Origin of the sequence: Streptomyces sp. NPDC090119 (assembly GCF_044747085.1) — a bacterium.
In the GTDB taxonomy this organism is placed as follows: domain Bacteria; phylum Actinomycetota; class Actinomycetes; order Streptomycetales; family Streptomycetaceae; genus Streptomyces.
In genome coordinates this window covers 1-227930 of sequence record NZ_JBIVDK010000001.1, presented here as the reverse complement: position 1 = coordinate 227930, position 227930 = coordinate 1, and the positions used below count along the sequence as shown (strand labels likewise).

The window sequence follows — 227930 nt, the reverse complement described above, 5'->3', positions numbered from 1 at the left end:
CGCCATCAGCAAGCAGCACCGCGAACTCGTGAACAGCTACGTCTATCCGGAGTTCGACCAGAACTGGAAGCTGTTCGCCCCCAACCCGCTCCAGGGCAACATCTACGTCGACGCCCGCGCCGAAGTACGGCTGCCCGAAGGCTCCCTGCGCACCTCGGCCTGGGTGCCGCTCACCGAGCAGGACATCGAGCACATCCGGGACAACCCCGCCCCCAGCCACGCCGACCAGAACCTGCTGCGCCAGGCGTGGGACTTCTACACCCGGACCCATGACGCCAAGGGCCTGCCCATCGGGCTGCAGGGGCAGCTCGCCGAGGTGTACGTCCGCCGGATCGCGGCGAGCCGCCTCGGCCCGGCTCTGCTGGGCGGCCAGGTGGTCAAGGTCCAGTTGCGTTCCACGTACCGCCCGATCGCCCCGCCGAAGTGGAGCGGGGAGAACGACGACGAGCCGGTCACCTACCAGACGCTGACCTGGTGGCCGGTGTCGAAGGAGGACTTCCGGTGACCGCCGACACGGACAGCGCCCCGGCGCCCTCCCCCTTCAAGGGCATGAGCGGGCGGATCGACGCCAGGATCATCAGGTGCCTGAACGACATCACGGGCCGGGCGCTCTTCCCGTACCAGGCGGCGATCGTCCGGATCGGCTTCTCGCTGACGTTCCTGCTCTATCTGCTCCGCGAGTTCCCGAACCGGCAGGAGCTGTACGGGTCCGCCAGTCCGTGGACGTTCGACCTCGCGCAGCGGCTGATCGCGTCGAACGGGGCGTTCTCCGTCCTGATGTGGTCGGACAGCGGCTGGTGGTTCGAGGTGGTCTACCTCGTGGCGATCGCCGCGAGCCTGGGGCTGCTGCTGGGGTGGCACACCCGCACGATGTCGCTGCTGTTCATGGTGGGCGTGCTGGCGCTGCTGAACCGCAACGTCCTCCTGGGCGACGGCGGCGACACCCTCATCCATCTCGTCGCGAGCTATCTGGTGCTCACCCGCTGCGGCCAGGTCTGGTCCCTGGACGCCGCACGGCGACGGCGGGCGGCGAAGGACGGTTCTCGCGGGGACGCGGGTGTGCCGACCCGCATCGCGCTCTGGGCGGGCCTCGGCCTGTTCCTCGCGCTCGCCCAGCTCACCGGATTCGCGGAACTCTCCTGGGGCTGGGCCCTGTTCCTGTGGGGGATGTGGCTCATCCAGGCGCTGTGGTTCCGGGTGGAGCGCGGTGGACACACCGAGTTGCGGTCCGTCCTGGACGCCACGGCCAACGTCGTGCACAACGCGGCGCTGCTGGTGATCGCCGCCCAGGTCTGCATCCTGTACGCGACGGCCGGGCTGTACAAGATCCAGGGGCCGCGCTGGCAGGACGGCACGGCGGTCCACTACCCCCTGCATCTGGCCTACTTCAGCCCCTGGGGCCCGCTGTCCCGGACCGTCGACGGCAGTGCCGTACTGATCACCGCCCTCACCTACGGAACCGTGATCCTCCAGGTGGCGTTCCCCTTCACCCTGCTCAACCGCCGGGTGAAGAACGTGCTGCTCCCGATCCTGATGGCCGAGCACGCCTCCATCGCGGTGCTCTGCGGGCTGCCGTTCTTCTCGATGGCGATGGTGTTCGCCGACGCGGTGTTCCTGCCGACGAGCTTCCTGCGCTGGCTCGGCTCCTGGGTATCGGGCACGGCGCACCGCCTGCTGGAGCGGGTGCGCGGCAGACGGACCGCCGAGGCGTGAGGGTTCACCGGCGCAGCGCCGCGTCGCCTTCCCCGGCCCAGCGCACCCGGGCCACCAGTTGGTGCAGCCGTTGGGTGGGGCACAGGCCCAGCTCCTCGCGCAGCCGCCGTACGTACCGTTCGAAGTGGTGTACGGCCTCCGACGGGTTGCCCTCGGCCAAGTAGGCCCGGATCAGGGAGGCTTGGCTGCTCTCGCGGAGCGGGTCGGCCTGAACGGCCGCCTGGGCGGCGACCACCGCGCCCGCGTACTCGGTGGCGTCGATGAAGGTCTCGGTGAGGGACTCCAGCGCGTGGAGCCGCAACTGCCGCCAGTGATCGGCCTCCAGGAGGGCCCACTCGTCGTACCAGCCGGGCAGCAGGTCGGCGGAGAGCTGGTCGACGGTCGCCGTGCTGAGGTGGAGGGCGACGGGCGGCACACAGGGGTCGAGGAGGTGCTGGGCCAGCCCTCGGGCGTCGCGGAGGTCCACCGTGACATCGGGAGCGAGGCGCACGTCCGTCGGGGAGATGTCGAGCGCGTTGACGCCGAGCCCGCGCAGTCGGCACAACGCCGCCCGGAGGTTCGTGTACGCACAGTGGTCGGCGACCTTGGGCCAGAGGCTGCCCGCGATCAGGGCGCGGGGTACGGGGGTGCGGTAGTTGAGGGCCACGTACGCCAGGAGTCGTCGGGAACCCACCGGGGCTGTCACCGGTTCGCCGTCGACGACGAGATCGAAGCCGCCTAGGAGAGAGATGCGCACGGAGGGCTTGATCTGCGTGACTCTGGACGAGATGGCTTGATCACCTGCGGTCATAACTCGCCTCAGCGCGTAGAGGGATCAGCCGCGACACGCGTGCCCCGGCCGTGCGGTCGCTGCTCAGAGGGGCTTACGACCCGCAAAACTCGCTGTGGCTCCAGCTTGCTGTGACCACTTGGGTTTGTCCAATTGCGGGCTTTCGCCCCTTTGTGTCACGCGTCCGGGCACCGTTTTCCGCCCTGCGGAGGGGGGACTCGGCGGCCATGGTGCGAATCGGATACACGATGATGACCGAGCAGGCCGGGCCGCGTGAGCTGGTCGAGCATGTCGTCCGCGCGGAGGAGGCGGGGTTCGACTTCTCCGTCACCTCGGACCACTTCTTCCCGTGGCTGCGTTCGCAGGGCCACGCCCCGTACGCGTGGAGTGTCCTCGGCGCGGCCGCGCAGGCCACGTCCCGGATACCGCTGATGACGTACGTGACCTGCCCGACGTTCCGCTATCACCCGGTGGTGGTGGCGCAGAAGGCGGCGACCCTGCAACTGCTGTCCGAGGACCGCTTCCGGCTGGGGCTGGGCTCCGGGGAGAACCTCAACGAGCATGTGGTGGGGCAGGGCTGGCCCGCGGTGGACGTGCGGCACGAGATGCTGGAGGAGGCGGTGGAGATCATCCACGCGCTGTTCGAGGGCGGGCAGGTCACCTACCACGGCAAGCACTACGACGTGGAGTCGGCGAAGCTGTGGGACCTGCCCGAGCGGCGGCCGCCCCTGGGCATCGCCGTCTCGGGCGAGCAGTCCTGCGCGCTGGCCGGGCATCTCGCCGACCTGGTCATCGCCACCGAGCCGAAGAAGGAGCTGCTGGAGGCGTTCGACCGGCACGGCGGCACCGGCAGGCCCAGCGTGGGCCAGCTCCCGGTCTGCTTCGACCCCGACCGGGACGCCGCGATCCGGCGCGCGCACGACCAGTTCCGCTGGTTCGGCCTGGGCTGGAAGGTCAACGCCGAGCTGCCGGGCCCGGATTCCTTCGACCAGGCGACGCAGTTCGTCACCGAGGACGACGTGGCCTCCGCCGTCCCGTGCGGCGACGACCCGGAAACCTTCGTGGCGGCCGTACGGCCGTACGTGGACGCCGGGTTCACCGAGGTGGCCCTGGTGCAGATCGGCGGCCCGACCCAGCCGGCCTTCATCGACTGGTCGGAGAAGACCCTGCTGCCCGCGCTGCGCGACGCCTTCGACTGAGCGGCGGCTCGATCCGTACGGCGCCAACCCCCTGTCACGATGGGGCAGTTTGCCGTCATCGTCCGTTGAGCAGTAACAGACAGCGGGCGGTGACGGCAGCCTTTGGGGGGCGCATGGCGTACGTGATCGTGGTGCTGTTCGCGGTGGCGCTGGCCGGGTGGGCGGTGCGGGGCCGGGCGCGGAAGTTTCCGGGCAGCCTCGCCCTGGCGGTCCTGCCGAGGCACGCCGAGGACCGGCGGCCGCTGGCCCAGGCGCGGGCGAACGTGCGGACGCTGGAGCAGATCGCCCGCTCGGAGGAGTCCGGCGCGCGGGCCGAGGTGACACGGCAGGAGCAGAAGCGCGAGGAGGACCTGCGGGACGCCGCCCGACGGCTGGCCTCGCTGGAGAAGCCAGGCCGGGGCAGGCGACTCGACGCGTTGGGCGAACTCACCCTCTACGAGCATGTGTTGGTCAAGCGCACCACCAACGGCGCTTCCCGCACCCTGCACTTGGCCGACCGCCGCGTCAGGATCGACTCCGGCGACAGCGCCTACTACCTCTACGTCCTGGAGGCCGACGGCACCCCCGAGCGGACCAACTACCCACGTCGTACCGGCGAGGGCGAGAAGGCGAAGGGGTTCACCGAGGACCGGGTGCGGGACTTCGCCGACGCCGTGCAGCGGGCCGTGGCCAAGGAGAACGCCTTCCGCGCCACCCTGCCGGAGCAGTTGAAGCAGGCCCAGCACGACCGCGAGCTGCTGGAGCAGGACACCGAGGCCGTGGACCGGGCACGGCAGCGGCACGCCGACGTCCAGGCCCGCAACAAGAGCAACCCCCGCCTGGCCGAGGCCCGCGACGAGCTGGAGGCGGCCAGGGCGGAGTGGCGGCGGCACACCGGGCGGATGCCTCCGCCCTGACCGCCGCCGGACGAAGGTCAGCTCCGGACCAGGGTGATGTCCCGGTCCCGGGTGGCGTGGAAGACCGGCAGCGGGACGAGTCCGCTGGGCCGCAGCTCCAGCACGTTGGCCTGCACGTGCGCGGTGCCCGCCCGGAGCTTCTCCGAGGACACCTTCCCGGAGTTGGCCCAGCGGTGCTCGGCGCCGTCGCAGCGGGCGGCGCTCCCGCCGATGCCGTGCCGGACGCGCGGGTCGGCCTGGCTGATCGAGGAGCTGACGAAGACGGGTCCGGTGCCGGGCAGACAGCGGTAGGTGCCGGACAGGGTGACGGTGCCGTCGGCCGCGAGGCGGGCGGTGGAGTCCACGGTGACGCTCTCGCCGGGGGCGGCGGCGGCCGGGGCGGCGAGGGCGCACAGCAGGGCGGCGCCGCCGAGCGTGGTGGCGAGGACGGGACGTACGGGCATCGGATGCCTCCCGGAGTGGGGTGTGGGGGCTCCTACAGGTACCGGCGGGGCAGCGCGCCGGACGCGACCGTCACCCCATCGGTGGCGCGTCAATGGGCCGGGCGCAGTCTCCCCCGCGTTCCCGGGCCCGAGGCCCCGCGCACCGATGGTGACCAGCAGGTATGCCGAAGACCTAAAATGATCAACGTGTCCGAGCAGCACGCCCCCAGGTCCCTCATCGTCACGCTCTACGGGGCGTACGGCCGTTCCGTACCGGGCCCGGTGCCCGTCGCCGAGCTGATCCGGCTGCTGGCCGCGGTCGGGGTGGACGCGCCCTCGGTGCGCTCCTCGGTGTCGCGGCTGAAGCGCCGCGGTCTGCTGCTGCCCGCCCGTACCGCCGGGGGCGCGGCGGGGTACGAGCTGTCGGCGGAGGCGCACCGGTCGCTGAACGCGGACGACCGCCGTATCCACGCGACGGGACCGGCCGAGGAGGCGGGCTGGGTGCTCGCGGTGTTCTCGGTGCCGGAGTCGGAGCGGCAGAAGCGGCATCTGCTGCGCTCGCGGCTGGCCGCGCTGGGCTTCGGCGCGGCGGCCCCCGGGGTGTGGATAGCCCCGGCCCGGCTGCACGAGGAGGCCCGGCACGCGCTGGAACTGCTGGGGCTGGACGGCTACGTGGATCTCTTCCGGGGCGATCATCTGGGGTTCGCCCCCACGGCCGAGGCGGTCGGCCGCTGGTGGGACCTCCCGGCCATCGCCGGGGAGCACGAGCGGTTCCTCGCGGCGCACGCGCCGGTGCTGCGCGCCTGGGAGGGGCGGGCGGACACCCCGGCCGAGGACGCCTACCGGGACTATCTGCTGGCCCTGGACTCCTGGCGCAAGCTGCCCGGCGCCGACCCCGGCCTGCCCGCCCGGCTGCTGCCCGCCGACTGGCCCGGCGCGCGTTCGGCGCGGGTGTTCCGGGCGCTGCACGAGCGGCTGCGGGACGCGGGCGCGGCGTTCGTCGGGGTGTGAGCGCGGCGCCCGGTGACCGGGCGCTCGCTCGCCGGAATCGCGGGGACGGAACGGGCCACCGCCGTCCTGTGACTGTGGTCACTCGATGGGGGTGGCCGCCCCTCACGTGCGACCGTCCCGTCATCGGTGTCACCGGTGATCGACAGGGACGTAACAGCAGCTACGGGAGGGGGTGGTGGGGCGTTCGACGGGGAGTGCGGACGGGTATCGGGACCCATGGCCGGGGCGGGTGGCCGCCGACGGTTTCGATGGCCGGACCCGTACCATTTCCTACAGTCGAAGGCAGGACAGCCTGCTCCATGAACGGACTCGCCGTGCACGAACGCCCCACCGAATCGGCCTCCTGGCGCATCGCGCTGCCGCACACCGCCGCGGCGGTGCCGGTCGCGCGCGCCCTGGTGCGTTCGGCTCTCGCCGAGGTGGGGCACATCGCCGACTGCGACACGGCGGAGCTGCTGACCGCCGAGCTGGTGGCGAACGCGGTGGAGCACACCGCGGGCAGCGGTCCGATCGAGCTGGTGGTGGAGCTGCGGCCGACCGGCTGCCAGGTCGAGGTGCATGACCCGGACCCGGCGCCGCCCGGCCATCTGACGCGTCCGGTGATCGAGGAGCCCGACCCCTGGCAGGAGGGAGGGCGCGGCCTGTTGCTGATCCGCGCCCTCAGTTCGTCCTGTGGTCACCGCCCCACCTCGTCGGGCAAGGCGGTGTGGTTCAGACTGCCTGTCGTTCCCGCTCAGCGTTCGGCGTGACCCCGGCCGCCTGGCTGCGGCCGAGCGTGGAGTGCCTGCGCCCGTAGGCGTAGTAGACACCGAGGCCCACCGCGAGGAACACCGCGAACTGGACCCAGGTCCGCCAGCCCGTCTCGTACATCAGGTAGAGGCAGAAGGCGACGCCGAGCAGCGGGGCGACGGGGTACAGCGGCACCCGGAAGCCGCGCTGGAGGCCGGGCTCGCGGCGGCGCAGGGCGATCACCACGATGTTGACGACGGCCATGATGGCGAGCGTGCCGATGGTGCACAGGTTGACCACGGCGTCGAGCGAGGCGAAGGCCGCCGGGACCGCGAAGACGGCCGCGACGATGAAGGTGCCCGCCACCGGGGTGGAGGTCTTCGGGGACACCTTCTCGAAGACGCGCGGGATCAGTCCGTCGCGGGACATCGACAGCAGGATGCGGGTCTGGCCGTACATCACCGCGAGGACGACCGAGGCGATGGCGACGACCGCGCCGAAGGCGATGACGCCGCCGCCGATGCTGGAGCCGGTGACCATGTTGACCACGTACGACAGCGCGGCGGGCCGTCCGCCGACCTGGTCGGCGCCGATGGCACCGATCGCGGCGACCGCGACGGCGCAGTACAGCAGGGTGACCAGGCCCATGCAGACGAGGATCGCGACCGGGATGTCCCGGCGCGGGTTCTTCGCCTCCTCACCGGCCGTGGTGATCGCGTCGAAGCCGATGTACGAGAAGAAGGCCGCGGTGGTGCCCGCGCCGATGCCGCCCAGGCCCGCCGGGGAGAACGGGGTGAGGTTGCCGTCCTTGAACGCGCTGTAGCCGACGGCGCAGAACGCGAGCAGGATGACGAGCTTCACGGCGGCCATGGCGGCGGTGGCCCGCGCGCTCTCGCGCACACCGCGCATCAGCAGTACGGCGGCCATGGCGATGACGATCACGGCGGGCAGGTTGACCACACCGCCGTCGCCGGGTCCGGCGGACAGCGCGTCGGGGAGCTGCCAGCCGGTGAGGCTGTGCAGGAGTTCGTTGACGTACTGGCTCCAGCCGACCGCGACGGCCGAGATGGAGATGCCGTACTCCAGCAGCAGGCACCAGCCGACCAGGAAGGCGGTGGACTCGCCGAGACCGGCGTAGGCGAAGGAGTACGAGGAGCCGGAGACCGGTATCGCGCCGCCCAGCTCCGCGAAGGAGAGGGCGGTGAAGACGCAGGTGATCGCGGCGAGGACGAAGGAGACGACCACGGCGGGTCCGGCCTGCGCGACGGAGCCGGAGAGACCGACGAAGATTCCGGTACCGACGATGGCGCCGACACCGAAGCAGATGAGCTGGAAGAGGCCCATGGTGCGCTTCAGACCATGGCCCTCGCGGTCGGCGCCGGATTCGGCGACGAGCAGTTGCGGGGACTTGATGCGGGGAGCGGGCATGCGGGTGGTGCTCGTTTCTGGTGGTGCGGACGGCCCTGGGTACGGCCGCTGCGTCGGCGCGGCACGGAGTGGGGGCCAGGCCGTCGGTCAGGATAAGGCCAGGTGAGGTGGGTCACGCAAGGGTTTGTGACGTATCCCCGAGGGTGGCGACGAGCACGGCCTTGATCGTGTGCATGCGGTTCTCCGCCTCGTCGAAGACCACCGAGTGCTCGGACTCGAAGACCTCGTCGCTGACCTCCAGCTCGGTCAGTCCGTACCGTTCGTGGATCTCGCGGCCGACGGCGGTGCCGAGGTCGTGGAAGGCGGGCAGGCAGTGCAGGAAGCGCACATCGGGGTTGCCGGTGGCGCGCAGCACGTCCATGGTGACGGCGTAGGGGCCGAGCAGGGCGATGCGCTCGTCCCAGACCTGCTTGGGCTCCCCCATCGACACCCAGACGTCGGTGGCGACGAAGTCGGCGCCGCGGACCCCGTCCTTCACGTCCTCAGTGAGGGTGACGCGGGCGCCGGAGACGGTGGCGAGACGGCGGGCCAGCGCGACGATGGTCTCGTCGGGCCAGAGCAGCCGGGGCGCGACGATGCGCACGTCCATGCCGAGCAGGGCGCCGGTGACCAGGTAGGAGTTGCCCATGTTGTACCGGGCGTCACCCAGGTAGGCGAAGGCGATGTGCTCCAGCGGCTTGGCGCTGTGCTCGGTCATGGTGAGCAGGTCGGCGAGCATCTGGGTGGGGTGCCACTCGTCGGTGAGCCCGTTGTAGACGGGGACGCCCGCGTGTGCGGCCAGCTCCTCGACGACGCCCTGGCCGTGCCCCCGGTACTCGATGGCGTCGTACATCCGGCCCAGCACGCGGGCGGTGTCCTTGACGGACTCCTTGTGCCCGATCTGGGAGCCGGCCGGGTCGAGGTAGGTGGTGCGGGCGCCCTGGTCGGCGGCGGCGACCTCGAAGGCGCAGCGGGTGCGCGTGGAGGTCTTCTCGAAGATCAGGGCGATGTTGCGGCCGGTCAGGTGCCGCGTCTCGGCTCCGGCCCGCTTGGCCGCCTTCAGCTCGGCGGCCAGCGCGAGCAGCCCGCGGAACTCCTCGGCCGTGAAGTCCAGCTCCTTGAGGAAGTGGCGGCCGTTGAGGGCGGTCGGGACTGTCGCCATGGGGGCGCTCCAGGGGTACGCGGTGCACTGACTCCGGTAATTCTATACGAGCCTCGGCATTTCTATTCAGTATCCGGCATGATTATGCGCAGGCTCACACGGCCTAGGAACGCGACGCCTTCCGGCACCCGTCTGCGGCGGGCTCACCCCGGTCGACCGGCGTGCTGCGGTCGTACGGGTCGACCTCCGGGCCGTCGTCGTCCGCCCGCTGGTCCGTGCCGAAGGGCGGGACCAGGTAGCCCGTCCGGGCGTCGCAGCCGCCGTTGGTCCTGAAGTACGCGTACGAGACGATCGAGAACGTGCCCGGCTCGGTGATCACCTTGTCGGGGTCGTCCCAGTTCAGGACCAGCTCGCGCCGGACGATCGTGCGAACGATCTCGTCGTCGCCGGGCGCGTCCGCGCGGGCGACCGGGTAGACGAAGGTGACGTCGGCGGTCACCTGGAGCGCGCCGCGCTCGCCCTCCCGGTAGCTGAGCCTGCCCCGCGTCTTCACGACGTCGCCGACCAGACGGGTGCGGGAGGGCTGGAAGCGGCTGAAGAGGCGGAGGGGGTCCTGCTTCTCGCTCGGCGTCCGGAAGGCGGTCCTCAGCAGGTCCTGGACGTCCTTCTGGTGCGGGTTGATCAGCGCGATCGCCTTCTCGGGGCGCTCGCCCCGCAGCACCCCGCGGTCCAGGCCGGACATGACGAGGAAGTCCCGGCTGCGGCCGAGGGCCCGCTCGACCTCGGCCGCGCTCATCCAGCCGACCGCGCGGGCCCGGGGCACGGTGATCCCCGCCGCTCCGCTCGCCCAGTGCGCCGCCGGTGAGCCGCGGAACGGCTCCGCCGCGGTGGGGCGCTGGGCCGCCTCCGTCGGCGGGGCCTCGGTCGGGCGGGCGGTCTCGGCCGCCGACGGCCGGGCGTCGCCGCCGGTGAGCAGGTCCAGCGTCCGCTCCGGCGCGAGTCCCACCGCCGCCAGCACCAGCGCGGCCGCGAGCCCGGCCGCGTACCAGCCCGTACGGCGCCTGGGCCGCGCGGGAGAGTGGTTGCGCCAGCCCTCCTGGCCGCGGCCGGGCTCCGCGCGCAGCCGCGCGGTCACCTCGCGGGCCCGCGCCGACGGCTCCTTGGGCGCGTCGGCGGCACCCGCCGCCGACTCGCGCAGAAACCGCTCCCACTCCTCGTCGGACCTGGACGACCCGTCCGGCTCCGTACCCGCACCCATTCCAACCCCCTGGCGATCAGCGGACCGCGACCCACTCCCCCGGGACGCGTCCGCATAATTGCACAGGGCACTGACAGCGAGGCCGACCGGGCGGACCGGGGCTCGCTCCCCTCGGTCACACCGCGTCGCGCTCGACCGGGCAGCTCATGCAGCGCGGCCCGCCCCTGCCCCGGCCCAGCTCGCTGCCCGGGATCTCGATCACCTCGATGCCCTGCTTGCGCAGATGCGTGTTGGTGGTGGCGTTGCGCTCGTAGGCGACGACGACGCCGGGCTCGACGGCGAGGACGTTGCAGCCGTCGTCCCACTGTTCGCGCTCGGCGGCGTGCACGTCCTGGGTGGCGGTGAGCACCCGGATCTCGCCGAGGCCGAGGGCGGCGGCGATGGCCCGGTGCATGTGCTCCGGCGGATGGTCGGTGACCTTCAGCTCGCGCTCGCCGACGCCGGGCTCGATGGTGTACGAGCGCAGCATGCCGAGCCCGGCGTACTGGGTGAAGGTGTCGCCGTCGACCATGGTCATCACGGTGTCGAGGTGCATGAAGGCACGCCGTTTGGGCATGTCCAGCGCCACGATGGTCTGCGCGGAGCCCGCCGCGAACAGCTTGTGCGCGAGCATCTCCACGGCCTGCGGGGTGGTCCGCTCGCTCATCCCGATCAGCACGGCGCCGTTGCCGATCACCAGCACGTCACCGCCCTCGATGGTGGAGGGGTAGTCGGCCTGGCCGCGCGACCAGATGTCGAAGCCCTCCTTCTCGAAGAGCGGGTGGTGCCGGTAGATCGCCTCGAAGTGCACGGTCTCGCGCTGCCGGGCGGGCCAGCGCATGGCGTTGATGGAGACACCGTCGTAGATCCACGCCGAGGTGTCGCGGGTGAAGAGGTGGTTGGGCAGCGGGCCGAGCAGGAAGTCGTCCAGCTCCATGACGTGGAAGCGGACCGACGCGGGCTCGGGGTGGCCGGTCAGGAACTCCCGCTTGGTCATGCCGCCGACCAGCGCCTCGGCCAGCTCGCCGGGGGCCATCGCGTCGAAGGCGGTGCGCAGATGGTCGGTGGCGAGCGGGCCGTACTCCTTCTCGTCGAAGACGCGGTCCAGGACCAGACTCCGGGCCGCCGGGACGGCGAGGGTCTCGGTGAGCAGGTCGCCGAAGAGGTGCACCTCGACCCCCCGGTCGCGCAGGACGTCGGCGAACCCGTCGTGCTCGGCGCGTGCCCGGCGCACCCACAGCACGTCGTCGAAGAGGAGGGCGTCCTTGTTGCTGGGGGTGAGGCGCTTGAGTTCGAGGTCCGGTCTGTGCAGGATCACCCGGCGCAGCCGCCCGGCCTCGGAGTCGACGTGGAATGCCATGCCTTCATCCTGGCCGTCCGCGACCGTGTTCACGCGCCTTCCGACCGTTTCCGCGCCCCCGGTTTTCGTCGTGGCGACGAGAAGCGGGGCGGTCTCGCGTGGCCCGTGCTCGGGGAGTGACCGGTGGCGCACGCGTGGTTCCCGTGACCGGCGCCGGGTGGTACACACGGCGGACGCACATGTCCTGTCCGCCAGCAGGAAGGTCGCTCCCCCATGTCCGCTTCACGACGTCAGGTCCTTGCCTCCGCGAGCGCGGTGGGGGCGGGAATCGCCTTCACCGGCGCGTTGTCCGAGCTGTTCGCGGGCACCGCCGCCGCGCAGCCGCTGGGCCGCACCGGGTACGGCCCGCTCGTCCCCGACCCGGACGGCCTGCTCGATCTGCCCAAGGGGTTCCGCTACCGGGTGCTCTCCCGCGAGGGCGACCCGCTGCGCTCCGGTGAGGGCCCGGTGCCGTCCAACCACGACGGCATGGCCGCCTTCGCGGGCCGCGACGGCCGTACCCACCTCGTCCGCAACCACGAGAACCGCCCCACCGCCAAGATCCGCGTCCCGGCCGTGGCGGGCCTGACCTACGACCCGGAGGGGCACGGCGGCTGTACGGCGCTGACGCTGGACTCGCACAACCGGGTACTGTCCGAGCGGGTCGCCATCGCCGGTACCGCCGTCAACTGCGCGGGCGGCCGGACCCCTTGGGGTACCTGGCTGACCTGCGAGGAGACCGAGGACCGGGCGGGCGACAACGGCCACACCAAGGACCACGGCTTCATCTTCGAGGTGCACCCCACCGACCCGCACCGCACCGGCGCCGTCCCGCTGACCGCGATGGGGCGCTTCCAGCACGAGGCCATCGCCATCGACCCCCGGCGCGGTGTGGTCTACGAGACCGAGGACGCCTTCCTCAAGCCGTTCGGCCTCTTCTACCGGTTCCTGCCCGAGAAGCCGCTCGGCGGTGTCGGTTCGCTCCGCGCGGGCGGCCGTCTCCAGGCGATGCGGGTGCCGGGGGTGCCGGACCTGTCCACGGTCCTGGAGACGGGGGCGTCCTTCGACGGCATCGAGTGGGTGGACGTCCCCGACCCGCTGGCCGCGACCACCCCGACCCGCCTCCAGGACTACGGCCCGCGCGGCATCACCCACGCCCAGAAGCTGGAGGGCTGCTACTGGGGCGGGTCCTGCGTGTACTTCGTGTCGTCCTTCGCCCACAGTGCGGAGGGCTCGGCCGCCGACCACTTCGGCCAGATCTGGCGGTACGACCCCGAGCGCCGCCGTCTCACCCTGGTGATCGTGTTCGGCCCGGACACCGACGTCCAGCTGCCCGGCGAGTCCCCGGACAACATCTGCCTCGCCCCCAGCGGCGGCCTGATGGTGTGCGAGGACGGCAACGGCGCCCAGCACGTCTTCGGCGTCACCCGCGGCGGCGAGGTCTACGCGATGGCACGCGGCCGCCAGAACCTCGGCACCCCCGAGGAGCCGGAGTGGGGCGAGTTCGCGGGCGTCACCTTCTCGCCGGACGGCGACACGATGTACGTCAACTGCTACACCCCGGGCACCACGTTCGCGGTGACCGGGCCCTGGCGGAGGTAGGTCCCCGCCAGGGCGGCCGGTGGGCTACAGGCGCGGGTCCACCGGCTCCGACTCCAGCGCGAGTACGCCGAACACCGCCTCGTGCACCCGCCACAGCGGCTCCCCGTCGGCGAGCCGGTCCAGGGCCTCCAGGCCGAGGGCGTACTCGCGCAGCGCCAGCGACCGCTTGTGGTTCAGGAACCGGCGGCGCAGCTTGGCCAGGTTGTCGGGGCGCGTGTACTCGGGTCCGTAGATGATCCGCAGGTACTCGCGGCCCCGGCACTTGACGCCCGGCTGCACCGGCCGCCCCTGTCCGTCGCGGACGAGCGCGCCGAGCGGTTTGACGACCATGCCCTCGCCGCCCCGGCCGGTCATCTCCAGCCACCAGTCGATCCCTGCCCGCACCGACTCCGGGTCACCGGTGTCGACGTAGAGGCGCCGGGTGGTCTGCAGCAGGCCGGAGCTGTCGTGCTCCACCAGGCGGTCCAGCAGGGCGAGTTGCTCGTCGTGCGGGAGTCCGGCGAGGTTCCGGCCGCGTACCGCGAGCAGCTGGAAGGGGGCGAGGCGGACGCCGTCCAGGCCGTCGGTGGTCCAGCAGTAGCGGCGGTAGGCGTCGGTGAACGCGGCCGCGTCGGCGGCGCGTTCACGCTGCCGGGCCAGGAGCGCGGACACGTCGGCGCCCCGGACCCCGGCCGCCTCCAGCGCGGCGAGCGCGGGCGGGAAGACGGCACCGGAGGCCGCGCCCACGGCGGCGTACTGGCGGCGCAGCAGTCCCTGCGACTTCAGCGACCACGGCATCAACTCGGCGTCCAGCAGCAGCCAGTCGGTGTCGAGCCGCTCCCACAGGTCCGCCTCGGTGACCGCCGCGCGGAGCCGCCCGAGGATCTCCTCGGTCACCGCGCCGTCGTCGAAGAACGGCCGCCCGGTACGGGTGTAGAGCGCGCCCGTGGGCCCCTCGCCCACGCCGAACCGCTTGGCGGCGGTCTCCGCGTCCCGGCAGACCAGGGCCACGGCCCGCGAACCCATGTGCTTCTCCTCGCACACGACTCGCTCGACGCCGTCCCGCGCGTACTGCGCGAACGCCTCGGCCGGGTGCTCCAGGTAGCCGTCCTCCTGGGAGGTGGGTGTCGGCGCCATGGTCGGCGGCAGGTACGGCAGCAGGCACGGGTCGACCGCGAAGCGGCTCATCACCTCCAGCGCGGCGGCCGCGTTCTCCTCGCGCACCGCGACCCGGCCCAGGTACCGCGTCTCGACACCGCCGCGCCCGGTGACGTCGGCCAGGTCCAGCGGCCGTCCGTCCTGGCCACCGGGCGCGTCGACGCGCAGCGGCCGGACCGGCTCGTACCAGGTCCGCTCGGCGGGCACGTCCACGATCTCGCGCTCCGGCCAGCGCAGCGCGGTCAGCTTGCCACCGAAGACGGCGCCGGTGTCGAGGCAGATGGTGTTATTGAGCCACGTGGCTTCCGGGACCGGAGTGTGGCCGTACGCCACAGCCGCGCGGCCCCGGTAGTCCTCGGCCCACGGGTAGCGCACGGGCAGCCCGAACTCGTCGGTCTCGCCGGTGGTCTCGCCGTACAGGGCGTGCGAGCGGACCCGGCCGGAGGTGCGGCCGTGGTACTTCTCCGGCAGCCCGGCGTGGCAGACCACGAGACGGCCGCCGTCCAGGACGTAGTGGCTGACCAGCCCGTCCAGGAACCGGCGTACCTCGTCCTTGAACTCCTCGCTCTCGCCGTCCATCTGGGCGATGGTCTCGGCGAGGCCGTGGGTGTGCTGGACGGTGCGGCCCTTGAGGTAGCGGCCGAACTTGTTCTCGTGGTTGCCCGGCACGCACAGCGCGTTCCCGGCCGTGACCATGCCCATCACGCGCCGCAGCACGGCGGGGCTGTCCGGCCCCCGGTCGACCAGGTCGCCGACGAACACGGCGGTACGGCCCTCGGGGTGGACGCCGTCGGTGTAGCCCAACTTGGCCAGCAGCGCTTCCAGTTCGGCGGAGCAGCCGTGGATGTCGCCGATGATGTCGAAGGGACCGGTGAGGTGGGTGAGGTCGTTGTACCGCTTCTCGGTGACGATCGTGGCGCCCTCGACCTCGGCGACCCCGCGCAGCACATGCACCTTGCGGAAGCCCTCGCGCTCCAAGCCCCTGAGGGACCGGCGCAGTTCGCGGGTGTGCCGCTGGATCACCCGGCGGGGCATGCCCGCGCGGTCGGACCGGGCCGCGTTGCGCTCGGCGCACACCTCCTCGGGCACGTCCAGCACGATGGCGATGGGCAGCACGTCGTACTTCCTGGCCAGCTCGATCAGCTGCTTCCGGGCGTCCGGCTGGACGCTGGTGGCGTCGACGACGGTACGGCGCCCCGCGGCGAGCCGCTTGCCCGCGATGTAGTGCAGGACGTCGAAGGCGTCCTTGGTCGCGCTCTGGTCGTTCTCGTCGTCGGCGACCAGACCCCGGCAGAAGTCGGAGGAGATCACCTCGGTGGGCGCGAAGTGCTTACGGGCGAAGGTCGACTTGCCGGACCCGGTGGCGCCGACGAGGACGACGAGGGAGAGGTCGGTGACGGGCAGCGCCCGCCCTGTGCTGGTCCCGGTCATGCGGCCTTCGCCTCCTTCTTGTCCTGCTCGGTGGTGTCACGGTGGAAGACGGCCAGCTGGGTGGGCGGTCCCACCTCGGGGTCGTCGGGTCCGAGGGGGCGGAAGTCGACGGTGTAGCCGTAGCGTTCGGCGACTGCGGCGGCCCAGGTGCCGAACTCCGCGCGGGTCCACTCGAAGCGGTGGTCGCCGTGCCGTACGTGTCCGGCGGGCAGGGTCTCCCAGCGGACGTTGTACTCGACGTTCGGCGTGGTCACCAGCACGGTCCGCGGGCGGGCCGCGCCGAACACGGCGTACTCCAGCGCGGGCAGCCGGGGCAGGTCGAGGTGCTCGATGACCTCGCTGAGCACAGCCGCGTCGTAGCCGGTGAGCCGCTTGTCGGTGTAGGTGAGCGAGCCCTGGAGCAGCTGGACGCGGGACGCCTGCCGCTCGCCCATCCGGTCCAGCTTGAGACGGCGGGCGGCGATGGCGAGGGCGCGTGCCGACACGTCAACGCCGGTGATCTCGGTGAACCGCACGTCCCGCAGCAGCTCCCGCACGAGGTGGCCCTCGCCGCAGCCGAGGTCGAGCACGCGGGCGGCGCCCGCCTCGCGCAGTCCGGCGAGGATGGCCTCCCGGCGCTGGACGGCGAGCGGGGTGGGCCGGGGTTCGGCCTCGGCCTCCGCCTCGACGGCGTTGTCGATGTCCTCGACCTCGCTGTCGTCGGTCTCGGCGAGGCGCAGCAGCTCCAGCCGCTCCATCGCCTGCCGGGTCAGCGACCAGCGGCGGGAGAGGTAGCGGTTGGTGATCAGCCGCTGCTCGGGGTGGTCGGGCAGCCAGCCCTCACCGGCGCGCAGCAGCTTGTCGACCTCGTCGGGCGAGACCCAGTAGTGCTTGGCGTCGTCCAGCACCGGCAGCAGGACGTAGAGGTGGCGCAGCGCCTCGGCGAGGGTGAGCCGCTCCGACTCCAGCACCAGACGGACGTAGCGGGAGTCGCCCCAGTCGGGGAACTCGGTGTCCAGGGCGACCGGTTCGGCGGTGACGTCCCAGCCGAGCGGCGCGAACAGGGCGCGCACCAGGTCCGGGCCGCCCTTCGCGGCGACGGCGGGCACCTCGATACGCAGCGGCAGCGGGGCGGCGGCGCGCTCCGGGCGGGCCTTGCACACCCCGCGCAGGGCGGTGGAGAAGACGGAGCTGAGCGCGACGGCGAGGAGCGAGGAGGCCGCGTAGGGGCGGTCGTTGACGTACTGGCCGAGGGCGGCGTCGGGGGCGCCGCCGCGGCCCTTGCCCTTGCCGCGCCGGATCAGCGCGATGGGATCGACCTCCAGCAGCAGCGCGGCCGTGCAACGCTCCACCTCCGCCTCGGGGTAGAAGACGTGCGCGGTCCCGTGGGACGTGCTGAACGTCTGCGCGTTGCCGGGGTTCTTGTGCAGCAGGAACCCGAGGTCGGTGGCGGGGGTGGCGGCCGTGCCGCGTGTGGAGATCGTCAGGAACACATGTCCGAGTCTCGTGGTCGCGGGGGTGCTTTGACCACCGTTTTTCGCGAGTCGGGGCCCGCCTTCGGCTGGACGGCGGGCCCCGGCGGCGAGCGTCAGGAGAGCTGGGGCATGACCTCGGCGGAGATCAGCTCCAGCTGGTCCAGGTCGTCGAGGTCGAGCATCTGGAGGTAGATCCGCTCGGAGCCGACCTCCTGGAAGCGGCCGATCTTCTCGACCACCTCGGCCGGGGTGCCGGCCAGGCCGTTGGCCTTCAGCTCGTCGACCTCGCGGCCGATGACGGCGGCGCGGCGGGCCACCTCGGCGTCGTCCCGGCCGACGCAGGCGACCAGGGCGTTGGAGTAGACGAGGGAGTCGGGGGCGCGCCCGGCCTCCTCGGCGGCGGCGCGGACCCGGCCGAACTGGCGCTCGGTGTCTTCCAGGGACGCGAAGGGGATGTTGAACTCGTCGGCGTAGCGGGCCGCGAGGCGCGGGGTGCGCTTGGCTCCGTGGCCGCCGATGAGCACCGGGATCTTGTCCTGGGCGGGCTTGGGCAGCGCGGGGGACTCGGTGAGGTCGTAGTAGGTGCCGTGGAAGTCGTAGGTCTTGTCGGCCTCGGTGGCCCACAGGCCGGTGACGACCTCCAGCTGCTCCTCCAGGCGGGCGAACTTCTCCTTCGGGAAGGGGATGCCGTACGCCTTGTGCTCCTCCTCGAACCAGCCCGCGCCGAGGCCGAGTTCGACCCGGCCGCCGGACATCTGGTCGACCTGCGCGACCTGGATGGCGAGCACGCCGGGCAGCCGGAACGTACCGGCGGTCATGAGGGTGCCGAGCCGGATGCGGCTGGTCTCGCGGGCGAGTCCGGCCAGCGTGATCCAGGCGTCGGTGGGTCCGGGCAGACCGCTCCCGCCGCCCATGCGCAGATAGTGGTCGGAGCGGAAGAAGGCGTCGAAGCCGAGATCCTCGGTGGCCTTCGCCACGGTGAGCAAGGTGTCGTAGGTGGCCCCCTGCTGGGGCTCGGTGAAGATACGAAGGTCCATGGCCTCCATCCTGCCCGCCCTCGGCCCGGCGAGCCGCATCGGCACCACGGCGGCCCTGGTCCGGACCCCCTCAGGCGCCGCTCAGCCCCGCTCCCGCTCCGGCAGCAGCTCCTCCCTGGCCGCCAGTTTGCGCAGCATCTCCAGGACGCGGTCGCGGGACTCGTCCGCCGCGTCGATGGCCTCCATGCACTGCCAGTACACCGCCTCGTCGGAAGCGGCGCTGGCTATGCCGACCAGGGCCATGCCCACCTCGCCGAGCAGCCCGCACAGGGCCAGCAGGGTCCGGCGGGGGTCGGCCAGCTCGGTGAGCCGGGCGGCGAGCAGGTCCCCGGTGTCCAGCTCGGGCCGGTCCAGCACGCCGCAGCCCCGGCCCGCCAGCTCCATCAGCCCCAGCGCCTCCCCGCGCAGCTCGGGCGGCCCGGACACCGCCAGCCTGCTGCCGATCGCCTGCGACAGGGCCTGCGCCTGCCACACCTCCCTGAGAGTCCCCGGCGCGTCGGCACCCGCCACCAACGCCTCTCCGCCGATCTCAATGAGCCGTAACGCGTCCATCCGCCGCCCCGTCCCCGTCCGTCCGTTCGCCGCACACACGTCTTCACTACCCAGAGTGATGGCAGTTGGGGCGAAAAGCCAGAGGAAGACCGAAATCTGTGGACAACAATTCGGAATCGGCAGGGAAATTGACTCCATAGAGTGATAGCGGAGTCCGTGGGTCCACCCGTCGGATCAGGGCGCCCCGTCGCGTCAGGGCGTGTCGCCCGCCCCCGGTACCGGGAACCGCCCCTCGTTCCGCTCGATCTTCGCCGCGAGCGCGGCCAACGGGTCGACGCCCAGCACCTCGCACAGCTGGAGGAGGTAGGCGAGGACGTCGGCCACCTCGTCGGTGACGCGGTGCGCGGTGCCGGGGTCGTCCATCACGCGGGCCGACTGCTCGGGGGTCAACCACTGGAAGATCTCGACCAGTTCGGCGGCCTCCACGCTCAGCGCCGAGACGAGGTTCTTCGGGGTGTGGTACTGCTGCCAGTCGCGGGCGGCGGCGAACTCGGCCAGCCTGCGCTGGAGTCCGGCCAGATCGGGATGTTCGGTCACGGCTCCAGGTGTACCACCGCGACGCCCGGCGTCCCGACGGCCCAGGCCGCGTCGCTGACCGCCCCCACGCAGCGGACATGGCCGCGCTCCCCCATCCGGGCCGCCACATCGAGGAGTTGGGTCCGCTGGCCGGGGTCGAGGCAGCGGTCGAATCCGTCGGCGAGCACGGTGAGGGTGCGCAGCGCGTCCGGCACCTCCCCCGGCGCGTCCACGTCCAGCACCCCCGGCCCGGTCAGCAGGACCAGGGCCAGCGCGACGTAGCGCAGCTCGCCGTCGCCCAGCCGGGCCAGCTCGGTGCGGTGGCCGTCGCCCCGGTCGAGCAGCGCCCGTACCGTGCCGTCCCGCAGCCGTTCGGCGGCCAGGTCGGCCACCGGGCCCGCGCATCCGGCGCGCACCACCTCGACCAGCTGGGCGTGCCGACGCCCGCACTCGGCCCGCGTACGGCTGAGGACGTCGGCGAGGTTGTCGCAGCCGGGCAGCAGCCGCCCGGAGCCGGTGGGCACCGGGACCCGCATCCGGGCGGGCGCGGGGTCGCAGGGGAAGACGGAGCGCAGCGCGACGACCATCTGCTCGGCGGCGGCCAGTACCCGGCGCTGGCCGTCCGTCTTCCCGGCCACCCGCAGCGGCAGCAGGGTGGTGCCCAGTACGTCGTCGGGGAGCGGGGCGCGGGTCACCGGGGCGGCGCCCGCGGTGTGCCAGGCGGCCTGCACGGTCCGGCGTCCCGGGTCGCGCAGGGCGGTCTCCAGCAGGACGACCCCGCCCGCGCTGAGCCGTTCGCCCACGACGCGCAGCCGGGGTTCGGCCTGCACGGCCACGTCGAGCTGGACCGGGCCCTCGACGCCGTCCGCGGTGCAGCCGATCCGGAAGCCGCGCCGCCCCTCGGCGTCCGGCCGGGCCCGGTCGGGCACCCAGGCCGTCGGGTCCGGGAACACCTCGTCGAGCGCGGCCCCGCCGCCGAGCCGGGCGAGGGCCTCGTAGGCGGCGAGCGCGGTCGACTTGCCGGAGCCGCTCGGCCCGGCGAACAGGGTGACGGCGCCCAGCGGGAACGAGGCCCGGCGGTGTCCGGCGAACGCGGACAGCCGCAGCTCGGTGATCCGGGCGCGCACGTCGTACCCGTCGGGGAACGGGGCCGGAGGGGCGGTGGGGAGGGAGGTGACCGACATGAGCGGACCGTAGGACCGCCCGCGCGGGGCGAACCGTTTTCTCCCCGGACCTTCCTACGATCGGGCGACCGACCCGGCCCCCGGCGCGCCACCCGCTCGGCCGAACCGTCTGAAGAACCTACGAGCGCCGGGAGATCCAGGCGGCGCCTCTCAGCCGGACGCCTCCACGCCCATCAGCCGGACGCCTCCATGCCCATCAGCCCGCTGACCTCGGTCCCGGGCGGCGTGAGCAGGAAGACGTTGCGGTCCACCCGGTGCATCCCGCTGCCCAGTCCGAACACCACACCGGTGCTGAAGTCCAGGACGCGCTTGGCGACATCGCCCTCCGCGCTGGACAGGTCCAGCAGTACCGGCACCCCCGACATGAGGGTCTCGGCGACGTCGCGCGCGTCCGCGAAGATGTTGACCCGCAGGACAACGAACCGGCGGCGCGCCTCGGTGTCCGCTTCCGGGAGCGCCCGGTGGCCGACCGCGGACGGCCACGCGTCCCGGCCTCGCAGCGGCACGACCTGGGCGAGCCCTTCCCACTGTTCATCGGTGACGTCGTAACGGCTCACCGGCTCCCCCTGACCTGACTCGCTTTCGATGCCTGCACCAGCCAATTCTTACGCCAAGTCACCCGTTCAGCCCAACAACGACACACTGTGCGACACAGCCCTGATCCGGCGTCCGGGCCATCTGCCGTGCCCAGGGCGCCGGGCGGGCCCCCGGGAGGCCCGGATCACCATCGCAACGAGGGGAACGTCACAGGCCATCGTTCTGCTGTCACCTGAGCACCCTGTCCTAACATCCGAGCATGACGGTCCTGCCTGACGACGGGCTCCCACTGGCCGCCGAGTTCCCTGACGCGACGCACGAGCAGTGGCAACGCCTGGTCGAGGGTGTACTGCGCAAGTCCGGCAAGGAAGTCTCGGGCGAGGCAGCTGAGGACGCCCTGTCCACGACGCTCGAGGACGGGCTGCGCACCCGGCCGCTGTACACCGCGCGCGACGCCGCGCCCGACCCCGGCCTGCCCGGCTTCGCGCCGTTCACCCGCGGTGGCCGCCCGGTGGGCAACACCCCCGGCGGCTGGGACGTGCGGCAGCGGCACGCGGCGCTCACCGACGGTTCGGTGCTGGCCGACCTGGAGAACGGCGTCACCTCGCTCTGGCTGGTGCTCGGCGCGGACGGCATCCCGGTCGCGGACCTCGGCCGCGCGCTCGACGGCGTCTACCTGGACCTCGCCCCCGTGGTCCTGGACGCGGGCGCCGACACCGAGGCCGCCGCCGACGCGCTGCTGAAGCTGCACGAGGAGCGGGGCACCGCCCCCGAGGACGTACGCGGCAGCCTGGGCGCCGACCCGCTGGGGCACGAGGCCCGCACCGGCACCCCGCTGGACTTCGCCCCCGTGGCCGCGCTGGCCGCTCGCGCCGCCGCGTATCCGGGGCTGCGCACGCTGACCGTGGACGCGCTGCCGTACCACGAGGCGGGCGGCTCGGCCGCGCAGGAGCTGGGCGCCTCCCTGGCCACCGCCGTGGCGTATCTGCGGGAGCTGACCGAGGCCGGGCTGAGCGCCGAACAGGCCGCCGTCCAGCTGGAGTTCCGGTACGCGGCGACCGCCGACCAGTTCCTCACCATCGCCAAGCTCCGCGCGGCGCGCCGCCTGTGGGCGCGGGTCGCCGAGGTGTGCGGGGCGCCGGGCGCGGGCGCGCAGGTGCAGCACGCGGTGACGTCGCCGGTGATGATGTCCCGGCGCGATCCGTGGGTGAACATGCTGCGCACGACGGTCGCCACGCTGGCGGCCGGGGTGGGCGGCGCGGACTCCGTGACGGTGCTGCCGTTCGACCACGCGCTGGGCCTCCCGGACGCGTTCGCCCGCCGTATCGCGCGCAACACCTCCACGATCCTGGTCGAGGAGTCGCACCTCGCGCGGGTCGTCGACCCGGCGGGCGGCTCCTGGTACGTGGAGAAGCTGACCGACGAACTGGCGCACGCCGCCTGGGAGTTCTTCCGGTCGATCGAGCAGGAGGGCGGCCAGGCGGCCGTGTTGCGCTCCGGCTGGCTCCGCGACGACCTCGCGCGCACCTGGGCGGAGCGGTCCGCGAAGCTCGCCAAGCGCCGCGAACCCATCACCGGGGTCAGCGAGTTCCCCTTCCTGGACGAGAAGCCGGTGCACCGCGAGCCCGCGCCCGAGCCCCCGTCCGGCGGCCTGCCGCGCGTACGCCGGGACGAGGCGTACGAGGCGCTGCGGGCCCGCTCCGACGCCCACCTGGCCGCGACCGGCGCCCGCCCCCGGATCTTCCTCGCCACGCTCGGCCCGGCCGCCGAGCACACCGCCCGCGCCTCCTTCGCCGCCAACCTCTTCCAGGCGGGCGGCATCGAACCCGTCACCACCGGGAACTTCGAGGAGAGCGGCGCCACCGAGGCCGTGCTCTGCTCCAGCGACGCCCGCTACGCCGAGGAGGCCGAGCAGGCCGCCGAAGCGCTCCGCGCGGCGGGCGCCCGGCAGGTGCACCTGGCGGGCCGCCCCGCCGAGTACGCGGGTGTCGACCGTTACGTCTTCGCGGGCTGCGACGCCGTCGCCGTACTGTCCGCGACCTTGGACCGAATCGGAGTGTCCTGATGGGAATCCCCGACTTCTCCGGCATCGAGCTGGGCACCCCGGCCGTCGACGGTGGCGCCGAGGAGTGGCGCGCCGCCGTCAAGCGGGACACCGGGGGCGCCGAGCCGCTGTGGGAGACCCCCGAGGGCATCGAGGTCAAGGCGCTGTACACCGGCCGTGACCTGGAGGGCCTGGACTTCCTGGACACATACCCCGGCATGGCGCCGTACCTGCGCGGCCCCTACCCGACGATGTACGTCAACCAGCCCTGGACGATCCGGCAGTACGCGGGATTCTCCACGGCGGCGGAGTCCAACGCGTTCTACCGGCGCAACCTCGCGGCCGGTCAGAAGGGCCTGTCGGTCGCCTTCGACCTGCCCACGCACCGGGGTTACGACAGCGACCACCCGCGCGTGACGGGCGACGTCGGCATGGCGGGCGTCGCCATCGACTCGATCCTCGACATGCGGCAGCTCTTCGACGGCATCCCGCTGGACAAGATGACCGTGTCGATGACGATGAACGGTGCCGTGCTGCCGGTGCTGGCGCTGTACATCGTGGCGGCGGAGGAGCAGGGCGTACCGCCGGAGAAGCTGGCCGGGACCATTCAGAACGACGTCCTCAAGGAGTTCATGGTCCGCAACACGTACATCTATCCGCCGAAGCCGTCGATGCGGATCATCTCCGACATCTTCGCGTACACCTCGCAGCGGATGCCGCGTTACAACTCCATCTCCATCTCCGGCTACCACATCCAAGAGGCGGGCGCGACGGCCGACTTGGAGCTGGCGTACACCCTCGCGGACGGCGTGGAGTACATCCGGGCGGGCCGGGAGGCGGGGCTGGACGTGGACGCGTTCGCGCCCCGGCTGTCGTTCTTCTGGGCGATCGGCATGAACTTCTTCATGGAGGTCGCCAAGCTGCGCGCGGCCCGGCTGCTGTGGGCCAAGCTGGTGAAGCAGTTCGACCCGCAGAACGCCAAGTCCCTGTCTCTGCGCACCCATTCGCAGACCTCGGGCTGGTCGCTCACCGCGCAGGACGTGTTCAACAACGTCACGCGTACGTGTGTGGAGGCGATGGCGGCGACCCAGGGCCACACCCAGTCGCTGCACACCAACGCCCTTGACGAAGCGCTGGCGTTGCCCACCGACTTCTCCGCGCGCATCGCCCGCAACACCCAGCTGCTGATCCAGCAGGAGTCGGGCACCACGCGGGTCATCGACCCGTGGGGCGGCAGCGCCTATGTGGAGCGACTGACGTACGACCTCGCGCGCAAGGCGTGGCAGCACATCCAGGAGGTCGAGGCGGCGGGCGGCATGGCGCAGGCCATCGACGCGGGCATCCCGAAGCTCCGGGTGGAGGAGGCGGCGGCGCGCACCCAGGCGCGGATCGACTCCGGGCGCCAGCCGGTGATCGGCGTCAACAAGTACCGCGTGGACAGCGACGAGCAGATCGACGTGCTGAAGGTCGACAACTCCTCGGTGCGCACCCAGCAGATCGAGAAGCTGCGGCGGCTGCGCGCGGAGCGGGACGACACCGCCTGCCGGGACGCGCTGGACGCGCTGACCCGTGCGGCGGACGGCGAGGGCAACCTGCTGGAGCTGGCGGTGAACGCGGCCCGCGCCATGGCGACGGTCGGCGAGATCTCGGACGCGCTGGAGAAGGTGTACGGCCGCCACGCGAGCCAGATCCGTACCATCTCCGGGGTGTACCGCAACGAAGCAGGCGAGTCCCCGTCGGTGGACCGCACCCGTGCCCTGGTGGACGCGTTCGAGGAGGCCGAGGGGCGCAGGCCGCGCATCCTGGTCGCCAAGATGGGCCAGGACGGGCACGACCGGGGCCAGAAGGTGATCGCCACCGCCTTCGCCGACCTCGGCTTCGACGTCGACGTCGGCCCGCTGTTCCAGACGCCGGACGAGGTCGCCCGGCAGGCGGTCGAGGCGGACGTGCACGTGGTCGGGGTGTCCTCGCTGGCCGCCGGTCACCTCACGCTGGTCCCGGCGCTGCGCGAGAAGCTGGCCGAGGAGGGGCGCGAGGACATCATGGTCGTCGTGGGCGGGGTGATCCCGCCGCAGGACGTGCCGACGCTGCTGGAGATGGGCGCGACGGCGGTGTTCCCGCCCGGCACGGTCATCCCGGACGCGGCGCACGACCTGGTGAAGCGGCTCGCGGCCGACCTCGGCCACGACCTCTGAGCCCGGCGATGGCCGCGATCGATCTCGACACCTATGTGAAGGGCGTGCTCGACGGGAAGCGCGCCCTGGTGGCCCGCGCCATCACCCTGGTCGAGTCCACCCGCCCGCAACATCGCGCGCTCGCGCAGGAGTTGCTGACCGAGCTGCTGCCGCACAGCGGGCGGGCGCGGCGGATCGGGGTGAGCGGGGTGCCGGGCGTGGGCAAGTCCACGTTCATCGACGCGTTCGGCACCATGCTGACCTCACAAGGGCACCGGGTGGCGGTGCTCGCGGTGGACCCGTCCTCCACGCGGACCGGCGGCTCGATCCTGGGCGACAAGACCCGGATGGAGCGCCTCGCGGTGGACCCGCACGCGTTCGTCCGCCCCTCTCCCAGCGCGGGCACGCTGGGCGGGGTGGCGAAGGCGACCCGCGAGTCCATGGTGGTCATGGAGGCGGCCGGGTACGACGTGGTCCTGGTGGAGACGGTCGGCGTCGGCCAGTCGGAGACCGCGGTCGCCGACATGGTGGACTCCTTCCTGCTGCTCACCCTGGCCCGCACGGGCGACCAGCTCCAGGGCATCAAGAAGGGCGTGCTGGAGCTGGCCGACGTGATCGCCGTCAACAAGGCGGACGGCCCGCACGAGAAGGATGCGCGGGCCGCGGCCCGTGAACTCGCGGGCGCGCTACGGCTGATGCACGGCAAGGACGCCTTCTGGACTCCGCCCGTGCTGCACTGCAGCGCCCGCGAGACGAGCGGCCTGGACACGGTGTGGGAACGCCTGGAGCAGCACCGCACCCTGCTGGACTCCACGGGTCGCCTCAGCGCCAAGCGGCGGGAGCAGCAGGTGGGTTGGACGTGGGCGATGGTGCGCGACGAGCTGTTGGGCCGACTGCACGCGGACCCGGAGGTCAGGCGACTGGCGCCGGGTCTCGAACAGGAGGTCAGGGAAGGCTCGTTGACGGCGACGCTGGCGGCGGAGCGGATTCTGCGGGCGTTCGAGGAGCGGGGCGGGGCGTCGTGACGGTCTGGTGGTGCAGGGCGTCGTAACGGCTGTGCGCGGCGGGGGCGTTGTGACAGCCCTGTGACCGGAGGAGTGGCTTCCGCCACAGCCGGTGGGGGCCGCTCCTGATCAACTCGCCGGATGCGCAGATCATTCGCAGGTGTGGGTGTGCTCCTGGCTCTCGCAGGGTGTGGCACCGTCGAGCCCGGGGCCGGTGGGGGCGGGGTGCGCGCGGAGGCGCTGTGCCCCTCGAAGGCCGCGCCCTACGGCGAGGTCCCGCTCGCCCGCTCCACGGCCACCGCCGACGCCCCGCGCCCGCCGGGCACGCCCAGCCCGGTGCCGTCCAGCACCGGGACCGTCCAGGACGGGGTACGGATCACCCGCCTGTACGCCGGTGCGATCGACGAGGACGGTGCCTGCCGGTCGAGTTCCCTGACGGTGGAGTTCGAGGTGACCAACCCGGCCGCGCACGACATGACGTACACGGTCGTCTTCGACGCCAGGGGGTACACCGGGGGGAGCCGGGTCATGGGCCCGGTCGGGCCGGGCAGGACCGTGCGCGGGAGGGTGGCGATGAGCCGGGACCACGGCGACCTCGCGGGCGGCACCAGCGTGTCGATCATGTCCGTACGCAGCATCCCCAGCGCCGAGGCCCCGGCCCCCGGCGGCCCCTGCCCCGCCTCCGGGGTGCGGGTGTACGCCGACCAGGGTGACGCGGCGTTGGGGCTGCGCATGGTGGGCCTGCACCTGGAGAACTGCGGTACGGAGCCGTACACGGTGAACGGGCGCCCGGAACTGGAGATCATCGACGCCGGTCACGAGCGCGTAGAGGGGGTACGGATCGTGCCCTCCGCCCAGGTCGCCCAGCTCGGCGGTCCGGCGGACGTGGTCGGGCCCGTCACCCTGCGCCCCGGCGAGCGCGCCCTGTCCGGCATCGTCTGGCGCAACACGGTGCAGGCCTTCGGCGGCGCCGTGAACGCCCCCTACCTCCGCGTCCGCGCCAGGGCGGGCGCCGCGCCGGTGATGCTGACCCCGGAACTGGACCTCGGCACGACGGGCAGACTGGGGGTCGACGCATGGCGGAAGGAGGAGTGAGACGCCTTCCCGCCCGATCGGAGGGAGAAGTGGTGGAGGACGTGACGGAGGACCTGGTGGAGGGCATCGGCTACGCCGACAAGGGTCGGCCCTCGCCGCACGCGCTCACCGGTGCCGGGGTCGCCGTGACCGACGCGGCGGGCCGGGTGCTACTGGGCTGGTCGAAGAAGCGCGAGGTGTGGGAGCTGCCGGGCGGCAAGAACGACGCCGGGGAGGGCTTCGCGGAGGCGGCCGTGCGGGAGTTGGCCGAGGAGACGGGCCTACGGGCCGAGGCGGAGGACGCGCGGCTGCTGGCGCTGCTGATGGACTCCGTGCACGGCATCCCACGGGTCACGGCGGCGGTGCGGGTGACCGCGTACAAGGGTGAACCGAGCGTGCGCGAGCCGGAGTTGATCGACCGCTGGGAGTGGCACGACCCGGCGACGCTGCCCCGGCCGCTGTTCACGCCGAGCGCGCATGTCATCGACACGGTGTGGCCGGGTCTGCTGACGGGGCTGCCGGTGGTGCACCGGTATCCGCTGGCAGGCGCCTAGGCCGCCGATCGGGTACGGAAGGCGCGTACGGCCATCCCCAGCAGCCCGGCGTTGACCAGCGCGCACAACGCGACCCAGGCGGAGAAGAGCAGCGGGCTGAGCCAGTCCACGGCGGGGTCCAGTTCGGGCGAGGGCGCGAGGAAGGCGACGGCGCTGAGCGGCAGGGTGACGGCGAAGGGCCAGATCGCGGCGAAGCCGGGGTCGGGCGAGAGGTAGACGGCGTACAGGAAGAACCCGAGCGCGGACCCGGCCACCACGAGGTAGCCGCGCGAGAGCCAGTTGTCGGTGGCGAGGGTCAGCCAGGCCCGAAGTCGGCGTGGGCGGGGGCGTGTTGTGGAGGCCATGGTGCTTCCCTTCCGTTCGGCGGGATGCGGTCACGGGTACCCGGAAGGACTCAGACGGCCACCTCCTGGGTCCCCAACACCATGAGCAGGGCGAGGCGTTCGGCGTCCTCGGTGCCGGGTTCGGCGGTGTAGACCATGACCCGCAGATCGCTGCCGGCGACCGACAGGATGTCGCAGTCGAGGGTCAGCGGGCCGACCACCGGGTGGTCGATGGTCTTGCGCGCCGCGTCGTGGACGCCGACCGTGCCGCCGTCCCACAGCTCCGCGAACCGGGCGCTGTGGGCGCGCAGTTCGGAGATCAGCGCGGCCAGGTCCCGGTCGTCGGGGTAGCGTCCGGCGGCCGCGCGCAGGTCGGCGACGAGGGCGGACTCGAAGGCGGCCAGTGACTCGGGGGTGTGCCGTACTCCGGAGCCGGAACCGGCGAAGTGCCGCCAGACACCGTTGAGTTGGCGCCCTCTCCACCGACTGGAATCCCCCATGAGAGCCGCGTAGGGCGGGTTGGCGGTGAGCAGGGTCCAGGTGGCGTCGTAGACGGCGACCGGGGTGCGGCCGAGCCGGTACAGCAGGCGGTGCACGCTGGGCGGGATGAAGGTGGGCACGGCCGTCGGGGCGGGCGGGGCGAGCCCGGCGAGCCGGTACAGATGGTCGCGCTCGGCCGCCGACAGCCGCAGCGCCCGGGTGAGCGCCTCCACGACCTGGGAGGACGGGTTGGTGGCCCGGCCCTGCTCCAGCCGGGTCACGTAGTCGACGGAGATCCCGGCGAGCTGGGCCAGCTCCTCCCGCCGCAGCCCCGCGGCCCGTCTGCGTCCGCCCGGGGGCAGCCCCGCCTCGCCGGGCGGGAGCCGGTCCCGCCAGCGGTGGATCGCCGTCCCGAGTTCCGTGCTCGCCATACGGTCCAGTGTGCCGCGCGGGGCGTGCGGCCGCCTGGTACCGCCAGTCCCAGGAAAACCGGTCCTCTGGCTGCCGCCGCGCGCCCGGCGGAGGCTGGAACCATGACGAACACACTGATCACCGGAGCGAACAAGGGCCTCGGCTTCGAGACCGCCCGCCGCCTGCTCGCCGAGGGCCACACCGTCTGGGTCGGCGCCCGCGACGAGGAACGGGGCAGGCGGGCGGCCGAGGAGCTGGGCGCGACGTTCGTCCAGCTCGACGTGACCGACGACGCCTCCGTACTGGCGGCGGTCCGCACGCTGGAGGCGGCGGGCGGCCTGGACGTCCTGGTCAACAACGCGGGCATCGAGCCGCGCCGCCCGGACGGCGGCTTCGTCGACCCGGCGGCCGTCACGGCGGACGACGTACGGGCCGTCTTCGAGACGAACGTCTTCGGCCCGGTACGCGTCCTCCAAGCCTTCCTCCCCCTCCTCCTCCGCTCCCCCGCCCCCGTCGTCGTGAACGTCAGCAGCGGCCTGGCCCTCACCCGCGCCCTCGCCGACCCCGCCGCACCGGAGCACTTCTACCCCGACCTCTCCTACCCCGCCTCCAAAGCCGCCCTGAACATGCTCACCGTCCAGTACGCCAAGGCATTCCCCAACCTACGCATCAACGCGGCGGACCCCGGCTTCACGGCGACCGACCTCAACCACAACACCGGCATGCAGAGCGTGGCGGAGGGTGCGGAGGTGATCGTCCGGCTGGCGTGCGAGGGGGAGGCGACCGGGACGTTCCAGGAGGGGGCGGGGGTGCGGGGGTGGTGAGGCGGGCTGGTCGGGTGGGGGTGCCACTCCGAGGTGGCGCCGACGTGGCTGCTGGCGCTGTGGGGGGCGGTGGCCAAGATGTTCCCGGCGTAGGGCGGTGATCACCACGGGATCATGCGCCGCACGGCCGCCTCGGCATTCAGCGGCCGCCGGATCGCGGCGCTCACGCGCTGACCCACGAGGAGCTGCGCGACACCCTCCCCCTGGTGATCAGCGCGGGCTACGAGACGACGGTGAACATCATCGACCAGGCGATCACCGCCCTCCTCGCGGGCCCGGCCCAGCTCGCCCACGCCCGCGCGGGCCGCGCGAGCTGGGCCGAAGTGGTCGAGGAGACCCTCCGCCACGAGCCCGCGGTCAAACACCTCCCCCCCTCCGCTACGCGCTCCGCGACATCCCCCTCCCGTACGGCCGCCGCCCCCTTGGCGAGCCGATCCTCGCCTCCTACGCGGCCGCCAACCCCCACCCGTCCCAGCACATCCCCTCCGCCGACACCCACCCAGCGAAGGACCACCTCGCCCTCGGCCGTGGCATCCACTTGTGCCTGGCTGCTCCGCTGGCCCGGCTGGAGGTGAGCACGGTGCTGCGGAGATTGTTCGAACGGTTCCCGGGGCTGGAACTCACCCTGTCCGCCGAGGGGTTGTGACCGGTGCCGGCGCGGCGGGGACGGGGCAGGGGGTGAACTGCCGTGCGTGCACCTTGTCCCTACGTCGCTCTGCAATGCGTAGGCTGACTGCAAGCACCGAGGAGGCGCTGCTGTGACCACTCAAATGCAACCAAACGAAAAAGCCCTCACCGCCGCTTAACACCCCAGGTTAACAAGTGCCGTCCACGCGCCTGCGGGGGTGTTCCCAGCCATGGCTACGTGGCCGCGTCCGCTAAGCCGTCGTCCCCGCGCCTGCGGGGGTGTTCCCGAAGTGCAGGACCGCGCTCAGGATGAGTGCGAGTCGTCCCCGCGCCTGCGGGGGTGTTCCCGTGTACGGCTACGGCTACCCCAAGTACTGCTCGCCGTCCCCGCGCCTGCGGGGGTGTTCCGCCGGAGGCGTTCACCAGCGAGTCGCTCGCTGAGTCGTCCCCGCGCCTGCGGGGGTGTTCCCGGCACCGCCGACGGATGTTTCGTTGTCCTGCCGTCGTCCCCGCGAGCGCGGGGGTGTTCCCGCAGGCGTCGGCCACACCGCAGGCACCATCTCGTCGGCCCCGCGAGTGCGGGAAGAGGGCGGCGGTGTTCTCGAGACGGCATCGAGGGGTCAGGGGTGTTTGCCCGCCTGGTCTTCACCTCGCCTGTCGGCCCCGGATGGAGTGGTGGAACTTGGGCTTCCCCCCGGAGTTCCGCCCCCTCATGACCAGCGAAGCACGTCCGGGTCGGCCATCAGGCCATAGGTATGAGCTGCCCCTCTCCAAGGGCACCCACCCGGTACACACGACCTCGTGTCAGCTTTCCGTTTCGCCAACCGCCGCCAACAGCGAACCCGCCAGGCTAGGTCCGCCTTCGCCACGCCCACACCGAGGCCGTACCCACGGCGAAAGCCGTGATGGTGACGAGCCACGCGACCGTATCCGGGGCGGACCAGCCCCACAGCGGGACGGACGCGCTGTCCACCCCCGCGATGAGCACCACCGCGCCAGTCGTGAGTGCCACGCTCCGGCCGACGTCCCACCCGCACGCGCGCAGCGCCCAGCCGAGCCCGTAGGCCGTCGCCAGCGCGAGCACGGCGGAGACGACGCGGGCGATCCACCCCTCCCCGGACGCGACCGACTCGACCAGGAAGCCCGACAGAGCAGCGGCGCCAGCCACCAGTACCGGAACGAGCAACGACCGGACGGTACGCGGTAGGTCCTCGTGGGCCACGCCCGCCACGAGTGCGACCCCCGCCACTATCAGCACCGCGCCGCTCAGCCAACTCGTCGGCCAGAGACCGGCGAAGCCGTCCGGGTCGGGCTCGTGTGCGAGGAAGGACGCCAGTAGCAGCACGGCCGGCACCCCGCCCACCGCCGCCACGGCTGCCCCGGTCCGGCCCCACCGCCCAACCGTCCAGGCCAACGCGGCCAGCACGACGGCGAACAGGGCGGTGCCCCACCAGGTGTAGCCGGTGGTGAGGGTGTCCGAGCCGGGGCTCACCGGCACGTTGCTGCGGGGGTCCCATGGCAGGAGCAGCAACTGAGTGGCGGCCGCCAGAACTGCCGCGCCCGGCGCCAGGACCGTCAGAGCCGGGCGGGATGGGGCGGCGGCGTCATCCGTGTGGTTCTCCATCCGAGAAGAATGGCGAATCGAACTGGCTCCGACCAGGGGCTACGACGGGAAGAAGGCCCTGTCGCCCGCTTTCAGTTCCGCCCGGCCCCGCCCCACAGCCCAGAAGCCATCGGCAGGAGTCCTCCCCAAGGCCAGCGAAGGAGGCGTCTAAGGACTCTGGCTGACCGATCGACTACGGGACTCAACTTTCATGTGGCCTCTCGCAGTTGGTCCAGTTCCCGACCAATCGCGTCCCGCAGCTCGTCGTGCCGCGGACCGAGCCGGAAGCGTTCGTCGCTCCACCGGTCAGGCGGATAAAGCCACACCGGCTTGCCCACCAGTTCGGCCGACTCCCACTCGAAGCGCGGCCAGACATGCGCGTGCAGGAACGGGTCCGTGTTTCCCAGAATCTCCAGGTTGACTCGACGGAAAGCCGGGTCCAGCCGCCGACAAGCACGCTCGACCGCTTCACCGAGCTGTTCCATGTCCGACAGGAACGACAGCCGCTTCGCCCTCGGCAGATCCGACAGCCGCTGTACGTCCGGCGCGTCAACGAGCAGAACCGAGTAGCCAGGCAGGAACTGCACGTCCCCGATCACCGCGAACCCCGCCGTCAACCGTCGCAGCACGGTCGGGTTCTCGCCCCTCAGCGCAGCCCCGATCCGGTCCATCCGCCAGTCACCAGTCATGGCCAGAAGCTACATTCACTTGGCTCCCCGGTATCGATCAGTCGGGAATCGAGCGGTCTGCCATTCGCCCGCAGTCGACGTCCCCCACAGCACCCCCACCGCCCTCGTACCCGACCCGCCATCCACCATCCCGGCCCGCCCCCATGCATGCCGCTCCTACGATGAGACAGAGCGCAGGGGGGATCACAATTCGACTCCGATCAACCGGCGTTGAACAGCCGGACGGACGGGAGGACCGTCGATGCAACTGAACGAAAACAGGGCTCTTCCCTCACAAAAACCCAGCTCAACAAGTGTCGTCCCCGCGAGCGCGGGGGTGTTCCGTGCTGCGGGTGCAGCTTCACATCGCCCGGCACGTCGTCCCCGCGAGCGCGGGGGTGTTCCGGAGTCGATGAACACGTCCGTCGTCATGGAGCCGTCGTCCCCGCGAGCGCGGGGGTGTTCCGTACCGGCGCATCAAGGAATGGCCGCCACCGCCGTCGTCCCCGCGAGCGCGGGGGTGCTCCCCGATGGAACGTCGTCCAAGGCTTGCGGGCGGGGGCGTTCCTATGGGCTCGAAGGTGCTTGCAAGCTGCGCGCGGCCACGGCTTGCAGTTGTGGTGTGACCCTGGTGGCAGAGCAGCGCGCGGCTTCCGAGGGTCGATGCACGGTGGCAAGATCGGATCGTGGGTTTGAACATAGCTGTCGGTGTGCTCGTCGATGCCGAGGACGACGACTACACCGAGATGGTCCGCGCTGACTTCGTCGCGGTCGGCGAGCTACTGGTACGTGTGGGAGCTCGACCGTGGACTGAGCCCGACCTGGACGACGGTGAGGCCGCGGAGTTCGAGGCATGGGGCTACTCGGGCTTGCACACCGTTCGCCGTCTCGCCGTTCACCTCGCAGCAGCGGGCCGACTGCCCGAGCCATTGGGTACGAGTCGGCGGGCGGCCGACGACCCGCTCCTGAACCAGGTGTACGAGGCTCTCCCCAGTGATCCTCCTGGACCGTTCGACCATCTGGTCCACCATTCCGACTGCGAGGGCTACTACGTCCCCATCGAGTTCGACCACGTCATCGTCGACAAAGCGGTCCCGGGCGGCTACCTGGGCTCCTCGGTGCGGCTGCTGGCGGAAACGCGTCGACTTGCTGAAGCCCTCGGCCTTCCGGAAGACCTCGATCCGGACTCAGAAGAGGTCTTCGACGCCGCCGACGCCGAGGAGCCGGCCGCGGAGGGGTGGCAGCGCTACGGCGTCGAGTCCTACGTATGCCTGCAACTGCTCCGCGCTGCGCGGCTCTCGGTCTCGACTGGAGCAGCCATCGCCTTCACCTGAGGGGGGACGTCCCGCGATCGTCCGACGACACGTAGGGGAACGTCCTCAGTACGGCATGGCCCCCAGGTGGGTGCCCCGATCCGCCGGAAGGTCTTGACCGATAGCGCGTTGCCCAAGCGCCTCGCCCAGAGTTCCGCGAACTCCTCCCCCGGCGAAACCGTCTACATCTCCGAGAGGGTCAGGCCACCTCGCTGCCCGCCACACCACGTCAGGCCACGGACTTGCCCTTGACGTGGTACTCGTCGGAGGGAAGCGAGTCCCACTCTGTATTCGCACCGTCGCGTATCACCATGAACAACGGACGCGAGCGGAGGACCTGCCCAACCAGTTGTGCGCGCACGATGATCCCGGGGTCGTCCGGGGCTGCGTAGCCCTCTGGCGTGTAGCGAAAGTGCACATCCATCGCCTCGGCATACGCGATCACCTCGCATTCCAGCTCCGACAGGTCTCTCCCGACCAGCGGGATTCCGTCGAAGGCGACTTGGGGACCTTGGACGGCGTCGGCGGCGATACAGAACAGCCCCACGGCTCGGCTCGCGTAGGCCGTCACAGCGGGCGGAAGGGAAGCCGACCCGTGGCGGTGCACTTCGATCTTCCAAGTCGGCGAGAAGATCGGGTAGTCCTGAGCACAATCGCCGACTTTCGTACGGCCAAGTGTCCCAGCGACCTTGACCACTTCGTCGACGGTCATACCGAACCGGAGGGGGCCGACGCCGACCGCCTGCGAGTAGGACCACTGACCGCGGTCGGTGACTCCGAAATCGACTTCGGCCTCGGACTCCACGATCACTCCTCCAGAAACACCTGAAAACTTGCCGCCGCCCATCATGCCGACCGCCAACCAGCGTTCCGCAGGGGGCTGCTGAGCTGGCGCAGATCACTCAGGGCAAGCTGCGTGCGGGCTCGGCCACGAATGGCCCCTGAACATGCGCGCTCACCTGTTCCGAGACTGATATCGAACGGGTTGAACTGAGCAGCCCGCCCGACGCCCGCTCAGCCGACTTCCCCTACAACACACTCGCCCCGAACCGACATCCGCCATCCCGGCCCACCCCCCTCTCTGCCACTCTTACGATGAGACCGAGCACGCAGAGGGGAGAACTGACACAACGGCTCTGGAAAAGCGGCGTTGGACAGGCAGACGGATGGGAGGGCGGCCAATGCAACTGAATGAAAACAGGGCCTCCCCCGAACAAAGCCCCAGCTCAGCAAGTGTCGTCCCTGCGAGCGCGGGGGTGTTCCCAGCGCGGCGGCCATCGCCGTGGCGATCGGAACGTCGTCCCTGCGAGCGCGGGGGTGTTCCGTGCAGGCTCTCGGCTACAAGGTCAAGAACCTCGTCGTCCCTGCGAGCGCGGGGGTGTTCCGGCTGTCGCCGCCCGAGTCGTCGCGCTCGGACAGTCGTCCCTGCGAGCGCGGGGGTGTTCCCGACAAGCCCGCCAAGCTGTACTCGGTGATGACGTCGTCCCCGCGAGCGCGGGGGTGTTCCCACCCACCGCTGGTGGGGCAAGTGCCGGGCCGCGTCGTCCCCGCGAGCGCGGGGGTGTTCCCGAGGCGTGGCGGCTGATGCGGCACGTCGGCCTGTCGTCCCCGCAAGCGCGGGGTGCACCCTTCCGGGCCCGCAAGTACCCCATCGTGGGCGACGTCGTCCCGCCGCGCGTCCGCCCGCCCACGGCCGACACGTGATCAGCTGCGCGCCCGGTGCCGTGACCCCGCCGACGCATGGGCTGATCGAGCGCAGGGAGGAGGCCGCTTGGGGCGGCGTACCGCCACCGCCCCGTAGGCGCCGACTGGCAGACGGAGTGGTAGGCGTCCTGCCGTAGCCACTCGGTTGTGCTGCAGAACGGGCCGGAAGTAGTCGGTGGTGGCGGGCCGCAGGTGGGATTGCTCGGCGTCGCCGTACGGCGGCGGGGACAGCGGCCGGAATTTGGTGGTTTCCGTCTGCCTCTGGGACGTACCGCTGCGATGATTGCCGCCATGGACATGGAGATCGAACCGGCAGGGGTGGCCGACTTCCATCAGGTCCTGACGGATCACCCCCGTTATTGGGGCGAACGGGATCTCAGGTCGCTGCATCTCCGGGCGCTGGTGCAGGAGTTCGGGTCCACCTGTCTGGTTGCCCGCGCCGAGGACGGTATCCGTGGGTACGTCTTCGGGTTCGTCACCCCGGACGGCACCGGGTACGTGCATCTGATCGCCACGCGGCAGGACTCCCGTGGCATCGGTCTCGGGCGTCGTCTGTACACGGCGTTCGCCGAAGCCGCGGCACGTCATGGTGCGCAGCGGTTGAAGGCGATCACCTCAGTCGGGAACTCCGGCTCGATCGCCTTCCATCGCAGCCTCGGCTTCGAGGCGAAGATCGTCGACGACTACGACGGCCCCGGCGTGGCCATGGCCGTCTTCCACCGAGAGTTGCCGTTCGCCGTCACGGGGCTCTGACCACGCTTTTGTCCAGCAGCCAGGGAAGTTCGCTCCGAGGACCACGACCTCGTTGCCATACGTCAACGCATGCCTGTGGCGTACCTGTCCGACGGCAGCTCGAACACCCGTACCGGCCGATCGCAGGTGGGGCTGATGGTCTCGCGGAACGGGCGCATGCCCAGTTTGGCCATGACGCGTTCGGAGGCGTCGGTGCCCACTTGAGCGATGCCGACGATCCGTTCCAGCGCACGCTCTTCGAGTCCGAACCGTAGAGCGGCCGCGGCGGCCTCGGTGGCCAAGCCCTGCCCTCAGTGGGAACGTCCGAGCCGCCAGCCGATTTCGACCGCAGGCAGGACCTCCGGCGAGAGGTCAGGCACGGAAAGCGCGGTGAATCCGGCCAGTTCGCCGTTGGACCGGATCTCTACGGCGAACAAGCCGAAGCCCTACGACTCCCACTCGTTCTCCCACGCCTGGATGTTGCGGCGAGTCTGCTCTTCGTCACGGACGCTGCCGTCACGAATCCACCGCATGACCTCGGGGTGGCATTGACGGCAGCCATCGGTGCCACGTCTTCCTCGCGCCAGCGACGCAGGATCAGACGGGGGGTCTCCAGCGTGACCATGCGGCCAGTCTGGGGGACGCGTAGGTTCTACGTCATCCTCGTCAGAAACTTCGCCCCCGGCGCCGGGGTCCTCCGCACCGTGAAAGGGCGGGTGGCGAACGTCAACTCCGGTGCGGTCGTGTGCCTTCGGCGCGGCGAGGACGACGTATCCGTACCGGACCAGGAGGTCGGACGCAGCGAAGTGGGTTGGCGTTCGGCAGTAGTTGGGCGTCGCCACCTTGCCACCGCGTGGGGAACGTCGGGCCGGTGACAGCTCGTTCGGCACCCGATAGGGGGCGCGTCCAGTTCGGCGGTCCGCATCTGCGGACCGGTGGGCGTTTTCGGCGTGGCCATTGATCGGGTGCCGCCGGTGAGGTTGATGTGACGGCCGGAACGCACATCGTCCCCGTGCCGTGGAGGAAGACGTTCGAGTCTCAACCCGACTTCCGTCATCCCGGTCCACCGCCTGCATGCCGCTCCTACGATGAAACAGAGCGTGGAGGGGGTACTGATAATCCGGCGCCGACAAACTGGCGTGGGGCAGACAGCCGAACGGGAGGGCCGCCGATTCAACTGAACGAAAACAGGCCCCTCCCCGGATAGAGACCCAGCTCAGCAAGTGTCGTCCCCGCGAGCGCGGGGGTGTTCCGCGGAGCCGGTCCGAGGGGATGGCCTCCAGCGCGTCGTCCCCGCGAGCGCGGGGGTGTTCCGTTCGTCGCGGGCACCAACAGCTACGGCTCCAGGTCGTCCCCGCGAGCGCGGAGGTGTTCCGATCCGGGCGGCAGCGGCCTTGCTGATGTGCATGTCGTCCCCGCGAGCGCGGGGGTGTTCCCAGCTCGACACCGCGTGAGGTCGCTACAGCTCTGTCGTCCCCGCGAGCGCGGGGGTGTTCCGGGCCCGTCGGGGGCGCGGAGATGCGCCATTGTGTCGTCCCCGCAAGCGCGGGGGTGTTCCGCGCAGGAGTTCTACGGTCTGGTCCTGGAGCTGGTCGTCCCCGCGAGCGGCGAGGGTGTTCCGGCGTACTTGTCGGCCTATCAGGTGGCGGAGCTGTCGTCCCCGCGAGCGCGGGGGTGTTCCCGTGACGAGGCGATCCAGGAGGGGCGCCGCTGGGTCGTCCCCGCGAGCGCGGGGGTGTTCCGCGGTCGCGCACGGGGCCCTCGGGCGCGTAGTCGTCGTCCCCGCGAGCGCGGGGGTGTTCCTGAGCGCGCCGCGGGGCGGGTGCGGCTGGAGCCGTCGTCCCCGCGAGCGCGGGGGTGTTCCCATCCCCACGGGCACGCCAGCAGCGGGGAAGGGGGCGTCCCCGTGAGCGCGGGGGTGTTCCCAACGACACTCAGCAGGAGTACTGGAACGGACGGTCGTCCCCGCGAATGCGGGGGTGTTCCCTCCGGAGTGGCGGACGGGTGCTGTGTTATGAGGTCGTCCCCGCGAGCGCGGGGGTGTTTCGTCCTTGGGCCACGTGAAGACTACGAACCAACCGTCCTCCACTGTCGGCGCCCGGGGGAGGTGCTGCCCGGCTCGGCTCACCGGAACCCGGCACCGCCTCGTCCTCGCCGACGCGTGGGCCTCCTCGATCACGCGGCCGCCACCGGCATCCACGAAGCTGCCCCCCTACTGACCCCCCTCACCCCCCACCCCGCACTCCGCCCAAACCACCTTCCCCGGCCCCTCCCCCCGCGCATGCCAGTCCCAGGCCGCCGCCAGGCGGGATACCAGCAGCAGCCCCCTCCCTCCGTCCCCCACCCCAGGCTCCCCCAACTCCCCCGGCCGGGGCGGCACACGCTCCCCCCTCGTGTCCGTCACCTCGATCCGCGCCGTACGCCCCACCAGCGACACCCGGACGTGGAAGTCGCGCCCCGCCACATGCCCGTGCCGTACCGCGTTCGCGGCCAACTCCGCTGTGATCAGGATGATGTTGTCGTGGGCGTCGGTGCCGTACGGGATGCCCCATTCCTGGAGGCGCACCCCGACCAGGCGTCGGGCGAGGCGGGCGCCGCGCGGGGTGGACGTGAAGCGCATGGCGAAGTCGGTCGCCAAGTGATCCGTGGGACTGCCGAGGTTGCTCATCATGGACACCACGGTCCTCCCGGTGGCGTAGCGTGACCAGCGGTGACGCACTGACGCGACCCCGTTGTACGCGCGGTGCCGACGCCGGTACGAGCAGCACGGCGTGACGGCGCCCCCGCTAAGGGCGTTGATCCGGGGAGGCGGTGGTGTGATGAGCGAGAACGAGACCAACCCCAAGTACGGCGACGGCGCCGACGGCAGTGGGCCACGTACGGCTGACAAGTCCGCGCAAGGCGTGGTCGTGGCATTCGGGCAGACCATGAAGACCCTGCGACTACGGGCCGGGATGGACCGCGAGGAGCTGGGCAAGCGACTCGGCTACTCGGCCGCCACCATCGCCTCTTTCGAGCAGGGCCGTCGCATTCCTCCGCCGCGCGCGATCGACAAGGCTGATGAAGCACTGGATGCGGGCGGCCTGCTGACACTCTGGAAGGAGGAGGTGGAGCGGGCGCAGTACCCGCCGTTCTTCCAGGGCATGGCCCAGTTGGAAAAGCAGGCCATGGAGCTACTCGCCTACGACACCCTCGTCGTCAAGGGACTGCTCCAAACCGAGGAGTACATGCGGGGGCTGCTCGCCATGTGGCGTCCGCCCCTCGACGACGAGACGATCGAGCAGCGCGTGACCGCCAGGCTTGCCCGGCAGGACATCTTCGACCGGCGCCCGGCACCACTGCTCAGCTTCGTGATGGACGAGTCGGTTCTGCGGCACCAGTACGGCGGCAAACGCGTGCTACAAGGCCAGTTGGAGCACTTGCTCCTGATGGGCCAGCGGCGCAACGTAGAGATCCAGGTAATGCCGACCGACTGTGAGGACAACGCCGGAGTGGACGGCGCCTTCACCGTCGTCACCCGCAAGGACAACAAGCGGTTCCTCTACGTGGAGGCGCAGGTGACCAGCGCGCTGGAGACCGACCCTGAGCAGGTGGGGCTCGCCGGCGCGCGCTATGGGATCATCCGTTCGCAGGCTCTCACCCCGCGAGAGTCAATGAAACTCATCGAGAGGTTGCTGGGAGAGCTATGAACAACGCTGAGCCCTTCGCCTGGTTCAAGAGCAGCTACAGCGGCACCCAGGGCGGCGATTGTGTGGAGGTCGCCGTCAGCCCCGACACGGTTCACGTCCGCGACTCCAAGGCGACAACCGGCCCCACCCTCCACCTCTCCCCCACCGCCTGGACCAACTTCCTCACCGCCGAGCGGTACATCTGACTTCTGTACGCGCGCAGCGAAGAGCCCTGCCCCTCCCCCAACACGGAGCGGCAGGGCTTACGCACAACCCCCTCAGGACCCGACCGTCAACACCAACTTCCCGGTCACCCGCCCCGTCTCCCCCACCTCATGCGCCTTCGCCGCCTCCGCCAGCGGATACACCCCCTCCACATGCGCCCGCAACGCCCCCGAAGCCGCCAGCTCGGCAACCGCCCGCATCCCCGCCTGGTCCGCCTCCACGAGCAGCGTCTCCACCCGCACCCCCCGAGCCTCCGCCTTAGCGGACTCCTCCGGATCGGTACCGGGCAGCAGCGACACCAGCACGCCGCCAGGCCGGAGCACCTCCAGCGAACGCACCCGCGTATCACCGGAGATGGTGTCCAGCACCACGTCCACGCCGTCACCCACGGCATCCCTGAAGTCGACGGACCGGTAGTCGATCACCTCGTCCGCGCCGAGTGACCGCAGGAACTCGTGCTTGGGCTCGCTCGCCGTCCCGATGACGTACGCGCCGAGGGACTTGGCGATCTGGACAGCGAGGTGACCGACGCCTCCAGCCGCCGCGTGCACCAACACCCGCTGTCCGGGGCGGACTTGGGCGGTGTCCACCAGCGCCTGGTACGCCGTGAGCGCGGCCAGCGGCAGCGCGCCCGCCTGGACGTGGTCGATGGCGGACGGCTTGTGGGTGAAGGCGCGGGCGGGACCGGTCACGTACTCCGCGTGGGCGCCTACGCCGTACGGGTAGGGCAGCATGCCGAAGACCTCGTCGCCGGGCTTGAAGAGGGTGACGCCGTAGCCGACCGCCTCCACGACACCGGAGACGTCCCAGCCGAGGACGAGGGGGAGGCGGTCTAGGAAGAGGCCCCCGGTGCGGTGCTTCCAGTCGGTGGGGTTGAGGCCCGCGGCGCGGACCGCGACCAGGATCTCGCTGGGGCCCGGCTCGGGGCGGGGCAGCTCGGTCTCCTTCAGGACTTCCGGGGTGCCGTACTCGTCCTGGCTGATGGCGCGCATGGTGGCGTGGTTCGTCATACGTCCAGGTTCGCCCGAGCGAGGCCGACGTACCATGGCATGAATGCCATCTTTCAACGGGATCGTGCCATGACCGCCAAACACCGTGTCGTCGTCCTCGCCCTGGACGGGGTCTACCCCTTCGAGCTGGGCATCCCGAACCGGGTCTTCGGCACGGCCTGGGGTCGCTACGAGGTGCTGACCTGCTCGGTCGACGGCGGGCCCGTGGCCACCAACTCCGACTTCTCGGTGGCCGTGGAGCACGGGCCGGAGGTGCTGGCGACGGCGGACACCGTCGTGCTCCCGCCGTTCGACATCACCCTGGTCCAGCGCGGCCTGCCCCCGAAGCTGGCGGCGGCGCTCGCGGCCGTGCCGCCCGGCACCCGGATCGTCTCCATCTGCACCGGCGCCTTCGTGCTGGCCGCCGCCGGGCGGCTCGACGGCCGCCGCGCCACCACCCACTGGTCCCTCGCGGACACCTTCCGGGCCTGGTTCCCGGCCGTGGACCTCGATCCGGACGTGCTGTTCGTGGACGACGGCGACCTGCTCACCTCGGCGGGCGCGGCCTCCGGGGTCGACGTGTGCCTGCACGTCGTACGCCAGGACCATGGCGCGGCCGTCGCCAACGACGTGGCCCGCGCGTGTGTCGTACCGCCGTGGCGGGACGGCGGGCAGGCGCAGTACATCCAGCACCCGGTGCCCGAGGAGCAGGCCAGCGGTACGTCGGCCACCCGCCAGTGGGCGCTGGAGCGGCTGCACGAGCCGCTGTCGCTGGCCGAGCTGGCCGGGCACGCCCGGATGAGCCTGCGCACCTTCGCTCGGCGGTTCAACGAGGAGGTCGGTACGAGTCCGGGGCGCTGGCTGATCCAGCAGCGGATCGCCCGCGCGCGGCACCTGCTGGAGACCACCGACCTCGCCGTGGACGACCTCGCCGCCGAGGTCGGCTTCGCCACCGGCACCTCGCTGCGCGAGCACCTGCACGCGGCGATCGGGGTGACCCCGCTGGCGTACCGGCGTACGTTCCGCGGCGCCGGGGTGGAGTAGGCGTCGTAGCAGGTCAGAGGCGTGGCGGATATTCCCGTACAACCCATCGGCCTGCCGATACCGGACATCGGCGGCTTCATTGGTGCGGCTCCGGGCACCGGTCTACGGTCAAGTGGGGAGCCGGTGCTCCCCGGACCTCAGACTGCTTGGAGAGACCTCATGTCGAAGATCCTTTTCGTGGTGACCGGCGCCGACCACTGGACGCTGGCCGACGGCACCCAGCACCCGACCGGTTTCTGGGCGGAGGAGGCCGTGGCGCCGTACGAGGCGTTCAAGAAGGCCGGTGACGAGGTCGTCGTGGCCACGCCGGGCGGGGTCGTCCCGACGGTCGACAAGGGCAGCCTCGCGCCGGAGGTCAACGGCGGCCAGGAGGGCGCCGACCGGATCGCCGCCGCGCTGGAGGCCGCACCCGAGTTCAAGCACCCGGTCCGGCTGGAGGACGTGGACCTCGACGGCTACGACGCCGTCTTCTACCCCGGCGGCCACGGCCCCATGGAGGACCTCGCCGTGGACGCCACCTCCGGCAGGCTGCTGGTCGACGCCCTCGACTCCGGCAAGCCGCTCGCGGTCGTCTGCCACGCCCCGGCCGCGCTGCTCGCGGCGACCCGGCCGGACGGCAGCAACGCCTTCGCGGGCTACCAGGTCACCGGGTTCTCCAACGCCGAGGAGGCGCAGGCCGGTTTCGCCGACAAGGCCAAGTGGCTGCTGGAGACGCGGCTCGGCGAGGCGGGCGTGGACGTCCAGGTGGGCGAGCCGTGGGCGCCGAAGGTCGTGGTCGACCGGAACCTGATCACGGGGCAGAACCCGGCGTCCTCCGCCCCGCTGGCGGAGGAGGTCCTGAAGCGCCTGGGCTGAGGAAGGACCCCGCTCAGGCGCCCGCCGCCTCACGGCTGATGCGCTCGAACTGCGCGCCCATCGCCTCGGACAGCGCCTGAGCCGCCGAGAGGGGGCGGACCATGACGGTGAAGTCGTCGATCCGCCCCTCCTCGTCGAAGTGCAGGAAGTCGCAGCCCTGGATCTCCCGGCCGTCGACGGTCGCCGTGAAGACGAAGGCGTGGTCGCGACCGTCCGGGTCGGCGATCTCCTTCACGTACCGGAAGTCCTCGAACACCCGCAGCACGCCGCGCAGGATCGCGGCGGTGATCGGCTTGCCCGCGTACGGCTTGAAGGCGACGGGGCTGGTGAAGACGACGTCCTCCGCGAGGAGGGCCTCGATGGCGGCGGCGTCGCGGTTCTCCACGGCGGCACGGAAGGGATGCACAGGGTGCTCCTTACTCAACAAGTTGAATAGGTGTGTTGGAGAGTAGAGTGAGGAGGTGACCCTGCGCAACGCTGTGATGGCCACCCTCCTGGAGGGCGAGGCGTCCGGCTACGACCTGGCCAAGGGCTTCAACGCCTCGGTGGCCAACTTCTGGACGGCCACACCCCAGCAGCTCTACCGCGAGCTGGACCGGATGGAGCGCGAGGGCCTCGTCACCGCGCGCGTGATCCGGCAGGAGCGCCGCCCCGACAAACGCCTCTTCTCCCTCACCGACGCGGGCCACGACGCCCTGCGCGCCTACCTCGCCGATCCCCTGGGTCGCCCCACCGCCATCCGCGACGGCCTCCTGGTCAAGGTCCAGTGCGCCGACATCGGCGAACTCACCGCCGTACGCGCCGACATCGCCACCCGCGTGGAGTGGGCCCGCACCAAGCTCACCGGCTACGAGCGCCTGCGCGAACGGCTGTTGGACGGGCGCGACGAGGATCAGTACCTGGCCGAGGCGGAGCGGGTGGGCCCGTACCTCACCCTGCTGCGGGGCATCTCCTTCGAGCAGGAGAACCTGCGCTGGGGGGAGTTGGCGCTGCGCGTCCTGAAGGCGCGCTCCTCGTGAGCTCCCCCGACCTGAACCTGCTGCGGACGTTCCTCGCGGTGTACCGCGCCGGGTCGTTCACGGCCGCGGCGGGGTTGCTGGGGCTCTCCCAGTCCACGGTGACGACACAGATCCGCGCGCTGGAAAGGGAGTTGGCGCGCACCCTCTTCGAGCGTCTGCCGCGCGGGGTCGCACCGACGCCGGTGGCCCACGACCTGGCGTCCCGCGTCGCGGCCCCGCTGGACGCGCTCGCGACGGCGACGGGTGCGGAGCCCGCCGACCGACCGGCCCCCGTCCACCTGGCGGGCCCGGCCGAACTCCTCTCGGCGCGGGTCCTGCCCGCCCTGGCTCCGCTGCTGGCGGCGGGGGTACGCCTGCGCGTCACACCGGGCCTGACGGACCCCCTGCTGGACGAACTCCGCTCCGGCCGCCATGACTTGGTGATCGCCACGTACCGCCCACGCGGACGGACGCTCACGGCGGTGCCGCTGATGGACGAGGAGTTCGTCCTGGTGACGTCCCCGGTGTGGGCGGAGGGGCTCACCGAACGCCTGGCGGCGGAAGGCCCGTCGGCCCTCCACCCCGTCCCCCTGATCACCTACGCCGAAGACCTCCCCATCGCCCGCCGCTACTGGCGCCACGTCTTCCACACCCGCCTCAACTGCCCGGCGGCGGTCACGGTCCCGGACCTGCGGGCGGTGAAGTCGGCGGTGGTCTCCGGGGCGGGCTTCTCGGTCCTGCCCCGCTACCTGTGCGAACCGGAACTGACGTCCGGCGCCCTGGTCCCGCTGCACACCCCGGACGACCCGCCGCTGAACACCGGCTACCTGGTCCAACGGCCGGGCCACCCGGCCAACTTGGATGTGACCAGGGTGCGGGAGGTGTTGCTGGAGGCGGGGCGTGGGTGGTGAGGGCGCCCCCACGCTCCCGCTCCAGGAGGCAGTCAGGAGGTGCCGGAACGGCTCTCCTCCGCCAGCTCCCGCAGCTCCGCCATGTCCTCCTCGTCCAGGTCCAGTTCGGCCGCCGCGGCGAGAAGCGCGCCGATCTCGTCACCCCGGTCCTGGTCCGCGAGGAACTGGGCGTAGTAGACGTAGGCGGTCTCGTCCTGGTGGGCGAGGGCTTCGCGGTAGTGGCGGTCCGCCTGGGTCCACTGCTCCAACTCCTCGTGGAGCAGGGCGAGGTTGAGGTAGGCGTTGATCTCGCCGTCCTCCTTGGCGGCGGCCTCGTAGTGGCGTACGGCCTCCTCGGGGGAACCGGTCTCGGCCAGGTGGAGGGCGTAGGCGAAGTGGGCGCCGGTGATCTCCTCGGCGAGGGCCTCGCGGAGGTGGACGCGGGCCGACTCCAGGTCACCGAGGACGTGTTCGGTCTCACCGAGCACGGCCAGCACGGAGCGGTGCCCGGCGTCCAGCGCCCGCCTCAGCCAGGGCAGCGCCTCCTCGTACCGCTCCTCGTCGGCGAGCAGCCGGCCGAGGTTCCCGGCCGCCATGTCGTCGCCCCGCTCGATCGCCCGGGTCAGCAACTCGACCGCCTCGTCCAGCCGTTCGTCGTCCTCGCTGAGGAAGGCGCCGTAGTCGTTGAGCGCGCGGGGGTGGTCGTCGACGAGCGCCTGCCGGTAGTACTCCTCGGCCTGCTCCCGGTCGCCGAGTTCGTCGGCCAGGATCGAGGCGATCATCAGGGTGACGTCCCGCCCGCCGTCGGCCGCCGCCCGGAGCGCCGCCAGCGCCTCCTTGGGTCGCTCGAGTTCGACGAGCAGTTCGGCCAGGGCCTCGTAGGCGGCGGTGTTGCCCGTCCGGGCGGCGGTCTCGATGGTGTCGAGGGCGGCGCCGATGTCCGCCCAGTCCGAGATGAGGTCGAAGACCCGCTCCGCCACCTCGTCGTCCGGGCGGTTCCAGGCCCGCAGATAGAGGGTGAGGGCGGCGGCGTGGTCACCGGCCGCGAGGCGCTGTTCGGCTTCGACGGCCAGGTTGCTGTCTGTCATGGGGACATCTTCTCGAACTGACGAACGGACGTTCACCGGCAGCCCCGCGATGTCGGTTCCGGTGGCATCCGAGGAGGACGCGGGACTGCCGGTCGGGGTGTCGTTCAGGCCCGCGTGTAGCCGCCGTCGGCGAAGAGTTCGGCGCCCGTGACGAACGACGAGGCGTCCGAGGCCAGGAAGAGCGCGGCCTCGGCGATCTCGTCGACCTCGGCCAGCCGCCCCAGCGGCACGAAGTCCTCGGCGAACTGCTCGGCGTTCCCTCCGGTGGCACGCACCAGGGCCGCCGTGCGCGTGGGGCCGGGACTGAGCACGTTGACCCGGAACCGGAGCTCCCGCGACCGCCGGGCCCAGTTGTGCACGAGATTGGTCAGCGCCGCCTTCGACGCGCTGTAGATCTCGAGGTCCGCGTTGGGACGCACGCTGTTGCTCGAACCGATGACCAGGACCGACGCACCCTCGGCCAGCAGGGGCAGCGCCTTCTGGACGGTGAACAGCGTGCCCTTGATGTTGACGGCGAGCGTCAGGTCGACGTTCTCCTCGGTGTGGGCGCCGAGCGACGCGTCCGCGGCGATTCCCGCGTTGGCCACCAGCACGTCGATGCGCCCGGCTTCCTCACGGACCCGCGCGTAGAGGGCGTCGAGATCGGCGAGGACCGAGACGTCGGCCGGTACGCCGGTCGCCGCCGGGCCCAGTTCCTTCACGGCCTCCTCGAGACGGTGGGCGTCGCGGCCGGTCACGAAGACCCGTGCGCCCTCCCGGACGAAGCGGTGGGCGATGGCCAGCCCGATCCCGCTGGTGCCCCCGGTGATCACGGCAACCTTCTCCTGCAGCACGCCTGGCATGGCGGACTCCCTCAGTTCTGGAATGGATCGTCCACAACGACGTAACCAGTAATGGACGATCCAGTCAAGAATCAGTACGCTGAGGCACCATGCCGAGACCACGCGCATTCGATGAACGCCACGTCCTGGAGCGTGCGCGGGAGCAGTTCTGGACCACCGGCTACGCGGGCACGCGGATGGACGACATCGCCCGGGCGACCGGCCTGGGCAAGGGCAGCCTGTACGGCGCGTTCGGCGACAAGAGCGGCCTCTTCCACCTCGTGTTCGGCGACTGGTGCGCCGCGGTCGTCAGGGTGGCCGACGAACAGCTGTCGGGCGACTCGGACGAAGAGGCTTTCGGTCGGCTGTCGGCGTATGTGCACCTGATGGCGGACAACACCGCCGCGGACGTCGAGCACCGCGGGTGCCTGCTGGCGAAGGGCGTGGCGGAGCTGGCCCAGCACGACCCGGCCGTGGCCGGACGGTCGGCCGAGACCATGACGGCGCTCCTGGCCCTGCTGCGGAGGGAGATCGCCGCCGCCCAGCGCCACGGCGACATCGACGGCGCCGCGGACCCGGAACACCTGGCGGCCATGCTGCTGGCGGTGGTCCGGGGCATCGAGGCGGTGGGCAAGGCCGGTCTGGCCCCGGAGGTCCTGCGCGGCATCGCGGACACCGCGCTGGCCGGGCTGCCCAGGCCCGGCCACTGACGGACCAGATCCCGACTCAGGCGAGCGCGGCGGCCAGCAGGGCGAAGGCGGCGACGATGACGGCGACGCGGAGGTAGTGGAGGCCGTCCCAACGACCCAGCTGCTCCTTCCAGTCCGCGGGCAGGTTCTCGCTGGTCCACGCCTTGGCCCGGTTGTTGATCGGGACGAGCAGCACCACCGACATGACCACGCTCACGATCAGCAGCGCGGCACCGATGACGACGAGGACGGCGCCCTGGTGGTGCCATCCGGCGACGGCCCAGACCGCGCTCAGGATGAGCGAGCCGATGTACCAGAACGGCATCACGGCGCCGAGCATCCGGGCCCCGTGGACGCGGCCGCGCAGGCCGTTGTCGCCGGGGAGGCCGGTGAGGATCGGGTTGAGGACGAAGGCGACGGCGAACTCCACCCCCACCATCAGACCGACGACCACGGTGGTGAAGACCTCGAGTGCGTTGAGCATGATGACCCTCCTGGGATCTAGCACTGCTAGATAGTGATTCAACGCTAGCTCTGCCGATGCTCGATTGTCTAGCAGTGCTAGCATCGGCGTATGTCGGTACAGGAACGCAAGGAGCGCGAGCGGGCGGCCCGTGAGCGTCTGATCGTGGCGACGGCCCGTGAACTCGCCGAGCAGCAGGGCTGGGACGCGGTCACCACGCGCCGCCTCGCCGAGCGCATCGAGTACAGCCAGCCCGTGCTCTACAGCCACTTCCGCGGCAAGCGCGAGATCATCGGCGCCGTCGCCCTGGAGGGGGCCGCCGAGATGGCGGTGACGCTGCGGGCCGCGACCTCCGCCGCGGACGGCCCGCGCGCCCGGGTCACCGCCCTCGCCCACGCCTACCTCGACTTCGCCGAGCGCAACCCGGCGGTCTACGACGCGATGTTCCAGCTCGACGGTGGCCTGGCGTTCGCGCGGGAGGACACCCCGGAGCCACTGAAGGACGCCTTCGCCGCGCTGCTGGACTGCCTCGGCGAGGTCGCCGGGGAGGGTGTCCACCCGGCCCTGTTCACCGAGGTGTTCTGGGCGGCCCTGCACGGCCTGGCCACCCTGACCCGCGCGGGCAGGCTGCCCTCGGGGGACGCCGAGCGGCGGGTCGAGCTGCTGGTGGACCGGCTGGCAGTGCTCTGACGCGCCGACCCGCAACTCACCACGCTCTGCTGGCAGGATGCCCGCATGGAACATGTACTGGGAATCGGCGGCTACTTCATGCGCGCCACCGACCCGGCGGCCCTGACCGCCTGGTACCGCGACTGCCTGGGCCTGGACACCGACGAGCACGGCCTGTGGCGTCAGGAGACCGGGCCGACGGTGTTCGCGGCGTTCGAGTCCGGCACCGACTACTTCGGCTCCCCCGCCCAGCGGACCATGCTCAACTTCCGGGTCCGCGACCTGGACGCGATGCTCGCGCAGCTGCGTGCCAAGGGCGCGGACGTGTCCGACGACGTCCAGAGCATGGACGGCGTCGGCCGCTTCGGCTGGGTCACCGACCCGGAGGGCAACCGGGTCGAACTCTGGCAGCCCGCCTGACCGTGCGGCCGGGCGGGCCTCGGCGTCAGGTCCGGTCGCGTGCCGGTGGACCCGTCAGCAGCTGGTGTTCGACGGATTCGTAGCGGCCGCGTTCCCGGTCGGCGGCCTTCCTCCCGGAGAGCAGGGTGACGAGCCAGCCCGCGAGGAAGCCCGCGGGGATGGAGGCCAGGGCGGGTGTGTTGTACGGGAACCAGTCGAAGTCGGCCTCGGGGAAGGCGGACAGCGGGCTTCCGGAGACGAGGGTGGTGCCCGGGGTCAGGGCCAGGACGGTGAGGGAGCCGACGATGAGCGTGGCGAGCAGCCCCGCTCGGGAGTAGCGGCGCCAGAAGAGGGTGAAGAGCAGCGCGGGCGCGATCGCCGAGGCGCCGAGCGTGAAGGAGAGCGTCGCCAGGGGCTGCAGGCTGCGGTGCTGGGCCAGGGCAGCCACCAGGATGACGGGGATGCCGACCAGCAGGGCGCACGCGCGGGCGAGGGTGAGTTCGCGCGCCGGTGCCAGAGGGGTGCGGCGGGAGGCCGTCAGGTCGTGGGCGAGGGCATTGGCGCAGGCCAGCGTCATGCTCGCCACGGAGGCGAGCAGCGTGAGGAAGACGGCCGTGGTGACGGTGGCGAAGAGCAGGCTCTCCGAGCGGGAGAGATCGGTGCCGAACGCGGCGCGGGCGCCCAGCAGGTAGGCGGTGGTGCCGTGCGGGTCGGCCCCGGCGATGCGCACCCGGCCCAGCAGGGCGGTCGCCCCCGTACAGATCACCACCAGCATCACGATGAACAGGGTGACCGAGGAGACCGCCCAGGACATGGCCCGGCGGACCTGGCGCGGGGTTCCGGCGGTGTACATGCGCATGGTGACGTGCGGCAGGCAGGCGGCGCCCAGCACGATGGCGCACTGGGTGCTCGCCAGGTCGAGCGCGGGGTGCGGGCTGCTGGAGTACTGCAGTCCCCAGCGCAGGTAGGCCGGACCGGCGCCGCTCTCCCGTGCCGCGGTGCGGAACAGCGCCCCGGTGCTCCAGCCGAAGGTGTGCAGGATCAGTCCGCTGACGACGAGACCGGAGGCGAGGAGCATCACCGTCTTGAAGATCTGGACGAGCGCGGTACCGCGCATCCCGCCGAGAGCGGCGTAGCTGATCATGAGGATTCCGGCGCCGACCACGCAGCCGTTCTTCATGGCGGGTTCGGTGAACCCCAGTACGTAGGCGAGGAGTTCGCCCACTCCGGCGAGCTGGACGACCATCATCGGGACGAGCGCGACGAGCGTGACGGCGCAGGCCGTGACGCGGACGCTCCGGGCGGGATGGCGGTGGCCGAGGACGTCGCCCATGGTGTAGCGGCCGGTGTTGTGGAGCGGCTCGGCGAGCAGGAACATCAGCAGGAGCAGGGACAGTACGGCGCTGAGGGCGAGGACCACCCCGTCGTAGCCGCACAGCGCGATGATGCCGCCGATGGTGAGCACGGTGGCGGCGGAGATGTAGTCCCCGGCGATGGCGAGTCCGTTGCGCAGGGGCGAGAGGGAGCGGTAGCCGGTGTAGAACTCGGCCAGGTCGTCCGCGTCCGGGCCGGTGAGCACGCAGAGCAGCAGGGTCAGTGCGACGACGGAGCAGAAGGCGGCCAGGGACCAGGACTGCGCGGGACCGCTGAACTCCGTCACCGGCCTCCTTCCCGGTGCGCGGGCGCCGGGTACGACTGGCGGGCGCGGCGGGCCAGCGGGTCGACGAGCCGGTGGGCGGTCACCTCGTAGAGCAGGACGGCCAGCCAGGTGACGGGGATCTGGGCGAGGGCCAGCAGGAGGCCGGTGGGCAGGCCGCCGGGTCCGGGCCGGGTCATGAGCCAGGGGGCCTTGACGGTCAGGGTGAGGAAGACGGCGAAGTAACCGAGCGCGGCGAGGGAGGCCACGCGCCGCTGCCAGCGGTAGGCGCGGCGCAGCATGCGCAGGGTGCGGTGCGGTCCGGAGCGCCGGGGCTCGGGTGATCCGTCGCCCGTGGACCAGCTGGGTTCGCGACGGCCGGTGGGTAACTCGGAGCTGTCGTAGGACATGTGGATCTCCTGGCGGGGACCGGGCCCGGAAAGAGACGGACCGCGTGCGCGGGTCGAGTTACTGACGGGTGTGCATATGTCGGCCGACAAGGACACCTACCCCTGCCGCTATGTCGACATGTTTCCCATGGGGGCCGTTTCTCGATCAGAGGTTCCCCGCGCGCGGGCTCCGCACGGCCCGCTTTGACGAGCGCGAACCTGGATACGTATGGTCCAGGTATGCGGTTGAGCCGAGGAGTCGAGTGGGCCGTGCACACGCTGCTGAACCTGGCGTGGGCGGGCGGCGACGAGCCGGTGGCGGTGGCCACCCTCGCCGCGGGCCACGACCTGCCCCGCGCCTACCTCAACAAGCAGCTCCAGTCGCTGGTCAAGGCCGGTCTGCTGGAGTCGGTGCCGGGCGCCCGCGGAGGCTTCCGGCTCGCCCGGGACCTCGGTTCGATCACGCTTCTCGATGTGGTCGACGCCATCGAGGGCCGCGAGCCGGTCTTCCGGTGCGGCGAGATCCGGCGGTGCGGAACCGTCGGGGAGTGCACGGTGAGCGATTTCAGCACGGCGTGCGCGGTCAAGGCGTCGATGGACCGGGCGGAGCACGCCTGGCGCGAGGCGCTGGCCGCGCAGACGCTGGCGGACGTACGCCTCCGGGCGGACGCGCACGCCCCCGCCATGGACACGGCGGTGCGCCGGGCGTTCCGGCTGGACTGAACAGGATTCGATCAGGGCGAGGCTCCTGCCGCGCCCATTTTTTGGAAGGTGAATCTGGATGAAAAATATCCTGGTTATCGGTGGCGGCTTCGCGGGCGTGTGGAGCGCCCTCGGCGCGGTCCGCACGGCGCGGGAGAACGGCACCGACCCCGCCGACATTCAGGTGACCCTGGTGAGCAACGGCGACGACCTGGTGATCCGCCCCCGGCTGTACGAGGCCGACCCCGAGAGCATGCGGGTGTCGCTGGACCGGGTCCTCGGCCCGGTGGGCGTCCGGCGCGTGGCCGCCACGGTCACCGCCATCGACACCGAGCGGCGCAGCGTGGTCGCCCTCGGGCGGGACACACGCGAGATCGTCCTGCCGTACGACCGTCTGGTGCTCGCCGCGGGCAGCCAGGTCGTACGCCCCGAACTGCCCGGTTCCGAGCACCTGTTGGACGTCGACACCATGGGCGCCGCCGCCCGCCTCGACCACCACCTGAAGCGCGCCGCCGAACAGGCCGCTTTCGCGGGGCAGTTCACCGTGGTGGTGGTCGGAGCCGGTTTCACCGGCCTGGAGATCGCCACCGAACTGACCGAGCGACTGCGCGAACTGGCGCCCGTGGAACGGCAGGACGAGGTGCGCGTCGTCCTCGTGGAGCGCGCGGACGTCGTGGGCCCGGAGCTGGGTGCGGGGCCCCGGCCGCACATCGCCGCCGTCCTGGCCGAACTCGGCGTGGAACCGCGCCTCGGCGTGACCCTCGACGAGGTCCGGGAACGGTCGGTCACCCTGTCCGACGGAGAGGTCGTCCCCACCGCCGCCACGATCTGGACGGCCGGTATGCGGGCCAGCGACCTCACCGCCCTGGTGCCCGGCGAGCGGGACCGCCTCGGCCGACTGCTGGTCGACGACCACCTGCGCGTCCAGGGCGTCCCCGGTGTCTACGCGGCGGGCGACACCGCCGCCGCCCGCGCCGAGGGCGACCACATGGTGACGCAGAGCTGCCAGCACGCCGTACCGCTGGGCAAGTTCGCCGGGCGCAACGTGGCCGCCGACCTGCTCGGCCTCGACCTCGTCCCGTTCGCCCCCGACCCGTACGTCACCTGCCTCGACCTCGGCCCCGCCGGCGCGGTGCTGACCTCGGGCTGGGACCGCACGGTGCAGCTCACCGGGCAGGAGGCCAAGGAGCTGAAGCAGCGGATCAACAGCGAGTGGATCTACCCGCCGGTGGACGACGCCGAGAAGATCATCCGGGCCGCCGACCACCGCACCACCTGGCCCACGGAGGAGGCCACGGCCTGACACCCACGGGCCGCGAGGCCACCGCCCGGTCCACCCCGGACCGGGCGGTGGCCTCGCGGGTGCGGGCCTGAGTACGTCGGCCGGGCCGAATGAGTACGCGGGCCGGTGCGCGGGACGCCGCCCCCTCCGTTCACTGGACGCATGACGACACAGCACCTCACAGCGGGCCCGGCGTACGCGGACACGAGGGACCCCCGAGCCGCGGTGATCGCGACCATGACCACCGCCCTGCTGGTCATCCTCGGCCCGGTCGCCGTCATGTTCGGCGGCCTGTCCGCCATGGCCACGGACAGCTGTGGCCCGGACAACTGCTCGGCCGCCCTCGACACCTCACTGGCCTGGGTCTACGGCCTCCTCACCTACGGCAGTGCCCTCTCCTTCGGGTCGCTGCTGACCACCTGGCTGCTGCCCTGGAAGCGCCGCTGGTCGGCTGCCCGCGTCTCGGCGGCCGTCCTCACCCTGCTGCCGCCCGTGGGTGTCGTGATGCTGGTCTGCACGCTGCCCGCCTAGTTGTCGCTGGCCATGACGTTTGCGCGGAGGCGTGAGGCCGGAGGACGGTTCCCGGCGATGGTGTGAGGTCGGTGGTGGTTGCAGTGGATGTTCCGGACCGCTACTGCTCGGGTTCGCTCTGCTTCGGAGGTCCAGGGACGGCGGTGGTTGATGCCCAGCGGGCCAGCCGACGGCCCACGGCGCGTTCGCTGATCCGCGCTTCCACTGGGACAGGCAGGGGGCGTTCGCATGGGTCACTGGAGCACCTCGGCGCTTCGGCCGGCCACGACGCTGGTGCGGAGTGGGAAGGCGATGAGTAGCGCGACACCGACCAGGAGTCCGCTCGCCCACAGCGGTCCGAGGGCCCCGGCCTCCGTACTGAGGGTGGTCGCGGCGACAAGGGGGCCGACGACGGCGCCGATGTTGAGTGCCGCGGTCGCATACGAGCCGGCCATCGTGCGGGCTGGTGCTGCCTCGTAGAGGACCCGGGTGATCAGCGTGCTGCCCAGGGCGAACGACAGCGCGCCCTGTCCGAACACGAGGGTGCACAAGGCGACCGGCCTGTCGGCCAGTACCGCCAGGACCAGCCAGCCAACTAGCAGCAGCGGACCACCGACCGCGATGACCAGACCGGGACGCTGGTCGGACAGCCGGCCGGCGACGGTGACGCCGACGAAGGAACCGGCACCGAAGAGCACCAGAACGACAGAGATCCACAGCTCACTCAGCCCGGCGGTGTCGGTCACGACGGGAGCGAGGAAGGTGAAGCTTCCGAATGTCGCCCCGTTCACCAGCGCGCCGAGCAGCATCACCAGGATCAACCGCGGCCTGGTGAGCAGGGCGAGCTCCGCCCGCAAGACCGGCCCGCCCGTCGCCTCTGCCCTCAACTGTCCCCCTGGGATGCCCTTCAGGACGCCGAGAGCCGCGGGCAGGCAGAGAGCGGCGACTGCCCAGAACGTAGCCCGCCAGCCGAGCACCGTCCCGAGTACCGATCCTCCGGGGACACCGGCGATCGTGGCCACCGTTGTGCCCGACAGCAACACGGCCAGCGCACGGCCCTTCTTGTCGAGCGGGACCAGCGTGGCGGCAGCCGTCAGAGCGACGGCCAGGAACCCCGCGTTCGCGAGCGCGGCGGCGACCCGGGTAGCGAACAGGACCGGGAAGCTGGTGGTGACGGCCCCCGCGGCGTGAGCCGCCGCGAAAGTGAGGATGAACGCGAGAAGGCTGGATCGCCTGGGCCAGTTGCGGGCGAGCGCGGCCACAAGAGGGGCCCCGATGACCATGCCGATCGCGAAAGCCGAGGTGAGCACACCTGCGGCCCCGACGGTGACGTCGAAATCCGAGGCGATGTCCGGCAACAGGCCGGCGAGCATGAACTCCGAGGTGCCCATGGCGAAAACCGCCATGGCAAGCAAGTACAGCGGAAGAGGCATCGAGTGGCTCCGACGTGAGGAGAAGCACGAGAAGGTCATCTCGTCACCGCGGCCAACCCCGAGGGCACACTCGCCCGGCCGCGGAATGCGGCGGGACGACAGGGCTGAGAGCTCAGTGCTTCAGGGGGCTGACGGCGTGACCGAAAGCCCCCACCTTGTCCGACTCAGGACTCGACATGGCCCGCACGGTACCCGACCGAGGCTCTTCGAAGCATCTTGCTTTCACTGAGATCGGCCTGTGTCACCAACGTCATGTCCCGCAACAGCCAGTCCTCTGCTCGACCGCAGACGTCTGCGAGCCCCCGGAGCGCCGGATGAGCGGCGTCCCGGCCGGTTCGGTTTTCCGAACCCCGGACTCGGGGGCTGGCACGATCGATCGCCGTGCCGGGTCCGCCGAGGATGACGACATGGCTGAGACGACGACAGAGACCGGCACCGGAACCGCCGCCCGCGCGGAGGACCTGCACCGCGAGTACGGGCGCGGCACCGCGGCCGTACATGCGCTGCGCGGGGTGTCGGTGACCCTCGCGGCCGGGACGTTCACCGCGGTGATGGGGCCCTCGGGCTCCGGCAAGACGACGCTGCTGCACTGCCTCGCGGGGATGGACCGGCCCACCCGAGGCACCGTCTGGTGGGGCGGCACCGAGGTCTCCCGGCTGCCCGAGCGGCGGCTGGCGGAGCTGCGGCGCGACCAAGTCGGGTTCGTCTTCCAGGCGTTCAACCTGATGCCCGCGATGACGGTCGCGCAGAACGTCGAACTGCCCGGCCGACTGGCCGGGAAGCGGCCCGACCGGGACCGGGTGAGGGACGCGCTGGACCGGGTCGGGCTGACCGGGCGTGCGCGACACCGACCCGGTCAGCTCTCCGGCGGCCAGCAGCAACGGGTGGCGATCGCGCGGGCGTTGGTCTCCCGCCCTCAGGTGCTCTTCGCCGACGAGCCGACCGGCGCGCTCGACCGGACCACCGGCCACGAGATCCTCGCCCTGCTGCGCGCCGGGGTGGACCGGGACGGCCGGACCTGCGTGATGGTGACCCACGATCCGGTCGCCGCCGGATACGCGGACCGGGTGCTCCTGCTCGCCGACGGCCTGGTGGTGGACGAGCTCGTACGACCGTCCGCCACCCAGGTCGGCGAGCGCCTGAGCCGACTGGGCGGGTGACCACGATGCTCCTGATCGCCCTCGGACAGCTGCGCCGCCGTCCGGCCGCCTTCGCCGGCCTGGCCGTCGCGCTCTTCCTCGCCGTCGCCACCCTGACACTGTTCGGCTCCCTGCTCGCCGCCGACGTCACCACACCCGCCTCCGTCCGGAGGGCGAGCGCGGGACCCGGGCTGGTGGTGATCGCCGGTGCCTTCGGCGAGATCGCCGTCCTGGTGACGTTCTTCGTCGTGGTCAACGCGCTGGGCTTCGCGCTCCGTCAGCAGCTCCGTGAACTGGCCCTGCTGCGCACCATCGCGGCGACGCCCCGGCAGACCCGACGGCTGGCCCGTGCCCAGGTCGTCACGGTCACCCTGCTCACGGCCGTGCCGGGCTGGGTCGCCGGGGTGGTCGCGGCACGGCGCTTCCTCGCCGGGCTCCAGCGACTCGGGGCGGCCGCGCCGGAGGTCCGGGTGCCGATGAACCCGCTGCCGATGCTGGTCGCCCTGACCGCCGTACTCGCCGTCGGCCTGGGGGCCTCGGCCGTGGCGGCCCGGAAGATCTCCCGTATCGCGCCCGCGGCGGCTCTCACCGCCAGCTCCACCGAGCACGGGCGGACCGGCGCGCCCCGCCTCCTCGCCGGAATCGGCGTCCTGGCCGGCGGAGCCCTGCTGCTGCGGCTGGCCGCGACACGGCCGCCGGAACAGGTGGACAAGGCCGGACAGGCGGCGTTGCTCGGTTCGCTGGTGCTGCTGATCGGCGTCGCCCTGACGGGCCCGTTCGCGATCCGTGTCCTCACCGCCGCGCTGGGGGCGCCGGTGCGGGCGCTGGCACCCGGTGCGGGATGGCTGGCCGACGCCAATCTGCGCGGGTACGCGCGGCGACTGTCGTCCGCCGTGGTGCCGGTGGCCCTGCTCGTGGGGCTGACCGGCACCATGCTGCTCATGACAAGCACCGCCGGGCACGCCGCGCACGCGACGGCGACGAGCGTCACCTCCGCGACGGACATCTGGCTACGACAGGCCGAGTTGACGTTGCTGGCCTGCTTCGCCGCCGTCTCCACCCTCAACACCCTGGTCGCCGCGACCGCTGAACGGCTCCGCGAGTTCGCGCTGTTGCGACTGGTCGGCGCCACCCGGCCACAGCTGCTGCGCATGCTGACCGTGGAGGCGGTGCTGACCACGGTGGTGGGCGTCCTGCTCGGCGCGACGGTCGCGGGCGCCGCGTCAGCCGCGTTCAGCGTGGCGGTGACCGGCTCGCCGATGCCGTCCGTCCCGGCGATCGCCTGCTGGTACGTCGTCGCGGGTGCCGCACTGCTGACGGTCCCGGCCATCCTGGCCACGGGCCTGCGCGCGGTCCACGGCCCGGCGGCGGAGCTGGTGGGCGGTGGGCGTGACTGAGCGCAGCGGTGGGACTGTTGCCGGAGACGCGGCCGAGCGGGGCCGGTACCTGTCCGTCCAGGGCGGCGAATGGACCTTCGCCGTGATCGGGCTCCCCCTCGCCCTGCTGGGCGGCGCCTACGCACTCGCCGTCTTGTACGCGGGGGCGCTGCTCTCGCTGACCGTGCTCGGTCTGCCGTTCGTGGTCGCCGCGCTGCTGGGCGCGCGTGGCTGGGGCGCGGTGCACCGGAGGCTGGTCGGCCGGTTGCTGGGCGAGCGGGTCGAGGCACCGGCGAGGCTGCCCCGCTCGACGGGCGTGCTGGCTTGGGGCCGTACCGTGCTGACCGATCCGGTCGCCTGGCGGACGCTGCTCTATCTGGTGCTGCGGCTGCCTCTCGGGGTGCTCGGTTTCGTCACCGCCGTGGCGCTCCCGCTCGGCTGCGTATGGCTGCTCGGCTTCCCCCTCTGGAGCCGTCTGCTGCAGCCGGACGAGCAGCCGACCGGCTGGCTGAACGCCGCCTCCATGGCGCTGGGCCTGCTTCTCCTCTCCGCGGTGCCCGGCGCGATCCGGTCACTGAGCGCGGCGAACAGACGACTCGCGCGGCTGCTCCTCGGCCCGGCCCGCGCCCAGCAGCGCGTCCGGGAGCTGGAGACCGCCCGCGCCACCCTGCTGTCGGACAACACCGACCAGCTCCGCCGCCTGGAGCGCGACCTGCACGACGGCACTCAGGCCCGACTCGTCGCCCTGGCCATCACTCTCTCACTGGCCGACGACGCGCTCTCCGCCCCCGCCGGTCCCGATCCAGGGCGGCTGCGGACCCTGGTGGACCGCGCCCGCACCCAGACCGACGACACCGTCACCGAACTGCGGCGGCTCACCCGGGGCATCCACCCGGTGGCGCTGGACGGCGGCCTCGGTGAGGCGCTGCCGACCCTCACCGCCACCTCGCCGGTACCGGTCACCGTCCACCTGGACCTACGGGAACGCCCGCACCCGGCGGTCGCACGCGCCCTCTACTTCTGCGCCGCCGAACTCCTCACCAACATCGCCCGGCACAGCGGCGCCCGGTCGGCCGACCTCACGGCAAGCTCCGGGGACGGCCGTATCCGCCTGATCGCGCGCGACGACGGCCGCGGCGACGCGACGCTCGGCACCGGCACCGGTCTGACCGGGCTGGCCGAGCGGCTCGCGGCGGTGGACGGCGTCCTGCGCGTGGACAGCCCGCCCGGCGGCCCCACCGTGGTGACCGCCGAACTGCCGACGCGACTGTGCTGATTCAGCCGCCGCTCAGCCGCCGCTCTCCGCCAGGTAGGCCAAGACGGCCTTCACCCGCCTGTTGTCGGTGTGGGTCGCCCGCAGCTCGAACTTGCCGAAGACAGCGGCGACATGCTTCTCCACCGCCCGCTCCGACACCGCCAGCAGCGCGGCGATGGAACGGTTGGAATGCCCCTGCGCCATCAACTCCAGCACCTCCCGCTCACGCGCCGTCAGAGTGTCCACCCTGCTCCGCCGCCCACCCCGCATCATGAGGCTGACCACCTCGGGATCGAGCGCCACACCCCCTTCGGCGACCCGGTGCAGCGCCTCCACGAACTCCGAGGTCCGGGCGACACGTTCCTTCAACAGGTACCCGATCCCCGTCGCACCGTCGGCCAAGAGCCGTTCGGCCCACACCGTCTCGACATGCTGCGAGAAAACCAGAATGCCCACCTCGGGCGTCCTCGCGCGAATCTCTACGGCCGCGCGAATACCGTCGTCCGTGTACGTCGGCGGCATCCGAATGTCCACCACGGCCACGTCGGGCCGATGCTCATGCACCCCGGCAAGCAACTCCCCCGCCGTCCCGGCGGTGGCCACGACCTCGCACCCCCGGCCATTGAGCAGCTCGACCATCCCGTCCCGCAACACGACGGAATCCTCAGCCAACACCACCCGCAACCGCTCCACCGGCTACGCGGGGTCCAACACGGGCTTCACGGGCAACCCGCCGTTCTTCTCGCAGCGCAGTTCCTTGGCCATGGCCAAGGAGAAGGAGTGGGCCACGGTCGCGTAGGCGTCCTTCAACCCCTTCACGTTGTCCTGCGGGTCCCTCGGCATACCGCCGCGCTCCACGCCGATCACCATGTGCGCCTCCCCTCCTGAGCCGACCAACTTGGCACTGCGGCAAGCGAAGAAAACGTACGCCTTGTCCGCCGCTGCCAGGGTTTTCTCCCCCATCTTCAGCACGGTGAACTTGGGGGACGGGGTACCCGTCGGGGCGTCGTCGGCCAACTCCCAGGTGATGTCGAACTCGAAATGCGGCGTGCCGATAGGAGTGAAGACACGGCAGGCGTTTTCTCTGCCGACGGTCACGCCAGGCATCGCCGAGGCAAGGTCCGACGCGGCGTTCGCGACGGTGTACTCCTTCGACGACGCCTCGAACCGCGACGCCCCCGCGATCACCTTCAGCGCCTCGGCAGCATCGACGGAAATGGCATCCCCACCGCAGAGTTGAGTCCCCGCGACGACCTTATAGTCCTCCGGAAGACCGTCCTTGTCCCCGTCACCCCCACAACCCGCAGCCCCAAGAGCCAACAACCCGACCACGGCCACGGAACCCAGTCGCTCACGTACCGACCTATGACTGCCCATGGCTACGCGGGGTCCAGCACGGGCTTCACGGGCAGCCCGCCGTTCTTCTCGCAGCGCAACTCCTTGGCCATGGCCAGCGAGAAGGAGTGAGCCACAGTCGCGTAGGCGTTTTTCAACGCCTTGATGTTGCCCTCCGGCTCCCTCGGCATGGCCCAGTGCTCCGCGCCGATCACAATGTGGGCCCCTTCCGGCGAACTGGCCAGTTTGTCGCTCCGGCACGTGAAATAGACGTACGCCATGTCGGCCGCCGCCAAGGCCTCATCCCCCATCTTCAGCACGGTGAACTTAGGAGCCGCCGGGTCGTCCGTCGGGGCGTCGTCGGCCAGCCGCCAAGTGACTCTGAGCTGGAAATCCGGCGTACCGATGGGCGTGAAGACGCGGCAGACATCCTTGGTCACGGTGGCGGTCGGGGACGACTCGATCAGGTCCGCCGCAGCCTGCGCGGTGGTCGATTTCCCTTCCGATGCCTCGAAGCGCGAGGACCCCGTGATCACCTTCAGCGCCTTGGACGCGTCTGCGGACACAGCGTCGCCGCCGCAGAGTTGGGTCCCCGCAACGACCTTGTAGTCCTTCGGAAGGCCGTCATTGTCCCCATCCCCTCCACACCCCGCGACCCCGAAAAACAACGTGCCGACCACGGCCGCGGAAACCAGCCCCTCACCTACCGACCTGCGACTACTCATGGCTACGCGGGCTCCAGCACAGGCTTCGCGGGCAGCCCGCCGTTCTTCTCACAGCGCAGCTCCTTGGCCATGGCCAGCGAGAAGGAATGGGCCACGGTGGCGTAGGCGTCCTTCAACACCTTCACGTTGTCCTGGGGGTCCCTCGGCATACCGCCGCGCTCGACGCCGATCACGATGTGCGCCTCCCCTCCCGAGCCGACCAACTTGGCACTCCGGCACGCGAAAAAGACGTACGCCTTCTCCGTCCCTGCCAGGGTCTCCTCTCCCATCTTCAGCACGGAGAATTTCGGGGACGGGGGACCCTTGGGGGCGTCTTCGGCCACGCTCCAGGTGACTCTGAGATTGAAATGCGCTGTGCTGCCGATGGGAGTGAAGACGCGGCAGATGTCACCCGAATCCGAGGCGAGAGTCGGCGTTGCCAGGGCAAGATTCGCCGCAGCCTCCGCGACGGTGGAATCCTTCGAGGATGCCTCGAAGCGAGACGAACCTGTGATTACCTTCAGCGACTTGGCGGCGTCGGCCGAAATGGCATTGCCGCCGCAGAGCTGTGTCCCCGCAACCACCTTGTAGTTCTTCGGAAGGCCGTCCTTATCCCCGTCGCCTCCACATCCCGTGGCACCGAGAAACAACGAGCCGGCCACGGCCACGGAAAGCAGTCCCTCGCGTACCGTCCTACGTCTGCTCATGGCTAAGCCGGGTCCAGCACGGGCTTCGCGGGGAGCCCGCCGTTCTTCTCGCAGCGCAGCTCCTTGGCCATGGCCAGGGAGAAGGAGTGAGCGACGGTGGCGTAGGCGTCTTTCAGTGCCTTCACGTTGTCCTCGGGGTAATCCGCGACAGCCCAATGCTCCACGCCGATCACGATGTGAGCCTCTCCTCCCGAGCCGACCAACTTGTCACTCCGGCAGGTAAAATAGATGTAGGCCATGTCCGCCGCTGCCACGGTTTCGTCCCCCATCTTCAGCACGGTGAACTTCGGAGCCACAGGGCCGTCCGTGGGGGCATCGTCGGCCAACTTCCACGTGATTCTGAGCTGGAATTGCCGCATGCCGGTGGGTTTGAACACACGGCACACGTTCTCTCTGCCGGCGGTCAAGCCAGGCGTCGCGAAGGCAAGATCCGACGCGGCCTTCGCGACGGTGTACTCCTTCGACGAAGCCTCGAAGCGTGACACCCCCATGATCACCTTCAGTGCCTTGGACGCGTCGGCAGAAATGGCATTGCCACCGCAGAGTTGTGTGCCCGAAACGGCTTTGTAGTCCTTCGGTAGACCGTCCTTGTCCCCGTCACCCCAACAACCCGTGGCCCCGAGGAAAACCGAGCCGGCCACGGCCGCGGAAAGCAGTCCCCTTCGTACCGACCTATGACTGATCACTGTCCGCATCCTCACGTGTCCTCGGCCGTGCATCGGCCTTAGCCGGTCTCCGGGTCGTTGCCCTGCTGCTTCGCCCGGGCGTTGCCGACCTGGTAGCCGAGCAGCATCGATTCGCGCAGGTCCTGCGCGAATAGGTTCTTGTCGGGATCCACAACGTGGCGCTCCAGAAACTCCAGCATCGGGGCCTCGGACATGCCCTCACCGGCGGAGTAGATCTTGTTCTTCTCCTCGTCGGTGAGGTCCTCCAGCTTCTCCTTGTGCTTGTCCACCGAGCCGTCGGCGACATCACCGACCACCTGGCCGATGAACTGTTCCGCAGCCCCGCTCGCCGTATCCGTAGCCAGCGGAATCAGCACCGCCGCCGCTCCCACCGCCGCGGTCGCGGGGAGGAAGGCGACGCCCGCTGCGAGGCCCGCCGTGGCGCCGAACTCGACCCAGCCCGACCGCTTGGCGACCGCCTTCTCGTAGTCCTCATGGGTCTTGAGGTTGGTCGCCTCCACCTGGTCGGCCCGCGACTGGTCGAGCATGCCCTGCACCTCGGCGCCCGTACGTACGGTCGCCCTGGCCTGGGCGGCGACCTCGTCGGTGATCTTCCCGTCCGGGCCCACCGTCCCCTCCAGCGCGCTGCGGGTGTACACCTGCTCCGCCGCCGAGACCGTCGCGTAGGCGTCCGGATGCTGACCCAGGGTGCTGAGGAAGCCGCGGACGACGCTCCGCCCGTTGCCGTCGACCGTGTCCGCGAAGTCGACGTGCGCGTCCGGATTCCTGCCCGGCGCGAACACGCTGTTCGGATCGTTCTTGTCCAACGCCCAGTTGATGTCGTCGATGTAGCCCGCGCCCATCACGCCCAGGCTGTCGGCCATCGCCTCGTGGTGCTCCTTGAGCAGACCGGGGTCCGAGGCGTACTTCTCCATGACCTTCTGCATGATCGCGGCGTTGTCCGCGTCCCGCACCACGTGGGAGTCCGGGTGCCCGGCGGGGTAGCCGAGTGTCGCCGCCTCCAGGGCGTGGCCGAGGGCGTCGGGCATGTGGTCGAGCGCGGCCTTGCAATCCTTCGGATCGGTCGAGTTGGCGTCGGGGAAGGACTCCCACTTCTCGTTGGTGAAGAAGTCGAGGTAGTTGTCGATCTTCCCGCCGTCCTTGTCCTTCCCGAGGTCGGCCGTGGCGCCATGGTTGACCGTGCCGTCCTCGTTGTACGCGGTCGGGGCGTCGGTGAAGAACTTCTTCGCCGCCTCCGGGCTGTTGCCGAGCGCCTGGAGCATGGCGGTGGCCGGGTCATAGCCGGCCCCGTCCACGCCGGAGGGGTTGTACGGGTTCTTCAGCCAGCCGTTCACCACCTTGTTGTCGGCGAACATGTCCGGGTCCTTGGCATGCAGCTGCGCCACGTGTTCGGCGATGGGGTTGAGGAACTTGGCGTCGTAGTTCCCGTACCGCATGATCCCGCCGAGGAGCTGGTAACCGAACGGCCCGGTGTAGTCGTGCTTGGTCAGCGGAATGCGGTCCGTGCCCAGCTTGCGGAGTTCCGGACCCCACTTGTCGGTGAAGTCCTTGTCGTGGGAAGCGGTTGCCAGGTTGAGGCCGAGGTTCCTCTGAAGCTCCTGGACGTCCTTGAGGCGCTCCTTGTCGACGTCTCTGTAGTCGTACGTATCCGTGGCGAGCTGACCGAAGAACGCCAGCGACTTCTCGGGACCGAGTTTCCCGTAGAAGTCCTTGGCGAACTCCTTCGACGAACTGTTGTCCTTCAGCAACTCGTTGAGCTGCTGAAGTTCGGCGTGGGTGAGGTCACGGCCCTTGGCCGCGAGTGCGGCGGCGCGGGCGGCCTCCTCCTGGTCCAGCTTCGTGTACGTCGGAGTGCTGAAGTCCTTGCGGTCGGTGACGTTGGCCTCGAGGGCGTTCTTGAGGGCGAGATCGGTGTCGTTGCAGTTGTCGACGATGAGGTCGATCTTCTGCTGCCACGACTCGATGCTCTTCCTCTCCTGCGCGATGAGGTCGATGTAGTCGGGGTCGTGGCGCGCCATGTGCTGTTCGGACAATGGCTTCCGCGCCGTGACCTTGCCCTGGCCGTCCACACGGATGCCGGCCGCGGGTCCCTCGTGGTCCCGGATGTCGATCAGGTCGTCCCTGGCCCTCTTGATGGCCGCGTAACCGTCTTCGAGAACCAGCCTCACACCCCTGGCCTCGGCCGCGGCGTCCGTGAACTCCTTGACGGTCTTGCCGATGAACGCCTTGGTGACCCCGGCGTTGACGCCTTCCCAGTCGGCCTTGTCCGCCTTCGCCTTCATTCCGTGGGCGGCGTCGGCGGCGAGCTCGTCCAGCTTGCCCGCCATCTCCGCCCAGTCGTCGGCGGCGGCTTTCAGCTGCTTCACCGGGGCGTGGATGATGTCCTCGTACTTCAGCATGTGGCGCGCTCCCCCGAGCCCTACTTCAAGTAATCCGTGAGTGCGGAAATCTGCGTCAACTGCCCCTCGATCTTCACCTCGTCCTGGGCATGCCGGGCCTTGCTGTAATCGAGGTGATTCGAAATCTGCGCGCAGGCGTCCAGCAGCGTCTTCATATGTGTCTGCCAGAAGTCGTGCACCTTCAACACGGCTGAACCGCTCACGAAGTTCCCGTTGGTCAGCGCCGTCGCCGCGTCGAACGTGGCGGAACGGGCGATGTCGCCCTTCGTCGTCAGCTGACCCAGCAGGTCATACGCGTCATTTCCGATCGCGCCGAGGTCGTCCCGATTGACCACAAGGTCGTACCCGCCGCCACCGCCTCCGCCCCCGTCGGCCGGAACGCTGTTGATCTGCATGGCGGACCGCTTGGCCGCCACCGCCCGCGATTCAGCCCACTCCCGCTCGAACGTCACGAATTCCCCCAGGTCCATCCGGCAAGGCCGCCCCACCATATCGACGCGGCCCCCACCCCGATCAACCTTCTTGCATGATCACCCGCTCGAGTGGGAGGGATTTTCAGACGGCAGCCCCGTAGGACGCCATGTGCACGATGGAACCGTCGAAAACGACCGTCCACCCCTGGTACTTGGCCGCGAAGTCCACGTTCGGTGCGTCACCTGGGTCTGCTTCAACAACGCCGCGAACTCTCGGTTGTTCCGCGCCGTGATCACCTCAGCGGCAGTCGGCTCGCCCGCGGGCGGCGTAGCGGAAGGCTTCTCGCCGCCGGCCGTCGAACTGGCCGACGCCCCCTTCTCCTCGCCTCCGTCGCCGAGCGCGACACCAGTGCCGATGACGGCGGCCAGAACCACGAGGACGACAGCCCCCGCCCCGATCAGTCGCCACGGTACCGGCGGCTTCGGCCGACGAAGGTTGAGAGACCGACACCGGAGGCCGCCACCGCCCCGCTCCCCCGCTCGGGGCCGGAATCAGGCGCCGCTGTCGGCCAATCGCACAGTCGGCTGAGTGACGTCAGCGATACACGTCGCGGCGATGTAGCCGCAGAAGATCACGCCGACGATGCCTATCACCGAGTCCGGTCCCCAGGATTCTCCGGTCAGCGCCACCGCCCACCAGAGCGCGAGCACCGCCTCACCGAGTCCCAGCACGGCCAACCAGACCACGCGCAAGGACCGCGGCGCCCGTGCGCGGGCTTTGTCCAGTCCCAAGAGCAGGGCTCCGCCCACCGCGCCGACAAGGCCCGCGATCTCGATCGCGTCTGCGAGAACGCGATCGGAGACAGACACCGCATTGTGGTCGATCTCCGCCTCGAGGTTCGAGTACGCGAACGTGAAAAAGACGAGAAAGAGTAGCTGATAGGCGAACTGCAGGAGCAGCAGCACCGCAGCGCCCCGACGGTTCAGTAGACGGTTCACTGGGTGCCTCTCACGCATTGCTCTTCACGAGCCTGCCGCTCTTGATCTTCCACGGGCTGCCTTTCTTCACGTAATTCACGCGCTTGTCGCATGCGCAAGGAATCAGAGCCTGCGGATGTGCCGGTCCAGCACGGCCTGGACAGCGTCCATACCCCCCGCCCCCCGCACGCCCCGCTTCGGCAGCACGGTCAGGCACGAGACGTTCTTGTCCCCGCTGAGCAGGACGAAGGTGTCGGCGGTCTCGGCGTAACGCGGGACGGCGGTCCAGTTCAGCTGGCTGGAGCCGCCCTGGTTGCTGACGATGACGCCGGAGTCGTCGACCCGGGTGCGGCAGGCCCCGTTCCGGGACGCGATCTTGTGGAACTGCCGGGCCAGGAGCCAGGGTTGCAGCACGAACAGCAACACGACGAGCAGGCCGGCGATCACCAGCGATTGCGTGTCGGGAGCCTCACCGTTCGCCAGCGGCACCGCCGACGCCCCGACGAGCGCGGCCCCGCCGACCAGAGCGAACCCGCGCATCCGCCGGGCGCGACTCGACGCCTTGTCCCGCGCCTTGAGCGCCTGTCCGATGTCATCGCGTGTCAGCTGGTACTCCAGCTCGACGTGCTCCTCCACCGCGATTTCCGCTCGGTCCTCCATGAGCCCTCCCCCTTGGACCTTGTCATGATCGAACCACGGGAGAATAGCCTGCGTACAGGCCCGTGACGCGCGGGTTTTCCCTGTCCCGGCACGTCACTCCTGAGCGGCTCCGACAGCTCTGACGGCTCTGACACCGGCATCGCCGCCAAGGACCAGACCGGCTGTTCGCCGCCCGGATACTGCTACCTGGGACCAGGCTCACGCGGATGGCCTGAACCAGCACCACGCCGAAGTTCACCGTCCGACCGACGGCCCCGAGCAGACCAAGTGGAAACCCGGTGTATGGAGGGCGCCTTGGGGTGATACTTGGTGAAACATGGTGGACGGGGGGCCAGATGGGTTGTGACGAACCGATCGGTGCACTGGTGGTCAATGCCTTGCTGAATAGGCGGTATCAGGACTGGCTCGGCGTCCGGATGACTGCCGAGGGCGATTCCGCGGCCAAGCCCGCAGCAACTGCGCCGCCGACTCGGAAACGTGGGCCGGCCGGCAAGGCGGCCAGGAAGCCGAAGACCAGCAGACGATCCCCGAAGGACCTGGCCGCTGCGAAGAAGGGACCATCCTCCCGGCGCGCCGCGATCAACGATGCGGCGGTCCAGGCGGTGGACCAGCGACTACGGAACTGGCTGGCGACAAACCAACACGAGCAAGCGGGCAATCTGGGCGAGCAGGTCGCACTGCGGGTGCTGCAAAGCCAGCGATACGAGGTGCTGGCGACCCAAGCCCTCATGAAGGGCGGTATCGAAAACATCGTCGGCGAGCCGACCAGGATGAACGCCGAAGACTTCGTAGTCGTCACTCCCGATGGGAGGTTGGCGACCGTCAACAGCAAGGCCGTCTACTCCGAGCGATCCAGCAAAGTGCTCGCCGACGGCAACCTCCGCTCACCGAGCATCGGCCGAGCGCAGCGCGCGATGACCTACGCAAGGAAGCGAGCGGACCTGCTCAGCCCCATCGAGGGCAACCCGTTCTCCATGGTCATCGAGGTGGACTTGGTCGCCAAGCTGGCCCAGTTCTTCGAGATCGCGGATGACCTGACGATGGTGCGGGTCGGTGAACCCATCTCCGTGTTGGACGACATCATCACCGTCTGCGCCCGCCACCGTGACGACATGCCGGCACCGTTCGCGGGCGAAGGCGCTTCCCTCGACGACGAGCAGCCGTGACCGCCGGCCGCCCGCCGCGGTCCAGGCCCGCCAACCCCTGGGAATGGCTGACCCGCGACCCGCTGATCAGCACGGAACGCGACGTGGCGACTGCCGACGACGTTGCCGTCGTCCAGGAGTTCTTCGCCGACAGGCTGCCCGCTTCCTGGACCGCCTGGGTCACCGAGTGCGGCGCCCCGAGCGGGTACGGTCGCTCGCTGCTGGGGCTCGGGCGGCGGACCACCGACGTGCCGGCCGACGCACCCGAGGACGTGCTGGACGTTCTGATGCTGCTGCGGCTGACCGAACCCGGTTTCGGCATCGATCTACTACCCCTCGAAGTGCTGCCCGACCGGCAGCTGCACTGTCTCAGCGTCGGCCCGGCGGGTCGCGGCACGGTCGTACTGGTGGACCTCGACCGCCCGGAACTACGGGTCCGGGCGGCGTCGAACCTACGCAATTTCCTGTCGCAGTGGCAGCAGGACCTGCGTGCCATCGCGATGGCCGTCACCGAGTACCACGGCCATCCGGACAACACGGAGGCCGATACTCTGCTGCGGCCCGACGAGTGGTCGACACGCCGCCTGTGCTCCCAGGACGTGGTGGTCGCGTTACTGCAGACCCGGCACAATCGGGACACCAACGAGCACGATGTCGCGGTGTGCGCCACCGCCACCCTGTCCTCTTTCGCCGAGGGCGCCCCGGCACGCTGGGCGATGACCACCATCCTGGTCGAGTCCTACCAGGCCGGCGGGAGCCTCGCGGTCAACTTCGTGCGACGAACGCGGATCGCCGGGGAGAGCGGCTACCACCCGTTCCGTATCGAGTCCCGGCGTCAGTCTGTGCCGCTGGCGTTGGCTGAGTGGGCGCGGTCCCGCGGTATCGCGCTGGCCGAACGCTCCGGCCGCTGGGACCACGAGACCGGCGAGCGCCTGCTGGTCGCGGCCACCCGGCTCCCCGATTCGCTGCGTGCCCTGCTGCCGTCTTCAGGGGTGGCGCCGGCTGCGGTGTGCGCGGCGGTGGCCACTCAGACGTGGCCCGCGTTGGACGCCGAGGTGGTGCTACGCCGGGCCTGCGCTCCGGCCGCCGTGCTGACCGGCGCGATCCCGGTCACCGACCGCCTGCGCTACCTCGCCGACCAGCAGGTGGTGCGCGGCGCGATGATGCTGTCCACATTGCACCGGCATCTGCAACGAGGCGATCAGCCGTCGGCGTCCGATGACGACGACACGGTCCGTTCGATCGAGGTGGACTTCGGTGTCGCGCGGAATCTCCCGGGCCGTGACGCGACCGCTGCCCCGGTAGCCTTCAGCGCCGTCGACGGTGGCCCGGTGGCGGCCGACTGGCCTGTGCTGGCCGGTCCCGCGCCGTCGGCTCACAGGCGGCTTGTCGTGCGCACCCTGGCCGTGGACGCGGACTTGTTGGCCGTGGTCGGCCCGGCCGCGCTGCGCGAATGCCATCTCGGTGAGGTACTGCTCGTGCCTGCGGACGCCTCGGCCCGTCATGGTGACCTCACCGATTTCCTCGCGGCCGCGGACCGTGCCGGGATCTGCGTGTTGGCGGCGCCGGATTTCACGACCACCATGGACGTCGCCATCGCCAGGCGACTGGACCGGGCGAGGATGACGCGTCAGTGATAGCGACCATGTGGGCCGTCGAGAGCGGCCTTTGGCCCGGCTGCCCAGGGCCCGATCCGCACGGGTTCCGGTCCTCCGCCGAGATCGCGGCCGTGATGCGGCGGCGGATCGCGACGGGCGAGGCGGGCGCCGACGACCGCACGCGTTACCGCATCGCCTGCGCCACCGTGGAGCGTGCCGCACGCGTACAGGGCGAACCCATCGCACACGTGGACGCCGACGACCTGCTGGCCTGGCTGGAGGGCATCGAGTCGGCCACGGTGGTGCCGCCGGACGGGATCGCTGACTTCGCGGCTGCTGTCAGGCCGGCCCTGGCCGGGTCCGGGCTGCTGGCCGAGGCGGTGGACGCCGCGCTGCGACGGCTGGCCGGCGCGGGGGCGGGCCTGGTGATCACGCTCGCGCCGATCGCCCCGGACGGCGTCACGGTGACCCGGGCTGCGGGCCGCCCAGACCGGCCCGCGACCGTCCGCGACCTGGTCGCAGACCCCGAGCTGGCCACCACAGTAAGGAGCCTGCCGCGGACGGCCGACGAAGTGTTCGCCGCCGATCCGGCGCGGCTGCGGGCTGCCGCCACGCTGCGCCGACAGCTTGGCCAGGCACTGCGCACCGGGCAGCCGCTGCCGATCGGTGCCCAGGCCAAGCATGAGGTGCTCACCGAAGTGCTGCGTGAACTCCACCATCCGGCTGCGCCGAGCGGTCGGCTGCGACTGCTGTTCGCCACCGAGTCCGCCGAGACGCGGCCGTTCGCGTTCGGCCCCCTGCCCGTCCGGCCGCCGGGCCGGGGCCGGGCTCTCACCCTCGGGTTGATGAGCATGCGGCATACCGGGCTCGATACCGAGGTCGCGGGCTACTGGTTCCGCAACCGCCTGGTGTCGGTACCGGGACGGTCCTTCGCGGACGTGGCGGCGTACTGCCACCGCGACTCCGTACCCAGGCTGCACCGGCTCGCCGCATCCGGCGTGAGCGATCTGCTGATGCACCACACCGGTTTCGAACCCGCCGTGATCGGCTTCTACCGGGCAGTCGCCGAAGTCACCGCGACCACGGGCCTGCGGGTCCACCCGTTCTACTTGACCAGCCGCCGCACTCTCTCGGGCACGCCCTGGCCCGCAATGCCCACCGAGACAAGGAGCCGCTGATGCCACGCGACTGGCAGGTGCTCTGCAAGGAATGCGGAGGCGAGCTGCTCTACTCCGACCGCTCGCGGCACGAAGCCTTCGTCCGCGGCCAGTCACCGCCCGAGCGCTGCCTGGCATGTCGCGGCCGGCACAGCCGGGCCATCTCCCGGCTGGCGGTGAAGTACCTCGACCTCGATCCGGGGCTGCCGGTCCCGCCGGGCGGCCTCAAGGCCGGCCGGCTCGGGCGGCTCGACCGGCCGCCACGACCTCACCGGGAACGCGCCACTGACGGCTTCGCCCCGGCGCCGCCGGACACCTTCGGCATCCGCGACGAGGACATCGCCGACCTGCTCACCGAACTGGGCAGTCGTCAGGTCGCGGTCGTGGTGGCCGGTACCGGCTCCGGCAAGTCCACCTTCCTGCCCTGGCGGCTGCTGGTCCCGCCGCACCCCTTCGCGGCCGACCATCTGACCCGCCACGGAAAAATCGTCGTCACCCAGCCGAGGATCGAGGCGTCCAGCGGCATCCCGGAGTACGTGGCCGTCACCCTGCACGGATCGGTGGCCGGCCCTGGCACCGACATCGGCTACGTCAACTCGCGGCACAAGGACAAGTCCGACCCGCGCAACAAGCTCGTCTACGTGACCGACGGCACCCTGGTGAACATGATCAGGCGCGGGGAGCTGCACGACGTCTCCGTGGTCGTGATCGACGAGGCTCACGAACGCTCCCTCAACATCGATCTCATCCTCGCGCTGCTGCGCCGCGAACTGCCCGGACTGCCGCACCTGAAGGTGCTGATCGTCTCGGCCACCATCGAGACCAGCACCTTCACCGAGTTCTTCGAGCCGGAATTCCCCGTCCTGGTGTCCCGGATGCGCAGCAAGGTCATTCACGAGGTGTATGAACGCTGGTGGGCCGGTCCGGAGCTGCCCGTCGCCTCCTGGCCCGCCCAGATGCCGGCCCGCGCCGCGTCCACCGTGGTGGAGCTGCTGCGCTGGATGGCGACCGGCGACCGGCCCGCCGACATACCGGCCGACGTCGAGTGCCATCAGGGAGACATCCTGGTCTTCCTCACCGGACGCGGCGGTATCACGACCGCCATCAAGGAGACCAGCCAACTCCTTGGAGCCGACCCACAAATGGGCCAGGTCGCCGACGCGATCGAGCTGTTGCCGCTGTACGGCGAGCTGCCCGCCGCGCAGCGGAGCCGCGCCCTGCGGCCGGAGAGCCGCCGTCGCGGCACCCGCTATCGGGTGGTCTTCGCCACCAACCTGGCGGAGACCTCGCTGACCATCGACGGCATCCGGCACGTCGTGGACACCGGTCTGATCAACCGCTCCTTCTGGGACCCGACAACCGCCATCGAGTCGACCGAACCGGTACCGCACTCTCGGCACGGACTGCGGCAGCGGCGCGGCCGGGCCGGCAGGACCGCCCCGGGGATCTGGCACTGCCTTTACACCGAACGGCAGTTCACCGAGCTGGAGACCGAGACTCCGCCGGAGATCGTCCGGGCACCGCTGCCCGCCGTGTTGTTGGCCGCCGCCGTCGCCGGTGTGTCCGACCCCACTTCGCTACGCTGGCCGCGCCCCGGCCCGCCGACCGGTGAGGTGGACCGGGCGAGGGCGGCGCTGCGTGCGGTCGGCGCCCTCGACCAACACGGCGACCCGACCCCCGTCGGCCGTGAACTCGCGACCACACCAACGGACTTCGACGACGCGGCGATCCTCGTCACCGCCGACCAGGCGGGCTGCGCGATCGAGGCGGCGACGGTACTCGCGGCCAAGTCCGACAGCGTCTGGAAGCATCTGCTGCTGTGGTCGCGCCAATGGCCGGCTGCAGCCAAGATGCACGTGGACGATGTCCACAGGGCCTTCCTCGACGGCGCCACCGACGACCTCGACGTGGTGTGCCGGGTGTGGGCAGGCTGGGAGCGGCAGCCCGACCCGGCAGCCCGGACAGCGTGGGCCATGAGGCACTACGCCAACCCGGCCGCACTCGAGGAACTGGGCCGACTGCGGCAGGAGTTGCTGCGTCCGCTCCAGGCCAAGACCCGCACCTCCGCTGTACGCCCTCTCGACCAGCGGCTGCTGCCCCGAGTGCGGGCCGCGATCGCCTGGGTCCACCCGAACGCGGTCTACGCGGCTGAACCTGTCGACCGCTCCGACGAACGCGCCTCGACGGTCCGGGACTTGCGGCCGGTGACCGTGCCCCGGTCCGACCCGGAGGTGGTACAAGCCATGCACGCAGCAGCCCGCCCCGTGCTGGACAACGCGTCCTGGGTCAGCCGACGGACACCAGCCGCCCAGGACTTGCTGATCCCACTCGACCGGCGGGTCCGGCGACTCTACGTCACCCCGCTGGCGCCGCCGGAGCGGGTTCTGCACGCGACCTTCTGCGTGGTCGTACCGCCCTCCCTGGTGCTTGACGGCGACGACTGGCTCGCGGCGGTGGCGGACCTGCCCCTCGGTGCGACGCCCCCGGCGGTGCCCATACTGCCCGGCGACCGCTTCGTGGCCGAGGCGGCCGGCAGCCCGAACCAATCCGTCTGGTTGCGGCTGCTGTGGGCGCTGCCACCGATGCCGGATCCCACGGTGGAGATCGACAGCGACGAAGAACCGCAGGACGGCTCCGGTGATCTGGCCGAGGAACTGGGGGACGACGTCAGCGGCGACGTGGGGGGCCGGGAATCGGCCGCCGATGACAATGCTGAGGACTTGGAGGGTCCGCGGGACCCGGAGGAAGGTGACGACGCCAGGGGCACGACGGACGCCGCACTCCTCGTAGCCCCGGCGCCGCACGACATCGAGGCGGTGCTGCGGGTCCGGCCCGACGACGTTCTGCCCGCCGGCCCGTTCGAGGTGGTCGTCGTCGCGGTGGCGGCCGGCCGGGTGGAGTGCGTGCCCGATGTCCGCCGGGCCGAGTTCATCGCGTTCACCGACGCCCATCTCGGCCGTGACGTGGAACTCGCGCTGGACCATGTACGCGTCTTTCCGCGCGACCTCCAGCCAGTGCTGGTGGCCAAGCACATCCCCACCGGGTTCGTCGCCCCGATCGACCCGCAGCGGATCGGCACCGGTCTTCGCTACCCGCAGCTTCTCCAGCTGAACCCGGGCGCCGCCTGGACGTTCCGCATAGCGGGCGCCGACACCGAACGTCTGCTGCTGGACCCCTCACAGGCCGAGCAGACGCTGACCGCACTGACCCGGCTCGCCGCTGACCGGTCCCCCTGTCAGACGACCGGCCGAGTGGTGGACGTCACGCTGGACACTCTGTACATCCAACTGACACCAGATGGGCAGCGATTGCGTGAGGACGACCCACCCGTGGTGGTCCGTGTCTTCGCCCGGGAGCTTCCGCAGGCTCCGGAGCGCATCCGGCTCGGGGCCGCCGTGTCGGTGGTGCTGACCTGGAGTACGCGCCGCAACGGGATGCCGCTGGAAGACCTGGACGAGCACCTTGCCGACCTTCGGCTGCCGGACGGACCGTGGGAGCGTCAAGGCGACCGGCTGGTGGTGACCGGGCCGTTGGCAGTGGCGGACTGGCGGCGGCTGGCCGGGCTCGCCGACCGGATCACCGACCCGGTCGCCGCCGCCCGGCACCGCGCCCATTCAGCCCGGCTGGCGCTGGCGAGCCGGCGCCCGCACCGGGTCCGGGTGGTCGACCACCAGTTGCTGAGCGCCTCGCTGGCCAGGGGCCGCGACATCGCCACGGTCAGCAGTGCGCCCCCGGGAGCGGGGGCAGTTCTGGCGACTCCCCTCGGCGAGCAGTTCGTACCGGCCCGGCAGGCCGCCCTCTATCGGGCGTTGGGCAATCGCCTCGACGCCGGCGATCAGCTCACGGTGTACTACGGCGACGGTCGGGACGGGCCCGGCACAGTCAGCGTCCACCTCTTCAACCCGGCGGCGCGCGACGCACTGACCGCCGGCGACGTCGTGCACTGCCGGTTGGGCACAGTGACCGTCCGCGGTGCCGAACGGCACGTGTGCACCACGACCGGTGTCGAGGGTCTGGCCCTGGTGCAGAGTCTGCGCGCCAACCACCGTGAGGGCGACCTGACCGATCTGCGCGTCGTCGCGGTTCCCGCCAGCGGCCCGATACGGATGTCCGCGCGATTCGAACGGCAGCGCTTCACCCTGACGCCGGAAGGGTCCGCACTGTTCCCGGCGAACTCGCCGGGGCGCCGTGACCGGTGGGACCTGCGGGCGCTCGACCCGCTCACCAATGGCTCGGCCGACATCGAGATCCAGGGCGACGACCGCCCGGTGCTGCTGGTCGTGCACACCGACACCAGCCTGGAGGGCCAGGATGCCGCCATCCGGCTGCACGAGGCGCTGACCGGCTGCCTGGCCATCCAGCAACTACCGGACCACCGGCCGTTGCACGAGGACCGGCGCGCGCTGATGACCGACGTCGCCGACCGCTTCGGCTGCCTGTTGGCGACCGGACGGCTGACCGCGGCCAATGGCTATCCCCAGAGGGTCGTGTGGATCGCGGCTCCCGACGCCGGTACGGTCCGAGCGGCCTCGGCACGGATCGGGCAGGCGTATCCGCCGGTGTGGATCAGCGACCCGTTCCGACGCATGCACGAGCAGTGGGAAGCGGTCAAGGCGGAGGTGTCCGCGTACGGTGGCCGGGCCCGGCAGTTGACATCGCTGGACTCCGCGGGTCGCAAGCAGTGGCAAGCGGTGATGGTCGTGCCGCCCGATCTACTGTCAACGGTTCTGCAGGCAGCCCGCCGGCACTGCCCCGGTATCCCGGACGGCGACTGGCGGCCTGACCCTGACGTCCTCGCACCACAACACCTCGCCGTGCCCGCCGCACATCACGCTTACTGAGTTCGTCGTCGTGGAGAACCAGCTGCGTGACGGAGCCCTTCCCGGCCGGTTCAAGGATCGCCGCGCACTCCACATGATGCGTCATCGGAAACACCTGTTGAGGCAGGCGTCGAGGTGGTGGGCTCCGAGGGCCAGTCGAGCACGGTCAGCTCGGGCCACTGCTGTCGCCAGCGAGCCGTCTTTGTCTCGTACACCTCGCGCGGAGCAAGCACCGGATTGGGTCGCACGACGAGATTGAACACGTCGGCGAGCCCGTGCGGTGCATAGACGCGCCACCGCCCATCCCGCTCCAGGCGAACGCCCAAGCAGCAGGTAGTAGCAGCGAAGCTGTCGATGGCGGCCTCGGTGGAGGCGTAGGGAGCGGACGCTGCACCGAACTTCTGCTCGTACCAGAGGTGGACGCGGGCCTCGTTACGGACCTCGACCTCTGCCGGCAGTCCGGCGAAGGCATCGTCGGCGGCCTTGATCACAGCGTCCTCAGCCGCCCAGGACAGGTCGCGAGCGTCGAAGTAAAAGACGTCGTAGTCCTTGATCCCGCTGGTGGGGTGCCTGTCCGTGGCCACGTTCCAGACGGTCTGGAACAGGCAGCCTGCCGTCAGGTACCAGTCTGGCAGCCCCAATCGCGCCGTTCGGTTCAACACCTCCAACAGCACCTCGTTGCGGGACAGCACAGACTTCAGGGCATCGAGCTGCTCGTCGAGTGGGAGGCGACTGATCACCGCTCATGCCTACCACGCGGCAGGCCAACAGCGCCTACGTACTGCCTTCGATGCCCGCTGGACGTACGACGAGCGCGACATCCGCGCCACCGGCCGCGCGTTCGCCGAGTTCCTAGGCGACGTGGTGAACAGGGCGAATGTCGCCTGACGTGGCAGAGGCTGAATCCCGACGGAACAACGCGGCCCACAGGAACGTCACACCGAAGAGCGCTGACTCGGGCGGCTCCTCCCGCATGCGGCGCAGTTCGACTTCCACCAGGTCAGAGAAGATCCAGCGCAGCGATTCGGGCGTGTAAGCGAGGCCGCCCCGCAACTCGCGCTCACGGTAGAGGTCCGCGTCGGCGAGTTCCGAACCCATTCCTCCCCCGCCGGCAGCGAAGCTGGTGAGGGCGAGATGGCCGCCGGGGGGGCAGGACGCGGTCGAGGAGACTTAGAGCGTCAAACGAGCGTCACAGCCGGGGATTGAACTGGCCTCCGCTCAACGCCAGCCAGCGGTACACGCTCGCGCCGCCCCGCCGACGTTCGCAGCCCTGACCGACTGACCTCCAGCGGCGGTCAGACCGTCCTCAGCCTCGATGTCCGCCCGGCCCGCCGTCGGCACTTCTCCGCGAGAAGGCCAGGCACGAATCGGTCTCAGTTGTCCGGCAAGATTTCCAGTGCTTCGCGCAGCTCATCGGTTGAGTAGCCAGTGCGAAGGGACATCTCTCGCGGACTGTGAGCATGGAGGATCCAGCGCACCGCAGGGGCCCACCACCGCGCGACGCTCGCGGGAACGGTGACGGTCATGTGGGCGGGCGCCGCACAAGGGTCGGTGTCTCCGTCGGTGGCAAGAGCTGGTGCGGCGTCCGATTCAGGGAGCGCCGTCGAGAAGACAAGTGTCAAACGATTGGCTTCCCCATACTCTTTGGACTTCCGACGAGCGCTCCTGAGCCGCGACAACAGATCATCCAGTTCTTCGGCATCGCATCCGAAACCCTGCAGTCTCTCGGCGGGGAACTCATTGAGTTCGCGCGTCAGGAAGTAAAGCCTCGTGAGCTCCGAGTAAGAGAGACTGACGCTGCGGCGATTCTGCTCGGACATACCGCTCCTCTTATTCCACGTCTTTCTTCTCCCACTCCGCTCGGCCGCGATCCCAGATCACCACTGCCCCGCGATCTCCAGCATCCGACGGCGCGCGCCCTTCACTACCTCGCCGCCGGCGTTCGCCAACCAGCTGCCCTTAAGGGCTTCCACTTGAACTCTTCACTGTCGGGCATGCCGATCTCGGTCCGGAGCTGGTCGATCGCGCGGCTGTACACCGCCGCCTGATCCTCCGGGAACATGACGGCACCTACCGAGACGAGCTCGCCGAGGTGCTCCCGGCGAGAACGCTGCTGTCCGCTGTCGTCAATGAAGATCAGTTGCACTTGTTCCCCCCTGTCTCGGCCCGCCCGACCACAGCGGCCTGCGTCGCCTCCTCGGCGCACACTTCCACTCGGGAGCGCACGACGGCTCTGTCAGAAGATAGTCGCGGGTCTCTCGCCGCCCTCAGCCGCTCGGTAACGGCGAGCTCGTGGATCCGACAGGTCGGCGGCTTGGGCCGGGGCGGACACGAGCCCGGCCGACCTGACTTCACGGAAGTTGAGCCTGGCCGCCCGCGCGAACAAAGCCACATCGCTGGAGTGACCGTGTACCCCGGCAGCCAACGAAGTCATCCGAAACAGCGCGAGCAACATGGGAAGGACTGCTCGGAGACGCGAAATACCGAACTGCCTTGCCGCACCGGCTGAGTCAACCGAGCATCTGAGGAGCCTCACACCCACCTGATGCCCCATCAGTACGAGCGTCAAATGAGCGTCAAGACAGCTCTGAGAGCGTTATTTCAGCGTCAGGATATCGCCCGTAACGCACATGGCGCACATCACGCACACTCGATAAAACCGCAGGTCAGCGGCCCTTTTCGGCAGGCTCGAGGATCGCCACGCACTCCACATGATGCGTCATGGGAAACAGATCGAACGCCCGCAGCGTCCGCACCCGGTACCCGCCCTCCCGGAAGTACCCGAGATCCCGGGCCAGCGCGGCGGGGTCGCAGGCCACGTAGGCGATGCGACGGGCGCCCAGCGAAGCCAAGTGCTCGACGGTCTTCTTGCCCGCTCCCGCCCGCGGCGGGTCGAGGACGATGAGGTCGACCTCGGTGATGCCGGTGCGGGGCAGGACGGACTCGACCTTGCCCTGCTCGATCCGCACCCGGGGGAAGTTCGCGAGGTTGTGCCGCGCGTCCTCCACGGCTCGCTTGCCGGACTCGATGCCGAGGACCGCGCCCTGCTCGCCGAGGCGGTCGGCGAGGGCGCCGGCGAAGAGGCCGACGCCGCAGTAGAGGTCGAGGGCCATCTCGCCCTTGCGCGGGAGGAGGCCCTGCATGACCGCCTTGACCAGCGTGTCGGCCGCCTTCGGGTGGACCTGCCAGAAGCCGCCGCTGCCCACGCGGTAGGTGTGGTCGTCGGCCCGCTCGCGCACGAACGCGCGGCCGTGGACGCGGTGGACGCCGCCGTCCTTCTCGTCCACGCGCATGACCGAGGCGGGCTTGTCCAGCTCGACGAGCGGCAGACGGGCGCCGGGGCGGGGCTCCAGGATGACCATGCGGTCCTGCGAGCCCGTCGCGGCGATCGCGTCGACCGAGGCCATGCCCGACCAGTCCCGGTCCTCGATGCCGAGTTCGCTGACACCGGGCGCCGCGATCATGCAGTGGTCGATCGGCTCGACCTCGTGCGAGCGGTGGCGGCGCAGACCGGCGTTACCGTCCGCGTCGACCGCGTACTGCACGCGGGTGCGCCACTGCGGGACCTGGCCCGCGGGCAGCTTGTCGCCCTCGGCCGGCACGACGGTGCCGTCCCAGCCCGCCTCCTCCGGGGTGAGGCCCGCGAGCCGCTGCAGCTGCTCCGCGATGACCTCGCCCTTCAGGCGGCGCTGCGCGCCCGGCTTCGCGTGCTGCCAGTCGCAGCCGCCGCACTTGCCGGGGCCCGCGAAGGGGCACGGCGCCGGGACGCGGTCCTTGGACGCGTCCAGGATCTCCACCGCGTCGGCCCGCAGGAAGCGCGCGCCCTCCTCGCCCTCGGTCACCCGGGCCACGACCCGCTCCCCCGGCAGCGTGTGCCGGACGAAGAGCACCTGGCCCTCGGCGGTACGGGCGATGCAGTGGCCGCCGTGGGCGACGGGGCCGATCTCGACCTCGTACTCCTCGCCCACCAGAGACTTCTTCTGTTCTGCCTGCATGGTGGGGTGACTCCAAGATCGGGGAGGGAGGGGCGGCCCCTCCGAGAGAGGCCCGCGCGGACAACAGCCGACCAGTCTACGGGGTCCCGCGCGCCCCCTCCGTCACTCCTCGGCGCCCGCCCCGTCCTTCCGTCACTCCTTCGCGCCCGCCCCGTCCTTCGGCCGCTCGGCCGGTCCGCGTCGTACCGCGCCCGGCGCGCTCCAGTTCTGGCGCCTGCGGGCCCGGTCGCGGGCCACCTGGGAGGACTCCAGCTGGTACGGCACCGAGGTGACCATCACACCGGGCGTGAACAGCAGTCGGCCCTTGAGCCGCAGGGCGCTCTGGTTGTGCAGCAGATGCTCGTACCAGTGACCCACCACGTACTCCGGGATGATCACCGACACCGCGTCGCGCGGGGACTCCTTGCGGAGGTTCTTGACGTACTCGATGATCGGCCGCGTGATCTCGCGGTACGGCGAGTCCAGCACCTTCAGCGGTACGTCGATCCCACGCCGCTCCCACTCCCCGCGCAGCGCCTTCGTCTCCGCCGGGTCGACGTTGACGGTGAGCGCCTCCAGGGTGTCGGAGCGCATCAGCTTGGCGTACGCCAGGGCGCGCAGGGTCGGGCGGTGGATCTTGGAGACCAGGACCAGGGAGTGCACGCGGGAGGGGCGCACGCTGTCGTCGGTGGGGCCGTCGATGGCGGAGATCTCGTCGGCGACCCGGTCGTAGTGCTTACGGATCGCGGTCATCGTCGCGTAGAAGATGCACATGCCCAGCAGGGCGACCCAGGCGCCGTGGGTGAACTTGGTGACCAGCACGACGACCAGCACCAGGCCGGTGAAGAAGGCGCCGAAGGTGTTGATCGCGCGGGCCCGCTTCATCCGGCTGCGCTCGGCCGGGTTCTTCTCGGCGGCGAGGTGCCGGTTCCAGTGCCGCACCATGCCGGTCTGGCTGAGGGTGAAGGACACGAACACGCCGACGATGTACAGCTGGATCAGCCGCGTGGAGTCGGCCCCGTAGATGACCACCAGCAGCGTGGCCGTGCCGGCGAGCAGCACGATGCCGTTGGAGAACGCCAGGCGGTCGCCGCGGGTGTGCAGCTGGCGGGGCAGATAGCGGTCCTGCGCCAGGATCGAGCCGAGCAGCGGGAAGCCGTTGTACGCGGTGTTCGCCGCGAGGAAGAGGACCAGGGCCGTCGCCGCCGCGAGGACGATGAACAGGAAGCTGCCCTTGCCGAACACCGCCTCGGCGACCTGGGAGATCACCGGGTTCTGGACGTAGCCGGAGCCGATGGGCACGCCGTCGCGCAGCAGGTCGGTCGCCGGGAACTCGGCCATGCGGACCTTGGTGGTCATGGCGAGGGCGATGATGCCGCAGAACATGGTGACGGCCAGCAGGCCCATCATGGAGAGCGTGGTCGCCGCGTTCTTCGACTTGGGCTTGCGGAAGGCGGGGACGCCGTTGGAGATGGCCTCCACGCCGGTGAGCGCGGCACAGCCGGAGGAGAACGCCCGCAGCAGCAGGAAGACCAGCGCGAAGCCCGCGAGGCCCTGGTGCTCGGCCCTGATGTGGAAGTCGGCCGTCGGGGCGCGCATGGTGTCGCCGAGGACCAGCCCACGGAAGGCACCCCACGCGATCATGATGAAGACGCCGCCGACGAACACGTAGGTCGGGATGGCGAAGAGTTTGCCGGACTCCTTCATGCCGCGCAGGTTCATCAGCGTCAGCAGGACGATCACGGCCGACGCGCACAGCACCTTGTGCTCGACCACGAACGGGACCGCGGAGCCCAGGTTCTCGATGCCCGAGGTGATGGACACGGCGACGGTCAGCACGTAGTCGACCAGCAGGGCGCTGGCGACGGTGAGCCCGGCCCGGGGGCCGAGGTTGGTGTTCGCCACCTCGTAGTCGCCGCCGCCGCTGGGGTAGGCGTGCACGTTCTGCCGGTAGGAGGCGACCACCGTGAACATCAGCACGACGACCGCGACCGCGATCCAGGGGCTGAAGTGGTAGGCCGACACACCCGCGATGGACAGGACCAGCAGAACCTCCCCCGGCGCGTAGGCGACGGAGGACAGCGGGTCGGAGGCGAAGACGGGGAGGGCGATGCGCTTCGGAAGGAGCGTCTCGCCCAGCCGATCGCTGCGCAGTGCGCGCCCGATCAGGATCCGTTTGGGCACGTCGGTCAGTTTGGACACGAGAGAGGATCGTAAGGGTTCGAACAGGCACCCGCCCACCCGGTGGCCGCGTTCTGCCTCACGAGTGAAATCGGGGGCGTGCGGAAGTGGGGTGTGCCGGGTGTGCGCGCCCCCGTGCCTAGATGTCAGCCCCGGCCCGTCATCGCACTTCGGAGGTCCCATGCCCGCCGCCGCTGAGCTGCTCGGGGCCGTGCTCGCCCTGGCCGGCCTCGCCGTCCTCACCTGCTACAGCGTGCGCAGCATCACTCGGCGCCGGGCTCCGGGGGTGACCACCGTCACGGAACAGCGCAGATGAACGCCGTCACGGTGGGTTGACACCGGGTACCGCGCACGCGCGTGTGCAGCTTTGGGCCCAGGTCTGAGACCCTGATGCCGAGCAGCAACTTTTGGACACCGGAAGGACGGTCGTGCACATCGTCATCATGGGCTGCGGCAGAGTGGGTTCCGCTCTCGCCCAGACCCTGGAGCAACAGGGCCACACGGTCGCGGTGATCGACCGGGACCCCACCGCCTTCCGCAGGCTGGGGCCGGGGTTCGGCGGCCGCCGGGTCACCGGTGTCGGCTTCGACCAGGACACCCTGCGCGAGGCGGGCATCGAGGAGGCGGGCGCCTTCGCCGCGGTCTCCAGCGGTGACAACTCCAACATCATCTCCGCCCGGGTGGCCCGCGAGATGTTCGGCGTGGAGAACGTGGCCGCCCGGATCTACGACCCCCGCCGTGCCGAGGTGTACCAGCGCCTGGGCATCCCGACCGTCGCCACCGTCCGCTGGACCGCCGACCAGATGCTGCGCAGGCTGCTGCCCTCGGGCGCGGAGCCGCTGTGGCGCGATCCCACCGGTGGGGTGCAGCTCGCCGAGGTGCACGCCTCCGCGAAGTGGGTCGGCCACAAGATCAGCAAGCTCCAGGAGGAGACGGGCGTCCGCGTGGCGTTCCTGACCCGGCTGGGTGAGGCCGTGCTGCCCACGTCGCAGACGGTCCTCCAGGAAGGCGACCTGGTGCACGTGATGATGCGGACGGACGAGGTCGAGAAGGTCGAGGCGGCGTTCGCCGAGGGCCCCGAAGAGGAGGGCGGTCACTGATGAGGGTCGCCATTGCCGGAGCCGGGGCGGTCGGCCGCTCGATCGCGGCGGAACTGCTGGAGAACGGCCACGAGGTCCTGCTGATCGACAAGGCGCCGACCGCCATCTCGGTGGAGCGGGTGCCGCAGGCGGAGTGGCTGCTGGCCGACGCCTGTGAGATCACGGCCCTGGACGAGGCCGCGCTGCAGCGCTGCAACGTCGTGATCGCCGCGACCGGCGACGACAAGGTCAACCTGGTCGTCTCGCTGCTCGCCAAGACGGAGTACGGCGTCCCGCGCGTCGTCGCCCGGGTGAACAACCCCAAGAACGAGTGGCTCTTCAACGAGTCCTGGGGCGTGGACGTGGCCGTCTCCACGCCGCGTCTGATGTCCGCCCTGGTCGAGGAGGCGGTGAGCGTCGGCGACCTGGTCCGGCTGCTGCGCTTCAGCCACGGCGACGCCAACCTGGTGGAGCTGACCCTGCCCGAGGAGTCGGCGCTGGCCGGCACCCAGGTCGGGGACGTGGAGTGGCCCGAGGACACCAGCCTGGTCACCATCATCCGCGGCACCCGCGTGCTGACGCCGTCCAAGGAGGACTCCCTGGAGGCGGGCGACGAACTCCTCTTCGTGGCCGCGCAGGCCCGCGAGGAGCAGCTGGAGGACCTGCTGTCGGTCCGCCGCGACACCGCCTGAGGCCACATATGAAGAACCCCCACCTGCGGATGTCCGGAGGTGGGGGTTCTTCATATGTGGAGCGGCTACGCGTCCCTGCGGTGCCGTCCCGCCGTGGACTCGCCGTTCTCCGCGGCCCGCTCGGCCTTCGCGGCCTTCTCGGCCTCCTCCGCCTTCTCGGCGGCCTCCATCTCGGCGAACACGTCGATCGGCGGCGGCGCCTTGGCGAGGAAGACCCAGGTGAGCCAGACCGCCAGCAGGAAGGGCGGGATCTTCAGGATGACCAGGATCCAGCCGAGCTGGGTGGTGTCGGCCCACCAGTAGAGCGGGAAGAGGATCGCGCACTTGGCGAGCAGGATCAGGCCCCAGGCCCAACTGGCCTTGGTGTACGCCTTCTTGCGGCCGGGGTTGCGGGTGCGCCAGGAGAGGTTCTCCTTGAACACCGGGCCCAGCATCAGGCCGATCAGCGGCACCCCGGCGAGGGTCGTGATGATGTACGCGAGCGCCAGGCCCAGGGTGTAGAGCATGCCGGGCAGGTAGAAGTCCTTGGCGTTGCCCGTGAACATGGCGAACACGACACCGAAGGCCACCCCGAAGACACCGCTGAAGGCGTGCTTGACGGTGTCCTTGCGCACCAGCCGGACCACGAGCATGACCACCGCGACGCCGAGCGCGGCGATCGCGGAGAGGTGCAGGTCCTTGTTGATCGTGTAGATCGTGACGAAGAGCAGGCCGGGCAGCACGGTCTCGACCATGCCGCGGACGCCGCCGAACGCCTCGAACAGCGCGGCCTCGGTGACCGCCCGGGAATCGTGGGCCTCCGCCGCCTCGCGGGCGCCGTCCGGCGGGCTCTGTCCGGCGTCTTGGGTCGGCTTGTCGAGGGACGTCACCGGCTACTCCCGTCCGAGGGGTCGCAGTTCGTATTTCGGGTTGAACAGCACGCGGCGGCCCCGGCTCATCGAGATCCGGCCCGACGCGATCAGCTTGCGTCCCGGTTCTATGCCCGTGATGGAGCGCCTGCCCAGCCACACCACGTCCAGCGCGGCGGTGCCGTCGAACAGCTCCGCCTCCAGCGCCGGTACACCGGCCCTCGGCCGCAGGGTGACCGTGCGCAAGGTACCAGTCACGGTGACGATCTGCCGGTCGTGGCAGTCGCCGATCCGGGTGCAGCCCGCGGTCTCGGTGTCCTCCCGCAGCTCCTCCGACTCCAGGTCCTCCTGCGAGGTGGAGAGCCGGTCCAGCATGCGGCGGAACCGGCCTGCCGGCTTTTCGGAACGAGGAACGCCACTCATATCTGAAGCCTACCGGGGTGTGCCCGTGAGGCCGTACTCCAGCGGGGCTTGATCGAACACCGGTTCACTTCTCGAAGCGGTAGCCCATGCCGGGTTCGGTGATGAAGTGCCGGGGGTGCGCGGGGTCGGCCTCCAGCTTGCGGCGGAGCTGGGCCATGTAGACGCGCAGGTAGTTGGTCTCGGTGCCGTAGGAGGGCCCCCAGACCTCCCGCAGCAGCTGTTTCTGGCCGACCAGGCGGCCGGTGTTGCGCACCAGCACCTCCAGCAGGTGCCACTCGGTCGGGGTGAGCCGTACGTCCCGGCCCGCGCGGTCGACCTTCTTGGCGGCCAGGTCGACGGTGAAGCCGTCCGTCTCCACGGTGATCACGTCGTCCTCGCCGGGCCCGACCGGCTCGGCCCGGCGCACGGCGGCCCGCAGCCGGGCCAGCAGTTCGTCCATGCCGAAGGGCTTGGTGACGTAGTCGTCGGCGCCCGCGTCCAGCGCCTCGACCTTCTCGTCGGAGGAGTGGCGGGCGGACAGCACCAGGATGGGCACCCGGGTCCAGCCGCGCAGGCCCCGGATCACCTCGACGCCGTCCATGTCGGGCAGGCCCAGGTCCAGGACGATCACGTCGGGGTGGCGGGAGGCGGCGAGCTGCAGCGCGGTGCGGCCGTCGGGGGCCGCGTCGACGTCGTACGAGCGCGCCTTGAGGTTGATCACGAGGGCCCGCGTGATCTGCGGTTCGTCGTCGACCACCAGCACCCTGGTCATTGCGGCTGCCTTTCCTGTTCTGCGGTGTCCTGCCCCGTGTGCGGGGGCTCGGGTCGGGGCCGGGCGGCGCGGAGGCTGAGCACCATGGTGAGTCCGCCGCCGGGGGTGTCCTCGGCGGTCAGGGTGCCGTCCATGGCCTCGGCGAAGCCACGGGCCACCGCGAGGCCGAGTCCGACCCCGGCGCCGCGCGGGGCGTCGCCGTACCGCTGGAACGGCTCGAAGATACGGTCCTTCGCGTCGTCCGGCACGCCGGGCCCCCGGTCCACGACCCGCACCTCGACCCGGTCCACCAGGGCACTGGCGGACACGGTGACGCGCTGGCCGGGCGGGCTGTACTTGACGGCGTTCTCCACCAGGTTGGCGACCGAACGCTCCAGCAGGCCGGGGTCGACGGCGACCATGGGCAGCGTCTCGGGCACGTCCAGGCCGACGCTGTCCTCGGGGACGCCGACCAGCGCCATCGGCACCACCTCGTCCACGTCGATCTCGCGGATCAGCGGGGTGACGGTGCCGGTCTGGAGGCGGGACATGTCGAGCAGGTTGCCCACCAGGTGGTCGAGCCGGTCGGCGCCCTCCTCGATGCCCTCCAGCAGCTCGGCCCGGTCCTCCTCCGACCAGGCCACGTCGTCGGAGCGCAGGGAGGAGACGGCGGCCTTGATCCCGGCGAGCGGGGTGCGCAGGTCGTGGCTGACGGCGGCGAGCAGGGCGGTGCGGATGCGGTTGCCCTCGGCGAGCGCGCCCGCCCGGTCGGCCTCGGCCTTCAGGCGGCGCCGGTCGAGGACGACGGCGGCCTGCGTGGCGAAGGCGGCCAGGACCCGGCGGTCCTCGGCGGGCAGCACCCGGCCGGTGAGCGCGAGCGCCATGTGGTCGCCGACCGGCATGTCCACGTCGGCGTCCTCGGGCCGCTCCAGCGGGGGCCCGAGCCCGGCGCGCCCGGCGCAGGTCCAGGGCTCCAGGTCGCCCGCCCGTTCCAGCAGGGCGGCGGACTCCATGGCGAAGGTCTCCCGGACGCGTTCCAGCAGCGCCTCCAGGCTGGTCTCGCCGCGCAGGACGTTCCCGGCGAGGAAGGAGAGGATCTCCGACTCGGCCCGCAGCCGGGCCGCCTGGTGGGTGCGCCGGGCGGCGAGGTCGACCACGGAGGCGACCGCCATGCCGACGCCGAAGAAGATGGCGATGGCGACGATGTTCCGCGGGTCGGAGATGGTGAACCGGTGCAGGGGCGGGGTGTAGAAGAAGTTCAGCAGCAGGGAGCCCAGCGCGGCCGAGGCGAGCGCGGGCAGCAGCCCGCCGAGCAGGGCGGCCGCGACCGTGACGGCCAGGAACAGCAGCATGTCGTTGGCGAGGCCGAGGTCGACGGCGTTGAGCAGCAGCGCCAGGACGGCCGGGCCCGCGAGCGCGGCCGCCCAGCCCGCGATGATCCGGCCCCGGCCGAGCCGGGAGCCGCGCGCCACGGGCAGTCCGCGCCCCTTGGCGACCTCCTCGTGGGTGACGATGTGCACGTCGAGGTCGGGCCCGGACTCCCGGGCCACGGTGGCGCCGACGCCGGGTCCGAAGACGTACTGCCAGGTCTTGCGGCGTGAGGAGCCGAGCACGATCTGGGTGGCGTTGACGCCGCGCGCGAAGGCCAGCAGGGCCGCCGGTATGTCGTCGCCGACCACATGGTGGAACGTGCCGCCCAGGTCCTCCGCCAGGGTGCGCTGGAGGGCGAGTTCCTTCGGCGAGGCCGCGGTGAGGCCGTCGCTGCGGGCTATGTAGACCGCCAGCACCTCGCCGCCCGCGCCCTTCTCGGCGAGCCGGGCTGCGCGGCGGATCAGGGTGCGCCCCTCGGGTCCGCCGGTCAGGCCGACCACGATGCGCTCGCGGGAGCCCCAGATCCGGGAGACCCGGTGCTCGCTGCGGTAGGCGTTCAGGTGCTCGTCGACCCGGTCGGCCACCCACAGCAGGGCCAGCTCGCGCAGGGCGGTCAGGTTGCCGGGGCGGAAGTAGTTGGACAGCGCCGCGTCGACCTTGTCGGGCTGGTAGACGTTGCCGTGCGCCATCCGGCGGCGCAGGGCCTGCGGGGACATGTCGACCAGCTCGATCTGGTCGGCCCGGCGGACCACCTCGTCGGGCACCGTCTCGCGCTGGCGGACCCCGGTGATCGACTCGACCACGTCCCCGAGGGACTCCAGGTGCTGGATGTTGACGGTGGAGACCACGTCGATCCCGGCGGCGAGCAGTTCCTCCACGTCCTGCCAGCGCTTGGTGTTGCGGGAGCCGGGGACGTTGGTGTGCGCCAGCTCGTCCACCAGGGCGACGGCGGGCGCGCGGCGCAGTACGGCGTCGACGTCCATCTCCTCGAAGGAGACGTCCCGGTGCGTCAGCCGCCCGCGCGGCACCTGCTCCAGGCCGTGCAGCAGCACCTCGGTACGGGGCCTGCCGTGGTGTTCGACGTACGCCACCACGCAGTCGGTGCCCCGCTCCAGGCGGCGGTGGGCCTCGGCGAGCATGGCGTAGGTCTTGCCCACGCCCGGTGCCGCGCCGAGGTAGATCCGAAGCTTGCCGCGTGCCATGGCCCCATTGTCTTCCGGTGACTGCCGCCTACGCCGGGTCGACCTTACGGCGGCCGGTGCGGACAAAGCGGACGGGGGGCCGCGCGACGGGACGCTTTGACGCAACCCTGACGCCTCGGACGCGCGCGAAGGGCCGTACCCCCGGGGGTACGGCCCTTCGTCGGTGTCTCTTCGCTCGGCGGACCTCGTTTCTCAGCGGACCTCGGTGATCTCCGGGCCGCGCTGGAGCTGGCCCATGCCGCCGGAGAAGCGGGAGCCCTCCTCCTGCTGGACGCCCTCGGGGACCATCTGGGCGTCGTTGGGCAGCTTGAGGACGATCGGGTCGCGGGGCGCCATCGGGCCCTCGCCGCGCACCACGACCGTGTCCCGGAAGATCTGCTCCAGCAGCCCGGCCGCCTGCGGCTGCACCGCGCCCTGGCCGGAGATCACACCGCGCAGGAACCAGCGCGGGCCGTCCACGCCGATGAACCGCACGACCTGGAAGCCGCCCGTGCCGTCGGGGAGCTGCACCGGCACCTGGGCGCGGAGCTCCCAGCCGAGGGGGCCCTCGACCTCGTCGACGATGCCGCCCTGCTGGGTGATGCCGCCCGCGATCTCGTCGCGGACCTCGCCCCAGATGCCCTCACGCTTGGGAGCGGCGAAAGCCTGGAGCTGGACGGCGCTGTCGCGCAGTACGACGGTCGCGGCGACGATCGCGTCACCGGCGACCTCGACCCGCAGTTCCATGCCGTCGACCCCGGGGACGAACAGACCGCCCAGGTCGACACGGCCCTCGGCCGGGTCGCGCACCTCGGTGGAGTCCCAGGGTCCGTCGGGGCGCGGCTCGGGCTCGAGCCGTGCCCGCGTCTGCTCTTCCGCCTCGGTGTCGACGCTGTCGACGACCTGCTCGGCCTCGCCGGCCGCGCCCTCGGCGGCACCCTTCTTGTTGCGACGTCCGAACACGTCACTGTCCTTCCCGGTCGGATACGACCGAAGCGTATCGATTCCCACCCGCCCGGCCACCCGCGGCGGCCGGACCCGTCGTGCCGCGCTAGCCGTCCACCGAGGCATGGCCTCCGGTGGACCCGAAGCCCCCCTCGGCCCTCACCGAACCGGGAAGTTCCGCGACCTCCTGGAAGCGGACCCTCTCGACCTGCTGGACGACCAGTTGGGCAATCCGGTCGAAGCGCTCGAACCGCACCGTCTCGCGCGGATCGAGATTCACCACGATCACCTTGATCTCTCCACGGTACCCGGCATCAACCGTCCCCGGGGCGTTCACAAGCGCTACTCCGCAGCGGGCCGCGAGCCCCGAGCGGGGGTGCACGAAGGCCGCGTACCCCTCGGGGAGCGCGATGGCCACACCTGTGGGCAGCACGGCCCGCTCGCCGGGCTTCAGTTCGCAACGCTCGGTGGTGCGCAGATCCGCCCCGGCGTCCCCGGGGTGCTCGTACGCCGGAAGCGGTACGTCGGGGTCGATGCGGCGCAGGGAGACGTCCAGCGGCCGGTTCACGGGTTCACCTCGAAGGCGCGGGAGCGCCGGATCTGGTCCGGGTCGCTCATGGCGGCCTGGATCTCCTGCTCGCGGCCGTGCTCGGTGAAGTGGTCGACCCTCACCTCGACGAACAGCGCCTCCGCGCGGACGGCGAGGGGACCCTCAGGTCCGCCGATGCGGCCGGTCGCGCGGGAGTAGATCTTGCGTCCGGCGACGGCGGTGACCTCGGCCTGGAGGTGCAGCACGGTGCCGACGGGCACCGGGGCCACGAAGTCGGTCTCCAGCCGTCCGGTGACGGCGATGGTGCGCAGCAGCCAGTTCAGCGAGCCGAGGGTCTCGTCCAGGGCGGTGGCCAGCACGCCGCCGTGCGCGAGGCCGGGGGCGCCCTGGTGGGCGGGCTGGACGGTGAACTCGGCGGTCAGCGAGACGCCGTCGCCCGCGCGCGCCTCCAGGTGCAGCCCGTGCGGCTGTCCGGGGCCGCAGCCGAAACAGTGTTCGTAGTGGGCACCGAGAAGCTCACCGGGCTCGGGGGCGTCGGGGTGCCGCACGGGCGGCTTCGCGTCGGCGGGGGGCTGGAGGCTGGCTGAACTCACAGGCGCAGACCTTACCGCTCCGCCCTGTGGCCGCCACCACGCCGCCGCCCCGGCGTCCGGGATGTCCGTCCACCGTGCCAAGCTTGGCTCATGCAGCTCTCCGCCGCCCCCTACGAAGAACGACTGACCGCCCCTCGCTCGTGGTGGCTGATCAGCGTGCTCGTGGGTGTCTCCTTCGCCCTGATCCTGCTGCCCTTCGGCACCCTGCCGCTGCTCGGCGGCCTGGTCGGCGGCACGGCCGTCGCGGCGGTGATGGCCAGCGCGTACGGCTCCCCGCGCATCCGTGTGGTGGGCGACGCGCTGCTCGCGGGCGAGGCCCGCATCCCGGTGTCGGCGCTCGGCGCGACCGAGGTGCTGGACGCGGAGGAGGCCCGCGCCTGGCGCACCCACAAGGCCGACGTCCGCGCGTTCCTGCTGCTGCGCGCCTACATCCCGACGGCGCTGCGGGTCGAGGTGACCGACCCCGAGGACCCGACGCCGTACCTGTACCTGTCGACGCGGGAGCCGGAGAAGCTGGCGGCGGCGATCGCGGGCGCGAAGACCGCGGCCGCCTGAGCCGCGCGGGGCGTCAACTGCCGGTGCCCTCCGGGTATCCGGTGATCTTCAGCGGGTCCGCGGGCTCCTCCAGCGGCGGCAGATCGGGCAGCTCACCCCAGGGCACCTGGCTCTTGCGCAGGTCGGTCCGCACGCGCTCGGCGAGCTTCCTGGTGTCCCGGCGGTTCATGACCGCGCCGACGGCGGCGCCGACCATGAACGGCATGAGGTTGGGCAGGTTGCGGACCATGCGCTTCATGATCTGCTGACGCAGTTCGCGTTTCATCCGGCCGCCGAGGGCGACGTCGATGGTCGCGGGCTTCATCACGTCGATCCCGCGCTCCCCCGACCAGGAGGACAGATACGCGGTGCTGCGGGTCCGGAGGCCCCCCGGCGGGCGCAGGCCGTAGACCTCGTGGAGCTCGGCGATGAGCTTCAGCTCGATCGCGGCGACCCCGGTGATCTCGGCGGCCAGCTCGGTGGGCATGGCGGGCGGTACGGGGAGCATGGCGGCAGCGCCGATCCCGGCACCGACCGTGGAGGTGCCGTTGGCCGCCCCGGCCACCAGCTTGTCGGCGAGCTGCTCGGGCCCGAGGCCCGGGAACTGCCGACGCAGCGTCGCCAGGTCGCGTACGGGGACGCGCGGGGCGAGTTCGATGATCCGGTCGGCGAGGTAGGCGATTCCCGCGCGGGCGTGGGTGCCGCCCCGGCGGGCGCCCTCGCGAGCCAGCAGCCGGGCCCGGGTGCGCATGGCGGCGGCCCGGCCCGGCGGTCGCGGTTCCGCGCGGCCGGGGGACTCCCCCGTCCTGGCCGCGCCGGACCCGGACGCCGGTTCGAGCGAGGCCCCCGGTTCGGCGGGGCCCCGCTCGTCGTCGTCACGCGTGCCGTGCGAGCCCTTCACGGGCCCTTTGTCCGCTCCCGGCAGATGGAAGCGGCGCTTCCGCGGAGGGGTCGAGCCAGTCACGGCCGACCCGCCCCTAGTCGCAGTCGCGGCAGATCGGCTGGCCGTTCTTCTCACGGGCCAGCTGGCTGCGGTGGTGGACCAGGAAGCAGCTCATGCAGGTGAACTCGTCCTGCTGCTTGGGCAGCACGCGGACGGCCAGCTCCTCGTTGGAGAGGTCGGCGCCCGGCAGCTCAAGGCCCTCAGCGGCCTCGAACTCGTCGACGTCCACCGCGGAGGTGGACTTGTCGTTCCGGCGGGCCTTCAGCTCCTCGAGGCTGTCCGAGTCGACGTCGTCGTCGGTCTTGCGTGGAGTGTCGTAATCGGTAGCCATGTGTCACTCTCCCCCTCTGGGTATCTGCGGTGTCTTCAGCGCACGTAACGCGTGAGAGGCCGGACTTGTGCCCGACCTGAGGCGGAGATTTTGCCTCACATCAAGGTCTGTTACTCAATCGACACCCAACCCGGTCCCTCGTGAGTGATCGGCTTGGATGGCGGTGAGGACCGTACACGGTTGAGATGCCGCACCTCAAAGGCGCCTCATCGTGTACTTCCCGTGATCAGGAGCCTTGAAAACCCGGATTTTCCCGGCTTTACGGCCCCCTTCTTGATCACAGTGAGTGCATGGCTGGAAATCCGCCCATGTGATTGATCACACAGGGAAAACCTCTTTCGGTGCTCGGAAAATTCCGCGCGAAGCGAACATCCTCCGCGAGTGTCGGGATCTGTGACAAGCAAGGTCACAACGGCAGAGTCACGCGCATCACCAGACCGCCTCCCTCGCGCGGGACGGCCGAGATGTGGCCGCCGTGCGCGCGGGCCACCGACCGGACGATGGACAGGCCGAGCCCGACCCCCTTGTCGCTGCCCGTGCGCTCCGTACGGAGCCGCCGGAAGGGCTCGAAGAGGTTGTCGATCTCGTAGGCGGGCACCACCGGCCCGGTGTTGGAGACGGTCAGCACCGCGCGACCGTGGTGGACCGCCGTACCGACCTCGACCCAGCCGCTTTCCGCAGCCTCGCCCTCCCGCGTCTCGTCCGGGGCCACGTTGTAGCGCACCGCGTTCTGTACGAGGTTGAGCGCGATGCGTTCCAGCAGGACGCCGTTGCCGCGCACCACGGCGGGCTCCAGTGCGCTGCGGAGGTCCACGCTCCGGGCCTCGGCCTCGCCGCGGACCTGGTCGATGGCCTGCCCGGCCACCTCGGCCAGGTCCACCGGACCCCGCTCCACGATCTGGTTGTCGCTGCGGGCGAGCAGCAGCAGGCCCTCCACCAGCTGCTCGCTGCGCTCGTTGGTGGCCAGCAGGGTCTTGCCGAGCTGCTGCAGCTCCACCGGGGCGTTCGGGTCCGAGAGGTGGACCTCCAGCAGGGTGCGGTTGATCGCCAGCGGGGTGCGCAGCTCGTGCGAGGCGTTGCCGACGAAGCGCTGCTGGGCGGTGAAGGCCCGCTGGAGCCGCTCCAGCATGTCGTCGAAGGTGTCGGCCAGCTCCTTCAGCTCGTCGTCCGGGCCGTCCAGCTCGATCCGGCGGGACAGGTCCGACCCGGCCACCTGACGGGCGGTGCGGGTGATCCGGCCCAGCGGGGAGAGCACCCGTCCGGCCATCGCGTAGCCGAAGGCGAAGGCGATCACCGCGAGGCCCAGCAGGGCCAGCAGCGAGCGGCTGAGCAGGTTGTCCAGGGCCGCCTGGCGCTGCTGGTCGACGCAGTGGCTGATCGCGGTGTTGAAGTCCTGGAGCGACAGGCTGGTGGTGTTGTTGATCACCGGGCAGTTGCCGCTGGAGACCCGGAGGTCCTGATAGCCGACGATCTTGAACAGCGGCTGGTTGCCGGAGCTGATCGCCTGCGCGGCCAGCAGATAGATGATCGACAGCAGCAGGATGCCCGCGATCAGGAACATGCCGCCGTACAGCAGGGTGAGCCGTATCCGGATGGTCGGGCGCAGCCAGGGGAAGGGCGGCTGGGGGCGGGGGTCCCAGGTGGGCTTCGGCGGCGCCTGGGGCGGCGCGGGGGTGGCGGCCACGGGGGATCAGATCCGGTAGCCGGAGCCGGGCACGGTCACGATCACCGGGGGTTCGCCGAGTTTGCGGCGCAGCGTCATCACCGTCACCCGCACCACGTTGGTGAAGGGGTCGGTGTTCTCGTCCCATGCCTTCTCCAGCAGCTGTTCGGCCGAGACGACGGCGCCCTCGCTGCGCATCAGCACCTCCAGCACCGCGAACTCCTTGGGCGCGAGCTGGACCTCCTTGCCGTCGCGGAAGACCTCGCGGCGGTTGGGGTCGAGCTTGATCCCGGCCCGCTCCAGGACGGGGGGCAGGGGGACGCTGGTGCGGCGGCCGAGCGCGCGCACGCGCGCGATCAGCTCGCTGAAGGCGAACGGCTTGGGCAGGTAGTCGTCGGCGCCGATCTCGAGGCCCTCGACGCGGTCGCTGACGTCGCCGGAGGCGGTGAGCATGAGCACGCGCGTGGGCATGCCCAGCTCCACGATCCGTCGGCAGACGTCGTCGCCGTGCACGAGCGGGAGGTCGCGGTCGAGGACGACCACGTCGTAGTCGTTGACACCGATGCGCTCCAGGGCGGCCGCACCGTCGTACACGACGTCGACGGCCATGGCCTCCCGGCGCAGTCCGGTGGCCACCGCATCGGCGAGCAACTGCTCGTCCTCGACGACGAGTACACGCACGTCGCTAGTCCTTCCTGAAGTCCACCCGCGTGGGCCGCGCCGGGGCGCGGGCGGGGTGGAGCCGTCCGTGGGATCGTGGCCTCCATCCTGCCCTTTTCGGCCATAAGTCGGCTGTAAGCCGGGTGCGGGGCCGCAGGGTCGAGGGTGGCGGGACGAGAATGCCGGAATTTCTCCCGTCGGCGAGGTTTCCGTGCGGAGGCGGGCGGGGAGGACGGCTTTACACCCCGCGATCACGCTCTGCATGTGCCGCAGCACCATGCGGTACTCCGCGATCACTCCGCGGAGCGGGCGCGGGTGTCCGGCACCGTCGCCGCCCAGCAGGGCAGCGCTGGGCATCCGCGGCGATGATCGCCCCTTCATTGACCTGGCACACCCCGTGCCACCGGCCCACGACCCAGGACGAGGGGGCGCAGCATGGACGCTTTCACCACGGGACTTCTGCAGCGCATAAAGACGACCGAGTCCGATCTGACGCGGGCTCGTGACGAGGGGGACGACTTCCTCGTCGAGGTGGAGCAGGGCGAGCTGGACGACCTGCGCCGCCTCGCCGCCGAGCACGGCGTGGAGGTCGGCGTCACCCACGCCTGACCGACCCCGGTAACACCGGCGGGACCCGGCACGTCCAGTGCCCCGGGTCCCGCGTCGCTCGGGTGTGCCGCGCTCTCGGCCCTGCCGGGCGCGATCGGTCCTGCCGGGCGCGGTCAGTCCTGCCAGGCGCCGAAGTCCCCCAGCAGCCGCTGGAGCGGCTCGAAGACGCTCGGCGTGCCCGCGAGCGTCAGTACGCCCGACGGGCGCTCTCCGGGCCGTCCACCGGTCATGGCGCCCGCTTCCCGCGCGATGAGGTCCCCGGCCGCCACGTCCCACGGGTTGAGCCCGCGCTCGTAGTAGCCGTCGAGCCGTCCGCAGGCGAGGTCGCACAGGTCGATCGCCGCCGAGCCGCCGCGCCGGATGTCCCGGACCAGCGGGATCAGCCGGGCCGCGATCTCGGCCTGGCGGGCGCGGACCTCGGTGACGTAGTTGAAGCCGGTGGAGACCAGTGCCTGGTCCAGCGGGGCGGGCGGACGGCAGGCCAGCGGGCGCTCGCCCTCCCACGCGCCGGTGGCCCAGGCACCCCCGCCGAGCACGGCCTGGTAGGTCTCGCCGCGCATCGGGGCCGCGACCACTCCGGCCACGGTCTCCCCGTCGACCTCGGCCGCGATGGACACGGCCCAGGTCGGCAGCCCGTACAGGTAGTTGACCGTGCCGTCGAGCGGGTCGATCACCCAGCGGACTCCGCTGGTGCCCTCGGAGCTGGCGCCCTCCTCGCCGAGGAACCCGTCGTCGGGGCGGCGGGCGGAGATCAGGTCGACGATCAGCTTCTCGGCGGCGAGGTCCATCTCGGTGACGACGTCGACCGGGCTGGACTTGGTCGCCGCCACCGCGAGGTCGGCCGGGCGCCCGTCGCGCAGCAGCGCGCCCGCGTGGCGGGCGGCCTCCTGGGCGAGCTGGAGCAGTTCCGAGTGCAGGGGGTCGGTCACGGGGGTCCTCACGCGTAGGGGCTGTCGGCGCCCGCGGCGGCGGGGCGGGGGGCGCGGGCCGGGCAGCAGCCGATCGGGCACACGTCGTGGCTCGCGCCGAGGGCGCCCAGGGCGCACGGTGTGCTCTCCCGGCCACGCTCGGTCCCGGACCGTTCCACGACCAGGTCGCGGACGGCGGCGGCGAAGCGGGGGTCGGCGCCCACGGTGGCCGAGCGGCGTACCGGCAGGCCCAGCTCCGCCGCCTTGGCCGTAGCCTCGGTGTCGAGGTCGTAGAGGACCTCCATGTGGTCGGAGACGAAGCCGATGGGGGCCATGACGACGGCCGGGACCCCGGCGGCGTGCCGCTCCTCCAAGTGGTCGCAGATGTCCGGCTCCAGCCACGGGATGTGCGGGGCGCCGGAGCGGGACTGGTAGACGAGCTGCCAGGGGTGGTCCACGCCGGTTCGCTCGCGGACGGCGTCGGCGACCAGCTGGGCCACGTCGAGGTGCTGGGCGACATAGGCGCCGCCGTCACCGTGCTCCTCGACCGGGCCGGAGGTGTCGGCGGCGGCGAGCGGGATGGAGTGGGTGGTGAAGGCGAGGTGGGCGCCGTCGCGGACGTCCTCGGGGAGGTCGGCGAGCGAGCGCAGTACGCCGTCGACCATGGGCTCGATGAAGCCGGGGTGGTTGAAGTAGTGCCGCAGCTTGTCGACCATCGGGGGCGTCAGCCCCTCGCCCTCCAGCGTGGCGAGCGCGTCGGCCAGGTTCTCCCGGTACTGGCGGCAGCCCGAGTAGGAGGCGTAGGCGCTGGTGGCGAGGACCAGGACGCGGCGGCGGCCGTCGGCGGTCATCTCGCGCAGGGTGTCGGTGAGGTACGGCTGCCAGTTGCGGTTGCCCCAGTAGACCGGGAGGTCCAGCCCGTGGTCGGCAAAGTCCTTGCGCAGGGCGTCCAGCAGCTCACGGTTCTGCTCGTTGATGGGGCTGACCCCGCCGAACAGGAAGTAGTGCTGCCCGACCTCCTTGAGGCGCTCCTTGGGGATGCCGCGGCCGCGCGTGACGTTCTCCAGGAACGGGACCACGTCGTCCGGCCCCTCGGGGCCGCCGAAGGAGAGCAGGAGGAGGGCGTCGTAAGGGGTCACATCGAGCGCTTCTGGCATGACTCGATCCTGCCACCCGCCACTGACAGTGGTGAAACGGCACGGGGGCGCGCCGGAAAAGTGGGCCTTGATAAGGATTCGTCCCGTGCGACGAGTGGCTGCGTTAGGGTCACCTAACTTGTAAGCTGTACCCACTCTCTTCGCGCCTTACCGAGGGCGCCTCATCGAGCAGTCCAGACGGAGTCCCGCGTGCCCAGCCCCTACCGAGCCCTGTTCGCCGAACCGGGTACCAAGAGCTTCTCCGCCGCGGGTCTCGTCGGACGGATGCCGCTGTCGATGATGGGCATCGGCGTGGTCACGATGATCTCCCAGCTCACCGGGCGCTACGGGCTCGCCGGCGCGCTCTCGGCCACCATGGCGCTGTCCGCCGCCGTGCTCGGGCCGCGGATCTCCCGCCTGGTGGACCGGCACGGCCAGCGCCGGGTGCTGCGTCCCGCGACCCTGGTGGCGCTCACGGCCGGGACCGGGCTGCTGCTCGCCGCGCACTTCGGCTGGCCCGACTGGACGCTGTTCACCTTCGCGGCCGGGGTCGGCGCGGTGCCCAGCCTGGGCTCGATGATCCGGTCCCGCTGGGCCGCGCTGTACGGCGGCGACCCGAGGCTGCACACCGCCTACTCGTTCGAGTCGGTCGTCGACGAGCTCTGCTTCATCCTCGGGCCGATCATCTCCATCGGCCTGTCCACGGCCTGGTTCCCGGAGGCGGGCCCGCTGCTCGCGGCCTGCTGCCTGGCCGTCGGCGTCTTCTGGCTGACCGCCCAGCGCGCCACCGAGCCGGTGCCGCACCCGCGCGAGCACCACGGTGCGGGCAGCGCGCTGCGCTCCCCCGGACTCCAGGTGCTCGTGGCGACCTTCGTGGCCACCGGCACGATCTTCGGCGCGATCGACGTGGTGACCGTCGCCTTCGCCGACGAACGCGGCCACAAGGGCTTGGCCAGTGTCGTCCTCGCGCTCTACGCGGCCGGATCGTGCCTCGCGGGCCTGGTCTTCGGCGTGCTGCGCCTCTCCGGGCCGCCGCAGCGCCGGTGGCTGCTGGGCGTGGGCGCGATGGCCATGAGTATGATCCCACTCCTACTGGTCGGAAACCTGGCACTTCTGGCCGTGGCACTGTTCGTTGCGGGGCTGTCCATCGCACCGACGATGATCACGACGATGTCCCTCATCGAACAGCACGTACCTCGCGCGAACCTCACCGAGGGCATGACCTGGGTGGGCACCGGTCTGGCGGTCGGGATCGCGCTCGGCTCCGCCATGGCGGGCTGGGTGATCGACGCGGCCGGCGCGCGCGCCGGGTACGGGGTCCCGGTCGCGGCCGGGGCCGCCGCGGTGGTGGTCGGTTTCCTCGGGTACCGCCGGCTGTGCAGGCCGGTCACGGGGCGGGGAGGCACCGTTGAGCAGCACGGCGAGCGGGAAGCACGGAACCTGGCGTAACTGGGGCGGCAACGTCACCGCCCGGCCCGCCCGGCAGGTGACTCCGGCCTCGGTCGAGGAGCTGGCCGCCGAGGTGCGCGGGGCCGCCGAGCGGGGACTGCGGGTCAAGGCGGTGGGCACCGGGCACTCCTTCACCTCCGTCGCCGCCACGGACGGGGTGCTGATCCGCCCCGATCTGCTGACCGGCATCCGCGCGATCGACCGCGCCGCCATGACCGTCACGGTCGAGGCGGGCACCCCGCTGAAGCGGCTCAACGCGGCGCTGGCGCGCGAGGGGCTCTCGCTCACCAACATGGGCGACATCATGGAGCAGACCGTCGCCGGGGCCACCAGCACCGGCACCCACGGCACCGGCCGGGAGTCCGGCTCCATCGCCGCGCAGATCACGGGGCTCGAACTCGTCACCGCCGACGGCTCGGTGCTCACCTGCTCCGCCGAGCGGAACCCGGAGGTCTTCGCGGCCGCCCGGATCGGCCTCGGCGCGCTGGGCGTGGTCACCGCGCTGACCCTCGCCGTCGAGCCGCTGTTCCTGCTGACCGCCCGCGAGGAGCCGATGCCGCTCGACCGGGTGCTGGCGGAGTTCGATCAACTCTGGGCGGAGAACGAGCACTTCGAGTTCTACTGGTTCCCGCACACCGGCAGCGCCAACACCAAGCGCAACAACCGCAGCGAGGGTCCCGCGCGGCCGGTGGGGCGGGCGGCGGGCTGGTTCGAGGACGAGTTCCTGTCCAACGGCGTCTTCCAGGCGGTCCAGTGGGTGGGGCGCGCCGCCCCCGTCTCCGTCCCGGCCATCGCCCGGGTCTCCAGCCGGGCGCTGTCGGCGCGCTCGTACACCGACATCCCGTACCGGGTGTTCACCTCGCCGCGCCGGGTGCGGTTCGTGGAGATGGAGTACGCGGTGCCGCGCGCGGCCCTGGCCGAGACGCTGCGGGAGCTGAAGGCGGTGATCGAGCGGTCGGGGCTGCGGATCAGCTTCCCGGTCGAGGTGCGCACCGCCCCGGCCGACGACATCGCGCTGTCCACCGCCTCCGGCCGGGACAGCGCCTACATCGCCGTGCACATGTTCCGGGGCACCCCGTACCAGGCGTACTTCAGCGCGGCGGAGCGGGTGTTCACCGCGCACGAGGGGCGTCCGCACTGGGGGAAGGTGCACACGCGGGACGCCGGTTACCTCGAAGGGGTGTATCCGCGCTTCACCGAGTTCACGGCGTTGCGGAACCGGCTGGACCCGGAACGGCTGTTCCAGAACGACTACTTGCGGAGGGTTCTGGGGTAGTGGGCGTCCCCTCGGTGGCGCCCTCGCTCGGGGTGGGGGCCGGGGTCGTCGCGTCCTGGCTCGGCGCGGTGCTCGGCCCGTCGCCCGGGGTCCGGGTGGTCTCGGGCGACGTCGGACGCGTGCTGGCGCCGCCGTCCCCGGACGGGGTCCCCTCGGACGGGTCCGTGGTCCCGGACGGGGTGGTGGCGGGGGTCGGGTTCTCGTCCCTGCGCTGATGGTGGGAGGCGTTCCGGCCGCCGACCGCGTCGCTGACGGTGGTGCCGGAGCCGCCGCTGAAGCTGTTGCCGGACGCCACCTCGTAGGCGGTGATGCCGCCCATGGTGACGCCGAAGACCAGCGCGGCGGCGAGCAGCGGCCGCTTCCAGCTCTTGACCTTCGCGCGGTAGACGGTCCCCGCGCCGAACTCGCCCTCGGCGGGGTCGGGGTGCCCTGCGGCGACGGCGGTACGGGGCCGGGTGGTGTCCCTGACCTCGCGGAACTGCTCCCCCGTGCGCCGGAAGAACTGCTGGAAGACCGAGCCGCCGCAGGTGGCGACGATGCTGACCACCCCGGCGCCCAGGATCGTGCCGTACACCCCGAAGTAGGAGGCCATCTTGGCCGCCACGACCGCCGCGAGCGCGCTGCCCGCGACCTGGGGGACGTTCAGGTCGAACCGCTTTCGACCCGCATCGGGCGTTTCACGCATACCCGGAACCCGCTGCCTTTCCCTCGCTCGGCGTCGACAACTGTCGACATGTGACGAGTGAGGGACGTGCGAACGAAACCATTAGTTCCGTTTCGCCGGATTGCGTGAACTTCGCCACGTTGGTGACCGCCGGAACCCGCCCATGGGCGGCCAAGTCGCACCCCCCGACTGAAGTTGAGCGGCGCGCCGAACCACGCGCATGGCCCGAATGGAGTACTGTTGCGAGCCCTGGGCACGGGTGTCCCATCGGGATGTCCGAAGCCCCGCAGGGCCGCCAGGAGGGGGAGAGTTGCACAGGGTGAGGGAGTTCGTCACTCAGCGTTGCGAACTGGTAACCGTGCCATAACGGCGGTGCTCGGCTCGCGCCCGACACGCCGGGCAACTCGGCAAGGTTGTGGCAGGTTGCGCTCGGGCAGGCCACACTCGACTAGCGGAAGCAGCGACGCACGTGACGTCGGCAGGCACCATCCGGGAGGTCCCCATGCCCGAACTGCGTGTCGTGGCCGTCTCGAATGACGGCACACGGCTGGTGCTCAAGGCTGCCGACGCGACGGAGTACACCCTTCCGATCGACGAGCGGCTGCGCGCCGCCGTGCGCGGTGACCGCCCCCGCCTCGGCCAGATCGAGATCGAGGTGGAGAGCCACCTCCGCCCCCGCGACATCCAGGCGCGGATACGAGCGGGTGCCACCGCGGAAGAGGTCGCCTCGCTCGCCGGTATCCCGGTGGACCGGGTCCGCCGCTTCGAGGGGCCCGTGCTCGCCGAGCGCGCCTTCATGGCCGAGCGCGCCCGTAAGACCCCCGTCCGCCGCCCCGGTGAGAACTCGGGCCCGCCGCTCGGCGAGGCCGTGCAGGAGCGGCTGTTGCTGCGCGGGGCCGAGAAGGACACCGTGCAGTGGGACTCCTGGCGCCGCGACGACGGCACCTGGGAGGTCCTGCTCGTCTATCTGGTCGCGAGCGAACCGCACTCGGCGAGCTGGACGTACGACCCGCCCCGGCGGCTCGTCCAGGCCGTCGACGACGAGGCGCGCTCGCTGATCGGCGAGTCCGACGACCTCGCGGTGCCGGAGCCCAGCTTCCCGTTCGTCCCCCGCATCGCGCGGCTGCCGCGCGACCGTGGCATGGACCGCGCCCTCGACCGGGTCGACCGCGAGCGGCCCAGCCTGCCCGCGCAGCCGTCGGAGCCGGTCGAGGAGAGCACGGGCGAACGCGACTCCCTGACCAGCCTGTTGGAGGCCGTGCCGAGCTTCCGGGGCGACCTGGTGGTGCCGGAACGGCCGCCGGAGCCCCCGGAGGAGCCTGCCGAGGAGGTCCTGGAGGAGGAGCCCCCGGCGCCCGCCGCGTCGGCCGGTTCCGCCTACGCGGACGTGCTCATGCCACGTGCCGTCTCCAGTCACCGCGACCGGCTGACCGGCGCGACGGACCGTCAGGCCGAGGCCGACGGGGTGCGCCCCGGCCGCCGGGCCGCCGTGCCGAGCTGGGACGAGATCGTGTTCGGGACCCGGCGCAAGAAGCAGGAGTAGCGAAGGGGAGGGGGAGCGCGAGTGCGCTCCCCCTTTCGTCGTGCCTAGCGCGGGTCGGGGCCGGTCGCGATCGGACGGGACGGGTCGTTGGACCACTCCGACCAGGAGCCCACGTACAGCGCGGCCGGGATGCCCGCGACCGCGAGGGCCAGCACCTCGTGGGCGGCGGAGACGCCGGAGCCGCAGTAGACCCCGACCGGCGCGTCACCGGAGACGCCCAGCGCCTTGAAGCGGTCGCGCAGGTCGGCGGCGGGCAGGAAGCGGCCGTCCGGGCCCACGTTCTCCGTCGTCGGCGCCGACAGCGCGCCCGGAATGTGCCCGCCGACCCGGTCGATGGGCTCCACCTCGCCCCGGTACCGTTCCCCCGCCCGTGCGTCCAGCAGCACGCCCGAGCCCGCCAGTCCGAGTGCGCTGTCCGCGTCGAGCACCCCGGTCGGCTCCGGCAGCGGCTCGAAGTCGCCCTCGGCCGGGGCGGGTACCTCCGTGGACAGCGGGCCCTCCCAAGCGGTCAACCCTCCGTCGAGCACCTTCACGTTCGGGTGACCCGTCGCGCGCAGCAGCCACCAGGCGCGGGCGGCCGCCCAGCCCTGTCCGCCGTCGTACACGACGACCGGGGTCCCGGTGGACACGCCCGCGCGGCGCATGGCGGCGCCGAACTCGGCGATGTCCGGCAGGGGATGGCGGCCGCGCGGGCCGGGGGGCGCCGCCAGCTCCCGGTCCAGGTCGACGAAGACCGCGCCGGGGAGGTGCCCGGCCTCGTAGGCGGCGCGGGCGTCGAAGGCGGGGGCGTCCGGCGCGCTGAGCTGCCAGCGCAGGTCCAGCAGCGTCGGCGGGGTCGGCCCGGCCAGCTCCCGGGCGAGTTCGGGGGCGGTGATGATGACTGTCATGGCGCCATCCTCGCGCACGGGGTGGCCGCCACGCCCGGTCCCTCCTGCTCCGCTCGGCCGGACAGCCGCGATCACACGGCGTACGGTATCGGGCACACAGTGTGCGTTCGGCGGCACTCGCCGGTCATCGCCCGTGCGGCGAACGGCGACCGACCGGACCTTCCGCCGGACCGTGCGCCGCCCCGTACCCAGGGCGGCACGGGCACGCGGGCGCCGGTCGACCGGCCCCGCCCGCGGGGAGCGGATGCGACACGGCCCCCATGAGGGACCGGAGAGAGAGTGAGCGATGACCGAGGCACCGGAGTCGGCGGGCCCACGAGCGGCGCACGCGCCCGGCACACCGTGCTGGATGAGCCTGATGACGCGGGCGGCGGACGCCGCCGAGGAGTTCTACGGGGCCCTGTTCGGCTGGGAGTTCCGGCCCGGCCCGCTCGGCCGCCCGGTGCGGGCGTCGCTGGGCGGCCGGGAGGTGGCGGTCATCGGGCAACTGCCCCCGGACGCCGGTCTTTCGGCGGCCTGGACGCCCTATCTCGCCTCCGACGACGTGGACCTCACGGCCGAGCGGGTGCGGCTGTCCGGCGGCACGGTGGCGGTGGGCCCGCTGGACGCGGGTGAGAACGGCCGGGTGGCCATCGCCGCCGACCCGTCCGGCGCGGTCTTCGGCTTCTGCTCCGCCTGGGTGCACCCCGCCCCACCACGCGGCGGCGGACCGGGCCTGCCCGCGTGGAACGAGCTGCGGACCGTGTCGGCGGTGCGCGTGACGACGTTCTACGCGCGGGTGTTCGGCTATGAGGCGGAGCCCCCGTCGGCCCCGGACCACATCACCCTGCGCAGCGGCGGCCGCCCGGTGGTGGCCCTGCGCGGCATGGGCCAGGCCCTCCCCCGCGCCCTGGGCGCGCACTGGCTGCCCCACTTCGAGGTGACGGACACCGACGCCACCGTCCAGCAGGTGCTGGAGCTCGGCGGCCGCCTGCTGGAACCGGCCCACGACACCCCGTACGGCCGGGTGGCCACGGTGGCCGACCCGCAGGGGGCGCGGTTCGGTGTGGCGCGCAGACTCGGGACGGTGCCCCGGCCGCGCGGGTAGGTTCAGCCCGAGGTCACCGGCAGCACGTCCGGGGACAGGGCGCCCGCCTGGGTGGACGCGGCCGTCATCCGGCGGCGGTGGTGACGGCGGCACAGGACCTCGTAGCCGACGGCGGTCGCCGGGCGGTTCACGTCGCCGATCACCACCTGCTCGCCCTCCACGACCATCTCGCCGCCGACCGTGCGGGCGTTGTGCGTGGCGCGGGCGCCGCACCAGCACATCGCCTCGACCTGGAGCGTCTCTATCCGGTCCGCGAGTTCGATCAGGCGCTGGGAGCCGGGGAAGAGCTTGGTGCGGAAGTCGGTGGTGATGCCGAAGGCGAAGACGTCCAGGTCCAGGTCGTCCACGACGCGGGCCAGCTGGTCGATCTGCTCGGGGCCGAGGAACTGGGCCTCGTCCACGATCACGTAGTCGACCTTGCCGCCGCGCGACATGAGGGCCACGACATGGCCGTACAGGTCCATGCCCGGCATCGCCTCGACCGCGTCGGTGACCAGGCCGAGGCGGGAGGACAGCTTGCCCTCGCCCGCGCGGTCGTCCCGCGTGAAGATCAGGCCCTGGAGTCCTCGCGCCGAGCGGTTGTGCTCGATCTGCAGAGCCAGGGTCGACTTCCCGCAGTCCATCGTTCCGGAGAAGAACACCAGCTCGGGCATGAGGGGTTGAGCACCTTTCGGCGAGTTGACACGGTGGGGGGAGGGTCAGGAACGGACTTCGAGGAGGGGGATGAGCTGCTCGGCCGGGGTCATCGAGCCGTGGTTGCCGACCATCAGCGACTCCTTGGGCTCGCGCTCGGAGGCGGTGATCAGCACGTCGTCGTACGCGGCGGCGACCACGTCACCGATCCTCGGGTACACCCGCTCGTCCACGTGCGGGCCGAACCAGCCCGCCCGGATCGCCTCGTCGCGGGAGGCGATCCAGAAGCGGTCGCCGAGCACCTCGCGCCAGCAGGTCAGCACGTCGTTCGCGGCGCCGGGCACCGCGTAGACGTGCCGGGCGCGGCCCTCGCCGCCGAGGAGGGAGACTCCGGCGCGCAGCTCCCAGTCCTCGTCGAAGTCGATGCGGTGTTCCTCGTCGAAGGGGATGTCGATCATGCCGTGGTCGGCGGTGACGTAGAGCGCGCTGCGCGGCGGGAGCTGTTCGGCCAGGCGCTGGGCGAGCCGGTCGACGTACATGAGCTGGCCGCGCCAGGTGTCGGAGCCGATGCCGTAGCGGTGTCCGGCGCCGTCGAGTTCGGCGTAGTACGTGTAGACCAGCGAGCGGTCACCGGCGGCGAGCTGCTGGGCCGCGAGGTCCATGCGCTCCTCACCGGCGAGGCTGCCGACGAAGGTGCCGCCGCTCAGCGCGACCTTGGTCAGCGGGGTGTTCTGGAAGTGCGGCGACGACACCTGGGCGGCGTGCACCCCGGCGCGGTCGGCCAGCTCGAACACGGTCGGGTACGGCTGCCAGGCGTGCGGCGGGGTCCAGGGCTGCCAGCGGAGCTGGTTCATCAGCTGCCCGGTGTCGGGGTCGCGCACCGTGTAGCCGGGCAGGCCGTGCGCGCCGGGCGGCAGACCGGTGCCGACGGAGCCCAGCGAGGTCGCGGTGGTCGCGGGGTAACCGGCGGTGAGGGGGCGGCCGGTGCCGCCGCGCGAGCTGCCCAGCAGCGAGTTGAGGAACGGCGCCTCGTCGGGGTGGGCGCGCAGCAGCTCCCAGCCGAGGCCGTCGACGAGGAAGACGCAGACCCGGTCGGCCGGGGTCAGCTCGGCGATGGTGGGCGTCATGCCGGGGACGCCCAGACCGGCGGCGAGGGTGGGCAGCAGGTCGGCGAGGGAGCCGTGGCCGTACTCGGGCAGCGGCGCGGAGGACAGGGCGAGCGGCTCCAGGGCGTCCCAGGGTGAGGGCTGCGACATCAGCGGGTGACGTCCGCGGTCGCCTCGGAGATGGCCTGCGCGAAGGCGAGCGTCTGGCGCACGGTCTCCGGGCCGTCCCCGGCCTCGCTCACCCGCAGGCTCAGGTCGTCGGCGGTGGAGCTGCCGGTGTAGCCGTGGTCGGCCTCGCAGTTCGGGTCGCCGCAGGCGGCGGGCTCCAGGTCGAGGCGGCTGACCGCGCCCCAGCCGATGGTGAGGACGACCTCGCGGGGCGGGGTGCCCGGCGTGTACTGCTCGGGGTTGGCCACCACCCGGCTGACCACGACGGAGGAGATCCGGCCGATCTTCACGGACTCGGTCGAGGTGGTGGCGTACGGCGTCGGGGAGGTGCCGTCGGCGGCCTGCTCGTCGGTGTGGCTGACGATGAAGCGGTTGGCGGTGAGCACGAGGACGGTCACATGGCGGCGGACCTCGTTCTGGTCGAACGTGGTCTCCTGGTGGACCAGGTACGACCGGACGGGCTCGCCGCCGACAGCGGCCTCCACCGCCTCGGCCACGAGGGCCGGGTAGTAGCCGCTGCGCTCGATCGCCGCGCGAAGCCCCTGGGTCGTCGTACTGGTCTTGGCCATGGCGTCCATCCTAATCCGTGGGCGGGGGCACTCCGGGCCAGTCAGGACGACCCGCACCGCGGTGCTGCCGGGGCGGTGGCCGCTCAGTACGTCGGCAGGGTGCGGGGTCCCAGGTCGTCGCGGGCGGGTGGCGGGGCCAGGCGGATCGTGGCGTCGAGGACCGTCAGGCCGTGCTGGGCGACCACGACCGGTTCCAGGGTGATGGCCACCACCTCGGGGTGGTCGTCCACCAGGCGGGAGACCCGGAGCAGCAGCTGCTCCAGGGCGGGGGTGTCCACGGGGGTGGAGCCGCGCCAGCCGAAGAGCAGCGGGGCGGTGCGGATGGAGCGGATCAGGGAGGTGGCGTCCCGGTCGGTGACGGGGACCAGCCGGTGCGCCATGTCACCGAGGAGCTGGGAGGCGGCCCCGGCGAGCCCGAAGGACAGCACCGCGCCGGCCGCCGGGTCGATGACCGCGCGTACGACGGTGTCCACGCCCCTGGGCGCCATGGCCTGCACCACCGGACGCAGTTGCTCGGGCGGCCCGAACAGCTCGGCCAACTCGGCGTAGGCGCGGCGCAGTTGCTCCTCGTCGGCGAGGTCGAGCCGGACCCCGCCGAGGTCGGAGCGGTGCCGCAGATGGGGGGCGGTGGCCTTGAGGACGACGGGGTAGCCGAGGCAGCGGGCGGCGGACGCGGCCGCGTCCGGGGTGGGCGCGGGGAGCGCGGGGCGGACGTGGATGCCGTAGGTGGCGAGCAGTTCGCGGGTGTCCTCTGGGCCGACGGCGAGCCCTTCGCCGCGCTCCAGCAGCCCGGCGATGATCTCGGCGGCCTTGCGCTCGTCGATGTCGTCGTACTCGGGCACCTTGCCGGGGTCGGCGGCCTCTCGGCGCCACTGGCCGTACCGGACGGCCTCGGCCAGCGCGCGGACGGCGCGTTCGGCGGCGGGGTAGGCCGGGATCAGGCGCGGGACGTCGTCCTCGGGGGCGTCGTCCGGCACCGGTACCGGCGGCAGTACGGGCGTGCCCGCGTGCGGGTGGGTGCTGGTGGCGGCGGACAGGGCCTCGGCGAGGCCGCCCAGCTCGACATGGACGACCAGCACCGGCTTGCCCGGCACCGCGGCGGCCGCCGAGCGCAGCGCCTCCGCCAGCTCGGCGTCGTCCGGGGAGCCCTCCCCGATGGCGGGGATGGCGGTGACCACGACGGCGTCGCAGGTGTCGTCGGCGAGGGCGTGGGCGAGGGCCCGGTGGAAGTCGGCGGCGGTGGCCCCGGTGGTCAGGTCCAGCGGGCGGGAGGGCCGCAGCCCCTCGGCGAGGCAGCGGTCGTAGGTGAGGATGCCGAGGGACTCGGAGTTGCCGAGGATGGTGACGCGCGGTCCGGCGGGCAGCGGCTGGCGGGCCAGGAGCAGCCCGGCGTCGACGAGTTCGGTGATGGTGTCGACCCGGATGACCCCGGCCTGCCGCAGCAGCGCGGACACGGTGGCGTGCGGCAGCCGGGTGGCGCGTACCGCGTGGCCCTGCGGGGTGGAGCCCGCGCCCTGCACCACGACGAGCGGCTTGGCGGCGGCGGTGCGCCGGGCGAGCCGGGTGAACTTGCGGGGGTTGCCGATGGACTCCAGGTACATGAGGACGACATCGGTGTCGGGGTCGTCGAACCAGTACTGGAGGAGGTCGTTGCCGGAGAGGTCGGCGCGGTTGCCGGAGGAGACGAAGGTGGAGACGCCCGTGACCCCGGTGACCCCTCCCCCGCGCCGGTGCAGCCGGGAGAGGAGGGCTATGCCGATGGCGCCGGACTGGGCGAACATCCCGATGCGGCCCGGCCGGGGCATCTCGGGGGCGAGCGAGGCGTTGAGCCGCACGTCCTCGGCGGTGTTGATGACGCCGAAGGCGTTGGGGCCGATGATCCGCATGCCGTACGCCCGCGCCTGCCGGACCAGGGCCCGTTGCCGCTCGCGTCCCTCGGGGCCGCTCTCGGCGTACCCGGCGGACAGCACGACCAGCCCCTGCACCCCGTGTTCACCGCACTCGGCGACCACGGCGGGCACCGCGTCGGCCGGTACCGCGACCACGGCCACGTCCACCGGGCCCTCGATCTCCCGGACCGAGCGGTGTGCGGGCACCCCGTCGACCTCGTGGCAGCCGTCCGGGAAGGCGTTGTTGACGGCGTACAGCGGGCCCACGTACCCCGCGTCCCGGATGTTGCCGAGGACGCTGCGGCCGACACCGCCGGGCGCGCGGCCGACGCCGATGACGGCGACGGAGCCGGGGGCCAGCAGCCGCCGCACGGAGTGGGCCTCGGCGCGCTGCTCCCGCGCGTGCTGCACGGCCATCGAGCGGTCGGTGGGTTCGAGCCCGAACTCCAGCCGGACGACCCCGTCCTCGAAGCTGCGCTTCTGGATGTACCCGGCGTCGGTGAACACCTTGATCATCTTGGTGTTGGCGGGCAGCACCTCGGCGGCGAAGCGCCGGATGCCGCGCTCGCGGGCGACGGCCGCGATGTGCTCCAGCAGCGCGGAGGCGACCCCCCGTCCCTGGTGGGCGTCCTGCACCAGGAAGGCGACCTCCGCCTCGTCGGCGGGGGCGGAGGCGGCCATGCCATCGGCGCCGATGCGGTCGTAGCGTACGGTGGCGATGAACTCGCCGCCGATGGTGGCGGCGAGCCCCACCCGGTCCACGAAGTCGTGATGCGTGAAGCGGTGCACGTCCTTGGCGGAGAGCCGGGGGTACGGCGCGAAGAAGCGGTAGTACTTCGACTCGTCGGACACCTGCTCGTAGAAGCTGACCAGCCGGTCGGCGTCGTCGGCGGTGATGGGCCGGATGCGCGCGGTACCGCCGTCGCGCAGCACCACGTCCGCCTCCCAGTGGGCGGGGTACTCGTGCCGGTCCTGCGGGTCCGCCGGGGTCTGCATGGGCCCCAGCGTACGGCTCGCACGGACGGACGGCGCGAGTCGGCGGGTGGGACACGGAAGTCGGGCCGAGGCCGCGGTCCGACGACCGGTAGGGAGAGGCTCCGGAGAGGTGAAGTGCCGCTCCGGGCACGGTTTCCCGTATGGGAAACTGGTCTAGACAACCTGAGAGACTGAAGGGCAGCATCACATGGCTGAGCGCCGCGTCAACGTCGGCTGGGCCGAGGGCCTCCACGCCCGCCCCGCTTCCATCTTCGTCCGAGCCGCCACGGCCACAGGCGTCCCGGTCACGATCGCCAAGTCCGGCGGCACCCCGGTCAACGCGGGCTCGATGCTGGCCGTCCTGGGCCTGGGCGCCCAGGGTGGCGAGGAGATCGTCCTCGCCTCCGACGCCGACGGCGCGGACATCGCGCTGGACCGGCTGGCCAAGCTGGTCGCCGAGGGCCTGGACGAGCTGCCCGAGACGGTCTGACCGACCTTCGGCGGAAGCCGCGTCGCTCCTTTCGGGGCGGCGCGGCTTCTGTGTTTCCGCACGGGCCGATTCCGGCACCCGGAAAAGCGCGCCATCGGTAATTGACGGCACGCCGGAAAAAGGCAGCACAATTGCCCGGCACGCGAATATCCCTCTTTGTATACAGCGCCCGTGTTAATTCCGGAGTCCCCCTGTGTTTACAACGTGTTGCGTGTGCCGGGCGCGGTCACCGGCGGCGGTGCGCGGCCGGTGCGCGAGGGTCGCGCGCTCGGTGTGCAGGGCCATGGCCGCCCGCGCCCGCTCGCCGTCGCCGCGCGCCACCGCGTCCACGATCGCGCCGTGCTCCGCCCAGGTCTCCGGCGGGCTGGCCGGGCCGTCCACGGCGTACATCCAGGCGATCTTGTGGCGGAGCTGGGTGAGCGCCGAGGTCAGGGCGTGGCTGCCGCACGCCTGGGCGAGCGTCTCGTGGAACCAGCCGTCCAGCGCGCGCAGGTCGTCGCTGTTGCCGAGCCGCGCCCGCTCCTGACCCAGTCTGACCAGGCCGCGCAGCACCTTCAGATGGGCCTCGGTGCGCCGCTGGGCGGCCCGCGCGGCGCCGAGCGGCTCCAGCAGCAGCCGCATCTCCAGCAGGTCGGCGGCCTCCTGCTCGGTGGGCTCGGCCACGCAGGCGCCCGCGTGCCGCCGGGTCACGACGAAGCCCTCGGCCTCCAGGGTGCGCAGCGCCTCGCGGACGGGGACGCGGGAGACGCCGTAGCGGCGGGCGAGGACCTCTTCGGTGAGCCGGGCGCCGCGCTCGTGGGCCCCGGCGACGATGTCGTCCCGGATCGCCGTGCACACCGAGTGCGCCGGAATACGCATGACCCACCTCCGCCTTAATGCCCGTGAAACGCCGGTGACGGCGTCTGTTCCGTGACTCTATGGCAATGCGCGAGGATTTCCGATGGCGGACCGGAATCCATGGCTATTTTTTGGACAGCGCACGGAGGAAAGCGGGCAGCGAAAAGCCCCGGCCGGGTGGGCCGGGGCTTTCACGGGAGAGGGTCAGACGTGCACGCCGTGCTTGCGGAGGTAGGCGACGGGGTCGATGTCGGACCCGTAGTCGGGGCCGGTGCGCGCCTCGAAGTGCAGATGCGGGCCGGTGACGTTGCCGGTGGCGCCGGACAGGGCGATCTGCTGGCCCGGGACGACCCGCTGGCCCGCGCTGACGCCGATGGACGACAGGTGGCCGTACTGGGTGTACATGCCGTCGGCCATCTTGATCACGATCTCGTTGCCGTACGCGCCGCCCCAGCCGGTGGAGACCACGGTCCCGGCACCGGCCGCGTGGACCGTGGTGCCGCTGGCGGCGTGGAAGTCGATGCCGGTGTGCGAACCGGACGACCACAGGGAGCTGGAGGACTGGTAGGCGGTGGAGACGTAGGAGCCGGTGATCGGCATGACGAAGGAGTTGAGGCGCTCGCGCGCGGCGTCGCGGGCGGCGCGCTCCTTGGCCTCGCGGGCCCGCTCGGCGGCGGCGCGCTCCGCGGCCTCCTCGGCGGCCTTGCGCTCGGCGGCCGCCCGCTGGGCGGTGGCCTGCGCGGCGATCTCGTCGGCGAGGGTGTCGCTGACGGCGATGACGGGGGTGAGGCCGGTGTTCTCGACGGAGTTGTCCGCGGCGAGTGCCGGAGAGGCCGCGAGGGTGCCGACGACACCGGTGGTGAGGGCCGCCACACCGGCCGCGGCCGCGGTGGTGCGCTTGACCCGACCGGGCTTGCGGTGCTTCCCGGAGGCGCACATGAACGCCATGAGCGTGGGTGGTCCTTTCCTTCCCTCTCGCCTACCGGGTTAGCTGACGGGTTCGGAGCAGGAAGGTCTCCTACGGCCGCCCTCGCTCACACGCGGGCGCCCGATTCACCCCAGGGACTGAGTGGGTCCCCGGCTCCCCCAAGGGGGGACTCGGCGATGGCTGTCCGGTGCCGCGGGCGCGGCGCACTGCCTGACGAACAACCCGGAAGAAGCTAAAGGGGACAGGAGCGGATCTTCAAACGGGTCCGGACTTTTGTAGCGCATCCCACACGCCAGAGGGGTAACCTCCGCCCCAATCCGGACATTTGGTGACCCCTGTTCGACGCGACTCCCGAACACAGTTGTGGGCCCCGACGACTCATGCGTCATCAGGGCCCACACACGCGCGTGCTCTCGGCTACTCGGCCGAGACCACCTTCACCTCGCCGATGCCGAGCGCCTCGACGGGCTCCTTGATCTGGGCGGCGTCGCCGACCAGGACCGTGACCAGCCGGTCGGCCGGGAAGGCGTTCACCACGGCGGCCGTGGCCTCCACGGTGCCGGTGGCGGCGAGCGTGCGGTACAGCTCCGCCTGGAAGTCGTCCGGCAGATGCTGCTCGACCTGGTCCGCGAGGGTGCCCGCGACGGCGGCGGCCGTCTCGTACTTCAGCGGGGCCACGCCGACGAGGTTCTGCACGGCCACGTCCCGCTCGGCGTCCGTCAGCCCCTCGGCGGCCAGCGTGTGCAGCACCGTCCACAGGTCCGCGAGGGCGGGGCCGGTGTTCGGGGTGTCCACGGAACCGCTGATGGCGAGCATCGAGGCGCCGGTGCCGTCCGGGGCGGAGCGCAGCACCTGGCCGAAGGAGCGCACGCCGTAGGTGTAGCCCTTCTCCTCGCGCAGGACGCGGTCCAGGCGGGAGGTGAGGGTGCCGCCGAGGCAGTAGGTGCCGAGCACCTGGGCGGGCCACACGCGGTCGTGCCGGTCGGAGCCGATCCGGCCGATGAGCAGCTGGGTCTGCACGGCGCCGGGCCGGTCCACGATGACCACGCGGCCGGTGTCGTCGGCGGTCACCGGCGGCACCGGGCGGGCCTGGCCGGGGGTGCCGGTCCAGGCGCCCAGGGTGTCGGCGAGCAGCGCGTCGAGGTCGATGCCGTCGAGGTCGCCGACGACCACCGCGGTGGCGGTGGCGGGGCGCACATGGCGGTCGTAGAAGGCGCGGACGGCGCCCGCGTCGATCTTCTCGACGGTCTCCTCGGTGCCCTGGCGCGGCCGGGACATGCGCGCGGAGGACGGGAACAGCTCCTTGGAGAGCTCCTTCGCGGCCCGCCGGGCCGGGCTGGCCAGCTCGTGCGGGATCTCGTCCAGGCGGTTGCGGACCAGGCGCTCGATCTCGCTCTCCGCGAAGGCGGGGGCGCGCAGGGCGTCCGCGAGCAGGGTGAGGCCCTTCTCCAGGCGGGAGGCGGGCACCTCCAGGCTGATCCGGACGCCGGGGTGGTCGGCGTGCGCGTCCAGCGTGGCGCCCGCGCGCTCCAGTTCGGCGGCGAACTCCTCGGCGGAGTCCTTGTCGGTGCCCTCGGAGAAGGCGCGCGCCATGAGGGTGGCGACACCGTCGAGACCGGCCGGTTCGGCGTCCAGGGGGGCGTCGAGCAGTACCTCGACGGCCACGACCTGCTGGCCGGGGCGGTGGCAGCGCAGCACGGTCAGGCCGTTGTCCAGGGTGGAGCGCTCGGGCGCCGGGAACGCCCACGGCTTGGCCTCTCCGGCCTGCGGCTGGGGGTGGAACTCCATGGGGGCGAGCTCGGTCACTTGGCCGTCTCCTCGTCGTCGTTGCCGGCCTCTACGGTGGCCTCGTGCTCCGGGTCGTCGGGCAGGTCGGTGTCCTCGACCGCCTCCGGGGACTTCGGCTCGTAGACGAGCACGGCGCGGTTGTCCGGGCGCAGGCGGGCCTTGGCGACCTCGCGGACCTCCTCCGGGGTCACCTCCAGCACCCGCTGGACGGCGGACAGGGCGAGCTGCGGGTCGCCGAACAGGACGGCGTACCGGCACAGTTCGTCGGCGCGGCCCGCGACCGTGCCGAGCCGGTCCAGCCACTCGCGCTCCAACTGGGCCTGGGCGCGCTCCATCTCCTCCGGGGTCGGGCCCTCCTCGGCGAAGCGGGCCAGCTCCTCGTCGATGGCGGCCTCGATGACCGGCACCTCGACGTCGCCGGAGGTCTTCACGTCCAGCCAGCCGAGCGAGGGCGCGCCGGACAGCCGGAGCAGCCCGAACCCGGCGGCGACGGCCGTACGGTCGCGGCGCACCAGGCGGTTGTAGAGGCGGGAGGACTCGCCGCCGCCGAGGACGGTGAGGGCGAGGTCGGCCGCGTCGGACGCGCGCGTGCCGTCCTCCGGGAGCCGGTAGGCGGCCATCAGGGCGCGCGCCGGGACCTCCTCGACGACGACCTCGCGCAGCTCGTCCCCGATGACCTCGGGCAGCGAGCCGTCGCGCGGGGCGGCCTTGCCGTCGTGGCCGGGGATGGAGCCGAAGTACTTCTCGACCCAGGCCAGCGTCTGCTCGGGGTCGATGTCGCCGACCACGGAGAGCACGGCGTTGTTGGGCGCGTAGTAGGTGCGGAAGAACGCGCGGGCGTCCTCCAGCGTGGCCGCGTCCAGGTCGGCCATGGAGCCGATCGGGGTGTGGTGGTAGGGGTGGCCCTCGGGGTAGACCATCGCGGTCAGCTTCTCGAAGGCGGTGCCGTAAGGGACGTTGTCGTAGCGCTGCCGGCGCTCGTTCTTGACGACGTCGCGCTGGTTCTCCATGGACTCGTCGTCCAGCGCGGCCAGCAGCGAGCCCATGCGGTCGGCCTCGAGCCACAGGGCGAGTTCGAGCTGATGGGCGGGCATCGTCTCGAAGTAGTTGGTGCGTTCGAAGCTGGTGGTGCCGTTGAGCGAGCCGCCCGCGCCCTGGACCAGCTCGAAGTGGCCGTTGCCCTTGACCTGGCCCGAGCCCTGGAACATCAGGTGCTCGAAGAGGTGCGCGAGGCCGGTGCGGCCCGCGACCTCGTGGCGGGAGCCGACGTCGTACCAGAGGCAGACCGCCGCCACCGGGGTCAGGTGGTCCTCGGAGAGCACCACGCGCAGACCGTTGGCCAGGCGGTGCTCGGTCGCTGTCAGGCCCCCGGAGCCTGCCTGGGCTGTGGTCGTGTGACCCATGGGCATGTACGTCCCTTCGCAAGCGGTGGCGGTCGAGAGAAACCGCGGTTTTCCTGCCGTTCCTGCCACTGTATGCAAACCGCGCGAGGGCCTGGCGGAGTTCCCGCCCGACGTACGCCCACAGCGGATCGACTAGCCTGCGTCAGGCGTGCTCATGGCGAGCGCGGTCCCCGGCCGGGTACGGCGGCGGGCCGCGGGACCGCCGAGCACCGGGGGCGGACCCGTACGGACCGGGTCGTGGCCCTCGTTGTCAGTGCCCCGGTCCACAATGGTCCGCGTCCGATCCGTCCCACGCCTTCAGCAAGGAGCCGGCAGCGATGGCCCGCCGCAGCACGAAGACCCCGCCGCCCGACGACGCGTTCGAGGAGAAGATCCTCGACATCGACGTCGTGGACGAGATGCGTGGCTCCTACCTGGAATACGCGTACTCGGTCATCTACTCGCGCGCCCTGCCGGACGCCCGGGACGGACTGAAGCCGGTGCACCGCCGCATCGTCTACCAGATGAACGAGATGGGCCTGCGCCCCGAGCGCGCCTACGTGAAGTGCGCGCGCGTGGTCGGCGAGGTCATGGGCAAGCTGCACCCGCACGGCGACGCGTCGATCTACGACGCGCTGGTGCGCATGGCGCAGCCCTTCTCGATGCGCGTCCCGCTGGTCGACGGCCACGGCAACTTCGGCTCCCTGGGCAACGACGACCCGCCCGCCGCCATGCGGTACACCGAGTGCCGGATGGCCGCCGCGGCGAGCCTGATGACCGAGTCCATCGACGAGGACACGGTCGACTTCGCGCCGAACTACGACGGCCAGGAGCAGGAGCCGGTCGCGCTCCCCGCCGCCTTCCCGAACCTGCTGGTCAACGGCTCCTCCGGCATCGCGGTCGGCATGGCGACGAACATGGCGCCGCACAACCTGCGCGAGGTCATCGCGGCCGCCCGCCACCTGATCAGGCACCCGAACGCGGACCTGGACGCCCTGATGCGCCACGTCCCGGGCCCCGACCTGCCCACCGGCGGCCGGATCGTCGGCCTGGACGGCATCCGGGACGCGTACGCGACCGGCCGGGGCTCCTTCAAGATGCGCGCCACGGTCGCCATCGAGGCGGTGACCGCCCGCCGCAAGGGGCTGGTCGTCACCGAACTGCCCTTCGCGGTGGGCCCGGAGAAGGTCATCGCCAAGATCAAGGACCTGGTCAACGCCAAGAAGATCCAGGGCATCGCGGACGTCAAGGACCTCACCGACCGCGAGCACGGCCTGCGCCTGGTCATCGAGATCAAGAACGGCTTCGTGCCGGAGGCGATCCTGGAGCAGCTCTACAAGCTGACCCCCATGGAGGAGTCCTTCGGCATCAACAACGTGGCCCTGGTGGACGGTCAGCCGCTCACCCTGGGCCTCAAGGAGCTGCTGGAGGTCTATCTCGACCACCGCTTCGAGGTCGTGCGGCGGCGCAGCGAGTTCCGCCGGACCAAGCGCCGGGACCGGCTGCACCTGGTCGAGGGCCTGCTGACCGCGCTCGTCGACATCGACGAGGTCATCCGGGTCATCCGGTCCAGCGAGAACTCCGCGCAGGCCAAGGAGCGCCTGATGGAGCGCTACGGGCTGAGCGACATCCAGACGCAGTACATCCTCGACACGCCGCTGCGCCGCCTGACCAAGTACGACCGGATCGAGCTGGAGGCGGAGAAGGACCGGCTCAACCAGGAGATCGAGGAGCTGACCCGCATCCTGGAGTCGGACGCGGAGCTGCGCAAGCTGGTCTCGGGCGAACTGGCCGACGTGGCGAAGAAGTTCGGCTCCGACCGGCGCACGGTCCTGCTGGAGTCGACGGCCTCCCAGGTGGCCACGGTGCCGCTCCAGGTGGCCGACGACCCGTGCCGGGTGCTGCTGTCCTCGACCGCCCTGCTGGCCCGTACGACCGGCGCCGAGCCCGTCCCGCGCGAGGGCGGGCGGGCCAAGCACGACGTGATCGTCTCCTCGGTCCCGGCGACCGCGCGCGGCGAGATCGGCGCGGTGACGTCGAGCGGACGCCTGCTGCGGATCAACGTGGTCGACCTGCCGCAGCTGCCGGACACGGCGACCGCGCCGAACCTCTCCGGCGGGGCGCCACTCGCGGAGTTCGTGGCCCTGGAGGGCGACGAGACCGTGATCTGTCTGACCACGCTGGACGAGTCCTCGCCCGGTCTGGCGATCGGCACCGCGCAGGGCGTGGTCAAGCGCGTACTGCCCGACTACCCGTCGAACAAGGACGAGTTGGAGGTCATCACTCTCAGGGAGGGTGACCGGATCGTCGGCGCGGTGGAGCTGCGCACCGGCGAGGAGGACCTGGTGTTCATCACCGACGACGCCCACCTGCTGCGCTACCAGGCGGGCCAGGTGCGCCAACAGGGCCGGGCGGCGGGCGGTGTGGCGGGCATCAAGCTCTCCGAGGGCGCGAAGGTGATCTCGTTCACGGCGGTCGATCCGGCCGCCGAGGCGGTGGTGTTCACGGTGGCGGGCTCGCGGGGCACGCTGGACGACTCCGTGCAGACGACGGCCAAGCTGACCCCGTTCGACCAGTTCCCGCGCAAGGGCCGGGCCACGGGCGGTGTGCGCTGTCAGCGCTTCCTGAAGGGCGAGGACTGCCTCGCGCTCGCCTGGGCGGGTCCGGTACCGGCCAAGGCGGCGCAGAAGACCGGTCTGCCGGTGGAGCTGCCGGAGCTGGACCCGCGCCGCGACGGCTCGGGCACCTCGCTGCCGAAGACGGTGTCGGTGGTGGCGGGGCCGGTGTTCTAGCGGGTCCGGGGTTCCAGCGGTACCTACGGTGTGCCGGGCTCGTCCTCGGAGCCCGGCACATAACGCAGGACACCCCACATGGCCTGCTCGTCGTCCGCGGCGGCGCCCCGGCAGGCGTCCAGCTCCTTGCCGAGGGCGTCGGCGTCGATACCGGCGCCGATCAGCACGAGCTGGGTGAGGCGTTCGGCGCCGGGCGGCCAGGGCTCGGGCCGGAAGCGCAGGAAGCGGCCCACCGCGTGTACGGCGTACCGGTTGCCGGGGTCGTGGGCGCCGAAGTCCACGTATCCCTTGATCCGGTACAGCCCCTCCGGCCTGCCGTCCAGGAAGCCCATCAGGGCGCGGGGGTCCAGGGGCGCGTCGGAGACGAAGGACAGGGTGTCGTAGCCGGCGTGCAGATGCCCGGAGTGTTCCTCGTGCTCCCCGTGGCCGTGCCAGTCGTCGAAGGAGAGCTGGCCGACGCGCTCCTCGCTGGGACGGCAGTCGAAGAGGAACTCCGGGTCGATCCGGCCATAGGTGGCGGGGAGTACGGCGCCCTCGGTGAGTTCGTGGACCAGGCCGAGGACGCGGTCGGCGTCGGGTGCCCGGTCCAGCTTGTTGACCACGACGAGGTCGGCGAGGGCGAGATGCCGGTCGATCTCGGGGTGCCGGGCGCGGGTGTCGTCGAACTCGGCGGCGTCCACGACCTCGACGAGGCCGCCGTACATGATCTCCGGCTGCTCGCTGGCCAGCACCATCCGCACCAGCTCCTGCGGTTCGGCGAGCCCGCTGGCCTCGATGACGATGACGTCGATCCCGGCCGCGGGGGCGGCGAGCCTGGCCAGGTAGGTGTCCAGCTCGCTCGCGTCGACCGCGCAGCACAGGCAGCCGTTGCCGAGCGAGACGGTCGAGTCCCCGAGCGCCCCGGCGACCGCCATCGCGTCGATCTCGATGGACCCGAAGTCGTTGACGACGGCCCCGATCCGGCTGCCCCCGCTGCGGTGCAGCAGATGGTTGAGCAGCGTCGTCTTCCCCGACCCCAGGAACCCGGCCAGCACGACCACCGGAATCTGCGGACCACGGCTGTTCGGCAACGAAGGGCACCTTTCCGGCGGACGGGACTTCGACCCGGCCAGGATACGAGTTCGCGGGTGCCCCTCCGCCGTACGGAGGAGGCGTGCGCCGCCTCACCGGAACCTGAGTACGGGTCGGGGCGGACCTGAGCATCCGGACCCATGCCGGGGCGGTGCCGGCGAGACGAAGATCGTCCACATCGCCCAGGGAAGGAACCGCCGATGAACCCCGACACCTACACACGCCTCTACGGCGCCGCGCGGCCGTCCCACCCCGCGCGCAACGGTGTCACCGGGCTGGCGGTCGCGGTGTGGGCGCTCAACGGAGCCGCGCTGGCCTGGCTGACGTTCGTCATGGCCATCATGACGGTCTGGGGCGCGGCGGAGGGACTGGCGGTCGGCGGCCTCGTCCTCCGGTACGTGCTGACCGTCGTCGGTACGGCGGCGGCCCTGACCGCTCTGGCGTTCGCCCCCGGCGTCCGCCGCCTGAGCCGGGAAGGCCGCTGGCTGCTCACCGGCGCGCTGGTCTGCCCGGTCGTCGTCGGTCTCGCGGTCGGCTTCTGGGTCGAGGCGGGCTGACCCTGCCCGGACACACCCGGCCCGGGAGTCGTCCGCCCGTGAGTCAGGTTAGGCTCACCTTTGTGAGTAGGTGTGCGACCGTCTCCCGGAGCCTCGACGAGCCCGTTTCCGGTACGGCGGCCATGGCGACGACATGGCTGCTGCTGGAACAGCCGGGCCCCTGGGGCGCGAAAGCGCTGACCGCGAGCCATCTGGACCCCGTACTGGGCCGCGCCCTGGAGGCCGCCGCCCAGGACACCGGGGTGCGGGTGGCGCTGATCCGGCGCCCCGGCAGACACGCCGACCCCGGCACACCGCCCGTACGGCAGGTGTATGTCGCCCACACAGTTCCCGGCAACGTGTGGCTGTACGGCACCACCACGCGCGATCCGCGCCAGCTCCTCGGCCTGGACTTCGCCGCCCTGGGAGCGGGCGACCCCCGCTCCTTCACCTCGGTGCTCGGCGGGCACCCGGAGACCGGTGACCCGCTCGCGCTGGTGTGCACCAACGGCAAGCGCGACCGCTGCTGCGCCCTGCTGGGCCGCCCCCTCGCCGCCGAACTGACCGCGTCCGACGTACCTGGTGTCTGGGAGGTCACTCATCTGGGTGGTCATCGCTTCGCCCCCACGGTGCTCGTGCTGCCGTACGGCTACGCGTACGCCCGCGCCGAGGCGCACACGGTCAAGGAGGCCCTGTACCGCGCCCAGGACGGGCAGGTGCTGCTGGAGGAGTGCCGCGGCCGCTCCGCCTGGGACCGCCCCGCGCAGGCCGCCGAGCTGGCCGTACGGTCGGCGACGGCCGAGTACGCCGCCGACGCGCTGCACGTCGTCCGCACCGAGGGCGCCGCGCCCCGCTGGGAGGTCACCGTCGCCCATGCCGACGGCCGGGGCTGGCGGGTGACCGTGGCCCAGACGGCCGCGCTGCCCCCGCGACCGGAGAGCTGCGGGGTGGACGTGCTGGGCACCCCCGCGCGGATGGACGTGGTGAGCGTGGCGGCCCTGCGCACGGCGGCCCTGGCGGGCTGACCGCCGCCTCGGCCGACGGGCCGCGTACCGTCTCCGCATGCCTCCCACTCCCCCGGCCCGCCGTCCACGACTCGGTCTGCCCAGGCGGGCGTTCGCGCAGGTGCTGCTCACCCAGGTGACGATCGCGGCGGGGGTCGCGATCCTGGCGACCGGGCTCTTCCTGGCACCCCTGAGCGGACAGCTGGACCAGGAGGCGATGCGCCGGGCGCTGGTCATCGCGCAGACCACCGCCCAGGACCCGGCGATCGCCGAGGGCGTCCTGCACACCCGGCCCACCGCCGACGGGCCGGTGCAGCGGGAGGCCGAGCGGATCAGGCGGGCCACGCACGCCGAGTACATCGTGGTCATGGACACGCGGGGCGTGCGCTGGTCCCACCCGACCGCCGGGGAGATCGGTCACCCCGTCTCGACCGACCCCGGACGCGCCCTGTCCGGAAACCAGGTCATGGAGATCGACCGGGGCACCCTGGGCCGCTCCGCGCGCGGCAAGGTGCCGCTGTACGACGCCGGGCACCGGATCGTCGGCGCGGTCTCGGTGGGCATCGCGTACGACAGTGTGCGCGCCGGGCTGCTCGGCGCGATCCCCGGCCTGCTGGCGTACGCCGGGGGCGCGTTGGCGGTGGGCGCGCTGGCCGCCTGGCTGATCTCCCGCCGGGTGCACCGGCAGACCCGTGACCTGGCCTTCTCCGACATCTCGGCACTGCTCGCGGAGCGCGAGGCGATGCTGCACGGCATCCGGGAGGGCGTGGTCGCCCTGGACCGCGGCGGCCGGATACGGCTGCTCAACGACGAGGCGGCCCGGTTGCTCGGCATCGGGGACGAGTCGGTCGGGCGGTCACCGGACGAGGCGCTCGGCGCGGGCCGTACGACGGACGTGCTGGCCGGGCGGGTGACCGGCACCGATCTGCTGACCGTGCGCGGCCCGCGGGTGCTGGTCGCCAACCGGATGCCCACTGAGGACGGCGGCGCGGTGGCCACCCTGCGCGACCGCACCGAGCTGGAGCGCCTCGGCCGTGAACTCGACTCCACGCACGGCCTGATCGACGCCCTGCGCGCCCAGGACCACGAGCACGCCAACCGTATGCACACCCTGCTCGGCCTGCTGGAACTGGAGATGTACGACGAGGCGGCCGAGTTCATCGGGGAGCTGGTCGGGGAGCACCGGGCGACGGCCGAGCAGGTGACGGAGCGGATCGAGGACCCGTTGCTGGCCGCGCTGCTGGTGGGCAAGGCGACCGTCGCCGCCGAGCGCGGGGTGGCGCTCAGGCTGTCGGAGGAGACCTGGCTGCCGGACCGGCTGATCGACCCGCGCGGTCTGGTCACGGTGGTGGGCAACCTCGTGGACAACGCCCTGGACGCGGTCGCGGGCACCCCGCACGCGCGCGTGGAGGCCGAGTTGCGTACCGAGGGCCGCACCGTGGTGCTCCGGGTCCGGGACACCGGCCCCGGCGTGCCGGAGGAGCAGCGGGAGTCGGTCTTCACCGCGGGCTGGTCCACCAAGGAACCGCCCGCGCACGGCAAGCGCGGCATCGGCCTGTCGCTGGTGCGCCGCCTGGCCGAACGCCAGGGCGGCTCGGCCACGGTGGGCGCCGCGGCGGGCGGCGGCGCCGAGTTCACGGTGGTACTGCCGGACGCACTGAGCGAGCCGGTGCCCTCCGTGACCGAGGAGGCGCGGGGCCACTAGGCACCCCGCGCCCGTGGACGCCTACTTGGCGGCCTTCTTCTCCTTGGCGGCCTTCTTCGCGAACTCGGTGGTGTACGTCTTGTCGAGGTCGACGTCGGCGTTCTTGATGTTGGGGCTGAACGCCTTGAGCACCTTCTCGACGGTCTCCGGTCCCCGCGCGGGCATGATGCCGTCCTTGGTGAACATCGGCAGGGTGCTCTTGATGGCGGCCGCGTAGAGCTTCTCGTCGCCCTGGGAGTAGTCGGACGGCATCTTGGCCGCGATCTCTTCGGCGCTGTGGGTGGACATCCAGGTGAGCGTCTTGACGAAGGCGTTGACGAGCTTCTGGACGGTGTCCTTGTGGCCGTCGACCCAGTCCGTGTTCATGTACAGGCTGGACGAGGGGTACGGCCCGCCGAGCGCCTCCTGCGAGCCCTCGGGCGTACGCATGTCGATGAGCACGCGCCCGGCCTTCTTGGCCAGGATCGTGGCGACGGTCGGGTCGGTGGTCATGCCCCCGTCGATGGAGCCCTTCTGCAGCGCCGCGATGAACGTCGGCCCGGCTCCCACGGCGACCGGGCTGAACTGGTTCACCTGGACGCCGTGCTTGACCGCAAGGTACTTGGTGAGGAAGTCGGTCGACGAACCGAGCCCGGTGACACCGAGCTTCCGGTCCTTGAAGTCGGCCGGCGAGTGGATGTCATCCGTCTTCTTGGCGGACACCACCTCCACCTCACCGGGCGCGTGCGAGAACTGCACGACGGACTCGACCGACTTGCCCTTCACCTGGAGGTCGAGGGTGTGGTCGTAGAAGCCGACGGCGCCCTGGACCTGGCCGGAGACGAGCGCGGTCTCCGCCTGGGCCCCGGCGGGCTCGGTCAGCAGCTCCACGTTGAGGCCCTCGGCGTCGAAGAAGCCGAGCCGCTGGGTGAGCATGGCGGGCAGGTAGATGACCTTGTCGAGACCACCGACCATGATCTTGACCTTCGTGCCCTTGCCGCCGCCCCCGGAACCGCCATGACTGGCCACCTCGTTGGCGCAGGCGGTGAGCGAGGTGAGGGAGAGCAGACAGGCGGTGGTGAGCGAGGCGATTCTGGTGCGCTTGCGCATGACGAGTCACGTCCTTGGGGCTGTACGGGTGCGGGGGCGGCGCGCCAAGGGGCGCTTCAATGCTCGGAGTTCGACGACTTCCAGCGGAAGACCCGACGCTCGGCGAAGGTCAGCAGCCCCTCGGCGAGGAGTGCCACGACCGCGAGGATCACCATCGCGGCGTACACACCCGCGGAGTTCAGCGTGCCCTGCGACTGGGCGACGAGCAGGCCGATGCCCCGGGTCGCGCCGATGTACTCGCCCACGATGGCGCCGATCAGCGCGAAGCCGAAGCTGACGTGCAGGCTGGTGAAGATCCAGGAGGTGGCCGAGGGGATGACGACCTGGAGGGTGACCTGCCGGTCGGTGGCGCCGAGGATGCGGGCGTTGGCGACCAGGTCGCGGTTGACCTCCCGCGCACCCTGGAAGGCGTTGAAGAACACCGGGAAGAACACCAGGACGACGGCCGAGGCGACCTTGGAGGCGGGGCCCAGCCCGAACCAGATCAGGAAGATCGGGGCGAGCACGATCCTCGGGATGGAGTTCAGCACCTTGATGTAGGGGCCGAACAGGTCGGCGAGGAAGGCGACCCGGCCGAGCGCGATCCCGAGCACGACACCGGCGATGACCCCGATGACCCAGCCGAGGAGCGCCTCGTAGAGCGTGTACCAGATCTGTTCGCCCAGCGAGCCGAGGGCGGTGCCGTGCAGCACCCAGGACGTGATCTGGTCCCAGATCTCGGAGGGCATCGAGAAGTTGAACGGGTCGATGACCTCGGCGCGGGACAGTACCTCCCACAGGCCGAGCACGACCACCAGCAGCAGCACCCGGGCCACCACCACGATCACCCGGCGCCTGCGGGCGGCCTGTGCCCGCGAACGGGACGGGGCCGGGGCCTGCGGCTTGGCGGTGTCGACGGGCGGCGGGGTCACGGTCTCAGGCGACATCGGCGGCACCTCGCTCACGGGTGATGCGGACCTCTTCACCGAGGGACTCCCAGATCTCGCGGTAGATCTCGATGAACTTGGGCTCCAGCCGGATCGACTCGACCTTGCGCGGCCGGGGCAGGTCGATGGTGAACACCTGCTTGACCGTCGCGGGCCCGGCGGTCATCACGACGACCTTGTCGGCCAGCGCGATCGACTCCTCCAGGTCGTGGGTGACGAAGACGACGGAGGAGCCGGTGCCTTCCCACAGCTCCAGCAGCTCGTCCGACATCAGCGCCCGGGTCTGCACGTCGAGCGCGGAGAACGGCTCGTCCATCAGCAGGATCTCGGGGTCGTTGACGAAGGTCGCGGCGAGGGCGACCCGCTTGCGCTGGCCGCCGGAGAGCTGGTGCGGATAGCGGTCCTCGAACGCGGCGAGTCCGACGCGGGCCAGCCACTCGCGGGCCTTCTCCTTCGCCTCCGCCTTGGGCACGCCCCGGAAGCGGGGGCCCGCCATCACGTTGGACAGGACCGTGCGCCAGGGGAAGGTGGCGTCCTGCTGGAAGACGAAGCCGACCCGGTCGCCGACGCCGTCGACCGGCCGCCCGGCCACCAGTACCTCGCCCTCGGTGGGCTCCTCGAGGCCGCTGACCAGGGTCAGTGTGGTGGACTTGCCGCAGCCGGTCGGACCCACGACGGCGACGAACTCGCCGCGCTCCACGGTGAGGTCCAGGCCGCGCACCGCGGTGTGCGGATCACCGGAAGGGGTTCTGAATATCTTGCTCGCGCCCCTCAGCTCGATGGCGGGGCTGGTGTCTGCGCTCATGCATCGGGACGGTAGGCGCGGGGCCGCTCCGGCAGCAGTCTTGTGCGCGCAACCCCTTCTTTTGCTCGCAAGAGGCTGTTGTGCTCGTTTTGCTCACGCTACAACTGCGGAGCCGAAACATGGGCTTAACGCTCGTCGGCCTTGGAGGAGAGGCCCAGATGATTGACGTGCTGGTCGTGGACGACGACTTTCGTGTCGCCGAGATCAACGCCAGGTATGTGGCCAAGGTTCCCGGCTTCCGGGTGGCCGCCCGCGCCCACAACGCCGCCCAGGCGCTGGCCGCCGTCGAACGCGGCGGTGTCGATCTGGTGCTGCTGGACCACTATCTGCCGGACCGGACCGGCCTCGAACTCGTGCACCGCATGCGCCAGCAGGGCCACGGCACCGACGTCATCATGATCACGGCGGCCGGTGATGTGACGACCGTGCAGCAGGCGATGCGACTCGGCGCCCTGCACTACCTGGTGAAGCCCTTCACCTTCAACGCGCTGCGCGGCCGCCTCGACTCCTACGCCGCCCTGCGCCGCACCGTCGAGCGGGTGGGCGGGGGCGGGGTGACCGGCCAGGAGCAGGTCGACCGTATCTTCGGCGCCCTGCGCACGGCTCCCGCGCCGTCCGCTCCGGGACTGCCGAGCGGCCATACGGAGCCGACCTCCGACCTGATCTGCGGTGTCCTGCACGGTGCGGAGCAGCCCCTGTCGGCCCACGAGGTGGCGTCCCGCACGGGGCTGAGCCGCTCCACCGCCCAGCGCTATCTGCGCCACCTGGAACAGGCGGGCCGCCTACGCCTGTCCCTCCGATACGGCGACACCGGGCGGCCCGAGCACCGCTACGCCTGGGTGGCGCCGTGACGTCATGACGCCGCCCAGGCCCGGTGGTGTCACACGGCACCGGCTCCGGTCAGTGAACGCACCTCGGTCTCCGCGAACTTGGCCTCGTCCGGCACCTCGTCCGAGGTGACCGTGCCCAGCCAGCCCGAGAGGAAGCCGAGCGGGATGGAGATGATGCCCGGATTCTGGAGCGGGAAGTACTGGAAGTCCACGCCGGGGAACAGCGAGCCGGGACTCCCCGACACCACCGGCGACAGCAGCACCAGGATCACCGCGGGGATCAGCCCGCCGTACACGGCCCACACCGCACCACGCGTGGTGAAGTTCCGCCAGAACAGCGAGTACAGCAGCGTCGGGAGGTTCGCCGAGGCGGCCACGGCGAAGGCCAGACCGACCAAGAAGGCCACGTTGAGATTGCGGGCCAGCAGTCCGAGCGCGATCGCCACGATCCCGATGACGGCCGCCGCGACCCGCGCCACCGCCACCTCGCCGCGCGGGGTGCTGGGCGTACGCCGGAGGGACGCGTACAAATCATGGGCCACGGACGCCGAGGAGGCGAGCGTGATCCCGGCGACCACCGCGAGGATCGTGGCGAAGGCGACGGCGGCCACGACCGCGAACAGCACGGTGCCCCCGGTGGAGGAGGCCCCGCCGCCCAGGTCGAGCGCGAGCAGCGGGATCGCCGTGTTCCCGGCCGCGTTGGACCGGCGCAGCGCGTCGGCGCCCACCACGGCGGTCGCCCCGAATCCGAGGACGATCGTCATCAGGTAGAAGCTGCCGATGAGCCCGATCGACCACACCGTGGAACGCCGGGCGGCCCGCGCGGTCGGCACCGTGTAGAAGCGCGACAGGATGTGCGGCAGACCCGCCGTGCCCAGCACCAGCGCCAACCCCAGGCTGATGAAGTCCATCCGGGCGGTCCAGTCCCCGCCGTACTTCAGCCCCGGCGCCAGGAACGACGCCCCGTGCCCACTGCGGTCGGCCGCCGTCAGCAACAGCTGGTTGATGTCCCCGTGGAACCGCACCAGGACCAGCACGGTCATCACGATCGTCCCGACCAGCATCAGGACGGCCTTCACGATCTGGATCCAGGTCGTCGCGCGCATCCCGCCCAGCGACACATAGATCACCATGAGCGCCCCGACCCCGATGACCGTCCACGCCTGCGCGGCCCCGCCGGAGCCGCCGAGCAGCAGTGCCACCAGGCTTCCGGCGCCCACCATCTGCGCGACCAGGTACATCACGGACACGGTGACGGAGGAGGCGCCGGTGGCGATCCGCACCGGCCGCTCGCTCATCCGCGCGGCGACCACGTCGGCGAGCGTGAACCGGCCGCAGTTCCGCACCAGTTCGGCCGCGAGGAACAGCACGACCAGCCAGGCCACGAGGAATCCGACGCCGTACAGGAGCCCGTCGTAGCCGTACAGCGCGATGAGCCCGGTCACGCCGAGGAAGGAGGCGGCCGAGAGATAGTCGCCGGAGATGGCGAACCCGTTCTCCAGCGGGGTGAACAGACGCCCACCGGCGTAGAACTCCTCCGCGGACCCATGTCTGCGACGGCTCACCCAGGTGGTGATGCCCAGTGTCACGGCCACGAACGCGCTGAACAGGACCAGCGCCAGCATCTGGTGGTGGCCGGTCACGAGGTGCCTCCCTGGATGCCACGGGTCAGCTCCTGGGTGTCCCAGCGCAGTTCGAGCGCGGGCCGGTCACGCCGCAGCCGTGCGTGCCGGGCGTAGGCCCAGGTGAGCAGGAAGGTGCTGAGGAATTGTCCCAGCCCGGCGAGCATCCCCACGTTCACCGCCCCTATGACGGGCCGCGCCATCAGACCGGGCGCCGCCGTCGCGGTGACCACGTATCCCACGTACCAGAACAGGAAGGCGGCGACTCCGGGCACCACGAACCTCCGGTACCGGCTGCGCACCTCCTGGAACGCCTCGCTCTGCTGCACCGCGAGATACACGTCGCGGGCACGGGCCGCCGCGATCTCCCGCTCACCCTCACCGCGCGGATGCGGCACGGTCGGCGCGGGCATCCCCGCCCCGTCCAGCTCGCTCCATCCGGCGGTCAGCGTGTCGTGCCAAGGGTCCTCGTGCCGCACATCGCGGGAAGTCACGCCCTGCTCTTCCTCGTTGTCGACCGAACTCCCCGGACCGTCCCCGGTACCGAAGTGTCGGCCGTTGCTTGACTGCATACCCAAGGATGGACAGATCGGGAAGATCCCCGACACACCTTTCCGTACCACTTCACCCCATTAGGTGAGTCACTCCACCCTGGGCCGCACCAGGCCCTTCGCATACGCGTAACGCACCGCCTGCGCACGGTCCTTGAGGCCCGCCTTGGCGAAGAGGTTGTTGATGTGCGTCTTCACCGTGGCGGTGGAGACGTGCAACTGGCGGGCGATCTCCTGGTTGGTGAGCCCCTCGCCGATCAGCACCAGCACCTCGCTCTCGCGGACGGTCAGCCCGTCGGGGGGCTCCGGCGGTGCCGTCGTCCGCACCTCGGCCTCGGACAGCCTTTCCAGCAACCGGAGTTGGATACCGGGCGCCAGCCCCGCCTCCCCCGACAGCACGTTCTGCACCGCGCGCACGATCTCCTCGCCGCCCGCGTCCTTGGTCAGATATCCCCGCGCTCCGGCGCGCAGTGCGGCGAACAGGGACTCGTCGTCCGCGAACGTCGTCAGCACCACCACCTGGGTGCCCGGATACCCGGTCCGGATGCGGCGGGTGGCCTCCACCCCGTCGCAACGGGGCATTCGCAGGTCCATCAGCACCACGTCCGGGGCCAGTTCGCGGACCAGGCGCACCGCTTCCTCGCCGTCCCCCGCCGCGCCGACCACTTCGAGGCCGGGCAGCAGCCCGAGCAGCATCACGATGCCTTCCCGCACCACCGTCTGGTCGTCGGCGACCACCACCCGCGCGGGCTTCCGCTCCCCCTCCGGCGCCGTCATACCGGCACCTTCAACGTCACCACGAACCCCTCCTCGTCCGGCCCCGCGTCCAGTGAGCCACCCAGCAGCTCGGCGCGCTCCCGCATGCCCAGCAGACCGTACCCGCCGCCGGAGGCGGCCAGTTCGCCCGGACGACCGCCCTTGTCCCGTACATCGAGGGTCACTTGATGCTCGGTGCAGTCGAGCCGGACGCGCACCTTCGCGCCCTGCGCGTGCTTGCGGACGTTCGTCATCGCTTCCTGCGCCACGCGGCGCACGGCCTGGGACGCCTCGGCGGGCAGGGCCCTGCGCTCACCCGTGACGGTGACCTCCCCGCCGTCCGCCGTGCTGACGAGGTCCGTCAGGAACTCCTCCAGCGGGGTCAGTTCACCGCGCAGCGCGGACAGGGCCTGCCGGGTCTCGGCGAGGCCGTCCCGGGCCATTCCCCGCGCGGCCACCACCCGCTCCAGCACCTGTGCACGGCTCGCGTCCCGCTCCAGCAGCAGCCGGGCCGCCTCCAGGTGCACCAGCTGCGCCGAGAGGCTGTGGGCCAGCACATCGTGGATCTCCCGCGCTATCCGCGCCCGCTCGGTCAGCGCCGCCGTCCTCGCCTCGGCCTCTCGCGCGGCCCGCTCCTGAGCCAGGAGCCGCTGCGCGTTGCCGCGCGCCTCCGCGTCCAGCCGCGTGACGTATCCGGCGAGTGCCAGCCCGGCCACGGTGGCGGCGGTGGTGAGCCACACGTCGTTGTTCAGGACCGCGTACGAGGCCAGGGCGACCGAGGTCACCGGCACCGCCGCCGCAAGGGGCAGCCGCTCCAGGGCGAGGATGCCGCAGCCGCACCAGAGCACCAGGGCGGGGCCCCGGAAACCTGAGATCTGCGCGGCGACCGCCAGGGCGGGCAGCACGCCGACGAGTGCCAGGGACGGCAGCAGCCGGTGCGCGTAGGTGGTGCGGAAGTAGCCCCACGCCGCGCCGGAGGCCAGCAGCACGCCCGCCACGGCGGCGGCTTCTCCCCACGCGGGCAGGTGATCCCGCCGGAGGGCGGCCCACAGCAGGAGCCCGAGCAGCACCACTCTGATGGCCTGGGCCAGCAGACGCCTGGGGCGGCTGACCCCCTCCCGGCTGAGCGCCTCGCGCGAGGGCCAGCGTGTCCAGGAGTTCTCGTTCACACCCGCTCCTTCCGCATCGGTCGTGCCGCCGGAGCTGCCGGTGCTGCCGACATTCCGCCACCGTACGTCGGTGCCGGGCCGGGCGAGGAGGCCAGCAGTCGCGCCCGCCAGGCGGTGATGCCGCCACGGACCAGCAGGGTCGCGGCGAGGCCCAGCATCAGAGCGGCGCTGTCCTGCCGGACGCCCAGGGCGTACCCGAGGCCGCAGAGACCGCCTCGCAGGGCTATCCCGCCGACCCACACGACGGCGCTCGCTTTGGTGCTGCGGCTCCACACCCCTCCGTCAGGCGCCCGCCAGATCCGGGTGGTCCACGCCCAGCCCGCTCCGGTGGCCAGGCCGACCACCACTTCCGCGGCGAGCAGTCCGAGGGACTCGACGCGATGGTGGGCGTCGAGTATGCCGGGCTCGCGCAGCGCCATGACCACGAGGATCGCGGGCGCCAGCCACCAGCGCCGCTCGGCGTCGATGGCGTGGGTGCGGAACTGCCTGGCGATCACCAGAACGGCGACGGCCACGATCACCAACACGTCGACGAACCCGGACATCCGAGCCTCCGTGTACGAGAGGGGTGTCGGAGGCGGTCGCTCCCGACACCCTCGAAATTACGGAAATCCGCAGGCCACGGGATCGGAGCCAGGGTGGATCACGGGTGGATCTCCGCAGGCCGGACTTCTCCACCCACGGGTGGAGCGATCTCGGGGTGGACCCTGAGCCGGACGCCCCGACCGCCCACGCCGGGCCCGGCGCGGGAAACGAGAACGGGAGCACCGGCCGAGGCCAGTACTCCCGTCACCCCGCGCGCACCCGGTCAAAGCCGAGCGCACACGGCTACGCGTCGATCCGCGACCGGTCCAGCGTCGCCGCCGAGCTGGAGATGAACTCCTTGCGCGGCGCCACGTCATTGCCCATCAGCAGGTCGAAGACCTGCTCGGCGGCCTCGAGGTCCGCGAGGTTGATCCGGCGCAGGGTGCGGTGGCGCGGGTCCATCGTGGTCTCAGCCAGCTGGTCGGCGTCCATCTCACCGAGGCCCTTGTAGCGCTGGATGGAGTCCTTGTACCGGACGCCCTTGCGCTGGAACTCCATGAGCGTGTCCCGCAGCTCACGGTCCGAGTACGTGTAGTCGTACTTGTCCTGGCCCTTCTTCGGCTGGACCAGCTCGATGCGGTGCAGCGGGGGCACGGCGGCGAACACCCGGCCCGCCTCGACCATGGGCCGCATGTACCGCTGGAACAGCGTGAGCAGCAGACAGCGGATGTGGGAGCCGTCCACATCGGCGTCGGTCATCATGATGATCTTGCCGTAGCGGGCGGCGTCGATGTCGAAGGTACGCCCCGAGCCCGCTCCTATGACCTGGATGATCGCGCCGCACTCGGCGTTCTTGAGCATGTCGGTCACGGACGAGCGCTGCACGTTGAGGATCTTGCCCCGGATGGGCAGCAGCGCCTGGAACTCGGAGTTCCGGGCCAGCTTGGCCGTACCGAGCGCGGAGTCGCCCTCGACGATGAACAACTCGCTGCGGTCGACGTCGTCGCTGCGGCAGTCGGCCAGCTTGGCGGGCAGGGACGAGGACTCCAGGGCGGTCTTGCGCCGCTGGGCGTCCTTGTGCTGGCGGGCGGCCACCCGGGTGCGGGCGGCGGCGACCACCTTCTCCATGACCGTGCGGGCCTGTGCGGCGTCGTCCCGCTTGGTGGAGGTGAGGAACGCCTTGAGTTCCCTGGCGATCACGGTGGAGACGATGCGGCGGGCCGCAGAGGTGCCGAGCACCTCCTTGGTCTGGCCTTCGAACTGCGGCTCGGCCAGGCGGACCGTGACGACCGCGGTCAGGCCCTCCAGGGCGTCGTCCTTGACGACGTCGTCCTCGGCGACGCGCAGCATCTTCTTGGCGCGCAGCACCTCGTTCATCGTCTTGGTGACCGCCTGCTCGAAGCCGGCCACGTGGGTGCCGCCCTTGGGGGTGGCGATGATGTTGACGAAGGACTTCAGGTTGGTGTCGTAGCCCGTGCCCCAGCGCATCGCCACGTCGACACCCAGTTCGCGGGTGACCTCGGTGGGCGTCATCTGGCCGTGGTCGTCGAGGACCGGGACGGTCTCCTTGAAGGTGCCCTGGCCCGAGAGGCGGAGCGTGTCGCAGACCGGCTTGTCGGTGGCCAGGTACTCGCAGAACTCGCTGATGCCGCCGTCGAAGCGGAAGGACTCCTCGCCCTTGCTGCCGCCGTCGCCGAGACCCATCTCGTCGCGCACGACGATGGTGAGGCCGGGCACCAGGAACGCGGTCTGCCTCGCCCGCTGGTGCAGGTTGTCCAGGGAGAGCTTGGCGTCCTTGAGGAAGATCTGCCGGTCGGCCCAGTAGCGCACGCGCGTGCCGGTGCGGTTCTTCGGGATCTTCTTGGTCTTGACCAGGCCGGTCCCGGCCTCGAACTTGGCCTCCGCGCCGCCCTTGGCGAAGGCGCCCGGGACACCGCGGCGGAAGCTGATGGCGTGGGTGTTCCCACCGCGGTCCACCTCGACGTCGAGCCGGGAGGAGAGCGCGTTCACCACGGAGGCGCCGACGCCGTGCAGGCCGCCGGAGGCCGCGTAGGAGCCGCCGCCGAACTTGCCACCGGCGTGCAGCTTGGTCATGACGACCTCGACGCCGGAGAGGCCGGTCTTGGGCTCGACGTCCACGGGGATGCCGCGGCCGTTGTCCCGGACCTCGACGGAGCCGTCGTCGTGGAGGATGACCTCGATGCGGTCGCAGTAACCGCCGAGGGCCTCGTCGACGGAGTTGTCGATGATCTCCCAGAGGCAGTGCATCAGGCCGCGGCTGTCGGTCGAGCCGATGTACATGCCCGGACGCTTGCGCACGGCTTCGAGGCCCTCAAGGACGAGCAGGTGCCGCGCGGTGTAGTTGGAACCGTCCCGGTCAGCTCCTGCCAGCAGCGCTGTGGACGGCACGGACGTATCGGCGGTCACGCGGTTCGCTCCTCGCTGAATTTCAGATGGGCCCCTGGTGGGTACGGGGCCGGCTTCGGTCGCCGCGTAGAGGGTACCGATGCCTGGTAGAGCTGGTGTAACGCCACCCTCGGCGGGAAACTCAGACTAGCCGAGGGTCGTACGGACGTTCGATCCCTCGATGGAGTGAAGCACACATCACGTTCCCTTCGAGGCATGAACCATTTAGGCTCCGGGCACGTCCTCATCAACAACCGGCAACCCAGCCGGGAGGACCGACCCCCGAAGACCGCGCGAAACCGTAAGCACCAGACCACGCGCTACGGCACATTCGCCGCCAACCGGCAACAGCCAACCACCCGGAAAGAAATTTTCGACGGAAAGCCACGAGCGGGAACGATTTCGGCCTGGTTGGATGTTGACCCTGGTACGACAGCTCGTCGAGCTAGAGAAGAGGCGACGTGACTACTGTTCTGACCCCCGCGAGCCCGCTGACGGCCGCCGATCGCTGCGACCGCTGCGGCGCCCAGGCATACCTGCGCGTCGTCCTGCTGAGCGGCGGAGAACTGCTCTTCTGCGCCCACCACGGGCGCAAGTTCGAGCCGGAACTCAAGAAGATCGCCGCTGAGATACAGGACGAGACGGAACGGCTGGTTTCCGTTCCCGGCAACGCTGCCACCGAAGAGCGCTGAATCTCGCACCCGACCGACGAGCCAGTGCCGGCATCAGGCCGGTGAGCGGGCGGCTGCTTCCCCAGGGAAGCAGCCGCCCGTAACTCTGCCGAAGGAACCCGCAGGCCCTCTCAGGGGCGCCTGGGGGCCTCCTGGGCCCCTTCCGCGGTGGACCCTTCCACGGCGGGCTCCAGCGTGCGGACGACCTCCGACACCCGGGTGTAGACGCCGGGACTCTCCGGCTGTCCGCAGCCGCTCCCCCAGGACACCAGCCCGATCAGCCGCCCTCCTGCAACCAGTGGGCCACCGCTGTCGCCCTGGCAGGCGTCCGGTCCTCCCGCCGCCTCTCCCGCGCACAGCATCGAGGCGGGGCGGTAGGTGCCGTCACGGCCGCCCGGATAGGCGCGGGCGCAGAGGTCGTCGGCCAGCACATGGACCCGCGCGGCACGCAGACGGTTCGTGTAGGCGCCCTCGCCGCTCGTGTCGCCCCACCCCGAGACCAGGGCTTCCGTGCCGGGCTCGTACGCCGGGTCACCGGCCGCAGCCATGGGCACGACGGCGCTGCGCGGCACCGGCTCGGCGAGTGTGAGGACGGCGTAGTCGCCCGCGTTGGTGGCGGCGTCGTACTCCGGATTGACCTTCACGTCTCGTACGGCCGTCTCCTGGCCGTCGGCCGCCAGCAGGTCGGTACGCCCGGCGATGACCTTCAGGTCGCGCACCCGGTTCGGGGACGTGCCCAGGACGTCGTCGGCGACACAGTGGGCGGCGGTGAGGACGGTGGTCGGGGCGATCGCCACCCCGCCGCAGAACTGGCCCGCCCGGCTACCCCCGAACCGGTCACGGCTGGAGAGTGCCACCGTCCACGGGGCCTGGGAGACATCTATCGGAAAGCCACCGACCACGACGCTGTCGGCGGCGGCCGAAGCGGCCCCGATCAGGGGTATCGCGGTCAGCGCGGCCGCCAGGGCGAGCGGCCGGATCAGTGCCCGGACAACGGAACGGCGCATGCGGACTCCTCACTCAGGGTGGTTCCGGAACACCCAGAGTCATCCAGCACCCGGTGGCCCGCAGCACGAAGGCCCGGCTCCCACGAGGGGAGCCGGGCCTTCGGCGTGCGAACCGGCGCGGTCTAGTCGAGGTAGTCCCGCAGCACCTGGGAACGCGAGGGGTGGCGCAGCTTGGACATGGTCTTCGACTCGATCTGGCGGATGCGCTCACGCGTCACGCCGTAGACCTTGCCGATCTCGTCGAGCGTCTTCGGCTGACCGTCGGTGAGACCGAAGCGCATCGAGACGACACCGGCCTCGCGCTCGGAGAGGGTGTCGAGGACCGAGTGCAGCTGCTCCTGGAGGAGCGTGAAGCTGACGGCGTCGGCGGGGACGACGGCCTCGGAGTCCTCGATGAGGTCACCGAACTCGCTGTCGCCGTCCTCGCCCAGCGGGGTGTGCAGCGAGATGGGCTCGCGGCCGTACTTCTGGACCTCGACGACCTTCTCCGGGGTCATGTCGAGTTCCTTGGCCAGCTCCTCCGGGGTGGGCTCGCGGCCCAGGTCCTGGAGCATCTGGCGCTGCACGCGCGCGAGCTTGTTGATGACCTCGACCATGTGCACCGGGATACGGATGGTGCGCGCCTGGTCGGCCATCGCGCGGGTGATCGCCTGACGAATCCACCAGGTGGCATACGTGGAGAACTTGTAGCCCTTGGTGTAGTCGAACTTCTCGACCGCGCGGATCAGACCGAGGTTGCCCTCCTGGATGAGGTCCAGGAAGAGCATGCCGCGGCCGGTGTAGCGCTTGGCCAGGGAGACCACCAGACGGAGGTTGGCCTCCAGCAGGTGGTTCTTGGCGCGGCGGCCGTCCTCGGCGATGATCTCCAGCTCGCGCTTGAGCTTCGGGGCGAGCTTGTCGGAGTTGGCGAGCTTGTCCTCGGCGAACAGACCGGCCTCGATGCGCTTGGCCAGCTCGACTTCCTGCTCGGCGTTGAGCAGGGGGACCTTGCCGATCTGCTTCAGGTAGTCCTTGACCGGGTCGGCGGTGGCGCCGGCCGCGGCGACCTGCTGCGCGGGCGCGTCGTCCTCGTCGTCGTCCGACAGCACGAAGCCCGCGGCCTCGGTGCCCTCGGGCTCGTCGGTGGACTTGGTCTCCTCGACGGCCTCGTCCTCGAGAAGCTCGGCGTCGTCCTTCTTGGCGCCGGTCTTCTTGGCAGCCGTCTTCTTGGCCGTGGTCTTCTTCGCGGCCGTCTTCTTGGCCGTGGTCTTCTTGGCAGCGGCCTTCGGGGCGGCGACGTCGTCGGAGTCGTCACCCGCGGCGGCGGACTCGGCCGGGGCGGCCGTGGCCTTCCGGGTGGTCACCGTCTTCGCCGCGACCGTCTTGGTGGCGGTGCGCTTGGCCGGACTCTTCGCTGCGACGCTCTTGCGGGTGCGCTTGGGCTCTGCGGCACTGACCATCAGCGTCACACCCTCTTCCTCAAGGATCTGGTTGAGGCTGCGCAGTACGTTCTTCCACTGAGTGGCCGGAATCTGGTCAGCTTCGAAGGCCCGACGCACATCGTCGCCGGCGATCTGCCCCTCAGCCTTTCCCCGCTCAATGAGCGCCATGACAGAGACGGACTCGGCGATCTCCGGCGGGAGCGTACGGGATGTGCTGGCCGACACGAACAACCTCTCGGAACGTTGGAAAGCGGCTTTCGGCCCCGTCCGACATGGACAGGAACCGACCACCGGCCTGGGGATGGGCCGACGGCGCGGGCGGGGCCGGGAAGAGACACAGCGCCTGGCACGGCGTCCGTATTCCCTTCGCGGCTGTTCACCTCTTAGGTCATCGCGCTGTTTCCGGGAGCGTTACGCCCAATCCGCGTGGCCCGAGTCACACCCTGTCAACAGGCAAACGCGATCAGATGTGAACGAAGCGGTCCGTCACCAAGTCCGTCTTGATCACTTTGCCGGTCCGGGCAGCCCGTCGCACCGCCGGACTCGGCCGGAATTCCGACGGTCCGGCCGAGTCCGGCGACGGCGGGACCCCGGTCGCGGTGCCGCCATCTCGATCACTGGGGCGCGCCGCACGGGCGGGCGCGCCGTCCGCGTTCGCCGTCAGTGCTCACGCGGAGCGGGAACCACGCGCTCCACCTCGGGCTGGACCACGAGCAGCTGCCGCATGGCCCCCTCGGCCACGGCGCCGTCGCCGCTGCCGAGCCCGTCCACGATCCGCGCGTGCTGCGCGACGGATGCCTCGGTCGGCCGCTCGCATCCCGTGGCGGGACCGCCGGAGACCTGGAGGGCGGCGGAGACGATCCCGGACAGGTGCTCCAGCATCCGGTTGCCCGCGACCTGGATGAGCAGCGCGTGGAACTCGGAGTCGGCGCGCGAGAAGGTCAGCGCGTCACCCTGGGCGAGGGCGTGGCTCATGATCTCGACCAGGTCGACGAGGCGCTGCTGCACGTCCTCCCGGCCGTGTCCGGCGGCGAGGCGGGCGGCGAGCGGCTCGATCGTCCAGCGCAGCTCGTTCAGCTCGCGGCGCTGGTCGTCGCGCTGCGGGCCGAAGGCGCGCCATTCGATGATGTCCGGGTCGAGCAGGTTCCAGTCGCTCACCGGGCGCACGCGGGTACCCACGTTCGGCCGGGCGCTGACGAGGCCCTTGGCCTCCAGGACACGGAGGGACTCACGCACGACGGTGCGGGAGACCTCGAAACGCTGGCCGATCTCCTCCGGCACCAGCGGGCGGTCGGCCCCCAGGTCTCCGGAGACGATCATCTGACCCAGCTGCTGGACGAGCTGGCCGTGGAGTCCGCGCCCGCGGCTGCCCGCGGCGCGCCGGCCCACGCGGCCCAGGTCGGAGTCGGCGCCCTCCCAGGCGGGCGCCGCCACGCGGTCGGCCATCGGGGCCTCGGCGTAGGGGTAGCGGTCGAGTTCGCCCGGTCCGGCGAGGCCGGAGTCGGCGGAGCGGGCGGCTGTCATCATGGTGTGCGCAAGGGTACTCACGCATCATTTGTCGGCGCTGCCTCCAACTGTCTTGAGGGCTTTGGTGAAAAGCACACGAAAGGGTGATCGCTCACCCCGTCGCAATTGACGCCTTATCGGAAATAAACGGGCTTTCTGTGGGGAGTTGTGGGCACTGCGGCGCTGAAACCACACCTCAGGGCGTCATCTCGCCCTGGCGCGCAATGTCGTGATCAGGTACGCGCACAGCAGTGCGGCGAGCGACAACGTCATCGCGCCACCCACGGGTTGAGCGATCACACGCACCAGACCGAGCAGATAGCGCTCACCCCCGAAGGGCCACTGGAGCAGGAGCACCTCCCGCATCCGCAGGTGAATTCCGGCCGCGGCTCGCACATATGAGCCTTCGAACATCCGGTGTACGAGTGGAACGACGGCCACCGGCACCGCGAGGACGGCGGCGAGGCCCGCCGCCGTGGACCGGAAGACACCGGCCGCCAGCACACCGGCCCACGCACAGCCGACCACGAGCGCCAGCCAACTCGCGCACAACGGCAACCAGTCTCCGGGCACCTGGACCAATTCCCGGCCGTAGACGAGATAGAGAACTTCGGCGTCACAGCCGAGAGCCAGAAAGGCCAGCATCCCGGCGGTGGTTCCGGAGACGACGAGCTTCGCGGTGAGCAGCCCCAGCCGACGCGGGACGGTGCCGCGGTCCGCCGCCAGCGCGGGATGGCGGAACTCGTCCCCGAAGGCGAGCGCCCCGAGCAGCCCCGCTGCGAGCGCGACCGGCGGCAGCGGCAGTTCGCGCGGCCAGGCGGCGAACAGGCGCGCCTGCGGGGTGTGCCCGATGTGGGCCAGCACCAGGGCGGTGACGGCGGACACCACGAGGGCGACCCCGCAGACGACGTAACCGGTACTGATCCCCGTGGCGCGCCGGAGTTCGTAACGGAGCGGACGGAGCGGGCTGTGTACGGAGCGGACGGCGACGGGGAGCGGCAGGGCGTCGGGGACGTCATCGGTCTCGGTCTCCCTCGGAGCGGCGGACTCCGGCAGCGACGCGTCCTCCTCTCCGGCCGGTTCGGTCTCGTTCACCGGCTCTTCCTCGGCCTCCGCCTCCGCCTGCGCCCCCGATCGCATGTCGCCCACTTCGTCGGCGAGTTGGTGGATGAGGACGCCGTTGCGGAAGGCCACCTCGCCGATGTCCGCGGTGGTGCTGCCGTACACGGAGAGGCGGTTGCCCTCCTCGCGGACGACTTCCACGGAACGCCGTCCGGTGCGGGCCTCCTTGGCGAGCAGCTCCGCCAGGCGTGCGGCGTGGGGGCTGCGGACGGCGACGCGTGGGCGGAGCCGGGTGCGGGCGAACTCCTCCGCGTCCAGGTCGGCGGTGATCCGGCCCGCTTCGAGGGTGAGGACGTGATCGGCGTTGCGGGCGGCCTCCTTGGGGTCGGCGGTCGTGAGGAGTACGGCACCGCCTTGATCGGCGTACTCCCGCAACGTGGCGTGCAGCCAACGCTCCTCGAGGGTGGAGAGTCCTGCGGCGGGTTCGTCCAGCACGAGGGTGTGCGGGTCGGGAAGCAAGGCACAGGCCAGGCCGAGCCTGCGGTCCATGCCGAGGGACAGGGTGCCGAGCCGTTCCTCGCGGAGGCTGACGAGGCCGACCTCTTCGAGGACTTCGTCGGCCCGCCGGGCCGGAACACCGGCCGCCGCGCAGAGCATGCGCAGGTGACCCCGGACGGTACGGGAGGGGTGTCCGGGCACGTCGCCGAGGAGTACGCCGACTTCGCGCGAGGGGTGGGCGATGCAGTGCAGGGGGCGCCCTCTGAAGTAGGTGATGCCACGCCCTCGCTGGAGTTCGAGCATCAGCCTGAGCACCGTCGTCCTGCCCGCTCCCGCTGCTCCGAGGAGGGCGGTCACATGGCCGGAGCACGCCTCGAAGGAGACGCCCTCGACGGCGGGTGGCTGGGCTTTGGGGGAATCACTGGTCAGTCCGACAGCCTGGATCACCTGACGGAAGATAGCGCGCTATGTCCTGTTTTCCGGGTATCACCTCTTCTGTCCGGCAGTTGTTCCGCGGATGGTCAACCTGCATGGCTCACTTGCCCGATGAGCGGCCGGCGCGCACCCGCTGCCCAACTGCCGTTCCGACGGTGGTCCGATGCCCGCCTCAGACCTCGGGGCGGAGCATCGGGGGGTTGAGCAGGGTGGCGCCGCCTGCCCTGAAGAGCTGGGCGGGCCTGCCGCCCTGGCGGGTGGTGGTGCCGCCCGTGGGGACGAGGAATCCGGGGGTGCCGGTGACCTTGCGGTGGAAGTTGCGCGGGTCGAGCGCCACGCCCCAGACCGCCTCATAGACGCGGCGCAGCTCGCCGACGGTGAACTCCGGCGGGCAGAAGGCGGTCGCCAGGGACGAGTACTCGATCTTCGAGCGGGCGCGCTCCACCCCGTCGGAGAGGATCTGGGCGTGATCGAAGGCCAGGGGGGCCATCGGTTCGCCGTCGCGGGCGTAGCCCCCCTGCTGGAGCAGTTCCTCCACCGGTGCCCAGCGCGCGTTGCTCGCGTCGCCGCCCGCGCGCGGGGCGGGGAGGTCGGGCGCGAGGGCGAGGTGGGCGACGCTGACCACGCGCATCCGGGGGTCACGCTTCGGGTCGCCGTACGTGGCGAGCTGCTCGAGGTGGGCGCCGTTGTCCTGCGCCGGGGTCGCCGGATCGCTGGCGCAGAGCCCGGTCTCCTCCGCCAGCTCGCGCGCCGCCGCCTGGGACAGGTCCTCGTCGTCCCGTACGAAGCCGCCGGGCAGGGCCCACCGCCCCTGGAAAGGCGGCTCGCCCCGGCGTACCGCCAGCGCACACAGGGCGTGGCGGCGCACGGTCAGCACGACCAGGTCCACGGTGACGGCGAAGGGCGGGAACGCTGACGGGTCGTAGGGCATGCCGCGATCATAGTCGTCTTCCTGACGATAAACACTCCGTTCGCTGGGAGGATCGGTGAATCCGCCGGGCTCGGCCGCGGGAATCAGGTGGCTGGGGGCGGGCGCTCAGCCCTGCTCCTCGCTGTGGCATGCCCGGTCGGCCGTCGAGGGGCGGGACCGGGTGGGGCGGCGGCTTCGCGCTTGCGGGCGGTCGGCGCAGGGACCCGTGCCGCTGGGGCCGGTACCGGTGGGTCCCGTGGAGCGGGGGCGGCGCCTTCGGCGGGTGGCGGCGGACGGGTCCGCCTCCGGAGCCTCCAGCGCGCCGAGGAGGGTGTCCGGAGGCAGCGGGGAGCCGGATTTCTGCTCGGGAATCCTCGGCTTTTTCGACGGCAGCCCCTCTTCCCGCGTCTTTCCTCGCCGTTCCTGCCGGAGGCAACGGCGGATGGATTCCGGGTCCAGGCCCTCGTCGCACGCCCGGTGCAGGAGTTGGGCGAAGAGGTACTCCGGGTCGGCGCCGAGGGCCATGGCCAAGGCCTCGCGGGCCTCCAGTTCGTCTCCGGTCGACCAGGCGACCCACCCGGCCAGGGTCAGCGGAGCCGCCGCGTGCTCGCGGTACGGACCGACACAGCGGCGGGCCAGCGCCCGCCAGAGCCGCAGCGCGGGTGCCCCGTCGTCGCCCTCCATCCAGGCGGCCGCCCGGTCGCGGGTCGTGCGGTCCTGGAGGCCGAGGACGAGGGTCGCCGCCTCGTCGTGCCCGAGGAGCGCGTCGTCGCGGACATCGGCCGGGTGGATGCCCGAGACCGGCGCTGCCTCGGCGAACCGGCGGATGATTCGTCCGGCCAGGTCCAGCGTCTCCGCGGCCACCTCGGCACGGCTCGCGTCGTCCAGGATGCGGGGTACGACGGCCATGCCCGCCGCGTCCAGCGCGACCTCCTGCTCCAGCGCGGCCGAGGTCTCCCAGGGCTGCATCCTCGCGCGCAGCTCCCGGAGCGAGCCCCGTACCTGGATGCCCGCGTAGGTCGCCGCGGCAGCCATCGCCGAGATGCCCGGCATGCCCATCGGCGTGCCCTCGGGCGGGCAGCAGCTCCCGACCGGGCAGACGTAGGACCAGTAGCGGTTGTCCGAGACGCACAGCGCCTCGATCACCGGTACGTCGAGACCGCCGCACTCCGTGCGCAGCAGCTGGGCGAGCGGGGCGAGGCGGAGCATCACGTCCCGGCCCGACTCGCCTGGTCGTGGCTCCTGGCAGACATAGGCCACGATCCGCTCGGGCCGGGTGCCGCGCCGTCGGGCGCCGATCACCAGCCCGCGGGCGATCTGCCGCGCCGCGGCCTGCCAGTCCTCGTCGCCCGCCGGGATGCCCAGGCGGGCACGGCCACCGAAGGCGCCACGGTCGAGCAGGCTGACCAGCACCATGCTGTCCTCCGGGCGGTATCCCAGGAGGTAGGGCAGCGCGTCGGCCAGCTCGGCCGGGGTACGCAGGGCGATCGGGGTGTCAGGCGTGAGCTGCCCGCTGAAGGGCACTCCCGCCGCGATGTCACCGTTTTCGAAGGGTCCGGTCGTTTCGCTGTGATTCGTCATGCGCTGACGATCCCGCGGATCTCGAAATCCCGCTGGAGCCTGTGGATAAGTCGAATCAGGAACACGACAACCCGCGCCAGGCCCGCCGCACAGCCCTCCCCCGGCGTCACCCCCGGCCCGCACAGCCTCTCGACCAGCGTCATCCGGCCCCGCCCCGCGCCTTCACCCCGCAGCGGCCAGCACCAGGGGCAGAACCTCCGCCGCCCCCGCCCGTCGCAGCAGTCGCGCCGCTACCGCCAGGGTCCACCCGGACTCGGTCCGGTCGTCCACGAGCAGCACCGGGCCGGGAGCGGCGGCGAGAGCGGCCGCCAGGTCCTCCGGCACGGTGAACGCGGAGGCCAGCACCTGGAGTCGCTGGGCGGAGTTGCTGCGATGCGCCTGATGCGCGCCACCCTCCCCCGTGTACGCGAGCGCGCCCAGATAGGGCAGGCGTCCGATCTCGGCCACCCGTTCCGCGAGGGAGGCGACGAGCTGGGGCCGGTTCAGCGAGGGCATGGCGACCACGCCGACCGGTCGGGCCACGGCGTCCGGGGTGTTCGACGCCCACCCACCGGGCGAGCGTGCCCAGTCGGCGAGGACCTCCACCACGGCCTTCAGCACGTCGTCCGGGACCGGACCGTCAGGCGTCTGCTCGGCCAGCAGCGGCCGGAGCCGGTTGCCCCATCCGATGTCCGAGAGCCGCCCGAGAGCGCGTCCGGTGGCGCACTGCTCCTTCGCCGGGATGCGGCCCTTGAGGTCGATGCCCAGCGCGGACATGCCGGTGGGCCACATCCGGCGCGGCTCGATCTCCACACCGGGCCGGTCCAGTTCACCGGCGGCGGCCGACAACGCCTCGCCGGAGACGGCCGTGTCGACCCAGGCGCCCGCGCAGTTGTCGCAACGGCCGCACGGGGTCACCTCCACGTCGTCCAGCTGGCGGCGCAGGAACGCCATCCGGCACTCGTCCGTGCCGACGTAATCCCGCATGGCCTGCTGCTCGGCGGCGCGCTGGCGGGCGACCCAGGCGTAGCGGTCGGCGTCGTAGACCCAGTCGGCGCCGGTGGCCGTCCAGCCGCCCTTCACCCGGTGCACGGCGCCGTCCACGTCGAGCACCTTCAGCATCAGCTCCAGCCGGGTGCGCCGCAGGTCCACCACCGATTCCAGCGCGGGCACGGACAGCGGGCGGCCCGCGTCGGCGAGGGCGGCCAGGGTCTGGCGGACCTGCGACTCGGGCGGGAAGGCGACTTCGGCGAAGTACTTCCAGATCGCCTCGTCCTCCTTGCCCGGCAGCAGCAGCACGTCGGCGTGCTCGACGCCTCGGCCCGCGCGGCCCACCTGCTGGTAGTAGGAGATCGGTGAGGAGGGCGAGCCGAGGTGGACCACGAAGCCCAGGTCCGGCTTGTCGAAGCCCATGCCCAGCGCGGAGGTCGCCACCAGGGCCTTGACCCGGTTGTCCTGCAGGTCGGCCTCGGCCTGCAGGCGGTCGGCGTTCTCCGTGCGGCCGGTGTACGAGGCGACGGCGAAGCCGCGTGCGCGGAGGTAGGCGGTGACCTCCTCGGCGGCCGAGACGGTCAGCGTGTAGACGATCCCGGAGCCCGGCAGCTCGTCCAGGTGCTCCGCCAGCCACGCCAGCCGGTGCGCGGCGTCGGGCAGCCGCACCACGCCGAGCCGCAGGCTCTCCCGGTCCAGCCGCCCCCGCAGCACCAGTGCCTCGCCCGCGCCGGTGCCCAGCTGCTCGGCCACGTCCGCCGTCACGCGCGCGTTGGCGGTCGCCGTGGTGGCGAGCACGGGCACGCCGGGCGCCAGCTCCTGGAGCATGGTGCGCAGCCTGCGGTAGTCGGGGCGGAAGTCATGGCCCCAGTCGGAGATGCAGTGCGCCTCGTCCACGACCAGCAGGCCGGTGGTGGCCGCCAGCTTGGGCAGCATGCGGTCGCGGAAGTCGACGGAGTTCAGCCGTTCCGGGCTCACCAGCAGCACGTCGACCTCGCCGCGCTCCACCTCCTCGTGGATGGCGTCCCACTCCTCGGGGTTGGCCGAGTTGATGGTGCGGGCCTGGATACCGGCCCGCGCGGCCGACTCGACCTGGTTGCGCATGAGCGCCAGCAGCGGCGAGACGATCACCGTGGGACCCGAGCCGCGGCGGCGGAGCAGGGCGGTGGCCACGAAGTACACGGCCGACTTGCCCCAGCCGGTGCGCTGCACGACCAGGGCCCGGCGGCGGTCCACGACCAGGGCCTTGACCGCCTCCCACTGGTCCTGCCGCAGCCGCGCGGACCCCTCCGGGGCACCGACCAGCTCGGCGAGGACGGTGTCGGCTTCGGTGCGCAGCTGCTCCAGGTCGTTCATGCCCCCCATGCAACCGCACCGCGCTGACATCCGGCCACTCGCCCAGGTCGTGCGTGCGAGGCATCGCGCGCCAGGTTGGACTTCGCGGACATCCCCTAGGGGCGGTGGCTGCCGGTCGGCTAGGGGTGGCTGCCGGTCGGCCGGGCCTGTTCGTGCTCGGGGGCCGGGACGGGTGCGTCCGCGCGTGCCCGGGCCAGGGCCACCAGGGCGGCGATGAGCGCGATCAGGCCGCCCGCCCACAACCCGGAGCGGGCCCCGAGGGTATGGGTGGCGGCGCCGACGAAGAGGGCGCCGAGCGGGGTGCTGCCTTGCAGGATCACGGTGTAGAGGGCCATCACGCGGCCCCGGTGGGCCGGGTCGCCGCCCAGTTGGATGCGGTGGTTCGCCGCCTGGACGAAGTACAGCGAGGCGAATCCGGTCGGCACCAGCAGCACCAGCGCGACCGGCAGGCTCGGCGCCCACCCCGTGATCAGCTCCAGCGCGCCGAACGCGCACCCCCAGACCGCCACCAGCCGCGCCGAGGGGCGGGTCCGGCGCAGGGTGCCGACCAGCGCGGCCAGCAGGGAGCCTCCGGCGAGCGCCGCGGTGAGGAGCCCGAAGGAGGCGGCTTCGGTGTGGAACACGACGCGGGCCATGAGCGGCAGTGTCAACGGCAGGTTGAGGCCGAAGAGGGCGACCGCGGCGACCAGTGCGAGCGTCGTGAGCAGGTCGGGCCGGGTCCGCAGATGGGCCAGGCCCTCGGTGACACGGGCGGGTGTGGAGGGGCGGGGGGCGCGGTGCAGCTCCGCCGGGCGCATGGCGCGCAGTCCGGCGACCGTGGCCGTGTAGCTGGCGGCGTTGAGGAGCATGGCGGTGCCGGTGCCGGACCACTGGATGAGCAGCCCGGCCAGCGAAGGGCCCAGTACGCGCGCGATGTTGAAGTAGGCGCCGCTGAGCGCGGAGGCGTTGGGGAGCAGTTCGGGGCCCACGAGTTCGGTGATGAACGACAGCCGGGCCGGTACCTCCACGGCGTTGGCCACACCGAGCGCGGCGGCCGCGATGTAGACGTGCCACAGCCGGGCGGCGTCGGCGGTCACCAGCAGGCCGAGGGCCAGCGCGAAGACACCGGAGGCGATGTTGGCGCCGGTCAGGAGGGCGCGCTTGTCGTACCGGTCGGCGAGTCGGCCGCCGTACAGGGTGAGCAGGAGGACCGGGGTGAACTGGAGGGCGGTGACGGTGGCGAGGGCGGCGCCGGAGTCGCCGGTCAGCTCCAGTACGAGCCAGTCCTGGGCGACCGCCATCATCCAGGTGCCGGTGGCCGAGGCGATCTGACCGGCCGCGAAGAGCCGGAAGTTGCGCACCTTGAGGGAGCGCAGGCTGGTGGCGAGCAGGTGCCGGCCGGTTCCTCGCGTCATGGTCCGGTCCTACCAGGGGCGTCCGGATGTGGGCCGAGCCGCGCCGGGCGCGACGCGGATCCCGGCCACGCGCGCATGGCCGGGATCTGAGAACGCCGTCTTATGTCACCGCGTCTTAGGTCGCCGCGTCTTAAGTCACCGCGTCCGCTCAAACCCCGGTCGACGCCCGGATTCCCGGAGCGGCAGCCCCGGCCTGACCGCGATACCAGTCGGCGTACGCCGGGAAGCGCGCGGCGAATCCGGCGCCCGGCTCGACGCCGTACCCGCTCCAGAGCGACTCGTCGGTGAACCAGTGGTCGACGGCGAGCATGCCGAGGTGGTGACGGGCGGCGGGGTGGTCGTGGACCCGCTGCCGGGCGGTCTCGGCCGAGACGCGTGGGGTGTCGTCGGCGAAGAGGCCGAACGTCTCGGCCACGGTGGACAGCAGGGTCTCCCCCGGCACGGGGACCGGGTGGCTGACGTAGTGGACGCGTCCCGCACCGTGCGCGGGGCCCGTCGTGGCCGCGGCGAACGCGATCCGCCCCAGGGTGTCCGCGTCGATCATCGACTGGAGCCCGGCCCAGCCGTCCGGCAGGCCGCCCAGGGTGCGCAGCAGGGCGAGGATGCCAGGGATCACCCAGCGGTCGCCCCTGCCGTGGACGAAGTGGGGGCGCAGGACCGTTCCGCCCGCCGCCAGAACGTGCTCCTCGGCGGCCGCGCGGGTGCGGCTGGTGTCGGAGGCGGGGGCGAGGAGCACCTCGCCGGGCCGGGCGTCGCGGAAGGGGCCGCGCCCGTGCACGGCCGCCGTGCTGACGTACACGAACCGTGCGACCCCGGCCCGGCGTACCTCGCCCGCCAGGGCGCGGGTGCCGAGGTCGTTGGCCTGGCGCAGTAGCTCCGCGTCGCCGCCGACCCGCCCGGCGCAGTGCACGACGGCGTCCACGTCCGCGCAGGCGCGGTGCAGCGAGGCGGGGTCGGTGAGGTCACCGTGCGCGTACTCGACGGCGGGGTCGGGCGTGGCCGGTGGCGTACGGACGAGCAGCCGGAGCCGTACGTCCTCGGCGGCGCGGGCGGCGCTCAGGACGTGCCCGCCGATGAAACCACTCGATCCGGTGATGAGGACGCGCCGGGTCATCGGGGCACCTCCGGGGCCTCGCCGAGGGTGGCCGTGAAGACGGGCTCGCCGCTCTGGACCCCCTCCACGTGGACCAGAACATCACCCTCGGGGGAGGTTTCGCGCCGGGCGCGGACAAGACACGGCTCGTGCAGTTCGGTGTACCGGTGGAAGTTGATCACCATCGAGGCGGGCACGAAGTGGCCCTCGGGAGTCAGCGCGAGGGCGGCCTGCCGGGCGGCCTCCAACAGCACCATGCCGGGGACGTGGTCGTTGGCCCGCGCAAAGAGCGTGGGGTGGGCGGTGTCGAGCCGCAGGAGCCAGCCTGACCCGTCCTCGGAGGGCGCGAGCACGACGTCCCGGGGGGCACGACGACCGACCCGCTCGGCCGGTACGCCCTCCAGCAGCGGTACCGCGTCGCCGACCGCGGCCAGTTGGTCGCCGCGCAGACGGCGGTAGGCCCGCGCCGAGGTGCAGCTCAGGCTGCCGGTGCTGGTGGCCAGCCGACGCCCGCCGCGCTCGAAGGTCAGCCGCACCCGCATTCCGGCGAGGCTCCTGGCCCGCATCTGGATCTCGGAGCACTCCAGGACGACGTCGATGCGGCCCGAGGCCCCGTCGAGGCCGAAGTCGGCCGTGGCGAGGGAGTGCTCCAGGTCCCACATGACGAAGTGGTGGTCGGCCGGTACTCCGTACTCGGCGTGGGCCAGCATCATCGCGGCCTGCCGCGTGGTCTCCGCGATCAGCAGGGGGTCCTGGAGACCCCCGGGGAGCGGGGCGAAGAAGCGGTGGTCGGCGGGCCAGTCGACCGCGACCAAATAGCGGTGTTCGGCCAGCCGCGACCACTCCACGGGGAACGCGTCGTCGGCGTCGGGCCGGTGGACGAGTGCGCCGGTGGCCCGGTTACCGTGCGAGAGAGGTTGACCGGTGTCCTCGGAGTCCGGTACAAGAACCAGCGAGTCGGTCTGGTCTCCGGGTGGTGCGGCGGGGTCCGGGGCTTGTGTCATGACCGTCCGTCCGGCCGATGAGATGCCGTCGACGGTGCGATCGGCTATGAAACTGGCGCCTTCAGACATGGATTGCCCTTTGAGTTCGGTGCGATCAATACTCGTTCCCCCTCGACAAAATACTGACAGTCCGGTTCTCTTCGTGTGCGAACCTGATCAAGCTCTGACATAGAAACAGGGGCGACAGCCCATGGCACGCCAAGCACGCGCGATCCAGACCCGCAAGACGATCCTGCTGGCCGCGGCCGCCGTCTTCGACGAACGCGGCTACAGCGCCGCCACGATCACGGAGATCCTCGCGCGCGCCGGGGTCACGAAGGGTGGTCTGTACTTCCACTTCGCCTCCAAGGAGGAGCTGGCCCTCGGGGTGATCGCGGCCCAGCTGGAAGTGGGCCCGCTGCCCCCGCAGCGCACCAAGGTGCAGGAACTCATCGACCAGGGGCTGCTGTTCGCGCACCAGCTCCGGCACGATCCGTTGACGCGGGCCAGTGTCGGGCTGGCGATGGACCAGTGGGGCGACGGGCCGGAGCGGAGCAACCCGTTCCATGGCACCCCGTTCCAGTCCTGGGCGAACCGGCTCACCCAGCTGCTCGTGGAGGCCCGGGAGCGCGGGGAGTTGCTGCCGCACGTCGATCCGGCGGAGACCGCGGACATGCTGGCCGGTTCCTTCACCGGCATCCAGTGGATGTCGCAGATCCTGTGCGAGCGCGCGGACCTCAGCGAGCGGGTGACGGTCCTGCTGCGGCACCTCCTGCCCAGCATCACCCTCCCGCAGCTGATGCCCACCCTGGACCTCGCCCCCGACCGCGCCGAACGCCTCCTCGCCCAGCGGCCCGTGGAAGTGGACGAGCGCGCGGACGACGAGGACGACGAGGGCGACACTTCCGCTCGTATCAGCGCCTGAGACCTCACCGCGGTCAGCGTCCGAGACGCCGCCCCGGCAGACAGCGGGAGCCGCCCGCTCAGCCCGCGTCGAACTCCCGACGCGCCCGGTCGACCTTCGGCAGGTTCTCCGCCGACCACTCGGCGAGCTGGGCGAAGATCGGCGCGAGGCTGCGCCCCAGCTCGCTGATCTCGTACTCCACGCGCGGCGGCACCTCGGGGTGGTACGTGCGCACCACCAGGCCGTCCCGCTCCAGCTGGCGCAGCCGCTGCGTGAGCACCTTGGGCGTGATGGAGGCGATGTTCCGCTGGAGCACGACGAACCGCTGCCGCCCGAACTCGTTCAGGCACCACAGGATCGGTGTCGTCCAGCGGCTGAAGACGATGTCGAGCACCGGCGAGACCGGACAGGCCAGCTCCGGGTCGACAGGCTTCTTCTGTACGGCCGGTGCGGTCATGCGGGCCCTCCCGGGTAAGTCACTTTCCTGTAGGTACCTACTTTACTCAGGGTGCTAGCTTCCCGGAAGAACGGCCGAACGGGCCGGTCTGCAGCGGCCCTTCGGGCGATCGCGCACCACGCCCGCCGCGACGACGAGGGCCCCTGGAACCCCGCCTCCGTCCACTGAGGACGCCTCTCCGAGGGAGTGCCATGCCCACCCGAGAATCCCTGCGCGATCCCGGCCGCGACGCGGTCTCCGCTCCGCCCCACCGCCCCGGTCTGATCCTGGCCTTCTTATGCGTGGCCGGGTTCATGACCTTCCTCGACGTGTCCATCGTGAATGTCGCCCTGCCCACCATCGAGGACGAACTGGGCTTCTCGCAGACGACGTTGACGTACGTCGTCACCACCTACGGCATGCTGCTCGGCGGCTTCCTGCTGCTCACCGGGCGACTGGCCGACACCTTCGGCCGCCGCCGCATGCTGCGGACGGGGCTGGTGCTGTTCGCCCTCGCCTCGCTGGGCGCGGGCCTGGCGCAGAACGCGGCCATGCTGATCGGCGCACGGGCCGCCCAGGGACTCGGGGCCGCCTTCATCGCCACCGCCGCGCTCTCCTTGCTGACCGGCAACTTCGCCGAGGGCGCCGCACGGAACAAGGCACTCGGCGCCTGGGGCGCCCTCAGCGGCATCGCCGCCGTCGCCGGTGTCACGCTCGGCGGACTGCTCACCGACGGGCCGGGCTGGCGCTGGGTGTTCTTCATCAACGTGCCGATCGGCCTCCTGGGAGCCCTGGTGGCACCCCTGGTCGTCGCCGAGAGCCGGTCGCCGGAGCGGCGGGCGTCCTTCGACGTGGCCGGCGCCGTGCTCCTCACCGCCGGACTGGTGCTGCTGATCTTCAGCCTGGGCCTGACGGTCGACGACTCGGGCGTTCCCCTGGGCCGCGTCTACGGCGGATTCGCGCTCTCCGCCCTCCTGCTGATCGGCTTCGTGCTGGTCGAGCGCCGGGCCGGGGCGCCACTCGTCCCGCTCGAGGTCTTCGGACGCAGGTCCCTGCGTGCCGCCAACGTGGTCGCGGTCCTCCTGCTGGGCACCTGCGTGACGCTGTTCTTCTTCGCGAGCCTCTTCCTGCAGCAGGTCCTCGGCTACTCGCCGCTGCGGACCGGCCTGGCGTACGTGCCGCTCGCGGTGATCGTGGCGGTCGGCGCGGGTGTGGCCTCGCAGTTGGTCACCAAGGTCGCCGCCAAGCCGGTGCTGATGGCCGGGCTCGCGCTGACCGCCGCGGGCATGTTCCTGCTGTGGCGGGCGCCGTCCGACGCCGCCTACGCCACCGGCCTGCTGCCGGCCTTCCTGGTCTCCGGCCTCGGTCTCGGCCTGTCCTTCGTGCCGGTTCAGGTCTCGGCGTTCGCGGGGACGGACGAGGACGAGTCGGGGCTGTCCGCCGGACTGATCAACACCGCTCAGGAGGTGGGCGGCGCGCTCGGCCTGGCCGTGGCCGCCACCTATGCCTTCCGCCGGGTCGCGGAGCTGACCGCCTGGGCGGACGGTGCGCCCGCACGGGTGATCAGCGCCCGCACCGAGGTCTTCCACGACGCGTTCCTCGCCGGAGCCTGCTTCGCCACGGCGGGGCTGGTGCTGACGCTGATCCTGCTGCCGATGAGCAAGTCACCGGCTTCTGAGTCCACTTCCGCGTAAACCTGTTGACGGCGCCCGGCCCCAGGCGTCGTCACGGCCTCTGTGGGTAGGGATATAAGCCCCGGACCACCAGATAAGCGTCGGCAGCCTCAATTGCTCGTTGCCGCATCGATGTTCGACAGGAAGAATTGAAGTCCGCTCCCCGCACGGCTCGCCCGTGTTCCGGCTGGGCTTCACTGCGGTGCGCGCTCCCCCGAATTCCGACCTCGCCCGCAGTGTGGGCGCGTAGCCGAAGGGAGGAACGTGACCTTCGGATTCGCCTCGTCCTCGGCGGCCTCGTTGTCGACGTCCGCGTCCGCCGCTTCCGTCAGCCGTCTGCTCGAACCCGCCGAGTGGGCCGCCGCCGGAATCCCCCTGCTGCGCAACCCGCGCGAGGTCGTCAGCGGCCTGCACGTCCGCCACCGCCCCAAGCCGTCCACCGCGATCGTGGCCGTCCTGGACGCGGACGAACGGCTGCACGCCAGCGCCTCGTTCACCCGGCGTTCCGCCCCGGCGGACGGCTGGATGTTCCGCAACGCGCTGCTCGACCAGTTGCGCCGGGTCATCCCGCACGACCTGCGCCGCCGCACCCCGGTGCGCACCGCCGTGCTGCTGTACTGCCGCGAGGGCGACGCGCGCTGGACGGAGGAGGACGGCGCCTGGATGTGGGGGCTGCGTGACGCCTGCACGCTGCACGGGCTGCGCTGCGGCGCCTACATCACGCTGACGCACGACGGCTGGCAGGTGCTCGGCGAGGGACGCGGCGGACGCCATCCGAACGCGCACTCCACGCCGGAGCCCTTCGCCCTGTCGGAGGCGCCGCCCCTGATGCCGCGCACCGGCGGCCCGGTCTCCGAGGTCATGCGCCGGGCCGCGGCCCGCTGAGCCGGAACTCGTCGGCGTCTCGGCGCACTTCGGGTGCGCGTCGGACCCCGGACGGCACTGCGGCGCCGTGCGGGCCGAGCAGCCGCCTGCTGCCTCGTCTCGGCAGAGCGGCTGTCCGGCGCGCGCGGCGCCGTCAGTCACGCGGTGTGGGGTCAGACCCCGGCGCCCAGCACCGAGTTGACCTGCTGCGGGTCGCCGCAGACGATCAACAGGGTTCCGGCCCGCGCCTGGGCCAGCGGAAGGACGGCGGCCACGGCGTCGGCGGAGCCTCCGTTGACGGCCACCACGACCACGGGCCGGGCGGCGGCACGGGCGGCAGCGGCGCCGTCGGCGTAGAACACGTCGTCACCGGCGTCGTACTGCGCCCAGTAGGACGCCTCGCCGAAGGACAGCTCGTGCTCGGCCCACGGGTGCCGGGCGCCGGTGGTGAGCACCAGCACCTCACCGGGGGCGCGGCCGGTGTCCAGCAGCAGGTCCAGCGCCTCCTCGGCGGCGTCGAGCGCACCCTCGGCCGAGGCCGGGATCAGCTGGATCTGGGGACTGGCCGCAGGCGCGGCGGGAGCGGCCGGGCCGGACGGGCTCGGCGTGGCCGGAGCCACGTCACGCGGCGCGCGCTGCGCCGGCGGCGTGGGCCGCGGGGGGCCGGGGCGACCGGGGCGGACCGGAGCCGCCGGGCGGGGGCCGGGTACGGGACGAGGGGTCGGTGCGACGCGGCTGCTGGCCGGAGTCGCGACGGGACCCTGGGCACTCTCGTGAATCTGAGGCTCCTCGGGAAGGAGAGGCATGATTTTTATCAAACGTTAGTACGACGCCGATGGCCGGGTGACACATCGGCGTGGGCGGAAGCGTCAGAAATCGAAGCCGAGCTGGCCCTCGATCACCGGGACGCCGCCGTCCGCGAGGCCGCGGACCTTCTTGAGGTGCCGCCACCGGGGCAGCGCATCAAGATACGCCCACGACAGACGGTGGTACGGGGTGGGGCCCCGTTCCGCCAGCGCGGCCTGGTGCACGGGTGACGGATACCCGGCGTTGTCCGCGAAGGCGAAGTCTGCATGGCCGACACCGAGTTCGGCCATCATTTTGTCGCGGTGGACCTTGGCGATCACCGAGGCCGCCGCGACGGCCACGCAGGACTGGTCGCCCTTGATCACCGTGCGCACCCGCCAGGGCGCGCCGAGGTAGTCGTGCTTGCCGTCGAGGATGACGGCCTCGGGCCGGACCGGCAGGGCTTCCAGGGCGCGGACGGCGGCCAGCCGCAACGCGGCGGTCATGCCCAGGTCGTCGATCTCCTCCGGGGAGGCGTGACCGAGGGCGAAGGCCGTCACCCACGACCGCAGTATCCCGTCCAGCTCCGCCCGCCGCTTGACCGTCAGCAGTTTGGAGTCGGTCAAGCCCTCGGGCGGGCGGCGCAGTCCGGTGATCGCCGCGCAGACGGTGACGGGTCCGGCCCAGGCACCCCGCCCCACTTCGTCGACGCCGGCGATGACCTTCGCCCCGGTCGTGGCGCGGAGGGAGCGCTCGACGGTATGAGTGGGTGGTTCGTACGGCATGGCGCACTCAGACTACGCCGCCCTGCCACCGCCCCGACACCCCGGCCCCTCATCGCCGGAAACATCACAGTGGCGACCCGCGCGTCAGACGCGGACCGGCACCCACGCGGGCAGCGGCTCGGTCCGTTCCGCCCAGGCCGCGGGCGGTGCTCCCGCGCTGCCGGACGCCAGGACGCCGCCGACGATCGCGCAGGTCGTGTCCACGTCGCCGCCCACCTGGGCGGTCGTCCAGAAGGCGCGCTCAAAGTCGCCGAGGGACCGCGCGGCCGACCACAGGGCGAACGGGACGGTGTCGTGCGCGCTGGTCCGGCGCCCGCAGCCGAGGACCGCCGCGACGGTCGCCGCGTCCCCGTAGTCGAGCATGTCCCGCGCGCGGCGCAGCCCGGCGCCCACGGCGCTCCTGGGGACCAGGGCGATCACGCCGTCCAGGAGGTCCTCGGGGCTCGGCGGGCCGCCCGGAGCGGCGGCCAGGGCGGCGGCTGCGGCCACGGCCATGGCCCCGGCCACCGCTTCACGGTGCTGGTGGGTGGTGTAGGCGGAGATCTCGGCCTGGTGCGTCGCCTGCTCGGGGTCGTCCGCGTACCAGGCGCCCAGGGGCGCGATGCGCATCGCGGCGCCGTTGCCCCAGGAGCCCCGGCCCTCGAAGAGCTGGGCGGCCAGTTCGCGCCAGTCGGCGCCCTCGCGGACGAGCCGGAGCAGCCGGTTCACGGCGGGGCCGTAGCCCCGGTCGAAGTCGTGGTGAGCGGCGAAGGAGCGGGCCAGTTCGTCCTGGTGGACCATCTGGTGGGCGGCGAGAACCGACACGACGGAGCAGGCCATCTCGGTGTCGTCGGTCCACTGCCACAGCCCGGCGGGCAGCTCGCGGCGTTTGAGCAGCGGGTGGTTCACCGGGACGAAGAACTGGGAGCCGAGCGCGTCGCCCACCGCGAGGCCGCGCAGGCTGGACAGGGCACGCTCCAGGCGCCCGGCGGAGCCGGAGGAGGAATCAGGGGTCATCTTCGCGCCACTCTATCCGTCGATCCAGTGCGGCACCGGGTCCCGCCAGCGCTCGAAGGGCTTGTCCAACGCGTACTTGCCGTCCTCCCCGAGAACGAGCATGCGCACCTCGGCGTTCCCCGGGTTCGACAGGGACTCGAACTCCGCCACCGTCCAGTGGAACCACCGCATGCAGAACAGCCGCATGGCCAGCCCGTGGGTCACCAGCAGGACGTTCGGCGGGTGGTCGGGCTCCTCGAAACTGCGGAACAGGCTCTCCAGGAAGCCGCCGACGCGGTCGTACACATCCGCGCCGGACTCGCCCTGCGGGAACCGGAAGAAGAAGTGGCCGTACGCGTCCCGGTACGCCTTCTGCAGCCGTACGTCGTCGCGTTCCTGCCAGTTGCCCCAGTCCTGCTCACGCAGCCGGGGTTCCTCGCGCACGCGTATGAAGTCGGGGTCGAGACGGAAGGTGTCCAGGGTCTCGTGGGTGCGGCGGTACGGGGAGACGTAGACGCTCACCCGCTCGTCGCCGAAGATCTCCCGCAGGTGCTTGCCGGTCTCCTCCGCCTGCTCCCGGCCGCGGTCGGTCAGCGCGAGGGCGTGGTCGGGCTCGCGTTCGTACACGGAGTCATCGACGTTGCCCACTGACTCTCCGTGCCGGACAAGGACGATGCGCCGTGGTCGTGCCATGTCGGAAACCCTACGGGGAGCGGAGCGGCACCGGGCACTCGTACGGCCTTCATACGGCGTAGGTCACATCGTCCGCGCGGCTCAGACCGTCCAGGAGGGCTCCAGTTCCACGATGTCGCCGGTGAGGGAGGCTATGTCGGCCTCGGTCTGGGCGCGCAGGGCCAGCCGCTCCACGCGTTCGGTGCGGTACTTTCCGTGCTCGGCCGCCGAGCGCCACATCGACAGGACCAGGAAGTCGTGTTCGACCGCCGCCTCGCCGAACATGCCCCGGATCATGCCGGGCGAGCCCGCCATCGCCGGGTTCCAGACCTTCTCCTGCATCAGCGTGAAGTGCTCGACGCGCTCCTCGTGGACCCGGCACAGGGCGACCCGGACGAGGTCCGCGTCGGTGAAGCGGGGCTCGAAGCCGGTCTTCACGTCGAAGCGGTACTCGAACAGCTTGACCTGGGCGTCCTTGAACGTGCCGGACTGGGACGCGGCCAGCCGGTCGTGCGAGCGGGCCATGAAGGAGTCGTAGAACGCCCGGCTCTCCCAGAAGGTGAAGATGTGCGCCACTCCCGGCCGGTGCCTGCTCCAGCCTCCGCCCTGTCCCCGAAACCCCGGCTCCCCCAGAAGCCCCGCCCATTTCCGCTGCCCGCGCTCGAACCCGCGGCGGTCCACCACGGTGCAGCGCATCCACTTGACCAGCACCGCGCCATCGTACGGCCAGTCGGCGTGGCGTCGGTCACGCTCTGGCGGAGATCACCCGCGCACCCGTGCCGTATGCGTGACACGATGGGCAAGGAGTCCTGACGGCAAGGGAGTTGGGAATGACGGCGCTGCAGGGGGAAGGGGAAGCCTGGTGACCGGGTTCAGCAAGGGAATCCGCGAGGTCGAGGTCGCGCTCAAGTGGGACCCCAGTCCGGCGGGACGGCCGCCCTCCGACCTGGACATCGTCGCCGCGACGTTCACGGCGGACGACACTCACGGGGAACCGGCCTATCTGGTGCACTTCGACAGCCGTTCCCCGGACGGCACGATCTTCCTCGACCGGGACAGTCCCGACGGCAAGGGGTTCGGCTGGGACGAGGTCATGAACCTCGAACTCCAGCGCCTGGACGGCCGCTACACGCGCGTCGTCGTCGGCGTGGTGATCCAGCAGAACCGGGCCCGCACCACGTTCGGCTCGGTCCTGAACCCCGCCGTCCGCGTCAGCGAGGGCTATACGGCCCTCTTTGAGGCCGACTTCAGCACCGCCGCGGACGCCACGGCGGCCGTGGTCGCCGAGTTCGCCCGCGACGCCTCCGGCGAATGGACCTTTCACCCGGGCATCCACGGCTTCGACGAGGACCCGGCGACATTCACCCGAGTCATGGGCACCAGACGCCCCGCCTGAGCCCTCCACACCACGCGAAAGGGGCGCCGACCCACCGGCCGACGCCCCTCCACCGAGCCCGCGTCACGGGCTCAGCCGCTGATGGCATGCCCTCAGAAGGCCACGGTGATCTTTCCTGCCAGGCCGCCCTGGAGGAAGCGTTCGTGAGCGGCCTGGATCTCGTGGAGGCCGAAGGTGGCGTGCACACGCAGTCGCAGGGAGCCGCTGTCGACGAGCTCGGCCAGCTCACCCAGTCCGGCGCCGTCCTCGCGCACCTGGTTGACGGTGGTGCGAACCCCGCGTGAGGACAGATCGGGGACCGGACCGGCCTGGGTGGCGATCGACGCGTACCGGCCGCCGTCGGCCACCGCCTCGGTCACGAACGCCCCGAACGTGTCGAAGACCGCGTCGTAGGCGCCCTCTTGAAGAGCACGGGAATCGGTGGTGACCAGGTCGGCACCCTGGTCGCGGGCGAACCCGACCTGCGCGTCTCGCGAGACCAGAGCATCGACCTTCACCCCTCGGGCGCGGGCGATCTGCAGTGCCAGCCCACCGACCGCCCCCGCGGCACCCGCGATCAGCAGCCGCTCCCCCGCGGAAACCGCGAGCCATTCCAGGGTCTGCCATGCCGTCAGCCCGGGAAGCGGCAAGGTGGCCGCCTCGACCAGGCTGACCGTCTGCGGCGCGACGGCCACCGCCCGGGCCGGAAGCGCGACCAGGTCGGCCCATGTCCCCCGGCCGCTGCTGAGCTGGTGCGACATCGCGATGACGCGCTCCCCGACTTTCAGGCCGCTGTTGCCCCCGTCCACCACGATGCCGGCCAGATCCCAGCCGAGTGTCATCGGCAGCGGCGGTGCCCCCTCCCCGATGGCCCCCTCCCGCGTCTTGTCGTCGACGGGATTGATGCTGGTGGCGACGGTCCGGATCAGCACATCCCCGGAAAGCGACTCGGGCGGGGGAGCCTCGACGAGGCCGAGGACGCCGGGTGGGCCGAAACGATCGATCTGTATGGCGCGCATGGGAGCCCTTCACGTAGCCGCTGCCGACGCGCACTGCAACATCCCCGACGATCATGAAATTCCACCGTGCGCCGTACGTCGGTCGGCACAACAGCAGAGAGGGAGTCGACCAGGGGTCGACTCCCTCTCTCTCACACGCGGGTCAATGACCTCGGCACCGGATGCTCAGTGAGGCATCGGATGCCGATCCGCTCGTGTTCAGCTGCACCCGCTGGTCGAGCCGCAGCCCTCGCAGATGTAGCAGGAACCGGCGCGCTGCATCTTGGTGCCGCAGGAGAAGCAGAGCGGGGCGTCGGCCTGGATGCCCAGCTGCATCTCGACCAGCTCGGCGCTGGTGTGCGCCTGCTTGGGGGCCGGCCGGGCGGCCTCCGACTCGGCCTTCGGCGTGGCGACGGACGTCAGCTCGGTGTGCCGCGGGGCGGACTGGGCCAGAGCCTCGACGTCGACCTCGTCCTCGTCGAGGGACTGCTCGTACGAGCCGGTCTCCAGGTGACGCTGGCGCTCCTCGGCGGAGTGGATGCCGAGCGCGGACCGGGTCTCGAAGGGCAGGAAGTCCAGCGCCAGGCGGCGGAAGATGTAGTCGACGATCGACTGCGCCATCCGCACGTCCGGGTCGTCGGTCATACCGGCCGGCTCGAAGCGCATGTTGGTGAACTTCGAGACGTAGGTCTCCAGCGGCACGCCGTACTGCAGGCCCACCGACACGGCGATGGAGAAGGCGTCCATCATGCCCGCGAGAGTCGAACCCTGCTTGGACATCTTCAGGAAGACCTCGCCGAGACCGTCGTCCGGGTAGGAGTTGGCGGTCATGTAGCCCTCGGCGCCGCCGACCGTGAAGGACGTGGTGATGCCGGGACGGCCCTTGGGCAGACGCCTGCGGACCGGGCGGTACTCGACGACCTTCTCGACGGCCGCGCGGATCGTGGCCTCGGTCTTCTCGGTGACCTCGGTCTTCTCCGCCTCCTTCTTCTTGGCGGAGAGCGGCTGGCCGACCTTGCAGTTGTCGCGGTAGATGGCGAGCGCCTTGACGCCCAGCTTCCACGCCTCGTAGTAGATCTCCTCGACCTCCTCGACGGTCGCCGTCTCCGGCATGTTGACCGTCTTGGAGATGGCACCGGAGATCCAGGGCTGGATCGCGGCCATCATGCGCACGTGGCCCATCGGGGAGATGGCCCGCTCGCCCATGGCGCAGTCGAACACCTCGTAGTGCGCGGGCTTGAGACCGGGGGCGTCGATCACATTGCCGTTCTCGGCGATGTGGGCGACGACCGCCTCGATCTGCTCCTCCTGGTAGCCCAGGCGGCGCAGGGCCTGCGGCACGGTGCCGTTGACGATCTGCATCGAGCCGCCGCCGACGAGCTTCTTGAACTTCACCAGCGCGAGGTCCGGCTCGACACCGGTGGTGTCGCAGGACATCGCCAGACCGATGGTGCCGGTCGGGGCGAGCACGGACGCCTGCGAGTTACGGAAACCGTTCTTCTCGCCCAGGCGGACCACGTCCTGCCACGCCTCGGTGGCGGCGGCCCACACCGGGTTGTCGAGGTCGTCCATGTGGACGGCCACGGCGTTGGCGTCGGCGTGCTGCTTCATGACGCGCTTGTGCGCGTCGGCGTTGCGGGCGTAACCGTCGTACGGGCCGACGACCGCGGCCAGTTCGGCGGAGCGGCGGTAGGCCGTGCCGGTCATCAGGGAGGTGATGGCACCGGCGAGGGCGCGGCCGCCGTCGGAGTCGTACGCGTGGCCGGTGGCCATCAGCAGGGCGCCGAGGTTGGCGTAGCCGATGCCGAGCTGGCGGAAGGCGCGGGTGTTCTCGCCGATCTTCTGGGTCGGGAAGTCCGCGAAGCAGATCGAGATGTCCATCGCGGTGATGACCAGCTCGACAACCTTCTGGAAGCGCTCGGTCTCGAAGGACTGGTTGCCCTTGCCGTCGTCCTTCAGGAACTTCATGAGGTTCAGCGAGGCGAGGTTGCAGGACGTGTTGTCCAGGTGCATGTACTCGCTGCACGGGTTCGACGCGGTGATCCGGCCGGACTCGGGGCAGGTGTGCCAGTGGTTGATCATGTCGTCGTACTGGATGCCCGGGTCGGCACAGGCCCAGGCCGCCTCGGCGATCTTGCGGAAGAGCGCCTTGGCGTCGACCTCCTCGATGACCTCACCGGTCATCCGGGCGCGCAGGCCGAAGTCGGTGCCCTTCTCGACCGCGGTCATGAACTCGTCGTTCACGCGGACCGAGTTGTTGGCGTTCTGGTACTGGACGGAGGCGATGTCGTCGCCGCCCAGGTCCATGTCGAAGCCCGCGTCGCGCAGGACGCGGATCTTCTCCTCCTCGCTGACCTTCGTCTGGATGAAGTCCTCGATGTCGGGGTGGTCGACGTCGAGGACGACCATCTTGGCCGCGCGGCGGGTGGCGCCACCGGACTTGATGGTTCCGGCGGAGGCGTCGGCGCCCCGCATGAAGGAGACGGGACCGGAGGCGTTGCCGCCGGAGGAGAGCAGCTCCTTGGAGGAGCGGATGCGGGACAGGTTCAGACCGGCGCCCGAACCGCCCTTGAAGATCATGCCCTCTTCCTTGTACCAGTCGAGAATCGACTCCATGGAGTCGTCGACGGACAGGATGAAGCAGGCGGAGACCTGCTGGGGCTGCGGCGTGCCGACGTTGAACCAGACCGGGCTGTTGAAGCTGAAGATCTGGTGCAGCAGGGCGTAGGCCAGCTCGTGCTCGAAGATCTCGGCGTCGGCGGGCGAGGCGAAGTACGCGTGGTCCTCGCCGGCCTTGCGGTACGTCTTCACGATGCGGTCGATGAGCTGCTTGAGCCCGGTCTCGCGCTGCGGAGTGCCGACGGCACCCCGGAAGTACTTGCTGGTGACGATGTTGACCGCGTTCACCGACCAGAAGTCGGGGAACTCGACGCCACGCTGCTCGAAGTTGATCGAGCCGTCGCGCCAGTTGGTCATGACGACGTCTCGGGGCTCCCACGCCACCTCGTCGTACGGGTGCACACCGGGGGTGGTGTGGACGCGCTCGACGCTCAGCCCCTTGCCGGCCTTGGTTCCCTTGGCGCGGGAACCTCGTGCCGGACCGCTCGCCGTCTCTGTCATGCCGCCTCCCATGTACGGGCGAAAACGCCCCGAAATGCCCCGATGTTCCCAGGGCACGGTGTTCTGTCTGGTGTCGCGGGCACCCTCAGCCGAGACCCGCGACAGGTCTTTGATTCGCCGCCCGACGGTCGGCCCGGGGACTCGGCCCCGGTTCCGGCCGGCCGGTCAGTCGGCGGCGCGGGCGGGCACGGGGACCTGCGTGGTCCGTCCCGGCCCGCTCCGGTCTTCCTGGCTCCCCGCGACAGCGCCCTCGCCGCACTCGACGTCCTCGTCGTCGGCGGCGGGGTCCGGCGTCGCTTCACGCAGTTCGGCGATGGCCGCCTCGAAGTCCTCCAGCGAGTTGAACGCCCGGTAGACCGAGGCGAACCGCAGATAGGCGACGAGGTCGAGCTCCTGCAACGGGCCGAGTATGGCCAGCCCCACGTCGTGGGTGGTCAGCTCGGCGCTCCCGGTGGCCCGCACCGCCTCCTCGACCCGCTGGCCGAGCTGGGCGAGCGCGTCCTCGGTCACGGGGCGCCCCTGGCACGCCTTGCGCACCCCGTTGATGACCTTGGTGCGGCTGAACGGCTCGGTGACCCCGGACCGCTTCACCACCATGAGCGAACACGTCTCCACGGTCGTGAAACGACGGGAGCAGTCCGGGCACTGGCGGCGTCGGCGGATCGACGTGCCGTCGTCGGTCGTACGACTGTCGACCACACGGCTGTCGGGGTGCCTGCAGAAGGGGCAGTGCATGCTCTCCAACCCTCCTCACAGCAGACTCGATGGCCTCGCCGGGCCTCAGGGGCCTCACGAAGCAGCCCCCAGCATAGGCGATCGCGGAGGCCCCGAAGACCCAGGGGCCAAGATCAACCACAACTTGTGGGGCCCTGTAGCCGCTTCACCACTACATGTAGGGATGACTCAGATTTCGCGACAAACGCGCGTGTCGCTGTGGACAGAGGCGCCGGGAGCGGCCCGGGAGGGCGCCGGAGCGACACGCGAGCACCTCACGCACGGCCCGGCAGACCCACGGAGATACGGTGAGCGCCACGCGGAGCCCGCGAGTGATCCCGGCGGGGGTCATGCCGCGAGCGGACCCGGCCACCGGTCGGTCACCGTTCGAATGGCACACTGACGGCGACCGCGAGGCCGTCCGCCCCGGCGGTGAAGAGTACAACAATGGGCCCTTTTGCCCGCCGGGCGCTGCGGAGGCTATACACCCGGACACTTGATCGCGTCAGGTGAATCGGACTTTTTCACTCGAACGTGTGTTTGGCGCAACCTTTCGAAAGCTACTACCGTTGTGCAGCAGGGAGACCATCGAGAGGGGCCGACGTGACCACGACCGCAGACAGTGCCGCCATCACCGCCCAGGACCGCTCCCAGGGCCGGGTGGAGCCGGTGCACGCGATGAACGAAGCCGCGCCCGAAGGACACAAGCGCTCCCTGCCGGGCCGACCTCCAGGCATTCGCGCGGACAGTTCGGGGCTCACCGACCGCCAGCGCCGGGTGATCGAGGTGATCCGGGACTCCGTGCAGCGTCGTGGCTACCCGCCGTCCATGCGGGAGATCGGCCAGGCCGTCGGCCTCTCCAGCACCTCGTCCGTCGCGCACCAGCTGATGGCGCTCGAGCGCAAGGGCTTCCTGCGCCGCGACCCGCACCGCCCCCGCGCGTACGAGGTACGCGGCTCCGACCAGGCGGTCAGCGTCCAGCCCACGGACACCGCCGGCAAGCCCGCCGCGTCGTACGTCCCGCTGGTCGGCCGCATCGCGGCCGGTGGCCCGATCCTCGCCGAGGAGTCCGTCGAGGACGTCTTCCCCCTCCCCCGGCAGCTCGTCGGCGACGGTGAGCTGTTCGTCCTCAAGGTCGTCGGCGACTCCATGATCGAAGCCGCGATCTGTGACGGCGACTGGGTCACGGTCCGCCGCCAGCCCGTCGCGGAGAACGGCGACATCGTGGCCGCCATGCTCGACGGCGAGGCCACGGTCAAGCGCTTCAAGCGCGAGGACGGCCATGTCTGGCTCCTCCCGCACAACGCGGCGTACGAGCCGATCCCCGGCGACGACGCCACCATCCTCGGCAAGGTCGTCGCGGTCCTGCGCCGCGTGTGACGCCCGCACCGGACGAGCCACCCGGCTCGTCCCCCCACACCGGGCCCCGGAACCCCTGCGCCGGTTCCGGGGCCCTGCCATTGCCGTCAGCGGTTGGTCACCTCCAGCCGCCCGCGCCTCCGGCTCACTCCCCCTCGGCCCCCTGGGCCCCCTCGGCCGCCTTGGCCATCGCGTCGATCGCCGCGAGCGACTTGCGCACCTGATTCCGGTCCGTCGTGGACCAGAAGTCGGGCAGGGACGCCTTCAGATAGGACCCGTAGCGAGCGACCGCCAGCCGCTGATCCAGTACGGCGACCACACCGCGGTCCCCGGTGGCCCGGACGAGCCGACCGGCGCCCTGTGCCATGAGCAGCGCCGCATGGGTGGCCGCGACCGCCATGAAGCCGTTGCCTCCCGCGTCCTCCACCGCCTTCTGGCGGGCGCTCATCAGCGGGTCGTCGGGGCGCGGGAACGGGATCTTGTCCATGACCACCAGCTGACAGCTGGCACCCGGCACATCCACGCCCTGCCACAGCGACAGCGTGCCGAAGAGGCAGGTGCGGGGGTCGGCCGCGAAGTTCTTGATCAGCTCACCCAGCGTCTCCTCGCCCTGGAGCAGGATGGGGAACTCGGGGATGCGTACCCGCAGCTCCTCCGCCGCGAGCTGGGCGGCCCGCATGGACGAGAACAGGCCGAGCGTGCGGCCACCGGCGGCCTGGATCAGCTCGGTCAGCTCGTCCAGCATGTCGCCGCGGTCGCCGTCCCGCGCGGGGCGGGCGAGATGCTTGGCGATGTAGAGGATGCCCTGCTTGCGGTAGTCGAAGGGCGAGCCGACGTCCACGCCCTTCCACTGCGGCAGGTCGTCGCCCTCGGTCCCCTCCGGAGCGAGCCCCAGGGAGGCGCCGACACCGTTGAAGTCGCCGCCGAGCTTCAGGGTCGCCGAGGTGAGGACGACACTGCGTTCGGTGAAGAGCTTCTCCCTGAGCAGCCCGGACACCGACATCGGGGCGACCCGCAGGGAGGCGCCGAAGCGGTCGTGGCGCTCGTACCAGACGACGTCCCACTCCGAGCCGTTCAGCACCCGCTCCGCCACGGAGTGCACCGTCTCCACCGAGGCCAGCGCCTGCTTGCGGACCGCGTCCTCGTCCTGCACGGACTTGTCACGGGTCGAGCCGAGCGCGGTGATCACCGTGCGGGACGCGTCGCGCAGGGCAGCCAGGGCGTAGCCGAGGTCCTCCGGGATCTCCTCCAGGCGGCCGGGCAGGGCCAGCTCCATCAGCCGCTCGAAGCCCTCGGCGGCGGTCAGGAGCTGGTCGGCGGCCTTCTCGTTGACGAGCTTCGCGGAGCGGCGGACCGCCCGGTTGACCTGGCCGGGGGTGAGTTCGCCGGTGGCGGCGCCGGTGACCCGCGAGACGAGTTCATGCGCCTCGTCCACGATCAGCACCTCGTGCTGGGGCAGCACCGGGGCGCCCTCGATGGCGTCGATCGCCAGCAGCGCGTGGTTGGTCACCACGACCTCCGCGAGCTTGGCGCGTTCCCGGGCCATCTCGGCGAAGCACTCGGCTCCGTAGGCACACTTCGAGGCGCCGAGGCACTCCCGGGAGGAGACCGACACCTGGGCCCAGGCGCGGTCGGAGACGCCCGGGGTGAGGTCGTCCCGGTCGCCGTTCTCCGTCTCGTCCGACCAGTCGCGCAACCGGAGCAGGTCCTGGCCCAGCTTGCTGGTGGGCGCGGCCGCCTCGAACTGGTCGAAAAGTCCGTCCTCCTCGTCCTGCGGCATGCCCTCGTGCAGCCGGTGCAGGCACAGATAGTTCGACCGGCCCTTGAGCATGGCGAACTCCGGGCGGCGCCGCAGCAGCGGGTGCAGGGCGTCGACCGTGCGCGGCAGATCGCGCTCCACGAGCTGGCGCTGGAGTGCCAGCGTGGCGGTGGCGACGACGACCCGCTCCCCGTGCGCGAGCGCGGGCACGAGATAACCGAGCGACTTTCCGGTGCCGGTACCGGCCTGGACCAGCAGATGGGAGCTGTCGTCGATCGCCTCGGCGACCGCTTCGGCCATGGTCACCTGGCCAGGCCGCTCCATGCCGCCGACGGCGGAGACAGCGGCGTGGAGGAGTTCGGGGAGTGAGGGCTTCGTCATAGCCCGACCACCCTACGGCCCCGCACTGACAATCGTGCCCGGCCGCCGGGGCGGGCGGAGCGGGATGCGGTCACCGGACCTGGGCCCGGTGCCGATCCTGGTCCCGATCCCGGTCCCGGATCATGAGGGCGGCCCGCTTGCCGGGCAGGTCGACCTCCCCCGAGCACCGGAACCCGGCCCTGAGGAAGGCGGTCACCGAGGGGGTGTTCCGCAGGTCGGGTTCCGCGACGACGCGGGTGCAGGCGCGGCGGCGCTCCATGACCAAGGCGGCCACGGCCGTGAGCAGGGCCGAACCGAGTCCGCGTCCCCGGTGCGCGGCGCCCCCGATGAGCAGGTGGACGCCCGTGTCGTGCGGGAGCGCCGGGTAGTGGTGGGCCAGCGGGTCGAGGTCCGCCCGGTAGATCTCCCAGTAGCTCAGCGCGGTGCCGTCGAGCAGGCCCAGGCAGGGCACGCTGCGTCCGTCGCCGTCGAGTTGGGCGCGAAGGTGCCGCTCCGTCCGATCCCGGGGTCCTGCCAGCTCCCAGAACGCGGCGATCTCGGGGTCGTTCATCCAGCCGTGGACGAGAGGGAGATCGCGGCCGAGGCGCACCGGGACCAGCTCGAAGGTGCCCGCAGGAGTGGGGATCGGCCCCCAGGTGTGGACTCCGTCCAGCAGGTCGGCCCCGCGCGGTGAGCCCTGGCCGGGCAACTCCGCGCGGAGTGCGCCGGGTTCGCCGGGCCAGCGCAGGTTCAGTGTCTCTTCGCTGTCCCAGGGCGGCAGGCTCGGGCAGTCGGGCGCGACCGGGGCAGGAAGGGCTCCGGCGTCGGTGTCGGTGAGGGACACGCGCGCTCCTCTCGTTCGGGGCGGGAACAGGGTCAGGAATGAAGGGGGTTGGCGATGGTCACGTAGACCGACTGGGTGTCGACGGGGCCGACGAGTTCGTCCAGGCCGTGCAGCCGGGTCAGCAGGTTGGCCTTGCAGCGCAGTACGGGTGAGTCGAGCAGGTTGCCCGGCAGGGAGCTGCGCGATGCGGCGGGACCGGAGGCGGCGGCGGTGAGGAAGCGGCGGAACGCGGCGAGGAGGAGTTGCTCGTCGGCGAGGCGCTGGGAGCCGAAGGCGCCGATGAGGCCGAACACGTTGTTGATGGCGAGGTAGTAGGCGAAGCGTTCGTCGGTGACCTCGTCGGAGACGAAGGTGTCGCTACGCTCCCCGATTCCGGGCAGCCGGGCATCGAGTTCGGCGCGCCGGGACTCGCGGAAGTAGTAGCCCTGGTTGTCGCGGTAGCGGCCGCCGGCCGGCCAGCCGTCCTGGTCGAGGCGGAGCAAGGTGTTCTGCTGGTGCGCCTCCAGCGCGATTCCGGCCTCGCCGTCGAGCCAGAGCACGGGCCGGACGACCTGTTCGAGGTAGCGCAGGAACCACTCGGCGGCTACCGCGCCCACGGGTCGGCCGGTGCGGGCGGCGAGGCGCGCGACGAGCAGGGCCAGCCGGGAGCGGAGGGGCCCGGGGTCCGCCGTCGGGTCCTGGTGCGGAACCGGCCGCGGTGAGACCAGTCCGGCGACGCAGCCGATGTCGTCGGTGGGGGCGAACGGGGCGTGCCTGATCATCACGTCGAGACCGGGCACGGGCAGCCCGTCCGGGTCGTCGACGGCGAGCCAGGCCGGGTCGCGGACGATGTCGAAGCCGGGGTGGGCGGCCTGCCACTCCTTCGCCAGCCCGGTGCGCAGCAGGCGGTGCACCTCGACGCCCCGGTGGAGTTCCTTGCGCAGGTTCTCCCGGCGGGAGTTGGTGATGCGCAGGCCGAGGGAGAGCTTGAGCATCGCCGGGGAGCCCGAGCGTTGGACGGTGCGCACGGAGGAGGTGGTGTACCAGGGCGAGCCGAGGGGGCCGAGGTCGCGCAGGAGACCGGCGTCCAGCAGGGCGGCGACGGGTGCGCGGTGCCGTGCGTCGCGGGCCTGCCAGGGGTGCAGGGGAAGGGCGCCGTAGCCGTCGGGCAGGGGGAGGGCGGTTCCGGCGAGTTGCCGGATGAGCTGCTCGGCGGGGAGGGGACGGCCGCGTTCGGTCCAGGCCGAGTCGGAGGCGAGCAGGGCGGGGGCGACGGCCATCCAGTGCAGGGGGAAGGAGCCGCGCGTCTCCGGCGCGTACTGCCGGGCCTCGGTCTCGGTGAGTCCCTCGCGGCTCTTCGGGGTGGGGTGCAGGGGGTGGCCGAGGAGCAGAGACTGCTCGGCGTCGAGGAAGAGGTCCGGTCCGTCCTCGGGGTGGGTGCGGCGGTCGCGCAGGAAGGTGGCGGTGTGCCGTTGTGAGTCGGCGACGCGGGCGACGAGGTCGGCACCGTCCGGAGCACCGCCCCAGGGTGCGGCGGTGCCGGGGGTCTCGCGGGTGAGCAGGGCGGCGAGGGTGACGGCGTCCACGGTGGGGGCGTGTTCCGGGGCGCCGGAGAGCCGGGGTGGGCCGAAGCGGTGCCAGCCGGTCGGGGACCAGTGGCGTACGGGAGTGATGAGGGCGGTGCCGCTGGCGGGCAGCGGGATGTGCAGGACGCCGCTTTCGGGGGCGCCGAGACCGGTCTCGCGTACCCAGCAGCGCAGCAGGTTCTCCACCGCCGCAGCCTGGGCCGCGAGGTGCGGATCGGGGGCCTCCAGTGGATCGGCGTCGGGCTCGGCCGCCCGTACGGCGCCCGGCGTGCGGCGCTTCTGGTGCGGCACCGCGTCGGCGAGCGGTACGGGGGTGCTGCCGGGGTCCGCCGGTTCGTCGGGGGTCTCGGAACGGCCGTCGGGTGCGGGGGTGGCGTTCATGACAATTCCTTGGAGGGGGTGCGGGGCGGGTCGCGGAGGGTTCCGCACGTGGGAAGGGGGTGGGGCGGTGACGCGGTTCCGGAGTCGACCGAGGGTGCGGCACTGCCTGGAGGTGGGCTCACCGCTCTCCGCCGACGCGCGGGGGTGGTGCGCGTCGGCGGTGGGGTGAGCTGGCGTGGGCTAGCCCGTGCGTTGGCGGTCGCGGCTCGCGGCGGTCACCGCGTCGGCGAGGCGGTCCAGTACGGCCGACGCCTGCTCGTCGCTGATCGTCAGCGGCGGCAGGAGCCGTACGACGCTGTTGTGGCGGCCGCCGAGTTCCACGATCAGCCCCCGGTCGAGGCACTCGCGCTGGACGGCGATGGCGAGTTCGGGGTCGGCGGGGTGGGGCGCCGCCGCGGAGTCCCAGCCGTCCGACTCGGGGCCGCGCGCTTCCGGTACGGGCCCGGCCGCCGGGTTCACCAGCTCGACCCCGATCATCAGCCCGCGCCCGCGCACGTCTCCCACGCAGGCGAACGCGTGCTGGAGCTGGCGGAGTTGGTCCAGCATGCGGGCGCCGAGGGTGGCGGCTCGTTCGGCGAGGCCGTTCTCGCGGACATGGATGAGGGTGGCGGTGCCCGCGGCCATGGCGAGCTGGTTGCCCCGGAAGGTGCCCGCGTGGGCACCGGGCGGCCAGACGTCGAGTTCCTCGCGGTAGACGACGACGGCCAGCGGGAGGCTGCCGCCGATGGCCTTGGACAGGACCATCACGTCGGGGGTGATCCCGCTGTGGTCGACGGCCCAGAAGGCACCGGTGCGGCCGACGCCGGTCTGGACCTCGTCCGCGATCAGCGGGATGGACCGGTCGGCGGTGACCCGGCGCATCCGGCGCAGCCAGTCGTCCGGTGCCGGGATCACACCGCCCTCGCCCTGGACGGGCTCGAGGATCATCCCGGCCGGGCGGGCCACGCCCGACTTGGGGTCGTCGAGGACGGACTCGGTCCAGCGGGCGCCGAGTTCGGCGCCGCGCGGGCCGCCGACACCGAAGGGGCAGCGGTAGTCCTGCGGGTAGGGCAGGCGGCCGACCCGGAGGTCGGGGGCGCCGCCGGAGGCGGCCAGGGCGCCCGCGGTCATGCCGTGGTAGGCGCCGGTGAAGGCGAGGATGCCGTCGCGGCCGGTCGCGGCCCGGACCAGCTTGAGGGCGGCCTCCACCGCGTCGGTCCCGGCCGGGCCGCAGAACTGCACCCGGGCCCGGTCGGCGAACCCGGCGGGCAGGGTGCGGAACAGCTCGGTGGTGAAGGCGTCCTTGACCGGGGTCGCCAGGTCCAGCACGGACAGGGGTGCGCCGGAGTCGAGGACCTTGCGGATGGCCTCCAGCACGACGGGGTGGTTGTGGCCGAGGGCCAGGGTTCCGGCGCCGGAGAGGCAATCGAGGTAACGGCGGCCGTCCGCGCCCTCGATGGTGAGGCCACGCGCCCGCACGGGCACGATGGGCAGGGCTCGGGCGTAGGTACGCGCGGCGGACTCGCGCGCCGACTGGCGCCTGAGAATCCCCTCGTGCACGGCCGGAGTTCCCCGGTGGGTGCTGTCGGCCTCCGACTCGGTCACGGCCACGGCTCGCTGTCCTCCCGCTGTCCAGAGGCGAGTTGCTCGACAGGGACGGGCGCAGGCAGCGGTCCCCCACGGCTACCAACCGCCGACGCGGCGCCTGGTTACGGGTTGCGTCAAGATCCTTGCCGTGACGTAACCGTTGCGGTCCCGTCGGATGTCCCGTACGGCGAGCGCATAGTGTGTGGTCCCGTTCCCGGTGGGCCGGGGAACCGGGCCCGATTCACGACGAGTTGGGCGCCGGTGCCGGGCCGCAGCGCCAAGTTCCGTCACGACAGGGAGAGTCACCACCATGCGATCCATACGGCCGTCGTCCACCGCTCGCCGAGGAAGAGGTGCGCCCCGCGGAACCTCCCGCGTGCTGGCGGCCGTCGCCCTCGCCTCCGCGCTGGCGCTGACCGCCACCGCGTGCGGCGGAGACGGTGACGACGAGGCGGGCGGCGGCTCGTCCGCCACCGCGCGGGGCTCGGACGGGAAGGTCCGGGTCCCGCAGGACCTCCAGGACAAGCTCCGCCAGCACGGCATCGACATGGACAAGTGGAAGAACGGCGCCTGGAAGAACTGGGACCGGGACGACTGGCTGCGCGAGGCCAACGACTTCATCAACCCGATCATCAGCGGTCTGTGGGACAAGGACCGGATGCGGGGCGCCGACGATCCGGCCAAGAGCGTCGGCGACGACGACCTCTCCGGCGACCAGGGCGTGACCGACCCCGAGCCGCAGCCGGTGCAGGCCAAGGCGGTCCGCCCGCCGTACCACTCCAACGCGGCCACCTCGGGCAAGGTGTTCTTCGACTCCCCCAAGGGCACCATGGTCTGCTCGGCCACGGTGGTCGAGGACCCGGCGCATCCGGGCAAGTCCAACCTGATCTGGACGGCCGGTCACTGCGTGCACGCGGGCAAGAACGGCGGCTGGTACCGCAACATCGCCTTCGCGCCGTCGTACAACAACGAGAGCCTGTCCTCCTCGGAGATGGAGGGCGCCTCCCGTGAGAAGGTCGCGCCCTACGGTGTCTGGTGGGCGGACGCCGCCAAGACCTCGCAGCAGTGGATCGACGGGGGCGGCGAGACGGGCGGCAACGGTGCCTCGTACGACTTCGCGGTGATCCATGTGACGCCGGAGCAGGGCAACGGGGGCAAGTCGCTGGAGGAGACGGTCGGCGGCGCGCTGCCGGTGGACTTCGCCGCTCCCGCCGCGACCGAGGTGAGCACGGTCACCGCGAGCGGCTACCCGGCGGCGAAGCCGTACAACGGCCAGCTGCTCTACCAGTGCGAGGACAAGCCGGGACGGCTGTCGATCGCCAAGGCGGACCCGACGATGTACCGCATCGGCTGCACCATGACCGGCGGTTCCTCCGGCGGTGGCTGGGTGGAGCAGGGCGCGGACGGCAAGCCCACGCTGGTCTCCAACACCTCGATCGGCCCCGCCTCCTCGGGCTGGCTGGCAGGCCCCCGGCTCGGTGAGGTGGCCAAGGGCGTGTACGACTCGGTGAGCGCGAAGTTCGCGGACAAGTAGCCGCACCCATGACGAAGGCCCGCCGCCCCACGAGGGGACGGCGGGGCCTTTTCGCGCTCCGGTGGAACCGCCGGTCAGGCGGTCGCGGCCGGGGTGTACGGGGCCAGGTCGGCCGCCAGCTCCGCGTGCACCCGGACCTTGATCAGGGTGCCCTCGGCGGTGTGCTCCTCGGAGAGCACCTCGCCCTCGGTGTGGGCGCGGGCGACCAGCTTGCCCTGCGTGTACGGCACGAGCGCCTCGATCTCGACCGAGGGGCGGGGCAGCTCCTCGTCGATCAGGGCGAGCAGCTCCTCCAGGCCCTGGCCGGTGCGTGCCGAGACGGCGATGGACCGCTTCTCGACCCGCAGCAGCCGCTGGAGGACCAGCGGGTCGGCCGCGTCCGCCTTGTTGATCACGACGATCTCGGGCACGTCGGTCGCACCGACCTCCCGGATCACCTCGCGCACGGCGGCGAGCTGCTCCTCCGGGACGGGGTGCGATCCGTCCACCACGTGCAGGATGAGGTCGGAGTCGCCGACCTCCTCCATGGTGGAGCGGAACGCCTCGACCAGGTGGTGCGGCAGGTGCCGGACGAAGCCCACGGTGTCGGCCAGCGTGTACAGCCAGCCGCTCGGGGTCTCCGCGCGGCGGACGGTGGGGTCGAGGGTGGCGAACAGGGCGTTCTCCACCAGGACCCCCGCGCCCGTGAGGCGGTTGAGCAGGGAGGACTTGCCCGCGTTGGTGTAACCGGCGATGGCGACGGAGGGCACCTTGTTGCGGCGGCGCTCCTGGCGCTTGATCTCGCGGCCGGTCTTCATCTCCGCGATCTCCCGGCGCATCTTCGCCATCTTCTCGCGGATACGGCGCCGGTCCGTCTCGATCTTGGTCTCACCGGGACCACGCGTGGCCAGGCCACCGCGGCCGCCACCCATCTGCCGGGACAGCGACTGACCCCAGCCGCGCAGCCTCGGCAGCATGTACTGCATCTGCGCGAGCGCGACCTGCGCCTTGCCCTCCCGGGACTTGGCGTGCTGGGCGAAGATGTCGAGGATCAGGGCCGTACGGTCGATGACCTTGACCTTGACGACGTCCTCGAGCTGGATCAGCTGGCCGGGGCTGAGCTCACCGTCGCAGATCACGGTGTCCGCGCCGGTCTCCAGCACCACGTCGCGCAGCTCCAGGGCCTTGCCGGAGCCGATGTAGGTGGCCGCGTCGGGCTTGTCGCGGCGTTGGATCACGCCGTCGAGCACCATGGCGCCCGCCGTCTCCGCGAGGGCGGCCAGCTCCGCGAGGGAGTTGTCCGCGTCCTTGGCGGTGCCGGTGGTCCACACTCCGACGAGTACGACCCGCTCCAGGCGGAGCTGGCGGTACTCGACCTCGGTGACGTCCTCCAGCTCGGTGGACAGCCCCGCCACGCGGCGCAGGGCCGCGCGCTCGGAGCGGTCGAACTGGTCGCCGTCACGCTCGCCGTCGATGTCGTGCTTCCAGGCGACGTCCTCTTCCATCAGGGCATCGGCCCGAAGACCTTCGGGGTGGGCGTGCGCGAGGCGCTTGGCGTCCTGTGAAGGGGAAGAAGAGGAGGAGGTCATTGGTTCCTTACGTCGAGGGGAGGACCGGTCCGGCGGTCGTGCGACCGGGAGGTCGGCGAGGGACCGGTGTTCATCAAGGACAACGTGCGCGTGCCCCGAGAGATTCCCGTGCGCCGCGCCGCGCCGACCGGAAGATGGTCGCACGGCGCCGAGCACCGCGTCATCGGGTTATCGCCCGGGCACCGGGGGGTCAGCTCTTCTTGGCCGGGCCTGCGGGCGCGGGGGGCGGGACCTGCTTCCAGTCCGGGTGGCCGGGCATGGGCGGGGTCTTCTCGCCGTACAGCCAGTCCTGGAAGAAGCCGGTCAGGTCGCGGCCGCCGATCGCGGAGGCGAGGCGGACGAAGTCGGCGGTGCCGACGCTGGTGTCACGGTTCTCCTGGACCCACACCTTCTCCAGCCGTTCGAAGGCGGCCTTGCCGATCTCCTCGCGCAGGGCGAAGAGCACCAGGGCGGCGCCGTCGTAGATGTTGGGGCGGAAGATGCCGATCTTCTGGCCGGGGGCGGGCGGCTTGGGCTTGGCGGGCGGTCCCCCGGCGGCGCGCCAGCGGTCGGAGGCTCCGTAGGCGGCCTTCATGCGGTCCTTCAGGGGGTGGTCCCCCTTCTCCTCCGCGTAGAGGGCCTCGTACCAGGTGGCGTGGCCCTCGTTCAGCCAGACGTCGGACCAGGTGCGGGGGCTGACGCTGTCGCCGAACCACTGGTGGGACAGCTCGTGGACCATGACCGACTCGATGTACCACTTGGGGTAGGCGGGCTCGGTGAAGATGTCCTTCTCGAACAGGGACAGGGTCTGCGTCTCCAGCTCGAACCCGGTGCTGGCCTGCGCCATCAGCACGCCGTAGGTCTCGAACGGGTACGGGCCGATCTTGCTCTCCATCCAGGAGATCTGGTCCGGCGTCTTGGCCAGCCAGGGCTCCAGCTCCTTCTTGTCGGCGGCGGGCACCACGTCCCGCAGCGGGAGCCCGTGCGGGCCCGCGCGGTGCACGACGGCGGAGTGGCCGATGGACACCTGGGCGAGTTCGGTGGCCATGGGGTGCTGGGAGCGGTAGCTCCAGGTGGTGGAGCCGCCGTTCTTGACCGTGCCGGTCGGCAGGCCGTTGGCGACGGCCGTGTAGCCGTTCGGGGCGGTGACGTGGAAGGTGAACATCGCCTTGTCGGACGGATGGTCGTTGCATGGGAAGACGAGGTGGGCGGCGTCGGCCTGGTTGGCCATGGCGAGCCCGTCGGTGGTCTGTACCCAGCCGCCGTCCTGGTCGTCGGCGGGGCGGGGGTCGCTGGTGTGCCGCACGGTGATCCGGGTGACGCTGCCGAGCGGCAGGGCGTGGTCCGGGGTGACGACGAGGTCCTCGCCCGCGCCGGCGAAGGCGGCTTTGCGGCCGTCGACCTCGACGGACTCGACGGTGCCGTGCGCGAAGTCGAGGTTGATCCGCCGCAGGGAGCTGGTGAGCCGGGCGTCGATGGTGGTGACGGCCTTGAGCGGCTTGTCGTTGGCGCCTGAGTAATTGAAGGCGAGGTCGTACGCGGCCACGTCGTAGCCGGGGTTTCCCAGCTCCGGGAAGATCCGGTCGCCGACGCCCAGCGGTTCGGCGGGGGCTCCGGCGGCGACGAGACAGACCGTGACGGCCGAGGCGAGCAGGGCCGCCTTCGGACGCCGGAGGAACCGGGGTGCGGGGTGCGGGCGCGTGGGGCGAGTGAGCAGCATGCCCCACCGCTACCAGCGCGTCGCCGCCCGGTGGTGACGGCGCGCGACGGGCCCACCCGATCGAGTCGGGTCGGCGGCGGTCCGGCGCCGGGTCCAGGTCCGGGTCCGGGTCCGGGTCCGGGCCGACGGTCAGGCGGCGGGCGCCTGGACCCGGCTCACGTCGTACACGCCCGGCACGTCGCGCATCGCGCGCATCAGGGCGGGCAGCTCGGCGGCGTCGGGGAGCTGGAGGGTGTAGGTGTGGCGGACGCGCTGCTGGTTGGGGGACTCCACGGTGGCGGAGACGATCTCGGCGCCCTCCAGCGCGATCGCCTCGGTGAGGTCGGCGAGCAGATGGGGACGGCTGAACGATTCGGCGACCAGGGTGACCCGGCACGCGGCGGTGTCCCCCCAGCGCACGGCGATCTCCGCGCGCCCCCCGTTCTTCATCTCGTCGACCATGGAGCACTCCACCCGGTGCACGGTCACCGCTCCCCCACGCACGGCGAAGCCGACGATGTCGTCGGGTGGCACCGGTGTACAGCAGCCGCCGAGGCGTACCGGGCCGCCGGGCTCGTCCAGCAGGACGTCCGCGCCCCGGGGGCGCGCGGCGGGGGCGCTGTTGGCCGGGCGGGTCCCACCGGCGCCTTCGGTGGTGTCGGCGGTGTCCGAGGGGCGGGCGTCGGCGCCGGGGTGGGCCGCCAGCCAGCGCTGGATGGCGATGCGCGCGGCCGGGGTGTGGGCGTGCTCCAGCCATTCGCGGGAGGGTTCGGAGGCCGGGTCCTGGCCCATGAGGAGCTGGACGGTGTCGCCGTCGCGCAGGACGGTGCCGAGGGCGGCCAGGCGGCCGTTGACGCGGGCGCCGATGCAGGCGTGGGCGTCCTCCCCGTACTGCGCGTAGGCGGCGTCCACGCAGGTGGCGCCCTCGGGCAGGCCCAGGGTGCCGCCGTCGGGCCGGACCACGGTGATCTCCCGGTCCTGGGCGAGGTCGTCGCGCAGGGTGGACCAGAAGGTGTCGGGGTCGGGGGCGCCGCGCTGCCAGTCGAGGAGGCGGGAGAGCCAGCCGGGGCGGGTGGGGTCGGCGCGTTCGCCGTCGAGGCCGGTGATCTGCTCCTCGGCGGGCGGGGTGTACGGGTTGCCGAGGGCGATCACGCCCGCCTCGGCGGCCTGGTGCATGCGGTGGGTGCGGATGAGGACTTCGACGACCTGGCCGTCCGGGCGGGCCACGGCGGTGTGCAGCGACTGGTAGAGATTGAACTTCGGTACGGCGATGAAGTCCTTGAACTCCGAGACGACCGGCGTCAGGCAGGTGTGCAGCTCACCGAGGACGGCGTAGCAGTCCGCGTCGTCGTTCACGAGCACCAGCAGGCGCCCGAAGTCGGTGCCGCGCAGCGGGCCGCGTTTGCGGCTGACGCGGTGGACGGAGACGGAGTGGCGGGGCCGGATGAGGACTTCGGCCGGGATGTCGGCCTCGCGCAGCACGGCGCGCACCTCGTCGGCGACCTCGGCGAGGGGGTCCTCACGGGCGGCGTTCTCGGCGATGAGTTCGCTGGTGCGGGCGTACTCCTCGGGGAGGAGGATGGCGAAGACGAGGTCCTCCAGCTCGGTCTTCAGGGCCTGCACTCCGAGGCGTTCGGCGAGCGGGATGAGGACGTCGTGGGTGACCTTGGCGATCCGCGCCTGTTTCTCGGGACGCATCACGCCGAGGGTGCGCATGTTGTGCAGCCGGTCGGCGAGCTTGATCGACATCACGCGTACGTCGTTGCCGGTGGCGACGAGCATCTTGCGGAAGGTCTCCGGCTCGGCGGCGGCGCCGTAGTCGACCTTCTCCAGCTTGGTGACGCCGTCGACGAGATAGCGGACCTCCTCCCCGAACTCCTTCCCGACCTGGTCGAGCGTCACCTCGGTGTCCTCGACGGTGTCGTGCAGGAGGGAGGCGGTCAGGGTGGTGGTCTCGGCGCCCAGCTCGGCGAGGATCAGGGTCACGGCGAGGGGGTGGGTGATGTACGGCTCGCCGCTCTTGCGCATCTGGCCGCGGTGGGAGGACTCGGCCAGGAGGTAGGCGCGGCGCAGGGGGTCGAGGTCGGCGTCGGGGTGGTGGGCGCGGTGGGCCTCGGCGACGTGCCCGATGGCGTCGGGCAGCTTGCTCCGGACGGCGGGGCCGAGCAGCGCGGCCCGGCCGAGCCTGCGCAAGTCGATCCGCGGCCGGGACTTCCTGCGGGCCACCGTGGGGGCCGCGGGCGCGACCGGGCCTGGGGTCGCAGGGTTCGTGGCCTCCGCACTCATGGGCACCTCCGGCTCGTGGACCGGCGGACGGGGCCCGAGGGGCATACGCGGCTCAGGGTTGGCGACGTTCCCCCGTCCGTGCCGGTGCTTGATGCTATCGAGCCCATCACGTGCTACCGACCGCCTCTCGGCCACCGTGAAACGGATCACCCATTCGAGCGACGGGACGGAGGTTTAGAGTTTGCGCCACGTGCCCTCCAGTCGGCCGCGGTTTCGAACGGCCTCGCTGTCGCAGAACGGCTGGTCCCCGGCTTCCGGGGCCGCCGGGGTACGGTCCCGCCAGGTCAGCGGGCCGCCTTTTCCAGCCACTCGCCGTCGATCTCGCCCTCGGCGACGATCACGGCGGGACCCGTCATCTCGATCTCACCGTCCGGACGCTCGGTGATGACCAGCCGCCCGCCGGGCACGTCCACGACGTACGTCGCCGGGGTGCCGGTGACGGCCGGGTCGGCGCCGTCGCGCCGGGCGGCGGCCACCGCGACGGCGCACGCGCCGGTGCCGCACGACCGGGTCTCGCCGGAGCCGCGCTCGTGCACGCGCAGGGCGACGTGGCCGGGGGCGCGGTCGACGACGAACTCCACGTTGACGCCGTCCGGGTAGACACCCTCCGGGCCGACCGGCGGCGCGGTGTAGAGGTCACCGGCGTGGGCGAGGTCGTCCACGAAGGCGACGGCGTGCGGGTTGCCCATGTTCACGTTCCGCGCGGGCCAGCTCCGCTCCCCGACCTCGACCGTGACCTCGCCCTCGGGCAGGCGGGCCCGGCCCATGCCGACGGTGACGTCTCCGACGCCGGAGTCGTCCTTGGCGATGTGGACCCGCTTCACGCCGCCGCGGGTGGCGATGGTGAGGTCACCTTCGCCCACATGTCCGGCGTGCTGGAGGTAGCGCGCGAACACACGCACTCCGTTGCCGCACATCTCGGCGACCGAGCCGTCCCCGTTGCGGTAGTCCATGAACCACTCGGCCTCGCCTGCCATGTCGCGGGCCTCGGGGTGCGCGGCGGAGCGCACCACGTGCAGCACCCCGTCGCCGCCGATACCGGCCCGGCGGTCGCAGAGCGCGGCGACGGCGGCGGGCGTCAGGTCCAGGGCGTTCTCGGGGTCGGGCACGATCACGAAGTCGTTCTCGGTGCCGTGACCCTTGAGGAATGCGATCCGCGTGCTCATCCCTCGATCGTACGGGGTGAGCCGCACACCGTCCGAGGGCAGCCGGGGGCGTCAGCGCAGGCGGGCGACCCGCCATACGGCGAGCACGACGACGACGGCCACGAGCAGGGCGTAGCTGAGGGCGACGCGCCAGTCGGCCCGGCGGCCGGAGCCGCGCGGGGGCAGGCCCGGCCAGGTGTAGCCGACGCGGCGGGCGGCCATCATGCCCCAGCCCGCGGCGCAGGAGCAGATCAGCAGGCCCAGCATGGCGATGACCGCGCCGCTGTCGCCGAAGTCGAAGGCGAGCGGGAAGGCGAACATCAGCGAGCCGAGCGCGGCCAGGCCCACGATGGGCGCCAGCTGCCAGATGCGCAGCCGCCGCTGGGGGCGCAGTTCGACCTCGACCTCGGGCCCGCCCGCGAACATCTCCTCGGGCGTCGGTCCGTCGGCGGTGACCACGACAGGGAGGTCGTCCGGTCCGTCGTCGGTCAGGCGGTCCTCGACGCCGGGCTCGTCACTGTCGGTGGTGACGTGCTCGGTGCCCGCTGCGGTGTCACGAGGGCTGGCCTCCATCGCCACGCGCCCTCCCAACTAGGACTTCACTGGTCGATCGAAGCTCGATGATGGCACGGCGCCGGAGGCCGGGTTGACCCGTGGCGCATCCCGATGCCAGGACGTGATCAGGCTGTGACCGGTCGTTCGACCAATGTCAACGCACGCCCCGGAAGTTCCCCGCGGTCGGCCACGGCACCGCTGAGCCAGTGGACCCTGGGGTCGCGCCGGAACCAGGTGTCCTGGCGGCGCGCGAAGCGCTTGGTGGAGCGCACGGTCTCCGCGCGCGCCTCGTCCTCGGAGCACTCGCCGGCGAGCGCGTTGAGCACCTGCTGGTAGCCGAGCGCACGCGACGCGGTACGCCCCTCGCGCAGCCCCTGGGCCTCCAGCGCGCGCACCTCGTCGACCAGTCCGGCCTCCCACATGCGGTCGACGCGGGACGCGATGCGCTCGTCCAGCTCGGGGCGGGCGACGTCGACGCCGATCTGGAGGGTGTCGTAGACCGAGTCGTGGCCGGGGAGGTTGGCGGTGAAGGGGCGTCCGGTGATCTCGATGACCTCCAGGGCGCGGACGATGCGGCGGCCGTTGCTGGGGAGGATGGCGCGGCCCGCGTCGGGGTCGGCGGCGGCCAGGCGCGCGTGCAGGGCGCCGGGGCCGCGCAGGGCCAGCTCGTCCTCCAGGCGGGCCCTGACCTCGGGGTCGGTGCCGGGGAACTCCAGATTGTCGACGGCGCCGCGTACGTACAGTCCGGAGCCGCCGACCAGGATCGGCCAGCGGCCCTCGGCGAGCAGGGCGTCGATGCGGGCGCGGGCCAGCTTCTGGTACTCGGCGACGGAGGCGGCGACCGTCACGTCCCAGATGTCGAGGAGGTGATGCGGGATGCCGCCGCGTTCCTCGGGGGTGAGCTTCGCGGTGCCGATGTCCATGCCCCGGTAGAGCTGCATCGAGTCGGCGTTGATGACCTCGCCGCCGAGCTGCTGGGCCAGGAAGACGCCGAGGTCGGACTTTCCGGCCGCGGTGGGGCCGACGACGGCGATGACACGGGGGGCGGGGGATGCACTGCTCACCGCACCAGTCTCGCAAACGTCGCGGCCCCGCAGGTCGCCGACGGGGAATGCCGGGCTCCTGGGGGACGGGTGTGACGGGTGCGGTCCGGGTAAGCGCGTGGTGTGACGCCTACCGGGGAGGGGTAACGTCCCCCACAAGCGGCGCATTCACGCGCATTTGGGTTGTTCCGGAAGGTGGATCATGGGTCTGTTCGACAATCTGAAGGCCGCGATCGGCCCGGCCAAGGACAAGGTGACGGACCTGGCCCGGCAGCACGGCGACAAGGTGCAGGACGGGATCGACAAGGCCGCGCACGTGGTCGACGAGCGGACCAAGGGCAAGTACACCGACAAGATCCACGCCGGTACGGACAAGGCGAAGGAGGCGGTGGACCGCCTCGGCCAGGAGGGCCGCAAGCCGGGTGAGGGCGGCCCGCAGACGCCCCAGAGCCCGCCGCAGACGCCGTCGCAGACCCCGCCCCAGACTCCGCCGACGAGCTAGCTCCAGGTGGCCACGGCGTAGCCCACGCCGTACGGCGCCTCGTCGTACAGCAGCGTGCCGTCGAGGCCCGCGCCCCCGGCCGCGGCGGCGAGCACCTGCCAGGGGGCACGGCCGGACGCCTGGAGTTCGCGGGCGAGTTCGGTGTCGAGTGCGGCGAGGGCCGCCAGGTCGGCGGTGCCCAGGGCGCGTGCGGCCTCGGCGTCGAAGGGGGCCGCGCGTTCGTCGAGGTAGCCGGGGGCCTTGAGGGTGCGGCAGGCGCTGCCGTCGCCCATCACCAGCAGGGCGACCCGGTCGTCGCCGCCGCCGAGCTGCGCGCCGAGTCGGGCGCACTGGTCGGCGGGGAGCGCCGTGTCCACGGCCACGCCCTCGACCGGTACGTCCGCCCGGTCGCTCCTCTCCAGCAGCCATGCGGCGACGGCCAGGGAAGCGGGCAGTTCCGGGCCGGGTGCGTCTCCTGGGCCGAGCGTCACATCGAGGTCGACGCCGAAGCCCCGGAACGAGCCCCGAGCGCCCTGCGAGTAGCGCCCGCCGTGCTCGGCGGGGCCGATGACCAGCAGACGGCCGGGGCGGGCGGCGGCGAGGACACCGAGCGCGTCCGCGCAGGCGGCTCGAGCGGCGTCCAGTTCGGGCGCGGCGCCCGAGGCGACCTCGGGGACGAGCAGCGGGGGGCAGGGGCAGACGGCGACCGCGACAAGCATGATCGGCAGCGTAACCCGCCTCACCGGGGGCCCGGGCCACCGGTGAGGCTCGGGACTAACTAGTCGCAGCCGCAGCCGGTCGTGGCGGCCGGCAGCGGCGCGGGGACGCCGATCTTCGGCAGGCCGAGCATGACGCCGGCCTTCTCGACGGCCTCGGCGGCGTTGCGCTTCTCCCAGGCGTCGCCCGCGCGCGTGCGGCGCACGGCGAGGACGGGGCCCTCGGCGAGCAGGTGGTGCGGGGCGGCGTAGGTGATCTCGACGGTGACCACGTCGCCGGGCCGCACCTCCTCGTCCGGCTTGGTGAAGTGCACGAGGCGGTTGTCGGGGGCGCGGCCGGACAGGCGGTGGGTGGCGCCGTCCTTGCGGCCCTCGCCCTCGGCGACCATCAGGTCCAGGGTGCGGCCGACCTGCTTCTTGTTCTCGTCCCAGGAGATCTCGTCCTGGAGGGCGACGAGGCGCTCGTAGCGGGCCTGCACGACCTCCTTGGGGATCTGGTCGTCCATGGTCGCGGCCGGGGTGCCGGGGCGCTTGGAGTACTGGAAGGTGAACGCCTGGGCGAACCGGGCCTCGCGGACCACGTGCATGGTCTGCTCGAAGTCCTCCTCGGTCTCACCGGGGAAGCCCACGATGATGTCGGTGGTGATGGCCGCGTGCGGAATGGCGGCGCGGACCTTCTCGATGATGCCGAGGTAGCGCTCCTGTCGGTAGGAGCGGCGCATCGCCTTCAGGACGGTGTCCGAGCCGGACTGGAGCGGCATGTGCAGCTGCGGCATCGCGTTCGGCGTCTCGGCCATGGCGGCGATCACGTCGTCGGTGAAGTCACGCGGGTGCGGGGAGGTGAAGCGGACGCGCTCCAGGCCCTCGATCTTCCCGCAGGCCCGCAGCAGCTTGCTGAACGCCTCGCGGTCGCCGATGTCGGAGCCGTAGGCGTTGACGTTCTGCCCGAGCAGGGTGATCTCGCTGACGCCCTCCGCGACCAGCGCCTCGATCTCGGCGAGGATGTCGCCGGTCCGGCGGTCCTTCTCCTTGCCGCGCAGCGCCGGGACGATGCAGAAGGTGCAGGTGTTGTTGCAGCCGACGGAGATCGACACCCAGGCCGCGTACGCGCTCTCGCGCCGGGTCGGCAGGGTGGAGGGGAACGCCTCCAGCGACTCGGCGATCTCGACCTGCGCCTCCTCCTGGACGCGGGCGCGCTCCAGCAGCACGGGCAGCTTGCCGATGTTGTGCGTGCCGAAGACGACGTCCACCCAGGGCGCCCGCTTCACGATGGTGTCGCGGTCCTTCTGCGCGAGGCAGCCGCCGACCGCGATCTGCATACCGGGGCGGGACGCCTTGCGGGGCGCGAGACGGCCGAGGTTGCCGTAGAGCCGGTTGTCGGCGTTCTCGCGGACGGCGCAGGTGTTGAACACGACCACATCGGCATCGCCGTCCGACCCCTCAGGCGCCCGCACATAGCCGGCGTCCTCGAGCAGCCCGGACAATCGCTCGGAGTCGTGGACGTTCATCTGGCACCCGTAGGTGCGCACCTCGTACGTCTTGGCTTCTCGAACGTCCACTGCCGGGCTCCGGTCGCTGCTGATGGTCATGGGTCAAGGGTAGGCGGTCCCCGGAGGCCGTCCGTCCCCGCTCCGGGCGGCCCGTGACCGGGGACACGGCGGGGCCGGTCAGCGCTCGGCGGGGGTCCAGCCCTGGCGGCGCAGGACGGCCGAGACGTCGGGGGCGCGGTAGTGGTCGCCCTTGAGCACCTTGCCGTCCTCGCGGCGGGCGATCTCGCCGTCCGGGCCGACCTTGCTCATGTTGGCGCGGTGGATCTCGGCGATCACCTCGTCGAGGTCGATGCCGTGGACGAGCGCGGTGCCGTAGGCCACGTACACCACGTCCGCCAGTTCCTGCGCGAGGTGGTCGAGCGGGCCGGTGACCGACACCTCGGCCACTTCGGCGGCCTCCTCGGCGAGCAGTTCCCCCCGGTGCGCGGCCAGTTCGGCACCGATCTCGGTGGGTATGGTGCGGGCGTCGAGACCGAAGGCGCGGTGGAACTCGCTGACGAGGCGGGCGGGAGAATTGCTCATGCGGCGACTCTAACGGCCGCCTCCGACACCCCCGCCGGTTGTCCACAGGCGACCGGAGCTCCGCCTGTCCGGTTGTCCACAGGCCTGGTCGCACCGCTTCCGGCCTGGCAGGATCGCCCGCATGTCCAAGGTGTTCCCGTTCGCCGAGATCTCCGCCCGGCTGCCCGGCCGGCGCCGCGTGCTGTGGGCGTCGGGCGCGGGAGTCGTGGTGCTCGGCCTGCTGCTGTGGTGGCTGGCGCCGCTCGGTGAGAAGCCGCCGAGCGGGACGATCGTGTTCAGCACGGGCGGCACCCGCGGGGTGTACGAGGAGTACGGCCGCCGTCTGCGCAACGAGTTGGCGAAGGACATGCCCGGTCTGACGGTCAAGCTGACCAGCAGCGCCGGTTCGCAGGAGAACGTGCAGCGGGTGGCGGCCGGGAAGGCGGACTTCACCATCGCGGCGGCCGACGCGGTGCAGACGTACGAGCAGGCGCACCCGGCCGAGCACCGGCTGCGCGGGGTGGCCCGGCTCTACGACGACTATGTGCAGCTCATCGTGGCGCCCGGCTCCCCGATCGACAGCGTCGCCGACCTCCGTGGCAAGCGGGTGGCCACGGGCCTGCCGAACTCCGGTGTGCGGCTGATAGCGAACGGCGTGCTGAAGGCCGCCGGGATCGATCCGGACAAGGACGTCGTCCCGGTGTCCGCGGGGATCGACACCGGCCCGGACATGCTGGCGCACCACGACATCGACGCGTTCTTCTGGTCCGGCGGCCTGCCCACCGGCGGGCTCACTGAGCTGGCGGACAAGTCGGGGTTCCGGTTCATACCGATAGAGGGGAAGCTCGTCTCCGAGTTGCACGCCGAGGGAGAGGCGGCGCGCTACTACCGGCCCACCAACATGCCCGAGTCCGCGTATCCGCGGGTGCAGCACGGCTCTACGGTGGCCACCATCGCGGTGTCCAACCTCCTGATGACCCGCGCCGACCTCGACCCGAGGCTCACGGAGTGGATCACTCGCATCGTGATCAAGAGCCGGGACGAGATAGGCAAGCACGTGCACTCCGCGCAGCGGGTGGATCTGCGCACCGCCATCTACACCGACCCGCTCCCCCTGCACACCGGGGCCCGGCGCTACTACCGGTCGGTCAAGCCCTGACGCGGGCCGGGCGCGGCGGCCTGCCGAGGCAGGGTGACGGTGACCCGCAGTCCCTCGGGGTCGTGGTGGCCGTAGGAGATCGTGCAGTCCGTCGCGGCCAGCAGGGCGCGGGTGATGGACAGGCCCAGCCCTGAGCCCTTGATGTTCTGGTGGCGTCCGCTGCGCCAGAACCGGTCGCCCACGCGCTCGAGTTCGTCGTCGGTCAGGCCCGGCCCGGTGTCGGTGACCTGGACGGTGGTGGTGTCACCGGCTGAGAAGACACCGACCTCGACGGTGCCGTGCTCGGGGGTGAACTTGACGGCGTTGTCGATGATCGCGTCCAGCGCGCTGGACAGGTAGATCGCGTCGGCCCAGGCGGTCGTGGGCGGACAGTCGCCCACCAGGCGCACGCCCTTGGCTTCGGCGGTCGGCGTCCAGGCGGCGACCCGTTCCGCCGCGAGCGCGCCGATGTCGGTCAGCCGGGCCTCGGTCTCGGCGTGCTCGGCCAGCGCCAGGTCGAGCAGGTCGTCCAGCACCTGGGCCAGCCGCTTGCCCTCGGTGCGCACCGAGGCGATCTCCGCGTTGCCCTCGGGCAGTTCGAGGGAGAGCAGTTCGATCCGGAGCAGCAGTGCCGAGAGGGGGTTGCGCAACTGATGGGAGGCGTCCGCGACAAAGGCCCGCTGCTGCTCCAGCACGTCCTCGACGTTGTCCGCCATCTCGTTGAACGACCGGGCCAGACGCCGCAGTTCGGGCGGTCCGCCGCCGACCGCGACGCGGGACTTCAGGCGGCCGGTGGCGATGTCGTGGGTGGTGGCGTCCAGGACGCGGACCGGCCGCAGTACCCAGCCGGTCAGCCGGAGGGCCGCGCCGACCGCGAGCAGCATCGCGGTGATCTCACCGGCCGCGATCAGTGCCCAGCCGCGCAGGACGCGCCACCGCATCTCCTCGGTGGGCGAGTCGGTGACGACGACCGCGACCACGTCCCCGTCCCGGATCACGGGTGAGGCGACCACGAGCCGGGACCGCTGCCAGGGCCACACCTGGCCGGGGTCGTGGCTGCGGCGGCTGAGCAGCGCCTCCTCGAAGGCGGCCCTGACCACCCCCTCCTGCGGTACGAGCCAGTCGCCGGGGGCGTTGACCATGGCGGAGCGGTCGCTGTAGAAGACACCGGCACGAATGCCGTAGACGTCGTGGTAGCTCTCCAGTTCGCGGTAGAGGGTCTGGAGGCGCTCGTCCGGGGCGGTGGAACGGCTGCCGCTCGGGGTGTCGGTGACGAACTGGGCGAGCGCGGCGAAGCGCGCGGTGTCGTCTATCCGGTCCACGATGACGCGTTGCTGCTCGGCCGCGGCCACGCTGACGGCGAGCGGCACACCGAGGGCGAGGAGCACGGCCGCCATCAGGACGATGAGCAGCGGCAGCAGCCGAGTGCGCACCCGGCCCCGCTATCCGGCCGGGGCGACGAGCCGGTAGCCGACCCCGCGCACGGTCTCGATGAGCGCGGGCATGCGCAGCTTGGCGCGCAGCGACGCCACATGCACCTCCAGCGTGCGCCCGGTCCCTTCCCAACTGGTGCGCCACACCTCGCTGATGATCTGTTCCCGCCGGAAGACCACGCCGGGCCGCTGGGCGAGCAGCGCGAGCAGGTCGAACTCCTTGCGGGTCAGCGGGACGGTGGCCCCGGCCACGCTCACCTGCCGGGTGGGCAGTTCGATGCGCACCGTGCCGACCAGCAGGGCGGAGCTGTCGTCGCCGGTCACGGCGTCCTCGGGGACGGTACGGCGGCTGACGGCGTGTATCCGGGCGAGGAGTTCGCCGGTGTCGTACGGCTTCACCACGTAGTCGTCCGCGCCCAGGTTGAGCCCGTGGATGCGGGAGCGGATGTCGGAGCGGGCGGTGACCATGATGACCGGGGTGCCGGTGCGCTTGCGGATCTTGCCGCAGACCTCGTAGCCGTCCTGGTCGGGCAGACCGAGGTCGAGCAGGATCACGCCGAAGCCGGGGCCTTCGGGGACGAGCGCCTGGAGGGCCTCCTCGCCGCTGCGGGCGTGGGTGACGTCGAAGCCGTGCCGGGCGAGGATCGCGGAGAGGGCCGCGGCGACGTGGTTGTCGTCCTCGACGAGCAGCAGTCTCATCCCGGCCCCCTTCGGTTCAGCGGTCGTACGGTCTGGGTTCTCCCAGGGCGCGTACCGGTGGTGCGCGCGTGTGCACCATGCAGTGACGCCGATGAAGGACGACGCAGTCAAGAGCGTTCCGGTTGCCCGTGGCTTCCGTTATCCGGCCGATACGCGCAGAGAAGGCAAGTGCTACGACACGTGTCCGATTGCTATCGGATCGTGATGCTCAGATTCACCTCAGATGTGGTGACGTCGGCCGGGAGTCGTCACTACTGTCCTCCGAAACCGAGGAGGACGGAGCCCGAGAGCGATGACCGAAGTAGCGGTGGCCAAGGAAGACGTGGCCGCGTCCGACGACCTGGTCGTCCTGAAGAGCGTCAACAAGCACTTCGGCGCGTTGCATGTGCTCCAGGAGATCGACCTGACGATCGGCCGCGGTGAGGTCGTCGTGGTCATCGGCCCGTCCGGGTCCGGCAAGTCGACCCTGTGCCGCACCATCAACCGCCTGGAGACGATCGACTCCGGCAGCATCACCATCGACGGCAAGCCGCTGCCCCAGGAGGGCAAGGCGCTGGCCCGGCTGCGGGCGGACGTCGGGATGGTGTTCCAGTCCTTCAACCTCTTCGCGCACAAGACCGTGCTCGAGAACGTGATGCTGGGCCAGCTCAAGGTCCGCAGGACCGACAAGAAGAAGGCCGAGGAGCAGGCGCGCGCCCTGCTCGACCGGGTCGGCGTCGGCAGCCAGGCCGACAAGTACCCGGCGCAGCTGTCCGGCGGCCAGCAGCAGCGCGTCGCCATCGCGCGGGCACTGGCGATGGGTCCGAAGGTGATGCTCTTCGACGAGCCCACCTCGGCCCTCGACCCCGAGATGATCAACGAGGTCCTGGAGGTCATGCAGCAGCTGGCCCGCGAGGGCATGACGATGGTCGTCGTCACCCACGAGATGGGCTTCGCCCGCTCGGCCGCGAACCGCGTGGTCTTCATGGCGGACGGCCGGATCATCGAACAGGCCGCCCCCGAGCAGTTCTTCAGCAATCCGCGCAGCGACCGGGCCAAGGACTTCCTGTCCAAGATCCTGCACCACTGAGCCGCGTACCGGGCTCCCGCGCCGACCGCGCACACCGAGCCGTCCGGGTCTCCGGGCGGCCCGGAGCCGTCCACGCGGCAGCCCGCGTCCTCGCGCTCTTCTCGACTTCGCTCCGTCACGCATCACGCAAAGGATGTCCACCATGAAGCTCCGCAAGGTCACCGCCGCCTCCGCCGTCGTGCTCGCCCTCGCCGTGTCCGTCACCGCGTGCGGCGGCGACAAGAAGGACGACGCCTCGGGCGGCAAGAAGATCAAGATCGGCATCAAGTTCGACCAGCCGGGTCTCGGTCTGCAGAAGCCGGACGGTTCCTTCGCCGGTTTCGACGTGGACGTGGCCACCTACGTCGCCAAGCAGCTCGGCTACCAGCCGAACCAGATCGAGTGGGTCCAGACCAAGAGCGCCGACCGCGAGAACGCCCTGGCGCGCGGCGACGTCAAGTTCATCGCGGCCACCTACTCCATCACCGACGAGCGCAAGCAGAAGGTGGACTTCGCCGGTCCGTACCTGCTGGCCCACCAGGACCTGCTGGTGAAGAAGGGCTCCGACATCACCAAGGGCACGGACCTCAACAGCAAGAAGCTGTGTTCCGTGACCGGTTCCACCTCGGCGCAGAACGTCAAGAAGACGATCGCCCCGAAGGCCGACCTGCGCCCGCTGTCCGGCTACTCGGAGTGCGTCGCCGGTCTGCAGAGCGGCGCCGTCGACGCGCTGACCACGGACGACTCGATCCTCGCGGGCTTCGCCGCGCAGGACAAGTACAAGGGCCAGTTCCAGCTCGCGGGTCTGAAGCTCAGCAACGAGAACTACGGCATCGGCGTCAAGAAGGGCGACTCCGCGACCGTCGACAAGATCAACAAGGCGCTGGAGAAGATGGTCGCCGACAAGTCGTGGGACAAGGCCGTGAAGGACAACTTCGGCCCGGCCAACTACAAGAACGAGGCCGCCCCGAAGATCGGCGACATCGTCAAGTAGTCCCGGCACCACGACGCGAGGACCGGGCGGGCTCCGCACGGTCCACGGCCCGCGCCGCCGTCCACCGCTTCCCGGACGGCGGCGCGCCCCGACCAACCCGTAGGCCACACACCCGGAAGCGCGGGAGAACGTGTTCGACTTTCTTGAAGGCTACGACGTCCTGGGGGCGTTCTGGACGACGGTGCAGCTCACCGTCTTCTCCGGCGTCGGCTCCCTCGTCTGGGGCATCCTGCTGGCCGGCATGCGGGTCAGTCCTGTCCCGCTGATGCGCGGGTTCGGCACCGCCTACGTCAACATCGTGCGGAACATCCCGCTGACGATCATCATCCTGTTCACCTCGCTCGGTCTCGCCGACATCTTCGGCGTCACCATGGGCGCCAAGGACTTCGCGGCCCAGGGCTTCCGGCTCGCGGTGCTCGGACTGGTCGCCTACACGGCGGCGTTCGTGTGCGAGGCCATCCGCTCCGGCATCAACACGGTGCCGCTGGGCCAGGCGGAGGCGGCCCGGGCCATCGGGCTGAGCTTCACCCAGACGCTGCGGCTGATCGTGCTGCCGCAGGCGTTCCGCGCGGTCATCGGCCCGCTGGCCAACGTCCTGATCGCGCTGACCAAGAACACCACGGTGGCGGCCGCCATCGGCGTGGCCGAAGCCGCCACCCTGATGAAGACGATGATCGAGAACGAGGCCCAGACCGTGGCCATCGGCGCCGTCTTCGCCCTCGGCTTCGTGGTACTGACCCTGCCGACCGGCCTCTTCCTGGGCTGGCTCGGCAAGCGACTGGCGGTGAAGCGATGAGTTCCGTCCTCTACGACACGCCCGGCCCCCGCGCCCGGGTGCGCAATGTCGTCCTCTCGGTCGTCTTCTTCGCCCTGCTCGGCCTGCTGCTGTGGTGGGCCGTGATGAAGCTGGACGACAAGGGCCAGTTGGCGTGGACGCTGTGGAAGCCCTTCACCACGGGCGCGGCGTGGACCACCTACCTGCTGCCCGGCCTCGGCAACACCCTGAAGGCGGCCGCGCTGTCCATGATCATCGCGCTGCCCCTGGGCGCGATATTCGGCATAGCCCGGCTGTCGGACCACCGCTGGGTACGCGTACCGGCGGGCGTGGTCGTGGAGTTCTTCCGCGCCATCCCGGTGCTGCTGCTGATGCTGTTCGCCGCTGAGTTCTACGTCCGCTCCACCGACATCCCCAGCGACGCGCGCCCCATGTACGCCGTCATCACCGGCCTGGTGCTGTACAACGCCTCGGTGCTCGCCGAGATCGTCCGGGCGGGCATCCTCTCGCTGCCGAAGGGGCAGACCGAGGCCGCGTACGCCATAGGTCTGCGCAAGGGCCAGACGATGGCGGGCATCCTGCTGCCGCAGGCCGTCACCGCGATGCTCCCGGCCATCGTCAGCCAGCTCGTGGTGATCGTGAAGGACACGGCGCTCGGCGGCGTCATGCTCCAGTTCACCGACCTGCTCAACGCCCGCAGCACCCTGGCGGCCAACTACGCCAACGTCATCCAGAGCTTCTTCGTGGTGGCGATCCTCTACATCGTGCTGAACTTCCTGCTCACCTCCTTCGCCTCCTGGCTGGAGGGCCGACTGCGTCGCAGCACGCGCGGCACCGGGGCGGTCCTCGGAGCCGGCACGGCCCATGAGCTGAACGCGGGTGCGGCAGGCGGCTCGGCGCAGATCGGCACCCCCGCCTGACGCCCGCTCAGACGAGCCTCCGGGGGGCCGGAACGGCGTGCACGCGCCGCTCCGGCCCCCCATTGCGGTCCGGGGCCGGGTGCCCGATCCTGGAGGGGTGATCGCCACGGGCCTCGGTCACTTGACGCATACTCTGCCAATGGGTTGCATACGTTCTGTGATCGTGCACCCCGCTTCACCTTCCTGTTCCCGCGTGTTCGTCGAGGCATCGTCATGGGCAGGGGGCGCCACACCGTGGACCCGGTGATCATCGTCGGAGCGGGGCCCGTCGGGCTCACGCTCGCCCTGGCGCTGGCACGCCAGGAGGTGCCGTCCGTCGTCCTCGACGAGACCAGCGGCAAGGACGAGCCCCGGCCGGCGCGCACGGTCGTCCTGCGCGAGGACACCGCGGCGCTTCTGGCGCGGCTGACCGGCATCCACGCCGGTGACCTGGGGCTGCGCTGGACCGGCTGGCGGTCGCTGCGGCGCAGGCAGGTGGTGAACGAGATCGCCTTCGCGGCGGACGACCCCGCGCCGCTCCACATCGAACAGCACGTCCTCGGCGCCGCCCTGCGCGCGGTCGCCGATGCCGAACCGCTCGTCGAGATCGCCCTGGACAGCCGTCTCGACGCCGTCGAGCAGGAGCGCGCCGGTGTCACCGCGCACACCCGCGGCCCGCAGGGGACCTGGTGGCGGGGCAGTCATCTGGTCGGCTGCGACGGCCCCCGCTCCACGGTCCGCAAGCTCCTGGACATCCGTTTCCCCGGCCGGACCTCGGTGGAGCGGCACGCGGTCGCCACCCTGCGCGTCGAACTCCCGTGGGAAGGGCGGGCGTTGCTGCACCGGACGCCCCCGTGGCGGTCGTCCGGGCATCCCTCCGGCGAGGTCACCGCGCGGCCGCTCCCGGACAGCACCTGGCGCCTGGACTGGCTGATGCCGCCCGGCAAGGACCTGATCACACCCGAGTTCCTGGTCAGCAACGTCCGCAAGACCCTCATGGGCTGGACCGGGGGCGCGGTCCCGGCCTACGACCTCCTCGACACCGGCGTGCACTCCGTCCACCACCGGCTGGCCCGCCGCTGGCGCTCCGGCCGGGTGTTCCTCGCCGGGGACGCCGCCCATCTGCTGGGCGCGCTCGGCACCCAGGGTCTGGACGAGGGGCTGCGGGACGCCGACAACCTCGCCTGGAAGCTGGCCGTCGTCTGGCACCACGGCTCGCACGAGGCGCTGCTCGACAGCTACCAGGTCGAACGGCGCGCGGTGGTCGCCGCCCGGCTGCGCGCCGCCGACCAACTGCTGCCGGTACTGCGCGGCACGGGCGGACTGCGCGACTACGTGCCCGGCGCGACCCGGAACCAGGACACGCTGATGACGGACGGTCACCTGGGGCGCGGGGCGCTCGGCGAGCCGGGGGCGTACGCGGGCTCGCCGCTCGCGCCCCGGTACCTGGAGGGCGAGATCCCGGTCGACACCGAGCCGGGCGCCCCGGTGGCCGACGTGCGGGTCACCGCCGAGGACGGCTCCTTCGTCCGGCTGCGCGACCGGCTGGGCCGGGGCGCGCTGCTCGTCGTCCTGATCGCACCGGGTACGGGGGTGTGGGACCGCAAGCACTGGATGTCCGCCGGGGTCATGCCCCGGCTGGCGGCCGCTGTGACCGCGCTGCCGCATCGGGCGGAGCTGCTGGTCGCGGAGAGCTATCCGGGCGCCCCGGCGCACAGTGTGCTGCTGATCCGTCCGGACGGTCATCTGGTCACCGCGCTCAGCGGGGTCCGGCCCGCCGATCTGTACGCGGCGGCGGAGGCAGCGCTCGGCGGCGCGGTGCCGCTGGAGGACGCCCCGAAGGAGGAGGCGGAGGCCGGTTCGGCGGTTCGCTGACCTCGGGTCCGGCCCCTCCCTGTCCACATGATGACGACCGATTGACCGGAGTGCGGCGGCATGCTGTACTCCGGATCGTGACCGACACCCCTGTGCGCCTGTGGCGGAGGGTCCATATGGACCTGCTCCGCTACGCGGGCTGCGTGTGTCGCCCGTCCTGCTGAATTCGCATCCCCTTTCCGGGCGCCGTCGCGCGCCCGTTCGGCGAACCCTCTTCAGGACGGTGCACGTGTCTGTCTCCCCCCTCACCTCCCCCACCGCCGCTTCGGCCCCCAGTCAGGCCGAACTGCTCGACTTCGTCCGGCGCGCCGCCGCCGACACGGAACTGATCGCCTCCCTCCCACTCGACCCCGAGGGCCGCACCTGGCTCCGGCTGGCGGGGCCGGGCGGCAGCGAGGCGTGGCTGATCGGCTGGCCACCCGGCACCGGTACGGGCTGGCACGACCACGCCGACTCGGTCGGCGCCTTCCTCACCGCTTCGGGCGAGCTGCGCGAGAACTCGCTGGCCGCCCGGCTGCCCACGGACGGCTGGCGGACCCTCGAACTCACCGAGGACGTCGACCGCGAACGCCGTCTCGGCGCCGGTCAGGGCCGTGCGTTCGGCCGACACCATGTGCACGAGGTGTACAACGACTCCCCCGACCGGCACGCCGTCTCCGTCCACGCCTACTACCCGCCGCTGCCGCGCATCCGCCGCTACAGCCGCAGCGGCCAGGTGCTCCGGCTGGAGCAGGTCGAGCGGCCGGAGGACTGGCAGTGAGCGGCGACGGCGACGCGCTCCGCCCGGTCGGGATCGACGAACTGCTGGACCGGGTCCGCTCCGGCTACCGGCGCGTCGAGGCACGAGCGGCGCACGAGGCGGCGGCCGACGGTCACGCCCTGCTGGTCGACATCCGGTACGCGGCCCTGCGGGAGCGGGACGGACTGATCCCCGGCGCCCTGGTGATCGAGCGCAACGAACTGGAGTGGCGGCTCGATCCACAGGGCAGCCACCGGGTACCGGAGGCCACCGGGCACGATCTGCGGGTCGTGATCATCTGCAACGAGGGCTACGCGTCCAGCCTGGCGGCGGCGTCCCTGCACCAGCTGGGCCTGCGCCGCGCCACCGACCTGGTGGGCGGCTTCCAGGCATGGCGCGCGGCGGGGTTGCCGGTGGAGTCGGTGGTGTGAGGAGCCCGAGGAGTGCGTCCGCTCGGGGCTCGGCGCCCTGAGCGGACCTTCGTGAGCGGCCCTCAGCAACCGCCTTCAGAAACCGTCCTCGGCGAGGAACTCCGTGTCCTCGCCCTCTTCCTCCAGCGCCTGGCGGACGACGCGGAGCGCCATGCCCTCGGGATACCCCTTGCGGGCGAGCATCCCGGCAAGACGGCGGAGCCGCTTGTCGCGATCGAGTCCACGAGTGGCTCTCAGTTTGCGGTCCACCAGCTCGCGGGCGGTCGCTTCCTCCTGCTCGGAGTCGAGCTGCCCCACGGCCTCGTCGATCAGTGCCGAGTCGACGCCCTTGGTGCGCAGTTCTCGGGCGAGGGCGCGGCGGGCCAGCCCCCGGCCGTGGTGCCGCGACTCCACCCAGGCGTCCGCGAAGGCGCTGTCGTTGATGAGTCCGACCTCCTCGAACCGCGACAGCACCTCCTCGGCGACCTCGTCCGGGATCTCCCGCTTGCGCAGGGCGTCCGCGAGCTGCTTGCGGGTGCGCGGGGTCCCGGTGAGCAGACGCAGACAGATGTTCCGCGCCTTCTCGGCCGGGTCCGTGTCCCGTGCCGTGGAGGACACCCCTGGCTCGGCCCTCGACGAGCTGGGGGTGTCCTCGTCCGTGCCGCCCGGCTCCCCGAAGCCGCGCCGCCGACGGCCGCGCCGGGAGGAGCCGCCCCCGTGGGACCCCTCCGAGCGTGCGCCGCCCCACCCGGCCCGGCGGGGCGCCGGGTGGTCGTCCTCATGTCCGTCCGCGTATCCGTCCGCGCCGTCGCCGGGCGCGGCGGTGGCCTGGTCGCGCCCGATGCCCCTCCCCCGTGGGGCACCGGGCGCGGAGTCGTCGTACTCGGCCCAGTCGGTTCGTCGCGTCACGGGTCAGCTCTTGGCTGCGGCGGCCTTGGGCTTGGTGGCCTTGGCCGGGGCGGGGGCCGCCTTGGCGTCCGTGGCCTTGGCGTCGGCACCCGCGGGGGTGACCGCGGCGGCGTCCGCGCCCGGCTCGGCGGCGGGGTCCTCGGGACGCACGCCGACGCCCAGCTTCTCCTTGATCTTCTTCTCGATCTCGTTGGCGAGGTCGGGGTTGTCCTTGAGGAAGTTGCGGGCGTTCTCCTTGCCCTGGCCGAGCTGGTCGCCCTCGTACGTGTACCAGGCACCGGCCTTGCGGACGAAGCCGTGCTCCACGCCCATGTCGATCAGACCGCCCTCGCGGCTGATGCCCTGGCCGTAGAGGATGTCGAACTCGGCCTGCTTGAAGGGCGGGGCGACCTTGTTCTTGACGACCTTGCAGCGGGTGCGGTTGCCGACCGCGTCCGTGCCGTCCTTCAGGGTCTCGATACGGCGGATGTCGATACGCACCGAGGCGTAGAACTTCAGCGCGCGGCCACCGGTGGTGGTCTCCGGCGAGCCGAACATGACGCCGATCTTTTCGCGGAGCTGGTTGATGAAGATCGCGGTCGTCTTGGACTGGTTGAGCGCGCTGGTGATCTTCCGCAGGGCCTGGCTCATCAGGCGGGCCTGGAGACCCACGTGACTGTCGCCCATCTCGCCCTCGATCTCCGCGCGCGGGACGAGCGCGGCGACGGAGTCGATGACGATGAGGTCGAGAGCGCCGGAGCGGACCAGCATGTCCACGATCTCCAGCGCCTGCTCGCCGTTGTCCGGCTGGGAGAGGATCAGGTTGTCGATGTCGACACCGAGCTTCTTCGCGTACTCGGGGTCGAGGGCGTGCTCGGCGTCGACGAAGGCGACCTGGCCGCCGGCCTTCTGCGCGTTGGCCACGGCGTGCAGGGTGAGGGTCGTCTTACCGGAGGACTCCGGGCCGTAGACCTCCACGACGCGGCCGCGCGGCAGACCGCCGACACCGAGAGCCACGTCCAGGGCGGTCGAGCCGGTCGGGATGACCTCGATGGGCTCCATCGAGCGGTCGCCCATGCGCATCACGGCGCCCTTGCCGAATTGTCGTTCAATCTGTGCGAGTGCGGCGTCGAGCGCCTTCTCGCGGTCGGTTCCTACCATGGGTTCCACCCGGTTTGCTTGAGTCGATCGCTTCACGTCAAAGACGCTAACGCCTGCCACTGACAATGCGCCCCGACGTCGGCCCGGCCTGTGGATAACCGAGGGACATTCCTACCTGAACCGCATCGAAATCCCCGCCGTCGGCCTCGCCCGCACTTCCATGAGAATGGATGTTCGATTTTCGTGTCAAGCACCTCAGGAGCCTCGGCGGGGCGGACGCGGCCCGGCACTCACCCCCGTCACCGACGGCACTGTCGGACCCGCCTGGCACGATGCGCCGCATGGATCTCGCACACCCGCTCGACGGCCTGGACGACCACCCCTGGCCCGCCTCCTCCCATGCCTACGGCAGCGCGGAGGACGTCCCCGGCCTGCTCCGGGCGCTGAGCGGCGCCGACCAGGACGCGGCGGACGAAGCCCTGTCGGAGCTGTACGGCAGCGTGCTGCACCAGGGGACGGTCTACGCCGCGAGCGCGGAGGTGGCGCCGTTCCTCGCCAGGATCGCGGCGGCCGGACACCGCACGGCCGATGTCCTGGTGCTGCTCGGCGGCCTGGCCGAGAGCGAGGACGAGCACGGTGTGCCGACGGGCACGGTCCGGGCGGCCGTGGCCGAACAGCTTCCGCTGCTCCTGCCGTCACTGGCCGCGCCCGAGCCGGACGTCCGCCGGGCCGCCGCCTGGGCCGTCTCCCACACCCGCGCGGCCGGGATCGCCCTCCCCGTACTGCGTACGCGCTGGTCGGAGGAGTCCGTACCCGCCGTGCGCGCGGAGGTCCTGTCCGCGCTCGCCCGGCTCGACCCGCAGGCCGGCGCGGCGGTGGCCGCCACCGCCCTGGAGCCGTCCCAGCCCGCCGAGGTGCTCATGGCCGCCCTCTTCGCCGGTCTCGACGCGGGCGCTCCGTGGACCCGGGCCATGCACACGACGATGCTGTCCCTGCTGCCCACCGACGCGCTGTGCTCCGACCTCGATCACGAGCGCGGCGAACCGCTGTCCGCCGTCGTGAAGGCCCTGTTGAGCAGAGGCGATGGACCGGAGCGCGAGGCGGCGTTCGCCCTGGTCGAGGCGGCGCTGCGGAGCGACCGCGCCGACGTGCGGACCGAAGGGCTGTGGGCGGCCGACTGCGCCTGCATGCTCTCCCGCAGCGCCCCGGCGCGGCTGATACCCAGCCTGTGCGAGGCGGTCGTCGACGAGGAATCGGTGATCGACGTGGCATCCCTCCTCGGCCGGGTGGGCAGCGTGGCGGCACCGGCCGCCGACGTCCTCGTCCCCCTCGCCCGGAGGAACCCGGACCAGGCCGACGACCACGCGGACCGGGCCCTGGCCGCGCTCGTGCTCGTAGCGCCCGTGAAGGCGGTGCCGTTCCTGGCCGCCGGGCTCGGGCGCCGCCCGTGGGCCCTCGACGCCGCCGCCGGTACCCGCGCACCGGCCGACTTCGCCCTCCCGTACGACGACGGCCTCCTCGACGCGGTGCGGGATCGCCTCTCCCGGCCCGAGAGCCTGTGCGGTAACGAGCCCTGGCACCTCATGACCTTGCTGAGGAACTGGGGTGCCGACGCGGCACCGGCACTCCCCGAGCTGTGCGCGGCGCTCCCCCACTTCCCCTTGGCCGCCCGGACGGTAGCGGCCATCGCCGCCGACTGCGCGCCGGGGGAACGCGGCGCGGCCGTCACGACGTTGCGGGCGGCGGCCGAGCAAGGGTCCCTCCCAGCGGCGCAGGCGCTGTACGACCTCATCGGCGAGCCCGCGCCCCTGCTGGGCCGCCTCGAAGAGGCACTCCGGGGCGGTGCCCGTGAGCTCAGGGACGCCGCCCTGGCCACCGGCGCACTCGGTGCTCAGGGAGCGCCGCTGATACCGGCCCTCCGCACGGCGCTCAGCGGCTCATCCGGCGACACCACACCCGCGCTGGACGCGGACACCGCTCTCGCCGAGGCCCTCTGGCGTGTCACGGGGGAAGCGGACGAGGTGACCGCCGTTCTCGACTCGGTCTTCACCCGCGCCGGACAGAACGCCTGGTCCCGGTGGTCGGTCGTGCGGGCCGCCCGCGCGGCGGCGCTCCTCGGTCCGGCGGGGCGCCCGCTCGTCCCCCGGCTGACGGCGGTCCTCGACGATCCCGCGCAGGCACCGGCCGCCGTACTGGCGCTCCTGGCCGTGGCGGAACCCGCCTCGCTGGACCGCGCCGCACTCACCGAGGCCGCCCTGCGGTCGGCCGAGTCGGATGCCGACGCGATGGGCGCCTGTGACGCCCTGGAAGCCCTCGGTACGACCGGCATGACCGGCGAGCAGCCGCACAGACTGGCGGCCCTCGCCCATAGCGACGCCCGCGTGATCCGCTCGGGAGTCCAGACCGCCATCATCCACGAGGACGAAGCCCTCCGAAACCGCCTCCAGGCACTCACCGCCGCGCCGGAACACTGACGCAGGCCACAGCGGCAATCCCCGACGCCACCAGCAAGGCGCCCGACGGGGACCGCGCCGCGACCGGTCCGGCAAGACCGGCGCCCAGGGCGAAGCCCGTGATCTTCAAGCTGGCACCGGTGGTGAAGATCTGGCCGCGCAGATGGTCCGGGGACTCCCGGTGGCGGACGGCGAACAGGGCTGTCAGTTGCGGCCCCTCACCGGCGCCGACCAGCAGCGCGGCCACGAGGAGCGCGGCCGGTCGGCCCGATGCCGCCAGAGCCAGGGCGACCGCCTGCACCAGGGCGCCGATCCGGACGAGGGCGTCCGGGGCCATGAGCACCCTGCGCGCGAGCACGGCGTTGGCCACCAGGCCGGATGCCGCGACACAGGAGAGCAGCGCCGCTCCCCGCGCGGCCCCGCCCAGCACCCGCTCGCCCAGCAACGGAACGCAGGCCGTCAACATGCCCTGGGCCGCGCAGCAGCCGACCGAGGTGAAGGTCGCCCGCGCCAGTGCCGGGTTCCGCAGGACGAAGCGCGCTCCAGCGGCGAGGTCACCGGCCACTGCCCCCGCCTCCCGGCCGGACACCCCGGGCAACCGCCAGGCCGAAGGCACCGCCAGCCCGATCAGCACTCCGGCGACAACCACGGCAGTGGGCGCGCCCAGCATCTCCGCGACGCCCCCGGCCAGCGCCGGACCGGCGAGGCTCGCCGCGCCGAACGTCATCGCGTCGAGGGTGTTCGCCCGCGCCGACGGGCCCCCGAGGACCACCCGAGGAAGCTGTGCGGTCCAGCCTCCCGCGAGAGCGGGCCCCACCAGCCCGGTCGCCACGGCGAGCGCGAGCGTGGCGGTGAACGGCACTCGGCCGAGCCCGAGCATGATCAGCCCCAGTCCTCCGCCGTACAGGGCGATCGCCCCGGCGAGCAGGCGCCCCGGCCGTTCCGCCCGGTCGAGGAGGGCGCCGAGCACCGGGCCGCCCGCCACGGCGGAGACGGTGATCCCCGCGAGCAGGGCGGAGGCGGCGGTGGCCGAGCCCGTGAGGGCGAACCCGGCAAGCATCAGGGCCGGACCGGACATGTCGTCCCCGGTGCGGGCGGCCAGCGCACCGGCCAGGTAGGAAGCAAGCGCGTAACGCCTCATCACCTCGATGACGTTACGGAGGTAACTCAAAACTCCGCAATATGCGTTACATTCCGCCCGTGTCCTCCATGCCCGAAGACTGGTCCACCCGGCATTCCGTGCTGGCTACGGCCCAGCGCACAGCCGCCCTGGTCAACGCCCTCGCCGATGACCACCCCGACCCGGCCGATGTGGCCGCCGTGCTCCGCGCGTACGGCGAGGCGGACCCCATCGACCTCTCCCCGCACGAGGTCACCGCGATGCGCGTGGCGGCAGCCAGGCTGCGGGAGGTGTTCGCCGCCGAGGACACCGACGCCGCCGCGTCGGCCCTCAACCGCCTGCTGTGCGAGCACACGGGCCCGCTCCGGCTGTCCTCGCACGACGGCACCGCCCCCTGGCACCCCCACCTGGACCGCGCCGACGACGCTCCCTGGGACGAGTGGTTCCTCGCGTCCTCCTGCATGGCGCTCACCGTCCTCGTTTGGGACCGCCAACGCCCGCCGGGCGGCACCTGCGACTCCCCCGGCTGCGACAACGTCTACGTCACCCAGGGCAGCGGCCCACCCCGCCGCTACTGCTCCCGCCGCTGCGCCACCCGAGAGCGGGTGGCGGCCCACCGCCGCGCCCGCACCGCACGGGAACCGGGCTAGGGGCGGACGACGGGACTTTCGCGACAGGCCCTAGACCGAGCCCTCGGAATCCGACTCAGGAGCCCGCGGCCGCCCCAGGCGGAGGCGGATGAACCCGTCCGGGCGCCCCTGCCGACGCAGTCGGTGGCCGTGGACGCGCGGGTCGTCCGTGACCGTGTACCGCTTGACGTACGCCCCCAGGAACGCCTGGAGCGTGGCCACCGCCGGGATGGCGATCAGGGCGCCTACCGCGCCGAGCAGGGCGGTGCCGGCGATGACCGAGCCGAAGGCGACGGCCGGGTGGATGTCGACGGTCTTGGACGTCAGCTTCGGCTGGAGCATGTAGTTCTCGAACTGCTGGTAGATCACGACGAAGACCAGCACCCACACCGCGTACCAGGGCGCCACGGTGAACGCGATCAGCATCGGCAGCGCGCCCGCGAGATAGGTGCCGATGGTCGGGACGAACTGCGAGACGAGGCCGACCCAGACGCCGAGCACGGGCGCGTAGGGCACGCCGAGGGCCTGGAGCAGGATGTAGTGCGCGATGCCGGAGATGAGCGCCATCAGGCCGCGCGAGTAGATGTACCCGCCGGTCTTGTCGACGGCGATCTCCCAGGCGCGCAGCACCTCGGCCTGCCGCGCGGGCGGCAGCACCGAGCACAGGGCGCGGCGCAGCCGGGGGCCGTCGGCGGCGAAGTAGAACGAGAACAGGCCGACGGTGAGGAGCCGGAAGAGCCCGCCGAGCACCTGCGTGGACACGTCGAGGACGCCTGCCGCGCTGCTCTGCGCGTATTTGCGCAGCCAGTCGGAGTGGAGCAGGCCCTCCTGGACGTCGACCCGGCGCACCTTCAGGTGGAAGGTGTGGTTGACCCAGTTGATGACGGAGTCGAGGTACTCGGGGAATCCCTCGATCATCTTGATGATCTGGCCCGCGAGCATCGAGCCGAGCAGGGTGAAGAAGCCCGCGGTGACGACGGCCAGACTGAGGAAGACCAGGAAGGTGGCGAGCCCCCGGCGCATCCCGCGCGCGGACATGCGACTGACGGCGGGCTCTATGGCGAGCGCCAGGAAGAACGCGATCAGGATGTTGAGGAGGAGCCCGGTCAGCTCGTGGAAGGCCCAGCTCCCCAGTTGGAACAGGGCGACCAGCGTGAGCGCGAGCACCATGGCGCGTGGCAGCCAGCGCGGCATCCGGGCACCCGCGAGGGCACCGGCGGCGGGCTCGCGCGGCGGCGTACCGGCAGCGGAGGTCGCCGCCCCGGCCGGAGGTTCCGTCTGCGGGTCGGTCGGCTCGATGTCGTCGATGCGTGCCACGCGCCAAGTCTCACCCACGCCACCGACAGCCCGGACCGTCCGAGGGCCTCGGTGACCGACTCGGTATGTGTCCGTCAACACACCCGTCGGCTCGTCCGTCGACCGGGGGACGGGCGGTACGCGTATTTCGCCCCCGTCTTTCGGCCGACCCCGTTCGCCACCGCGCGACGAACGTCACTCAGCGCTTCTCCCCCGGCACGTCCATCACGGTGCACACCACACGCCACACGTCCTTGGCGTCCCATCCGGCGTCCAGTGCCTGGTGCACCGTCCGTCCGCCCAGCTCGGACATGATGTGATCGCGCGCGAAGGAGTCGGCGTACCCCGGACCGAAGTGTGCCGCCATCCGCTGCCAGAAAACCGTCAACCGCATGCCGCAAGTATCCCGCCTCGGGGGGCGGGAGTGTCCGGGACCGTTCTCGGGGGCCGCCGGTGGCCCTACGGTCTGGTCCATGGCCGAATCAGGTGCTCCCTCACTCCCCTCCGTGCCCCCGGCGCACTCCCCCCTGTTCCGCGCGGAGCGCTTCGTCTGGCTCACCGCGCGGGTGCTGGAGCAGCGGCTCTTCGCACACCTCTTCCTGAACGGCGGCGCGGACCCGGTGGAGCGGGCCCTGGACGCCTACCGCAACGAGGACGGGGGTTACGGTCACGCCCTGGAGCCCGATCTGCGCGGCCCGCTGAGCCAGCCGCTGCACACCGCCCGCGCGCTGCACGTGCTGGACGCGGTCGGGCGGTGCGGTGGGCAGCGGGTGGAGCGGGTGTGCCGCTATCTGACCTCGGTGTCCACCACGGACGGCGCCCTGCCCGCGGTCTGCCCGAGCCAGCGCGGCTATCCGGTGGCGCCCTTCGTGCCGGTGGTGGACGACCCGCCGAGCGAGCTGCTGGCGACGGGACCGGTCGTGGGGCTGCTGCACCGCAACGAGGTGTGGCACGCGTGGCTCTTCCGGGCGACCGACTTCTGCTGGCAGGCCGTGGACGCCCTGGAGGCGTCTCACCCGTACGAGGTCGAGGCCGCCGTGGCCTTCCTGGACGCCGCCCCCGACCGCGCCCGTGCGCAGGCGGCCGCCGACCGGCTCGGCCGCCTGGTGCGCGAGCGGCGGCTCGCGGCCCTGGACCCGGACCGTCTCGACGCGTACCCCGTCGCCCCCGGCTACGCGCCGGGCGAGCACCACTTCCCGCACGACTTCGCGCGCACCCCCGGCTCGCTCGCGCGCGCGTGGTTCACGGACGAGGAGATGGCGCGCTCGCTGGACTTCCTCGCCGCCGGGCAGCAGGAGGACGGCGGCTGGCCGGTCCGTTGGCGCCAGTGGGCACCTGCTCCGGCGCTGGAGGCGCGGGCCGGGGTGACCGTCGAGGCGCTGCGCACCCTCCGGGCGTACGGCCGCTACGTCGGCTGACCCGGCGCTCAGCCGGTCAGGGCGCGTACCCCGGCGGTCACCACCACGGCGACCGCGACGACCACCAGGAACGGCGCCCGGAGCAGCAGCGCGACGGCCGCAGCGGCCACTCCCGCGGCCCGCGCGTCCAGGACGAGGGTGTGGCCGTCGGCGAAGGTCTGCTGGGCGGTGAGCGCGGCCAGCAGGGCGACCGGCAGCAGCGCGGCGAGCTTCTTGACCAGCGGCCGTTCCACGGCGCTCGCGGGGACGAGGAGTCCGACGAGCTTGACGGCGTAGCAGCCGAGCGCGGTGACGCCGATGGCGAGCCAGGTGTTCATCGGTCCTCCTCGGGGGCGTCCGGCCGCTGGGCGGAGCGGGCGCGCAGACCTTGCACGAACAGGGCGAGCGGCGCCGCCAGGGCCGCCACCAGGACGGGCGCCCCGGCGGGCAGTACGGGCAGCAGGCCGAGGCCCAGGAGGACCGCGAGGGCGGCGACCGCGCGTTCGGTGAACGTGGTCAGCATGGGGGCGAGCAGCGCCAGGAAGACGGCGGGTCCGGCCGCGTCCAGCCCCCAGGCGTCGGTGTCCCCGAGGGCCCGCGCGCCGAGCGCGCCGAGCAGGGTGGTGAGGTTCCACAGCACGTAGAGGCTGAGCCCGGTGACGGTGAAGCCGAGCCGCGCGGAACGCCGGTCCGGTTGGGCGACGGTGACGGCGGTGGTCTCGTCGATCACCCATTGGGCGGCGAACGGCCGCAACGCGCGCGGGAGGGCGAGCAGCTGCGAGAGCCGCAGCCCGTAGAACGCGTTGCGCACGCCCAGGAAGAACGCGCCCGCCGCGGCCGTGAACGGGTTGCCACCGGCCGCGAGCGCCCCCACCAGGGCGAACTGGGAGGCGCCCGTGAAGACCAGGAGGCTGAGCGCGCAGGTCTGGAGGAGTCCGAGTCCGCTGCCTGCCGAGGTGACGCCGAAGGCGAAGCCGGAGAGGCCTACGGCGACGCCGACCCCGAGGGCGTCCCGTACGACGGCGCTGTCCGGCTTTCCCACGTCCTCGGCGGCCCTGTCCGCGAGTGCTGTCTGTCGATGTGCCACGCCCCGGACGCTACGGCGGGGCGCCCGGCGGGGTCTTGTACGTTGTTGCGCCCGCTCACGTTCTCGCGTTCGCGCTGGTAGGCCCCCGGAGGCACGCCGACGATCCGGGTGAAGTGGCGGTTGAGGTGGGGCTGGTCGGTGAAGCCGACCGAAGTGGCGGCCTCGGCGGGCGGGGTGCCGGTGTCCAGCAGGAGCCGGGCGCGGCGTACGCGCGCGTCGGTGAGCCAGGTGTGCGGGGGCATGCCGTAGGCGTCCCGGAAGGCCCGCAGCAGGGCGAAGCGGCTGGTGCCGAGGTCGGTGGCGAGGTGCTCCAGGCTGGGCGGCTCCGCCATCCGCTCCTCCAGCACGGCACGCGCGCGTGCGGCGACTTCCGCTCCGGCCGAGCGGGGGCGGCGCTCGGGCAGCGGGCCGCCGTTGAGGCGCAGCAGCCGGGTCACCGCGACGCTGAGCAGGGTGTCGGCGGCCAGCGCGTTGCCCTCCTCGGCGGCGCGCAGCACCTGGTGGACGAGGCGGACGGTGTAGGGGTCGTCGACCATCGGGGCGGCGAAGCCGGGCGTCCCCCGGATGGTGGTCGTCTCGGCCGCTATCCGGGCCACCACCTCGGGCGAGGGGTACACCGCGCCGTACCGCCAGCCCTCGGGGACGCCCGCGCGGCCGGTGTGCGGGGTGTCCGGGTTGACCAGCGCGAGGGCGCCCGCGCCCACGGACACGTCGGCGCCCTGGTGGTGGAAGACCTCGACGCCGTCCGCGATGGCCGCGATCACGAAGTTCTCGTGGGTGTGGCGGACGAAGGTCTTGCGGATGTAGCGGGCGCGGAGCAGGTCGACGCCCGGCAGTTCCGCGTACCGCCAGTGCCGTGCCCGCTCCCCTGAACCCGCCATGCACCCATTGTCGGCCACGGCCGCCGGCCGCCGCACGCCCCGGTCCGTCCCGTTTACCCAGGTCAGCCCGATTGTCAGTGGGCGGGTGCAGGATGGAGGCATGGTCAGTTCCGCCCACCCGGCCCTCGAAGGCTTCTCCCCCGCGACCCGCGAATGGTTCACGGGGGCGTTCCACGCGCCCACCGAGGCTCAGGCGGGCGCGTGGCAGGCCATCAACCAGGGCTCGGACGCGCTGGTGGTGGCGCCGACCGGCTCCGGCAAGACGCTGGCCGCGTTCCTCGCCGCCCTGGACCAGCTGGCCTCCACCCCGCCCCCGGCCGACCCGAAGAAGCGCTGCCGGGTGCTGTACGTGTCCCCGCTGAAGGCGCTCGCGGTCGATGTCGAGCGCAACCTGCGCAGCCCGCTGACCGGTATCCGCCAGGAGTCCGTGCGCCTGGGCCTGCCCGAGCCCGAGGTGAAGGTGGGCATCCGCTCCGGCGACACCCCGCCCGCCGAGCGGCGCGCGCTGGTCACCCGCCCGCCGGACATCCTGATCACCACCCCCGAGTCGCTGTTCCTGATGCTGACCTCGTCCGCGCGGGACGCGCTCACGGGCATCGAGACCGTGATCCTGGACGAGGTGCACGCGGTCGCGGGCACCAAGCGCGGCGCGCATCTCGCGCTGTCCCTGGAGCGGCTGGACGAGCTGCTGCCGAAGCCCGCGCGCCGGATCGGCCTGTCGGCGACCGTGCGTCCGGTGGACGAGGTGGCCCGCTATCTCTCGCCCCGGGGCAAGGTGGAGATCGTCCAGCCCGAGTCGGGCAAGGAGTTCGACCTGTCGGTGGTCGTGCCCGTCGAGGACATGGGCGAGCTGGGCGGCGCCCCCGCGGCCGACGGCGACGACAAGGCGGAGAAGCCCTCGATCTGGCCGCATGTCGAGGAGAAGATCGCCGACCTGGTCCAGTCGCACCGCTCGACCATCGTGTTCGCCAACTCGCGCCGCCTGGCGGAGCGGCTGTGCAACCGGCTCAACGAGATCGCCTACGAGCGCGCCACCGGCGAGAAGCTGGACGAGCACCACTCCCCGGCCGAGCTGATGGGCGGCTCGGGCGCGGCCCAGGGCGCCCCGCAGGTGATCGCCCGCGCGCACCACGGCTCGGTCTCCAAGGAGCAGCGCTCACTGGTCGAGGAGGACCTGAAGGCCGGGCGGCTGCCCGCCGTGGTGGCCACGTCCAGCCTGGAGCTGGGCATCGACATGGGCGCCGTCGACCTGGTCGTCCAGGTCGAGTCCCCGCCCTCGGTCGCCTCCGGCCTCCAGCGCGTGGGCCGCGCGGGACACCAGGTGGGCGCAGTCTCCACCGGTGTGGTCTTCCCCAAGTACCGGGGCGACCTGGTGCAGGCGGCCGTGGTCACCGAGCGGATGCGCTCGGGCGGCATCGAGTCGCTGCGCGTGCCGTCCAACCCGCTGGACGTCCTGGCCCAGCAGCTCGTCGCCATGACCGCGCTGGACACCTGGCAGTTCGACGACCTGCTGGCCACCGTGCGCCGCGCGGCACCCTTCGCCTCGCTCCCCGAGTCCGCGTTCACCGCCACCCTGGACATGCTCGCGGGCCGCTATCCGTCGGACGCGTTCGCGGAACTGCGCCCCCGCGTGGTGTGGGACCGCGTCGCCGGCACCATCAGCGGCAGGCCCGGCGCCCAGCGGCTCGCCGTCACCTCCGGCGGCACGATCCCCGACCGGGGCCTGTTCGGGGTGTTCCTCGCCGGGTCCGACCCGAAGAAGGGCGGCGGCCGGGTCGGCGAGCTGGACGAGGAGATGGTGTACGAGTCCCGCGTGGGCGACGTCTTCACGCTGGGCACGAGTTCCTGGCGCATCGAGGACATCACCCGCGATCGGGTCCTGGTCTCCCCCGCACCGGGCGTGCCGGGTCGGCTCCCGTTCTGGAAGGGCGACCAGCTGGGCCGCCCGCTCGAACTCGGCCGCGCGGTCGGTGCGTTCCTGCGCGAGGTCGGTTCGCTGTCCGAGGAGGACGCCCGGCTGCGCCTGCTCACCGCGGGCCTGGACGCGTGGGCGGCGGACAACGTCCTGGCCTACCTCGACGAGCAGCGCGAGGCGTGCGGGCACGTCCCGGACGACCGCACCATCGTCGTGGAGCGCTTCCGCGACGAGCTGGGCGACTGGCGGGTCGTGATCCACTCCCCCTTCGGCGCCCAGGTGCACGCCCCGTGGGCGCTGGCGCTCGGCGCCCGCCTCTCCGAGCGGTACGGCATGGACGCCCAGGTCATGCACGCCGACGACGGCATCGTGCTGCGCCTGCCCGACGCCGACCTGATGGGCCTGGACCTGCTGGACCAGAGCCCCGCCAAGGCCGGTGCGGAGTACGACGGCGATCAGGCCCCGGTCGGCGCCGCCGACGTCGCCTTCGACAAGGGTGACGTCGACCAGGTCGTCACCGACCAGGTGGGCGGCTCCGCCCTGTTCGCGGCGCGGTTCCGGGAGTGCGCCGCCCGCGCGCTCCTGCTGCCGCGCCGCAACCCCGGCAAGCGCACCCCGCTGTGGCAGCAGCGTCAGCGCGCGGCCCAACTGCTTGAGGTGGCGAGCGAGTTCGGGTCGTTCCCGATCGTCCTGGAGGCGATCCGCGAATGCCTTCAGGACGTGTTCGACGTGCCCGGCCTGGTCGAGCTGATGGGCGACATCGAGTCCCGCAAGGTCCGCCTGGTCGAGGTCACCACCCCCGAACCGTCCCCGTTCGCCCGCTCCCTGCTGTTCGGTTACGTCGCCCAGTTTCTCTACGAGGGCGACTCCCCGCTCGCCGAGCGCCGTGCCGCCGCGCTCTCCCTGGACTCCCGGCTGCTGGCCGAGCTGCTGGGCCAGGCGGAGCTGCGGGAGCTGCTCGACGCCGAGGTGCTGACCGAGCTGGAGCGCGAACTCCAGTGGCTCACCGAGGACCGTCGCGCCAAGGACCCGGAGAGCGTCGCCGACCTGCTCCGGCTGCTGGGCCCGCTGACCGACGCCGAGCTGGCCGGGCGGGGCGCCGAGCCCGAGTGGGCGCGGGAGCTGGCCGCCGCCCGGCGCGTCATCAAGGTCCGGGTCGCGGGCGAGGACCACTGGGCCGCCATCGAGGACGCGGGGCGTCTGCGCGACGCGCTGGGGACCGCGCTGCCGGTGGGCGTCCCCGAGGCGTTCACCGAGCCGGTCAAGGACCCGCTCGGTGACCTCCTCGCGCGCTACGCCCGCACCCACGGCCCCTTCACCTCGACGGCCGCCGCCGCCCGCTTCGGTCTGGGCGTCGCGGTCACCGAGGGCGCCCTCCAGCGACTGGCGGGCAGCGGCCGGGTCGTCCAGGGCGAGTTCCATCCGGCGGGCATCGGCCAGGAGTGGTGCGACGCGACGGTGCTGCGTAGGCTGCGCCGCCGTTCGCTGGCCGCGCTGCGGCACGAGCTGGAGCCGGTGCCGCCCGCCGCGCTGGCGCAGTTCCTGCCGCAGTGGCAGCACATCGGCAAGGGGCACGCGCTGCGCGGCACCGATGGACTGGTGCGCGCCATCGAGCAGTTGCAGGGTGCCTCGGTGCCCGCCTCCGCGCTGGAGAAGCTGGTGCTGCCCTCCCGCGTGACGGACTACAAGCCGTCGATGCTGGACGAACTCACCGCCGCGGGCGAGGTCGTGTGGGCCGGGGCGGGCTCGCTGCCCGGCAAGGACGGCTGGGTCTCGCTGTACCTCGCGGACACCGCGCCCCTGCTCCTGCCGCCCCCGCACCCCCTGGAGCTGAGCCCGCTCCACCAGTCGATCCTGGACACGCTGTCCGGCGGGTACGGCCTGTTCTTCCGTCAGATCGCGGACCAGGTCCGCGCCACCACGCACCCCGAGGCGAGCGACGCGCACCTCGCCGACGCCCTGTGGGACCTGGCCTGGTCGGGACGGCTCACCAACGACACCCTGGCACCGATGCGCGCCCTGCTGGGTTCGGGCCGTACGGCCGGGGCGACGGCCCACCGCGCCAAACGCAATGTCCCGCGCGGGCGTTACGGCTCCCTGACCGCCGCCGCCCGCGCCGCGTCCCGGTCCGGGCCGCCGACCGTCGGCGGCCGCTGGTCGCTGCTGCCGGTGCCCGAGCCGGACGCCACCGTGCGCGCCCACGCGCGGGCGCGCGCCCTGCTGGACCGGCACGGCGTCGTGACCCGGGGCGCCGTGGGCGCGGAGGGCGTGGAGGGCGGCTTCTCGGCGGTGTACCGGGTGCTGTCCGTGTTCGAGGAGAGCGGCCAGGCGCGGCGCGGCTATGTGGTCGAGGGGCTGGGTGCCGCCCAGTTCGCCATGGACGGCGCGGTGGACCGGCTCCGCGCGGTGTCCAACGCCCGCGACCGGGGCGAGCGCGTGGTGCCCGCTCCGGTCGCGGCGGGCGACGGCAGCCTCCCGCCGTTCCCCGGCAACGGCGACGGCCACGCCGCATCCGACGCGTTCGACTCCTCCTCCGGCGCCCTCGCCCACCCGAACCTCGACGGCGACTTCACCTGGCCGCCCCGGGACGGCGACGACGGCGGCCTCCCGCGCCCCTTCGGCCCGGCGACCATCCCCGACCCGTACGCCTCCCCCGGCCAGGGTGGCCCGCGCGGCGGCTCGGGCTACGGCTCCCCCGTGAGCCGGAGTTACGGCCCGCGCGTGCGGGACACCACCCCGGACTCCAAGGCGGTGGTCCTCGCCGCCGCCGACCCCGCCAACGCGTACGGCGCCGCCCTGCCCTGGCCGGAGTCGCCCACCGGTGCCGGGCACAAGCCGGGCCGCAAGGCGGGCTCCCTGGTCGTCCTGGTGGAGGGCGAGCTGACCCTCTACATGGAGCGCGGCGGCAAGTCCCTGCTGGCGTGGCCCGCCGACCCGGACGGCACCGCGACCGACGACCCCCGCCTGCGCGCCGCCGCGGAGGCCCTGGCGGCGGCCGCCCGCGCGGGCTCCCTGGGCACGGTCACCGTCGAGCGGATCAACGGCACCGCGGCACTGACCTCCCCCCTGGGCACCCTGCTGGAGGGCACCGGGTTCATAGCGACCCCACGCGGCCTGCGCCTGCGCGCCTGAGCCCGGCGACCGGAGAAGGCCCCCGAGCCGTGGCACCCTGGACGCATGCCCGAAGGTGACACGGTGTGGCAGACCGCGAAGCGGCTGCATGACGCGCTCGCGGGCCGGGTGCTGACCCACAGCGACTTCCGGGTGCCGCAGTACGCCGTGGTCGACCTGACCGGCCGCACCGTGCTGAACACCGCCCCACGCGGCAAGCACCTGCTGACCCGCTTCGAGGGCGGCCTGACCCTCCACACGCATCTGCGGATGGAGGGCGCCTGGAAGGTGTACGGCCCCGGCGAACGCTGGCGGGGCGGCGCCGGACACCAGATCCGCGTCGTGCTGGGCGCCGACGACCGGATGGCCGTGGGCTACCGCCTGTCGGTGCTGGAGCTGCTGCGCACCGAGGACGAGGAGAGCGTCGTGGGTCATCTGGGCCCCGACCTCCTCGGCCCGGACTGGGACCCGAAGCTCGCCCTCGCCAACCTGTACGCCGACCCGGACCGCGCCCTCGGCGAGGCCCTGCTCGACCAGCGCAATCTCGCCGGGATCGGCAACGTCTACAAGAGCGAGCTGTGCTTCCTGCTCGGCGTGACCCCCTGGCTCCCCGTCGGCTCGCTCCCCCCGGACCGCGCCGCCCAGCTCCCCGGCGTCGCCCAGCGCCTACTGGAGGTCAACCGGGCCCGCCCGAACCGTCAGACCACCGGCCTGCCCCGGAACGACCTCTACGTCTACGGCCGCGCCTCCCGCCCCTGCCTGCGCTGCCGCACCCGGGTACGCGTGGCCGACCAGGGCGACGGCGTCCAGGACCGCCCCACCTACTGGTGCCCCACCTGCCAGAGCGGTCCCACACCCGCCCCCGGCACCGCCCAGCGCCGGCGGGAGCGCTACCCCCGCCCCACGGGCTGACCCTCGCGAGCCGGGAGCGATGAGCCGGAGGCCAGAAACCGAAAGCAGAAGACCGGAAGCCGGGAGCCGGAACCCGCACCCCGCACCCCGCACTCCGCACTCCGCACTCCGCACTCCGCGAATGCAAACCCCACCCCCCACCCCACCCGAAGCAGCCCCCGTCACCCCGCCCCCGCTTCACCCGAACGAGTGACCCCGGCACCCGCCTCCGCCCCTTCACCCTCCCCGGCACCCTCCCCGCTGCCCCGCCAAGCCTCGCGCCACCGCCCCGTCCGCACGGCCCCCTCGGCCCGCTCCTTGGCCACACAGTGCACCGGCAGCACCCCCAGCCCCCACCCACCGAGCACCACGGACCCCTCCAGCACCCCCGCACCGTCCCCCAGGGTCAGCCGCAGCACCGCCCACCACCACACCGCGCCGAACCCCAGACCTGCCCCCCAGCGCACTATTCGCCCGTTCATGGACCCGTCACCTCCAGCCGGAAGCCAAGAACACCGCCTGCCACCCGCGGAAGGCGCACCGAAGGGCTCACCGGAGCGGCACCGGGCGGACGACTGTCCGCCAGGCCGGTCCGGGAACCCGCCTCTCTCATGCGGTCTCGGCCTGGAACATCCAATGGTGTTTCTCGAGGTCGCCCGTGATCTGGATGAACATGTCCTGGGACACTGGATCGGCGTCGCCGGTGGCGTTCACCCGCTCCCGCATCCGGCCGATGACCGCGCCGAGGGCGGCGACCATCCCGGCGACCGCGTCCGTGTCCTTGATCCAGCCGGCCGGAGGGACCGTGATGCCGGTGCCGGAGGCGACCGTGGACGCCCGTCCGTCCGGCGGGACGCCCAGCGCCGAGGAACGCTCGGCCACCAGGTCGGAGGCGGTCCGCGCGGAGACGACCACCTCGTCCAGCTGGAGGTGGACGGACCGGAAGCGTGGCCCGACCACGTTCCAGTGGATCTGCTTGGCGACCAGCGAGAGGTCGACCAAGTCCACGAGCGCCCCTTGCAGGGCCTCGGAGACGGTCTTCAGATCGGCCTCGGGAAGGGGACTCTTCACCACGTACATCCGCTGTCCTCAGATCCTCGGCGGGCTTCGGGTCCCTCTCACCATGACCGGGCGGCCCGTACCGGGCAAACGGAGCAAACCCACACAAGGCCGCTGGTCCGAGCGTAAAAGCCCCGGCCGGGCCTCACCTGGAGAGTCCAGGGAGGCCCGGCCGGGGCTTACAGCCATCGGGCGCTAGGCAGCGTGCGCGCAGGTCACGCGGCGACCACGTCCACCGCTTCGGCGGGTGCCTTGATGGTCACCCGTTCCGGTGGCACACCGGTCACCGACACGGAGCCCAGCATCGGCCGGACCGGCGCCGGGACGCCGTCGTTGGCCGCGGCGGACTGGGCCAGCTCGGCGAGTGCCAGTTCGTCACTCACCTCACGCATGAGCACCGACATCCGTACGTCCAGCGCGTCGCAGATCGCGGAGAGCAGCTCGGAGGAAGCCTCCTTCTGCCCCCGCTCCACCTCGGAGAGATAGCCAAGTGAGACCCGGGCGGACGAGGAGACTTCGCGCAGAGTACGGCCCTGGCGCTGGCGCTGCCGACGCAGCACGTCACCCAGCAGGCGACGGAGCAGAATCATCGGTGGCTCCCTCCTCGGACCGCGTAGCCGCATCCTTCTCGCCCCACCGTACCGCCTCGCGCCGCGGCCGTGCGGGGAGCGATGTCGTGTTCACTCAGGGCTGCAAACATCAAAACCCCCCGTTCCGTTCCGTATCCTGTGCCCGCTCATTCGCGGTCTGTTCGCCCACAAGCTCCCGCAGAAGCAGTGCCAGTACGCTCCGTACACTCTCCATACGAATTTCCGCCCGGCCGCCGTTCAACCGCAGGGCCTCCACTTTTCCGCCGGGGGCGGAAAGCGAGCCCTGCCGGAAGGGTCCGTCGACCGCCACGAAGACCGTGCCGACCGGTTGCTCGTCCTGCGGATCGGGCCCGGCCACCCCGGTGGTGGCGATGCCCCAGTCGGCGCCGAGGGCCTTGCGTACACCGGCCGCCATCTGGGCCGCGACCTGCGGGTCCACCGCGCCGGACCGGGCCAGCAGCCCGGCGTCGACGCCGAGGAGCTCGTGCTTCAGCTCGGTGGCGTAGGCGGTGACCGAACCCCGGAACACCCGGGAGGCACCGGGGACCGAGGTGAGCTCGGCGGCGACCAGACCACCGGTGAGCGACTCGGCGACGGCGAGGGTCTCGCCGTTCACCGTGAGTAGCCGCACCAGCTCGATGGTCGTGGGGTTCACGCTTCTCGCTCTTCCAACGCCGCCGCCCGCTCCGCGATTCCCCGGCGGCGCAGCACCATGGCCTGTCTCACATAGTCGAGACCGGTGACGACCGTGAGGACGACCGCGGCCGCCATCACCCAGAACCGCAGGGTGGCGAGCCAGCCGGTCAGCGCCAGTACGTACATGCCGACCGCGATGCCCTGGGTGAGCGTCTTCAGCTTGCCGCCCCGGCTGGCCGGGATGACGCCGTACCGGATGACCACGAAACGCAGCAGGGTGATGCCGAGTTCCCGGCCCAGGATGACCGCCGTCACCCACCAGGGCAGGTCGCCCAGGTAGGACAGGCAGATCAGCGCCGCGCCCATGATCGCCTTGTCCGCTATCGGGTCGGCGATCTTCCCGAAGTCGGTGACCAGGTTGTAGGTGCGGGCCAGATGCCCGTCGAACAGGTCGGTGATCATGGCGACGGCGAAGGCCGCCCAAGCGAAGGAGCGCCAGGCCGGGTCGTAGCCGCCGTCGGCGAGCAGCAGGGCCACGAAGCCCGGCACCAGGACCAGCCGGAGCATGGTGAGCAGGTTGGCGACGTTCCAGACGCTGGCCTGGTTGACGGCCGCCGCGGCGAGCTTGCCGCCGCGCGGGTGCCGCGCCTCCAGCGCGGCGGCCGGGCCGGAGACCTCCGGAGCGCCGTCGGCGGGCTGCTCCGGTGCGCTGGGCGCGCCGGAGGAGCCGCCCGAGGCGGATGCCGGGACTCCGGTCATCTGGCCGCCTCCTCGCTGCCCATCGAACTGTCCACCGACGAGCCCGGAAGCGGCTCGGCCACCAGGTCGACCCCCTCGGTGCCGACCACCTTGGCCTCGACGATACGTCCCACGGCGAGACCCTCGCCGCTCGTGAGCAGCACCTGGCCGTCCGTCTCCGGGGCCTGGTGCGCGGCGCGGCCGTACACCCCGTCCTCGCCGTCGACGGACTCCACCAGGACGCGCACGGTTTCCCCGAGGCGCTCCTCGGCGCGCTGCGAGACGAGTTCCTCGGCGAGCCGGGAGATGTGGGCGAGGCGCTCGGCGACGACGTCCTCGTCGACCTTGGTGTCGTACGTGGCCGCCTCCGTGCCCTCCTCGTCGGAGTAGCCGAAGACGCCGATGGCGTCGAGGCGGGCGCCGGTCAGGAAGCGCTCCAGCTCGGCGAGGTCGGCCTCGGTCTCGCCGGGGAAGCCGACGATGAAGTTGGAGCGGACACCGGCCTCGGGGGCCTTGCCGCGGATGGTGTCCAGCAGCTCCAGGAAGCGGTCGGTGTCACCGAAGCGGCGCATGGCGCGCAGCACGTTCGGCGCGGAGTGCTGGAAGGACAGGTCGAAGTACGGCACGACCTTCGGGGTGGAGGTCAGCACGTCGATCAGACCGGGGCGCATCTCGGCGGGCTGGAGGTAGCTGACCCGCACCCGCTCGATGCCGTCGACCTCGGCCAGCTCCGGCAGCAGGGACTCCAGCAGGCGGATGTCGCCCAGGTCCTTGCCGTAGGAGGTGTTGTTCTCGGAGACGAGCATGACCTCCTTCACACCCTGCTCGGCCAGCCAGCGGGTCTCGTTGAGGACGTCGCTGGGGCGGCGGGAGATGAAGGAGCCGCGGAAGGACGGGATGGCGCAGAAGGAGCAGCGCCGGTCGCAGCCGGAGGCGAGCTTGACCGAGGCGACCGGGGAGCCGCCCAGCCGGCGGCGCAGGGGCGCGCGCGGGCCGGAGGCGGGCGCGAGGCCGTCCGGGAGGTCGGTCGGGCCGTGGCCGGGCAGGGCGACGGCGGCCGCGGACTCCTGGCGCTCGGCGGGGCTGATCGGCAGCAGCTTGCGGCGGTCGCGCGGGGTGTGCGCGGCGTGGACGCCACCGGACAGGATGGTCTGCAGGCGGTCGGAGATGTCGGCGTAGTCGTCGAAGCCGAGCACGCCGTCGGCCTCGGGCAGCGCCTGGGCCAGTTCCTTGCCGTACCGCTCGGCCATGCAGCCCACCGCCACGACGGCCTGGGTTCTGCCGTGGTCCTTGAGGTCGTTGGCCTCCAGGAGGGCGTCGACCGAGTCCTTCTTGGCGGCTTCGACGAACCCACAGGTGTTGACCACGGCGACATCGGCGTCCCCGGCGTCCTCGACGAGCTGCCAGCCGTCCGCCTCCAAACGGCCTGCGAGCTCCTCCGAGTCCACCTCGTTACGGGCGCAGCCGAGAGTGACTAGTGCGACGGTACGGCGTTCAGGCATGGGCTCAAGACTACTTTGTCTGTCCCGCACCCCATGTCGACGGGGTTGGCCGTTGTGGGCCAACCCCGTCACAGTCCGCTCGCTCGAGGCGCCCGGAAGGGCGTCATCCGACCTCGGGGTCGCCCTTGGTGTAGGTGAGGCGTTCCACGGCGCCGGGCCGGAAGTCGTCGTCGATCTTCTTGCCGTTGACGTACAGCTCGATCGCCCCGGCGTCACCGAGGATCAGGTTGATCTTGGTGCTGTCCTGGAAGGTCTTGGACTCGCCCTTGTTCAGCAGTCCGTCGAACAGCATGCGGCCGTTGTGGTCCTTGGCGGAGATCCAGCTCCGCCCGCCCGGTGCGGTGACCCGGACGGTCACCTTGTCCTGCGGGGCGGCCGCGATGGCGCTGTCGGACGGGTCGGACTTCGGGGTGGCGGACTGCTCGGTCTTCGGGGTGGGCGCGGCGGACTTGGTGGCGGTCGGCGAGGCGTTGCCCTCGACGGCCTGGGTGTCCGTGTCGCCGCCGGTCTCGGACTTGATCGCGGTGAAGCCGACGAAGCCGATGACGACGACGATCGCCGCGACCATGGCCGCGGTCCAGTTGGGGCCCCGGCGCTCGGGGCGGATGCGCTCCGCCTCGAACAGGGGTGCCGCGGGGGTGGGCGCGGGCCGGCCGCCGTGCTCGGCGTCGAACCGCGCGATGAGCGGGGCGGGGTCGAGGTGGACGGCCCTGGCCAGGTTGCGGATGTGGCCGCGCGCGTACACGTCGCCGCCGCAGGAGGAGAAGTCGTCCTCCTCGATGGCGTGCACGATGGCCGGGCGGATACGGGTGGCGTCGCTGACGTCACCCGCGCTCAGCCCGGCCGCGACGCGGGCCTGGCGCAGGGCGGTGCCGACGGAGGGTCCGTCGAGCTCGGGAACGTCGGGGAACGGGGGCTCGTCTTCGGGGGAGTTGCTGCCGATGGACACGGGGGCGCCTTTCGAGCGGGTGAGCCACCTGTGCTGAGCGTTCAGTCTAGGCGGGGTACGAAAGGGTGGGGCAAGCGGGCGAACGGGCTTGTACGCCATCGGTATGGCCGGTCAGCCCGACGGCGGGACGGGAGCGGGAGGCCCAGGCCGGTACCTGTACCCCTGCTCTCGCTCAACTTGACGTACTGCGAAGGGAAACGGTTGCCCGCCGATGTTTAACGGGTGGATCACGGCGGTGCCGCCACCCGGCGCAGTCCCGACACGCCGGGTGGCCCGAAGCCCTACCCGTCAGACTCCCCGCGAATCACGGCGAGCACGCCGTCCAGCTCATCAGGCTTCACAAGAACGTCACGAGCCTTGGACCCCTCGCTGGGTCCGACGATGCTCCGGGACTCCATGAGGTCCATCAGCCGGCCCGCCTTGGCGAAGCCGACCCGCAGCTTGCGCTGGAGCATGGACGTCGACCCGAACTGGGTGGAGACCACCAGCTCGGCGGCCTGGCAGAGCAGGTCGAGGTCGTCGCCGATGTCCTCGTCGATCTCCTTCTTCTGCTTGGTGCCCACGGTGACGTCGTCCCGGAAGACCGGCGCCATCTGGTCCTTGCAGTGCTGGACGACGACCGCGACCTCTTCCTCGGTCACGAACGCGCCCTGCATACGGGTCGGCTTGCTGTCGCCCATCGGCAGGATCAGGCCGTCGCCCTTGCCGATCAGCTTCTCGGCGCCGGGCTGGTCGAGGATGACGCGGGAGTCGGCCAGCGAGGAGGTGGCGAAGGCCAGCCGGGAGGGCACGTTGGCCTTGATGAGTCCGGTGACCACGTCCACCGAGGGCCGCTGGGTGGCCAGCACCAGGTGGATGCCCGCGGCACGGGCGAGCTGGGTGATGCGGACGATGGAGTCCTCGACGTCGCGCGGGGCGACCATCATCAGGTCGGCCAGCTCGTCCACGATCACCAGCAGATACGGATAGGGCTGCAGCTCGCGCTCGCTGCCCAGCGGCGCGGTGACCTTCCCCTCGCGCACGGCGCGGTTGAAGTCGTCGATGTGCCGGTAGCCGTAGGCGGCCAGGTCGTCGTAGCGCATGTCCATCTCGCGCACGACCCACTGGAGGGCCTCGGCGGCCCGCTTGGGGTTGGTGATGATCGGCGTGATCAGGTGCGGGATGCCCTCGTACGCGGTCAGCTCGACGCGCTTGGGGTCCACCAGGATCATCCGGACGTCCTCGGGGGTCGCCCGCATCATGATCGAGGTGATCAGGCAGTTGATGCAGGACGACTTGCCCGAGCCGGTGGCACCGGCGACCAGCATGTGCGGCATCTTCGCCAGGGAGCGCATCACATAGCCGCCCTCGACGTCCTTGCCGAAGGCGACCAGCATCGGGTCGTCGTCCTCGGCGGACTCCGCGAGCCGCAGCACGTCGCCGAGATTGACCATCTCCCGGTCGGTGTTGGGGATTTCGATGCCGACGGCCGACTTGCCGGGGATGGGGCTGATGATCCGCACGTCCGGGCTGGCGACCGCGTACGCGATGTTCTTGGTGAGCGCGGTGATCCGCTCGACCTTCACGGCCGGGCCGAGCTGCACCTCGTAGCGGGTGACGGTCGGGCCCCGGGTGAAGCCGGTGACGTCGGCGTCCACCTTGAACTCGGTGAAAACCGTGCGCAGGGAGGCCACGACGGCGTCGTTGGCCGCGCTGCGCGACTTGCCGGGGCCGCCGCGGGTCAGGAGGTCCAGCGAGGGCAGCGAGTAGGTGATGTCCCCGGAGAGCTGGAGCTGTTCCGCGCGGGCGGGCATCTCGCGGTGCGTCTCGGGGGGCGCCTTGGTGAAGTCGGGGACGCTGCCGTCCGTCTTCCGCTTGCCCGGCACGGGCCGGTCGGCCGGGGCCGGGGAGGGCACGGGGACCGGGGTGGTCTCCTCCCGGTCCCCCACGCTCACGCCCTGGGTGAGGTCGGCGACGACCGGGGACGGCGGCATGCCGTGCTGCACCGCGCCGTCGAGCGCGGCGTTGGCGGCCGAGGCCACGTCGATCGCGTCCATCTCGCGCGGCTCCGCCTGCGCGGACCTGCGGGGGCGGCGGCGCCGGGTGAGCGCCTCGTCCTCGGCGGCGTCGGGGTCGTAGCCCTGCGGGGCGCCGCGGCGGCTCCGGGGGCGCGCGGGCGGCTCGTCGCGCCACTGCTCGTCGTAGCCGTAGCCCTCGTCGTCGTCCAGGTCGGCCGCGTAGTCGTGCAGCACGCCCAGGCGGATGCCGAGGGCGCGCAGGCGCCGCGGGATGTGGTTGACCGGGGTGGCGGTGACCACGAGCAGCCCGAACACGGTGAGCAGCACCAGCAGCGGTACGGCGAGCACCTCGCTCATCGTGTACGTCATCGGGGTGGCGACGGCCCAGCCGATGAGGCCGCCCGCGTCCCTTATGGCCCGCATGCCGTCGTCCCGCGCGGGCGAGCCGCAGGCGATGTGGACCTGGCCGAGCACCCCGATGACGAGCGCCGACAGACCGATCACGATCCGGCCGTTGGCCTCCGGCTGCTCAGGGTGCCGGATGAACCGTACGGCGATGACCGCGAACAGTATCGGCACCAGCAGGTCGAGGCGGCCGAAGGCGCCGGTGACCAGGATCTCCACCAGATCGCCGACGGGTCCGCTCAGGTCGGCCCAGGTTCCGGCGGCGACGATCAGCGCGACGGCGAACAGCAGCAGCGCGACACCGTCCTTGCGGTGGGCCGGGTCGAGGTTCTTCGCGCCCTGCCCTATGCCCCGGAAGACGGCGCCGACCGCGTGCGCCACGCCCAGCCAGAGGGCGCGCACGAGCCGGTACACGCCCCCGGTGGGGCTGGGCGCGGGCTTCGGCGGCACCTTGCGCACGGGAGCCTTGCGGGGCGGCGCCTTCTTGGCCGGGGCCTTCTTGGCGGCCGCCTTCCTCGCCGGAGCCTTCGCGGGAGCGACCGCCTTCTTGGCGGGCGGCTTCTTGGCTGCGGGGGGACGTGAGGCCATGGGTGTGAGGTTACCGGGGGAGACGACAGCGGACACGTGTGCCCACAGCTTCACCCGTTCGTGTCGCCCTTACCGAGGCACGAAACTGACGCCCGCTCACGGCGCCCCTCGCGCCCGAGGGATCGTCAGCCCTGCGGCGGCAGCGGGGTCGAGCCGTCGGCGCCCGGCTCCAGCGCGTCCAGCGCCCGGCGCAGCCCGGTGAGCTTGCGCTCCAGGTGCGCGGCCGTGGCCACCGCGGCGGCGTCGGCGGACTCCTCGTCGAGCTGCTTGGACAGCGCCTCGGCCTGCTCCTCGACGGCCGCGAGCCGCGCGGACAGCTCGGCGAGCAGCCCGGCGGGCTCCTTGCTGTCGACCGTGTCCTTGCCGCCGCCGCCCTCCAACTGGAGCCGCAGCAGCGCCGCCTGCTCCCGGAGCTGGCAGTTCTTCATGTACAGCTCGACGAAAACCGAGACCTTGGCGCGCAGCACCCACGGGTCGAACGGCTTGGAGATGTAGTCGACCGCGCCCGCCGCATAACCCCGGAAGGTGTGGTGCGGGCCGTGGTTGATCGCGGTGAGGAAGATGATCGGGATGTCCCGCGTCCGCTCCCGCCGCTTGATGTGCGCGGCCGTCTCGAAGCCGTCCATTCCCGGCATCTGGACATCCAGCAGGATGACCGCGAAATCGTCCGTGAGCAGTGCTTTGAGCGCTTCCTCCCCGGACGATGCCCGCACCAGCGTCTGATCGAGCGCAGAGAGGATGGCCTCCAGCGCCAGCAGATTCTCCGGCCGGTCATCGACCAGGAGGATCTTGGCCTTCTGCACCATGGCCCGCCCTCCTCGCCCCGGCGGTACACCGGGCGCCGCCCCAGAGGACGACTCCCTTTCGCCGCCCGTCCTTGTGCCGGTCATCGTAGCCGCACCCCGCCCGTCGCCACACCCTGTCACCGCGATGTCACGGTGCACACAGCTCAAACGCGGGCCGGGCCTGGAAGGTTCCCGGAATCCGAGGTTCCCACACCTGGCCCGCGTACTGAACCGCGCCCCCGTGACCGGTTCTGTCGGACCGTCACTCGGGCCGCATCCACTGCCGCATGACGCCCAGCAGATGGTCGGGGTCGACCGGCTTGGTGACGTAGTCGGAGGCGCCCGACTGGAGCGCCTTCTCCCGGTCGCCCTTCATCGCCTTCGCGGTCAGGGCGACGATCGGCAGGCCCGCGAACTGCGGCATCCTGCGGATCGCGGTCGTGGTCGCGTAGCCGTCCATCTCGGGCATCATGATGTCCATCAGCACCACCGCCACGTCGTCGTGCTGCTCCAGCACCTCGATGCCCTCGCGGCCGTTCTCGGCGTACAGCACCGAGAGTCCCTGCTGCTCCAGCACGCTGGTGAGCGCGAACACGTTGCGGATGTCGTCGTCGACGATGAGCACCTTCTCGCCGCCGAACCGCACCGCTCGCACCGGCCGTTCGGTGTCCTCCGACGGCTCGATGGTGATCGACTGCTCCGGCCGCTGCTCCGCCGACGGCAGGCTCCGACGACGGCGCCGGAACAGCGCGGCGGGCCCGGTCTGCGTCTCCCGGTACGACTTCACCTCGGCCGGCGTCTCGACCTGGGGGGCCGTCAGCCGGTCGGACAGCTCCGCCTCGGAGGCGACCAGCTCACCGGCCTCCAGCGGGGGCACCGGCTGCTGGTAGCCCTGCGGCGGGAACTGGCTCGGGTGCAGCGGCAGATACAGCGTGAACGTGGAACCGCGGCCCGGCTCGCTCTGGGCGAAGATCTCACCGCCGAGCAACTGGGCGATCTCCCGCGAGATCGACAGCCCGAGGCCGGTACCGCCGTACTTGCGACTGGTCGTGCCGTCCGCCTGCTTGAACGCCTCGAAGATCACCCGCATCTTGCTGGCCGCGATGCCGATACCGGTGTCGGTCACCGAGAACGCGATCAGCTCGGCGTCCGGATCGGTCACCGCGCCCGCCTCCAGCAACTGCTCCCGGATGATCTGCGGAACGTCCGTCCCGGCGGGCCGGATCACCAGCTCCACGGAACCGGAGTCGGTGAACTTCACCGCGTTGGACAGCAGGTTGCGCAGCACCTGGAGCAGCCGCTGCTCGTCGGTGTGCAGGGTCGCGGGCAGCTCCGGGGAGACCCGCACCGACAGATCCAGGCCCTTCTCGGCGGTCAGCGGCCGGAAGGTCGCCTCCACGTAGTCCACGAGCTGGACCAGCGCGATCCGGGTCGGGGAGACGTCCATCTTGCCCGCCTCGACCTTCGACAGGTCCAGGATGTCGTTGATCAGCTGGAGCAGGTCGGACCCGGCACCGTGGATGGTCTCGGCGAACTCGACCTGCTTCGGGGACAGGTTGCTCTCCGCGTTGTCGGCGAGCAGCTTGGCCAGGATGAGCAGCGAGTTGAGCGGGGTACGCAGCTCGTGCGACATGTTGGCGAGGAACTCGCTCTTGTACCGCATGGACACCGCGAGTTGCTCGGCACGCTCCTCCAGGACCTGGCGGGCCTCCTCGATCTCGGTGTTCTTCACCTCGATGTCCCGGTTCTGCCGGGCAAGCAGCTCGGCCTTCTCCTCCAGTTCGGCGTTGGAGGACTGCAGCGCCTTCTGCCGGTTCTCCAGCTCCTCCGAGCGGTCCCGGAGCTGCTCGGTCAGCTCCTGGGACTGCTTCAGCAGCTGCTCGGTCTTGGTGTTGACGGAGATCGTGTTGACGCTGGTGGCGATCATCTCCGCGATCTGGTTGAGGAAGTCCCGCTGGATGTGCGTGAACGGCGTGAACGACGCCAGCTCGATCACCCCGAGCACATTGCCCTCGAACACCACCGGCAGCACGATGACCTGGGCGGGCGGGGCCTCGCCGAGCCCGGAGGAGATCTTCAGATAGCCGCTGGGCACGTCCCTGACCAGGATGGTCCGCTTCTCCTGCGCGGCCGTCCCGATCAGCCCCTCACCGGGCCGGAACGAGGTCGGCATGGCGCCCGTCGAGCAGCCGTAGGAGCCGAGCATGCGCAGCTCGTAGCCCTCCTCGCCCCCGGCGGGGTCCTGGCCGTCGACCGTCGGCATGGTCAGGAAGAACGCGCCGTGCTGCGCGGAGACCACCGGGGTCAGCTCGCTCATGATCAGCGAGGCCACGTCCGCCAGGTCCCGGCGGCCCTGCATCAGGGCGGAGATACGGGCGAGGTTGCCCTTCAGCCAGTCCTGCTCCTTGTTGGCGATCGTGGTGTCGCGCAGGTTGGCGATCATCTTGTTGATGTTGTCCTGGAGGGCCTGGATCTCCCCGGACGCGTCCACGTCGATCTTCAGGTTCAGATCGCCACGGGTCACCGCGGTCGCCACCTTGGCGATGGCGCGCACCTGCCGGGTCAGGTTCCCGGCCATCTCGTTCACCGAGTCGGTGAGGTCCCGCCAGGTGCCGTCCACGTCCAGCACGCGCGCCTGGCCGCCGAGCTGACCCTCGGTGCCCACCTCGCGGGCGACCCGGGTGACCTCCTCGGCGAAGCTGGACAGCTGGTCGACCATCGTGTTGATCGTCGTCTTCAGCTCGAGGATCTCGCCCCGCGCGTCGATGTCGATCTTCTTGGTCAGGTCGCCCTTGGCGATCGCCGTCGTGACCATGGCGATGTTGCGCACCTGGCCGGTCAGGTTGGACGCCATCCCGTTCACCGACTCGGTGAGGTCCTTCCACGTCCCCGCCACGCCGGGCACATGGGCCTGCCCGCCCAGGATGCCGTCGGTGCCCACCTCACGGGCCACCTTGGTGACCTGGTCGGCGAACGAACTCAGCGTCTTGACCATCGTGTTGATGGTGTCGGCGAGCTGCGCCACCTCACCGCGCGCCTCGATGGTGACCTGGCGCGTCAGGTCACCGTTGGCCACCGCGGAGGCCACCTGGGAGATGTTCCGCACCTGCATGGTCAGGTTGTTGGCCATCAGGTTGACGTTGTTGCTCAGGTCCTTCCAGATGCCCGTGACACCCGGTACGTGCGCCTGCCCGCCCAGGATGCCCTCGGTACCCACCTCGCGCGCCACCCGCGTCACCTGCTCGGCGAAGCTGGACAGCTGGTCCACCATCGTGTTGACCGTGGTGACCAGTTCGAGGATCTCGCCCTTGGCGTCGACCGTGATCTTCTTCGACAGGTCGCCCTTGGCCACGGCCGTCGTGACCTCGGCGATGTTGCGCACCTGGATCGTCAGGTTGTTCGCCATGAAGTTCACGGACTGCGTGAGGTCCTTCCAGGTGCCGGAGACACCCTGCACCTCGGCCTGACCGCCGAGCATGCCCTCCGTGCCCACCTCACGGGCCACCCTGGTGACCTCCTGGGCGAACGACGACAGCTGGTCGACCATCGTGTTCAGGGTGTTCTTCAGCTCCAGGATCTCCCCGCGCGCGTCCACGGTGATCTTCTGGGAGAGGTCGCCGCGCGCCACCGCGGTGGCCACCTGGGCGATGTTGCGGACCTGGGCGGTGAGGTTCCCCGCCATACCGTTCACCGAATCGGTGAGGTCCCGCCACACACCGGCCACACCAGGCACCTGCGCCTGACCACCGAGGCGGCCCTCGGTACCCACGTCACGTGCCACCCGGGTCACCTGGTCGGCGAAGGCGGAGAGCTGGTCCACCATCGTGTTGATGGTGTCCTTCAGCTCCAGGATCTCGCCCCGCGCGTCCACGTCGATCTTCTGCGACAGGTCGCCGTTGGCCACCGCCGTCGTCACCTGGGCGATGTTGCGCACCTGGGAGGTGAGGTTCTCGGCCATGAAGTTGACGGAGTCGGTCAGCTCCTTCCAGGTGCCGGACACCCCGTCCACCCGGGCCTGACCGCCGAGACGGCCCTCGGTGCCCACGTCACGGGCCATCCGCGTCACCTGGTCGGCGAAGCTGGAGAGCTGGTCCACCATCGTGTTCACGGTGTTCTTCAGCTGGAGCATCTCACCGGACACGTCCACGGTGACCTTCTGCGACAGGTCGCCGTTGGCCACCGCCGTCGTCACCTGGGCGATGTTGCGCACCTGGCCGGTGAGGTTGCGGAAGGCGGTGTTGACCGAGTCGGTGAGGTCCTTCCAGGTACCGGCCGCGCCCGACACCTGCGCCTGGCCGCCCAGCTCACCCTCGACGCCGATCTCCCGCGCGACCCGCGTCACCTCGGCACCGAACGCCGACAGCTGGTCCACCATCCCGTTGACGGTGTTCTTCAGCTCCAGCATCTCGCCCGCCACGTCCACGGTGACCTTCTGCGACAGGTCACCGCTGGCCACGGCGGTCGTCACGGCGGCGATGTCCCGCACCTGCGTGGTGAGATTCCGGAACACCGTGTTCACGGAGTCCGTCAGGTCCTTCCACGTCCCCGCCGCACCCGGCACGTTCGCCTGCCCGCCGAGGCGGCCCTCGGCACCGACCTCGTTGGCCACACGCGTGACCTCGTCCGCGAAGATCCGCAGCGTCTCGGTCATCTGGTTGATCGTCTCGGCGAGCTGCGCCACCTCGCCCCGCGCGGGCACGGTCACCTTCTGCGACAGATCACCGCTGGCCACGGCGGTCGTCACCTGCGAGATCCCACGCACCTGCGCGGTCAGGTTCCCGGCCATCGTGTTGACGGAGTCGGTCAGCTCCTTCCACACCCCGGCCACGCCCGGCACCTGCGCCTGACCGCCCAGGATGCCCTCGGTACCCACCTCGCGGGCCACCCGCGTCACCTCGGACGAGAACGAGGACAGCTGCTCCACCATCGTGTTGACGGTGTTCTTCAGCTCCAGCATCTCGCCGGCCACCTGGACGGTGACCTTCCGCGACAGATCACCACCGGCGACCGCCGTCGTGACCAGCGCGATGTCCCGCACCTGCGCGGTCAGCCGGTTCGCCATCGTGTTGACGGACTCCGTCAGGTCCTTCCAGGAACCCGACATGCCCCGCACCTTCGCCTGCCCGCCGAGCTTGCCGTCGGTGCCGACCTCGATGGCCACCCGCGTGACCTCGTCGGTGAACGTGGACAACTGGTCGACCAGGTTGTTGACGGTCCGGCCGACCTTCAGGAACTCGCCCCGCAGCGGATGCCCGGTCCCGTCCGGCGCCTCGGTGCGCAGGTCCATGCGCGGCGACAGATCGCCCTCCGCGACCGCCGTCAGCACCCGGCTGACCTCGGACACCGGCCACACCAGATCGTCGACCAGCGCGTTGGAGTTCTCCACGGCGGCCGCCCAGGAACCCTCGCAGGCGCCCGTCTCCAGCCGCTCCGTGAGCTTCCCCTCGCGCCCGACCGTGCGCCGCACCCGCGCCAGCTCACCGGTCAGATGCAGATTCCGGTCGGCCACCTCGTTGAAGACCGCCGCGATCTCCGACATCACGCCGTCGCCGGACACCGTGAGCCGCTTACGGAAGTTCCCGTCGCGCATGGATTCCAGCGCGGTGAGCAACCGGTTCAGGGCAGCGGTGTCCACCTCGGTGACTCCGCCGCTCCTGCGCGGGGACGGTCGGCCCTTCGCGCGCGTCTTATTGCCCCGCGTCGCTGCGCCAGACTCCACTGTGTCCCTCCCGGAGGGGTAGACCGCCACTGCCGTGCCCGGCCGCGTCCTGGGGCTGCTGCCCTTCGCGTGGGGAACGCACGCAGCCCGAACCGACCTTCATCAAATTCCTGCCCAGTGTTTCACCCCTGCCGAACCAGGCCATAACAGTTCGGCAGCTTCGCACACGGTTCGCACACCGTGGGGGGTAATCACCGGCGACCGGCATCCACCGCGACGGCGAAGGTAAGTAACCTTGCATCCGGCTGTCCAGCCGCACCGGCCCGACCGGCCTGGTCGCGGCGGCACGAGAAGGACACGGGCATCGGAGGGGCCGCAGAGGATGACCACCGGACTGATCTCGGGGGGACCTCCCCCGGAGCCACGGCCGAAGGACGAGCGGACCCCGCAGCAGCGGTCCGAGCCGGCCGGCCCGCCGGGCCCGCACGTCGACGACAGAGCAAGGAGTTCCGTGATCACCGCCCGCGCGGCCGCCAGCTTCGAGCCCGTCGGGCGTTCGGTCGCGACCGCCCGCGCCTTCGTCCGGGACACCCTCCAGGGCTGGGGGTTCGCCGACATCGTCGACGACGCCGTGGTGCTCACCAGCGAACTGGTCACCAACGCCGTGGTCCACGCGGGCACCGAGGCGGAGGTCCTGTGCCTGCGCGCCGAGCACGGCGCCCGCGTCGAGGTCTCCGACCGCTACCCCGAGCGCGAGGTCCCGCTGCAGAGCGCGCACGCCGTCATGGGCAACCCCGACCGCGAGGGCGGCCGCGGCCTGCAGCTCTGCGCGGCCCTCGCCACCCGCTGGGGCGTCGAGTACACCCCCACGCACAAGAACGTCTGGTTCCAGCTCGACCTGCCCGAGCGCCAGGTCGGCACCCGCGCCGCCGGACCGGTCCTCCCACCCGACCTCCTCCCCCTCGCCGACAGCCGGGTCCGCGTCGCCGTCCTCCAGATCGACCGCAAGGGCTGCGTCAGCGCCTGGAACGAGGACGCCGAGGAACTCTTCGGCTACCCCGCGAACGAGGTCATCGGCAAGCCCCTCACCGACCTCGCCGCCTGGCCGCACACCCCCGGCACCGGCACCGGCATCGCCGAGGCACTCCAGCTCTCCCGCTGGGAGGGCAGCTACGGCGTCCGCGGCGCCGACGGCCGTGTCTCCCCGGTCTACGCCTCCCACCTCCGGGTCCGCGACACCGGCGGCGAACCCTCCACGGTCTGCCTCCTGGTCCGCGACCACGAGCGCGCCGTCCTCCAGACCCCCTCCCGCCTCCCCGCGGGCGACCAGGGCGGCTCCGACGGCCCGAGCGCCGACCCCTTCGAGGTCTTCATCGGCTCCCCCGCCCCCGACGACCTGGACGGACTCCTCCAGCGCACCGTCGAGCGCGCCCGCGACATGCTCGACGGCGACTCCGCCTTCCTGCTGCTGGCCACCGACGACGAGACGGAACTCGAGGTCCGCGCCTCCACCGGCCTGCCCTCCACCCGCCAGCGCTTCGCCCGCGTCCCCGTCGAGGCGGGCCCCGGCCGCTACGGCTCGGCCCGTATGCCCGCCGTCCACGAGGACCTGAGCGTCATCCCCAGCGCCGCCGTACCGCTCCTCGCGGGTACGGGCATGCGCTCCGTGGTGACGGTGCCCCTCAAGGTCGAGGGCCGCCTCACCGGCTCCCTCGGCGTCGCCGCCGAGGCACCGGGCCGGTACTCCAACGAGGAGGCGCTGCGCCTCCAGTTCGCCGCCGACCGCATCGCCCTGGCCGTGGAGTCCGCCCGCCTCGGCGAGCTGGAGCGGCTGCGCCGGGGCTCGCTCAGCTTCCTGGTCGAGGCGTCCGACCTCCTCGCAGGCACCCTGGACCGCGACCAGACCCTCGCCCTGATGGCCCAGATGACGGTGCCGACCCTGGCCACCTGGTGCGCGGTCTACACGATCAGCGAGCAGTCCGCGGAGCCGTATCTGTCGTACGTCCTGCACGAGGACGAGGAGTTCATCGACGGCATCAAGTCGCTGCTGTCGAAGATCCCGCCGCCCGACCCGGTACTGACGCCGGGCGCCCGGGTCTGGCCGCTGCCCGGCGAGGTCGCCCACCAGGCCGCCCTGCGCAGCTCCATGCGCAGTCTCGGTCTGTCCGGCGGACCCACCCAGCAGCTCGCCTCCAGCATCGGCCCCACCCTGGCGACGGCCTCGGCGGTCGGCGGCGAGACGGTCGTGCTGCCGCTGGTGGCCCGCAACCGCGTCATCGGCATGCTGATCCTCGGCAAGCCCACCGACGACCACTTCCGCCAGGAGATCCTGGAACTGGCCGAGGACCTGTCCCGCCGAGCCGCCCTGGCCCTGGACAACGCCCGCCTCTACTCGGAGCGCACGGCCATCAGCCAGGCCCTGCAGCGCAGCCTCCTGCCCCCCGGTCTGCCGCCCATCGACGGCGTCGAGGTCGATGTCATCTACCGCGCGGCGGGCGAGGGCAACGAGGTCGGCGGCGACTTCTACGACCTCTTCCCCATCGGCGACGGCGCGTACGGCTTCGCCATCGGCGACGTCTGCGGCACCGGCCCGAACGCGGCCGCCGTCACCGGCCTGGCCCGGCACGCCCTGCGCCTGCTGGCCCGCGAGGGCCTGAGCGGCCCAGCGGTGCTGGAGCGGCTGAACTCCGCGATCCTCGACGAGGGCGACCGCAGCCGCTTCCTGACCCTGCTGTACGGCGAGTTGCGCCCGCAGGAGAACGGCGGCGCCGAACTGAAGGTGGTCTGCGCCGGCCACCCCCTCCCGCTGCGCCTGCGCCAGGACGGCACGGTCACCGCGGCGGCGGAACCCCAGCCCCTACTCGGCGTGATCGAGGACCTGGAGCTGTACGAGGAGACGGTCACCCTCGACCCCGGAGACGTCCTGCTGTGCGTCACGGACGGCGTCACCGAACGCCGCGAGGGCACCCGCATGCTGGGTGACGACGGCCTCGCGGACGTCCTGACGACCTGTACGGGACTCACGGCGGGCGCGGTCGCGGCGCGCGTCCTGCGCGCGGTGGAGCGCTTCGCCTCCGACGCCCCGTCCGACGACATGGCGATCCTGGCGATGCGGGTTCCGGAGCTTCAGCAGGACTGAGGCTCCGGCCCGCCGCCGGGCATGCGAAAGGCCCCACCCGATACGGGTGGGGCCTTTCTGCTATCGCTGAGCCCCCAAACGGAATCGAACCGTTGACCTTCTCCTTACCATGGAGACGCTCTGCCGACTGAGCTATGGGGGCCTTGTCGCTTTCGAGGTTTCCCTCGCGGCAACAAGAAGATCGTACCCCGAACGGGCTCGGCTTCCCAAATCCGTTCGCCGCTTGTTCAGAAAGCGGGCTGGAGCAGTCCGCCAAGCGCATTGCAGGCGGAGACGATCCGCTGCATCTCCCGCTTCGTCAGCGCGGGATCGACGGGGAGGGCGAGCGTCTCGTCCGCGGCCCGTTCGGTCTCCGGCAGCGTCCAGGCGAGGTGCCGGAACCGGGGCAGCCGGTGGGCGGGTGTCTGTACGGGAATCCGGCAGGCAACTCCCCTGGCCCGGAGGGCGCGTGCGAACGCGTCCCGGTCGGGCCGTCCGTTCCCCGGGACCCGGACCACGTACTGCTGGTAGGTGTGTCCGTCACCGCTGTCCGGCGTCCGAACGCCCTTGAGGCGGGCGTCCAGATAGGCCGCTCGTTCGCGTCGCCGCACCAACTCCTCGTCAGGGGCGTCGGCTTCCCCTCGCTCCAGCACCAACAGCCCGTGCCGGTTCCCCAGTTCACGCAGGGACCGCACCTCGGCCCGTCGGCCGAACCGGTGGATCACGACGACGGCCGCGGTACGGGGCGTCACAGCTGCCGTGACGGAGGCGCCGTCCAGGCAGTAGGTGACCGGGTCTATGTCGGCGAACACGGGCAGCGCGCCCACCAGGTCGACCGCTTCAGCGACTTCGGCATTGCCGAAGGCAGGTACGACGACTTCGTCCCCGGCTCCCACGCCGGCGGCCCTGAGCATTGCTGCGGTACCCATGCAGGAGATGCTCGAGGAACGACGTGAACGCCAAGTTAAGGAAAACAAAAAAGGGTTGGTCCCTGAACCGAAGTTCAGGAACCAACCCTTTTATCAAAATTTGTTCGGCGGCGTCCTACTCTCCCACAGGGTCCCCCCTGCAGTACCATCGGCGCTGTGAGGCTTAGCTTCCGGGTTCGATATGTAACCGGGCGTTTCCCTCACGCTATGACCACCGAAACACTATGAAACTATCCAGGAGCCATGTGTGGCACATGACTGCTGTTCGTGGTTTCAGAACCAACACAGTGGACGCGAGCAACTGAGGACAAGCCCTCGGCCTATTAGTACCAGTCAACTCCACCCGTTACCAGGCTTCCATATCTGGCCTATCAACC

At 71.6% G+C, this 227930-nt stretch carries 199 protein-coding genes, 1 tRNA gene, 1 rRNA gene, 5 pseudogenes, 4 CRISPR repeat arrays and 1 riboswitch (1 of these 211 running past the window's edge); of the genes and pseudogenes, 73 read left to right on the top strand and 133 right to left on the bottom strand.

From position 1 onward, the window contains the following. Window positions 1–505: the 3' portion of a DUF5819 family protein gene (locus ACIPPM_RS01030; protein WP_401441805.1), read on the top strand. It extends 158 nt beyond the left edge of the window; 505 of the gene's 663 nt are visible here — the last part of the coding sequence; its start codon lies off the left edge, out of view; its stop codon occupies window positions 503–505. Next, window positions 502–1713, top strand: a complete 1212-nt coding sequence (locus tag ACIPPM_RS01025) for an HTTM domain-containing protein (protein WP_401441804.1) — start codon at window positions 502–504, stop codon at window positions 1711–1713. The genes ACIPPM_RS01030 and ACIPPM_RS01025 overlap by 4 nt, the downstream gene beginning before the upstream one ends. 4 nt (window positions 1714–1717) lie before the next feature. Here ACIPPM_RS01025 and ACIPPM_RS01020 read toward each other — a convergent pair whose 3' ends face one another. Next, entirely contained in the window at window positions 1718–2449 is a 732-nt protein-coding gene (locus ACIPPM_RS01020) for a BTAD domain-containing putative transcriptional regulator (RefSeq protein WP_401441803.1), read from the bottom strand. 260 nt (window positions 2450–2709) lie between these two features. Here ACIPPM_RS01020 and ACIPPM_RS01015 point away from each other — a divergent pair, with 260 nt between their 5' ends. Together ACIPPM_RS01015 and ACIPPM_RS01010 are read left to right on the top strand one after the other, a co-directional pair. Continuing rightward, window positions 2710–3681, top strand: coding sequence for an LLM class F420-dependent oxidoreductase (locus ACIPPM_RS01015; protein WP_401441802.1), 972 nt, complete (start codon window positions 2710–2712; stop codon window positions 3679–3681). 113 nt (window positions 3682–3794) lie between these two features. Beyond that, entirely contained in the window at window positions 3795–4577 is a 783-nt protein-coding gene (locus tag ACIPPM_RS01010) for a hypothetical protein (RefSeq protein WP_401441801.1), read from the top strand. A gap of 17 nt (window positions 4578–4594) precedes the next feature. On the opposite strand, the gene ACIPPM_RS01005 is transcribed toward ACIPPM_RS01010, so the two are convergent. Continuing rightward, entirely contained in the window at window positions 4595–5020 is a 426-nt protein-coding gene (locus ACIPPM_RS01005; protein WP_401441800.1) for a DUF6299 family protein, read from the bottom strand. A gap of 177 nt (window positions 5021–5197) precedes the next feature. On the opposite strand from ACIPPM_RS01005, the gene ACIPPM_RS01000 reads away from it, so the two are divergent. Both ACIPPM_RS01000 and ACIPPM_RS00995 read left to right on the top strand, forming a co-directional pair. Continuing rightward, window positions 5198–6010: a PaaX family transcriptional regulator C-terminal domain-containing protein gene (locus ACIPPM_RS01000; RefSeq protein WP_401441799.1), complete on the top strand. Its 813-nt coding sequence runs from the start codon at window positions 5198–5200 to the stop codon at window positions 6008–6010. A gap of 299 nt (window positions 6011–6309) precedes the next feature. Further along, window positions 6310–6759 carry an ATP-binding protein gene (locus ACIPPM_RS00995; RefSeq protein WP_401441798.1) on the top strand — a complete coding sequence of 150 codons (450 nt, stop codon included), beginning with the start codon at window positions 6310–6312 and terminating at the stop codon, window positions 6757–6759. Here ACIPPM_RS00995 and ACIPPM_RS00990 read toward each other — a convergent pair. The 4 genes from ACIPPM_RS00990 to ACIPPM_RS00975 all read right to left on the bottom strand — a co-directional run bounded on the left by ACIPPM_RS00990 (window position 6722) and on the right by ACIPPM_RS00975 (window position 11845). Then, entirely contained in the window at window positions 6722–8167 is a 1446-nt protein-coding gene (locus tag ACIPPM_RS00990; protein ID WP_401441797.1) for an amino acid permease, read from the bottom strand. The two genes, ACIPPM_RS00995 and ACIPPM_RS00990, sit on opposite strands and share 38 nt — an antisense overlap. A gap of 112 nt (window positions 8168–8279) precedes the next feature. Beyond that, entirely contained in the window at window positions 8280–9308 is a 1029-nt protein-coding gene (argF, locus tag ACIPPM_RS00985; RefSeq protein WP_401441796.1) for an ornithine carbamoyltransferase, read from the bottom strand. Window positions 9309–9411: 103 nt separating this feature from the next. Further along, on the bottom strand, window positions 9412–10506 hold the full coding sequence (locus ACIPPM_RS00980; protein WP_401441795.1) for a hypothetical protein: 1095 nt from the start codon (window positions 10504–10506) through the stop codon (window positions 9412–9414). Window positions 10507–10621: 115 nt separating this feature from the next. Further along, window positions 10622–11845, bottom strand: coding sequence for an arginine deiminase (locus ACIPPM_RS00975; protein WP_401441794.1), 1224 nt, complete (start codon window positions 11843–11845; stop codon window positions 10622–10624). A gap of 213 nt (window positions 11846–12058) precedes the next feature. Between ACIPPM_RS00975 and ACIPPM_RS00970 the strand changes: the two genes are divergently transcribed. Then, window positions 12059–13426 (top strand): alkaline phosphatase PhoX, encoded by a 1368-nt coding sequence (locus ACIPPM_RS00970; RefSeq protein ID WP_401441793.1) that lies wholly within the window; start codon window positions 12059–12061, stop codon window positions 13424–13426. Between the two features lie 24 nt (window positions 13427–13450). Here the strand turns inward: ACIPPM_RS00970 and ACIPPM_RS00965 are convergent, their stop codons facing one another. From ACIPPM_RS00965 to ACIPPM_RS00935, 7 genes are all read right to left on the bottom strand, one after another. Further along, complete coding sequence (locus ACIPPM_RS00965) at window positions 13451–15994, bottom strand: polynucleotide kinase-phosphatase (protein ID WP_401441792.1); 2544 nt, start codon at window positions 15992–15994, stop codon at window positions 13451–13453. Next, complete coding sequence (locus ACIPPM_RS00960) at window positions 15991–17466, bottom strand: 3' terminal RNA ribose 2'-O-methyltransferase Hen1 (RefSeq protein ID WP_401441791.1); 1476 nt, start codon at window positions 17464–17466, stop codon at window positions 15991–15993. The genes ACIPPM_RS00965 and ACIPPM_RS00960 overlap by 4 nt, the downstream gene beginning before the upstream one ends. Window positions 17467–17561: 95 nt before the next feature. After that, window positions 17562–18485: an LLM class F420-dependent oxidoreductase gene (locus tag ACIPPM_RS00955; protein ID WP_401441790.1), complete on the bottom strand. Its 924-nt coding sequence runs from the start codon at window positions 18483–18485 to the stop codon at window positions 17562–17564. Window positions 18486–18566: 81 nt separating this feature from the next. After that, on the bottom strand, window positions 18567–19037 hold the full coding sequence (locus ACIPPM_RS00950) for a DUF6099 family protein (protein ID WP_401441789.1): 471 nt from the start codon (window positions 19035–19037) through the stop codon (window positions 18567–18569). 192 nt (window positions 19038–19229) lie between these two features. Then, on the bottom strand, window positions 19230–19574 hold the full coding sequence (locus tag ACIPPM_RS00945) for a nucleotide pyrophosphohydrolase (RefSeq protein ID WP_401441788.1): 345 nt from the start codon (window positions 19572–19574) through the stop codon (window positions 19230–19232). Continuing rightward, window positions 19571–20737 carry an ATP-binding protein gene (locus ACIPPM_RS00940; RefSeq protein WP_401441787.1) on the bottom strand — a complete coding sequence of 389 codons (1167 nt, stop codon included), beginning with the start codon at window positions 20735–20737 and terminating at the stop codon, window positions 19571–19573. The genes ACIPPM_RS00945 and ACIPPM_RS00940 overlap by 4 nt, the downstream gene beginning before the upstream one ends. Window positions 20738–20910: 173 nt before the next feature. Continuing rightward, window positions 20911–21294 (bottom strand): cell division protein SepF, encoded by a 384-nt coding sequence (locus ACIPPM_RS00935; protein WP_401441786.1) that lies wholly within the window; start codon window positions 21292–21294, stop codon window positions 20911–20913. A 239-nt stretch (window positions 21295–21533) separates the two neighbouring features. Between ACIPPM_RS00935 and ACIPPM_RS00930 the strand changes: the two genes are divergently transcribed. The 5 genes from ACIPPM_RS00930 to ACIPPM_RS00910 all read left to right on the top strand — a co-directional run bounded on the left by ACIPPM_RS00930 (window position 21534) and on the right by ACIPPM_RS00910 (window position 28124). After that, a complete protein-coding gene (locus ACIPPM_RS00930) occupies window positions 21534–23339 on the top strand; it encodes a methylmalonyl-CoA mutase family protein (protein ID WP_401441785.1) in 1806 nt (601 codons plus the stop codon). Further along, window positions 23339–25513 (top strand): methylmalonyl-CoA mutase, encoded by a 2175-nt coding sequence (gene scpA / locus ACIPPM_RS00925; RefSeq protein ID WP_401441784.1) that lies wholly within the window; start codon window positions 23339–23341, stop codon window positions 25511–25513. Before ACIPPM_RS00930 ends, scpA begins: the two co-directional genes overlap by 1 nt. An 8-nt stretch (window positions 25514–25521) precedes the next feature. Then, the gene (gene meaB, locus ACIPPM_RS00920) at window positions 25522–26517 is read left to right on the top strand and encodes a methylmalonyl Co-A mutase-associated GTPase MeaB (RefSeq protein ID WP_401441783.1); all 996 of its coding nucleotides are present in this window, start codon (window positions 25522–25524) and stop codon (window positions 26515–26517) included. A gap of 204 nt (window positions 26518–26721) precedes the next feature. Beyond that, a complete protein-coding gene (locus tag ACIPPM_RS00915) occupies window positions 26722–27591 on the top strand; it encodes a DUF4232 domain-containing protein (protein ID WP_401441782.1) in 870 nt (289 codons plus the stop codon). Between the two features lie 32 nt (window positions 27592–27623). Then, window positions 27624–28124 (top strand): NUDIX hydrolase, encoded by a 501-nt coding sequence (locus tag ACIPPM_RS00910; protein ID WP_401441781.1) that lies wholly within the window; start codon window positions 27624–27626, stop codon window positions 28122–28124. Here ACIPPM_RS00910 and ACIPPM_RS00905 read toward each other — a convergent pair. After that, the gene (locus tag ACIPPM_RS00905) at window positions 28121–28468 is read right to left on the bottom strand and encodes an SCO4225 family membrane protein (RefSeq protein ID WP_401441780.1); all 348 of its coding nucleotides are present in this window, start codon (window positions 28466–28468) and stop codon (window positions 28121–28123) included. The genes ACIPPM_RS00910 and ACIPPM_RS00905 overlap by 4 nt on opposite strands. A gap of 50 nt (window positions 28469–28518) precedes the next feature. Further along, window positions 28519–29358, bottom strand: a complete 840-nt coding sequence (locus ACIPPM_RS00900; RefSeq protein WP_401441779.1) for a helix-turn-helix transcriptional regulator — start codon at window positions 29356–29358, stop codon at window positions 28519–28521. 102 nt (window positions 29359–29460) lie between these two features. Between ACIPPM_RS00900 and ACIPPM_RS00895 the strand changes: the two genes are divergently transcribed. After that, window positions 29461–30162, top strand: coding sequence for an SDR family NAD(P)-dependent oxidoreductase (locus ACIPPM_RS00895; protein ID WP_401441778.1), 702 nt, complete (start codon window positions 29461–29463; stop codon window positions 30160–30162). Window positions 30163–30329: 167 nt separating this feature from the next. Further along, a pseudogene (locus tag ACIPPM_RS00890) lies at window positions 30330–30808 on the top strand (cytochrome P450); the annotation flags it as partial. Window positions 30809–30986: 178 nt separating this feature from the next. Beyond that, window positions 30987–31320: direct repeats of the CRISPR family, unit length 29 nt; unit sequence GTCGTCCCCGCGCCTGCGGGGGTGTTCCC. Window positions 31321–31639: 319 nt separating this feature from the next. Here ACIPPM_RS00890 and ACIPPM_RS00885 read toward each other — a convergent pair. Together ACIPPM_RS00885 and ACIPPM_RS00880 are read right to left on the bottom strand one after the other, a co-directional pair. After that, on the bottom strand, window positions 31640–32413 hold the full coding sequence (locus ACIPPM_RS00885; RefSeq protein ID WP_401441777.1) for a hypothetical protein: 774 nt from the start codon (window positions 32411–32413) through the stop codon (window positions 31640–31642). 188 nt (window positions 32414–32601) lie between these two features. Then, complete coding sequence (locus ACIPPM_RS00880; RefSeq protein WP_401441776.1) at window positions 32602–33081, bottom strand: diadenosine tetraphosphate hydrolase; 480 nt, start codon at window positions 33079–33081, stop codon at window positions 32602–32604. 294 nt (window positions 33082–33375) lie between these two features. Beyond that, a CRISPR array of direct repeats spans window positions 33376–33588; the repeat unit is 30 nt; unit sequence CGTCGTCCCCGCGAGCGCGGGGGTGTTCCG. Between the two features lie 158 nt (window positions 33589–33746). Between ACIPPM_RS00880 and ACIPPM_RS00875 the strand changes: the two genes are divergently transcribed. Beyond that, entirely contained in the window at window positions 33747–34394 is a 648-nt protein-coding gene (locus ACIPPM_RS00875; protein WP_401441775.1) for a hypothetical protein, read from the top strand. A 208-nt stretch (window positions 34395–34602) separates the two neighbouring features. Here ACIPPM_RS00875 and ACIPPM_RS00870 read toward each other — a convergent pair whose 3' ends face one another. Continuing rightward, window positions 34603–35235 carry a hypothetical protein gene (locus tag ACIPPM_RS00870; protein WP_401441774.1) on the bottom strand — a complete coding sequence of 211 codons (633 nt, stop codon included), beginning with the start codon at window positions 35233–35235 and terminating at the stop codon, window positions 34603–34605. Between the two features lie 373 nt (window positions 35236–35608). Further along, a CRISPR array of direct repeats spans window positions 35609–36002; the repeat unit is 19 nt; unit sequence GCGAGCGCGGGGGTGTTCC. A 354-nt stretch (window positions 36003–36356) separates the two neighbouring features. Here ACIPPM_RS00870 and ACIPPM_RS00865 point away from each other — a divergent pair. Beyond that, window positions 36357–36830: a GNAT family N-acetyltransferase gene (locus ACIPPM_RS00865; protein ID WP_401444103.1), complete on the top strand. Its 474-nt coding sequence runs from the start codon at window positions 36357–36359 to the stop codon at window positions 36828–36830. 62 nt (window positions 36831–36892) lie between these two features. On the opposite strand, the pseudogene ACIPPM_RS00860 reads toward ACIPPM_RS00865, so the two are convergent. Together ACIPPM_RS00860 and ACIPPM_RS00855 are read right to left on the bottom strand one after the other, a co-directional pair. Continuing rightward, a pseudogene (locus tag ACIPPM_RS00860) lies at window positions 36893–37434 on the bottom strand (GNAT family N-acetyltransferase). A gap of 600 nt (window positions 37435–38034) precedes the next feature. Further along, a CRISPR array of direct repeats spans window positions 38035–38856; the repeat unit is 28 nt; unit sequence GTCGTCCCCGCGAGCGCGGGGGTGTTCC. Between the two features lie 165 nt (window positions 38857–39021). Beyond that, window positions 39022–39480 carry an ATP-binding protein gene (locus ACIPPM_RS00855; protein ID WP_401441773.1) on the bottom strand — a complete coding sequence of 153 codons (459 nt, stop codon included), beginning with the start codon at window positions 39478–39480 and terminating at the stop codon, window positions 39022–39024. 148 nt (window positions 39481–39628) lie between these two features. On the opposite strand from ACIPPM_RS00855, the gene ACIPPM_RS00850 reads away from it, so the two are divergent. Beyond that, entirely contained in the window at window positions 39629–40498 is an 870-nt protein-coding gene (locus tag ACIPPM_RS00850; protein ID WP_401441772.1) for a helix-turn-helix domain-containing protein, read from the top strand. Then, complete coding sequence (locus ACIPPM_RS00845) at window positions 40495–40683, top strand: DUF397 domain-containing protein (RefSeq protein ID WP_401441771.1); 189 nt, start codon at window positions 40495–40497, stop codon at window positions 40681–40683. The genes ACIPPM_RS00850 and ACIPPM_RS00845 overlap by 4 nt, the downstream gene beginning before the upstream one ends. A 72-nt stretch (window positions 40684–40755) precedes the next feature. Here ACIPPM_RS00845 and ACIPPM_RS00840 read toward each other — a convergent pair whose 3' ends face one another. Further along, complete coding sequence (locus tag ACIPPM_RS00840; RefSeq protein WP_401444100.1) at window positions 40756–41694, bottom strand: NADP-dependent oxidoreductase; 939 nt, start codon at window positions 41692–41694, stop codon at window positions 40756–40758. Window positions 41695–41781: 87 nt separating this feature from the next. On the opposite strand from ACIPPM_RS00840, the gene ACIPPM_RS00835 reads away from it, so the two are divergent. After that, window positions 41782–42735 carry a GlxA family transcriptional regulator gene (locus tag ACIPPM_RS00835; protein ID WP_401441770.1) on the top strand — a complete coding sequence of 318 codons (954 nt, stop codon included), beginning with the start codon at window positions 41782–41784 and terminating at the stop codon, window positions 42733–42735. Between the two features lie 159 nt (window positions 42736–42894). Beyond that, window positions 42895–43590 (top strand): type 1 glutamine amidotransferase domain-containing protein, encoded by a 696-nt coding sequence (locus ACIPPM_RS00830; protein WP_401441769.1) that lies wholly within the window; start codon window positions 42895–42897, stop codon window positions 43588–43590. Window positions 43591–43603: 13 nt separating this feature from the next. Here ACIPPM_RS00830 and ACIPPM_RS00825 read toward each other — a convergent pair whose 3' ends face one another. Next, complete coding sequence (locus tag ACIPPM_RS00825; protein ID WP_401441768.1) at window positions 43604–43996, bottom strand: nuclear transport factor 2 family protein; 393 nt, start codon at window positions 43994–43996, stop codon at window positions 43604–43606. Window positions 43997–44051: 55 nt separating this feature from the next. Here ACIPPM_RS00825 and ACIPPM_RS00820 point away from each other — a divergent pair, with 55 nt between their 5' ends. Both ACIPPM_RS00820 and ACIPPM_RS00815 read left to right on the top strand, forming a co-directional pair. Next, entirely contained in the window at window positions 44052–44609 is a 558-nt protein-coding gene (locus ACIPPM_RS00820; RefSeq protein WP_401441767.1) for a PadR family transcriptional regulator, read from the top strand. Continuing rightward, window positions 44606–45499, top strand: coding sequence for a LysR family transcriptional regulator (locus ACIPPM_RS00815; RefSeq protein WP_401441766.1), 894 nt, complete (start codon window positions 44606–44608; stop codon window positions 45497–45499). The genes ACIPPM_RS00820 and ACIPPM_RS00815 overlap by 4 nt, the downstream gene beginning before the upstream one ends. A gap of 32 nt (window positions 45500–45531) precedes the next feature. Here the strand turns inward: ACIPPM_RS00815 and ACIPPM_RS00810 are convergent, their stop codons facing one another. After that, entirely contained in the window at window positions 45532–46566 is a 1035-nt protein-coding gene (locus ACIPPM_RS00810; RefSeq protein ID WP_401441765.1) for a tetratricopeptide repeat protein, read from the bottom strand. 104 nt (window positions 46567–46670) lie between these two features. Continuing rightward, window positions 46671–47408 (bottom strand): SDR family NAD(P)-dependent oxidoreductase, encoded by a 738-nt coding sequence (locus tag ACIPPM_RS00805; protein ID WP_401441764.1) that lies wholly within the window; start codon window positions 47406–47408, stop codon window positions 46671–46673. A gap of 89 nt (window positions 47409–47497) precedes the next feature. Here ACIPPM_RS00805 and ACIPPM_RS00800 point away from each other — a divergent pair, with 89 nt between their 5' ends. Then, window positions 47498–48097 carry a TetR/AcrR family transcriptional regulator gene (locus ACIPPM_RS00800; RefSeq protein ID WP_401441763.1) on the top strand — a complete coding sequence of 200 codons (600 nt, stop codon included), beginning with the start codon at window positions 47498–47500 and terminating at the stop codon, window positions 48095–48097. Between the two features lie 16 nt (window positions 48098–48113). Here ACIPPM_RS00800 and ACIPPM_RS00795 read toward each other — a convergent pair whose 3' ends face one another. Continuing rightward, window positions 48114–48560 carry an anthrone oxygenase family protein gene (locus ACIPPM_RS00795; RefSeq protein ID WP_401441762.1) on the bottom strand — a complete coding sequence of 149 codons (447 nt, stop codon included), beginning with the start codon at window positions 48558–48560 and terminating at the stop codon, window positions 48114–48116. 90 nt (window positions 48561–48650) lie between these two features. On the opposite strand from ACIPPM_RS00795, the gene ACIPPM_RS00790 reads away from it, so the two are divergent. Both ACIPPM_RS00790 and ACIPPM_RS00785 read left to right on the top strand, forming a co-directional pair. Next, window positions 48651–49229, top strand: coding sequence for a TetR/AcrR family transcriptional regulator (locus ACIPPM_RS00790; RefSeq protein ID WP_401441761.1), 579 nt, complete (start codon window positions 48651–48653; stop codon window positions 49227–49229). A 45-nt stretch (window positions 49230–49274) separates the two neighbouring features. Beyond that, on the top strand, window positions 49275–49628 hold the full coding sequence (locus tag ACIPPM_RS00785) for a VOC family protein (RefSeq protein WP_401441760.1): 354 nt from the start codon (window positions 49275–49277) through the stop codon (window positions 49626–49628). 25 nt (window positions 49629–49653) lie between these two features. Here the strand turns inward: ACIPPM_RS00785 and ACIPPM_RS00780 are convergent, their stop codons facing one another. Together ACIPPM_RS00780 and ACIPPM_RS00775 are read right to left on the bottom strand one after the other, a co-directional pair. After that, the gene (locus tag ACIPPM_RS00780) at window positions 49654–51267 is read right to left on the bottom strand and encodes a cation acetate symporter (protein WP_401441759.1); all 1614 of its coding nucleotides are present in this window, start codon (window positions 51265–51267) and stop codon (window positions 49654–49656) included. Further along, window positions 51264–51653 (bottom strand): DUF485 domain-containing protein, encoded by a 390-nt coding sequence (locus ACIPPM_RS00775; protein WP_393592384.1) that lies wholly within the window; start codon window positions 51651–51653, stop codon window positions 51264–51266. Before ACIPPM_RS00775 ends, ACIPPM_RS00780 begins: the two co-directional genes overlap by 4 nt. Before the next feature lie 219 nt (window positions 51654–51872). On the opposite strand from ACIPPM_RS00775, the gene ACIPPM_RS00770 reads away from it, so the two are divergent. The 3 genes from ACIPPM_RS00770 (at window position 51873) to ACIPPM_RS00760 (ending at window position 54147) form a co-directional block, all read left to right on the top strand. Next, window positions 51873–52355, top strand: coding sequence for an RrF2 family transcriptional regulator (locus ACIPPM_RS00770; RefSeq protein WP_401441758.1), 483 nt, complete (start codon window positions 51873–51875; stop codon window positions 52353–52355). A gap of 58 nt (window positions 52356–52413) precedes the next feature. Further along, a complete protein-coding gene (locus ACIPPM_RS00765; protein ID WP_401441757.1) occupies window positions 52414–53637 on the top strand; it encodes an NAD(P)/FAD-dependent oxidoreductase in 1224 nt (407 codons plus the stop codon). A gap of 141 nt (window positions 53638–53778) precedes the next feature. Next, window positions 53779–54147, top strand: a complete 369-nt coding sequence (locus ACIPPM_RS00760) for a hypothetical protein (protein ID WP_401441756.1) — start codon at window positions 53779–53781, stop codon at window positions 54145–54147. Here the strand turns inward: ACIPPM_RS00760 and ACIPPM_RS00755 are convergent. Continuing rightward, a pseudogene (locus tag ACIPPM_RS00755) lies at window positions 54144–54293 on the bottom strand (IS481 family transposase); the annotation flags it as partial. The gene ACIPPM_RS00760 and the pseudogene ACIPPM_RS00755 overlap by 4 nt on opposite strands. A gap of 87 nt (window positions 54294–54380) precedes the next feature. Continuing rightward, on the bottom strand, window positions 54381–55559 hold the full coding sequence (locus ACIPPM_RS00750; protein WP_401441755.1) for a Cmx/CmrA family chloramphenicol efflux MFS transporter: 1179 nt from the start codon (window positions 55557–55559) through the stop codon (window positions 54381–54383). A gap of 407 nt (window positions 55560–55966) precedes the next feature. On the opposite strand from ACIPPM_RS00750, the gene ACIPPM_RS00745 reads away from it, so the two are divergent. The 3 genes from ACIPPM_RS00745 to ACIPPM_RS00735 are packed head-to-tail and all read left to right on the top strand — an operon-like array spanning window position 55967 to window position 59350. Continuing rightward, entirely contained in the window at window positions 55967–56719 is a 753-nt protein-coding gene (locus tag ACIPPM_RS00745; protein WP_401441754.1) for an ABC transporter ATP-binding protein, read from the top strand. Between the two features lie 5 nt (window positions 56720–56724). Continuing rightward, window positions 56725–58095: an FtsX-like permease family protein gene (locus ACIPPM_RS00740; RefSeq protein ID WP_401444097.1), complete on the top strand. Its 1371-nt coding sequence runs from the start codon at window positions 56725–56727 to the stop codon at window positions 58093–58095. After that, complete coding sequence (locus ACIPPM_RS00735; RefSeq protein WP_401441753.1) at window positions 58088–59350, top strand: sensor histidine kinase; 1263 nt, start codon at window positions 58088–58090, stop codon at window positions 59348–59350. The genes ACIPPM_RS00740 and ACIPPM_RS00735 overlap by 8 nt, the downstream gene beginning before the upstream one ends. Window positions 59351–59362: 12 nt before the next feature. Here ACIPPM_RS00735 and ACIPPM_RS00730 read toward each other — a convergent pair whose 3' ends face one another. The 10 genes from ACIPPM_RS00730 to ACIPPM_RS00685 all read right to left on the bottom strand — a co-directional run bounded on the left by ACIPPM_RS00730 (window position 59363) and on the right by ACIPPM_RS00685 (window position 67211). Further along, window positions 59363–60007 carry a response regulator gene (locus tag ACIPPM_RS00730; RefSeq protein WP_401441752.1) on the bottom strand — a complete coding sequence of 215 codons (645 nt, stop codon included), beginning with the start codon at window positions 60005–60007 and terminating at the stop codon, window positions 59363–59365. 18 nt (window positions 60008–60025) lie between these two features. Further along, window positions 60026–60667, bottom strand: coding sequence for a hypothetical protein (locus ACIPPM_RS00725; RefSeq protein ID WP_401441751.1), 642 nt, complete (start codon window positions 60665–60667; stop codon window positions 60026–60028). A gap of 41 nt (window positions 60668–60708) precedes the next feature. After that, window positions 60709–61389 carry a hypothetical protein gene (locus ACIPPM_RS00720; RefSeq protein WP_401441750.1) on the bottom strand — a complete coding sequence of 227 codons (681 nt, stop codon included), beginning with the start codon at window positions 61387–61389 and terminating at the stop codon, window positions 60709–60711. Window positions 61390–61391: 2 nt separating this feature from the next. Then, window positions 61392–62036 (bottom strand): hypothetical protein, encoded by a 645-nt coding sequence (locus ACIPPM_RS00715; protein ID WP_401441749.1) that lies wholly within the window; start codon window positions 62034–62036, stop codon window positions 61392–61394. 41 nt (window positions 62037–62077) lie between these two features. Beyond that, window positions 62078–62716, bottom strand: a complete 639-nt coding sequence (locus ACIPPM_RS00710) for a hypothetical protein (RefSeq protein WP_401441748.1) — start codon at window positions 62714–62716, stop codon at window positions 62078–62080. A gap of 83 nt (window positions 62717–62799) precedes the next feature. Continuing rightward, window positions 62800–65160, bottom strand: a complete 2361-nt coding sequence (locus tag ACIPPM_RS00705) for a hypothetical protein (RefSeq protein ID WP_401441747.1) — start codon at window positions 65158–65160, stop codon at window positions 62800–62802. A gap of 20 nt (window positions 65161–65180) precedes the next feature. Further along, window positions 65181–65612 (bottom strand): hypothetical protein, encoded by a 432-nt coding sequence (locus ACIPPM_RS00700; RefSeq protein ID WP_401444095.1) that lies wholly within the window; start codon window positions 65610–65612, stop codon window positions 65181–65183. A 103-nt stretch (window positions 65613–65715) separates the two neighbouring features. After that, window positions 65716–65802 carry a hypothetical protein gene (locus ACIPPM_RS00695; protein ID WP_401444092.1) on the bottom strand — a complete coding sequence of 29 codons (87 nt, stop codon included), beginning with the start codon at window positions 65800–65802 and terminating at the stop codon, window positions 65716–65718. 323 nt (window positions 65803–66125) lie between these two features. Further along, window positions 66126–66539: a hypothetical protein gene (locus ACIPPM_RS00690; RefSeq protein WP_401441746.1), complete on the bottom strand. Its 414-nt coding sequence runs from the start codon at window positions 66537–66539 to the stop codon at window positions 66126–66128. Between the two features lie 135 nt (window positions 66540–66674). After that, entirely contained in the window at window positions 66675–67211 is a 537-nt protein-coding gene (locus ACIPPM_RS00685; protein WP_401441745.1) for a YcxB family protein, read from the bottom strand. Between the two features lie 335 nt (window positions 67212–67546). On the opposite strand from ACIPPM_RS00685, the gene ACIPPM_RS00680 reads away from it, so the two are divergent. From ACIPPM_RS00680 to ACIPPM_RS00665, 4 genes are read left to right on the top strand one after another with little or no spacing between them, the layout of a single operon-like run. Then, window positions 67547–68377, top strand: a complete 831-nt coding sequence (locus ACIPPM_RS00680) for a hypothetical protein (protein WP_401441744.1) — start codon at window positions 67547–67549, stop codon at window positions 68375–68377. Beyond that, on the top strand, window positions 68374–69993 hold the full coding sequence (locus tag ACIPPM_RS00675; RefSeq protein ID WP_401441743.1) for a hypothetical protein: 1620 nt from the start codon (window positions 68374–68376) through the stop codon (window positions 69991–69993). Before ACIPPM_RS00680 ends, ACIPPM_RS00675 begins: the two co-directional genes overlap by 4 nt. Next, window positions 69990–71132, top strand: coding sequence for a hypothetical protein (locus tag ACIPPM_RS00670; RefSeq protein WP_401441742.1), 1143 nt, complete (start codon window positions 69990–69992; stop codon window positions 71130–71132). The genes ACIPPM_RS00675 and ACIPPM_RS00670 overlap by 4 nt, the downstream gene beginning before the upstream one ends. Then, the gene (locus ACIPPM_RS00665; RefSeq protein WP_401441741.1) at window positions 71132–75952 is read left to right on the top strand and encodes a helicase-related protein; all 4821 of its coding nucleotides are present in this window, start codon (window positions 71132–71134) and stop codon (window positions 75950–75952) included. The genes ACIPPM_RS00670 and ACIPPM_RS00665 overlap by 1 nt, the downstream gene beginning before the upstream one ends. A gap of 50 nt (window positions 75953–76002) precedes the next feature. Here the strand turns inward: ACIPPM_RS00665 and ACIPPM_RS00660 are convergent, their stop codons facing one another. From ACIPPM_RS00660 to ACIPPM_RS00635, 6 genes and pseudogenes are all read right to left on the bottom strand, one after another. Then, window positions 76003–76671 carry a nucleotidyltransferase family protein gene (locus tag ACIPPM_RS00660; RefSeq protein WP_401441740.1) on the bottom strand — a complete coding sequence of 223 codons (669 nt, stop codon included), beginning with the start codon at window positions 76669–76671 and terminating at the stop codon, window positions 76003–76005. Window positions 76672–76783: 112 nt separating this feature from the next. Next, a pseudogene (locus tag ACIPPM_RS00655) lies at window positions 76784–77105 on the bottom strand (class I SAM-dependent methyltransferase); the annotation flags it as partial. A 199-nt stretch (window positions 77106–77304) separates the two neighbouring features. Further along, on the bottom strand, window positions 77305–77751 hold the full coding sequence (locus ACIPPM_RS00650; RefSeq protein WP_401441739.1) for a hypothetical protein: 447 nt from the start codon (window positions 77749–77751) through the stop codon (window positions 77305–77307). Window positions 77752–77855: 104 nt separating this feature from the next. Next, the gene (locus ACIPPM_RS00645) at window positions 77856–78077 is read right to left on the bottom strand and encodes a hypothetical protein (RefSeq protein ID WP_401441738.1); all 222 of its coding nucleotides are present in this window, start codon (window positions 78075–78077) and stop codon (window positions 77856–77858) included. Between the two features lie 520 nt (window positions 78078–78597). Next, window positions 78598–79926, bottom strand: coding sequence for a class I SAM-dependent RNA methyltransferase (locus ACIPPM_RS00640; RefSeq protein WP_401441737.1), 1329 nt, complete (start codon window positions 79924–79926; stop codon window positions 78598–78600). Between the two features lie 132 nt (window positions 79927–80058). After that, on the bottom strand, window positions 80059–82107 hold the full coding sequence (locus ACIPPM_RS00635; protein ID WP_401441736.1) for an APC family permease: 2049 nt from the start codon (window positions 82105–82107) through the stop codon (window positions 80059–80061). A 160-nt stretch (window positions 82108–82267) separates the two neighbouring features. On the opposite strand from ACIPPM_RS00635, the gene ACIPPM_RS00630 reads away from it, so the two are divergent. The 3 genes from ACIPPM_RS00630 to ACIPPM_RS00620 all read left to right on the top strand — a co-directional run bounded on the left by ACIPPM_RS00630 (window position 82268) and on the right by ACIPPM_RS00620 (window position 83857). After that, entirely contained in the window at window positions 82268–82402 is a 135-nt protein-coding gene (locus ACIPPM_RS00630; RefSeq protein ID WP_389006250.1) for a hypothetical protein, read from the top strand. A 112-nt stretch (window positions 82403–82514) separates the two neighbouring features. Further along, window positions 82515–83186, top strand: a complete 672-nt coding sequence (locus ACIPPM_RS00625; protein ID WP_217464924.1) for a TrkA family potassium uptake protein — start codon at window positions 82515–82517, stop codon at window positions 83184–83186. Further along, on the top strand, window positions 83186–83857 hold the full coding sequence (locus tag ACIPPM_RS00620) for a potassium channel family protein (protein ID WP_389006248.1): 672 nt from the start codon (window positions 83186–83188) through the stop codon (window positions 83855–83857). Before ACIPPM_RS00625 ends, ACIPPM_RS00620 begins: the two co-directional genes overlap by 1 nt. Window positions 83858–83922: 65 nt before the next feature. Here the strand turns inward: ACIPPM_RS00620 and ACIPPM_RS00615 are convergent, their stop codons facing one another. The 7 genes and pseudogenes from ACIPPM_RS00615 to ACIPPM_RS00585 all read right to left on the bottom strand — a co-directional run bounded on the left by ACIPPM_RS00615 (window position 83923) and on the right by ACIPPM_RS00585 (window position 90498). Continuing rightward, window positions 83923–84726, bottom strand: coding sequence for a DUF3159 domain-containing protein (locus ACIPPM_RS00615; RefSeq protein ID WP_401441735.1), 804 nt, complete (start codon window positions 84724–84726; stop codon window positions 83923–83925). Window positions 84727–84729: 3 nt separating this feature from the next. Further along, complete coding sequence (locus ACIPPM_RS00610; RefSeq protein WP_078858303.1) at window positions 84730–85128, bottom strand: OB-fold nucleic acid binding domain-containing protein; 399 nt, start codon at window positions 85126–85128, stop codon at window positions 84730–84732. Window positions 85129–85192: 64 nt separating this feature from the next. Beyond that, window positions 85193–85879 carry a response regulator gene (locus ACIPPM_RS00605; protein WP_401441734.1) on the bottom strand — a complete coding sequence of 229 codons (687 nt, stop codon included), beginning with the start codon at window positions 85877–85879 and terminating at the stop codon, window positions 85193–85195. Then, on the bottom strand, window positions 85876–88431 hold the full coding sequence (locus ACIPPM_RS00600) for an ATP-binding protein (RefSeq protein ID WP_401441733.1): 2556 nt from the start codon (window positions 88429–88431) through the stop codon (window positions 85876–85878). The genes ACIPPM_RS00605 and ACIPPM_RS00600 overlap by 4 nt, the downstream gene beginning before the upstream one ends. A 192-nt stretch (window positions 88432–88623) precedes the next feature. Next, entirely contained in the window at window positions 88624–89373 is a 750-nt protein-coding gene (locus ACIPPM_RS00595; RefSeq protein ID WP_401441732.1) for a DUF3710 domain-containing protein, read from the bottom strand. A 1-nt stretch (window position 89374) separates the two neighbouring features. Continuing rightward, window positions 89375–89923 (bottom strand): annotated as a pseudogene (dut, locus tag ACIPPM_RS00590) (dUTP diphosphatase). Then, on the bottom strand, window positions 89920–90498 hold the full coding sequence (locus ACIPPM_RS00585) for a PaaI family thioesterase (RefSeq protein ID WP_401441731.1): 579 nt from the start codon (window positions 90496–90498) through the stop codon (window positions 89920–89922). The pseudogene dut and the gene ACIPPM_RS00585 overlap by 4 nt, the downstream one beginning before the upstream one ends. A 90-nt stretch (window positions 90499–90588) precedes the next feature. On the opposite strand from ACIPPM_RS00585, the gene ACIPPM_RS00580 reads away from it, so the two are divergent. Then, a complete protein-coding gene (locus ACIPPM_RS00580) occupies window positions 90589–91053 on the top strand; it encodes a DUF3093 domain-containing protein (RefSeq protein WP_393592430.1) in 465 nt (154 codons plus the stop codon). A 13-nt stretch (window positions 91054–91066) separates the two neighbouring features. On the opposite strand, the gene ACIPPM_RS00575 is transcribed toward ACIPPM_RS00580, so the two are convergent. The 4 genes from ACIPPM_RS00575 to ACIPPM_RS00560 form a co-directional block, all read right to left on the bottom strand. Beyond that, window positions 91067–91996: a hypothetical protein gene (locus tag ACIPPM_RS00575; RefSeq protein ID WP_401441730.1), complete on the bottom strand. Its 930-nt coding sequence runs from the start codon at window positions 91994–91996 to the stop codon at window positions 91067–91069. 13 nt (window positions 91997–92009) lie between these two features. Further along, window positions 92010–92306 (bottom strand): DUF4193 domain-containing protein, encoded by a 297-nt coding sequence (locus ACIPPM_RS00570; protein WP_005481602.1) that lies wholly within the window; start codon window positions 92304–92306, stop codon window positions 92010–92012. Between the two features lie 406 nt (window positions 92307–92712). Then, on the bottom strand, window positions 92713–93990 hold the full coding sequence (locus ACIPPM_RS00565) for a sensor histidine kinase (protein WP_401441729.1): 1278 nt from the start codon (window positions 93988–93990) through the stop codon (window positions 92713–92715). Window positions 93991–93996: 6 nt separating this feature from the next. Next, window positions 93997–94650 carry a response regulator transcription factor gene (locus ACIPPM_RS00560; RefSeq protein ID WP_007387794.1) on the bottom strand — a complete coding sequence of 218 codons (654 nt, stop codon included), beginning with the start codon at window positions 94648–94650 and terminating at the stop codon, window positions 93997–93999. Window positions 94651–95064: 414 nt separating this feature from the next. Here ACIPPM_RS00560 and ACIPPM_RS00555 point away from each other — a divergent pair, with 414 nt between their 5' ends. Next, window positions 95065–95238: a hypothetical protein gene (locus tag ACIPPM_RS00555; RefSeq protein WP_389006231.1), complete on the top strand. Its 174-nt coding sequence runs from the start codon at window positions 95065–95067 to the stop codon at window positions 95236–95238. Window positions 95239–95351: 113 nt separating this feature from the next. Here the strand turns inward: ACIPPM_RS00555 and ACIPPM_RS00550 are convergent, their stop codons facing one another. After that, window positions 95352–96167 carry an inositol monophosphatase family protein gene (locus ACIPPM_RS00550; RefSeq protein ID WP_401441728.1) on the bottom strand — a complete coding sequence of 272 codons (816 nt, stop codon included), beginning with the start codon at window positions 96165–96167 and terminating at the stop codon, window positions 95352–95354. 8 nt (window positions 96168–96175) lie between these two features. Next, window positions 96176–97303: a ferrochelatase gene (locus ACIPPM_RS00545; protein WP_401441727.1), complete on the bottom strand. Its 1128-nt coding sequence runs from the start codon at window positions 97301–97303 to the stop codon at window positions 96176–96178. A 189-nt stretch (window positions 97304–97492) separates the two neighbouring features. On the opposite strand from ACIPPM_RS00545, the gene ACIPPM_RS00540 reads away from it, so the two are divergent. Beyond that, on the top strand, window positions 97493–98731 hold the full coding sequence (locus ACIPPM_RS00540; RefSeq protein WP_401441726.1) for an MFS transporter: 1239 nt from the start codon (window positions 97493–97495) through the stop codon (window positions 98729–98731). Beyond that, the gene (locus ACIPPM_RS00535) at window positions 98691–100007 is read left to right on the top strand and encodes a D-arabinono-1,4-lactone oxidase (protein WP_401441725.1); all 1317 of its coding nucleotides are present in this window, start codon (window positions 98691–98693) and stop codon (window positions 100005–100007) included. The genes ACIPPM_RS00540 and ACIPPM_RS00535 overlap by 41 nt, the downstream gene beginning before the upstream one ends. On the opposite strand, the gene ACIPPM_RS00530 is transcribed toward ACIPPM_RS00535, so the two are convergent. Further along, on the bottom strand, window positions 99934–100692 hold the full coding sequence (locus ACIPPM_RS00530; protein WP_401441724.1) for a hypothetical protein: 759 nt from the start codon (window positions 100690–100692) through the stop codon (window positions 99934–99936). The two genes, ACIPPM_RS00535 and ACIPPM_RS00530, sit on opposite strands and share 74 nt — an antisense overlap. 481 nt (window positions 100693–101173) lie before the next feature. On the opposite strand from ACIPPM_RS00530, the gene sepH reads away from it, so the two are divergent. Further along, the gene (gene sepH, locus ACIPPM_RS00525; RefSeq protein ID WP_401441723.1) at window positions 101174–102214 is read left to right on the top strand and encodes a septation protein SepH; all 1041 of its coding nucleotides are present in this window, start codon (window positions 101174–101176) and stop codon (window positions 102212–102214) included. Window positions 102215–102258: 44 nt separating this feature from the next. On the opposite strand, the gene ACIPPM_RS00520 is transcribed toward sepH, so the two are convergent. Continuing rightward, window positions 102259–103101: a sulfurtransferase gene (locus ACIPPM_RS00520; protein WP_401441722.1), complete on the bottom strand. Its 843-nt coding sequence runs from the start codon at window positions 103099–103101 to the stop codon at window positions 102259–102261. A 286-nt stretch (window positions 103102–103387) separates the two neighbouring features. Here ACIPPM_RS00520 and ACIPPM_RS00515 point away from each other — a divergent pair, with 286 nt between their 5' ends. Continuing rightward, window positions 103388–104188 (top strand): VOC family protein, encoded by an 801-nt coding sequence (locus ACIPPM_RS00515; RefSeq protein ID WP_401441721.1) that lies wholly within the window; start codon window positions 103388–103390, stop codon window positions 104186–104188. Window positions 104189–104190: 2 nt separating this feature from the next. Here the strand turns inward: ACIPPM_RS00515 and ACIPPM_RS00510 are convergent, their stop codons facing one another. The 4 genes from ACIPPM_RS00510 to ACIPPM_RS00495 all read right to left on the bottom strand — a co-directional run bounded on the left by ACIPPM_RS00510 (window position 104191) and on the right by ACIPPM_RS00495 (window position 109549). Then, a complete protein-coding gene (locus tag ACIPPM_RS00510) occupies window positions 104191–104841 on the bottom strand; it encodes a thymidine kinase (RefSeq protein WP_401441720.1) in 651 nt (216 codons plus the stop codon). Between the two features lie 45 nt (window positions 104842–104886). Then, a complete protein-coding gene (locus ACIPPM_RS00505) occupies window positions 104887–106077 on the bottom strand; it encodes an alkaline phosphatase family protein (protein ID WP_401441719.1) in 1191 nt (396 codons plus the stop codon). Continuing rightward, window positions 106077–106673 carry a DUF5998 family protein gene (locus ACIPPM_RS00500; RefSeq protein ID WP_389006210.1) on the bottom strand — a complete coding sequence of 199 codons (597 nt, stop codon included), beginning with the start codon at window positions 106671–106673 and terminating at the stop codon, window positions 106077–106079. Before ACIPPM_RS00500 ends, ACIPPM_RS00505 begins: the two co-directional genes overlap by 1 nt. A 74-nt stretch (window positions 106674–106747) precedes the next feature. Beyond that, window positions 106748–109549, bottom strand: a complete 2802-nt coding sequence (locus ACIPPM_RS00495) for a GNAT family N-acetyltransferase (protein ID WP_401441718.1) — start codon at window positions 109547–109549, stop codon at window positions 106748–106750. Between the two features lie 187 nt (window positions 109550–109736). Between ACIPPM_RS00495 and ACIPPM_RS00490 the strand changes: the two genes are divergently transcribed. Beyond that, complete coding sequence (locus tag ACIPPM_RS00490) at window positions 109737–110018, top strand: HPr family phosphocarrier protein (RefSeq protein ID WP_389006204.1); 282 nt, start codon at window positions 109737–109739, stop codon at window positions 110016–110018. Window positions 110019–110192: 174 nt separating this feature from the next. On the opposite strand, the gene ACIPPM_RS00485 is transcribed toward ACIPPM_RS00490, so the two are convergent. The 4 genes from ACIPPM_RS00485 to ACIPPM_RS00470 form a co-directional block, all read right to left on the bottom strand. Beyond that, window positions 110193–110876 (bottom strand): GntR family transcriptional regulator, encoded by a 684-nt coding sequence (locus ACIPPM_RS00485; RefSeq protein WP_401441717.1) that lies wholly within the window; start codon window positions 110874–110876, stop codon window positions 110193–110195. A 183-nt stretch (window positions 110877–111059) separates the two neighbouring features. Next, a complete protein-coding gene (locus tag ACIPPM_RS00480) occupies window positions 111060–111803 on the bottom strand; it encodes a M23 family metallopeptidase (protein ID WP_401441716.1) in 744 nt (247 codons plus the stop codon). Window positions 111804–111816: 13 nt separating this feature from the next. Further along, a riboswitch (cyclic di-AMP (ydaO/yuaA leader) is annotated at window positions 111817–111969 on the bottom strand. Window positions 111970–112200: 231 nt separating this feature from the next. Then, window positions 112201–113589: a M16 family metallopeptidase gene (locus tag ACIPPM_RS00475; protein WP_393601598.1), complete on the bottom strand. Its 1389-nt coding sequence runs from the start codon at window positions 113587–113589 to the stop codon at window positions 112201–112203. Then, window positions 113586–114980, bottom strand: coding sequence for a M16 family metallopeptidase (locus ACIPPM_RS00470; RefSeq protein WP_401441715.1), 1395 nt, complete (start codon window positions 114978–114980; stop codon window positions 113586–113588). Before ACIPPM_RS00470 ends, ACIPPM_RS00475 begins: the two co-directional genes overlap by 4 nt. A 311-nt stretch (window positions 114981–115291) precedes the next feature. Here ACIPPM_RS00470 and ACIPPM_RS00465 point away from each other — a divergent pair, with 311 nt between their 5' ends. Further along, complete coding sequence (locus tag ACIPPM_RS00465) at window positions 115292–117745, top strand: DNA topoisomerase (ATP-hydrolyzing) subunit A (protein ID WP_401441714.1); 2454 nt, start codon at window positions 115292–115294, stop codon at window positions 117743–117745. 23 nt (window positions 117746–117768) lie between these two features. On the opposite strand, the gene ACIPPM_RS00460 is transcribed toward ACIPPM_RS00465, so the two are convergent. Beyond that, a complete protein-coding gene (locus ACIPPM_RS00460) occupies window positions 117769–118815 on the bottom strand; it encodes a CobW family GTP-binding protein (protein WP_401441713.1) in 1047 nt (348 codons plus the stop codon). A gap of 201 nt (window positions 118816–119016) precedes the next feature. Between ACIPPM_RS00460 and ACIPPM_RS00455 the strand changes: the two genes are divergently transcribed. The 3 genes from ACIPPM_RS00455 (at window position 119017) to ACIPPM_RS00445 (ending at window position 122061) form a co-directional block, all read left to right on the top strand. Then, complete coding sequence (locus ACIPPM_RS00455) at window positions 119017–119373, top strand: hypothetical protein (protein WP_401441712.1); 357 nt, start codon at window positions 119017–119019, stop codon at window positions 119371–119373. 62 nt (window positions 119374–119435) lie between these two features. Beyond that, a complete protein-coding gene (locus ACIPPM_RS00450) occupies window positions 119436–120377 on the top strand; it encodes a sucrase ferredoxin (protein ID WP_401441711.1) in 942 nt (313 codons plus the stop codon). A 37-nt stretch (window positions 120378–120414) separates the two neighbouring features. Beyond that, window positions 120415–122061, top strand: coding sequence for an ATP-binding protein (locus tag ACIPPM_RS00445; RefSeq protein WP_401441710.1), 1647 nt, complete (start codon window positions 120415–120417; stop codon window positions 122059–122061). Window positions 122062–122082: 21 nt separating this feature from the next. Here the strand turns inward: ACIPPM_RS00445 and ACIPPM_RS00440 are convergent, their stop codons facing one another. From ACIPPM_RS00440 to ACIPPM_RS00430, 3 genes are read right to left on the bottom strand one after another with little or no spacing between them, the layout of a single operon-like run. Next, the gene (locus ACIPPM_RS00440; protein WP_401441709.1) at window positions 122083–123150 is read right to left on the bottom strand and encodes an ABC transporter substrate-binding protein; all 1068 of its coding nucleotides are present in this window, start codon (window positions 123148–123150) and stop codon (window positions 122083–122085) included. 56 nt (window positions 123151–123206) lie between these two features. Beyond that, the gene (locus ACIPPM_RS00435) at window positions 123207–124076 is read right to left on the bottom strand and encodes an ABC transporter permease (RefSeq protein WP_401441708.1); all 870 of its coding nucleotides are present in this window, start codon (window positions 124074–124076) and stop codon (window positions 123207–123209) included. Then, window positions 124066–124881 (bottom strand): ABC transporter ATP-binding protein, encoded by an 816-nt coding sequence (locus ACIPPM_RS00430; protein WP_401441707.1) that lies wholly within the window; start codon window positions 124879–124881, stop codon window positions 124066–124068. Before ACIPPM_RS00430 ends, ACIPPM_RS00435 begins: the two co-directional genes overlap by 11 nt. A 158-nt stretch (window positions 124882–125039) precedes the next feature. Between ACIPPM_RS00430 and ACIPPM_RS00425 the strand changes: the two genes are divergently transcribed. Further along, the gene (locus tag ACIPPM_RS00425; RefSeq protein ID WP_393592477.1) at window positions 125040–125732 is read left to right on the top strand and encodes a response regulator; all 693 of its coding nucleotides are present in this window, start codon (window positions 125040–125042) and stop codon (window positions 125730–125732) included. A gap of 29 nt (window positions 125733–125761) precedes the next feature. Here ACIPPM_RS00425 and ACIPPM_RS00420 read toward each other — a convergent pair whose 3' ends face one another. The 6 genes from ACIPPM_RS00420 to ACIPPM_RS00395 all read right to left on the bottom strand — a co-directional run bounded on the left by ACIPPM_RS00420 (window position 125762) and on the right by ACIPPM_RS00395 (window position 132761). Continuing rightward, entirely contained in the window at window positions 125762–127354 is a 1593-nt protein-coding gene (locus tag ACIPPM_RS00420) for a cation acetate symporter (RefSeq protein ID WP_401441706.1), read from the bottom strand. Continuing rightward, the gene (locus ACIPPM_RS00415; protein WP_401441705.1) at window positions 127351–127905 is read right to left on the bottom strand and encodes a DUF485 domain-containing protein; all 555 of its coding nucleotides are present in this window, start codon (window positions 127903–127905) and stop codon (window positions 127351–127353) included. Before ACIPPM_RS00415 ends, ACIPPM_RS00420 begins: the two co-directional genes overlap by 4 nt. 69 nt (window positions 127906–127974) lie before the next feature. Beyond that, window positions 127975–128661 (bottom strand): response regulator, encoded by a 687-nt coding sequence (locus ACIPPM_RS00410; RefSeq protein ID WP_401441704.1) that lies wholly within the window; start codon window positions 128659–128661, stop codon window positions 127975–127977. Beyond that, the gene (locus ACIPPM_RS00405; RefSeq protein WP_401441703.1) at window positions 128658–129809 is read right to left on the bottom strand and encodes a sensor histidine kinase; all 1152 of its coding nucleotides are present in this window, start codon (window positions 129807–129809) and stop codon (window positions 128658–128660) included. The genes ACIPPM_RS00410 and ACIPPM_RS00405 overlap by 4 nt, the downstream gene beginning before the upstream one ends. After that, window positions 129806–130354, bottom strand: coding sequence for a DUF1453 domain-containing protein (locus tag ACIPPM_RS00400; RefSeq protein ID WP_401441702.1), 549 nt, complete (start codon window positions 130352–130354; stop codon window positions 129806–129808). Before ACIPPM_RS00400 ends, ACIPPM_RS00405 begins: the two co-directional genes overlap by 4 nt. 283 nt (window positions 130355–130637) lie before the next feature. After that, the gene (locus tag ACIPPM_RS00395) at window positions 130638–132761 is read right to left on the bottom strand and encodes a type IIA DNA topoisomerase subunit B (protein WP_401441701.1); all 2124 of its coding nucleotides are present in this window, start codon (window positions 132759–132761) and stop codon (window positions 130638–130640) included. Window positions 132762–133201: 440 nt separating this feature from the next. On the opposite strand from ACIPPM_RS00395, the gene ACIPPM_RS00390 reads away from it, so the two are divergent. Beyond that, on the top strand, window positions 133202–133432 hold the full coding sequence (locus ACIPPM_RS00390) for a hypothetical protein (RefSeq protein ID WP_389006167.1): 231 nt from the start codon (window positions 133202–133204) through the stop codon (window positions 133430–133432). Between the two features lie 110 nt (window positions 133433–133542). Here the strand turns inward: ACIPPM_RS00390 and ACIPPM_RS00385 are convergent, their stop codons facing one another. From ACIPPM_RS00385 to ACIPPM_RS00340, 10 genes are all read right to left on the bottom strand, one after another. Next, entirely contained in the window at window positions 133543–134418 is an 876-nt protein-coding gene (locus ACIPPM_RS00385) for a serine protease (RefSeq protein WP_401441700.1), read from the bottom strand. Between the two features lie 122 nt (window positions 134419–134540). Beyond that, entirely contained in the window at window positions 134541–136064 is a 1524-nt protein-coding gene (locus ACIPPM_RS00380; RefSeq protein WP_401441699.1) for an RNA polymerase sigma factor, read from the bottom strand. A 435-nt stretch (window positions 136065–136499) separates the two neighbouring features. Continuing rightward, window positions 136500–137387, bottom strand: coding sequence for a FadR/GntR family transcriptional regulator (locus ACIPPM_RS00375; RefSeq protein ID WP_389006161.1), 888 nt, complete (start codon window positions 137385–137387; stop codon window positions 136500–136502). 162 nt (window positions 137388–137549) lie between these two features. Beyond that, entirely contained in the window at window positions 137550–139352 is a 1803-nt protein-coding gene (locus tag ACIPPM_RS00370) for an ATP-binding cassette domain-containing protein (RefSeq protein WP_401441698.1), read from the bottom strand. 160 nt (window positions 139353–139512) lie between these two features. After that, window positions 139513–140271, bottom strand: a complete 759-nt coding sequence (locus ACIPPM_RS00365) for an NUDIX domain-containing protein (RefSeq protein ID WP_401441697.1) — start codon at window positions 140269–140271, stop codon at window positions 139513–139515. Window positions 140272–140376: 105 nt separating this feature from the next. Beyond that, window positions 140377–141831, bottom strand: a complete 1455-nt coding sequence (locus tag ACIPPM_RS00360; RefSeq protein WP_401441696.1) for a DUF4192 domain-containing protein — start codon at window positions 141829–141831, stop codon at window positions 140377–140379. 162 nt (window positions 141832–141993) lie between these two features. Continuing rightward, window positions 141994–144156: a RecQ family ATP-dependent DNA helicase gene (locus tag ACIPPM_RS00355; RefSeq protein WP_401441695.1), complete on the bottom strand. Its 2163-nt coding sequence runs from the start codon at window positions 144154–144156 to the stop codon at window positions 141994–141996. Window positions 144157–144275: 119 nt separating this feature from the next. Further along, entirely contained in the window at window positions 144276–145550 is a 1275-nt protein-coding gene (locus ACIPPM_RS00350; protein ID WP_401441694.1) for an MFS transporter, read from the bottom strand. Between the two features lie 148 nt (window positions 145551–145698). Further along, entirely contained in the window at window positions 145699–146664 is a 966-nt protein-coding gene (locus ACIPPM_RS00345; protein ID WP_401441693.1) for an NAD-dependent epimerase/dehydratase family protein, read from the bottom strand. Continuing rightward, window positions 146661–147647 (bottom strand): ScbA/BarX family gamma-butyrolactone biosynthesis protein, encoded by a 987-nt coding sequence (locus ACIPPM_RS00340; protein WP_401441692.1) that lies wholly within the window; start codon window positions 147645–147647, stop codon window positions 146661–146663. Before ACIPPM_RS00340 ends, ACIPPM_RS00345 begins: the two co-directional genes overlap by 4 nt. 190 nt (window positions 147648–147837) lie before the next feature. Here ACIPPM_RS00340 and ACIPPM_RS00335 point away from each other — a divergent pair, with 190 nt between their 5' ends. Continuing rightward, window positions 147838–148551 (top strand): ScbR family autoregulator-binding transcription factor, encoded by a 714-nt coding sequence (locus ACIPPM_RS00335; RefSeq protein ID WP_401441691.1) that lies wholly within the window; start codon window positions 147838–147840, stop codon window positions 148549–148551. Window positions 148552–148609: 58 nt separating this feature from the next. On the opposite strand, the gene ACIPPM_RS00330 is transcribed toward ACIPPM_RS00335, so the two are convergent. Then, the gene (locus tag ACIPPM_RS00330; RefSeq protein WP_401441690.1) at window positions 148610–148987 is read right to left on the bottom strand and encodes a winged helix-turn-helix transcriptional regulator; all 378 of its coding nucleotides are present in this window, start codon (window positions 148985–148987) and stop codon (window positions 148610–148612) included. Window positions 148988–149178: 191 nt separating this feature from the next. Here ACIPPM_RS00330 and ACIPPM_RS00325 point away from each other — a divergent pair, with 191 nt between their 5' ends. Continuing rightward, entirely contained in the window at window positions 149179–150660 is a 1482-nt protein-coding gene (locus ACIPPM_RS00325; protein ID WP_401441689.1) for an MFS transporter, read from the top strand. A gap of 243 nt (window positions 150661–150903) precedes the next feature. After that, complete coding sequence (locus ACIPPM_RS00320; RefSeq protein ID WP_393592508.1) at window positions 150904–151524, top strand: hypothetical protein; 621 nt, start codon at window positions 150904–150906, stop codon at window positions 151522–151524. A 152-nt stretch (window positions 151525–151676) separates the two neighbouring features. Here the strand turns inward: ACIPPM_RS00320 and ACIPPM_RS00315 are convergent, their stop codons facing one another. From ACIPPM_RS00315 to ACIPPM_RS00295, 5 genes are all read right to left on the bottom strand, one after another. Beyond that, window positions 151677–152309 (bottom strand): hypothetical protein, encoded by a 633-nt coding sequence (locus ACIPPM_RS00315; RefSeq protein ID WP_401441688.1) that lies wholly within the window; start codon window positions 152307–152309, stop codon window positions 151677–151679. 63 nt (window positions 152310–152372) lie between these two features. Next, complete coding sequence (locus ACIPPM_RS00310) at window positions 152373–153074, bottom strand: ribonuclease HII (RefSeq protein ID WP_393911931.1); 702 nt, start codon at window positions 153072–153074, stop codon at window positions 152373–152375. A gap of 84 nt (window positions 153075–153158) precedes the next feature. Further along, entirely contained in the window at window positions 153159–154070 is a 912-nt protein-coding gene (locus ACIPPM_RS00305; protein ID WP_401441687.1) for an ADP-ribosylglycohydrolase family protein, read from the bottom strand. 12 nt (window positions 154071–154082) lie between these two features. Further along, window positions 154083–154742 (bottom strand): histidine phosphatase family protein, encoded by a 660-nt coding sequence (locus ACIPPM_RS00300; RefSeq protein ID WP_401441686.1) that lies wholly within the window; start codon window positions 154740–154742, stop codon window positions 154083–154085. 81 nt (window positions 154743–154823) lie between these two features. Further along, entirely contained in the window at window positions 154824–155432 is a 609-nt protein-coding gene (locus ACIPPM_RS00295; RefSeq protein WP_401441685.1) for a YdbC family protein, read from the bottom strand. A gap of 151 nt (window positions 155433–155583) precedes the next feature. On the opposite strand from ACIPPM_RS00295, the gene ACIPPM_RS00290 reads away from it, so the two are divergent. Then, window positions 155584–156117 carry a TerD family protein gene (locus ACIPPM_RS00290; protein ID WP_401441684.1) on the top strand — a complete coding sequence of 178 codons (534 nt, stop codon included), beginning with the start codon at window positions 155584–155586 and terminating at the stop codon, window positions 156115–156117. A 92-nt stretch (window positions 156118–156209) separates the two neighbouring features. Here the strand turns inward: ACIPPM_RS00290 and ACIPPM_RS00285 are convergent, their stop codons facing one another. The 3 genes from ACIPPM_RS00285 to nrdR all read right to left on the bottom strand — a co-directional run bounded on the left by ACIPPM_RS00285 (window position 156210) and on the right by nrdR (window position 160949). After that, window positions 156210–157115, bottom strand: coding sequence for an NADP-dependent oxidoreductase (locus ACIPPM_RS00285; RefSeq protein WP_401441683.1), 906 nt, complete (start codon window positions 157113–157115; stop codon window positions 156210–156212). A 198-nt stretch (window positions 157116–157313) separates the two neighbouring features. Beyond that, window positions 157314–160214, bottom strand: a complete 2901-nt coding sequence (locus tag ACIPPM_RS00280) for a vitamin B12-dependent ribonucleotide reductase (protein ID WP_401441682.1) — start codon at window positions 160212–160214, stop codon at window positions 157314–157316. A gap of 165 nt (window positions 160215–160379) precedes the next feature. Next, entirely contained in the window at window positions 160380–160949 is a 570-nt protein-coding gene (gene nrdR / locus ACIPPM_RS00275; protein ID WP_401441681.1) for a transcriptional regulator NrdR, read from the bottom strand. Window positions 160950–161531: 582 nt separating this feature from the next. Between nrdR and lexA the strand changes: the two genes are divergently transcribed. Continuing rightward, window positions 161532–162308 carry a transcriptional repressor LexA gene (gene lexA, locus ACIPPM_RS00270; protein WP_030803240.1) on the top strand — a complete coding sequence of 259 codons (777 nt, stop codon included), beginning with the start codon at window positions 161532–161534 and terminating at the stop codon, window positions 162306–162308. Window positions 162309–162432: 124 nt separating this feature from the next. Here lexA and ACIPPM_RS00265 read toward each other — a convergent pair whose 3' ends face one another. The 4 genes from ACIPPM_RS00265 to ACIPPM_RS00250 form a co-directional block, all read right to left on the bottom strand. Beyond that, entirely contained in the window at window positions 162433–164427 is a 1995-nt protein-coding gene (locus ACIPPM_RS00265; protein ID WP_401441680.1) for an ATP-dependent DNA helicase, read from the bottom strand. A 70-nt stretch (window positions 164428–164497) separates the two neighbouring features. Further along, the gene (locus ACIPPM_RS00260) at window positions 164498–165250 is read right to left on the bottom strand and encodes a GNAT family N-acetyltransferase (RefSeq protein ID WP_401441679.1); all 753 of its coding nucleotides are present in this window, start codon (window positions 165248–165250) and stop codon (window positions 164498–164500) included. 32 nt (window positions 165251–165282) lie between these two features. Further along, on the bottom strand, window positions 165283–167196 hold the full coding sequence (locus ACIPPM_RS00255; RefSeq protein ID WP_401441678.1) for an IucA/IucC family protein: 1914 nt from the start codon (window positions 167194–167196) through the stop codon (window positions 165283–165285). Between the two features lie 180 nt (window positions 167197–167376). Beyond that, entirely contained in the window at window positions 167377–168786 is a 1410-nt protein-coding gene (locus ACIPPM_RS00250) for a diaminobutyrate--2-oxoglutarate transaminase family protein (RefSeq protein ID WP_401441677.1), read from the bottom strand. 286 nt (window positions 168787–169072) lie between these two features. Between ACIPPM_RS00250 and ACIPPM_RS00245 the strand changes: the two genes are divergently transcribed. After that, window positions 169073–170296, top strand: coding sequence for a trypsin-like serine peptidase (locus ACIPPM_RS00245; protein WP_401441676.1), 1224 nt, complete (start codon window positions 169073–169075; stop codon window positions 170294–170296). 74 nt (window positions 170297–170370) lie between these two features. Here the strand turns inward: ACIPPM_RS00245 and hflX are convergent, their stop codons facing one another. The 6 genes from hflX to miaA all read right to left on the bottom strand — a co-directional run bounded on the left by hflX (window position 170371) and on the right by miaA (window position 178592). Then, window positions 170371–171864 (bottom strand): GTPase HflX, encoded by a 1494-nt coding sequence (gene hflX / locus ACIPPM_RS00240; protein WP_401441675.1) that lies wholly within the window; start codon window positions 171862–171864, stop codon window positions 170371–170373. Between the two features lie 190 nt (window positions 171865–172054). Further along, window positions 172055–173563, bottom strand: a complete 1509-nt coding sequence (locus ACIPPM_RS00235) for a M1 family metallopeptidase (RefSeq protein WP_401441674.1) — start codon at window positions 173561–173563, stop codon at window positions 172055–172057. Between the two features lie 129 nt (window positions 173564–173692). Continuing rightward, entirely contained in the window at window positions 173693–175828 is a 2136-nt protein-coding gene (locus ACIPPM_RS00230; protein WP_401441673.1) for a RelA/SpoT family protein, read from the bottom strand. 284 nt (window positions 175829–176112) lie between these two features. Next, window positions 176113–176994 carry a diaminopimelate epimerase gene (gene dapF, locus ACIPPM_RS00225; protein WP_401441672.1) on the bottom strand — a complete coding sequence of 294 codons (882 nt, stop codon included), beginning with the start codon at window positions 176992–176994 and terminating at the stop codon, window positions 176113–176115. Window positions 176995–177045: 51 nt separating this feature from the next. Next, window positions 177046–177546, bottom strand: a complete 501-nt coding sequence (locus tag ACIPPM_RS00220) for a hypothetical protein (protein ID WP_401441671.1) — start codon at window positions 177544–177546, stop codon at window positions 177046–177048. A 107-nt stretch (window positions 177547–177653) separates the two neighbouring features. Continuing rightward, a complete protein-coding gene (gene miaA / locus ACIPPM_RS00215; protein WP_401441670.1) occupies window positions 177654–178592 on the bottom strand; it encodes a tRNA (adenosine(37)-N6)-dimethylallyltransferase MiaA in 939 nt (312 codons plus the stop codon). A gap of 181 nt (window positions 178593–178773) precedes the next feature. Between miaA and ACIPPM_RS00210 the strand changes: the two genes are divergently transcribed. Next, on the top strand, window positions 178774–179073 hold the full coding sequence (locus ACIPPM_RS00210) for an antitoxin (RefSeq protein ID WP_401441669.1): 300 nt from the start codon (window positions 178774–178776) through the stop codon (window positions 179071–179073). Here the strand turns inward: ACIPPM_RS00210 and ACIPPM_RS00205 are convergent. From ACIPPM_RS00205 to ACIPPM_RS00195, 3 genes are all read right to left on the bottom strand, one after another. Further along, window positions 179070–179771, bottom strand: coding sequence for a class III extradiol dioxygenase subunit B-like domain-containing protein (locus tag ACIPPM_RS00205; protein WP_401441668.1), 702 nt, complete (start codon window positions 179769–179771; stop codon window positions 179070–179072). The two genes, ACIPPM_RS00210 and ACIPPM_RS00205, sit on opposite strands and share 4 nt — an antisense overlap. 59 nt (window positions 179772–179830) lie before the next feature. Beyond that, window positions 179831–181357, bottom strand: a complete 1527-nt coding sequence (gene miaB / locus ACIPPM_RS00200; protein ID WP_401441667.1) for a tRNA (N6-isopentenyl adenosine(37)-C2)-methylthiotransferase MiaB — start codon at window positions 181355–181357, stop codon at window positions 179831–179833. A 78-nt stretch (window positions 181358–181435) separates the two neighbouring features. Next, entirely contained in the window at window positions 181436–181840 is a 405-nt protein-coding gene (locus tag ACIPPM_RS00195; RefSeq protein WP_393592544.1) for a MazG nucleotide pyrophosphohydrolase domain-containing protein, read from the bottom strand. A 121-nt stretch (window positions 181841–181961) separates the two neighbouring features. On the opposite strand from ACIPPM_RS00195, the gene ACIPPM_RS00190 reads away from it, so the two are divergent. Then, on the top strand, window positions 181962–182978 hold the full coding sequence (locus ACIPPM_RS00190; protein ID WP_401441666.1) for a TAXI family TRAP transporter solute-binding subunit: 1017 nt from the start codon (window positions 181962–181964) through the stop codon (window positions 182976–182978). Here the strand turns inward: ACIPPM_RS00190 and ACIPPM_RS00185 are convergent. Together ACIPPM_RS00185 and ACIPPM_RS00180 are read right to left on the bottom strand one after the other, a co-directional pair. Next, complete coding sequence (locus tag ACIPPM_RS00185; protein WP_401441665.1) at window positions 182957–184390, bottom strand: ATP-binding protein; 1434 nt, start codon at window positions 184388–184390, stop codon at window positions 182957–182959. The two genes, ACIPPM_RS00190 and ACIPPM_RS00185, sit on opposite strands and share 22 nt — an antisense overlap. A gap of 9 nt (window positions 184391–184399) precedes the next feature. Next, window positions 184400–185089, bottom strand: a complete 690-nt coding sequence (locus tag ACIPPM_RS00180) for a response regulator transcription factor (RefSeq protein WP_401441664.1) — start codon at window positions 185087–185089, stop codon at window positions 184400–184402. A gap of 292 nt (window positions 185090–185381) precedes the next feature. On the opposite strand from ACIPPM_RS00180, the gene ACIPPM_RS00175 reads away from it, so the two are divergent. From ACIPPM_RS00175 to ACIPPM_RS00140, 8 genes are all read left to right on the top strand, one after another. Further along, on the top strand, window positions 185382–186158 hold the full coding sequence (locus ACIPPM_RS00175) for an amino acid ABC transporter ATP-binding protein (protein ID WP_161191257.1): 777 nt from the start codon (window positions 185382–185384) through the stop codon (window positions 186156–186158). A gap of 142 nt (window positions 186159–186300) precedes the next feature. After that, window positions 186301–187131 (top strand): glutamate ABC transporter substrate-binding protein, encoded by an 831-nt coding sequence (locus tag ACIPPM_RS00170; RefSeq protein WP_401441663.1) that lies wholly within the window; start codon window positions 186301–186303, stop codon window positions 187129–187131. Window positions 187132–187261: 130 nt separating this feature from the next. Next, the gene (locus ACIPPM_RS00165) at window positions 187262–187927 is read left to right on the top strand and encodes an amino acid ABC transporter permease (protein WP_401441662.1); all 666 of its coding nucleotides are present in this window, start codon (window positions 187262–187264) and stop codon (window positions 187925–187927) included. Next, window positions 187924–188826: an amino acid ABC transporter permease gene (locus ACIPPM_RS00160; protein WP_401441661.1), complete on the top strand. Its 903-nt coding sequence runs from the start codon at window positions 187924–187926 to the stop codon at window positions 188824–188826. The genes ACIPPM_RS00165 and ACIPPM_RS00160 overlap by 4 nt, the downstream gene beginning before the upstream one ends. Before the next feature lie 234 nt (window positions 188827–189060). Beyond that, window positions 189061–190680: an FAD-dependent monooxygenase gene (locus ACIPPM_RS00155; protein WP_401444090.1), complete on the top strand. Its 1620-nt coding sequence runs from the start codon at window positions 189061–189063 to the stop codon at window positions 190678–190680. A gap of 116 nt (window positions 190681–190796) precedes the next feature. After that, complete coding sequence (locus ACIPPM_RS00150) at window positions 190797–190844, top strand: hypothetical protein (RefSeq protein WP_311314449.1); 48 nt, start codon at window positions 190797–190799, stop codon at window positions 190842–190844. A gap of 65 nt (window positions 190845–190909) precedes the next feature. Continuing rightward, window positions 190910–191440 carry a cysteine dioxygenase gene (locus ACIPPM_RS00145; protein ID WP_401441660.1) on the top strand — a complete coding sequence of 177 codons (531 nt, stop codon included), beginning with the start codon at window positions 190910–190912 and terminating at the stop codon, window positions 191438–191440. Further along, window positions 191431–191850, top strand: a complete 420-nt coding sequence (locus tag ACIPPM_RS00140; protein WP_401444087.1) for a rhodanese-like domain-containing protein — start codon at window positions 191431–191433, stop codon at window positions 191848–191850. Before ACIPPM_RS00145 ends, ACIPPM_RS00140 begins: the two co-directional genes overlap by 10 nt. A 75-nt stretch (window positions 191851–191925) precedes the next feature. Here the strand turns inward: ACIPPM_RS00140 and recX are convergent, their stop codons facing one another. Both recX and recA read right to left on the bottom strand, forming a co-directional pair. After that, on the bottom strand, window positions 191926–192738 hold the full coding sequence (gene recX, locus ACIPPM_RS00135; RefSeq protein WP_401441659.1) for a recombination regulator RecX: 813 nt from the start codon (window positions 192736–192738) through the stop codon (window positions 191926–191928). 3 nt (window positions 192739–192741) lie between these two features. Then, window positions 192742–193878 carry a recombinase RecA gene (recA, locus tag ACIPPM_RS00130; protein WP_401441658.1) on the bottom strand — a complete coding sequence of 379 codons (1137 nt, stop codon included), beginning with the start codon at window positions 193876–193878 and terminating at the stop codon, window positions 192742–192744. A gap of 281 nt (window positions 193879–194159) precedes the next feature. Here recA and ACIPPM_RS00125 point away from each other — a divergent pair, with 281 nt between their 5' ends. Beyond that, on the top strand, window positions 194160–196292 hold the full coding sequence (locus ACIPPM_RS00125) for a hypothetical protein (RefSeq protein ID WP_401441657.1): 2133 nt from the start codon (window positions 194160–194162) through the stop codon (window positions 196290–196292). Here ACIPPM_RS00125 and ACIPPM_RS00120 read toward each other — a convergent pair. Further along, window positions 196270–197442, bottom strand: a complete 1173-nt coding sequence (locus ACIPPM_RS00120; RefSeq protein ID WP_401441656.1) for an MFS transporter — start codon at window positions 197440–197442, stop codon at window positions 196270–196272. The two genes, ACIPPM_RS00125 and ACIPPM_RS00120, sit on opposite strands and share 23 nt — an antisense overlap. A 38-nt stretch (window positions 197443–197480) precedes the next feature. On the opposite strand from ACIPPM_RS00120, the gene ACIPPM_RS00115 reads away from it, so the two are divergent. Next, on the top strand, window positions 197481–198041 hold the full coding sequence (locus tag ACIPPM_RS00115) for a CGNR zinc finger domain-containing protein (protein ID WP_401444085.1): 561 nt from the start codon (window positions 197481–197483) through the stop codon (window positions 198039–198041). Between the two features lie 30 nt (window positions 198042–198071). On the opposite strand, the gene ACIPPM_RS00110 is transcribed toward ACIPPM_RS00115, so the two are convergent. Beyond that, window positions 198072–199214 (bottom strand): AI-2E family transporter, encoded by a 1143-nt coding sequence (locus ACIPPM_RS00110; RefSeq protein WP_401444083.1) that lies wholly within the window; start codon window positions 199212–199214, stop codon window positions 198072–198074. A 301-nt stretch (window positions 199215–199515) separates the two neighbouring features. Beyond that, window positions 199516–199710 (bottom strand): DUF3046 domain-containing protein, encoded by a 195-nt coding sequence (locus tag ACIPPM_RS00105; RefSeq protein ID WP_393592568.1) that lies wholly within the window; start codon window positions 199708–199710, stop codon window positions 199516–199518. 79 nt (window positions 199711–199789) lie between these two features. On the opposite strand from ACIPPM_RS00105, the gene ACIPPM_RS00100 reads away from it, so the two are divergent. Then, window positions 199790–200734: a hypothetical protein gene (locus ACIPPM_RS00100; protein WP_401441655.1), complete on the top strand. Its 945-nt coding sequence runs from the start codon at window positions 199790–199792 to the stop codon at window positions 200732–200734. Between the two features lie 8 nt (window positions 200735–200742). On the opposite strand, the gene ACIPPM_RS00095 is transcribed toward ACIPPM_RS00100, so the two are convergent. From ACIPPM_RS00095 to ACIPPM_RS00085, 3 genes are read right to left on the bottom strand one after another with little or no spacing between them, the layout of a single operon-like run. After that, window positions 200743–201051 carry an AzlD domain-containing protein gene (locus tag ACIPPM_RS00095; protein WP_401441654.1) on the bottom strand — a complete coding sequence of 103 codons (309 nt, stop codon included), beginning with the start codon at window positions 201049–201051 and terminating at the stop codon, window positions 200743–200745. Then, window positions 201048–201800 carry an AzlC family ABC transporter permease gene (locus tag ACIPPM_RS00090; protein WP_401441653.1) on the bottom strand — a complete coding sequence of 251 codons (753 nt, stop codon included), beginning with the start codon at window positions 201798–201800 and terminating at the stop codon, window positions 201048–201050. The genes ACIPPM_RS00095 and ACIPPM_RS00090 overlap by 4 nt, the downstream gene beginning before the upstream one ends. Then, window positions 201698–202681, bottom strand: a complete 984-nt coding sequence (locus tag ACIPPM_RS00085; RefSeq protein ID WP_401441652.1) for an AraC family transcriptional regulator — start codon at window positions 202679–202681, stop codon at window positions 201698–201700. Before ACIPPM_RS00085 ends, ACIPPM_RS00090 begins: the two co-directional genes overlap by 103 nt. Before the next feature lie 100 nt (window positions 202682–202781). On the opposite strand from ACIPPM_RS00085, the gene ACIPPM_RS00080 reads away from it, so the two are divergent. Both ACIPPM_RS00080 and ACIPPM_RS00075 read left to right on the top strand, forming a co-directional pair. Next, window positions 202782–207728 carry an ATP-dependent helicase gene (locus tag ACIPPM_RS00080; RefSeq protein ID WP_401441651.1) on the top strand — a complete coding sequence of 1649 codons (4947 nt, stop codon included), beginning with the start codon at window positions 202782–202784 and terminating at the stop codon, window positions 207726–207728. Window positions 207729–207773: 45 nt separating this feature from the next. Continuing rightward, window positions 207774–208619: an Fpg/Nei family DNA glycosylase gene (locus ACIPPM_RS00075; RefSeq protein WP_401441650.1), complete on the top strand. Its 846-nt coding sequence runs from the start codon at window positions 207774–207776 to the stop codon at window positions 208617–208619. A gap of 161 nt (window positions 208620–208780) precedes the next feature. Here ACIPPM_RS00075 and ACIPPM_RS00070 read toward each other — a convergent pair whose 3' ends face one another. From ACIPPM_RS00070 to ACIPPM_RS00025, 10 genes are all read right to left on the bottom strand, one after another. After that, window positions 208781–209080: a hypothetical protein gene (locus ACIPPM_RS00070; protein ID WP_401441649.1), complete on the bottom strand. Its 300-nt coding sequence runs from the start codon at window positions 209078–209080 to the stop codon at window positions 208781–208783. Window positions 209081–209207: 127 nt separating this feature from the next. Continuing rightward, a complete protein-coding gene (locus ACIPPM_RS00065; protein ID WP_393601696.1) occupies window positions 209208–209678 on the bottom strand; it encodes a Dps family protein in 471 nt (156 codons plus the stop codon). A gap of 194 nt (window positions 209679–209872) precedes the next feature. Beyond that, complete coding sequence (locus ACIPPM_RS00060; protein ID WP_393592580.1) at window positions 209873–210247, bottom strand: helix-turn-helix domain-containing protein; 375 nt, start codon at window positions 210245–210247, stop codon at window positions 209873–209875. A gap of 109 nt (window positions 210248–210356) precedes the next feature. Then, window positions 210357–210902, bottom strand: a complete 546-nt coding sequence (locus ACIPPM_RS00055) for a CinA family protein (RefSeq protein ID WP_401441648.1) — start codon at window positions 210900–210902, stop codon at window positions 210357–210359. Beyond that, window positions 210899–211642, bottom strand: coding sequence for a CDP-diacylglycerol--glycerol-3-phosphate 3-phosphatidyltransferase (gene pgsA, locus ACIPPM_RS00050; protein WP_401441647.1), 744 nt, complete (start codon window positions 211640–211642; stop codon window positions 210899–210901). Before pgsA ends, ACIPPM_RS00055 begins: the two co-directional genes overlap by 4 nt. Next, window positions 211639–213123 (bottom strand): 30S ribosomal protein S12 methylthiotransferase RimO, encoded by a 1485-nt coding sequence (gene rimO, locus ACIPPM_RS00045; RefSeq protein ID WP_401441646.1) that lies wholly within the window; start codon window positions 213121–213123, stop codon window positions 211639–211641. Before rimO ends, pgsA begins: the two co-directional genes overlap by 4 nt. Window positions 213124–213226: 103 nt before the next feature. Then, on the bottom strand, window positions 213227–214072 hold the full coding sequence (locus ACIPPM_RS00040) for a helix-turn-helix domain-containing protein (RefSeq protein WP_401441645.1): 846 nt from the start codon (window positions 214070–214072) through the stop codon (window positions 213227–213229). 281 nt (window positions 214073–214353) lie between these two features. Continuing rightward, window positions 214354–217062: a DNA translocase FtsK gene (locus tag ACIPPM_RS00035; RefSeq protein ID WP_401441644.1), complete on the bottom strand. Its 2709-nt coding sequence runs from the start codon at window positions 217060–217062 to the stop codon at window positions 214354–214356. 125 nt (window positions 217063–217187) lie between these two features. After that, entirely contained in the window at window positions 217188–217868 is a 681-nt protein-coding gene (locus ACIPPM_RS00030) for a two-component system response regulator (RefSeq protein WP_401441643.1), read from the bottom strand. A gap of 241 nt (window positions 217869–218109) precedes the next feature. Next, the gene (locus ACIPPM_RS00025; protein WP_401441642.1) at window positions 218110–223566 is read right to left on the bottom strand and encodes a HAMP domain-containing protein; all 5457 of its coding nucleotides are present in this window, start codon (window positions 223564–223566) and stop codon (window positions 218110–218112) included. Window positions 223567–223888: 322 nt separating this feature from the next. Between ACIPPM_RS00025 and ACIPPM_RS00020 the strand changes: the two genes are divergently transcribed. Continuing rightward, window positions 223889–226645 carry a SpoIIE family protein phosphatase gene (locus ACIPPM_RS00020; protein WP_401441641.1) on the top strand — a complete coding sequence of 919 codons (2757 nt, stop codon included), beginning with the start codon at window positions 223889–223891 and terminating at the stop codon, window positions 226643–226645. A gap of 69 nt (window positions 226646–226714) precedes the next feature. On the opposite strand, the gene ACIPPM_RS00015 is transcribed toward ACIPPM_RS00020, so the two are convergent. The 3 genes from ACIPPM_RS00015 to rrf form a co-directional block, all read right to left on the bottom strand. Continuing rightward, window positions 226715–226787: transfer RNA gene (locus tag ACIPPM_RS00015), tRNA-Thr, on the bottom strand. 85 nt (window positions 226788–226872) lie between these two features. Continuing rightward, the gene (locus ACIPPM_RS00010) at window positions 226873–227538 is read right to left on the bottom strand and encodes a DegT/DnrJ/EryC1/StrS family aminotransferase (RefSeq protein ID WP_401444081.1); all 666 of its coding nucleotides are present in this window, start codon (window positions 227536–227538) and stop codon (window positions 226873–226875) included. Between the two features lie 117 nt (window positions 227539–227655). Further along, window positions 227656–227772: ribosomal RNA gene (gene rrf, locus ACIPPM_RS00005) — 5S ribosomal RNA — on the bottom strand. Between the last annotated feature and the right edge of the window lie 158 nt (window positions 227773–227930).

Bases quoted from the DNA above. Each gene is read 5' to 3' on its own strand.
- ACIPPM_RS01015 (WP_401441802.1), top strand. From the start codon at position 2,710: ATGGTGCGAATCGGATACACGATGATGACCGAGCAGGCCGGGCCGCGT.
- ACIPPM_RS01010 (WP_401441801.1), top strand. From the start codon at position 3,795: ATGGCGTACGTGATCGTGGTGCTGTTCGCGGTGGCGCTGGCCGGGTGG.
- ACIPPM_RS01005 (WP_401441800.1), bottom strand. From the start codon at position 5,020: ATGCCCGTACGTCCCGTCCTCGCCACCACGCTCGGCGGCGCCGCCCTG.
- ACIPPM_RS01000 (WP_401441799.1), top strand. From the start codon at position 5,198: ATGATCAACGTGTCCGAGCAGCACGCCCCCAGGTCCCTCATCGTCACG.
- ACIPPM_RS00995 (WP_401441798.1), top strand. From the start codon at position 6,310: ATGAACGGACTCGCCGTGCACGAACGCCCCACCGAATCGGCCTCCTGG.
- ACIPPM_RS00990 (WP_401441797.1), bottom strand. From the start codon at position 8,167: ATGCCCGCTCCCCGCATCAAGTCCCCGCAACTGCTCGTCGCCGAATCC.
- argF (WP_401441796.1), bottom strand. From the start codon at position 9,308: ATGGCGACAGTCCCGACCGCCCTCAACGGCCGCCACTTCCTCAAGGAG.
- ACIPPM_RS00980 (WP_401441795.1), bottom strand. From the start codon at position 10,506: ATGGGTGCGGGTACGGAGCCGGACGGGTCGTCCAGGTCCGACGAGGAG.
- ACIPPM_RS00975 (WP_401441794.1), bottom strand. From the start codon at position 11,845: ATGGCATTCCACGTCGACTCCGAGGCCGGGCGGCTGCGCCGGGTGATC.
- ACIPPM_RS00970 (WP_401441793.1), top strand. From the start codon at position 12,059: ATGTCCGCTTCACGACGTCAGGTCCTTGCCTCCGCGAGCGCGGTGGGG.
- ACIPPM_RS00965 (WP_401441792.1), bottom strand. From the start codon at position 15,994: ATGACCGGGACCAGCACAGGGCGGGCGCTGCCCGTCACCGACCTCTCC.
- ACIPPM_RS00955 (WP_401441790.1), bottom strand. From the start codon at position 18,485: ATGGACCTTCGTATCTTCACCGAGCCCCAGCAGGGGGCCACCTACGAC.
- ACIPPM_RS00950 (WP_401441789.1), bottom strand. From the start codon at position 19,037: ATGGACGCGTTACGGCTCATTGAGATCGGCGGAGAGGCGTTGGTGGCG.
- ACIPPM_RS00940 (WP_401441787.1), bottom strand. From the start codon at position 20,737: ATGTCGGTCACCTCCCTCCCCACCGCCCCTCCGGCCCCGTTCCCCGAC.
- ACIPPM_RS00930 (WP_401441785.1), top strand. From the start codon at position 21,534: ATGACGGTCCTGCCTGACGACGGGCTCCCACTGGCCGCCGAGTTCCCT.
- scpA (WP_401441784.1), top strand. From the start codon at position 23,339: ATGGGAATCCCCGACTTCTCCGGCATCGAGCTGGGCACCCCGGCCGTC.
- meaB (WP_401441783.1), top strand. From the start codon at position 25,522: ATGGCCGCGATCGATCTCGACACCTATGTGAAGGGCGTGCTCGACGGG.
- ACIPPM_RS00905 (WP_401441780.1), bottom strand. From the start codon at position 28,468: ATGGCCTCCACAACACGCCCCCGCCCACGCCGACTTCGGGCCTGGCTG.
- ACIPPM_RS00900 (WP_401441779.1), bottom strand. From the start codon at position 29,358: ATGGCGAGCACGGAACTCGGGACGGCGATCCACCGCTGGCGGGACCGG.
- ACIPPM_RS00895 (WP_401441778.1), top strand. From the start codon at position 29,461: ATGACGAACACACTGATCACCGGAGCGAACAAGGGCCTCGGCTTCGAG.
- ACIPPM_RS00885 (WP_401441777.1), bottom strand. From the start codon at position 32,413: ATGGAGAACCACACGGATGACGCCGCCGCCCCATCCCGCCCGGCTCTG.
- ACIPPM_RS00880 (WP_401441776.1), bottom strand. From the start codon at position 33,081: ATGACTGGTGACTGGCGGATGGACCGGATCGGGGCTGCGCTGAGGGGC.
- ACIPPM_RS00865 (WP_401444103.1), top strand. From the start codon at position 36,357: ATGATTGCCGCCATGGACATGGAGATCGAACCGGCAGGGGTGGCCGAC.
- ACIPPM_RS00855 (WP_401441773.1), bottom strand. From the start codon at position 39,480: ATGATGAGCAACCTCGGCAGTCCCACGGATCACTTGGCGACCGACTTC.
- ACIPPM_RS00850 (WP_401441772.1), top strand. From the start codon at position 39,629: ATGAGCGAGAACGAGACCAACCCCAAGTACGGCGACGGCGCCGACGGC.
- ACIPPM_RS00845 (WP_401441771.1), top strand. From the start codon at position 40,495: ATGAACAACGCTGAGCCCTTCGCCTGGTTCAAGAGCAGCTACAGCGGC.
- ACIPPM_RS00840 (WP_401444100.1), bottom strand. From the start codon at position 41,694: ATGCGCGCCATCAGCCAGGACGAGTACGGCACCCCGGAAGTCCTGAAG.
- ACIPPM_RS00835 (WP_401441770.1), top strand. From the start codon at position 41,782: ATGACCGCCAAACACCGTGTCGTCGTCCTCGCCCTGGACGGGGTCTAC.
- ACIPPM_RS00830 (WP_401441769.1), top strand. From the start codon at position 42,895: ATGTCGAAGATCCTTTTCGTGGTGACCGGCGCCGACCACTGGACGCTG.
- ACIPPM_RS00810 (WP_401441765.1), bottom strand. From the start codon at position 46,566: ATGACAGACAGCAACCTGGCCGTCGAAGCCGAACAGCGCCTCGCGGCC.
- ACIPPM_RS00805 (WP_401441764.1), bottom strand. From the start codon at position 47,408: ATGCCAGGCGTGCTGCAGGAGAAGGTTGCCGTGATCACCGGGGGCACC.
- ACIPPM_RS00800 (WP_401441763.1), top strand. From the start codon at position 47,498: ATGCCGAGACCACGCGCATTCGATGAACGCCACGTCCTGGAGCGTGCG.
- ACIPPM_RS00795 (WP_401441762.1), bottom strand. From the start codon at position 48,560: ATGCTCAACGCACTCGAGGTCTTCACCACCGTGGTCGTCGGTCTGATG.
- ACIPPM_RS00790 (WP_401441761.1), top strand. From the start codon at position 48,651: ATGTCGGTACAGGAACGCAAGGAGCGCGAGCGGGCGGCCCGTGAGCGT.
- ACIPPM_RS00785 (WP_401441760.1), top strand. From the start codon at position 49,275: ATGGAACATGTACTGGGAATCGGCGGCTACTTCATGCGCGCCACCGAC.
- ACIPPM_RS00775 (WP_393592384.1), bottom strand. From the start codon at position 51,653: ATGTCCTACGACAGCTCCGAGTTACCCACCGGCCGTCGCGAACCCAGC.
- ACIPPM_RS00770 (WP_401441758.1), top strand. From the start codon at position 51,873: ATGCGGTTGAGCCGAGGAGTCGAGTGGGCCGTGCACACGCTGCTGAAC.
- ACIPPM_RS00765 (WP_401441757.1), top strand. From the start codon at position 52,414: ATGAAAAATATCCTGGTTATCGGTGGCGGCTTCGCGGGCGTGTGGAGC.
- ACIPPM_RS00760 (WP_401441756.1), top strand. From the start codon at position 53,779: ATGACGACACAGCACCTCACAGCGGGCCCGGCGTACGCGGACACGAGG.
- ACIPPM_RS00750 (WP_401441755.1), bottom strand. From the start codon at position 55,559: ATGCCTCTTCCGCTGTACTTGCTTGCCATGGCGGTTTTCGCCATGGGC.
- ACIPPM_RS00745 (WP_401441754.1), top strand. From the start codon at position 55,967: ATGGCTGAGACGACGACAGAGACCGGCACCGGAACCGCCGCCCGCGCG.
- ACIPPM_RS00740 (WP_401444097.1), top strand. From the start codon at position 56,725: ATGCTCCTGATCGCCCTCGGACAGCTGCGCCGCCGTCCGGCCGCCTTC.
- ACIPPM_RS00720 (WP_401441750.1), bottom strand. From the start codon at position 61,389: ATGAGTAGTCGCAGGTCGGTAGGTGAGGGGCTGGTTTCCGCGGCCGTG.
- ACIPPM_RS00705 (WP_401441747.1), bottom strand. From the start codon at position 65,160: ATGCTGAAGTACGAGGACATCATCCACGCCCCGGTGAAGCAGCTGAAA.
- ACIPPM_RS00685 (WP_401441745.1), bottom strand. From the start codon at position 67,211: ATGGAGGACCGAGCGGAAATCGCGGTGGAGGAGCACGTCGAGCTGGAG.
- ACIPPM_RS00680 (WP_401441744.1), top strand. From the start codon at position 67,547: ATGGGTTGTGACGAACCGATCGGTGCACTGGTGGTCAATGCCTTGCTG.
- ACIPPM_RS00665 (WP_401441741.1), top strand. From the start codon at position 71,132: ATGCCACGCGACTGGCAGGTGCTCTGCAAGGAATGCGGAGGCGAGCTG.
- ACIPPM_RS00650 (WP_401441739.1), bottom strand. From the start codon at position 77,751: ATGTCCGAGCAGAATCGCCGCAGCGTCAGTCTCTCTTACTCGGAGCTC.
- ACIPPM_RS00640 (WP_401441737.1), bottom strand. From the start codon at position 79,926: ATGCAGGCAGAACAGAAGAAGTCTCTGGTGGGCGAGGAGTACGAGGTC.
- ACIPPM_RS00630 (WP_389006250.1), top strand. From the start codon at position 82,268: ATGCCCGCCGCCGCTGAGCTGCTCGGGGCCGTGCTCGCCCTGGCCGGC.
- ACIPPM_RS00620 (WP_389006248.1), top strand. From the start codon at position 83,186: ATGAGGGTCGCCATTGCCGGAGCCGGGGCGGTCGGCCGCTCGATCGCG.
- ACIPPM_RS00610 (WP_078858303.1), bottom strand. From the start codon at position 85,128: ATGAGTGGCGTTCCTCGTTCCGAAAAGCCGGCAGGCCGGTTCCGCCGC.
- ACIPPM_RS00605 (WP_401441734.1), bottom strand. From the start codon at position 85,879: ATGACCAGGGTGCTGGTGGTCGACGACGAACCGCAGATCACGCGGGCC.
- ACIPPM_RS00600 (WP_401441733.1), bottom strand. From the start codon at position 88,431: ATGGCACGCGGCAAGCTTCGGATCTACCTCGGCGCGGCACCGGGCGTG.
- ACIPPM_RS00580 (WP_393592430.1), top strand. From the start codon at position 90,589: ATGCAGCTCTCCGCCGCCCCCTACGAAGAACGACTGACCGCCCCTCGC.
- ACIPPM_RS00570 (WP_005481602.1), bottom strand. From the start codon at position 92,306: ATGGCTACCGATTACGACACTCCACGCAAGACCGACGACGACGTCGAC.
- ACIPPM_RS00555 (WP_389006231.1), top strand. From the start codon at position 95,065: ATGGACGCTTTCACCACGGGACTTCTGCAGCGCATAAAGACGACCGAG.
- ACIPPM_RS00545 (WP_401441727.1), bottom strand. From the start codon at position 97,303: ATGCCAGAAGCGCTCGATGTGACCCCTTACGACGCCCTCCTCCTGCTC.
- ACIPPM_RS00530 (WP_401441724.1), bottom strand. From the start codon at position 100,692: ATGCGTGAAACGCCCGATGCGGGTCGAAAGCGGTTCGACCTGAACGTC.
- sepH (WP_401441723.1), top strand. From the start codon at position 101,174: ATGCCCGAACTGCGTGTCGTGGCCGTCTCGAATGACGGCACACGGCTG.
- ACIPPM_RS00520 (WP_401441722.1), bottom strand. From the start codon at position 103,101: ATGACAGTCATCATCACCGCCCCCGAACTCGCCCGGGAGCTGGCCGGG.
- ACIPPM_RS00515 (WP_401441721.1), top strand. From the start codon at position 103,388: ATGACCGAGGCACCGGAGTCGGCGGGCCCACGAGCGGCGCACGCGCCC.
- ACIPPM_RS00510 (WP_401441720.1), bottom strand. From the start codon at position 104,841: ATGCCCGAGCTGGTGTTCTTCTCCGGAACGATGGACTGCGGGAAGTCG.
- ACIPPM_RS00505 (WP_401441719.1), bottom strand. From the start codon at position 106,077: ATGTCGCAGCCCTCACCCTGGGACGCCCTGGAGCCGCTCGCCCTGTCC.
- ACIPPM_RS00500 (WP_389006210.1), bottom strand. From the start codon at position 106,673: ATGGACGCCATGGCCAAGACCAGTACGACGACCCAGGGGCTTCGCGCG.
- ACIPPM_RS00495 (WP_401441718.1), bottom strand. From the start codon at position 109,549: ATGCAGACCCCGGCGGACCCGCAGGACCGGCACGAGTACCCCGCCCAC.
- ACIPPM_RS00490 (WP_389006204.1), top strand. From the start codon at position 109,737: ATGGCTGAGCGCCGCGTCAACGTCGGCTGGGCCGAGGGCCTCCACGCC.
- ACIPPM_RS00485 (WP_401441717.1), bottom strand. From the start codon at position 110,876: ATGCGTATTCCGGCGCACTCGGTGTGCACGGCGATCCGGGACGACATC.
- ACIPPM_RS00480 (WP_401441716.1), bottom strand. From the start codon at position 111,803: ATGGCGTTCATGTGCGCCTCCGGGAAGCACCGCAAGCCCGGTCGGGTC.
- ACIPPM_RS00470 (WP_401441715.1), bottom strand. From the start codon at position 114,980: ATGCCCATGGGTCACACGACCACAGCCCAGGCAGGCTCCGGGGGCCTG.
- ACIPPM_RS00465 (WP_401441714.1), top strand. From the start codon at position 115,292: ATGGCCCGCCGCAGCACGAAGACCCCGCCGCCCGACGACGCGTTCGAG.
- ACIPPM_RS00455 (WP_401441712.1), top strand. From the start codon at position 119,017: ATGAACCCCGACACCTACACACGCCTCTACGGCGCCGCGCGGCCGTCC.
- ACIPPM_RS00445 (WP_401441710.1), top strand. From the start codon at position 120,415: ATGCCTCCCACTCCCCCGGCCCGCCGTCCACGACTCGGTCTGCCCAGG.
- ACIPPM_RS00440 (WP_401441709.1), bottom strand. From the start codon at position 123,150: ATGCGCAAGCGCACCAGAATCGCCTCGCTCACCACCGCCTGTCTGCTC.
- ACIPPM_RS00435 (WP_401441708.1), bottom strand. From the start codon at position 124,076: ATGTCGCCTGAGACCGTGACCCCGCCGCCCGTCGACACCGCCAAGCCG.
- ACIPPM_RS00430 (WP_401441707.1), bottom strand. From the start codon at position 124,881: ATGAGCGCAGACACCAGCCCCGCCATCGAGCTGAGGGGCGCGAGCAAG.
- ACIPPM_RS00425 (WP_393592477.1), top strand. From the start codon at position 125,040: ATGATTGACGTGCTGGTCGTGGACGACGACTTTCGTGTCGCCGAGATC.
- ACIPPM_RS00415 (WP_401441705.1), bottom strand. From the start codon at position 127,905: ATGCAGTCAAGCAACGGCCGACACTTCGGTACCGGGGACGGTCCGGGG.
- ACIPPM_RS00410 (WP_401441704.1), bottom strand. From the start codon at position 128,661: ATGACGGCGCCGGAGGGGGAGCGGAAGCCCGCGCGGGTGGTGGTCGCC.
- ACIPPM_RS00400 (WP_401441702.1), bottom strand. From the start codon at position 130,354: ATGTCCGGGTTCGTCGACGTGTTGGTGATCGTGGCCGTCGCCGTTCTG.
- ACIPPM_RS00385 (WP_401441700.1), bottom strand. From the start codon at position 134,418: ATGCGCCGTTCCGTTGTCCGGGCACTGATCCGGCCGCTCGCCCTGGCG.
- ACIPPM_RS00365 (WP_401441697.1), bottom strand. From the start codon at position 140,271: ATGCCCTACGACCCGTCAGCGTTCCCGCCCTTCGCCGTCACCGTGGAC.
- ACIPPM_RS00360 (WP_401441696.1), bottom strand. From the start codon at position 141,831: ATGACGAATCACAGCGAAACGACCGGACCCTTCGAAAACGGTGACATC.
- ACIPPM_RS00355 (WP_401441695.1), bottom strand. From the start codon at position 144,156: ATGAACGACCTGGAGCAGCTGCGCACCGAAGCCGACACCGTCCTCGCC.
- ACIPPM_RS00350 (WP_401441694.1), bottom strand. From the start codon at position 145,550: ATGACGCGAGGAACCGGCCGGCACCTGCTCGCCACCAGCCTGCGCTCC.
- ACIPPM_RS00345 (WP_401441693.1), bottom strand. From the start codon at position 146,664: ATGACCCGGCGCGTCCTCATCACCGGATCGAGTGGTTTCATCGGCGGG.
- ACIPPM_RS00340 (WP_401441692.1), bottom strand. From the start codon at position 147,647: ATGACACAAGCCCCGGACCCCGCCGCACCACCCGGAGACCAGACCGAC.
- ACIPPM_RS00335 (WP_401441691.1), top strand. From the start codon at position 147,838: ATGGCACGCCAAGCACGCGCGATCCAGACCCGCAAGACGATCCTGCTG.
- ACIPPM_RS00330 (WP_401441690.1), bottom strand. From the start codon at position 148,987: ATGACCGCACCGGCCGTACAGAAGAAGCCTGTCGACCCGGAGCTGGCC.
- ACIPPM_RS00325 (WP_401441689.1), top strand. From the start codon at position 149,179: ATGCCCACCCGAGAATCCCTGCGCGATCCCGGCCGCGACGCGGTCTCC.
- ACIPPM_RS00315 (WP_401441688.1), bottom strand. From the start codon at position 152,309: ATGCCTCTCCTTCCCGAGGAGCCTCAGATTCACGAGAGTGCCCAGGGT.
- ACIPPM_RS00310 (WP_393911931.1), bottom strand. From the start codon at position 153,074: ATGCCGTACGAACCACCCACTCATACCGTCGAGCGCTCCCTCCGCGCC.
- ACIPPM_RS00305 (WP_401441687.1), bottom strand. From the start codon at position 154,070: ATGACCCCTGATTCCTCCTCCGGCTCCGCCGGGCGCCTGGAGCGTGCC.
- ACIPPM_RS00300 (WP_401441686.1), bottom strand. From the start codon at position 154,742: ATGGCACGACCACGGCGCATCGTCCTTGTCCGGCACGGAGAGTCAGTG.
- ACIPPM_RS00285 (WP_401441683.1), bottom strand. From the start codon at position 157,115: ATGCGCGCCATACAGATCGATCGTTTCGGCCCACCCGGCGTCCTCGGC.
- ACIPPM_RS00280 (WP_401441682.1), bottom strand. From the start codon at position 160,214: ATGACAGAGACGGCGAGCGGTCCGGCACGAGGTTCCCGCGCCAAGGGA.
- nrdR (WP_401441681.1), bottom strand. From the start codon at position 160,949: ATGCACTGCCCCTTCTGCAGGCACCCCGACAGCCGTGTGGTCGACAGT.
- ACIPPM_RS00265 (WP_401441680.1), bottom strand. From the start codon at position 164,427: ATGACGAAGCCCTCACTCCCCGAACTCCTCCACGCCGCTGTCTCCGCC.
- ACIPPM_RS00255 (WP_401441678.1), bottom strand. From the start codon at position 167,196: ATGAACGCCACCCCCGCACCCGACGGCCGTTCCGAGACCCCCGACGAA.
- ACIPPM_RS00245 (WP_401441676.1), top strand. From the start codon at position 169,073: ATGCGATCCATACGGCCGTCGTCCACCGCTCGCCGAGGAAGAGGTGCG.
- hflX (WP_401441675.1), bottom strand. From the start codon at position 171,864: ATGACCTCCTCCTCTTCTTCCCCTTCACAGGACGCCAAGCGCCTCGCG.
- ACIPPM_RS00235 (WP_401441674.1), bottom strand. From the start codon at position 173,563: ATGCTGCTCACTCGCCCCACGCGCCCGCACCCCGCACCCCGGTTCCTC.
- ACIPPM_RS00230 (WP_401441673.1), bottom strand. From the start codon at position 175,828: ATGAGTGCGGAGGCCACGAACCCTGCGACCCCAGGCCCGGTCGCGCCC.
- dapF (WP_401441672.1), bottom strand. From the start codon at position 176,994: ATGAGCACGCGGATCGCATTCCTCAAGGGTCACGGCACCGAGAACGAC.
- ACIPPM_RS00220 (WP_401441671.1), bottom strand. From the start codon at position 177,546: ATGGAGGCCAGCCCTCGTGACACCGCAGCGGGCACCGAGCACGTCACC.
- ACIPPM_RS00210 (WP_401441669.1), top strand. From the start codon at position 178,774: ATGGGTCTGTTCGACAATCTGAAGGCCGCGATCGGCCCGGCCAAGGAC.
- ACIPPM_RS00205 (WP_401441668.1), bottom strand. From the start codon at position 179,771: ATGCTTGTCGCGGTCGCCGTCTGCCCCTGCCCCCCGCTGCTCGTCCCC.
- miaB (WP_401441667.1), bottom strand. From the start codon at position 181,357: ATGACCATCAGCAGCGACCGGAGCCCGGCAGTGGACGTTCGAGAAGCC.
- ACIPPM_RS00195 (WP_393592544.1), bottom strand. From the start codon at position 181,840: ATGAGCAATTCTCCCGCCCGCCTCGTCAGCGAGTTCCACCGCGCCTTC.
- ACIPPM_RS00190 (WP_401441666.1), top strand. From the start codon at position 181,962: ATGTCCAAGGTGTTCCCGTTCGCCGAGATCTCCGCCCGGCTGCCCGGC.
- ACIPPM_RS00180 (WP_401441664.1), bottom strand. From the start codon at position 185,089: ATGAGACTGCTGCTCGTCGAGGACGACAACCACGTCGCCGCGGCCCTC.
- ACIPPM_RS00175 (WP_161191257.1), top strand. From the start codon at position 185,382: ATGACCGAAGTAGCGGTGGCCAAGGAAGACGTGGCCGCGTCCGACGAC.
- ACIPPM_RS00170 (WP_401441663.1), top strand. From the start codon at position 186,301: ATGAAGCTCCGCAAGGTCACCGCCGCCTCCGCCGTCGTGCTCGCCCTC.
- ACIPPM_RS00160 (WP_401441661.1), top strand. From the start codon at position 187,924: ATGAGTTCCGTCCTCTACGACACGCCCGGCCCCCGCGCCCGGGTGCGC.
- recA (WP_401441658.1), bottom strand. From the start codon at position 193,878: ATGGTAGGAACCGACCGCGAGAAGGCGCTCGACGCCGCACTCGCACAG.
- ACIPPM_RS00125 (WP_401441657.1), top strand. From the start codon at position 194,160: ATGGATCTCGCACACCCGCTCGACGGCCTGGACGACCACCCCTGGCCC.
- ACIPPM_RS00115 (WP_401444085.1), top strand. From the start codon at position 197,481: ATGCCCGAAGACTGGTCCACCCGGCATTCCGTGCTGGCTACGGCCCAG.
- ACIPPM_RS00110 (WP_401444083.1), bottom strand. From the start codon at position 199,214: ATGCCGCGCTGGCTGCCACGCGCCATGGTGCTCGCGCTCACGCTGGTC.
- ACIPPM_RS00105 (WP_393592568.1), bottom strand. From the start codon at position 199,710: ATGCGGTTGACGGTTTTCTGGCAGCGGATGGCGGCACACTTCGGTCCG.
- ACIPPM_RS00100 (WP_401441655.1), top strand. From the start codon at position 199,790: ATGGCCGAATCAGGTGCTCCCTCACTCCCCTCCGTGCCCCCGGCGCAC.
- ACIPPM_RS00095 (WP_401441654.1), bottom strand. From the start codon at position 201,051: ATGAACACCTGGCTCGCCATCGGCGTCACCGCGCTCGGCTGCTACGCC.
- ACIPPM_RS00085 (WP_401441652.1), bottom strand. From the start codon at position 202,681: ATGGCGGGTTCAGGGGAGCGGGCACGGCACTGGCGGTACGCGGAACTG.
- ACIPPM_RS00080 (WP_401441651.1), top strand. From the start codon at position 202,782: ATGGTCAGTTCCGCCCACCCGGCCCTCGAAGGCTTCTCCCCCGCGACC.
- ACIPPM_RS00075 (WP_401441650.1), top strand. From the start codon at position 207,774: ATGCCCGAAGGTGACACGGTGTGGCAGACCGCGAAGCGGCTGCATGAC.
- ACIPPM_RS00070 (WP_401441649.1), bottom strand. From the start codon at position 209,080: ATGAACGGGCGAATAGTGCGCTGGGGGGCAGGTCTGGGGTTCGGCGCG.
- ACIPPM_RS00065 (WP_393601696.1), bottom strand. From the start codon at position 209,678: ATGTACGTGGTGAAGAGTCCCCTTCCCGAGGCCGATCTGAAGACCGTC.
- ACIPPM_RS00060 (WP_393592580.1), bottom strand. From the start codon at position 210,247: ATGATTCTGCTCCGTCGCCTGCTGGGTGACGTGCTGCGTCGGCAGCGC.
- pgsA (WP_401441647.1), bottom strand. From the start codon at position 211,642: ATGACCGGAGTCCCGGCATCCGCCTCGGGCGGCTCCTCCGGCGCGCCC.
- rimO (WP_401441646.1), bottom strand. From the start codon at position 213,123: ATGCCTGAACGCCGTACCGTCGCACTAGTCACTCTCGGCTGCGCCCGT.
- ACIPPM_RS00035 (WP_401441644.1), bottom strand. From the start codon at position 217,062: ATGGCCTCACGTCCCCCCGCAGCCAAGAAGCCGCCCGCCAAGAAGGCG.
- ACIPPM_RS00030 (WP_401441643.1), bottom strand. From the start codon at position 217,868: ATGGTGCAGAAGGCCAAGATCCTCCTGGTCGATGACCGGCCGGAGAAT.
- ACIPPM_RS00020 (WP_401441641.1), top strand. From the start codon at position 223,889: ATGACCACCGGACTGATCTCGGGGGGACCTCCCCCGGAGCCACGGCCG.
- ACIPPM_RS00010 (WP_401444081.1), bottom strand. From the start codon at position 227,538: ATGCTCAGGGCCGCCGGCGTGGGAGCCGGGGACGAAGTCGTCGTACCT.